We start from the raw sequence: 219,649 nt of genomic DNA on the forward strand, positions 1-219,649 counted from the left end.
AATTCCACCATAGCCACCGGGTCCGGCTCACGGGCTACGATATCTTTTGTATAGCCATCAAGGGAAATAGTATGTACTCCCTTTCGGCTGCGATAGTAATCGGTAATCGTGTTACGGGCAATGCGAAAAAGCCAGACAGAGAAAGGAGCTTTGTGCTCTTGGTAAGAGTGACCTTTGGTAAACACTTTCTCAAGGATTTGGCTGACCAGATCTTCGGCATCATGATAATCAGCTACCCGATAATGCACATAATTATTAATCCGGGGAAAGTACATCGTGTATAATTCCGTAAAGGAGGTCTCATCCTTTTGAGCAAGTCCAATCAACTCTCTTTTTTCCACTTGAGTAAGTATGGTCGCTCCCCCCTCTGCCTGAATACTTTTGCTCATAGCCTGATTATAAAAACCTAACTACCACCAAAAGTGCCACCATATGTTCACTTCGCCTTAGTGGAAAAAATGCGGATGTCGGGCTGGGACATAAAAAAGAGGAAAACCAAACTTTTGGTCTTCCTCTTCAAGTCATCTATCTAATGTCCCATCTGCGCACACCGCCGTGTCAATTCCCTGGCGCTTGACTTATCCCCTGATTGGGCATAGCCCTCCTGAAGAACCGCCGCCGCACTAAGAAAGAGTTCCTCAAGGCGGAGCCTCGTGCCTTCCGCCCACAGTGCCTCTAAGTCATTCAGATAGCGGCCGGTGTAGTGTTCCACAACCTTTTGGGCGTTGGTAAAGTTTGGCTGCCACGCAAAGTCAGCTGCCGCTTGCCGGAGGGCGTCGAGATCACAACGAATCTCAGCCATCTCCAAACGGTACAACCCCCGCTCATACAAGATCGGATTACCGGCGCCTGCACTCTCAAACGCCCGCTTTATCTCACCCCGGCGGGTATGAAATAAACTGGTGACATTAGCCTCGCTGTCCCACCACAGGTCATTGAAAATGCGTTCTTTCGCAACGCCTTCACGATGCTCCAGCAGGTAAGCCAAAAGTTCACGGGCTTTCTGGGTGCGTATCTTAATCGGGCTTTTCCGCTCATGGTCAGGAGCTATGTAAAAGGTCCCCAGGGTGTTGATATAAACCCGAACACTGGTATATCCTCCATAGTTGAGCAGCTCGCGGGTATAGTCCGTCATGATGCCTGCCTCCGCCGCCTGCTTCAAGACAGCTGCAAAAAGCGGCTTAAAGCGGATGTAGTAGCGGTGGTCATATTGGCGGGAGAGCCTCAGAAAGCGATACGTATAGCTCCGGGCCTGCTCTTCGTCACCTTCTTCCAAATAAATGGCCGCCAGCTTGCCATAAGCGAGGGTCGCGTAAGCATAGCAGCCGATTTCCTCCCCAATGCTGATCGATTTCCGATAGTATTCTATAGATTGCTCCCTATTCTTTTTATGCACCTGCAGGGCATTCGCCATCCGTCCATAGGCCACAGTCTGAAAAAAGGGAGTAGTATCTTGAATAAGCATCAGTATCCCCGCCGTAATTTCCTCAGTTTTCTCCGGCTGTCCAAAGATTTCCGTACAAGCCTTCCAGATCTTCACAAATAGCCAGTGCTCGCGGGTGCTGCGATTTAGTAGCGCATAGTCTTCCGCCATATTCAGATAGCGATCAGAGACTGAAAAATCAGCGGCTTCCCCCAAGTAATAGTTTAATTGCTCTGCAGTATTAAGGGTTTCGGCATACAACAGATAATTGATGCTGAATTCTTCATGAAGCCCCAATTGGCGCATCCGGTAAAGCTCCGCATCCAGCAAGGGCAGAGCCTTGTCTTCCTGCCCGGCAATCTGATAAGCCTTGGCCGCATAGACTCCCACACCATGGCGCATCAGCTGATCCTGCTCTTCCTGTGGAATAGCCAGGGATTTTTCATAAGCCTGCAAGCAATGTTTATAATCCCCTTTGTAAAAATAAATCACTGTGAGATAGCGCTCGAACCAGCCCTTAATTCTTAAATCCCCATTCACTAAGCACTTATTCATCATCCCTATTGTTAAATCCAAGGCTTCAGTCAGTTGGGAGGTGAGGGTCAAGTTGTGAATCTTTTCAATGACCACACCATACCAAGCTACCATGGGCGCGCCTTCCAGCAGAGGGAGCAGGCTATCCAAACACGCATTGCTTTCAGGGAAGGAAGCCCTGTTGCGCTTCACTCTTGCCAAATGGGTCATAGCCAGTATATAAAGATCCTGCTCATCACTTTTTAACTGAGGCATAACAACCCTCAGGTATTTTTCTGCCTGGTAAAAATCACCGCCATCAGAAAGGTAAATTCCTTTGACCAGTTGAACTCTTGGAGTCAGTTCAACGTGGCGAGCCTCGAGAAAATCGAAATATCTTTTCAGGTTTCTGCTGCTCCCCTTGGTGAAGAATTCCCCTGCCATAGCACTGAGACAGGCGTGGACTATTCTCTCATCCTCTGCCAGGAGGGCGTATTCAGCAGCCCGCCCATAGTCCCCGCTCTCATAGCAGCTGTCCTTGGCCTTGTGCAGAATCTCCCATCCCCTGCCCTCATCATTTTGTTGTAAAAAATTGCGGAATAAGGTGTGGTAGCGATAGGAGGTACTTGAAGTTCTCAGCGTAAAGAGGTTCCGATGCATCAGTTCTTCGAGAATCTTTTGTGAATGCCTGATATTCAGCAAATGGTTGCACACTTGAACTTCCAGCTCCGGAAGCCGGGAAGTGGCTTTCAGGAAATCCCGGATTTCCTCTGTGATTCCCATGAATATCTCATTAAATAGATAACGGCTAACATCACGGTCGGCATCAAGCCTGGCCAGCGAGAACTCTTTGTTGCCCTCTGCGGCCAAACGATAGGATTGGATGGCTAACGTCCATCCCTCAGTGGCTGAATAGGCCGCCTCATCAAAAAATCCCCATAGCCTTGCCGCTTCCTCCTGACTGAAGCACAGATCCTTTTTGGTCAGCTCGACAACCTCACCGGCCACCTTTAAGCGGAAAAGACTGCTCCACAATTCATGGCGGCTGGCCATAATCAGGGTAAGATTAGGGGGACTGCTCTTTACCCATTCCGTGAGAAGATCGATCAACTGATGATTGGTGATCACATGAACATCATCCAAAATAATGGTCAGTGTGCTGCTGCCAATCGCCTTCAGCAACCCAGAAAGAACAACCGCGGCAAAGGTATCGCTCCCCGCGAAAGGAATATAGTCTGTGGCATGAAATTCAAACTGTACAAGCTTCTCCCTTAGGGAGGATTCCAAATGCTGCAAAAAGAAGAGCGGCTCCCGATCCTTACCATCAAGGGCCATCCAGACGACATCATCACGTCCTTTGGCATATTGCAGCAAAAGGGTCGTCTTACCATAGCCCGCATCAGCATGTATGTAAGTAAGCTGAGTGCCGGGAAGGGCAATTTTATCCAGCAAGCGGGGGCGTTGAAGAAGTGCCTCAGTGACTTTTGGCCTTATGTTCCCCAACTTCATTCCCCCTTCCCATTGTCATACTATTGTTAAAACTCTAACCATTAATTAGAGCTTGCCTGCTAAAAATCCTTCTCCCTTACGCGTCATCATGCCGAAAAAAATAAAGTGCGCCTCCGCAACTGGAGACGCACTTTATTTTTTATTTTAATTCATTTCCCATCCGGCACATATTCAATCAAATCCTCTATCCTACAGTTAAACACAGCACAAATCTTATCAATCTGCTCAATCTCTATCCTTTTGGTTTCTTCATAATACATCTTGGATAAAGTCGCAGGCCTGATTCCTGTGAGCGCTGACAACGTTTTCTGATTCATTTTATGTTTCCCTAGCAGTTCGGACAGTTTGATTCTCACCATGAGAACACACTCCAATGTCTTTGTCTTTTGGCCTGATTTTATCAGTAAGCGTAATAAAAAAGTACATTTATGCACCAATATAACTACAGGAGTAAATTAATGTAGAATAGAGGTAATTAGCACACTATGATTACCTTAATGGTAATTATATTTCTCTTAGCGTTATCAAAAAACTGCCTTAGTATTCTCACAGAATCCCTCGCAGTATTCTTTCCGCTGATGTTCAATCCGCTGAGGATTCTTTAAGATTACTATAGGGGAGGCTTGAGGAAATGGAGCTGGATCCCAAAAGGCTGGGCAGAGCCATCAAGAATGCCCGTTTGGAAAACAACCTTACTCAGGAAGAACTGGCCGAGGGGGTGGATATTGCCACCGTCCATGTCAAGCAGCTCGAAGCCGGTAGCCGTAAACCTTCGGTGGATGTCCTGTATAAGCTGGCCAGATTCCTCAATTTTTCGGTAGACGCCGTATTCTTTCCCGAGCGGACGAATGGGTGGGAGCTACAGCGTAAAATCGAACTCAGCCTGAATAACTCTTCTACGCATGAATTGCAGGTTATTTATACCACTTTGATCGAATTGCGACGGGTCCTATCTTCGCTGCAAGCCCAAGAAGAGCCGCCGCCCGATAGTACGGAATGACGCAAGCAATGCCCCAAAACGCGGGGTGAAATAGATGTAGATAAGGAGAATTTGCCCTATGAAAATCGCTTTATGTGATGACATTCTACCTCTGCGCCGGATGCTGGAGGCCATGATGAGGGAATACGAAAGGGAGAAGAATGTCCGGTTTCAAATCCGCCAATTTGGGAGCGGTGAAGAACTGCTGAAGCAGGCGGAAGAAGAGCACCTCCATTTTGATCTGATTTTCCTGGACCAGTGTATGAAAAAACTGTCCGGCGCAGAAACAGCACTGCGCATCCGGGAGTATGACACGGCCTGTCAGATCGTATTTTGCACCGGATCCGGGGCTCACCCTCAGTTCGCGGAGGCTTCACCGCTGAGAATCCTGGAGAAGCCGATCGATATGGAGGATATCTATGTTATCCTTGATGAGGTACGGAGCGGCGGATAGCTCCCGTTCACAAACACAGATTCGGATTTCATCTCATACTGAAAATGATAAAGTGCGCTTCCGCAGCTTGGAAACGCACTTTTATTATCTTTATCTTCATTTCAGCAACGATATAGTTTTGTATTTTTTAAAAAATTTTTACAGCGCTTTATCTAATTCTTCATACAACCTATTAACAGAGGGAAAAGCGCTCTTAACCTTTTGGGCATCGATATTCTCCAATATTTTAAATGAATGAGCAGCTTTTCCGTACTTACCCTTATAACTGCTTCTGCTGGCATTCTTTAGACCATCTAATATATCGGCTTTACTGATGCCCTCAATGTTAGATCCCCTTGGCAAACTTCCTTCTCTAAATCCATTACCAAAAAATTCTCGGAGAGTATCAATATCGGCTAAAAACCAACTTTCCATGCATTGAATCATTAGATGGATCTGCTCATCCTGAGCATTTCGGGGCATATTCCAACTCTCATGAGTCGTTAGGTATTGTCCTGGCCTATTGCAAAAAGCTGCGCCAACAGGCCCCTCACTATCAACAAGCAAAAAGGCTAGTTCTCCCGTACTCTGAGAAGTTTTTAAGGAAATACAATAATCACGAAAAGCCTCATTTCGTGAACCGCACGCAACAATCCTCGGTATCCGCCCCCGGAAGCCTATTTTATCGAAAAAGCTACTAAAAGCTTTACGGCATTCTCTTTTGAGATGTTCTTGCTCCCCTCCGCCTTCTATATATATCTTGACCGTATTCCTTAAACTTCTTACCATCGGGTTCCTCCAATTTCACCTTTGCGCCAAAGTTCACCGAGTGAATACCTCTCAAGCCAGTCTTTAAGCAAATCTTTTTCTAAACGACGGAATCGAGTCATACCTTCATGTTTTTCACAAACTAAAACTGCCTCAGGCATATCAGTCAGCTCATCAACAAGAATTTCAGAATGAGTCGTTACAATCAACTGGGTCATTTTCGACGCATCCTTTAATAACTGCCCAATTATTGGAATGATATCTGAATGTATTCCTAATTCCGGCTCCTCTATACATATCAGAGGCGGTGGGTCAGGATTACAGAGAATTGCTAAGAGACAAAGAAACCGAAGCGTTCCGTCAGAAAGACGAGTGGCCGGAATCATAAACTCCCCTTCCTGCAAGAAGAGCTGAACAGTTCCGCCTTCAACAATGACATCGAAGTCGTCAATACCTTCATAAAACTGAGACAATAAATCTAAAACCTTCTTCTTAACCTTATAGTTAGTCCGCAGTTTATTAAGGACGAGGCCTAGATTAGAACAATCTTCCGCTAAGTAATCATTAGGAGCATCTGCACCTTGAGGTTGCCGCAGTAGTGCTTTGCGGCCAAAATACCATTCCCGATAGATTCGGATAGCCGTAAATTGCTTACCGAGCCAAGTTATTTCCGGATATTGATCAGGATCTTTGCGCTGAGAAAGAATAGATTGTTCAGGATCAATGTCTTCGCGCTTCAGCATTCTTTTTTGATCCTTAGTATTATTGAGAACTGGATTACCGTTTTGATAACGGTAATAGAAATAAGGTTCCGAGTGATTTGCATATGGTTCTTTTGTCTCCAGGCATTCATCGACAAGTTCAAAACGTTGCTTCAAAGCGGTAAAAGATAATTGATACCGTAAATCCTTATTTCCATGAGGGGCAGACGGTGTAATCACTTCCATAGAGGCCGTCGGAAGTTCAATGCCTCGCCAAAGCCAGTCGCGAATACCTCCTCCCCTGCGAATCGGAACAGCCAGGTCTGATGGCGAAGCTTGAAGAAGACTAATGGCATCAATCAAGTTAGATTTGCCCGACCCATTTGGTCCAATCACCACATTTAAGCTGTTTAATTGAATATCGGTCGATTCACTGCCAAAAGATAATAGATTGGCAAGTTTCAATTTTTTGATTAATGGCGAATCAGACTTATCTTTCATCATAGCCCTCCCACTTAAATTCACCTTCATGCTAACGGATATTTCACATCTCGAATGTATGTTTGACTATATTTTATATTATATGGTTATTTTTGGCAACAAAACAAGAGTTATTACTAAAATTTTTATACACAAAATGGACAACGCCCCTGCTTGATGGATTAAAAGGAGAGCAGTTCAAAATTTTCGGCAAAGTCGTCAATGACCTGGAGGCTGCCTTCGATGGCGATAGGAATATCCACCCTCCGGCACAGGTCTGAGAGAAGGTGTGCCATTTCCTCATCCCGTACGAATATTTTTTGTGGCCGGCCGGAGTCTTCAATATAGTTGATGACCTGGCCCAAAACTGCGGCAACCTCATCATCGCCGGGATCCAAGAATTCCTGGTCAAGGATCATTCCACTGCTGCGGCTGGCCAGTATAAGCAGCATAGGGATTGTGGGCCTGCCGGATTTTGACTCATCGATAAAGGTGTCCAGGAACAGGATGTCGATCTCCAGCTTCTCCTTCACCTTCTTTTGCCGCTTCAGCCTGGCGGCCATAACTTCATCTTCCAGCACAGGCACCAAATATTGGGGAGAAGGCATAAAGCGCGGCATCGCTGAAGTAAGCCATAATTTCTGCTCCGGATCGAAACAGCGGTAAAGGGTCTGCCCTTTTTCGAAGTCTACGGCAATTCCGTGTTCCAATAAAGCCCTCAGAGCCATAAAAAGCTCCTGGAATACCCGTGTCAATTTCAGAACCTGCTCCTCATCCATGGTATGGGGCGCGTATCCCCGCTCAAAGGCCCGAAAGAAAATCCATTGATTTCTGCCCCGAAATTTTAAGCCCAAGGCTTTGATACGATCCCGTTCAGCTTTGCTTAATTCATCCCTGTCGCCGAAGTAGCAGGTCAGATTGTTCTGGTAGCGAATCAGTTGTCCGGGCGGGATCTCCCGGCTTTCCGCCAGCCGGTAAAATCCCCTGAGAGCCTCCGGCCCTTCCATTACGGTGATAGCGTAACACTCACCATTGCGGCCCATCACGCTGACAAAGAAGGGCTGCTCGTATTCGGGGAGCACCAGCGTAACCACGTCCATATCCCAAAGATAGTCCCACGGCTGCAGGGAACCAATCAACCGCGTCACCTCATATAATTTACGCCACGGTTCCAGACCGGCTTCTTTTCTCATCGTCGGCACCTATCCCTTTCTATTCTCTATTTTCTTCTTTAGCTCTATCCTTTTCTCTCAAAACAACGCTTTCTATCATCATATCATAGGAAATGCCCTTTTTCACTCCGACTTACCTTATCCTGCTGAGCCACTGGCAGGATAAAGTTGAAGCTGATGGTCCCGGAAATTCGATCCATTGCTACGAACTTCCGGGTATCGTGGCACGAGTCACAACCTTGTTGACTATGGCTCCAATGCAGGGTAAAATTATAATTATACCCCTACGGGTATAAAGGAGGCGCTATTATGCGACAGTGTATGGATTTTGATAATCTGCATAGACGATTGAACAAGGTTATGGGACAGATCAAAGCCGTTGATAAAATGTTGGAAGAGGATATCCCCTGTGAGGATATTCTAATTCAGATTAATGCAGCTAAAAAGGCTTTGCATAAAGTTGGCCAAGTCGTTTTAGAAGGCCATCTAAATCACTGCGTTCGGGAAGGCATCGAGCATGGAGATGCGGATAAAACAATTAATGATTTTGCTAAAGCAGTAGAACATTTTTCAAGATTGACTTAAGATAAATATCACAAGCGTATTGCTGACCGATGACAACCATCATGCCGTAGTACCATCTAAAAAAATCCCCCTGCTTTTACTTTTACCGCAGAGGGATTTTCCTATTTACCATTTATTTTATAAATTAAAAAATTACTCGTCAACATAAGCCCAAGATAAGACGGCTTCCAGACGTGTGTTGATCCCAAATTTGAGAAGGATAATCTTCACCTGAAGATGAGCCGCCCGGGCGGTGATTCCTAAGGCTGCGGCAATCTCTCTGTTATCGAGAGGCTTGGTCAGAAGGCTCATAATTTCCTTTTCTCTGGGTGTCAACAGCCTTTTAAGGACTTCGGCAGGCTTCGCGGGGAAATGCAAATCATGGAAATCTATTTCAACCTGGGAAAACGCCAGCGGGCTTGGAGAATAATATACGCCCCCTTTAGACACGCTTAAGACAGCTTGTATCATTTCCTCGACGGCACAGGTTTTCAACAACAGCCCTTCGGCCCCTTTGCGGCTTGCCGCCAGAACATAACCCTCCTGACTTTGTTCCACCATCAGAATAACCTTTAGGGCGGGGTGGGCCGCTTTTATCTTATCCATCAAGTCCAGCCCGCTGATATCCCGAAGATAAAAATCCAATAAAACAACATCCGGCACAGAATGGCGGAGAAAATTCAGACACGAGTCTTCATCCCCGGCAATTCCGATGGTCACTATGCGCGGTTCAAAAGACAGCAACGCCCTGGTCCCTTCTGCAAAGGGCCGGTGGCTGTCCACGATGAGCACATGTATCTGCTCTGCAGTTTCTTGTGATTTTTCCCAATGAACGGACATCCTGCCTCACGCGCCTTTATCCATATTTAGGAGCCCCGATGAGGGTTTTGCCATTATGGGAAAACCGGGATAAGCGCTTTGAGCGTTGTTCCGCGGTTTATTCCCGAAATGATCTGAAGCTCCCCGCCCAGACCCTCAATACGCTCCTTCATTTCAACCAGGCCGAAGTGGGTCCCTGTCAATAGCCAGTTTTCTATCTGGCCGGTGTCAAAGCCCCGGCCGGAATCACTTACGGTCAATTCAAGCCAGGTTTCGTTCAGGGTCATGCGAACCGTTTGCATATTGGAGCGGGAGTGCCGCACTGAGTTCATGATGCCTTCCTGTAAGAAACGATAGGCGGTGACTTCCACATCCTCCTTAAACCGGCTTTGCTGGCCCAGTCTGCTGATTTCCAAGGAAATCAGGGATAATTCTTCAGTCATGATTTCCTGGCACAGCCATTGAACGGCAGGGACCAACCCCAGGTTGGTTAGAATCGGGGGGCCTAAATCATTGACCATACAATTGAGCTCATAATTCAGGTCCTCCGCCCGTTCCTGCAGATAAGCAATTACCTTCAGGGTCTTATCGTCGGCGGGGCATTCCTTTTTCAGGTATTTCAGCCACCGGCTCAGGTCCATGCTCCACTGCAAAGGACCGGCGCAGATTTCGTCGGTAAGAAGTTTCCTTTTCTGCTCAACTTTACGTAACAAAGCATTGTTGATCCCCTGCAGCTCCGTCTTTCTTCGATGTGAACGCCCGGAGCTTTTGGTCAGAAAATGTATTTCTTTGGTCAGCTCGCCGATTACCAGCGACATAAGGATCTGATACTCCAATTGACCGGCCAGCAGGGTAAGAAAAGGTAATTCTGACTGCTCGAATTTGATGCGGGAAGAACGCCGGCCAAAGAAAATTCCACAGGTAGCATCATGGGAAATAAATGGGACATAAATCCCTGCCGGGCAGTCATCGGGCAGCATTTTGGCTTCCAGATCAGATCTTTGATTCTGATAAAAGAAATTCTCCAATGTCTCTAATTCCTTGGGATTCTCCTTAAAACGTCCCGCCGCTTTTTTGAGACAGCCGATCTGCGCATTCTCCATAATTATAAAAATCCCGTCAATATCCAGAGTGTCAACGATTTCATCCAATATCCGCTCCTCAGCCAAAAGAGAGGCCAGATTTGCATTCAAGGAGGCCATCTTTTGCTTGAAAGCTTGTTTGTCTTGGGAAAAGCCTCCTCTTTCCCAGAGCCTGCTGATCCCAATCTGAATAAAATAAAAGCAAAGAATGGACAGCAGGGTGGCAAGCAGCAAAGCCAAATAAAGCTCAAGATGAATAGCGGGTACGATTTGCAGGAAGTAAAGCGTCAAGGAAAAAACAAGACTCAGGAAGGCTCCAGCGACGACATAAGTAATTACCGTTTTATAAAGCCGGCGGCTGTCCAGCAAATATTTGTTGACAATTACATAATATAAAGAGATCGGGACCGCTACAACGAATAAGGAGCTCACTTGGGTATAAAGCAATTGATCAACGTTAAAAATGATTGGCAATGCTGATAGTAATACGAATGGCAAAAAACCGATCCCCATCCCCAACAGGATAATGCGGACTTCATTTTTTTTGGGATGATCTTTGGGCAGCTTCATGAGTAAACCCAGATTCCAGAACGTAAAAAGAATGCCGAGGATCATATTGGATAGCGGCATTTTTCTTATCACACTTTCGAGCTGAACCAAACCTAAGGATTGTAGAACAGTTAAGACCAGAATCAGACCGAATAGAATAGTTACGATTTTATGACCAAATTTATTTACTCTGTTTTGATTGGAAACGGGGAAAGCCGAAATGAAAACAATAAGAAAAACAGGTATCAACGAGAAGGTGATATACTCCAATTCTCTAGCCAGCAATAAGCAACGACTGGACGCTTGTGCTAAAACAATCGCCAAACCAATTATCCAATTCATCCAAAATAAGATGCGCGCCTGTTCCAGAAAAGGACGCTTATACCAAGTCATAAACCCTAAAAACCAAAAAGTAAAACCCAGCATGACCATAGGGATCTCGCTAAATACCTCTAGCAGAACAGGCTGCTTAGATATGGTAACCGTTTGATCTGTCAGTTCATCCGGTTTCCGAAATTCAATCGTTGAAGCCTCTTCCGCCTCTCCCCATTTTTGGACAAAGCGATAGCTACCGGCATCCTCTCCGTCGATTTTCAGGATTTCGTCCCCCACCCGGATACCAGACCGATACCCTTCGCCAGAAGGATAACTGGTTGCCACCAGCCATTGCCCATTATTGTTCTTGAGTTCCAGACCGATAAAGGGTTGGGTCAGACAAGCTGCAAAGTAACCCAACCCCAGCACAACAAAAACAAGGCTGGCAATATAATAAATTTGCCGTTTAAACACTTTCTCCAACAAGTTCTTTCATGTTCTCCTTATTTTTTTCGGGAACAGGAATTCCCTCCAAAATTTCCCTCGCTTTTTGGCAATAAATTTCAAACATCACGGTGCAGTAGGGCGCAACTCCTTCTTCAGCTGCCAGTTGTCTGACATATTCCCTTTCTCTATCTCCGAACCCATAGGCTCCTTCGCCATGCCCCTGGGTCAGTTCCTTAAACCGCTCGGCGGCTTCCCCTTTCAGGGTATTTAACAGGTAAACATAAGGTAGGGTCTTTTTATTGTTCACAAAATCACTTTTTCTGAAAAAATCCAGGAAATCATTTAAATCGTTTCTGATTTGATTCAGGATCCCCAGATTGATCCCAAACTGTTCCAAGCCATGTATTACGGGTTCCTCTGCCCCGCCTAAGATGGCCCCAATTTTACAGGCGCAGGCGGTCAAGCTTCCGGCCTTTTGCTCCGCCATCTCAAAATATTGCTCAAACGATACCTGCTGTCGGCCGTCATATAAAAACTCCCGGAATTGCCCATTGCTGGCGCATATTCCCGTACGGTGCAAAGTTGCCGCAACCTCTCGAAACAGCCTGTTGTCCGGAATGGCGGAAATGGCCTCATCACTGAGCATGAGCAAGCAGATGGCCAGATTGATGGCCTGAGCATCCGGAAGCTGGCGCCAGGGCATATTCTCATTGTCCTGATCCTGCACGTCATCGAAAATATCCAGGGCCAGGGCAAAAAACTCCATTCCAATGGCACCCGGCAGCGCGTCTTCCGGATCTCCGCCCGCACATTCACAGCTCATACGCGTTAAGTGGGCCCAGCGGAACAATTCCCCAGTGGGACTGTCGGCATTGAGGGATACCCTAATCAGCCGCTCCATTTCCGCATCCAGCCGGACTTTGGCCAAAACACGATCAATTTCTCTGAAAAAAATCTGATCAAGCTGAAGATTCATCAGATTTTATCCCCAATAACCCAGAGGAAGCACGCCGATTGCCGCGCCGTTCCCGGACACTTCATGCCTGGAAAAGACATTTTGAACAATCGAAAACTCATCGGGCTTTATTTTGCTTTCGCCCGACTTTTCCTTTTGTGTCACCAAACACGTAGGATTTTTGACACATTCATGGACCAAATTCGCAATAGCTGCATAATTCATCTTAAAACCCCTTTCTAAATTAAAAAGTAACCTGAAGTTTTCCATAGTGCCGCTGAATTACCAAAATATCCTTCAGCTTGATCCTATACTCACTGTATTTCTCTATTTTACTTATTTTTCCTCTATCGAAATTTAGTTTATTATGTCGTAATTTGCTTAGCCACAATTGCCGATTCCCGGAAGCTTTGCTACACCTGAGCTAACAGTATTTTTTTATTGGAAATATTTATCCAAATAATAAAGTTTTTTCTTGTACAAATTTTCGCCTATATCCTGCCAATTCCTTCAACTCATACCACGGCCCTAATGGGAGTATTGACTGGCGGGTTGACCATCACCATTTCAGCTTCAGCGAACGAGACATCCGCTAATTCCAAACAACTAATACCCTATTTCCATATCTATAATAATAACCTTGATTCTGTCTTTGACGAACTGGCCCGTAATCAGGACAAAATCATTGCAAATCCGCTGGGGATGCCGGCAATCCACACACCTGTTCAGTTTGGTACAGGGTGTTTCTTTTTTCAGCCGTTTAGCATCCATTGGAGCGGCAATTTGCCGAACACGCTGAATGGCACTCTCTACATCCTCCGTGATTTTATTGGTCCCTACCACAACAATGACCTGTCGGGGGCCATAAATCATGGGGGCGACCCGGCTACCATTCCCATCGATATTGAATAGCTTTCCATCCGTGGTGACGGCATTGGTTCCTGTGATAAAGGTATCTGCGGCAAAGTTTTGAATATACAACCTTCGCTTATCTTCAGAGGTCAGGCCCGGCACGTATTTATCATAAAAAATATAATCCCCCTTGCGCAGGAAATCAAAGACCCCCAGCTCTTCTAATGTCACCGAATCGCCGCAGCCAACCGTCTGTCCCTTTTCCATCAGACCGGACAAAAGCGCCATTAATTCCTGCCGATTATGGACAAAATACCCTGCCATGTTGTTGCGCTGCAAGCCGGCAATCGTCCGTTCGAGCATTCCAACCATACCTCACATCTCCTTCTGATATTTAGCAAGATAATACACCATGGTAAATACAACTAAGAGATAGGCCCCTACTAAAGCCAATATCACCTGAAGAGCCACCTGCATGAGTGCAAATCCTAAAAGCAGTGCGCTGTACAGCACCAACATCAGGTCGTAAGCTTTGGCCTTGGCTTGGTTGCTGATCGCTATGTTACGCTCGTCCTTTTCTTCGATTTCCACCTGCCTGGCGGTTTCCGGATGTTTTTTGAATTGACGGAGCTTTATCGCCGTCCCCAGATTGCTGCCGAATACACCTGCGCCGACTCCAACACAGATATAGGGCAAGGTGCGCAGCATCCCTTCGGCATCCCCCTGCCATTTTATAAGTCCTAATCCGACAGCCAATAAAACAAGCCCCAGCACCGTCAACCCCATATATTTTTTGACGCTGTCATTTTTCATCGTACTCCTCCTCTTCATAGATAAAAATCTCTTCGATGCTCATCCCGAAAAACCGGGCGATCTTGAAAGCCAGTATAATGGATGGATTGTAGCGACCATTTTCCAGCGAGCCGATGGTTTGCCTGGATACCGCCAGGGCGGCGGCCAGCTCTTCCTGCCGAATCCCGCGCTGCTTGCGTATTTCTTCCAACCGATTCTTCACTGTCGGCCTCTCCCCTTTCTATGGAAAGCACACTTTCCATTTATAGAGTAACATTGCCGCATAAAAATGTCAAGCAAGCTTTCCGTCAGTTGCGGGGTTTCACCACGCTACTCTCAAAGTGTTCTGCCTATCATATGATACCTTTCAGGAATTTTCCTGCAAAGGTATTTTTATTGACAAAACTATACCCGTAGGGGTATAATTACCTTCGTAAATATACATATACCCCTATAGGTATAAGGAGAAAGGAGTAAGTGATGTGCTAGCATTTTTCAAGGATGAGGAAAAGAGGACGCTCCTTTTTCTCGCACTCTCTCTTCCGGCTCTTATTCTGAGCTTTTTTGAAATCGGTTCATTTCCTGTGGACCCTGCCTGGATCGCTATTCTGCTTTGCGGTATTCCCATTATCAAAGGCGCCATTGTCGGACTCGTCACAGAATTCGATATCAAGGCGGATGTTCTTGTCTCCCTGGCCTTGATTGCCGCCATCTTTATCGGCGAAATCTTTGCTGCCGGTGAAGTGGCATTTATTATGGCCATAGGTGCCTATTTGGAGGAACGTACCGTCGCGAAAGCCCGGGCAGGTATAGAAAAGCTGGTACACCTTACCCCGACAACAGCGAGACTCGTCAATAATGGTGAGGAAAGGATTGTTCCCGCCGAGCAGGTTAAGGTCGGTGATGTATTGCGTGTGCTCGCCGGTGAAACGATTGCCGTTGACGGAATCATCATCAGCGGTCAAACCTCTGTCAATCAGGCGGTCATGACTGGTGAATCCTTACCGGTTGATAAGAGCACCGGAGATGAGGTTTCCAGCGGAACCGTTAATCAATTCGGCACCTTCGATATGCAGGCCAGCAAAGTCGGTGAGGACAGCTCCCTGCAACGGATGATCCGGCTGGTTCAGTCAGCCGATGCGGGAAAGGCAAAGATTGTCGGCATCGCGGACCGATGGGCCACCTGGATTGTGGTCATTGCCTTGCTTTCCGCCGGAGCCACCTGGTTCATCACTGATGAAATCATCCGCGCCGTGACCATCTTGGTCGTCTTCTGCCCCTGTGCTTTGGTGCTGGCCACCCCCACGGCCATTATGGCCGGCATTGGCAATGCTACAAAGTTTGGCATCCTTGTCCGGGAGGGCGATGCCTTGGAAAGACTCTCCATGGTAAAACGAATGGCCTTTGACAAAACAGGGACCCTTACCTTTGGCAAACCTGATGTAGCCGCTGTTGAAAGTTTTGATCCCAGCCTGTCTGCCGACGATCTCTTGTCTCTGGCTGCTTCTGCAGAGCTGCGTTCCGAGCATCCGCTGGGAAAAGCGGTTGTGGCCCATTACAGGACGGCCGCCAAGGCTTCTCTGCCGGAGCCCCATGATTTTCGGATGCTGGCGGGGCGGGGTGTTTACGCAGTCGTGAATAACCGCACGATCTATGCCGGCAATGGAGAGCTGCTGCAGGACAACGGCATTCCTCTTGCTCAAGCCATCATAGAAAAGGCAGCGTCCTACAGAAATGATGGCTGCACCATCATCTTTGTGGCCATAGACGGCCATGCTTCAGGTTTTATCGCTTTATCCGACACTTTACGGCCTGATGCCGTGGATATAGTCAGGAATCTTGAGAAATTAAACATCACAAGCGTATTGCTGACCGGCGACAACCATCATGCCGCTTCCCATATGGCAAAGATTGCTGGAATTCATGATATCCATACCGATTGCCTGCCCGAAAATAAATTGGCTGTAATCGAGCAGTACCAAGGCAAAGGAGATTTGGTCTGCATGGTTGGCGACGGGGTCAACGATGCTCCTGCACTGAAGAAGGCCCATGTCGGCATCGCTATGGGAGGAATCGGCAGTGATATCGCCGTGGATGCCGCCGATATCGCCCTGGTCAGGGATGATATAAAAAATATCCCCCATTTGTTTGCCCTGTCCAAGCGGACGATGAACACTATTAAAATTAATATGGCCCTTTCTATGGCTCTTAACTTTGGCGCTATTCTTCTGGCTATGTTCGGACATCTCGGGCCTGTCGTAGGTGCCTTAGTACACAATGTGGGATCGGTGGTTGTTATTATCAACTCATCACTGTTATTAAACTGGAGGAAAGTAAAATGAGCGAATGGTTGTTCTTTAAATTCGTATTTTGATAGCTATAATCCACGCAAAAAATCAGAAGGAAGGGACCTCGTCCCTCACTTCTGATTTTTTGTCTAAAATATCCACGCTCCCTGACCATCACCATCTTGCGTAGCAAGCAAGCTTCCTGTATCCGGGAATTAACTGAACAGCTTGCTTACGGAAAGGTCCTCATGAATACGCACGATGGCCGCTCCTAATAAGGGAGCAACAGAGAGGACTTTAATCTTGGAGATCATTTTTTCCGGATGAACGGGAATGGTATTGGTGATAACCACTTCCTTGATGACGGAATTCTCCAGGCGCTCAAAGGCTGGGCCGGATAATACCGGATGAGTACAGCAGGCATAGACATCCTGAGCTCCGCGATCCTTCAAGGCTTGAGCTCCTTGAGTAATCGTCCCGGCAGTGTCGATGATATCATCGATCATAATCACCTGTTTGCCTTGAATATCACCGATAACATTCATAATCTCTGATACATTGGGCTCCGGACGGCGCTTGTCGATAATGGCCAAAGGCGCTCCGATCCGCTCCGCCAGGTTGCGGGCCCGTTGTACTCCGCCATGGTCCGGGGAAACAACCACCACGTTCTCTAATTCTTTGCTCTTAAAGTACTCCGCCAGGATGGGCACACCGGGGAGATGGTCCACCGGAATATCAAAGAAACCCTGGATGGCCGGAGCATGGAGATCCATGGTTACCACCCGGTCGGCACCGGCGGTGGTGATCAGATTGGCCATGAGCTTGGCTGTGATCGGATCCCGGGCTTTGGATTTCCGTTCCTGACGAGCATATCCGTAGTAAGGGATAACTGGAGTGATGCGGCGAGCCGACGCTCTTTTCAGGGCATCAATCATGATCAAGAGTTCCATGATATTATCATTGGTCGGATTACAGGTGGGCTGAACCACAAAGACATCCGCCCCCCGGACGCTTTCATCAATGGCGATGGTAATTTCCCCGTCCTTGAAGCGTTTTACTTTAGCCTCTCCCAGAGGAACCCCCAGATAATCAACAATTTCTTCCGCTAATGCCCGATTGGCATTGCCGCAAAAGATTTTCAACTCCTTGACAGACATTCCAAAATATCCCCCTACTTTTTCTTATTTCGAACCCAGTTTTCGATATGTTTTTGGGTGCTGCGCTCTATGGCTAAGGTATTGGCCGGTACATTCCTGGAGATCGTGGATCCTGCTCCTGTCACTGAGCCTTCACCAATTTCCACCGGGGCGACAAGATTAGTATTGCTTCCCAGAAAAGCCTTATCCCTGATAATTGTTTTATATTTATTGACCCCATCATAATTGCAGGTAATGGTACCTGCACCTATATTCACAGATTTCCCCACTTGGGAATCTCCTACATAGCTAAGATGGGGAATTTTTGACCCTTCGCCAATCTGGCTGTTTTTAATCTCGACGAAATCTCCCACCTTTACCTTATCCTGGAGAACCGTGCCCGGCCGCAGGTAAGCATAGGGGCCGATGGTGCAATGGCCGCCGATCACGGCTTGATTGCCCACCGTATGAGATACTTCTGAGCCTGCTCCCACAGTACAATCCGTTAGGGTTGTATGGGGACCGATGACCGCATCCTCGGCCACCTGGGTTCTGCCTTTCAGAATGGTAAAGGGCTGAAGAACCACATCCGGCTGAAGCACTACCTCGGCTTCGATAAAGGTGGAGCGGGGATCGATGATAGTCACCCCTTCCTCCATCCAATAGGACAGAATCCGTTGGCGAGCCACATCCTCGGCCGCCGCCAGCTGAGCCCGGCTGTTGATTCCCAGCGCTTCATGGACATCCTCAGTACAGTAGGTGCGGATGACTTCGCCCTGAGCATGGAAAACAGCGAAGACATCGGTTAAATAGTATTCCCCTTGAGCGTTCTTGGGGGTTATGTTCTTCAGGGCCTCCCTAAGCTTGGCAACATTGAAGCAATAGGTTCCTGTATTGATCTCTTGAACCAGCCGTTCCTCGGGAGTAGCATCTTTCTCCTCCACCACCCGCAAAAACTGATCTCCCTCTTTGAGAATCCGGCCTAATCCGTGAGGATTTTCAAAACAGGCCGTTAAAAGAGTGGCTGCCGCATTATGTTCGATATGAATTCTGATCAAATTCCGGAGAGTCTCCGGCCGGATCAGGGGCTGGTCTCCACTTAAAACAATAATATGATCAACCTCATGGCAATGAGGAATTGCTTGCATGATCGCATGCCCTGTTCCACATTGTTCTTCTTGAACCACCACTTCCGTCCGGTCGTCCAAAGTGGCCTCGATCTGTTCTCTGCCATGGCCCAGAACAACCATGGAACGGGGGATTTCCACGGAGCGGACACAATCCAAAACATGTTGAAGCATGGGTTTTCCAGCCAGTGTATGCATGACTTTAGGCAACTTGGACTTCATTCGGGTACCTTTGCCCGCCGCCATAATCACCGCAGCCCAATGTGGCATAAACTTCGCCTCCATCAATAGTTTACCCTGATTCGTATTCAATACCCAAAAAACTTTAATTCGTCAAAAAACAGCAAATTCCTCTTTCGTAATACATTTTCTCTGTCTGTTTTTAATCTTTCAACCAGATTCTCTATCTATCTCATGAGCAAAAGAGACCCTGGAACAGGGTCTCTTAATGCTTGTCTTACATTGCTTCCTGGTAAGCCTTTAATACTGCGTTTTGAATCACTTCGCGGGCTGCAGAAGAGATAGGGTGTGCTATATCACGGAATTCACCTTCCGGAGTCTTCCGACTGGGCATAGCAACGAAAAGCCCGTTTGTCCCTTCCACTACTTTCACGTCATGAACGACAAACGAATTGTCAAAAGTGACGGAAACAACGGCCTTCATCTTGCCCTCGACATTCACCTTACGTACCCGTACATCAGTAATGTTCATTATGAATCACCACCCTTCTCATCCCGGTGACCAGCAATATTCTTACCAAATATATTCTCTATATGGTAAAAAACTCCTTCTTTTAAGCGAAAAAATTCTTTTTTTCGCTTATATGCTCCGTTCTTTCCTTTTTAGGGACTTTTCAGAGCGATAAAGGAAACCCGGCTTCGCCGAACCTTAAATCCATACTCACAAATGAGGCGAAGTCGCTGGTTGCACTTATGCTTAGAAAGTATACAGCGCAAGCTTATAATTTCTGCCCTGAAAATTAACTGAGTAGATTAATTCCAATTTGACAATAAGAAACTATACCCCTAAGGCCTCTTCTCTTAAAATCTTTTTACTAAAGTCTTGGGGCAATTACTTTGACTGGTTATTTCATCATTATTTAAGATGCTGTTTGCTCTCGGATTGTCACGGTAAGCCCCAATGACTCCAATTTCTTAATGGATTGCTTTACTATGATCTCTTTTTTGCGTTGTTCTAAATAATCAAATCCCAAATCGACATAGGCTTGTTTTCGCGTTAACAAGATATGGACCAGGGATAGGATAGTGTGTCCGACAGCTATTGCAGCTCTATTTTTCCCTCTTCGGGCTGCTATCCGATGGTATTGGGCCGATAGATACGTATTTTTTTGACGTGATGCTGCTTTGGCCGCCTCTGTTAAGGCACTTCGTAACTTCTTGTTTCCTTTACGTGTCTTCGCCGACTTCTTTTTTCCCGCACTTTCATCATGACCCGGAGTCATTCCTGCCCATGAGCATAGGTGTCCAGGTGTGGGAAATCGAGACATATCTGTACCTACCTCAGCTATAATTTGTTGAGCAATTCTTCTCCCTACACCAGGAATTGAATCTAATAACTCCAGGTCTTCAACAAAAGGGAGCATACGTTTCTCGATTTCTTCATCCAGTTCCTTGATTAAATCATCAAGATAGTCAATATGCCCCAACTGTTTTTCAATCATTAACACTTGATGCTCCCCTAGTCGTCCTTCCAAGGCTAGCTTCAAATCGTCCTTTTTCGCTTTGAGCTTTTTCTGTGCAAAATCGGCTAATACTTCCGTATCTTTTTCGCCCTGGAGTATTGCTTCCAGCATATTTCGAGCGGATACTCCCAAGATATTGGATGCCACAGAGGCAAGTTTGATGTTCCCTCCTTCTAGCACCTTCTGAATTCGGTTTACTTCTCTGGCTCGTTCTTCAATGATGCTTCGCCGATAGCGTACAATCTCTCTTAATTCTCTTTGGTCTCTATCAGGCACAAAACTCCCTTGAACGAGTCCATGTCGTAATAAACGGGTAATCCATTCTGCATCTTTGACATCTGTCTTTCGCCCTGGCACTGCCTTAATATGCTGGGCATTGACCAAGAGTGGCTGAAGATCTTCCACCTCCAAAAGGTTATAGATTGGTTTCCAGTAGTCACCGGTACTTTCCATCGCGACATGGGTGCAACGGCTGTTTTTAATCCAGTCAACTAACTCAATGAGATTTCGGGTCATTGTCCCAAATGTTTTGATCTCCTTTCCTTTAGGGGTGATGATGCAGGCTGTGATGCTCTTTTTATGAACATCTAGTCCACAACAACATTCGTGCAGTACATCCATAACCTACTTCTCCTTAGGCTGGTTTATATTAAGGCTGGTGCAACAAACCAATACGGGTTATTCTGCCCTGCGTGCTTCCCTTAGGAGCAACATTCTGTGATGCACCGGGTCGTTGTGGTCCGTCTGATAGACGGGCTCGCAGCACCAAGAAAGTACGACCTACCTTCGCCAGCCATAGTAGTAGTATGGACACAATTTTCATTCATCAGTGGTGCCGCTACGCGGCATTGAAGTCTGATAGTGCAAGAAGCTGTTCTGCGGAATCACCTGGACGACTCCCTTAACGGGATCCAGCTCCCTGAGCTGAAGAAGGGATAAATAATGATCGACAAGTTTAGGTTCTTCTTCCCGGGGTGTCTCCATCAGAACCCCCAGACCGACCACATCGGCATCAAACTCTTTCAAGAGATTAATCATGCCTAAAGCAGTTCCGCCGGCCTTCATAAAATCGTCAATGATCAAGACCTTCCGCCCTGGCTCCAAGGCTCTTCGCCCCAGGGTCATGGACTGAATCCGTTTGGAAGAACCGGAAACATAATTAATACTGACAGCGGTTCCTTCCGTGACCTTATTGCCATGACGGATGATAACCATCGGTACCCCTAAAGCCTCTGCTGTAACCAGGGCCAAGGGTATGCCCTTTGTCTCGATGGTAACCACCACATCGGGCTTTTTCTCCCGAAAAACACCGGCAAAGATCAAGGCTAAAGGACGTAAAACAGCGGGGTCGTAAAGAAGATCCGTCATATAGAGGAAGCCACCGGCCAAAACCCTGTCCTGGCTGCTCAAGCGCTCTGCTAAACTTATGAGAAATCCGCCGGCATCCTCTGCTGAAATCTCCGGAATATAGCGAACTCCCCCGGCAGCACCGGACACAGTCTCCAAACGTCCCTGACCTGTGCAGCGCATGCTTTCTTTAACGGCCAGCAAATCTTCACTGATGGTGGATTTGGCAGCGCCAAACCGCTCAGCCAGCGTGGTCAGAGGGATCAACATATTGGGTTTTGACATAAGTACTTGCATCACAGCAACCATTCGCTCAGCGCGTTTCATCTTTTCCACGGACTAACCCTCTATTCTTTCTCAGAATTGGCTTCACTGTCCTCCTTAGAGTCTCCCTGTTCCTTGGAAAGGCGCAGGGCTTCAAACATCACATTCTCGGCCGTCACAATATGAGCCATAGCTAAAGTTTGCGCCTCTTCCACGTCATGACGGGCCAGGGCCTCCACAATGCTGCGGTGTTCATCAATGGCATTCTTAAGCCGCCCCGGAACGGACAGGGAGGTAGCACGGAACCGTTGGATCTGCTCCCGCAAATTGGCCAGAATCTGAATCAAGCGTTCATTGCGGCTGGCCTTGTAGACCAAAGCATGGAAACCCGTATCTGAGTCCACCATCTGATCCAAGCTCATTTCCTGGCCTTCATAATAAAGGAGAAATCTTTCCATCTCTTCGATTTCCTGATCCGTAGCCCGTTCTGCCGCCAGTCCGGCAGCTAAGCCTTCCAAAGCGGAACGGATTTCAAAAACGTCCGCCACATCCTTATGGGACACTCCCGCCACATAAGCCCCTTTGCGAGGAATCATGACGACGAAGTTTTCCAGCTCCAGCTTACGGATGGCTTCTCTGACCGGGGTGCGGCTTACGCCCATTTCTTCAGCCAATTGGATCTCCATTAAGCGTTCACCGGGTTCAAGGACGCCATTGATAATGGCTTCACGCAAGGACTCAAACACAATCTCTCTTAAGGGTTTATAACTATCGAGTTTAACCGGTACCAGTTTTCTACCCATAAATATTTCCCCTTTCCATAGTATGCGTTACCCAGACATGATAGTTTCTTTCCCGCCATATCGCTGCAATTTTTTCCGCTTGTTCTTCAGTTTGAACGATTCCAAACACTGCGGAGCCGCTGCCGGACATCAAAGCTCCCAGACAGCCGTTCTGCTTCATTAATTCTTCTTTAACCCAGGCTATTTCCGGGAGAAGCTTCATAGAAGCCGGCTCTAAATCATTATAAAGAAGAGGGATAAGGCTTTCTGCTCTCCCGGATGCCAAAGCCTCTTGCCACCCGGCATAATCCAGATGAGAGAATTTTCCTTCCTGATCAAAAGCCCGATAGGCTTCAGCAGTATTTACCCCTTGGTCGGGTTTAATGAGAACAAGGTTGATTTTCGGAGCATGAGGCAGGCCTTTTAATTCTTCACCCACACCGGTTGCCCATTGGGTCCCGCCTTTCAGGCAAAAGGCCACATCCGCACCCAGCTGAGCGGCAAAGCTCTTCAGTTCCTCTTCAGTATAGGGCTCTTCAAAAAGCTTATTCAGAGCCTGCAAGGTTGCCGCCGCGTCGGCGCTTCCTCCACCCAATCCCGCTTGCACAGGAATATTCTTCTCGATGTCAATGTGAATACCCTGGCTGCTTCCCAGTCCGCTTAAAAAAGCTTCCGCCGCCCGGTAAGCCAAATTCTCCGGGCCGCTCCACTTTCCGCAGGAGCACTGAATTCCCCCCTCTGCCAAAGTCACCCGTATCCGATCATAGATTCCTATGGACTGCATAACGCTTTCCAATTCATGATACCCATCGGGACGACGGCCTGTTATGGCCAGAGCAAGATTTATTTTGGCGTAGGCGAACATTTCAACCTGATTCTTAATCATTACCCTATCCCTTCCGAACGTTCGAATCGTATTTCTATACATTATACCCTAAAACAGCTCTGTTCTTCTAGTATCTGCATTATTTTATTATTTCATAATTACAGGGGATTGCCTGCAGTTGCCGCATACACCCATAACATAAATAAGACAGCCACTGAGGGAGATGCCCCTAGTGGCCGTTTGGAATGTCATCGTATCAATCATAAAAGAATATCCAGGTATCGTTTCAATCGTTCCTCTAAATACCCGGCCACCATTTCCACCATCGGTGCGGCAGTCTTGTCCTTATAATAGCTATCGAAGCAGGCATAGTACCGCTTCCTATCTGCAAACTTTACGTCAATAGGCGGATAGCCCTGCTGCATCAGCATAAGATTAAGCAGCAACCGTCCAGTGCGTCCATTACCATCAATAAAAGGGTGAATACCCTCAAACTTCAAATGAAATACAGCGGCATTCTCTAGGGGATGGCGCTTTTCTTCTTTTTGCGCAGCGATAAGCTGTTCCATCTGTACTGGAATCCGATAGGGTTGGGATGGCTCATGGTAGGCGCCCATGATCGTGACAGGGATTCTGCGGTACACGCCTTTGTCGTCAGGTCTGTCCATCAGCACCAGTGAGTGGATGTCCTTAATAATCTTTTCAGAAACCGGCGCCTTTTCTGTAACGAGCCGTTGGATATATAAAAACGCATCCCGGTGACCCACAGCCTCCAGATGATCTTTGAGCGGCTTTTGGTCTATCGTAACGCCTTCCAACACCAGGGCGGTTTCCTGGAGTGTAAGGGTATTGCCTTCAATAGCGTTGGAGTTGTATGTGAACTCTACAAGGAATTCCTCCTGCAAACGCTTTAATTCTCCTTGGGTGAAAGGACGACGCTTGCTAATCTGTGATTTGAGTGCATCAACCCGTGCGAATAGAGTGGTGTATTCTTGCGGAATAATTTTGCCGCGCAAAATGCGGCCATCAAGCGGCTTGACAGAATCAGCAGGTATTCTGTATGAACGGCCTTCCCGAATAACACCTTCAATTTTTCCCTGTTCGCAGAGCAACCGCACACGTCGATCTGAAAGCCCCCATTGTTCAGCTGCTTGCTGCACACTGATATATTCCACGATAACACCTCGCTTCTATATCCGTATTATACACCATTTTCGGAATAATATAAACAAACACGGTTTATTCTAAGATATTGTTCCGATTTTTCATTGTGGAGCCGGCGTAATGAAACCCGGGCTCATGCTGGACACGATAAAAAAGCTATCGTTGCCAGGCACGCTCTCCCTCTGCTGCACACTTAGTTTAGCAGTAAGGAGAGCAATTTCATGGCGATAGCTTTGGAACTAGATGGCCCCCAGATTGGCCACTTCAAGAAACCCTTCTTCTTCTTTAGCCAATGGACCGCTTTCAAGGCGGAGGGCGATTTCTTCCTCAATGGGTTCCAGATGTTCATAGAACATCACAAAAATCTCTCCCGGTTTGCAGGTGTCCAAGCCGTGGCAGAAGGCTTCCCGTTCCGGCAGAACCACGGAAATTCGCCGGGGATCCATACCCGAGGCAATCGCCTCCTCCATGATCATCCCCGCAATTTCGCCGGGCCGCCTTCCTCTCAGATCTCCATCCTCGCGAATAATCAGGCGATGAAAGCCCCGGGCCGCTACCCGGGCTACTTCCCGGATGGTTTCATCCGGCCGGTCCCCCGGCACGGTCACACACCCCACCACTGCGGGAGCTTTAAACTTCCTCAGGGTCTGGGCAATGGCTTTAATCCCCGCCGCATTATGGCCATAGTCGATGAAGACCTGAACCCCCCCAATCGTATAGGGGTTCAGACGTCCGCGATTGCACTCCGGATCCGAAGTAAATTCCGATAAAGAGGTGCGGATTCCCTCAGCCTTAAGTCCTAAGGACCAGCCCACGGCGATGGCTGCCAAGGCATTCTGCAGATTATGGAGGGCTTTGCCATTCCAGGTCACCGGCAGATCTTTGACTCCGCAGATTTTATGGGATTGATCCCCCTGACAAAGGAGAATATTCCCCCGGCGCACAAAGACGGCGATACCTCCCACAGCCAAATGTTTGCGTATGGTCAGGTTATCCTTTTCGGTACTGAAGAAAATGACTTTGCCTTTGGTTTTCCGGGCAAAGGAAGCAACTAAGGGATCATCAGCGTTGAGAACTACATAGCTGTGGGGACGAACGACCTCGGCGATCAGACTTTTGACATGAGCAATATCTTCCAGGCTTTCCATGCCATACTGACCGAGATGGTCGTTGGCCACATTGGTCACCACAGCCACATCGGCATAGTCATAGGCCAGACCAGCCCTCAATATCCCACCCCGCGCCGTTTCCAGCACGGCCACCTGAACATCAGGGTGGCGCAGCACGATTTGGGCACTTTCCGGGCCGGTGGTATCTCCTTTAAGCAGCAGCTTACCCCCCACATAAATACCATCTGTAGTGGTCATGCCCACCGCCAGTTCCCGATCCATCAGCATTTTGCCGATCATCCGCGTGGTTGTGGTCTTGCCATTGGTCCCGGTCACCGAAATGACGGGAATTCTTCCGTTTCCTTTAGGCATAACATGGTCAACGATGATTTTCCCCACATCCAAAGGCCGGCCCACGGTCGGGTATTGGTGCATTCTCAAGCCTGGTGCCGCGTTGACCTCAATGATCGCTCCCCGCTGCTCCTGGTGAGGGCGCTCAATATCCTCCAGGACCATATCGACTCCCGCGATATCCAAGCCCACGATTCGTGCCGCATACTCAGCTAATGCAGCATTATCAGGGTGAACCCGCTCTGTCACATCCACGGAAATTCCCCCGGTGCTTAAGTTGGCGCTGTCCCGCAGATAAACGACCTCCCCGTCGGCGGGTACCGTCTCCAGGGCGATCTTTTTTTGGGTCAGGGTCATCAGCACAACAGGATCGATTTTTATCTTGGTTAAGGCCTTCTCATGGTCCTCTCCCCGCTGGGGATCGCTGTTGGCCAGCTGAACAAGCTCTCCCACCGTGGAAACGCCATCCCCGATGACATGAGCCGGAATGCGCTCGGCAGCAGCCGCCATTTTTCCGTCAACCACAAGCAGCCGGTAGTTCTTCCCTTCAATATACTCTTCAACCACGACCTGCTCCTCATAGGTCTGAGCCACTCGAAAGGCCGCCCTGACCTCGGCCCCGGTCCTGAGCTTGAGGGTCACTCCCTTGCCCTGGTTACCGTTATAGGGCTTGACCACAACAAGCCGCTCCAGCTGCCGGAATACCTCCACCGCCTCCTCTTCGTTCCGGGTAACCACCCCGTCGGGAACGGGGATGCCCCCCTCATAAAGCAGCTTTTTGGTCAGCCCTTTATCACAGGCGATATCCACACCGATACAGCTGGTCTGGTCGCTCATGGCGGCCTGCACCCTCTTCTGGTTGCGTCCATAGCCCAACTGGAGGAGGCTGCTGTCATTTAAGCGTATGACGGGAATACCCCGACCCTCGGCAGCTTCGATAATGGCCCGGGTGGAGGCGCCCAGTTCAAACCTTTGGATGACTTCCCTGATGCGCTCAATCCTGTTTGTGACATTAGGTTTTTGTCCCGCCAGCAGCTCCTGCACCAGCGCGTAGCCCTGCTTAAAGCCTTCAAGTCCTCCTTCAAGGGAGTCGTAGTTGAAAATGATCTCATAATGGCCTGGATGCTCAGGCAGACATAGGGTTTTCCCATAAGGTATATTCTGTCCTGCACGAGTCAGCAGTTCGATGGTTACGTGCTCAATAATATGTCCGACTAAGGTTCCTTCCTTCAACCGTTCTACAAATCCTCCCGGTTTGCCCCGGGAGCAAAAATGCTCGTAAAGACTGGGCAAACATTGAACCAGGCGAGTATTAAAGTCTCCAAAGGTATCGCTAGTTCGTTCTGTCCATTCCTGGAGATCCACGACGGCCCGGATAACTGGTCGGTAGCTGTAGACATTAGCTCCCGGGATCGCCTGGATTTTCAGTATCTCCATTGTGATATTTGTCCTCCTTCAACCCATGGGAAAAGTACACCTCTAGTATTTTTACCTTTTTCCGGTACAATATTCGCTTTTCCGTTTTTCCGGGTGTCTAAGGGAAATACCCAGGCCAATCAGCCACCGGAGAGAGTCTCACTCAAGCTTGCCGCCCTCCTCTTCAGATCAAAACGATAGCCGTCGGATAAGATGTGCATGAGCACAGGGGTGAGAACCAGGGCCTGGCCCGGCGAAATTTCCGAAACATTGCTGGCCATGGTGGGGGAAGCGTCCACCACCGTAACGGTCTGGTTGCCCACCACTGTAAAATGTCCATCCGAGTAGACGAGAATGGAGGTATCTTCGTCAATGCCTACTCCCAGCACATAAGGATTCTGGGCGATGGCCGAGAGCAGGCGGCCGATGCGGCCCCTTTGGGCAAAATGCTGGTCCACGACAACAGAATGAAGCAGACCCAGACCGGGGGCCATGGTCAGGGTGTCTTTTTTGGGCGTGCCCGCCTCCCCGCCCACGATCATGGTATCGGACATGGCTGAAGCCCCGGCACTGGTTCCGGCAATGATCACTCCTCTCTGATAGAGGTTATGCAGGGTTCTTCCTAAGCGGGTTCCCCCCAAAATTCCTGTGATACGCAGCTGGTCTCCCCCCGTAAAGAAAATCCCGGTAGCTTTCTGCAACTCCTGGGATATGGATTCCCGATTGGCTGAAACCCTTTCCGCTATATCCAGAACCTGTACCTCAGCGGCCCCTAAGTTTTCAAAAAGCTCCTTGTATTCCGAACCGACCTGCTCCGGCATTTCCGTGGCGGCGGTCAGAACCACCACCCGGCTTTCCCTTCCTCCCGCTTCCTGGATAAACCGCTTCAGTATTTTGCATTCTCCCTTTTTGTCTTCAGCTCCGCCGATAATGAGGAGCCTGCCTTCCACATAATGATTCATGTCATTCCTCCCTTTAATCACTGAAAAAAGTCTGGTTCAATGCCCCTCTTATTTTCCGCTTTAACCCCCCCGGATTATTCAGAATCTAAAAGGATCAAGAAAGCATACACTGATTAAGAAATAGGGAAGGAGGTAACCTGATGAATCCGCTACCCCAACGCAGAATTATCATTCGCCGTTCTTCACGGCAAATAGAACTTTATGATGGCAATCAACTTTTGGCCTGTTATCCCTGTGCCGTAGGCAAAAGTTCAACCCCTACTCCTTTAGGGAACTATGCGGTAGCCACTAAGGTCATGAATCCCGGCGGGGCCTTTGGTACCCGCTGGCTCGGCCTGTCCCTCCCCGACTACGGGATTCATGGGACAAATAAGCCCGCCAGCATCGGTACTCAGGCATCCTTAGGCTGTATTCGTATGCATAATCATCATGTGGAGGCCCTCTACGATCAGGTTGGTGCAGGGACGCCGGTAATTATCACGGAGTAGGCTGCTAAAAATGCATGAGCGCCTGCGTTCATCTGCGCAGGCGCCCATCATCATCAATAAGGGCTTCTCGGATACCCCTTGCGGAGCTGACCCCGGGTTTCGATTCCTCCCAGGCCGTCGGTCCCGGTGACTGTATGCTGAATAATTTCCTTCAGGGATACCATCTGATCAATAGGGGTAAAGGCGATTCGCTCGACGATAAAGACCGGATCAAAAGCATGGATCAACGTCCTTTTGGGAGAGGAGGCAAAATTGGCCCCCGCTCTGATGATGGCTTCATAATTGGATTGGCAGGCCCCGGCGAAGATCACCAGGGCATCCCGATTGGGTTGGAAACGGCGGGCCTCCAGGACGGATTGCACGAAAAAGCGTGAACTCCGATAGCTGTCAAGGCTCTTGAAATCCTTTTTTCCCTTGAGAAACCCGTCATGCCCCGTGAGAACCACGATGTCTGTGGGGTTTTCCTGAAGAACCTGCCGTATCTTCTTGGGCTGCTCCGCTTCAGATATACAGATTCCTTTAGCATCCAGTCCCAGCTGCTGATATGTCTTGATGCATTGACTCAGATATTCCTCATCCCCGTCCAGATGCAGCACCCGCCCCGGAATTTCATAGAATTCATCCTGAACCTCCGGAACATACTTACGCTGATTGACCACAATTTTCAGCTTGTTATAAATATCCTGATAATCTTCCCGTTGGTAATGGGCAACCTCTGACGGCTCTTTTTCCACCAGATCCTGAAGAGGTGCATCGGCTATAAGCCTGAGATTTATGCCCTTTAAGATTGCAATCCGCTCTCCCTTAATCGACATAATCTGCTCGATACGAAAAAATAAATCTTGTTTATGGGATTTTCTAGCCACAATATCGCCAACTTTTAACATGTGTGCCCTCCTTCCGACCTCTCTCTATATCCTATGACCGATGAGAAAAAACGGCATATAAATATAAAGAAAACTCTGCCCGGAAAGCAAGAGCTCTTATTCCTGATCACTGAAATTGAAAATAAGCTTCCTGAGGAGAGATAGCATGTATGATGTGGTCATTCCTGCCCAAAATGAAGAAAAAAGCATTCTGGCCGTCTTAGCCACGGTCTTGAAATTGCCCATAAAAAGAGTCATTCTGGTCCTCAACGGCTGTACTGATCGGACCCTTGATTTAACCCGCACTATCCTGGATCAGCGCATCCATACCATTTACTTTGCCGAACCCCTGGGCATTGATGTGCCCCGGGCTATTGGGGCCCTTTATGCCCGTTCTCTCCATACTCAGGGCGTGCTCTTTGTGGATGGCGATACTTCGGGGGATATTTATGATGGTTTAGCCAAACTCCTGGCTGCCTTAACCGATGGTACGGATATAGCTCTGACCAACTGCTATCCCTACATTACTCACCGCGCTAAACTGGCTAATCTCGTCCTTCGCTTCCGGGGAAGCTTGAATAAAGAATTAGGCTATTTTCAGCTATTAGGCAATGCCACTCCCACCCACGGTCCCCATGCCCTGTCTGCCAAAGCGCTGGAAGTTCTTATGCCTGAAGCCATTGCCATTCCCCCCCTGACCCTGGTCCTGGCCAAGCGCTTCGACCTTAAGGTCAAAGTGGCCACCTCCATACGCCACCAAGACCTTAAATCCCCCCGCAAACACCGCCGCCATGCCCGTCTCATTGCTGAAACCATCATCGGTGACTGTGTGATGGGACTGACCCTGGCCCGCAACGAGGAGGTCACACGTTCGCTGGGAAAACACAAAATGCTGGGTTATCATCCCGAACGACGTTTCGATATTCTCCAGCTTTGGACGGAATCTTTAATCACCACCCACTCCTATTGCGAAAACCATTTGATCATTCCCAGGGATACACCTTGGTTGGGCGGATAATTCTTGAGGCAAGTCCCTTGGTGTTGGGTTTTCAACCTGATATACTATAGGGAGGTCCGTGGCTTTGATTAATTCTGAGAGGATGAAGCCCTTTGACTTTCACCCGCTTTCCCATTATTGATAGTTTGCGTACTCTGGCTCTCGCTTTAATGATTACATATCACCTCATCTATGATTTAGATCAATGGACCGGTTTGGCTGTTGATGTAGACGCTCTTTTCTGGTTTAGCATCGGTAAAACGGCTGCTCTGCTTTTTATCTTTCTTTCCGGCCTAAGCAGCGGCTTCAGCAAGCATCCCCTTAAAAACGGATTGCGGGTCATATTTTTTGGCATGATCATTACTCTGGTGACTTATGTGGCCTTTCCTGAGCAATATGTCCGCTTCGGAATTCTCCACTTCTTAGGAGTTATGATGGTTCTCTATCCCTTCATTCAAAAACTTCCCAATGGTGCGCTCATTCTGGGCTCGGTTTTGATCATCGCCGGCGGCCTGATCATCAAAGACCAAGCGGTGAACACCCCTCTGCTTCTCCCTCTGGGATTTATGTATCCCGGCTTTGCCACCATGGACTTTTACCCTCTGTTTCCTTATAGCGGCGTCACCTTACTGGGAGTTCTTTGTTATCGTTATTTCTTTGCTGAGCACAGCAGGACCAATGCCTCTGTCCCTCCGGCGGAAAAGAGCAAAGCGGCCTACCCCATGGTTACATGGGTCAGCCGCCATTCCTTATGGATTTACTTAATACATCAACCTATTTTACTTGGGCTTATTTTTGCCTTAAAGGCCATTGCCGTTATATCTTGAATTTGTGAAGTGCCTGCTCCTCAGTTGAAGCTGACATCTCTTTTGGTTTTATCCCATCAGTTATCTTCATCAAGGGTAGGCATTTCAATCAGTTGCTCCTCTGTCTTAATAGATGATTCCCCAGATTCTGCATAACTGTCTTCTATCTCAATCAGCTCCGCAAATTCTCCTAACTCTTGCTCACTAATTGCACCTTCAGCAGGATCTAAAGACACATTGTCTTCCATGCTATTACCTTCAAATAAATCCATGCTTGAACCTTTCCCATCAATAATAGTTGAAGTTGAAGTATTTATCCACGCACTAAACTCTACACAAGCAGAAGGGACACTAGAGAGAGGAGTGCCGGTTCTTAGATATATTTTGTCCCCATAGCTCAAGGGAAAGTCACAAGGTAATGTTGTTGTCGCAGTTCTGGTAGTGCGAGTAGTACTGCCCGTGAAGCTTGGGCTTGTTGAATGCTGATACCAAACATTTGGCTTTACATAATAAAAAGAATATTTACCATCTTTATAACCTAATCCTACTCCTGATGGTGCAGGGCTTAGTTTAGGCAAAGTTATTTTTTTAATCTGGGAAGCAGGCTGTGTACCTGTGGCCTTATAGCGCACTTCAAATTCCACAGTTTTTTGACTGCTCATTCGTGAATATACCGATAAGCTATAACTGCCCGTGCCAGTTAAAGAATACCAGGGACCTCCATCATAGCGATATTGCATGGCGGAAGTTATGGGAGATACTGAATGATTATTATATGGGTCATACGAAACGGCAGGCGCAGCTGGGGATTGATCTGTAAGGGTCCAGCCCCCCCATAAACCCGCGGGTTTATCTTCCGTAGCCTTATATCTAAAGCTGATTCTCACCGTCTCTCCATACTCGAGGCCCTGAATGATCGATAAAACACCATTAAGTAGTATTTCTTCAGGGATTGTCCTATATATCTGACCGTCGAGGCGCATTTCCATATCTTCTGTTAATCCGGTAATTATTCCGGTAGTCCTATTAAGAGACATGCCGCTTGGAATTGGTCCGCGCGGTATCAACTGTATTATTTTGGCAGGAGAAGCACTTTCTGTATCTGTCTGAGCGTAACGAACCCAAAACAATTTATCAGAAACCTCTAGCGGAACCTGAATGGCACTGCATGTCGTCCAACCGCTGCCGGTAAGCTGATATTCCATTGTGGTGTCTGTATCTACTGCAACTGCATAGTCCGGAAAGGTTTCACTATTATAAATAACGGAAACCGGAGGAGAACCTGCCGGAGAGTTACCATACCAGGTTATGGACAGATTGGCCTCAAGAGTTTTATATAAAGGCGCTCTGTTATCCATTAATTTGACATTGTATTTGCTTTGGTTGGCATTACGGTTTATTTCAAAAACATCGTACATTATAAATCCATATGCCATCCCGTAATTTATAATATTGCCATCTTCGTCGAGAGCATGCAATACATTTGAGGTGACCGGAGCGCGCCCATCAAGGGTGTTTGACTGCCTGCCTACTAAATTTCCCATTTGTTTATAATCGATACGTATATAGCGTTTTTCATTTGGTAAATTTCTGCTTACATTTGTTCCACTTGCCGTCAAAGGATATCTCCACCATTGATCTAGCCCTGGGCCTGGTAAGGTTTCGGCATATGCATAATCACTCAAATAAACATCTATGATTTCTAAAGATTGTAAAGGCAGTGCAGGTCCCGCTTGTACAGACAGCGGAGGGGCAATACCCAACATTAAAGCACATAATAAAACAAACGTGATAAACCTTTTCATAAGCACATCTCCTCATTTTTTCTATTCGGTAAATTAATGAGCTATAAACCAATCGTCAAAGGCATCCTCCATAGGTGCCTTGTCATTAAGATGCTGCAAATACGACTTAATCCATTCCTCGAAATCAAAACCAGAATCGTAGCGGCCATTAGCCCCGCAAGACATTCCGAAGGAATCCCTCATCATACTATATACTTCGTCCGATATTGACTGCCCGGCAAATTTTTTAGAATCAAGGTAAAAAGCCATCGCTCCAGGATCCAATTTCTGATCCAATAGCCATTCTCCGAATGCAAGTTTTGCCTCAATGCTCTGGGGTGCGAACTTCGAGTTATCATACATGCTAGACAGCATATTGGCAGTATTATGGACTAAGAATCGCAGCTGATAATCATCGGCCCCTGACCGCATTAACTCTCCGCACATTGCCATCGTCTCCCCAAAGGTCTGTTCTGCCAAGGGCGGATATTTGGATTTGATAGCCTTGGTGATTTCTTCAAACGTCATGTTCCCATAAGTAGCCTGCCGGGCAACAGCATAAATCTGGCTGGTGCTGCCAAACTGCTGGCTGAGTTCATTATTATAAGCTTTCACTACGTCGTTATATGCTTTATTGGGTTGAAAAAAAGCATTAGATTCACGCATGAAGTCATCGCCGAATGCCTGCGTATAGCGTGCTGTGATGGTCTGGTAAATTTCCGTATCGCTCATACCAGAATAGTCTACAGACTGAGCTTGTTTCTGTACTCTATCAAGAGTGTGCGCTATTTTCCCGTGATCCATCGTAAAGATATTGGGTTCATTAGTCTTTTCACTTTTCTGACTGAGGTTAGCAATATTCGCATGCCATCGACCCAAAGCAATATTATAAGTTGAATAATTATCAGAGTCATTTAACACGGAGTGATCGGCTTTTTGGAGGTAGTCTATAACCTCTCTCTTATCACTCCCGCCAGTTACAGATCTTTTTTGTACGGCAGATAGTAGATCAATATTTGATGCTTTGATTGAATTAATTATCATTAGATCTCTCCTCTTTCATTGTCGGTCATAAGCAATACATTACAGGAACTAAGCAGTGAAATGATTAGCCCTAAATATTACTCGAACAAGAATTCCCTCCCCCTGTTCCATATTCTTTAACCTTGATATCCTCCTCACTATATTTGAGATGATCCCCTATAATAGCTATCGTAGAAAAGAACATCAATCTTTAGAATATATCTACTAAATTTCAAATATTATCCTTATGTTACTTTATTATCTTTATTTCGACAAATATGGCATATAAGTGCGGATGCCAGAGAGGAGTGGCACAGAAAAAAGCGGCCTACCCCATGGTTACATGGGTCAGCCGCCATTCCTTATGGATTTACTTAATACATCAACCTATTTTACTTGGGCTTATTTTTGCCTTAAAGGCCATTGCCGTTATATCTTGAATTTGTGAAGTGCCTGCTCCATATCTTCGGTCATTTTGGCCAGCAATTGGCTGGAAGAGGCGATCTCTTCCACAGAGGCCGATTGCTCCTCCGTTGAAGCCGACACATTGAGAGTCTGTTCGGCAATGGATTTGCTGATCTGGTTGACTTCATGGATGGAGGCAACAATCCGTTCATTACCCTGAGAAATTTCTTCAATCTCATGAGAGATTCCCCGAACCTGCCCGGTAACCTCTTGAATAAGACCGGCAATCTCTTCGAAAGCGCTGCCTGCTTCATGGACCACCTTGGACCCAATCTCAACCTCTTGTGTCCCGTTCTTCATCGAGTCTACGGCCTTATGGGTATCCTCCTGAATTTCCCCAATAAGATCGGCGATTTGTTTGGCGGCAATCTGAGATTGTTCAGCCAATTTGCGGACCTCTTCGGCCACCACCGCAAATCCTCTTCCCTGTTCACCGGCCCGGGCTGCTTCGATGGCGGCATTGAGAGCCAAAAGATTGGTTTGATCGGCGATCCCGGAGATGGCTTCAACGATCTGTCCGATCTCCTGGGAACGGACTCCCAGGTGCTCCACTAAGGAAGCACTATGGTTGACCGCCTTTTGGATACTCTCCATTTGCTTGACGGTGGTATGGATGGATTGCTGGCCCTTGTCAGTGGCTTTGGCTGTTCCTTCGGCTGAACGAACCACATATTCCGTATTGTTCAGCACTTGACCCATTCCTGCCGCCATTTCTTCCACCACAGCCGCCACGTCATTCACTGCGGTCATCTGCTTTTCCGTCCCCTGAGCCACTTCGGTGATCGCAGAGGCTACTTCATTGGCCGCCTGGGCTGACTGTTCCGCTCCTGCGGACAATTGTTGAGAAGAGGAGGCGATATGTTCCGAAGCCAGCGAAACCTGTTTGACCAATTGGGTAAGGTTCTCTGCCATGTGGTTAAAATCCTGAGCCAGCTGACCCAGCTCATCCCTTGAATCCACTTGGATTTTCTCAATCCTCAGATTGCCTTGGGCCACTTCATTGGCACCCTGGGCAACCTGTTTGACCTGCCTGGTAATACCCTGGCTGATCTTAAAGCCGACGGCGCTTACGATGATTAAACCAAGAATCATGGCGACAGAGATGCTGATAATATCCTTGGACATTTGTTTTTGATAGATCAGCTCTTGGGCAATGACCTCTGTCTCAATATCGTCCACCCAGTTCCCGGTTCCTATAACCCAGCCATAGGGCTCAAAGAGCTGGGTATATCCTCTCTTGGGGGTGGGCTCCGTTTCATTGGGTTTAGCAAATTCATAGTCTGAGTAGCCTCCGCCACTAAGCGCATTTTTTATAAAGCCATCCCGTACATAGGCATAGCCATTAGGGTCCACTGCATCAAGCCGGCTCTTCCCTTCGGTATCCCGCCCCAGGAGAACCACATTAATTCCTTCAGTGGTATCAACCCAGAAATAGTTCTCCCCGTCAAAGCGAAGCTCCCGAACCAGGTCGGCAGCCTTGGTCTTAGCCTCCTCCTCTGAGAGCAGGCCTGCCTGCTGCTCTTTATATACCTTGTCAATGACGCTGATGGCAATCTCTACATCTGTCTTAATCCCCCGATCATATTCGGCAAAGAGGGTTTCCCGGTAGGTCTGGACATTGTTTTTCAAAATGTCGATTTGCCGGTAGATATTATACCCTCCCACGATAATGCTCATCAGCATGGATGTAAAAATAAATGCTAAAATTAGACGCGCTCTGATACTTTTCAATCTTCTTACTCCTCCCTTGTCTTTATGATTTTTTTCTAAAAAATATATTTAGTTATGTAAAATCAGGCAGCGGTCAGACCCCTAAGCCATTATTAATTAATTCAACATATAATGCAATATAATTTTATTGATTTTGTCTATTTAGAAAATAAAAAGTTTTCTAAATAGTATAAAGGTCACAGCTACGCTGTGACCTTTATACTATTTCCTAGGACTTTAGAACTATTTTCTTTTATACTTTGAATTTTGCCAGAATCTTCTCCAATTCCATAGCCATATTCTCCAATACCTGACAGGAAGAGGCGATTTCTTCGACAGAAGCGGACTGCTCTTCAGTGGAAGCTGAGACACCATAGGTCTGATCCGTAATTTCCCGGCTGATCTGATCCACTTCTTCCACGGCCCGAATGATCCGCTCATTCCCCTGGGATATTTGTTCAATCTCAGCGGATATATCCCGAACTTGCCCGGTCACCTCTTGAATAAGCTCGGCTATCTCTGCAAAAGCGCTTCCGGCTTCGACGACCACTTTTGCCCCTTTTCCTACCTCATGGGTTCCCTCCTGCATAGCCTCCACAGCTTTCACCGTATCCCCTTGGATTTCCAAGATGAGGGCGGAGATCTGCTTGGCCGCCCCTTGGGATTGCTCCGCTAACTTCCTTACTTCTTCGGCAACCACGGCGAACCCCCGTCCTTGTTCACCTGCCCGGGCTGCCTCAATGGCTGCGTTCAGGGCCAGAAGATTGGTCTGGGCCGCGATGCCGGAGATGGTCTCAATGATTTGACCGATCTCCTGGGAGCGGAGACCCAGCCGTTCTACCAATTCTGCGCTATGGTTAACCACCTTTTGGATATGATTCATCTGTTCAATGGTGGTCTCTACAGAACCCTGGCCTTTGGCAGCGGCTTGAGATGTCCCTTCAGCCGAGCGAACCACATAGCCTGTATTGGTCAAAACCTGTTCCATCCCTGCCGCCATTTCCTTCACGACTTCGGAAACTTCACTGACAGATCTTATTTGTCTTTCCGTCCCCTGGGCAACGTCGGTGATTGCCGCAGCAACCTCCATAGCCGCTTGAGCAGACTCTTCCGCTCCGGAGGAGAGCTCCTGAGCAGTCAGAGATACTTGCTCGGAGGCGTAGGCCACCTTTTTGACCACTTCCGCCAGATTATCGGTCATTTGATTAAAATCACCGGCCAATTGACCCAGCTCGTCCTGGGTATCCACCACAATCTTGTCAATGGTCAGATTACCCTGTGCGACTTCCCTGGCTCCTTGGGCGATGCGCTGAACCCTTTGGGCAATGCGCCCGCTGATGACAAAAGCCAGAACAGCCACCACCCCAAGGCCGATCACCATGGCGGCGACTACTTTAATAATATCGTTCAACATGTGTTGGTTATAATACATTTCTTTTTCACTGACTTTGCTCTCGATATCATCAACCCAGTTCCCTGTGCCCACGATCCAGGCATAAGGCTCAAAAAGCTGTGTATAGCTCCGCTTGGGCTTAGGTTCTGATTCATTGGGTTTGGCGAATTCATAATCTGTATACCCGCCGCCCTCCTGCATACCGTTTTTAATCAGTTCTCTTATGTAAAGAAAGCCACTGGGATCTACAGCATCAATCCGGCTTTTTCCCTCTGAGTCTTTACCCAGATAAACCACATTGATTCCTTCAACGGTATCCACCCAGATATAATTGCCCTGATCGAAGAGAATAGTGCGCACCAGAGCCGCCGCTTTTTCCCTGGCTTCCGCTTCAGTCAATAATCCTTCCTGCTGCTCTTGATAGACTCCCTGAATAATGCTTATTGCGATCTCTACATTCATTTTAAGGCCCCGATCATATTCCTCATACAAAGTCTTGCGATATTCATCCACATTGTTTTGCGTCAGCACTGTTTGGTTATAGATATTAAACCCACCGACAATGCCCGCCATCATGATGGATGTGAGAAGGAATACCAAAATCAACCGAGTTCTAATACTTTTCAACCGCCGTTCCTCCCTCTTCCCGTTTACATAATTGACAAAATTTCCATTTTCGAGTAATCTCTTCACTTTTGATGCATTGAAAAGATGTTGCGGGTAGTGTAATATTTGGAGTAGATTGTTAATTCCAAATTTTGTCCCTTGGGAGGATATACCACTCAACAAAATAGGACAAACAATTTAAAATTAAAATAGCTCTATTTTACTTTGTATTATTACTAAAAAGTACACTTTTGGCAAGAATATTCTGAACTTATTTGCACAGAAAATTTCTTTAAAAAAATTTATTTTCCAATTGAAAGAATTGTCCAAATTGTTATACAATTATATTGACATGCTTAGACTGGATTTATCTCTGTGAGGAAGGCGTCCATAGGGAATCCCAGAGACTAAATCCAATAGATAAGGTGGAAAAAACATTTAGAGAAGGGAAAGGGATAGAAATGGAGAACCGTTTTAAACAGTCTTTGTTGGACCCTAATACCCTCTCCGTCACTTGGGAGCTGGTCCCAGGGAGAGGAGCACGTGAAAAAGCTCAGGAGAGCGCATTGCTTGCTGCAGAGCAGGCGGCTAAAGGCGGCAAGGTTCATGCCCTGACCATTACCGATAACCCCGGCGGCAACCCTGCTATTCTCGCCGATTATCTTGGTCAGGAGATTCTTAAGCTGGGGATAGAACCCCTTGTCCATTTCACCTGTAAGGATAAAAACCGCAATCAAATGGAAAGCCAGCTTTATGCCCTTGATCGGGCCGAAGTCCGCAGCCTTTTGGTCATGACCGGAGATTATACGGTCTCCGGCTTTAAAGGCCGGCCCAAACCGGTTTTTGACCTTGATCCCACCCATACCTTAGAACTTATCGCCCAGATGAATGAGGGACTTGGCATCCCAGGCCCTAAGGGCATGTCTTATCATCAGCCCAGCGATTTCTTTGCCGGTGCCGCCGTTTCTCCTTTTAAAGGCACCGAAGCCGAGCAAATGGTCCAGTATTATAAACTGAAGAAAAAGGTGGCCAGCGGAGCTCAGTTTATTGTCACTCAGCTTGGCTATGATGCACGAAAAATCCATGAAGTTCTCCAGTTCATGAAACTTAATGATCTCAATGTTCCTCTTGTGGGCAATATCTATATTCTCCCCTTCGGTGCAGCCAAGATTATGAACCAGAATCAGCTGCCGGGCTGTGTGGTCACGGATAAGCTCCTGGCTGAAATCGATAAGGAAAGAACCGCCGAAGATAAAGGAGTAAGCGCCCGCTTGTTGAGAGCCGCCAAGATGTATGCTCTCATGAAAGGGATGGGCTTTGCCGGTGTTCATATCGGCGGTCATAATATCAAGTATGAGCAGGTGGAATATGTGATCGAAAAGGGCGAGGAACTCAGCAAAGACTGGCTGGCTCTGGTGCCTGAGTTTGATTATCCTATGCCCAATGGATTCTATTATTATGAAAAAGATCCCAAAACCGGCCTGAATACCACCACACCCGTCAATCGGAAGAACCTGCCCTTGGATGCCCCTGTAGGAGTGGCTTACAGCGGTATGCGCCTGATGCACAGCATGCTCTTCACCCCTGGCAAAAACTTCTTCCCTGTCATGCGCAAGATTTATAAAGGGCGCAAGGATAACCGCAAGCACGGCTTGGAGCATCTGGCTAAAGTCATCACCAACGACTGTAAAGACTGCGGAGACTGCGCCATGTTTGAACTGGCTTATCTCTGTCCCATGTCCCAATGTCCCAAGAATCAAAGAAACGGGGCCTGCGGCGGCAGCTATCAGGGCTGGTGTGAGGTTTATCCCAACCAGAAGCAATGTATTTATGTCAGAGCCTATGCCCGCCTGAAAAAATACGATGAAGAAGGGGATCTGGATTCCCATCATATCCCTCCCGCCAATTGGGATTTGTACCAAACTTCCTCATGGTCTAATTTCTTCTTAGGACGGGATCACTCCGGAAAGATTTTAGGCATCCCTACACCTGAAGAGGAAGCAGCTAAAGCCAAAGGTGCCGACCCGGCTAAGTAAGCAGGAGGCATCTAAACACAAAACAGAACTTAGTAATAAAGCAGCAAATCCTTAGCGGTTTGCTGCTTTTGTATAACATATTATTTTATAAGTTTATCAACTTTTTCTTTCTGAGCTGCTAGACGATTATCAAAATGCTTGATATCGGTCCAGACATGGCCAAGATCACGCTTAATATCTTTTACGTCTCTCTTGAGATTGCCTACATCATACTGCAGAATACTCAGATCACTTTCCATTCTTTCCTGGCTATCCTTGATTGCCTGCACTTCAGACTTTAAGCCCTGCACTTCAGACTTTAAGCCCTGTACATCAGACTTTAAACCCTGTACATCAGACTTTAAACCCTGTACTTCACCTTTTAAACCTTGCATTTCACCTGTTAGGCCCTGCACTTCACCCTTCAAACCCTGCAAATCCTGTATTTCATCTTTTACGCCCTGCACTTCAGAAGTTAAGCCTTGCAACTGGGTCAGAATTTGTCTTAATAATTCTTCTTCCATAGCCGCACCCTCCTTCGTCTCTATTCTATCATAGCGAGTACAGAGATGAATAGACGAAATTCTTGCTCCCCTGGCTATTCTTTGCTGCCTCCAAAACAAGTAAGGCCAACACTGATGAATAACAAGGTCATTAATAAAGCCAGGATATTTCCCGCTCCCTCAATGAAGGTAAATACCGTGGCTATCCACTTCGATAGACTCCCCATGTCATGGCTGTTCTTCTTTTGCCCCTTATTGAGTTCTGGTACTTTAGTCTAAGTTTTTCATAACAGCTTCCGTCACCGCTTGAAACTCCTCGATGCTCAAGGTTTCCGCTCTTCTCTGTTCATCCACACCGGCTGCGGCCAGAATCTCCCCGATCTGCTGCTTAGGGAGACCAAGTCCTCCGGTCAAGGAATTCCCTAAGGTTTTGCGCCTTTGACTAAAGGCGGCCTTAACCACCCGGAAGAAGTCCTTTTCCTTTACCCTGAATTCCGGATAAGAGCGCAGCTCAAAGCGCACCACGGCTGAAGTGACTTTAGGCGCCGGCCAAAAGGCCTGAGGCGGTACTTCAAAGAGTTTCTCCCCTTGGGCTGAGACCTGGGCCGCTATGGAAAGAATCCCATAATCCTTGCCGCCGGGTTTGGCGACCAAACGATCCGCCACTTCTTTTTGGACCATGACCACCATACTGGCGAGGGAGTCCTTCTGCGCCAAAAAATGCATCAACAGGGGGCTGGTAATGTAATAAGGGAGATTTCCCACCAGCACACCTTTTCCCGTGCCCCAGATATCCTTCAAATCCAGCTTTAGGGCATCCATATTGAGAATATCTACGGGCAGCCCCTGGAGCTCTCTCTGCAATAGATTCACTTTCCCCCGGTCCAGCTCTACCGCCCACACTTTTTGCGCTTTTTGAGCCAAGACCCGGGTCAGGACCCCCAGTCCCGGTCCAATCTCGACGACGGGGATTTCCGGGTCTTTAATACTGGCGGCTGCGATAGCCGCGATGACCCGGTCATCCATCAAAAAATTCTGTCCTAAGGATTTATGGGCTTTGGCACCGCCCTTAAGGATGCGCCGGGTATAATTCGCTGCGTTCTCCATGAATAGCCTCCCTAACCGCCTTATTGAATTCCTCATGGGTGATGCCAAACCGATTTAAGCGCCGCAAAAATTGCTTGGCATTAGCATCCCCGATACCTAAGATTTTTCCCACTGCCAGGCGTCGTTCTGCCGAATGGCTCAATCCCGCCAGCCCTGCTTCCAGCAAATCCTTCATTGTGAATGAGGTTCCTGCAGTTGGGTATTCATTGTTCTTTGGTTCGGAATAAAGTGTATCCGTCCTGATCTTTTGGAACGCCTTTTGAATGTCTTCAGGACTGGCATTTTCTACACCAATATCATCATCCTTAGCAGAGCGGGCATCCTTTTTGGACAAATAAACATGCTTGGCTTCCGGCACCTGCCGCCGGATCCGTTCCCGGATTTGTTCCCCTACGGAATCCGGATCGGTCAATACGATCACACCGCAGCGCTTGGCTGCCTCAGCAATGTAAGCTAATTTTTCCTGGGTTAACCCATAACCCTCTGTCCACAGTATATCCACATTTCCTAAAGCTCTGCGCACCGCATGAGCATCATTTTTACCTTCCACCACGATTAACTCTTCAATCATCTTTGCCAACAATTCCTCCCTTATCTTTTCTATCTTAACCTACCTGCACTGATTTCACAAATAAGCACACCTGCAAAAAGGTAAGGAGCAGAAGAGATTTCTCCTGCTCCTTACCGTACGCCCTATTTCAGAACGGCCTATTGGCTACTGGCTATTTCTTATTCTTATTGGTTCCGTAAGTCTTGACCAGGCTGTCCCAGATGGAGGGATCTTCCATCCCCAATCTCCAGATAGCTACGCCATGAAGCTTATGCTCCCGGGCATATTCCATCTTGGGCTGCAGGCTTTGCTTGTTTTCAAAGTATACTTCATGACGGACACCATTGGCTGTGTAGGTATACCAGGGAACTTTATGCTCTTCATCATAGCCAACTTCCACCCCATGTTTTTTGGCACGGGCCATGCTTTGCTCATAAGAGAGATAGTCGGGCATGGTGGGCTTGTTGGAGCCCCAGTCAAAGGAGTAGACAGGAAGTCCTAAGACGATTTTTTCCCTGGGGATTTTGGTTACCGCATAGGAGATGACTTTATTGACCCAGGCGTGGGAGGATATGGGTCCATGGGTGGTTCCCAGTCCATGCTCGTCATAGGTCATCAGCACGATTTGGTCGGCATTTTTACCGATGGAGGCATAATCATAAGCCCCGGACCAAAGGTCGGATGGGTAATCGATAAACTTAGCCGGAATGGAGACGTTGAGCACCTTGTCTTTAGCCTTTAAGGCGCCGTGAAGCTCACCTAAGAAGGCTGTGAAGTTGTTGCGGTCAGCGGGTGGTGTCTTTTCAATATCAATGGCCACACCATCCCATTTCTCATTGATAACCAGTTGCACAATATTGTTGATAAACTTAGAGCGGGTCTGAGGATTGGCGAACACACTGTGGGCCAGGTTGGCATCGAAGAGGCCGCCGCGCATATTATGAATTAAAGCGTAGGCTTTAGCTCCATTCTTTTGCGCTGCTTCTTTAATGCTGAGATCTTTTTTCCCTGTGGTGAGAATTTTTCCATTGGCATCAAAACTATACCAGAAGAAGGAAACCTCATCCATCAACTTGATGTTCTTCATCATCGATTCCTTGGAGCCGGGGATCTCTCCTTCAGGGTCCGTATAGAAACCCATGACCACCCGTTTCTCTTCCCCTAGAACATCCTGACGAGTCTCTGCCTCAGCTTGTGGGGGTTCGCCGCTTTCCGTGGCGATCTGATTCGGTGCTTGGGTGTTTTGCTGCTGCGCTGTATTACACCCAACCAAGCTAAAACTCAATACCAAAACAGCTATTAAATTTAAAGTCAGAAACCGCTTCATTCTGAGATCAACTCCTTCATCTTGATTCGGTCACTGACTTTATTGTCCCCTCTTCAATTGTCCTTATGTATAAGTATTGCCGGAATCCCAATCCACTATTTTACATTAGGAAGAGATCCCTTTAGAAATCAACAAAAATCGCTGAAGATTTCTTTTCTTTTATTTTTCCCGGCAAGGAGCCGACTATCCAAGCGTATCAATACCCGAGAAAATTTGTAAACTTAAGGCAAACCGAAATAATTGGCTACACCTTTAGCCACAGCCTGAGCCAACTGATCCTGATACCAGGACTGCCGCAGCCTGGCCAATTCTTTGGGATTGCTGATATAGCCCAACTCCACAATAACTGCAGGCATAGGAGCATTTTTGATCAAATAAAAGTCCCCCGGCTTGGCAATCCTGCGATTCATTCCCGGAACTTTGATAAGCTCCTGCTGAATCGTTTCTGCTAATCGTTTCCCTTCTTCGGAATCAAAATAATAAAAGGTTTCGGCACCGGTATTTCGTCCCGAGGGTGTTGCATTCAGATGCAAGCTGATCAGGGTATCGGCCTCCGCTTCGGCAGCTAAGGAGATTCGATGGTTAAGATCGGCCTGCTTCTTGGACTGCCTGCCCCGGACCCCTTCCGGGACATAATCAATATCCTCTTCCCGGGTCAGAATAACCTCAATACCGGCAGGCTCCAGCAGCTCCTTTACCCGCTTGGCCATTTCCAGATTGATTTCTTTTTCATAAACGCCCTGTTTCGTGATCGCCCCCGGATCATAACCGCCATGACCTGCATCGACCACAACCTTATATTTTGTTTCGAGAGGTCCCAGAACTGCCGCCGAACCTTGATAAAATACGGAAAAAACTAATCCAAACATCACGGTCAGGACGATTATGATCGCCATTGCCTGAGTCTGCCTGCCAGGAATTACTACGGGTCTTCGCAAGCCGCTCCCCCCTTGATTTTCTTTGCCACTGCCAGCCGGTTTCCTTTAGATAATATGATGCTGGCTATAGAAAAATGAGGCCCTTCGACTTTATTTCGAAGAACCTCATGGTTTGATTGCTTATATCTTAATCTCGAAAGTTGTGTAGGTCACTTTCATATTTGTTTTCCTTAATTATTGAATGGTTTATGAACTGCCTGTCAAGCTTCCCTTATTTCACATAAACCACTACGGAACGAACCCCCCAAGACCAGCAGGACTCTTCCGTATTCATATATAAATCAACCCGGTTTCCTTTAATCGCACCCCCGGTGTCCAGTGCGACTGCCTCACCATATCCATCCACATAAACTTCTGTTCCTAAAGGAATCACTCGCGGATCTACGGCAATAACTCCGTAGCGAACGTTATGTCCTGTTGCTGTCCTTCCGCCGCCCGAATAGGCGGAAGCCCTCATCAAATAAGCGCGCTTAAATTCAATGGTTTTGCCACCACGGGAAATGGTGGTCTGGGAGCCTCGTGAAACCACTTGATTCACAGGAGCACGTAAAACCTCCTGCTGCAAAACTTCTCGTGCGACTTCGACCCCATCTTCCATGGTGATCTTCACCGTCTGCTCATGCTGGCCGTTTACCCCTTTTGTCACAACCTTATCCGGCAATCCTATTGGAAAATCTGCCGGCTGAGCAACCGTCTGATAGGGAATCTCGTTGGTCATGGTCTCGATTTTTTCCTCTACCCGAACCACTTGAATCTCGTCTTCAGCTTCTATCATGTGCTTCATTGGTAGAGATACCTTATCCTTTTCGTTTAAAACAATGTCAAGCTTCTCCAAAGCTTCTTCTACTGTGCGCGGGGCTAAATAAGTATCAATTTCTTTCCCATCGACTTTGAACTTAACAGGAACTGCCCGCCGAACCTCAAGTTTAGCATCGGCTACCAGGACAGCCTCTCGATGGAGATTAACCTCATCCGTTACCTTGAGATCCAATCCCAAACGATTTGATAAATCAACCAGGGCCTCACCCACAGTGGGCGCAGGGGTCCGAGCCGGATACGTTTCCCCGTCCACTGTCAACTCCACAGGGAGGCTGCGCGTAATCTTAATCTCTAATCCTTTCGCGATACCCGTCTCGCGATTCGGTTCTACGATATCCTCGGGGTAAATACCAAGCCTTGAGTGTTCAAGAGCTGCACCGACGGTTGAGTAGAGGGTTGTGAGGCTCTGTTTTCCTCCATCAATCTCAACGGTGATCGTCTTGGCTTTTAACAAAAATACTGATGCTACGATGAATGCCACAGTCAGTAATGTAACGGAGATTTGGGCTTTACGGGAGCTACGAACTAGGGAAAAGACCGAAGTTCGTGTCTTCTCTAACATCTCATCCCTCCATAATTTAACTCTGACCTACCCCATTATTTTAACCAAATCTCCCTCATCTGTCAAAGCTTTTTGGTTATATTTTCCATTTTCTTATTTATTATCCAGAATATGGATGACTACCGGCCTTCTTCCCCATTGAATGCAGCGCTGTAAACTGGGAAAAAAGACATCGATAATATTCCCTTTAATCGCCCCCCCTGTATCGGCAGCTATGGCATGCCCATAGCCTTCCACATAAACCTCAGTTCCTAAAGGGATCACCCGCGGATCCACCGCAATCAACCCTTCCCGGGGCCAGACTCCCGTCGCCGTCGGGTTGCCTGTATAGGTATAGGCCGTAGCCTCCACCTCAAAGGTCTTAAGGACAGTGTATTGGCTGAGATCTACATCACTCCGCTCCACAGGCCTGGTATTCTGGATCACCACCCTCTTCTTGGGGGCATTGAGGAAAAATTGATTGACGATCTGTTCATCGCTGAGCTCTCCCCCTATGGTGGTCCTGCGGATGACCTGGCGCTCTATCCCTACCTGGCCCTCCTCCTGAACCTGGCTCGTGCCGGGAAGCACACGGTCCGACTCTATATACTCCGTATTGATGGGAATTTCCACATCTTCGATGCGATAGGTCATGGCTATCTGGCCAATTTCCACCCCAACCCCCTCGGCAGTCCCTATCCCCTCCGTCAAAGGAAGCTCTGTTCCCTCCGGATTCAGGAGAGTTTCCTCCCTCCCCAAAGCTTGGGTGCCGGGAGCAGAAGCTGGGCTTTGGCTGTTCCTTTCGAATACAGGCAGGGTTAGTTCCATTCTTTTGGGAAAGGCATCCGCCGGAGCATAAAGCAATGTGCTTCCTGCCAATACCAAGGTTCCACCCATGGTCAGACTACGGTTTTTCGCTAAGCGCCAATAATCCGTATAGGTAGCTATAGGTAATGAATACATACTATTCCCCCCTGCTAAACGTTATGTAAGTCAGGGAAAAAAAAGAACCTCTCTTGTCCTTCCCGGCTGAAGTCATGGAGTTTTTCACCCATTCATACAAGGCAAAGCCGGTGGGTTTCAACTTAAAAAACATAAAGAAAGCACAAATCCCGGAGACATTCCCCCAGGATCTGTGCCATGATCTCCGGCCTATGCCGGCTTATGCTTTGCTTTGAGCTTACAGCCCAAATAACCTATTCCCATTCTCAAAAGCCAGCCTTGCCGTTTCCTCAACCTCCAGACCCCGGATGGTCCCGAACCGCTCCACCACCTGCCGCACATAAGCCGGCTCGTTGCGCTTGCCGCGGTAAGGCTCCGGAGTAAGATAGGGAGAATCCGTCTCCACCAGGAAACGGTCCAGAGGAACTTTCTCAGCCACCTCCACCGTATGCCGGGCATTTTTAAAGGTAAGGGGTCCGGCAAAGGAGATATAAAACCCTAAGTTAAGGATGATCTTAGCCATTTCCCAGGATCCCGAATAGCAGTGGAACACCCCGCCTTTTTTCGGAGTATGGGCCTTCACGATCTCTAAAAGATCCTGATGGGCATCCCGATTGTGGATAATGATGGGAAGTCCTGCTTGATCCGCCAGCTCAATCTGGCGGATAAACACCTCCTGCTGAATTTTGCGGGGAGAGAGATCCCGATAATAATCCAGCCCGATTTCTCCCCAGGCGATCACCTTATCTTCCCGGGCCAGTTGGGTCAAACTCTCCCAGGTTTCCTCGGCTGCTCCTTGGGCATCATGGGGATGAACCCCTACGGCGGCATAAACGGCGTCATACTGGTGGGCCAAACGAACCGAGCGTTCTGAGGAAGGCAGGTCATAGCCTACATTGGTGACCCTGGTAATGTGAGCCCGGGCCATATTGTCCAGAACCCCCTGGAAATCCCCTTGATAGCGGGGATCATCCAGATGGGCGTGTGTATCCCAGATCATTTGACTCGTGCTCCTGCCGGAAGTTCCTTATCCAGGACCAGGACTTCCAGAACTCCTTCATGAGAAGCCGCCAGGATCATCCCTTCCGAAGTGATTCCCCGCAATTTTGCCGGCTTTAGGTTGGCGACGATGACCACATGCTTGCCCACTAAATCCTCCGGTGCATAATGCTGGGCAATTCCCGAGACGATGGTGCGGGGTTTGCCGGCCACCTCAATTTCCAGTTTTAAAAGCTTATCGGTTTTCTCCACTTTTTCCGCGTGGAGAACCTTGGCCACCCGCAGATCGATTTTGGCGAAATCATCGATGCTGATTTCTTCCTTAATCGGCTCAAATTCCACTTTATTTTCTTCAACTGTTGGAGTTTCCTTGATTTCGTTCACAGATGCTTTCTCCTCTTCAACACTGAATTGTGCCAGATCAATACGGGGGAACAGCGCTTCTCCCCGCTGCACTTGGATTCCTTCTCCCAGAACAGCCCACTCTTTGGCAGCTTCCCAGGCGAGCAGCTCATCACTGATGCCGCATTGCCGGAACATCTTCCCGGTAAGCTTAGGCATAAAGGGGGCGCAAAGGATACCCAGAATGCGGATAGCCTCAGCAAAGGTATGGAGTACCGTGTCCAGACGAGCCTGCTGCCCCTCTTGCTTGGCCAGGGTCCAGGGAGCAGTCTCATCCACATATTTATTCATGCGGGAGACCAGACGCCAAAGGTTTTCCAGAGCCCCTGCCGGATCATGAGCTTCCAGCCGCTCTTCCACTTTGGCAACGACCTCCTGCCCTAAGGCCCTGAGCTCTGCTTCAAGTTCTGTGGGTTCGGCGGCCTTGGGTATCACACCGCCCCGATATTTGACGATCATCGCCAGACTGCGGGACACGAAGTTCCCCAAGTCATTGGCCAAGTCACTGTTTAACCGTTCCACCAAGGAGTCTTCCGAATAAGCCCCGTCGGTTCCCACCTGCATTTCCCTGAGCAGGAAGTAACGAATGGCATCGGAGCCATAACGGCGGATCAACTCAAAGGAATCCTGAACATTGCCCCGGGACTTGGAAATCTTGCCCCCTTCTTTGCTGAGGTACCAGCCATGGCCGTAGACCACTTTAGGCAGGGGAACATCCAAAGCCATTAAAATAATCGGCCAAATCACGGCATGGAAGCGGACAATGTCCTTGCCCATCAGATGAACTTCCGCCGGCCAATAGCGTTGATACAACTCCCCGTCGGGATAGCCCAAAGCAGAAATATAGTTAATCAGGGCATCCAGCCAGACATAGACCACATGCTTGGGATTAAAAGGAACCTGGATTCCCCATTGGAAGGTGGTGCGGGAAACACAGAGATCCTCCAAGCCCCCCTCGATAAACTTAATCATTTCATTGCGGCGGGAAGCAGGCTGAATAAAGTCCGGATGATCCTTGATATGGCGTAAAAGTGCATCCTGATATTTAGAAAGCTTGAAAAAGTAGCTTTCTTCCTTCAGCAATTCCACATCCCGTCCACAATCCGGATTGGGACATTTGCCATCCATGAGCTTATTTTCCGTCCAGAAGGTTTCACAGGGCGTGCAATACCAGCCTTCATACTCTGATTTATAAATATCCCCTTGCTCATAGAGCTTGGTAAAAATCTTTTTGACCACCTCATGGTGACGTTCTTCTGTGGTGCGGATAAAGTCATCATAGGAGATATCCAGTTCCTCCCACAAGGCTTTGAACCGTTCCACCACCCCGTCCACATAAGCTAAAGGCTCCATGCCCTGGCTTTCAGCCGTGCGCACAATCTTCTGGGCGTTCTCATCGGTACCGGTCAGAAAGTACACATCATGGCCTTTCAGCCGGTGATAGCGGGCAAAGGCATCGGCAGCTACCGTAGTGTAAGCCGTCCCAATGTGGGGGCTGGCATTGGGGTAAAAAATCGGTGTCGTAATATAGTATTTCAATGTTAACCTTCCTCTCTTTCAGGAGGGGGCCGCTGCGGTCAGCATTGCTTGCGGCTTGTCCTGGTTATTAATAGTATCATCCGGGAGGGGGTCCTGCAAACGGGGCTGGGTAAAAAGTTTCTGTGCAGGGTCTATTCTGGGCCGAAAGTTAGCTCTCCAGGATTTTGATTTACACCGGTCGCTCCATAAGCTACGCGGACAAAACTACCGCTCAAGCCCTCCGCTCCGTCGGGTCCCCGGCCAAATCGCTCCTGCTCAATGGCCGGTTGGAAACGTCCTGTTTCCAACCCGACTCCGCTGCAGGCTTTTCGCGAAGTTTTGTTCCCGCTCGCTTAAATTCGCTTCCCTGCTGTAAATCAAAATCCTTGGGCTGCTTTTCGGGTTTGAGAAGGCAGGCGTTGTGGGAAATATCGGGAAGCAGCTTGATCCGAGCCGCTTTTCCGGCCTTACCGACGCCGCTTAAGCGGCATGGTCGGCTCCCCTCATGAAAGTCTCTGTAGATGAGCCCCAAAGAAAAACTGAAAGAGAAGCCCGCAAGACGTGGCTTTGCGCACAAAAGCGTACGGATTTAGCGGAGGGGCGGTCGGGTGAACAAAGCTTTCTTAACGTAGCGTAGCCACTGGTTCACATCAGGTATTACCCAGAGGTTTGGCGGAGCTGTTAAGAAAGCGGGTGAACCAGCCCCGGAGCTATGGAGTACGCGTTGTGCGTAAAGCCACGCGACCCGGACGACACTTTTTCATTAGCATGAGAAATATTCCTGAAAAAAATTCCATTTTTCTTACAAAAAACCGTTGACTTTAAATGGTACCATTGGTATCATAAGGGTGTTACATTGTGTCGAAAGATGTAGTTTAGAGGAGGACTCGTGATGAAATCAACTGGTATAGTGAGAAAAGTCGACGAACTGGGTCGGGTGGTATTACCTATCGAATTGCGCAGAACCCTGGGAATCGATGAAAAAGACGCTCTGGAAATTTATGTAGACCAAGAAAAGATCATTCTCAAAAAATATGAACCTGCTTGTGTATTTTGTAATAACGCTACAGATGTTCAAATTTTCCGTGGAAAAAACGTCTGCCGTGAATGCGCCACTGCCATGGGCGAAGCTGCATCAGGCAATCAGCCCGAAGCTGTTTAATTTCACCCTAAGGCCAAAAGAAGCAACCTCATTAGAAATTATAATTCTACATAATAGAAGGCGTAAAGCCTTCTTTCTCTTTTTAGGCAGATTTTTTTATATTTCTTGGAAGCATCTTGCCATTGTCTCTCTTTAATTCTTTTTTTGAGAGAGAACCGCTTTATAAACCTCACGCTTGCTCACTCCGTATTTTTGAGCAACTACTTTCATAGCATCATTGGGTTTCATCCCTTGCTCAGTAAGCTCCTGCACTTCCTGACGCCATTCCTTTTCCCCTCCTGTCGGCGGGACGGGGATATAAGGGGAAGTCAGGACACAGATTTCCCCGCGGGGGGCAGTGTCTTTAAATTCATGGATAAGGGTGCTCAACGTCCCCTTATGGACGCTTTGATGAAGCTTGGTAATCTCCCGGACCACCGCCGTCTCCCGCTCTCCGAAAACTTCCCACAAGTCCTCTAAGGTGGCCACTAAGCGGTGGGGCGCCTCATAGAAAATCTGGGTAAAAGGCAGCTGGGCATAATTCTGCAATTCTTTCTTACGGGCACCGGATTGGGATGGCAAAAAGCCATGAAATAAAAAATGATCATTGGGCATCCCGGAAAGCAGCAAAGCCGTCAGTCCGGCATTGGCTCCCGGCAAGACATCCAAGGGTATGCCTTTTTCCAGGCATAGCTGAATCACTTCCTGACCCGGATCCGATATCCCCGGCATTCCCGCATCGGAGATTAAAGCGATGGCTTCCCCCTGCTCCAATCTTCTGACCAGTTCCAGGGCTTTCCCTTTTTCGTTATGTTCATGATAACTGGTCAGGGGCGTGGCAATGCCAAAGTGATCCAGGAGCTTGCGGGAATGACGGGTATCCTCCGCCGCGATGAGATCCACACCCTTAAGCACTTCCAAGGCCCTCAAGGTGATATCCCCCAGATTGCCGATGGGTGTCCCGCAGATATAGAGGGTACCCCTCTGAACCGTAGCCAAAAGAACCGCTCCCATCTTACTTAATCTTTACGCAAAAAGCCCATACAGAAGAGGCAATCCCCCTCCTCTAAAGGCTGTCCAAAATGAAGATGACAAACATGGAACCCTTCCCGATAGAGTCGTTCCAAATTATCATGGGCAACGCCCTGAAGATGCTCAGCATTGGCAATGACCCTCGACCTTTCCTTCTCAGGCAGGGCACATAGCTCACGCTTCAGCCTGGCATTCTCATCTTCCAGGCTTTTAACATAGGGCAGCAAACGCTGCACTTCTTCGATCAAAGAGTTAAGCTTCTCCTCCACTTCCGTTAAGGCCTGGGTTAATTGACTCATACCTTCTCACTCTTCCCTCTGTTCTTTTCTCCTTTCTTATGGCGTCCCTCTTGACGCCCCTTCCCGGCGGTCGGTACGGCAGAACCCCGTTCTCCCTTAAGCTCTTGCTCTTCCAAAGCCTTGAGTACCGATTCCTCGCTGAGAACCAGGATATCTTCTTCCCGCTGATGGCATTGTTTTCCGCACTGACCTTTGCAGTGAGACTCATCATAAGCCCCATTCTCATATTTCAGGCAGCACATAAGGCGACCGCAAATCCCTGATATTTTCGTTGGATTAAGAGAGAGCTTCTGATCCTTGGCCATGCGAATGGATACAGGTTCAAAATCTCCTAAAAAGCTGGAGCAGCACAGTACTCTGCCACAGGAACCGATCCCGCCCAGCATTTTGGCTTCATCCCGAACCCCAATCTGGCGAAGTTCAATGCGGGTCCGAAAGATCGAGGCCAGATCTTTAACCAGCTCCCGGAAATCCACCCGACCTTCTGCCGTAAAGGAAAAAATAATTTTGTTCCCATCAAAAGTATATTCCACATCCACCAGCTTCATCGGCAGCTGATGATCTCCTATTTTCTTCAGGCAGATGTCAAAAGCTTCCTTCTCCTTGGTGCGATTGACCTCAACAATCCGCTCATCCTCAGGAGTAGCCTTGCGGATCACCGGTTTTAAAGGCATGACCACATCTGCTTCAGGTACCTGACGGGGTGCCAGAACGCACTCTCCATACTCGACTCCCCGGGCGGTTTCCACGATCACTTTATCATTGGCATTCAGGGCAAGATCCCCCGTAGAAAAATAATATATTTTACCGGCCCGCTTAAAACGAACCCCCACGACCTCAACCATTCTGATTCCCTCCTTACTGAAATAATTTTAAAGCTAATCCTTCGATCACCAATCTGGGGTTAGCCTGCATTTGAATCTGTTCGATAGCTTTGCCCACAGCCAGCATAGCCTGGGGATTGACTTGATGTTTTTGAGCTATCCCTAAGGCCAGAATGTGCAAATATAGCTCAGCTTCTTTTTTCTCTAAGGGAAAAAGAGGGAAAAGTTTAAGAAAATCCCCCTCCTCCACCGCTTGTTCAAATCCTCGAACCCACTCCTTGACCTTCTCCACTCCCAGAGTCAGAATCTCATAAGCCAGTTCAGGGTTATGGCTGCTCAGGCGAAAAGCCTCCCGGGCTTCCCAGGGATCGAGGGACTCTTCAAGGGATTTGAGCCATTCCTCCTCCCCTCTGAAGGGGAAGTAAACCGCCTGGGCCCTGCTCTGAATAGTGGGCAAAAGAACCTCGGCATTCTGAGCGCTCAGCACGATCAGGGTTCTTTCCGGCGGCTCCTCAATGACCTTGAGCAAGGCATTGGCAGCGGGAATCGTTAATTTATCCGCTTCTTCAAGGATAAAGACTTTATAGTTTCCCTCATAATGCTTGCGATAAACCCGCTCCTGCCAATCCAGAATCTGCTCGATCCCTATGGATGCCTTGGCAGGCTTGACTACCTCCACATCCGGATGGTTCCCGGAAAGAATCTTCTTGCAGGAGGGACAATGCCCACAAGGCGCGTCCTGACCCGAAGTGCAATTGATCCTCCGGGCAATCTCCAGTCCCGCCTTGCGTCTCTCCGGGCCACTCCCGCCGTGAAAGAGCAGCAAATGAGCAAGCCGCCCCTCCTGAGCTGCTTTTTCGATCAGGTGAAGTGCAATGTTCACATTAAACCTCCTCGACGATCCAGACTCCCTGGCCTGCATCCTCCCAGCCTTGCCAGCGTCCCTTATGCCGGGTCAGAAGCTCTAAGATCTCAGGAGTCATCTCTTCTCCCATCACGATCCAAGGAATGCCCGGGGGATAGGGGGAAATGCTCTCACCCACTATGTGTCCCACACTCTCCGCAAGGGGGAGCTTGCGCTTCCGGGCAAAATAGGCTTGGCGGGGAGTGAGCCTGGCCGGCGGCAGAGGAATTTCGCAAACGATTTCCTCAGGAGATGCCACGACATCTTTGTTCAGGCTTGCTAAGCTTAATAAACCCTTGGTAAGGATCTCTACCTCTTCGGGAGTATTGCCAATGCCTAACAGAAATAAAATATTTTTGTCATCCCATAATTCAGGGTCAATTCCATAACTCTTACGCAAATGCTCTACACAACGGGGAGCCGCAACTCCCAGTCTTTGGGTATTGATCATGATCTTCGTCCAATCCAGCCCAGCAATCCCGTAAGTCCCTACATCCTGTGGGTTTAAGATCCGCAAGGATCCGCCCACACGGTGATGCAGTTCCTGCACTGCTTCATGAAGCAGCTCCCAGCGCCTGCTTTCCAAAGCATGTTCGACAGCCCTTTCCAGAGAGGCCATCAGGAGATAACTGGGGCTGGAAGATTGCAGCAGCTCAAGAGCCTCCCTGATAGCGGACAAGGGAATCCGCGAGCCCTGCACATGAAGCATCGCCGCCTGAGTCAGGGCGCTTAAGGTTTTATGGGTGCTGCACAACACCAGATCCGCCCCATAGGCCAAGGCTCCTTGGGGGAAGAGCGGGCTCAAATAATGGGAGCCATGAGCCTGGTCCACCAAAATGCTCACTTGAGCTGCCTGGCGATCCCTTTGGGCCGCAATCTTTTCCAAATCCGGCAAAGTCCCATAATAGCCGGGATAGGTCAGATGGACCCCCAGAAATTCCCCTAAATCCACTTCAGCGATGGATTTCAGTCCTAAAGGCAGCCCGAACTCCGGATGAACCACATTGGGGATATATTCCGGTTCACATCCCGATAACACCAAAGCCGAAAACACAGAACGGTGGGACTGCCTCTCCACCAGAACCTTAGGCAGCTGCAGGTCCTTCCCCCGCTTCCCGGTACCGGCCAAAGCCATGAACATCCCTTGGTTCCCCACCGTTGCCCCATTGATCAGATAAAAGCTGGCATCACTTTGATACACAGCGGCAGCCCGGGCCTGAGCCTGAGCGAGCACTCCCGCGGGGGAGTGCAGCATATCCAAGCCCGGCAGTTCTGTAAGATCCTGATCGGGAAAATGCAAATCCGTAAAAAATTCCGCTTTTCCTTTATGTCCTGGAGTATGAAAGGAAATCAGCTTCTGAGCTTCATACTGAAGCAATTTATGACCTAAATTCAACACATCTTTTTCCTCCAGGGTTGACAAAGGTAATACACATCATTATATCATAATATTTCCATTGAAGCACCTATTGAAGAGCCGGGGAGCCTCCCTTCGCACTATTTTCCTGAGGACTTACCGGTGAATTGCGGGCCAGCCCCGAATGTTCAACTTTAACATTGATATCATAAGCTACCGGAATATTCTCTATCCCCTGGGGCCAGCCCTCTTTGATTTCTTTCCAATACTTTGGGTTTTTAATTTCAATTTTTCGCCCAATCCCGATAAAATCCAGCCCCTGCTCCTTGCTTATGGCTACGGCTGCTTCACATTCTTCCTGAATTGCCTGCGCCATCAGGGGCCGTAATTCTTCAGTAAATTGCTGCCAACGATAGATATCCGCCTGTTCATCCTTACCCATGATTTCATTGATGGAAACCACTGTCTTGATGTTGAATTTGATCCCCATCTTGCCGTCGATGTTTTCCACCTTATATTTTGTTTTAGAACTCAGGACCCAGGCTGTTACTCTTGCCCCCTCTCCGTCTTCCCCCTCAAGAACCCGGCTCTCAATCTCGTCATCCAGCCAGAGATAGCCCTTTGTTTCCTGATCGTTAAGATTTGCAACACATTTCCCGCCTTCGAATACCGCCGCTTCATGAATCAGGATTTCCTGTCCTTCTTTATCAGCGTAGAATAATCCATGTTCCCCTGATTGGATCTTCTCCACTCTGGGGATGATGGGATTCTGGCTTTCCCTCCCTAAAACCGTCAGGTAGTGCCCTAAACGTGTGATCGGGAAAACCGACTGCTTTTTTTGACCTTCAATGGTATCGAACAAATTTAAGCTGGGAATCCGCTTCGTGTGCAACTCTGTATTCAGAACTTCCCTGGCTTGTCCTTTAGACACGAGCAGATAAATCGTCCGTCTAAATTCATGAAAGCGCTGGAAATAATCCAGAGCCTCATTAATCCCCGCACCGGCAAGATCTTCACCAAGTACAATAACCCGCAGCGTTCCGGCAAAAGGCTGTTTGCTGAACGCTTCCGCCGCCTGTTCCATAATGGCGGAGAGACTCTTTGTTTCCACACTGATCGTCCAATTCTCAAGCTCTGCGGTTCCGCCTCCGCTCACCCTGGGTTCAGCTATCTGCATGGTCACAAGGTAGGTCCCCTCTTCTTTTCCTTTATCGATCCCCATCCCCAGCACATAGGCCAGTTCATCAATTTCACGCTTGCCGTTGCACCCTCCCAGGAACAGAATACCCATAATGAGCAGCAGCACAAGGGGTAGCCTTAATGGGAAAATCTTTTTTTGCGGCGTTTCCATCGCTCCACCCCCCATACCAAGACTACCCATAACACCGTGAAGGGGAGAATCAAATAGTTATCCACCAGCTGTATCTCCACAACCACCGTGATGCCTGTTAAAGTATATAAAGGAATCAGCACATACATAATTCCTACCATAATAGCCGTTTTAATACCGGCTTTGCGGCCTTTTATGCCGAACACAGTGCGCAGGCCCCATATTCCAGCAAACAGCAGAGCTGTGACCTTTAAGGCTAAGGCTCCCGTCCAAATCAGAGTAAATATCACCTCAACCCCGGATATGGTCCGGGAAATCTCAATCATATTTCCCAGTACCAAGAGGGCATAAGTAAGACGGGAAGTTTCAAAAGGGCCAAAGGTCATGAGCTGGATGACCACCATCAGGGTGCTTAAGACAATAACCATAAAAAAAGCTTTAAAAATCCCTTTTTTCAAAACCTTTAAGTCCTTGGCTTTGCGTGGCAAAAAGGGCAGCAGTCCTCCTAAAAAGAGAATATACTCCATAGGCCAGGGCGCCACATCCCTCATGGCATCAAGAACGGGTCTGATTCCATTGTCCAACATGGGAAAAAGCTCCCCCCGCTCAAAACGGGGAATGCTGAATAAAGCTATAAAAACCAGCGATAAAAAAATAATGGGAAAAACAACTTCTGAAAAGCGGCTTAACACTTCGATCCCACTGAAGTACAGATAGGCGACAATCACGACCAGCCCTAAAACCAGGATGTATTGAGGCATCAGGGGAAGGACACTCCGATTATACATATCCACTCCCTGGCCCAATAAGATGGCCCCGAAATAGAGCGTAATGGCACTATATAAAAGCCCCATTCCCTTGCCGAGCCACTTCCCCAGTACTTTTTCCGATATTTCGATCAGATTCATACCGGGGTAGCGGGGCATTAGAGAAAATATCATAAAAGCCAGAGGGATCCCCAGGGCAAACCCGGGCAGGATAACCATCCAGCCATCCCTTCCTGCTGTTCCGGCCAGCGCTGACCCGGCAACCATATATGTTGTCCCCAGGAGGACTGCCGTGCTTAATATTGTGAACTGATGGGTGGATATACGTTCCACTTATTTTTTCCTCCCCGACTTCGTATCATGAACATCCGCTAAATCCGGTATCTTTCTGGAAGCCCACCAAGGCGCCCTGACGAAAGTATCCTGAAGAAAGGCACGGATTCTTAAAGGGGCAATGGGACTAAGGTAGGGAGTGCCAAAGGATCGCAGACTCAGCAAATGAATGACACAAAGGTAGAGCCCGATGGCTAACCCGAAAAAGCCCATGGTTCCCGCCAGAATCATTAAGGGCAGGCGAATCAAACGGATGGCGATGGCCAGATCATAGTAAGGAATCGTATAGCTGGAAACCGCCGTCAAACCGATCACGATCACCATAATCGGGCTAATCAGACCTGCGCTGACGGCCGCATCCCCTATGATCAAGGCTCCCACGATCCCAATAGTCTGTCCGATAGGTTTGGGAAGCCGCAGCCCGCCCTCCTGGAGGATCTCCAGAGCCAGCAGCATTAATAATGCCTCCCCAAGAGCGGAGAAGGGAACCGCCTCCCGATTTGCAGCAAGGCTTAGTACCATAGGAGTGGGCAGTAATTCCTGATGAAAGGTGGTTACGGCAATATACAGGCTGGGAGCCAAAAGAGCGATAAATGCTCCCCAATAGCGTATTGTCCGTACAATAATAACAATCATCGCTCTTTGATAATAGTCGTCGTTGACTTGCATAAACATGGGTAAAGTAACCGGCACGATAAGAGCCGAGGGGGTGCCGTCCACCATGATGGCCACTCGCCCCTCCAAAAGCTCGGCGGTTACAATGTCGGGCCGTTCTGTATTAGAGATTTGGGGAAAAGGAGAATAAGGATGATCCTCGATCAACTCCTCCAGCATGTCCCCGGAAATCACCGCATCGGTTTGGATACGGCTCAGCCGCTTAAGCACTTCTCCAACCACGTCCATATCGGCGATACTATCCACATAAGCAATCACCACATCCGTTTTCGAAAGATCCCCGATTTTCATGGAGACCAGCCGCAAGGATGGATGCTTGATCTTTCTTCTCAGCAAGGAGGTGTTGGTCCGCAGGGTCTCATTGAACCCCTCCTTGGGTCCGCGGATGGATGATTCATTCTGGGGAATGCCCACTCCCCGGTCTGCCCAGCCACGGGCACTGATCAGGAGAGCCTCCTGGCTTTCCTTAATGAAAAGAACCGCATCCCCCGACAACATCCCATCAATAGCCTCCCCCAAGCGGCCGATCTTCTTCACTTCATTGGCTGGCGTGAAAAGAGCCAGCAAACGATCGTTGACATTTTTCAGAGTCATCTCCTGAAAGACCGGATCATCGACGGCTTCGACCATGATCACCCGCAGGATATAAGCATCTAATAAGTCTTTATCGACCAAACCGTCGACCACGCCAAGAGAACAGGGTATCGCTTCCTTGCCCCGCAAAGTGAAATCCCGAAAAATAATATCACTGCTTTTGGATAATTCTTCTTTAATCCGCGCAAAGGAAACAGGCTTATCCCATTCTTGATCGATAGGAACCTTATGAACCACCCGGATTCTCTTCCGATAAGGACGCTGAGTAAGTTCTTTGATCATGGTGAAAAAACGTTTAGCCAAAACGACCACCCCCTCCTTATGTGCTTATTGTCCTCGGAAAGCTTTTTTCTTATACGCCCAAGCCGCATTTGCAGGATTTTCAGCACAGCAAAACAGCCCCTTTCCAGGCTAAGCCTACAGAAAAGGAGATAGAATCCTTTCCTAATAGATAAGATTCTATCTCCTCAATTTTGATTAAACCTGGCCAGGGAAGGAATTATAGTGTCTCGATCTTGTCTTCCATCAAATTCTCCCTCAGGGTATCGAACAATGCCGTATGCAGATGTTCATCCACAAAATTATGTTTCAGCTGACTACAAAGATCCCCGCTGGGATCCTCTCCCCCTGCCACCAGGTCCTGAACTAATTTCTTATAATCGCTCATAGCTTTTCTTTCCAGCTCCATATTCAGCTGCAGAGCTCTCTCCAGACCGGTTAAAGACATCAGATTGCCTAAGGACATGCCGAGAATGGGAGAAACCACTTCTCCCAGCAGGGTAGGCTTGGCGCCTAAACTCGTAATGCGGGCAGCCACATTATCCACATGGGACTGTTCTATGGCGGCCACTCTCTCAAAGACCTGTCCGGCATAGTGATCTTTAAACTGCTTGCTTTGCACCTTATACAGTTCCACTTGATTGAGCTCCAAGCTGTAGAACCAATTCAGCCTTCGTATCAGGTCTTCCTGGTCCATATCCATCTTCCTTCCCCTGCAGAAACTTTTTTCATGTACAATTTATGGTAGTTTAACTCAGATGGGCAAGAATTATTCCTTGAGCTGACCCGTTAAGGCCATCCCGATCAGCTTATCTGCATAATCAGCTATGAACAGTGGGATATTCAGCAAATCACCGTCCAGCCGTAAATTATTCAGGGAGAAACGGACACGAAGTTTTACTTTGTCACCGTATTTTTCTTTAAACTTCTTCAGGCTCCTGCTCTCCACATTGGTTTCCGATTTAACCTCAACAGGAATTATCTCGTTTTCTCTCTGAATTAAAAAATCCACTTCATGCCGTGGGTTATCCATCGTCCAGTAACGAGGCATGGCCTCAAGCTGATTGCGCAACGCCTGAAGCACGTAGTTCTCGCTGAGAGCTCCTTTAAACTCCACAAACAGCCGATTCCCTTCACCAAAAGCCGAAGGGGCCAATAGGGACAATCGACGCAAAAGCCCCACATCCACCAGATACAGTTTAAACGCAGCCAGGTCATCATAGGCGGAAATCGGCAATCCTGAGACACTGCTGCGGTATATCTTATAAGCAAGGCTGGCATCGCAAAGCCACTGCAGTGCCTCCTCATATTCCCTGGCCCTGGCCCCTTCCTTGACAACTTTATAAATAAATTTTTTATTTTCCCTGGCCAGCTGTGAAGGCAACGACTTCCAGATCAATGATATTTTAGGAAAGTCTTTGGGGTCAGGATGCTTGGCAAAATCCCGTTCATAGGCCCCAAGAATATTGGCCAGCACTTGTTGCACCAATTCTACATCCCGTTCTTCAGTCCAGGAACGAACAGATTCCGGCATCCCACCCGTCACAAAGTACATCTTCAGCTTTTCATAAAGAGGATTAAAAAAAGCATCAGGAATCGGTTCAATTCTATCTAAGTTGTCAAGGTAAGAGACAAAATTTCCGTCACCGTTGGCCAGCAAAAATTCCGTAAAGGTCATCGGCCCGATTTCTAAAAAATCCACCTTGCCGACCGGAAAAGAGGCAGGCTTGGACAAGGCGATGCCCAGAAGGGAACCGGCACAGGCCACATGATAGTGAGGGGTGTTTTCGCAGAAATATTTAAGGGTATTTAAAGCATTGGGACACTCCTGGATTTCATCAAATACTATGAGGGTAGTCCCAGGCTCTTTGGGATTAATGATCTGCCCGCTCGCCATCATCAAGTTTTGTAAAATGCGTTCCACGTCTTTGGTGTTTTCAAAGAACTGCTTATATTCCGGATGCTCATCAAAGTTAAAATAGGCTAAGTTGTTATAATAGCGTCTGGCAAATTCTTTGAGCAGCCAGGTCTTGCCCACCTGCCGTACGCCTTTCAAAATGAGTGGTTTGCGATGTTTGGAGTTTTTCCAACGCAGTAAATCCTGCATGATGATCCTTTCCACAAGGCTGCCTCCCACATTTTTATAAGCATTTTGCGTTTTCAAATCACATTTATATAAATTATTATAACCATTAGCCTGGTTTTAAGTCAATGTATCACTGCCTGCTTATAATTTTATGACCGTGCAAAAAGAGCGGGCCAAAGCCCGCTCTCTTACTGCAATCCAGGATGAATCTTATTCGTATTTGTAACTTGCCAAGCGCTTGTAAGAATCCAAGCGGACCTTCGCATATTTCTCGGCACCTTCAAAGAGCTCTTCGGCAGATTCCGGGAAGGTGTTGATCAAGGAGGTGTAACGAACTTCGCCCATGAGGAAGTCACGGAAGGAAGCTGTGGGCTCTTTGGAATCCAGGGTGAAAGGATTCTTGCCTTGATCTTCGAGATCGGGGTTGAAGCGATAGAGATGCCAGTAACCGGCTTCAACCGCTTTCTTCGCTTCGGTGACGCTCTTAGACATACCGGACTTCAGGCCATGGTTGATGCAAGGAGCATAAGCGATGATGATGGAAGGTCCTTTATAAGCTTCTGCCTCTTTCATCGCCTTAATGGTTTGAGCCATATTGGCACCAAGGGCTACTTGAGCCACATAGATATAGCCATAGCTCATAGCCATCATACCCAGGTCTTTCTTGCGGATTTTCTTACCGGCAGCTGCGAATTTCGCCACAGCAGCGCGGGGGGTAGCCTTGGAAGATTGACCGCCGGTATTGGAGTAAACTTCGGTGTCCATAACCAGGATATTGACGTCGTCACCGGAAGCCAGGACATGGTCTAAACCGCCGTAACCGATATCATAAGCCCAGCCGTCGCCGCCGACGATCCATTGGGATTTCTTGACAAGATGATCTTTTCTGCCTTTAATATCGGCGATCAAAGCGCTGTCGCCTTCATAGGCATCCAGAGCGGCACGAACCTTAGCGGCTGCAGCTTTGGAAGCATCGGCATCATCCATGCCGGCGATCCACTCTTGGAAAGCTTCCTTCATGTCGCCGCTGATTTCGGTTGCGCAGGCTTCCTCCATCAACAGAGCCAGTTTTTCCCGCTGTTGACGCACGCCAAGATACATACCGTAACCGAACTCAGCATTGTCTTCAAAGAGGGAGTTCGCCCAGGTAGGACCTTGTCCCTTGGCATTGACAGTATAAGGTACGGAAGGAGCACTGCCGCCCCAGATGGAGCTGCATCCGGTGGCGTTGGCAATCATCATGCGATCACCGTAAAGCTGGGTGAGGAGCTTAACATAAGCTGTTTCTCCGCAGCCTGGGCAAGCGCCGTTGAACTCGAGGAGAGGTTGGGCAAATTGGCTGCCTTTAACGGTGGTGATATCAAAGCGTTCAGCTTTGTTGGTCACGGTCAAAGCATATTCCCAATTGCCGGCTTGGGCGGCAGTTTGTTCAGCCGCATCCTTCATGACCAAAGCCTTGCCTTTAGCCGGGCATACTTCAGCGCAGTTGCCGCAGCCTGTGCAATCCAGCGGACTCACTTGAACACGGAGCTGGAGGCCGTCGGCTTCCTTGCCAAGAGCTTTCTTGGTCACGAAGCCTTCGGGAGCATTGGCCACTTCTTCTTCATTCAGCAAGAAGGGACGGATAGCCGCATGAGGGCATACATAAGAGCATTGGTTACATTGGATACACTTTTCAACATCCCATTCAGGCACGATTACAGCAATACCGCGCTTCTCATAAGCAGTGGTGCCTACGGGAACCGTTCCGTCTTCACGGCCTACAAAAGCACTGACAGGAAGGCTGTCCCCTTCTTGGGCGTTCATAACATTTTGGATTTTGGCCACATACTCGGGAAGATCTGCGGCAGCAGCTGCTTCAGCTTGGGCAGGAGCAGCGTCGGCCCAGGAGGCGGGAACCTCAACCTTGACCAGGGAATCCGCGCCGCGATCAATAGCGGCATTGTTCATATCAACAATGTTTTGGCCCTTTTTGCCATAAGTTTTGACCACGGATTCCTTCAGATAGCCGAGGGCTTCTTCTACAGGAATAACATTGGCAAGCTTAAAGAAAGCGGATTGCATAATCATATTGATACGGGAGCCTAAACCGATCTCCCGGGCGATGGAGACTGCATCAATAATGTAGAGTTTAATATCATTCTTGGCGATGAATTGTTTCATGGAAGCAGGAAGCTTGTCTGCCAATTCTTCGGGCTGCCATTGGCAATTCAGGACGAAGGTGCCGCCTTTCTTCAGACCTTTGGTCAGATCATATTGACCGACATAGGCTTGGTTATGGCAGGCAACATAGTTGGCATCGGATACATAGTAAGGGGATTTGATGGGTTTTTTACCAAAACGAACGTGGGAAATGGTGATACCACCGGATTTCTTGGAATCGTATTGGAAATAAGCCTGAGCGTACATAGTGGTGTGGTCGCCAATAATTTTAATCGCTTGCTTGTTGGCGCCAACGGTACCGTCAGAGCCTAATCCCCAGAATTTACAAGCAATAGTGCCTTCAGGAGCGGTGCTGACGACTTCATCTTCCGGTAAAGATTTGAAGGTAACATCGTCCACGATACCGATGGTGAAGTCATTCTTAGGCTCAGCTTGGGCAAGATTCTTGTAAACAGCCAGTACTTGGGAAGGAGTCGTATCTTTGGAACCTAAACCATAACGTCCGCCTACGATCACAGGCTTGATTTCATGGTTGAAGAAGGAATCCTTCACATCGAGATAGAGAGGCTCACCGGTGGAACCTGGCTCTTTGGTCCGGTCAAGAACGGCGATGGCCTTAACGGTCTTAGGCAGAACCTTGAACAGATATTTAGTGGAGAAAGGACGGAAGAGGTGAACCTTAACCACGCCCACTTTTTCACCTTTTGCTACTAAATAATCCACAGTTTCTTCAATGGTATCACAAACAGAACCCATGGCGATGATCACACGCTCAGCATCTTCAGCACCATAGTATTGGAATGGCTGGTATTCACGGCCGGTGATCTTAGCGTATTCGTCCATATAATGGGCCACAATATCAGGAACAGCATCATAATAGCGGTTGGATACTTCACGGCCTTGGAAATAGACATCGGGGTTTTGGGCAGTACCGCGCAGAACAGGGCGCTCAGGATTCAAGGCATTGTCACGGAAAGCCTGGAGAGCGTCACGATCCAAGAGTTTTGCCACATCATCATAATCGGTTACTTCAATTTTTTGAATTTCATGGGATGTACGGAACCCATCGAAGAAATGAACGAAAGGAACTTTGGCTTTGATGGTGGCTAAATGAGCAATAAAGCCCAGGTCTAAAGCTTCTTGAACATTATGTGAAGACAATTGAGCAAAACCGGTAGCTCTTACGGACATAACATCCTGGTGATCACCGAAAATGGACAGCGCATGGGTAGCCAAAGCCCGGGCACTGACGTGGAAGACGCTGGGCAGAAGTTCGCCGGCGATTTTATACATATTCGGAATCATTAAGAGCAGACCTTGCGAAGCTGTATAGGTGGTGGTAAGAGCACCAGCCTGGAGGGACCCGTGAACTGCACCGGCAGCTCCTGCTTCAGATTGCATCTCAACAACTTTGACAGGTTGACCGAAGATATTTTTCTTGTTATGGGCAGCCCATTCATCTACCAATTCAGCCATCGTTGAAGAGGGAGTGATCGGGAAGATGGTTGCTACTTCTGTAAACGCATACGACGCCAGAGCAGCAGCTTCGTTACCATCCATTGTCTTCATTTTTGCCATTTGGTACATCCTCCTAAAAGAAAATTTAATAAAAGGGTTAAAAAAGAGATTCTTCTTAAGGAAGTTCTTTTTCCACCCAAACCTTGCTTATTTAAAGCAATGAATAAAGATGAGAAAAAAGGGGTTAATGATAATCTTTCGGAAATCAAATGATTAAATTTTCGCAAAAATTCTATAAAAACGAGTTGAGGGAACTATTTCGGTAGTTAGACCGAAACGTCCCCTGCAGTCAGTATCAGTATACTCTCGGCCGGATAAATCCGTCAAGACGTAAAATGGAGCTAGATGAATAATTATGTAAAAAAACCGCCATAAACGAAAAAAATCACATTTAAAAACCCTAATTCTCCCCTAAAACCCCTTGAAATTTTCAAGGTTAAATGCCCAGGACCGTTAAATGCCCAGGACCTGCAGGCCCACCAAAGCCACGACTCCCGGAAAACCTAAAAGACCTACCAAAGTTATGGTAAATACGTTAATAGGAATACCAAATCCGACAACACTTAATATCAAGTCGAAGATCCACAGGCCCACGATTCCTCCCAGGATGTGAATCCCCGCCTTTAAAAAGGTGTTGGGTTGACCTAAGCTGCTCTTAACCACCAAGCCGATCAATAGAACGAATAAGGCCAAAAAAATTAAGGTCATGATAAGCCCTCCTTTACCACTACTAGTCCAAATTATGCAGAAAGTGGACAAAGAAGAACATTATTGACCTTAATTTTTTGAGATCACCCTTAGATCTGGCGACGGCCTTCTAAAGCACGGGCGATGGTAATTTCATCGGCATACTCCAGATCACCGCCCACCGGTAAACCATGGGCAATCCGTGTTACCTTGATTCCCAAAGGCTTAAGCAGCCTGGATAAATACAGTGCCGTAGCTTCTCCCTCTACCGTGGGGTTCATAGCCATGACGACTTCCTGGACTCCTTCTAAACGCCCTAAAAGCTTGGAAATCGTCAGCTGCTCCGGCCCGACTCCTTCCAAAGGAGATATGACGCCATGCAGAACATGATAAAGCCCTTTAAATTCTCTTGTTTTCTCTAAAGAAACCACATCCCGGGGCTGCTCCACAATGCAGAGCAGGGTACGCTCCCTTTTCTCCCCGGTACAGATGGGGCAGGGATCATGATCCGTATAATTACAGCATAGGGAACACTGCCTGATTTCCCGCTGAGCTCTGATCATGGTTTCCGCTAGGTTTTCGGCCACCTGGGGTTGCTGCAGCAGATAAAAAGCCAAGCGACCCGCCGTTTTCGGTCCGATCCCAGGCAAGCGGGATAAACCTGTAATCAAATCGGCCAGGGGTTCAGGATAATTCAAAAAATCCATACTTCCTCGCTTAGAAGAGACCGGGAATTTTTAAACCATTGGTTAATTTGCCCATTTCTGAGGATACAAGCTCTTCTACTTTGCGCAAGCCTTCGTTGACTGCGGCTTTGACCAGATCCTCCAACATTTCCACATCATCGGGATCCACAGCCTCCGGTTTAATTTTTAACTCCACCAGTTCATTTTTACCATTGACCACGACCTGAACGGCCCCCCCGCCCACTGATGCCTCAACTGTGCGGGTCTTCAGCTCCTCTTGGGCCTTCGCCATTTCTTCCTGGAGCTTCTGAGCTTGCTTGAGCATATTGCCCATATTTCCCATACCGCCGCCTTTAAATGCCATTTCAACTACACTCCTTACACTATTATTCTTCAACAATCAATAAGTCCGCACCAAATAAATCGGCCGCTTTTTTGATCATCGGATTTTCCTTGGCTTTTTCAACTTGTTCTGAATCCTTAGGGTCTTTTCCATATTCATTTTCCAGGAGACTTTGCAACCGATAGGCTTTGCCCAGGCTACTTTGGAGAACCTCTTCGATGGTTTCCCGGTTTTCCTTCTGATTGACCTTATCCCGGTGGAAAGACAGACCTTCCTTAAATACGATAACCAGACTATCCCCATCCAATTCAACAGGCTTGCCTTCCATCAAAAAAGCATGGGTGGATTTTTTGCGTTTTCTTACTTGCTCTAAAATATCTCCCCAGCGGCCTTGAACCTGTTCAATGGACAGAGCAGCGGTTTCTCCCCCTTGGGAGATTGCCGGTTTATCCTGGAGGGGGGGTAATTCAGGTTTTTTGTGACCCGGCGGCTCTGAGCTTCTCTCATTGACCTTTTTGGGGAGTTCCCCTTTGCTTTCCTGGCGGCTCTTCCCTGTAGAAAGGTTCTTGATCTCCTCCTCTAATTCCTGCAAGCGTTCCAGAACTTGGGGAGATTCCTTGCTATAGCCGGGCTGAGAGTCATAAATCACCTGAACCAAGAGAAGTTCCGCCGCTAAACGGGCATTGGCGGCATATTTTAATTGACTTTCCCCCTGCAGCAGAATCCCTATCCATTGCAAGAGGGTTTTGAGCCCCAGCATTTGGCATTGGTAAGCCAAATGCTCTCTAAGGTGAGGCGCAATCTGAGGAAAGGCTTGAGTCGAAGCATAAAGCAAGGCCTGCCGCATATAATCCAGCAGCTCGCGAATGATCTGTCTGGGATCCATCCCCTGATTGATGCCTTCCCCTAAACACCCCAAAGCCTTGGCATAGTCACCGGTCAGGAGGTGATCCACAAGCTGGGCGCTGAATTCTTCACCAACCATGCCCAGGACCTGATAGACCTGCTCTACACCCAGTTTCCCATCCAGCAGGAGACACTGATCCAGAATACTCAGGGCATCTCTCAGCCCTCCCTCCGATTTTTGGGCAATAATCTGGAGGGCTTCCGGCTCCACATCCCGGCCGATGGTTTGGCACACCTTATCTAAATGGCTATGAATCTGTTCCAAAGGAATCCGGTGAAATTCAAAGCGTTGCACCCGGGAAAGAATGGTTAAGGGGATTTTATGTACCTCCGTGGTAGCCAGAATAAATACCACCCGCTCAGGAGGTTCCTCCAGGGTTTTGAGAAGGGCGTTGAAAGCTTCGGTGGTTAACATATGAACTTCATCAATAATGTAAACCTTATATTTGCTTTCCCCGGCACTTAGGCGAACCTTATCCCGCAAATCACGGATTTCATCGATACCCCGGTTGGAGGCGGCGTCGATCTCAAAGACCTCCATAGCGCTTCCTTGATCGATGCTCAGACAAAAAGCACATTGATTGCAGGGTTCAACACCCTCCCGGTGCTCACAATTTAATGCCTTGGCCAGGACCTTTGCCGTAGTGGTCTTACCTGTTCCCCTCGGTCCGCTGAAAAGGTAGGCGTGAGCTACTTTGCTCTGCATAAGGGCATTTGTCAATGTCTTGGTGACATGGTCCTGCCCTACCATATCTTTAAAATTTTTCGGTCTCCATTCGCGGTATAAAGCCAAATAAGCCATTGGGCTCCCCCTTCCGCTATACTCCCCCGGAAGTAGATTCTGTGGTCCAGTCCAAGCTGCATGAATGTTGATAGTGGAAAAAAAGATGGTCTTAGACCACCTTTATATGATAAATATTTAAGGCCGTGCACCTTTACTCGAACAGACGCTTCCGGACGAATCCGGGATTCACTGCTCAGCCTAGGCGACCTTGCGGCACACAGAGTTTGCTCCTTAGTGCTGCTTCCGTCAGGACCTGACACGGTTCGAAGTGCTCTGTTGCGCAAGACCCAGACCTCATCACAATTAGCCCCGGCCGCTCCACAAACGCTGCCCTTATGCAGGAATTCCACCTCGCTAAAGCGGGTTGCGAGTACAAGGATCCGCTACCTCCCCGTCTAGCACGGCCAAATCAATTATAACAAAATAAAAAGCCAAAGTCGAATGCGAACGGATCCAACTTGGCTGAATTGCATTTTATGGCGGAGAGAGAGGGATTTGAACCCTCGACACAGTTGCCCATGTACTCGCTTTCCAGGCGAGCGCCTTCGACCACTCAGCCACCTCTCCGTGTTCGTCTTGCCAAAAAGACTATGAAATTTGGTGACGAAGCTTATTATAAGCTAACATTCAGGACATGTCAATAAAAGACGAATAAAATCACCAAAAAGACAGCTGTGTGTATTTATTCAAACGCTGATATTGATTCAAAAGGTAATCCAGCTCTTGGCTTAACTCGACAACTCTTGCATCAACTAAGCTGCGTGTCGTTGCATATCGATATAATTTTTTGCGAAGCACCTCGATTTTCTTTAATAACCTCTTTTCCACATTAATTCCCCCCGAAATTCCTTTCAAGAAGATTTTAATCGATTCACAGGCAAATAACAACGAATTTTAATCCATAATAAGGAAAACAAATGTCGAAAAATTAGAGATTAGTAAGGATAGATATAACCTTCCACAGCCTCTGCCGGTGTAATTTTCGTTACCCTAATCTGGGGTTCATCAGATAGCACACCGTCATACTCATGCTGTCCCAGCGTAAGGGTTCCTTCAACCGTCACCCACGACTCTGCCTGGAGCTGGTCAGCCTGATCATATTTACAGAGTATCCCGGCAGGTGCCAAATCCCCAACACAGCAAGACATCATCAAGCGGGCCGGCACAAATTCATCTTCCTTAAGAAATTCAGGATCATTGAAAACAAATCCCGTCATAACCACTGTATACCCTTGATATTTCTCTATATTGGTATACATTTCCGTAAGCCACATGCTGAAATCTTCATGGGCCACTGTGATTCTTTTATTCCCCATATCCAAGCCGGGCAGCTCCGAGACATAGGCACCGGCCGGCAATCCGGCAAGGGGTTCCTGAATAATTTCAGCCTGTACCTTATCTTCCGGAGATGAAGCATCCTCTATAGTAATAGAAAGGTCGTTCTGCATGCTCAAAGCGCTTTGGCCGGAACGGTTGGAAAAAGCGCTGCCGCCGATATAATTGCCGGAAAGATTGGACGCGCTGACAGGGGCATGGGGAAGCAACAGCAATACGATGGGGATCACCAACACAAAGCAGTGGGCGGAGCGCAGTTTATGCTGGGGGCGAAACAATCTGCCCAAAGCGTTCAAGGCCCATACACCCATGACGATGGACGTAAAATAGAGATAGGGCTTCAACCGGGGTGTGACATAAGTAAGATATTTTTCACTGCTCACCAAATAAAAGATCAATCCCCCAAAAACACAATAGCATAAGAACTCCAGAAAGATCTGAGGATTAAATGCTTTGGCCGGCATGTTACATCCCTCCCCAATTAAAAAACAGAAAGACCAAAACAAAACATATACTCAAGGACGTCAGCAATAATCTAACGATGAAAGCTTTAGAAAATCCCGAAGAGAGCATCAGGACATTTTTGATATCCATCATCGGCCCAAAGACCAGAAAGCCCATAATTGCGCCCATGGGGAACTGATTGGCAAGACTGCGGGCGATAATCGCGTCGGAGGAGGAGCACAGGGAAAGCACAAAGGCCATCACCATCATAATTAAGATGGAGACCGCCAAACCCGCCCCATCCTGGGCCTTGGTAAACAGGCCGGTTCCCATGACCTGAAACAGGGCGGCGATAAAGCTGCCCATCACTAAATATTTGCCGACACCGAAGAACTCCGCCTGGGAATGACGGATGAACAGACCGGCTTTTCCCTTGAAGGTTGTGATGGATTCAGCATCATCATAACAGCCGCAGCTGCATAAAAGCCTGTCAAAAGCCCCTCCGGCCAATACCGAACCCTTGGGCGGCCAGAAGCCCATGGTCAGCCCGATCAGAACAGCCGCTACAATACCAAAGAAAATCCGCCCGACCACGATTCCCGTATTGCCGCTGAAGGCATAATAGGTGGACACGATCACCACCGGATTGATCACCGGGGTAGCGGTCATAAAGGTGACAGCCACCGGGAGGGGAATCCCCCGGCGCACCAGACTCCGGAAAACGGGAATAGAAGCGCAGTCGCAGACCGGCAGACAGAAGCCCCCCAGAATGGCCACCAGCATGCCCATGCCGATGGATTTGGGAAAGCGGCGCTCAATAAAGCTTTGGGGGATAAAAACCTGGATAGCGGAGGAAAGCAATACCCCGATCAATAAAAAAGGGACCGCTTGCAGGATAATCCCCAAAAATACATTGACAATGGTATTGACCGGGATCTGCGCCCCCTCCAGGACCGGCTTGGCCATGAAGTACAGGGCGCTCATGGCGATAACCATGAGCAAAAAAAGATTGACCGGATGCTCTTTCTTTCCGAAAAGCTGCTTATAGAGCTCCTGATACTCTTTTACCTTATAGAAGGGGACCCCGGGATTGAGCCCGTTGACGAGGCGCCGAATCCGGCGGTAAGTACCCGCCGAATCCACATTGCGCATCACGACGAAATCGCTGTTGGCAATCTGTTCCGGCAAAGAGGCTCCTGTCCTGCCCAACAGATTTTCTATGTTCTCCCCATCGGCAATATGCACCACTTTTTGAATTTGGCAAAGGCCACCCAGGGAGGGGTGCAAAAGCAATGACTGCAGCTCTGAAAAAGGAACGACACCGTTCCACTCAATCCAAATCTCATCGAACGGTTGCTCCTCTATGCTGCTGCGGATTCGTTCGACGATTTGCTCGGGCCGCTGCTCCAGAATTTTTTTGGGGACGCTGAGCTTATAGCAATTGAGGTGCCGCCCCTGAAATTCCTCTTCACCGGACTCAAACTGGATGACGAAGGTCCTGACATCCCGCCAGCTATACTTGTTCAACAAGTTATTCAAAAAGGTCGTCTTGCCGGCATCCAGGAAGCCGGTCACTACATAAACCGGTATCGCCATCCCATCACTCCCCGCTAAAAATGGCGCACAGCTCCTGCCGGTTGAGGTTGCGGCCGATGATGCAGAGCATATCGCCCCTGGCGTGGCAGCCGGTGATCCGAATATCCCCGGGGAGATATTGCAGGTTTAAATAGCCTTTGGGGCCGCGGACGATGCCTTTAGCCCGCAGGATCGTTCCTTTGGCACTGTTCTCCATTTTCACGACCTTGGCCTTTAAATCTTCAGTATCGAATACCCGCTTTGTCCGGATAGTGACGGTATCGAAGACATCTTCCGCCCGGCTGTTATGTTCACACCCCTCTGAGTGGCTGCAGTCCGCTGTATGATCATGGCTATGATGAGCATGGTCATGGTCATGATGATTGTGGTCATGGCTATGATGGTCGCGATGGTCATGATTATGCTCATCATGACCATGTCGGCATCGGCCTGGAAGCCTGTGCTGCTGACGCTGCGGATTCAGGAGTTCCGCTGTATTGATTTGAGCCCACGGCTTGGTCAGGATCCTTCCGTGAGGGTTCAGCTTTTTGACTATTTTTTCCCCATTCCCTAGTTTTGCGGGGAAGCTTTCCGTACGGCTGAACACAACCACATCGGCGTTGCGAATCTGATCTTCGAAAAATTCGCCAAAGTTATCAAGGTGCATTTGGCAGCGTTTCACATCCACCACCGTAATTTTGCCCTGCACTTTGGCATGGAGTGCAATACGCGGATCGGAACAAGCTTTCATAACATCGGAAAGCTTACCGACACCGGAAGGCTCAATAATAATTTTATCCGGGTGAAAACGGAGCAAAAGATCCTTAAGGGCTTTCACGAAATCGCCGGAAAGGCTGCAGCAAATGCACCCGGCACTGATTTCTTTGACTTCCACACCGCCTGATTTAAGCAAGGCCGCATCGACGCTGATCTCACCGAAATCATTTTCGATCAGAACTACCTTTTCCCCCTGGAAAGCCTCTTTAAGCATTTTTTGGATTAAGGTGGTTTTGCCTACTCCCAGAAACCCGGAAATAATATAGATTTCTGTCCCCATCGATACCCTCCTCTTCTTTTTTCTATCTATAAACTATATGCCTGTACACAGGAAATAAGCCTGGAATCAGGTGAGAAGCTGCATTATTATTTAACAGAGCATTCCCGGCAGTAGCCATACACTTCTAAATTATGGCCCAGGACCCGGAAATCATCGTCCTCGATTTTCGGGATAAATTTCTCCATGGGGCAATTATTCATTGTGACAATTTTATGGCAGCCCAAACAGATGGCGTAATGCTTGTGCTGAAAACGGTTCAGTTCATAAAGAGCCATCTCATTGTTCAGCACCGCAAGTTTAACAACCACGCCTTTCTTGACAAAAAGCTCCAGTATCCGATAAATAGTGGACAGCCAGGGGGATTCCCCTTCTTTTTCGATCTCGGAACAGATTTCCACAGCACTGAGAGGCTTTGGGGCATGCTCAAGGACAGAAAGTACACTCTCCCGCGGTTTTGTTCTTTTGACGCCGGCAGGCCAGTTATTGTTTACTTCTTTCATGATCGTCACCTCTTTCAATAACTGCATTAATTTTTTCAATAACTGCATTAATTATAGAATACACCGACTACATTTTAAACACAGTTCGTCTAAGCACGGAAATTATTTGCTTGATAAGCAGCATCACCACCAGGCAGAGGACGCCGAGCAGGACGATAGTACCTCCGGGTTTCAGCTTCAGGTAATAGGATAGAAACAAGCCGGTCACTGTAAAAACAACCGCAAAGATGACCCCATAAATAACCGTCTGCCGATAGCTTTTGCCAACCTGCATGGCGCAAGCCACCGGAACAACCATCATTGAGGAAACAATCAGTGCTCCCACCGTGCGGGCGGCAACGGATACCGTTACCGCCGTCAGTATGGTAAAGATAAAATTGATCACACCCACCGGGACGCCTGACAGCCGTGCCGCCCTTTCATCCAAGGCAATATAGAATAACTCTTTGTACAAAAGGATGAAAGCAAGCATAACGATACAACTGATGCCTGCTACCAGGATCATTTCAAAATCACTGATCGAGACGATGCTTCCGAACAAAAAACTGTTAAAATTAGCCGCATTTTTGACATGACCGGATAGCACCCCCGCCAAACCGATGCCTGCCGACATCACAATCGCGATGGACATCTCGGAGAATTTGGGGATTTTTTTACGGATAAACTCAATGCCCAAAGCCGCGGCGATGCAGGCTGTAACCGCGCCCAGGATGGGGTTGATTCCCATAATCAGGCCGGCCGCCACACCGGCCAGGGATGTATGGGACAAGGCATCGCCGATCATGGAAAGGCGCTTCAGGACCACGATGATGCCAATACAGGGAATAATCACGGCCAGCAGAATTCCCACGATAAAAGCCCGGCGCATAAAATCATATTCCAGAATGGCAATCACACTCATCGTTTCCTTTTCCCTCCTTCGCCAATTCCTGCCCGGGGTGCTTGTGCTTGTGTTCCACAAGGGAGCCTTCTTCCAGACAGAGAATCCTTGACACATACTTGGCCGCCCGGCTGATATCATGAGTGACCATCACAATGGTCAGCCCGTTCTCCTGATTAAGCCTCGCCAGCAGCTCATAGAGGGATTGTACGGTTTGGGCATCCACTCCGGTGGTAGGCTCATCAAGAATCATGATTTCCGGATCGCCGGCCAATACCCTGGCCAGCATAATCCTCTGCTGCTGCCCCCCTGAAAGCTCACCGATCATGCGCTTGGCGTATCCCTCCATACCCACCAGCTCAAGGGCCCGCTGTACTTTATCACGGTGCTCTTTCCCGGGGAAGCGGAGCAGCCCGATCTGTGAAAAAAGATTAGCCCTGACAATTTCCTCCGCGGTAGCAGGGAAATTGGCGTTGGAGTGCTGCCCGGCCTGGGGCACATAACCGATTTTCGGCCAATTTCTAAACCGGCGGCTATCCTGACCGAACAGCCGGACAGAGCCTGCATTGGGCACAAGCTCTCCCAGGATAAGCCTTAGCAGGGTGCTTTTGCCGGCACCGTTGGCACCGATAATCGCGGCAAAATCTCCCTTATAAACAGAGAAGCCGATTTTTGAAAAAACCGGCTCATTTCCATAACTGAAACCTAAGTCATCTACTTCTATTATGTTAGACATGCACAACTCCTTATTGCAATGCCGCTTTCAACGCCTCCAAATTCTGACGCATCACGGCCAGATAATCATCTCCCGCCGCCTGCTGCTCATCACTAAGCCCTTCAATGGGACTGAGCACTGCCGTTTTAGCTCCGGTAGCCTTGGCAATGGTCTCGGCGACTTTCGGACTTACCAGCTCTTCAAAGAAAATAACCTTGACCTCATGTTCTTTGGCGAATTCGATCACCTCAGCCATCCTGGCCGGATCCGGTTCGGAATCAGGAGCCAGCCCTTCGATGCCAATCTGATTGAGTCCGTAAGCCCCGCACAGATAGCCAAAGGCTTCATGGGAGACAATAATATCCTTTTTGGGCAGCGGGGCAAGAGTATCCTTAAATTCTTTGTCCAGCCCATCCAAATCAGCTGCGTACTTCACATAGTTGGTTTCATAATAATCCTTGTTATCCGGGTCGGCTTGAACAAAAGCATCTTTAATCGTCTCCATCTGCTTTTTGGCATTCAAGGGACTGAGCCAGGTATGGGGGTCATATTCCGCCCCTTCGTGCCCATGCTCTTCCTCTTCCTCATGTTCTTTTCCTTCGTCTTCATGCTCATCTTCATGATCGTGTTCATGGTGCCCTTCCCTGAGGGTAATATCTTTGGAAGCTTCCACAGCAATCAGGGCCTTATTCTGGAGGGATTCCAGAACATCCTCCACCCAATGCTCCATACCGGCTCCGTTATAGACAAAGACATCCGCCTTTTCCAGCCCCGTAATATCGGCGGCAGAAGGCTCCCAATCATGGGGCTCCATTCCGGCCGGGACCATATTCACTGGGGTAATCTTATCTCCGCCGATCTTGGCTGCAAAATCATACATTGGATAAAAACTGGTATAAACGGAAAGCTTTTCACTTTGACTTTGCTTATCATTCGTATTTGGAGAAGAGGAATTCTGTGTCTGGCTGCACCCCGCCATCAGGAACAGAACCAAGCCTCCAACTAGGATTTTACTCCAAAGCTTTTTCATTTTCAATAAACCCTCCTTGAACTTTTTGTGATTTTTTAAATGCATATAATTCGCATTCGCATTTTATTATAATTTGGAAAACTTTGGTTGTCAATAAATTTATTCATGCCCTCTCCTGAATTTTCTCAACGAATATTTCATGCTATAGTTAGGAATATAGCATGTAGAGGAGGGGTAAACATGCCGGAAAACTCAACCATTCTTGTGGTGGACGACGATCCTGAAATACGGGAAATCATTCATATCTTATTGCAAAGGGAAGGTTTCGCGGTACAAGTTGCCGCCGACGCAGACACCGCCTTGGCAACGCTCACCCCTGGGGTGGATTTGGCGATTCTGGATATTATGATGCCGGGAAAATCCGGATTTGAGCTGTGTTCGGAAATCCGCAAAACCACAACCATCCCCATTTTATTCCTGACCGCCAAAAACCAGGATGCGGATAAAGCAGAGGGATTTTCCTGCGGCGGCGACGATTACCTTGTCAAACCTTTTTCCTCAATCGAACTGATTTCCAGGGTAAAAGCCCTGCTGCGCCGCTATCTGATCTACCAAAAGCAAGAGCCTGCTTCTAAAAAAGAAGTCAGGCTCGGGGATCTCTATATCGATTTAGATACGGGAACCGTTGCCCGTTCGGGAGAAAAAATTGCCCTGACCAGTATGGAATATCAGGTGTTCCGGCTCTTATTGCTCAATCGCCGCAAGGTTTTTTCCGCTAAGGAAATTTACGAACACATCTGGCAGGAGCCCTTTCTTCCTCTTTCCAATAACACGATCATGGTCCATATTAAAAATCTAAGAAGAAAATTAGAGAAGGATGTAGGGCGTCCCCAGTATATTCGTACTGTTTGGGGAAAGGGGTATTATATTGAATAGAGCAAAACGTGAATATAAGCTGTCCCAAACCTTGATGATCACAGCTGTTTTGGCATGCCTTGCTTCCGCTTTGCTTTTTCTCGGTCTGCAATACCTATCCCGCGGCATCATCTATGATTATTGTAAAAAGCCGGAAGTAATTTCTGCTCACATCGAGAAAAAAATAACCAGCCTGCGGCAGTATATTAAAGACAATCAGATCTCTTTGTCGGACCTGTCCGAATTGGATAACTGGATGCGGGGCAAGGAATTAACGGAGATTGTGATTTATCACGACAATACGTTGATCTATAGTTCACATACCCTGTCACCGAGCTTTTCCTTTCCCAGCCAACCCAAATTTCCCGACTTTTATCTATGGCATAATAAATATATATTGACTTTCCAGGAGGGAACCGCTGAAGTTTTTATCAAGGATTTTTTTGAACACCGTTATATAGACTATATTACTTATTTTAATTTGCTGGTGTTCTTCCTCTGTTTTATTACCATCATGGTCTTTTTCATCCATAAAAAGGTATCCTATATCAATACCTTGGAAAAGGAAATAAGGATTTTAGAAGGGGGCGATCTCCATTACTCAATTACCATCAAGGGCAACGATGAACTGGCCTCTCTGGCCCAGGAAATTGATGAAATGCGCAAAGCCTTCATCGCCCGGGAAGACTACGCTGAACGGGTCAGAGCGGCCACCAATACCTTGATGGCCGGTGTCTCCCATGATCTCCGCACCCCTCTTACGGCATTAATCGGCTATCTGGAGGTGCTGGAAGGTGAAGATATCCCGGCCAAGGAGAGCTCTTTCCTTGGCAAGTGCAAAAATCGGGCCCTGCAAATCAAAGACTTGATTAACCATCTGTTTGACTACTTTTTTATATCCACCAACGATTATAAGGAGATTGACTTAAAGCATTACCCTGCTCAAGAAGTGCTGAGAGAGATGATCCATGAGCATATCTATTTAATGGAACAAAGTGGCTTTATGGTTTCCTCTACTGTTGAGCTGCCTGAGGGGACGATCAAGGTGGACTCAGGCATGATTCAGAGAATATTTGACAATATGCTCTCCAATGTGCAAAGGCATGCTGATCCTGCTCATCCGGTCCGGCTGTATAGCACCATTGACTCCGGCGAGTTGGTTTTAGTTTTTGAAAATCATAGTCAGCATTCTCTGGACCCTACTCCTAAAACAGGCTTGGGGTTAAATAATTGCCAAAAAATTATGCTTCTGCATCAGGGGCGGTTTATGTATAGGCAAAACGATCATGTATTTACAGTTCAGCTTGCTTTCCCGCTTATCTAAGTGCGGCATAAAGAGGATGGCCAATTTCAGGCCATCCTCTTGTCCAAAGATTACTCCCACGTATTCCCCACTTGAATGACCTTGTCACACAGGCGGTTCAGAAGACTGAGCTCATGGCTGACCACAATTACACCAATCTTTCTGCTTTGGCAAATATGGAGAAAACTATGCCAAATTCTGGCCTGGGTAATAGCGTCCAGCATGGTGGTCATTTCATCGGCAATAATATACCGGGTCTGTGGGTTCAAAGCACGCACGATACAAAACCGCTGCAGCTCTCCGCCGGAGAGCTCGATGGGCCAGCGCTTCCGCCAATCCTCCCGGATGCCGAAAGCATCCAGGATATCCTGGGAAGGGGTATAGGTTTCGGTTAAGACATCCTCCATTTTCCAGCGGGGATTGATGGCCTTTTCCGGGTGCTGATAAATTAATTGGACCGGGCGAAAGCTTTTTGGCGCCAAAGGCTTAGAATCCACGCTTACCCTGCCGGTCTGAGGAAGGATATATCCGGCTAAAACTCTGGCCAGGGTCGTTTTACCGCAGCCGCTGTATCCGGATAAACCAAGAACTTGGCCGGGTAACACCTTGATGTTCATGTTCTTAAAAATCCACTGATCCTTTTTATAATAAACCCCCAGGTTCTCTCCCAGCAAAGCCATTATGCTTCCCACCTCAATTCCTGGCAGGCAAAATCATTTTGCGGTAAGGCCCGCCATAATTTTCTGGCATAGTCTGTTTGCAGCTGTTCCCCCGTTCCGGAAAAAGCGGACACCGGGGAGATCTCTATGGTTTGCCCATCCTTAATCACAGCAACCCGATCGGCGATTGCAAGGGCGGACATGATGTCATGGGTGATGAGCATAACCCCGGCTCCTTCCCGGGCAAACTGCTGCAACTGTTTAAGGATTTCTGCCAGGGCTTGGGGATGGATGCCGGGGGTGGGTTCATCAGCTATGACCAGCTTTACCCCCTCTCTGACGCTGGTAGCAAACAGCACCCTGCGCAGCATACCTCCCGATAATTCATGAGGATAAAGCCTTCCGTCGCTTTCTTTTAATCCGTAATGGGCAAACAGCCTGTTCTGCCTTTCTTGTGCTCTTTGTTTAGCCAGGCCAATCTGAACCTGCTTTCCCACCGGCATCAAGGGATCCAGATAATTAACCGACTGAGGGATAAAGGAGATTTCCCGGCCTCTCAGTTCTTCTTTGCGCTTTTTAGTTAATTCCTGCCCACGATACATCATACTGCCGGAGCAGATGGCATTGGTAGGGAGAATTCCCAGGATGGCATGGGCCAGCAAACTTTTCCCTGAGCCGCTGGCCCCCACAACCGCAACGATCTCCCCTTCCTCAATCTCCACATGAAGATTGGCAATAGGCTGGATGACACGTTTTTGAGTTCCTCTAAAGTATTGGGAAAACCCAATGGACAGATTTTCTACCTTCAATAAGGGTTGTGCCGCTTTAAGCATGATTCCTGCCTCCTATTCGTTGGAGCTGGTCGGGTCCAGCAAAATTCTTAGTTGTTCGCCAATATTATCAAAGCTCTTGGCCACTAGAATCAACAGAATTCCCGGGAACAGGATCAGCCACCATTGGCCTGTGGAAAGATGGCTCATGGCTTCAGACAGAATAATCCCCACCGCCGGTGTTTGGGGTGACAGCCCAAAGCCTAAAAAGGTGAGGGCAGCCTCATGGAGGATGACATGAGGAAACATTAAGAATGCTCCAATCATGATTTGCGGAAATACGGAAGGCATGACATGCCTTCTGGCAATATACCAAGGGGACTTACCATAGCTCCGGGATAGTTGGATGTATTCCGCACTTTTGATCTGCAGGACTTCAGCCCGCACCACCCTGGCCAGTGAGGTCCAGTGGGTCATGGCAACACCGATGACAATGCCCCGAATCCCCCCGCCTACGATATAACAGATTAAAATCATGAAGATCAGGTGAGGCATACCGATGAAGAGGTCAATGAGCCAGGAAATCAGTTCATCGACTTTTTTACCGAATAGGGCCGCAGCGGTTCCGAGCAAGGTGGCCACAGTAACACTGATCACCGTAGCAAAAATTCCCACGGCCAGGGACAGCCGCAGCCCTTTCATAGTTCGGGTAAACATATCCCGGCCCAGCCAATCCGTGCCAAACAAATGCTGCAAGCTGGGCATAAGATTCTTGCTGGCATTGTTCACGCGCAGATTATCGTTGCTTAAGATAAAACTGAGAATAAGGATCAAACCGATCAGGCAGGTGGAAAAGCCGATCATCCAAATAATCTTCTTGCGCACATTGCCGGTTTTTCCTGGGTCAAGAAGAACCTCCTCTTTCCTTCCTAATTGCTCTAGCATCTTAGCTCCCCCCTTTTAATGCGCGGATCGACAATGGTATTTAAGATGTCCGCAATAAAATTGCCAATAAAGACAAACAAGGAAGCGATTAAAATAATTCCCAGCAGCAGGGGAAGATCTCCTTTTAAGCCGGCGGTGGTCAGAGTGCTGCCCAGCCCCGGATAGGCAAATACCTGCTCCGCCAGAACGGAACCGCCGAACAATTCACTGAAATAGGCAAACTGAATGGAAATAGCCGGAATAATGGAGTTGCGGAAACCATGGTTTTTGAAAATCTGCCAGGCTGTTTCTCCTCGTGCTCTGGCAAAGGTCACATATTCCGTATTGAGGATATCGATCATTTTTTCCCGGGTGTGCATGGCGATATTGGCAACCCCTAAAAGGCTTAACGTCAAGGCGGGAAGAATGAAATGGCGGAGGCGGTCCGCCAAAGTAACATCGGCATCCGCCAGTCCTATGGGTTTAGTCAGGCCGATCGGAAACATTCCCAGCCAGACTGCAAAAACAAGCAGTAAAATTAAAGCCAGCAAAAAGGTGGGTATGGAAACCAGAATATAACTGTACCATTTAATAAAGCGATCCAGCAGCTTCCCTCTTCTCATGGCGGCCACCGCTCCCAGCAGATAGCCGAAAACACCGGACAAGAGCCATGCTGTTCCCATGAGCGCAAAAGATGTCATGGCTCTGCTTTTAATAATGTCCATAACGGGGACTCTATACAGCTTGGACATACCAAAATCACCCTGCAGCAAGGCCCCTGCCCAGGAAAAATATTGTTCCACAGGGGATTTGTTAACCCCCCAGTATTCCTTCAGCTTTTCCAGCTGTTCCTGTGACATAGAGGTATCACTGATCGCATAGGCATTGACAGGATCAATCGGAGACAAATGGATTAACCAGAAGGTCAGGATGGATAAGCCCAGCATCAGGGTAATCATGCGCAGAAAGCGCCTGAGGATTTTTTGAGACATAACACAGCACCTCCCGTTTATAGAGCGGCCCCATTCAAACAGGTGCGTTCAAAACGCCAATGCTTCGGGCAGGCGTTTCAGACGCACCTGTTCTGATAGAGCGTTCAGCTTGATTGGCTTTAAGGGTTGATCGACCACTCCGTGATATTGCCAAACAGTCCAAATTCATAGCCATGGGAATGCATGAGTTGGTTGCCGATATTCACCTGATCATTGACAAGGTACAGATGGTCGACACGGGCCAGCCAAACGATGGGAGCGTCACCAAGGGGGCTGAAACCGGTTTTCCCATCCCATTGGGCCAGTTTCCAGTATTGATTGGCTTCTTCCTGAGTGCTGGCGTACAAAGCTTTCTTTATATAGTCATCAGAAGTGGGATTGATATAAGAAGGCATGTTATTGTACCCGGTATTGATCACCTGAGATGAATACATAGTATACAATTGATGGGGGTGAAGTCGGCCGCCTCCCCATAGGCAGGCATTGGCCTTGCCCTGGATAAATATTTCATCCCAGGTAGCACCGATGATATTGATCTTAATACCCAGACCAAGGGCCTGATCGGCAACAGCCAGGGCGATGTCACCGCGCAGCTGGTCACTGGAAGGAAAATATAAATCAAATTCGGCCTTCAGCCCATCCTTCTCGACAATGCCATCCTTGTTGGTATCGGCCCACCCGGCATCTGCCAGCAATTGCTTGGCCTCTTCAACCCGGCCATCCTCAATGACCGTTTTTTCATTAAACCAGGGTGTGCCATCCACAATGGAATAGGCAGCCTTTCCGTATCCGTCCATGGTCACATCAATAATTCCCTGACGGCTTAACCCAATGTTCAATGCTTGACGGATGGCCAAATGAGAGGTAATATCATTGCCGACTTTGACCTCGTTGGCGTTGATATACCCGGTTCCGCCGCTGGGCAGGACAGGAAGACTAATTCCTCTGGAATCAACGCTCTCCAGAACGTGTAAGGTCATTCCCGGCAGGGTTTGTCCGGCAAATTTGGGAGGAATGTAACAAATATCAACTTGACCGGCCTTGGCCGCTGCAAAAGCGGCATCTTCCCCCAGCAGCAGGAAGGTGAGTTTCTTGAATTGAGGCTCCTCACCATACCAATAAGGGTTATAGTCCATGATGATTTGTTCGCCGTCATTATACTGGGTTACCTGATAGGGTCCGGAGCCAATGGGGTTTTTGGAATAATTGTCATCATAAATATGTTTGGGCACAATGCCGATTTCGGAAAGCTGACTGACAAATGTGGAACGCGGCTCTTGCAAAGTAAACACGATGGTATCCTTGCCGCTAATCTCCATTTTATCGACAAAGGAAAGGTCAAAGGCGATGCCGTCTTCTTTCAGCATTTCATAGGTAAACAGGACATCCTCTATGGTAACCGGGTCGCCGTTGGAAAATTTGGCATCATTGCGGATTTTGAAGGTCCAGGTATAGCCGTCTTTACTCGTCTCAAAGGATTTGGCCAGATCGCCGACAAAAGTTAAGTCCTTCGTGGCTTTAAGCAGTGAACTGTGGGTTAAGCGGATTTGCCCGATGGCACCCCAGGTCTTTTTGGGATCGAACATCCCATAATCGGCCATTCCCACAGCCAGGACCAGCTCCTCCTTCTTCCCTTCCTCCGGCGCCTTTGAAGTCGTCGGGGAAGGACTGCACCCAGGCAGGCCAACCAAAAGAACGACAACCAGAATCAGCAGGGGAGCGAACCGCTTCCGAAGCAAATGTAACTTGGGCTTGTTCATCTTTTCTACCTCCATAAAAATAGTTAAACTCCCTTACCTGCACCTTTGCTCATGAGCGGGGAAGCTCCTCTTCCTCCCGGCAATTTAGGTATGCTCAAGTAAGTTAGCTGCCTCTAACTATAAAAAAACTCTTGTATAATTTCAATTTCTTTCAGCTAATCTTTAGAATTCTTCAGAATCATTGACCCAAAATCATTGACCCAAAACAAAAAAACCCTTTCCAAACGGAAGGGCTTTCTATCCTGTATTTAATAATAGTGTTCTGAACACGATATCCACCTCCCTAACATCCCGTAGGTTGTTTTGAATCCGGGGCATGAGCAGGTCTCCTGGCTTAAGTTCCTCATTAACTCCCGTCTTCCCGGATATAACTATCCAGTGACCTTATGGTGAGTTAACTCCCTTCTACAGTGGCGGGCACCGCGTCAGCTTTGACTGACTTCCCTTACGGTTTTTCCTCTGAAAAATCGTACTCATCCCCATATGAAATTATAGATAGAATAAGAAATTTCTTGCCCAATTACAATGTATTTCAGCGAATCTTTAGAATTCTTCAGAATTACCTTCTTCAGAATAACTGAATCTGAAACAAAAAAAATGGATACCTCCTTCACAGGGATATCCCTCTTTTCTTGACAGCTTAGCCTGAAAGCAAGGTCTCATAGCTGCGCAGGCTGGTCAGGCGCCCCTGTTCAGTCAGCTTGATCACGCTGTTGTTTAACTCAATACACCCTTCCTTTTGCAAAAGGGCGATCAGATTTTTCGTAAGCTCCCCATCCAGGCGCAAATAACTTTGTATCTCAGCAAGGTTTGCTTCACTTTCCTCGTGGTGATAAAGATGGAGCAAAAGTATCATTTTGGCAAAGCCTATTTTTTGACTGCGGCGTCTGCTCAGCGTGCTCACAAGCCCCCGGCCGGGAGCAAAGATAAAGACCAGCAAGAAAGAAATTCCCGTCATCATGGCCATACAGCCGGCGATGGATACGTCCAGCAGGGCTGCCGCCCGATAGCCTAATAAGCCGTTGATGGCCCCGATCACCCCGCTTAAAATCAACATCCGCTTTAAATCATCGGTAAGCAGATAGGCCGTGACCGGCGGGCCAATCATAAACGCTACCACCAAAATGGAGCCCACCGCCTGAAAAGCCCCCACTGTGGTAAGCGAAACCAGGGTCATCAGACCGTAATGGACCAGGGTCGGCGCAAAACCCAACACAGAGGCCAGCATGGGATCGAAGGTGGCAAGTTTCAGCTCCTTGAAGAAGATGATGATCACCGCCAGGTTAATAAGCAAAAGAATCCCTGTGGTATGAATGGCTTTCGCGCCCAGATCCACTCCCCCCACGATCATGCGGTCAAAGGGAGCAAAGGCCAGCTCTCCCAGCAGTACCGAGTCAGTGTCCAAATGCACCGAACCCGCATAGCGCGTAATCAAGATAATGGCTATGGAAAAGAGGAAGGGGAACACAATACCGATGGCTGCATCTTCCGCCAAAAGCCGCGTACGCCCCAGCATTTCCGTCAGCCACACGGTGACGACCCCCATTAATGCGGCACCGGCGATCAGAAAGGAGGAAGAAAGATCATGAGTGACAAAGAAGGCCAGCACAATGCCCAGCAGAATCGTATGGGTGATGGAATCCGACATCATGGCCATTTTCCGCAGCACCAGAAAGACACCGGGCAGGGCGCAGGCCACCGCCACAATGACGGCAATCAGTTGTATTTCAAATTGTGGGGACATCAGGCCCACTCCCTTCCAGTTTCAGCATCAGCTTATTCTTCCTGTGCCGGTACACCCTGTGCAGAATACCTCTTCCCGGGGCAAACAGAACACTGAGCACAACGAGGAGGCTGGCGCACACCACAATGGCCGGTCCTGTGGGCAACTTAGGCACCGCAGAGCTGGCGGCGGTTCCCACCACACCGGACAGGGCACCGAAAGCGGCGGCAAGCGAAACCATCACCCCTAACTTATTGGTCCATTGGCGGGCGGCTACTGCCGGACTAATCAACAGTGCACTCATGAGAATGACCCCTACCGTCTGCAGACCGATGATAATGGTCAAGACAATCATAAACGACAGCAGTAAGTTCAGCTTCTTGGGGGAAAAGCCCAGATTATGGGCAAAATCACTGTCAAAAACAAAGAGTTTAAATTCTTTCCAGAACACCAGGACAAGGGTCAGCAAAACCACACCGCAAACGCTCATCAGGATAATATCCCTTTGCAGTAAGGTGGAGGCCTGACCGAAGATGAAGCGCTTGAGCCCTGCCTGGTTGGAATTGGGGATCTTTTGCACATAAGTCAGCAGAACCATCCCCAAGCCGAAGAAGAAGGACATAACCAAGGCCAGAGCACTGTCAAATTTGATGCGGGTGTGCCGGACAATACCCACGATCAGCGCCGTGGCGGTCAGTCCGGAGAGCAAGGCCCCCAGCAGCAGGATTTCTGTATTTTTGCTGCCGAGCAGGATAAAGGCGATGACCACGCCGGGCAGGGCGGAGTGGGAAACTCCGTCTCCCAGAAGGCTCTGCTTCCGCAATACGGCAAAGCTTCCCAATACTCCGCTGATCATACCCAAAAGAGCCGAACCCAAGGACACTGTTTGAAACGTATAGTCATTAAGTAAGGCAAGCCAAGTGTTCATATCACACGACGCTCCTCAAAAGGGCACCGGTACTCCGGTAAGCCATCTTCAGGTTTTCCTCATGAAAAACCTCTTCCACCGGTCCGCTGGCAATCACCCGCAGATTGATTAGGGTCACCCAGTCGAAATAATCGGCCACTGTCTGCAGATCGTGATGGACCACCATCACTGTTTTTCCCTGCTCTTTGAGTTCCTTCAGGAGCAAGACAATGGCTTTTTCCGTTTGGGCATCCACTCCTTTGAAGGGCTCATCCATGAAGTAAATCTCAGCCTCCTGGGCCAGGGCCCGGGCCAGGAACACCCGTTGCTGCTGGCCGCCGGAAAGCTGGCTGATCTGGCGGGAGGCGTATTGCTCCATTCCCACCTTTTTCAGCATTTGAGCGGTCAGCTCATAATCCGCCTTGCGGGGCCGCCTGAACCAGCCCAGCTTACCATAGCAGCCCATCAGGACCACATCCTGCACCGTGGCCGGGAAATCCCAGTCCACACTGCCGCTTTGGGGAACGTAGCCGATGCGGTTTTTCAGGGCATGGCCGTCGCCCTTTCCCCCGCTGAAGCAAATTGCCCCGGTGACGGGCGTCAACAGCCCCAGCATCGCCTTAATCAAGGTTGTTTTGCCTGCCCCATTGGGCCCGACCACCGCCATCAAAGTTCCCTTGGGTACCTTGAGATTAACATCCCATAAAACTGGTTTGGCATCATAGGCCACGGTGAGGGTTTCCACCTCTACCGCATGCTCCATCCCCTTCATATCCACATCTATCCCTCCTATGCTTTTAAAGCATCCACAATCGTGTCGATGTTGGAGCGGAAGGTTTTGATATAGGTCTCGTCGCCGGACCCTTCCCCGCCCAGGGAATCGGAATACAGTTCCCCGCCGATGGCCACGTCAAATCCCTGGGCCTTGACCGCCGCCTGCAGGGCCTGGATGGTTTTGGGCGGCACCGAGGACTCCACAAAAATCGCCTTGATCCGCCGCTCGACGATAAAGCTTGCTAAAGCGCTGACATCACTGGTTCCCGCTTCAGAATCCGTGCTGATGCCCTGAAGGCCCCGAACCTCGAAACCATAGGCGTTGCCAAAATACTGAAAAGCGTCATGGGCCGTGATCAGCACCCTCTGATCCTTGGGCAGCTCGGCAGCCCGCTTTTGGATATAGGCATCCAATTCGTCAAGTTCTGCAAGGTACCGCTCCAGATTGGCTATGTATGAGTTTCCATGTTCCGGATCAGCCTGGGCGAAACCTTCTGCTACACCTTGGGCCGCTTGTTTCCAGAGTGTCACATCAAACCAGATATGCGGATCATAGACCCCTCCGTCGTCCTCGGATATTAACAATCCCGTTCTGTCCATACTTTTTTCTATGCATACGGTAAAGATGCCCTGAGCAGATAGGTTTTCAAACAGCTCACTCATTTTCCCCTCAAGGTGCAGCCCGTTATAGACCACAACATCTGCCTTCTGCATCCGCCCCACATCCCCTGCACTGGCCTGATAGAGATGGGGGTCAATTCCCGGCCCCATCAGACCGTTTACACTAACATGCTCTCCACCGATCACACCGGCTAAATCTGCAAGCATAGTCGTCGTGGCCACCACATTCAACAAACCTTCACCGGATTCCTTTTTGCCAGCTGTCTGGGAGCAGCCTGCCGTCAATAGGATCAGACTCAGTACGATCCCCAACATTCTTTTTAACTTTCTACTCATAACGAACCTCCTGCTATGTTTTTCTGGTCTTGGTGTTAGGTAAGGGAAATACCCTTTCTCTTGACTAATCCAATCTATGAATCCTAAGGAGGGAATGTTACGAATAGACTAGAATAAAATTTAAAAAAAGGATTGATAAGCTATGGATAATAAGTCCGGTTCTGAGTATCGTACAGTGCGCGGCTATCAAATAGCTAATTATCAGGAAAACAAGCTGACTCCTGCCATGGAGGATTATATGGAAATGGCTTGCCGGCTTTGTCTGGAAAACGGCTATACACGGATCAATAAACTTGCGGAGCTGCTGAATGTGCGTCCCTCTTCCGCATCAAAAATGATTGCCAAGCTGAGCGAGCTGGGCTATTTGCAATATGATCTTTACGAGAGCATTCTCCTGACCGAGAAAGGAAAGGAAACCGGCACCTATCTTCTCTCTCGTCATGATACGGTAGAGCAATTTCTGAGACTGATCGGCAATATGAATCCTCTGGAGGAAACGGAACTGATCGAACACTCCCTCAATGTCTCTACCGTACTGCAACTCCATACTTTGTTGGACTTCTTCGCCCAAAACGTTGCTGTTCGGGAAAGCTTTGAGACCTTTAAAAAAGCTGCTAAAGAAAACCCGGCTTCGCCGAGCCTTTGATTCATATCCCTAATGAAGTGAAATCGTTGATGCACCAGTGAAAAAATAAACGGACTTTCCCTATGCCGGATGCATAGGAAAAGTCCGTTTATTGGTGTTTTGCTGCAGTTTCTGGCAATTTTTGTGCTATTATACAAATAGAAAGGTACTATGTTAAGGCGGGGTAAAACTTATGGAATTTAAAAGAGTAACCTTAGACAATTTAGCTTCCGAACATATCTGCTGTGCCCTCACCGATCAAAAAGGAGAGTCCTCTGTCGCGTCAAAAAAAGCATGGCTCAGTCAACGCTTAGGCGAGGGATTGGTCTTTGACAAACTGGATGTGCGGGGAAAGGTTTTTATCGAATATATCCCGGCTGAAAAAGCCTGGTGCCCCATTACAGCCGATCATTATCTGTTCATTAACTGTTTCTGGGTTTCCGGGCAATACAAGGGTCAGGGCTATGCCAACTTATTGCTGGAGCGCTGCCTGGCTGATGCCAAAGCAAAAGGGATGCAGGGGCTTGTGGTTTTATCTGCCGAAAAGAAAATGCCCTTTCTCTCCGATCCGAAGTACCTGAAATACAAGGGCTTTCAGATCGCCGATCAAGCGCCTCCTTATTACGAACTGCTTTATCTTCCCTTCAGTCCCCAAGCAAATGTTCCCCAATTCAAAGCTTGTGTAAAGAGCGGTCGTACTGATGAAGAAGGCTGGGTTGTCTATTATACCAATCAATGTCCTCATACGGATAAATATGTCCCAATCCTCGTCGATCATCTCAAGTCAAAAAAACTTGCCATTAAAGCCATCAAAATCCAAACGACGGAGCAAGCCCAAAAGGCTCCTAATCCCTTTACCACCTATGCCCTTTTTTACAACGGCCAGTTCATCACCAACGAAATCCTTACCGCAAAGAGCTTTGATAAGCTTTTAATCAAAACGAACCTATCTCCACCAACTGTTCCGCCGTCACCATCTGAATGGCCTGCTCCGCTGCAGCGGGGATAACCTCGTCTGTGAAGCCGCTCTTGGAGAACTGCTTATAATGCAACACCCGCTATTCTTATATCCCCCGCACCGAGCAGACCGGTGCAATGATGGGTACACCTTGTTCATCATAGGTTATATTGGCGATCACCCCATAGACTTCTTGCAGCATGGCAGCCGTAATGACCTCCCGGGGCTCCCCCGCGCTGTAAAGAGAGCCCTTCCCATCCACCACTACAATATGTTGGGCATATCTGGCTGCAAGATTAATATCGTGCAAGACCACAATCAGATCCACATTTTGCTCCGCCACTACTCTCTGCAGCAGCTGACACAGCTCCAGCTGCTTTTGCAAATCAAGAGAGTTGACCGGCTCATCCAGCAACAGGACTTTAGGGTTTCTGACCAAGGTCTGGGCAATAAAGACCAACTTTTTCTGTCCGCCGCTTAATTCCGAAAAATTGCGGGGGGCCAGGTGTTCTATATTAAGGGACCGAAGGGTATCCATGACAATATCCAAATCTTCATCCGACACCTTATGGCTCAGTTCCGGCAATCTTCCCAGGATGACCATTTCCAAAACCGTCAGGGTCGATAGATCGACGTCCATTTGGGGTAAATAGGACATAAGCTTGATTTTATCTTCTGTACACATAGCGGTAAGGCTTTCCTGACCGTAAAAAATCTCTCCCTCATAATCCAGCAGCCCGAAAATAGCTTTAATCAAGGTGGATTTTCCCGCTCCGTTGGGACCAAGGATAACATTAAAGCCTTTGGCAAATTCGAGACTAAATCCGCTAAATACCTTATGGGAGCCTTTGCTTTTCTTATAACCTTTATAGGAAAAGTTTAAATTACTTACCTTTAACATCACATACTCCTCATTTTTTTACTGAAGATAATGGCAATAAAGAAAGGGATGCCAATGATTGAGGTGACCAGGCCGATGGGCAGGATGACCCCTCTGATAATCAGCTTGCTGATGACGAAAGCCAGACACATGACAAAAGCCCCCAGCAGTCCCGATAAAGGCATAAAAAAGCGTTGATCTTCACCCACCAGCTGGCGGGCAATATGAGGAGCGATCAGACCGACGAAACCTATGGTTCCTACAAAACAGACGGATACGGCGGCCAATAGGGAACTCACAAATATAACCATTCGCCGCACCTTGGCCGTATCCACCCCGATACTCCTGGCTTTGGTATCATCCAAAGTCATAGCGGTCAGCTTCCAGGCATTTTTGAACAAAACCAAGAAGCAGATGACCAGCACCAGGGCAACAATGAAAAACTTGCTCCAGGTGGTTTTCAACAAACTGCCGAAATTCCAGAAGATCAGGCTTTGCAGCTGATTTTCATCGGCAATATACTGCAGAACCATGGTCAGGGAGTTAAAAAGAAAATTCAGCGCCACACCGAAGAGGATAATGGCCGTTTTATTGATTTGCCGCTGACGGGAAAAGATATAAATGGCCACAGCCACCATAAGGGCAAAGATGAAAGCGTTAACCGTTACAGCCAGGGTTTCCGGGACCTTTAAGGATTTCAGAACATTGGCGTTTAAAATCAATCCCATGGCTGCTCCGAAGGAGGCGGCGGCGGAAATTCCCAGGGTATAGGGGCTGGCAATGGGATTGCGGAGGATGGTCTGCAATTCACAGCCGCTGATGCCCAGGGACGCCCCCACCACTACAGCCATAAGAGCCATAGGCAGACGGATATCCTTGATGATCATGGAGTTATGCCCATCCCCTTCCCCCGTGAACAGCACTCTTAAGATATCGTGAATCGCTATGGAAGAGGAACCGATGGAAATATTTAGGATCACCAGGGCTGCCATGCTTACGGATAGACCGATAATCAAAAAGATCCTTCTCCTGATCAGCATATTATATAATTTTCGGTTGGCATTTTCCTCATGCTTAATCTTGATTCACCCCTTAGTCTTTCTTGCATAACCGGCATCCAAAAGGGCCGCGGAGAGCCGGAGCAAAGGCCGGTCTTAAACCCCCTTGTGCCTCCAGCGTTCCGAAGCCCTTGCCGTTTTTATTTCTTTAGGGAAATACGGTCTTCAAGGCCCGTAAACCAGGTGCTGATATCGCTGCCCACCAGCATAAATTGATCGAAAAACTCATCAAGGACCGCTTCCGGATTCAGATCCTTAAATTCTTCAGGGTAGAAGAGCTTGGCCATTTTCAGACAAGGGTAAAAAGCATAAATGGAGCGGCTGGTTGAGTGGGCAAATTCATAGACATTGTTGTTTTTAACCGCCTGCAAATTGCTCCAGCCGGTTCTGTTGATAATATCATACTGAGGAGGTTCTTTCTTTTGCTTAAGACTGTCCAGCCAGCCGTCATTGACTCCGCTGAGAATGATGTAATCAGGATCGGCTTTAATGACATACTCAGGATCAAGGGTATTGCTGCTTCCTCCGGCTGATGCTTTATCTAAAAGAACGGCATCGGCAATATTGTCGCCGCCGGCAATAGCAATCGGCAGACCCCATCCGGAAACGCTGGTTCCCGTGCTCCCGTAGACCTCGGAATATCCTGACTTTTCATAATAGACCTTGGGTTTATTCTGACGCTGAGCAAGATTTTTGGCTGCAAGGAGTTCATACTGCTTATCTATGAACGCTGCTACTTCAGCGGCTTTTTCCCCCTCCTGGAAAATCTTGCCCAGGAGCTTCATGGTCTCCTGAACCGACTTATCCAATGTCTTGCCGGGAACATCGATGAGAACAATGCTGATTCCGGCCGCCGTAAGCTGTTCCTCTATTTCCAAGGCATATTTATGAGCGGCCATAGCTGAATTGACGATGAGGACATCGGGATTCATGGACAAAACCATTTCCAGGTCAAAAGGCGCGTTATGATCGGAAATCTGGCCTAAATGTTGGGTATAGTCCCCGACAATGGGCTTATACAGCTGAGCATATTTTTGGATACCGCCACCGCCGTCCTGTCCGGAAGCAACCAGCATAGCAAAAGCCTCTTCACCTTTCAGCGGTATAATATAGTCGATGACATCCATGGTGCTGATAGCATAGGAGGAAATAGGCAGGTCAAGGGTTACCTCCCGGCCTTTGACATCCTTAATGGTTATGGAACCGGTGGTTTCTTTCTTTACGGGTAGGGCACTCTTATTCAGAGGGGACATGATCGCCCCGCTCTCTTCTTCAGGGGCAACATAACCGTAGTGAACAGGATCTGCACCGGCCTCCTTTAAGGCCGCGGCCACCCCATTGATGATCCCCTTACTGGTCAGTGTCGCACCGGCAATCACGTCCACATCCAGGGATTGAGCTTCTATAATACGCTGGGGTATTTTCTCCATGGCGATGCCGCCAACATCCTCGGTTTCCGTATTTTCGCCTATGGTAATCTTTGTGATTTTTCCTTCCTGATCCACTTCCGTGGTCACTTCAAGATCTCCGTGATAACCGGCTGCTTTTGCCGTGTAAGTCCCGGCTGCAACTGCTTTTTCAGCCGGTGGGTTTTCCGCCGGTTGGTTGGCGGCTGATGAATTGCAGCCCCCCAAGAGTATGATCATGACCATGACCAATAAGGCAACTATTCTTTGGCTATAGCGTTTCTCCATTGTTCTTCACCTTTCTTCCTGACTTTTTCCTGACCGGAGTCTGAGCATCTGTCCTGGTTTTTTTATGTCTTCTCTTTAATTTTGGGCAAAGAAAATAAATCACCCTCCCCTCCGGAAAATGAATTGTAGTTTTATTAACAGGCAGGTCTCCTGGCTCGCGCCTTTATTTATCGCCTTCCCAGTCTTCGCCAGTGGCATGAAGATAAATAAATCTTTAACGGCGCTTACAGTAACGGGGGTTGCTCAGGATTTGCACCTGATTCCCTTTTCATTACTTGCGTAAACCTGTCAATAGTTTCTTATTCAGCTTTAAACAACAAGCTCTATCCCTATGTCATTAAAACAAGTTTCGTTCAATCGGCCACAGCGGCCGGGTCAATATAAGGCTTAATATCGAGTACGGGGGTATTATCCAGCATATCCACTCCCTCAAAAAACAGACGGTTGCCCTCTCTTTTCACAAACCGGACTGTGGACAGACCGATGCCGTTGGGCCGGTTGGGGGATCGTGTGGAAAACACACCCATAACCTGATTGTTTCTGCGGGAAAGGGTCATCAGCTTATATCCCTCGGATTTATGAAAGTAAAACAAAATGACCCCATACTCTCCTTCTTGGATATCGGCAATACCTTCCTGGTATTCTTCGAGAATTTCAATAACAGCCGTCGTTTCTCCCGAAAGAGTGCTTTGCCTGGGGGCTTCGCCTTTTTCCTTATAAGGAGACTTGATATAGCCGATCGGTTTCATTAAGATCTCCACTGACTTCTCCTCCTTAGGCCACTTTTATCTATGCCTGCGTTCATAATCGGCGATATTATCCAGCATTTTATACAAAATCCGCCTGGCGGTTTCCCGCTCATCCTCCGTAAAATCTTTGGCCAGAATCCGGTTTAATCCTTTAAACACTTCATGAAATTCTTGTTCAAAGTCCCTTGCTTTGGCTGTGACATAAACAATTTTCTTACGCCCGTCTTTAGGGTCTTCTTCTCTGTATACATAACCCTCTTCTTCAAGCTTTTTCAAGGCTCTCGCTGTGTTGGCCTTATCGATATTGAGTAGTTCGCTTAACTCTTCCTGAGTTATACCATCGTAATTAAACAGCAATTGGGTCAAAAATGCCCATTGTCCCTGTCCGATGTTATAGTCTTTGACATTTCTGCCGATATAGGTCTGGCTATAACGATCGATGGCTGAAATCGCTTTGATCAGTGATTTTCTTTTGTCTATACGTTCGTTCATGCTCTTTCCTTTTAGTTATGTCGGCAGCGTTCAGGATTAATTCGTTGCTATCGCAACCAATTAATCCTAAAAACCCCTATTATTTTGTTGTTTTTCAACACAAGTTATTAATATGCTATACTATTCAATAAAATCTGTCAACTACTCTATTGATAACTTTCTCTTATGGCGACAAGGTTTAACAATCCTGTATGATGCCTAATTTCTTAACGCTAAGCATTAATACAAGATAGGATTTAACCAGATAAGTCCAAGATAGGACAGAGGAAATCTGAACACAACAAATAGCAACACAGAGAAAACACCTGTCAGCACATATTTTTCATTGTCTCTATAATTTTGGAATAGAGGATTTAGGGCACTATAAATGCCGCAAAATACTAAAAGATACAGAAGGCACGCCATCAGATAAGCTGGAAAAGGCACATTATAACCCTCTTCAGGACCCATTATTTTCATTTCAAACTTAAGTGCTATAATGCTGAGAAAAAAGCTTATTATTAAAAGCAGGACACTTAACACTAATCTTTTCACTTTTAGTCCCCCTCCTCTCTTGGGTGACTTTAGAAAACATCGGCTCCGCCGCCGATAGACCGCAGGCCTATTCCCATCATATTGGCCCATATAGAGCTGCCCTAACTACTTTAGTTATTTGATAACTCACAATACATATCATCAATATCATGCTACTACTTAACCATATATGTCATTGAACCCTATTTTACCCTATAGGAGATCCTTGCCGCCAGCCGCCCTACCGTTCTCATGGGAATAATTCGCGCCAGCACCGATGTAAGCCCACCGAATTTACGGTATAAAATGTTAAATAAAAAAAAGGATTTGCGCTGGGCCTTATGTTCCGGCCTGCGGCGCCATATATTGGGAAAGGAATAAAACTCCCGGTAGATCCATAGATAGCCCTTATATAATTCCTCTGCCGTCATTCCCTTGGGCTGAAAGACCACATGAGCTGTATTGTACCTGGACAGTTCATGATCGAGGATGCGGCCTTCCTCTTTCATCCGGCCATGCAATTCTGTGCCGGGATAGGGAGTGAGAATATGGGAGGTCAGGGTTTCAATTTTGTTCTTGACCAGCCAGTCCAGTGTTCTCTGAAAAACATCCGGTTCATCCCCATCCAGACCGAATACCATGCTGGCATTGATCATAATGCCCCGGCTGTGTATTGCTGTGACAATCCTTTCATACTTCTCAAACTGATTATCCTTATTTACGCCATGCAATGAGGAATTATTGATCGATTCAAAACCGATAAAAAGGCTTTGGCAGCCCGTTTCTGCCATCAAATCCAGGACATCGGGATAGTCGGCGATTTTCGTGGTGACAGCGGCGCTCCATTTTAACTCCCTGCCCCGCAGATGATTAAGCAATTCACGAGTGTAGGCAGGCACACCGATGAAATTATCGTCAATAAACAGGATATGCCGGGTTCCCAGGCCTTCGATATCTCTGAGCACATCCGTAACGGGGCGGCGGATATACATCCTGTTCCGGCAGCTGTTGTAGCAGAAGCCACAGCGGTTGGGGCAGCCGCGGCTTGTGGTCATGATATTGGTATAGAGGTAGCGGTTTTTATCGATTCGGTGATAAGCCGGAGAAGCAATCTCCTCCCCCCGGAAATCCGTCATATCATGATAGACCTGCTGTAATCGGCTTTCTTCCGCATCTTCGATCATCCGTTCCCATACCCGCTCGGCAGCGCCGATACAAATGGCGTCGAAATATCCCCGGCATTCATCCGGACTGCTGGTAACATGAATTCCCCCGGCTACAACGGGTATCCCCAAACGGTGGAATTCTTCGGCAATCTCTACGGCTCTGGGCATGACATCCAAGGTAATGGTGATACCAACCAGCTCTGCGCCGCAAGCATAATCTATTTTCTCCACATTCTCATTCACCATGATCACCTCGTGACCCTCAGGTGTGAGACCCATCAAAGTAAGCAGTGACAAGGGAGGAGACATACGGGTCTTCAGATCCGTATCCATAGGCCTTTTATTCATTTTAGGCTGGATCAGTGCAATTTTCATAATCTCTTATCTCCACTGCTAGCTTCTAGCTTCTAATTTCTATCTCCATCTGCATATCAGCACATAAACCAAATCCGCCAGTACTACCGTCACCCAGTGTATAACGATGAACAGCGTAAACTTTTCTACAATACCGTTAGGTTCACTTAAAACCAGCAAATAGAATATGGCAATAGCAGCAAGGGTAAGAATCGTCGCTACCGCCAAGCACTTGATCAGGACGTCTGTGTGATACTCATCATAAGGATGCCTGCGCGTCAAAAGCATCAACACAACCAAAATGGATAGGGCTATCAAGACGTAGGCGATGTAAGCATGATATCCGGAAGCCAGAAAATAGCTCCAACCGGTCCAAAAGGAACTTTTGCCGTCCGACCGGCTGTAGTACAAAAGATTAACAAACTCAACATGACCGGCAGTTACGATAAAGATTAGACTGTAAAAGGCTGTAAAGAGGCTTAGACCGATAGCATTGGTGGCCGGATTCTTAAGCAGTTGCTTCATTTTCTATCCTCCTCAATGAAAAGAAAGAGCTCCTCAATGGACACCTTAAAAAGTTTGGCCAGATCATAAGCAAGCCATAGGGAAGGATTAAATTTACCTGTCTCTATGGCATTGATGGCCTGACGTGAAACTCCCACTTTTTCTCCCAGCTCTTTTTGGGTAAGTCCCCATTCCTCGCGCAATATCCTTACTTTATTGTGCATGGCATTGTCTCCCCCTATGATGTAAGGTACACCTTATACAAAACATAACAGAGTCTTCCCGGGATGTCAAGTGTACCTGACATTTCCCTTTTTTACGAACTTTATTGCCTTCAAAATCTTAGCAATTTGACAATCATATTCTTGAAGTGCTATAATAACCTGCAAATTTAGAGAATAAAGGGGACATAATAATCTATGTATTCCGTCCGTTTAAGGTAAACAGGCAATAAAAAAGCAGTAAATCCTTCCACATTGTGGGCTTTTTTGTTGTGTTTATCTTTGCGGGCAAGGACATGGAAAACAGGCGGGGTATAGCCATTTCAGGCTATCCTTGTTGTTGTTTGTCTTTTTTCGTTGATATGCAGATCGAAAGCCCATCTAGAGGCTGGCGATCTGCATTTTTTATTGCCATATCAAACTATGAACTATGCAATAAAAAACGGGAGGAGCCAACTATGGAACTGTTATTAAAAGCAACTGATATTTATGTGGAATATAAAGGCCGCGAAATATTGAGCATCAATGAATTGGAATTATATAATTACGACCGTATTGGATTGGTGGGCAGCAACGGAGCAGGAAAAAGCACTCTCCTCAAAGTGCTGCTTGGAGAATTAGCTTTGCCGGGATGCATAGTGAACGGAATAGGTAACTTTGCTTATATACCCCAATTGACAGAAGCCGCCTGGCAGGAATCTATAGACCATGCCCTGCTGGGCAAACTTGGTGTCAGCGGGCTGGATACACAAACCATGAGCGGCGGTGAAGAAACCCGCCTGAAAGTTGCCCAGGCACTCTCCGGCCAAGTGCATGGCATTTTTGCCGATGAGCCTACCTCCCACCTCGACCGGGAGGGAATTGATTTTTTGATTGGCCAGCTCCAGTATTTCTCAGGCGCACTCCTGATCATCAGTCATGACCGCTACTTTCTCGATAAGGTTGTAAACAAAATTTGGGAGTTGAAGGACGGCAAAATCACTGAGTATTGGGGGAACTATTCCGACTATCTGGGCCAGAAGGAGGAAGAACGCCAACGCCAAACAGCCCAGTATGAACAGCATGTTATGGAACGGGCGCGCCTGGAGCGGGCTGCGGAAGAAAAACGGAAACAGGCGCAGAAAGTTGATCAAAAAACGAAAGGAGCCGCTAAAAGGGGGGCCACTGAAAGCGGAGGCCGTCTCGGGCATCAAAAGACGATAGGAAGCAAGCAAAAAACTCTCTACAAGGCGGCAAAGTCCATGGAACACCGTATTGAGTCCATGGGGGATATATCGGCTCCCGAGAAAGCCCGCACCGTTCGTTTCCGGCAAAGTCAGGCGCTGGCTCTGCACAATCCTTATCCGATTACAGGGACAGAGATCAACAAGATTTTTGACAACAAGGTGCTGTTTGAAAAAGCATCCTTTCAAATTCCTCTTGGCGCCAAAGTAGCCTTCACCGGGGGCAATGGAACAGGAAAAACAACCCTTTTTCAAATGATTTTGCATAGAGAAGCCGGTATAGCCATTTCTCCAAAAGCAGAAATCGGTTATTTTGCTCAAAACAGCTATAAATTCAATCGCGACCAAGGCGTCATGACCTTTATGGAAGACCATTGCGACTATGGGCAGTCGGAAATCCGCTCTGTACTGGCCTCTATGGGGTTTTCACCAAATGATATCAAAAAAAATCTGTCAGTGTTAAGCGGGGGAGAGCTCATCAAATTATTGCTGGCTAAAATGCTGCTGGGGCGCTACAATATTCTACTGATGGATGAGCCCAGCAATTTTCTGGATTTGCCCGGCATAGAGGCTTTGGAAATATTAATGAAAAGCTATGCAGGAACAATTCTGTTCATTTCCCATGATCAAAGACTATTGGAAAATGTGGCGGACAGAATCTATGCCATTAAAGATAAGCGACTTTGTTTAATCAAAGAATAGGTATTAGGTATGTAGATGAATACAAACAGGGCTGATGCAAAACGAAAACTATACGATTATAGTTCGTTGAGCCCCAGCCCCTTTCTATTCCCGCATCTTTACTTTTAGGCATTTTTTTGTTTATCCATATACATCAATTGATCTATCCTTTTCAGAAAGGCCATGGTTGACATGTCCGGTTCCTTTGTATAACAATCATAGCCGATGCTGAGGCGGAGTTCATAGGGAGTTATTTTTTCCAGATTAAACTGAGACACTTTTTCCTTAAGCCTCTGTACCATTGCCATAAGCTCCGCCCGGTCATCGATTTCCATGACGATAACAAACTCATCTCCACCGTATCTGGCGATAAAATCCGTTTTTCGGAAAGTTTTTCTAAGCATTTGAGCTGTATATTTTAAGGCCTGGTCGCCATTGTCATGCCCATAGGAATCATTGATGGTTTTAAAAGAATCGATATCAATCATGATACCGGCAATCAGATGATGACGCCTGTTTTTCATCTTCTCCTGAAGGTAATTGTCAAGATATCTCCGGTTATAAACACCTGTCAGATAATCCGTATTCAGCTGATCTTTTTGAATGTTGATAAAGATAATCAAGATAGACAAGGTTGAAGCTATCCAAATCATGACTGCTCCAGGAAACATGAACTGGATAATCCCGCCTACCATGGGGGGAATGGCAAAAAAGAGCAGGTAGGCATACTCCTTTCCAGCGATTTTTTTCCTGTTCCTAATTAAGAACGCGCTGGTGTAAATGATCATATAGAGGCATATTCCTAACAGAAGAAAGATGAAACGACCCCGGTGATAGACATTGTTCTCGTCAAAGATAAAGTAAATATTCGTAAAAACACTGGCAACGGATAAGACCAAGTTAATTAATACTGGAAGGAGTATGGGGAATAATACTTTGGTCAAACGCTCTTTGCTGCTGTGGATATAAAAATCCACATAATAGTACCAGATCATACAAATGACCGGATTTAAGGTATTATAGGCTACGATTGATGCTATACTCAGCGTTCTCGCCAGGCTGCCTGGCTTACCATCTAAAATCCAGAGCATCGAGTCCAAAAGCAAAAGAAGAATATTGGCGGAAATCAAAAGGAAAAAAAGCTTCTGATCCAGTGAATACTGACGGTCTGGGCGACGCATGTTCAAAAATATTACGCATAAGATGGTCATCGCAAAGAAATTTAATTCCACATAGTGTACTATCAGTGGCATCATTAAGGGGTCACTTCCTCAGAATTCTAAATCCTCTTATTATCCAGCGCCATGTCCGCAAAAAAGTGTACTGATATCTCTAATATCTTTATTTTACAAAATGGATCATAAAACCTTGTAACGGCCGTTTTTTTACATATTCCAGAACACAATCAGCTCCTAACCTATAAAACCGCCTGAACTGAATCATGCGAATCTATTAACTGGAATCCTGTCTTTCCCACTGCTCCTTCAGTTGTTGAATTAGCTATGGATTACTATATAAAACAGAAAAGCCCGGCATATAGCCAAGCTTTTCTATCGTTCGCATTCCAATTGAATCCGGTTTAAAGTTTTTATTTATTACTAGCTGCTAACCTGGGATTTAGTCTGCTGAATTTCATCATCCTTAGCCATAAGAGCAGGCTTATAATACCCTTTAGCCTGGGCCATCTGGAATAACTGATACTGGGATGCTTCATCGTTATTGCGGATTTGTTGAATGGTAGAACGCAGCTCGGGGTTCGCGCATTCGGAAATAGTGTTGGCATAGAAGGTCAGACTGCTCTTTACAGAGGAAAGGACATCGTTGACCATTACCTTTTCGTCTATCATTGCTTATCCTCCTTTAGTTTAAAAAGCTTAGCAATTGCTGTTTGGTTTTCATGGCACCTTGGGCACCATCCTGAAAAAACTGCTTAATTTCAGGATCGGTTGCTTGCTGGGCATAAGCCTGCAATTTTTGATGGGCAGTTTCATGAGCGCCAATCAAATGGCGCAGATTTTGCAGTTCAACTTGGTTTAATTGTGACATATTAACAACTCCTTTCAAGATATTTCCGTACTTAGTATTTCAGAATGCAGGCATAATATTCATCAATGACAAAATGAGCGGGTCCAACAGCGAAAATTTGATGGGAAAAGATAAATGGTCCGTGCCGAGCACGGACCATTTAATAGCTTATTGAAGTCTATAACCTTATGATTCCTTCGTATGAACCTTGACACCCCATTGGGCCAGCTGTTTTAAGATTGGCATCAGATCATCACAGACATCGGTGAGGGTGTATTCGACCCGCACCGGCATCTCCACATACTGCCGGCGGACGATCAGACCGTCCTCCTCCAGTTCCTTTAATGAACTGACCAGCATAGTATTCGTAATCCCGGCAATTTTACGCTTCAGCGTATTATACCGCGTCGTCCCGTCCTGATGGAGTGCGCATAATATGGGCAGCTTCCACTTCCCGCCGATAATCTTCAGTGCGCTTCCCAGTGGACAATACTCCATGCAAGGGCATTTGGTCGGGCATGAGACCACACACTTTACATCTCTCTCAGTCATATTTTCCGTACCTGCCTATAATTTTCTGCGTACTTGATTTTCATTTCTATTATACTAATATTGTACTAGGTAGCAATTTAAGAGTAAATAGCTATCTAGTACTTTACATAAGGAGAGGATAAAATGATGATCAACGACGAAGTCAAAGCTGTTATTGAGGGTTCCCCCTTTATCACCCTTGTCACGGTGAGCGCGGACGGAACGCCGCATCCGATCATCGCCGGCAAAGGTGAGGTCTCGGGAGATCAGGTGATCTTCGGCATTTATAAGATGGAGGTCACGCAAAAGAACCTCAAAGAAAACGATAAGGCGTGGCTTGTCGGTGCTACCAAAGATGGCGGCCCGAAAGGTTATCGCCTCTTCGGCACAGCCAAAGCCGTCGACAAACAGCTCATCTTCACGGCACAGACGGTGGAGGCAATGATATAATAGGCATTACCTGCCAGAAAAGAGGAGGATAACACTGATACCTTGTGTTATCCTCCTCTTTTCTTATATCGACTTTATTGCGGCTACTTCATTTATGTTGGGGAAGCAGCCTACGGGCGAAAACCTGATTCCTATAATTTTGATTTCTTGCGTAATTTCAGGGTGATCTTTCGTTGCTCCGCCATTGCCTGCAATAAACAAACTGCGGATGCAGCTCTTTCCTTCAGCGGTGCATCTGATTGAATTTCAGATGTAAGTTGCTCTAATATGTGTTTTATATCGTCTGTTTCCAAAAGGTTGACAGCAAGACAAAATAAGCTCTTCCGTCGTCCATCATCATAGTTGGCCAGCAACTGTTCCAACATACCAACCTTTTCGTTCAATTCCTGTCTATAGGCGTCAATCCCCCAACGTTTCGCTTTCTCCAGGTCTCTGAACTGATGCAGGTGAGTGATGAAGGAATCCGATTGGTCAGCGCCATCATATTTTGAGCAGGGAAATTCATCACACTGATAACAGTAGGCAAATCCTTTGCGCTGACTACAAGATAGCACTCCGCACTTAGGGTGTCTGGCAAGAAAATCTTTTCCGGCACAACCGGGACATTGTGATGCTCCATTCATTTGATAACGTGGGCACAGCCCGCAATTTAATCCGCAAGCTGAGAACAATGGATATTCTCTTTGTTTATATTCCATATTTAACTCCCCTAATTCTCTTAATTGTTATGTGGATCATTGTTTTACAAGTGAAATATATTATAATTGCCTATAGACCTTGCTGAGGGTGAAATGCACCCTATAAATTTGAGTCAGGATTGATTACGATCGGAATAATCAATCTATACTTCAGACGAGACAAAACATAGCACAAAAAGTCGGACCTAACTCCATGAAAATTGATAAGATATGTCTACAGATAGGGGGTAGTCATTGTGGGATGGATTGAAGGTATCAGTGACGCAATTAACTATATCGAAGATAATATCACTGAAGCGCTGACCATAGAAAATATCGCAAAACAAGCATTTGTCTCCTCGTTTTATTTCCAAAAGGGCTTTGCCATGCTTTGCGGTTTTACGGTCGGAGAGTATATCCGGCAGCGCAGGCTCACCCTTGCCGGCAGTGAGCTTGTTTCTACTGATGGAAAAATTATTGATATTGCTTTGAAATATGGTTATGACTCACCAGATAGTTTCACAAAGGCTTTCCTTCGTTTCCACGGTGTCACACCTACTGCTGTTCGAAAAGACGGAGCAATGCTCAAATCTTTTGCTCCCCTAAAAATCAAATTTTCATTGGAAGGCGGTTTTATCATGGATTACAGAATTATTGAAAAAGAAGCGTTCACTGTCATGGGTGCAGCCAAGGTGTTTAAGTATGATACTGCGGGAACAGAGATTCCGAAGTTCTGGACAGAACATTATCAAACGGGAAAAGACAAGATAGTATGCGGAATGTATGGAGTATGTGTAGATGAGAGCATGGGTTCAGATGAGTTCGAATATCTGATTGCAGACAATTACACTACCTCCAGTGAAATTCCGGATGGATTTGTTACAAAGGTTATTCCGAAACACTCCTGGGCTGTTTTTGCCTGCAAAGGTGCTATGCCCACATCCCTGCAAAATACGAACCAAAAAATCTTCTCCGAATGGCTGCCTAACTGCAAGGATTATGAAATTGCAGCGGGTTACAATATTGAAATGTACACCAATGTAGCGGATTATCCTAAAGGGAATCAGGATGAAAACTACTACAGCGAAATATGGATTCCTGTTCAGAAAAAATAAGCGTTAAGATGGAACCAGGCAATTCTCTCCAGAGGATGCATGGTTCCTCTTTTTTGTTAATCAACTGTTTCATTTTCTTCGGAACACTATAAGGCTGCTGCGGCTCAAGAGCTGCTCCCATGATGCGAACCGGAATACGACGATATAGGCCCTTATCTTCAGGCCGATCCATTAGTACAAGAGAATGTACCTCTTTTATAGTCCTTTCTTCTAAAGGAACTTTATTGCTTACAAGCTGTTGTACATATACAAAAGCATCTCGATGCCCCACGGCTTCCAAATGGTCTTTCAACGGTTTCTGGTCAATGGTAATGCCCTCTAAGACCAAAGCTGTCTCCTGGAGCGTAAGGGTATTACCCTCAATCGCATTTGAGTTATAAGTGAACTCAATCATAAATTCATCGCGTAAACGGGCCGTTTCACCCGCAGTTTTCTGCCGTCTATGGGCTTTTCAGCATCTGCAGGAATCAAATAGGAACGGCCTTTTTTTATAACACCATTAATCCGTTCCTGTTCACACAAGATCCGCACACGCCGATCAGTAAGCCCCCATTTTTCAACGGCTTCCTTGACTTTCATGTATTCCATACCAATAAACCTCATCAATATTCCATGTTTTTCCAATAAATTGTAGCATATTATCGGAATAATATACAAGATATTTTTATAAAATTATGAGACCAATTATTCCTTTTAATGAGAAAGTGGGATTCGCTCCGCTCGGATTCCCTCACTATCACGCCGGGTCGGGAAAATGCTTCCTAAGGGCGCATTTTTTATCTCCCTCAGGCTGCGCCGGAACATGTTTCCAAAGGTCACATGTTCTGTTCGAATCCCACCTCCACATTAATTTTTATTCCAATTAAAAATCCGCATTAACTTACTAATGCGGATCTCATTTACAATGGCGGAGGAGGTGGGATTCGAACCCACGGACGGTTGCCCGTCAACTGATTTCGAGTCAGCCCCGTTATGACCACTTCGATACTCCTCCACACTATAAAGCTTAAATGACAATCACTACGCTATTCTCACTTAAGCAAATTAAACTTTACCTTAGCTTCCGAAAAAAATCCTTCAGAATCTGGGCACACTCTTCTTCCAATATCCCCGCCACAACCTCCACACGGTGATTCCAGCGGTTCACATCCAGTACATTGGTCACGGAACCTACTGCTCCGCCTTTAAGATCAGCCGCTCCAAAAACAAGGGTTTTTAAGCGGGCCTGAACCAAACTACCGGCACACATGGGGCAAGGTTCCAGAGTTACATAGAGAGTGGCTTCAGAAAGACGCCACACTCCCAAAGCTTGAGTTGCCCGCTGCACAGCCAAAACTTCAGCATGGGCTGTAGGGTCCTGCCTCAGCTCTTTTTCATTATGAGCTTTGGCAATGATTTCTCCCTTATGCACCACCACTGCCCCGATGGGAACTTCTCCCTGGGCAAAGGCAATTTCAGCTTCTTCAAGAGCTAAGCGCATATAGTCCTGATGATTCATAATACCTCTGTTTGATGGTGGCCCCGGGAGGACTCGAACCCCCGCAAGACAGGGTTTAGGAAACCCCCGCTCTATCCACCTGAGCTACGAGGCCAAATTTGGTTTACACAACCACATTACTATTGTAAAAAAGTCCGTAACTCGCGTATCGAACTACGAACTTCAGATCTCCATAATGGCGGAGGGGGTGGGATTCGAACCCACGGCCCCTTGCGGAGTCACCGGTTTTCAAGACCGGCTCCTTAAACCACTCGGACACCCCTCCGTGACGTGACGAAATTTAGTATAGCATAAAATTTTTCCTCTGTAAATGTTCAAGATCCATCTAATTTAGGGAATCGAGAAAGCACTCAGAATGCTAATCCAACTAGCCAATGTACTCGACGCCCATATACGGCTGGAGTGCTTTTGGAACTCTCACTCTGCCGTCAGCTTCCTGATAATTTTCAAGAATGGCGGAAACCGTACGGCCGATGGCTAAACCACTGCCATTGAGAGTATGGAGAAACTCAGGCTTGGCTTTCGGTGCCCGGCGGAAGCGAATATTGGCCCGGCGGGCCTGAAAATCTTCAAAATTGCTGCAGGAAGAAATCTCCCGGTAGGTATTAAAGCTGGGCAGCCATACTTCCAGATCGTAAGTCTTGGCTGAACTAAAGCCCATATCTCCTGTAGATAAAGCCATTACCCGATAAGGAAGCTCAAGCTCCTGCAGAATACTTTCCGCATCCCGGGTTAAGGACTCCAGCTCCTCATAGGAATTTTCAGGAAAGGCAAACTTCACCAGTTCCACTTTATTAAATTGATGCTGCCGGATGAGCCCCCGGGTATCCCGGCCTGCCGAACCTGCTTCCGCACGGAAACAAGCACTATAAGCACAGTGATGAATCGGCAATTGCCCGGCTTCCAGGATTTCTTCCCGATACATATTCGTGACCGGAACTTCGGCAGTAGGGATTAAGAAATAATCGGTTCCCGCCACCTTAAAAGCATCTTCTTCAAACTTAGGAAGCTGCCCGGTACCAATCATAGAATTACGATGAACCATATAAGGAGGCAGAACTTCCACATATCCTTTAGCGCTATGCCGGTCCAGCATGAAGCTGATCAGGGCTCTTTCCAGCTTGGCCCCTAAACCTTTATAAAAAGTAAAGCGAGCTCCTGTAACCTTCCCTGCCCGGGCAAAATCCAGGATATCCAGCTTTTCGCCGATCTCATAATGAGCTAAAGGCTCAAAATCAAAGGAGCGGGGAGTTCCCCAAGTGCGAACCTCAACATTGGCCTCTTCATCAGCTCCTACTGGAACTGATTCATGAGGAATATTAGGAATCTCATAAAGCACAGCTTCCATGCTCTGCTCAATCTCACCTAATTTATCTTCGAGATTCTTAACTTTTTGTCCCACTTCCCGCATCTCTAAAATAAGCTGCTCCGCATCTTCCCCATGTTTTTTCCGGCGCCCTACCTCTTCAGAGACCGTGTTTCGCTTGGCTTTTAATGATTCCACTTCAAAAAGAAGCTTGCGGCGCTCTTCTTCTTGTTCCAGAAAAGCATCCAAACTGACATTGGAATTTCTTTTTTTAAGGGCTTCCTTGACTACTTCGGGGTTCGTGCGTACAAATTTGAGATCTAGCATCTGAAATCCTCCATATCTGACCACTTCCATTTAGATTTGTCCATTGACGATATCCAGAAAATAACGGTAAATGCGGTCATCCTCTGTTTGTTGAGGATGAAAAGCACCAGCCAGCATATTGCCTTGTCGTACAAAGACTATTTTACCATTATATTCTGCTAAAATCCCTACATTAGGGGCAATTTCCTGAATATAAGGGGCTTCATTGAAGATCGCCTTCAGCGGTGTGAGTCCTAAAGCCGGAATGGATAGATAAGCCTCCGTCCTTCCTGCCATAGGTTCCTTGGTGACCGTCAAATCCATCAGCCCCAGCCGGTCATTTCCCTGTCCGGGAGATTCTTTGCTCAATAAGACCATTCCGGCCCCTAGTCCGAAGATAGGAAAATCCGCCTTGGCCAATTCCTTAATCCTATCTCCCAGACCAGGCTGCCCAAGATTCTTCGCCTTATTGCCTGTGCCTGTCATGATTAAACCCTGAATATCGATTAAATCTTCCCTTTGCTGAATCCTGATCACTTCGCACCCCAACTGCCTCAAAAACCGGCAAGGATCATGATCGGTTCCCTCCAGAGATAATACTCCGATCCTCTCATTCATGGATAATCAGCCCCATTCTGCTCGTACTCTTTACCATAGGCGGTACAGAGTACTGACTCTCTGCACAGTGAGACGGTCCCTATTTAAAAACACTGGCCTTATATTATATTGAGATTATTCCTCAGATTCTATTTCTACTAATTCTAAATCTGATTCCTCAGCATCTTCTTTATTGTCAACGACGGCAATGGCCACCACTTTGCTTTCACCGGTTCTCATGGCCATAACTCCCTGGGCTGAACGGCCTTGTTTGGAAATGCCGGACACTTCCTGGCGGATAATAATTCCGTCTTCAGTGATGATCATCATATCGTTTTCAGGTCTCATCACCTTAAGCCCTACCAGTTTGCCTGTTTTAGCATTGAGCTTGGTGGCAATGATGCCCTTGCCGCCCCGTCCCTGCACTCTATACTCGGAGAGACTGGTCCGCTTAGAGAAACCCAGCTCGGTCATGGATAGTATTTCCGCTTCTTCCTCATAGATTACATCCATACTCACCACAAGATCCTCTTTTTCCAAAGAAATCCCTTTGACTCCATGAGCGGTTCTGCCCATTTGACGTACATCAGACTCCAGGAAGCGAATACATAAACCATTTTTAGTCGCTATGATGATATGCTCATCAGGCTTGGTTAAACGGACGTCAATCAGTTCATCATCACCGCTTAAGCTGATGGCAATCAAGCCATCCTTGCGGGGTGAGTCATACTCCTTGAGCAGGGTCTTCTTGACAATCCCCTTCCTGGTAGCCATAAAGAGATGAAAATCCTCATTATACTTTCTGATGGACAAAACGGCGGTGATCTTTTCTTCACTGGGATTGATACTCAGGAGATTGACAAGTGCCGTTCCTTTTCCTGTCCGGCCTGCTTCGGGAATTTCATGAGCCTTTAAGCGATACACCTTGCCCCGGGTGGTAAAGAAGAGAATATATTGATGGGTGGAGGTGGTAAAGATCTTCTCCACGAAATCTTCTTCCCGGGTGGCCATGCCATGAACTCCTTTACCCCCGCGCCGCTGGCTTTTGTAGGTATTCAGAGGCATTCTCTTGATATACCCCCTGTGGGACATGGTGATGACCACTTCTTCATCATCGATTAGATCCTCGATGTTCATATGGGTGGCATCAAAGGAAATTTCCGTGCGCCGTTCATCGCCGAATTTTTCTTTGACCTCTTGCAGTTCCTGCTTAATAATATTGAGAACCATTTGCTCTGAATTGAGAACTGCTTTTAAATAAGCAATGGTCTCCTGAATTTTTTGATACTGCTCTTCGATCTTCTCACGTTCCAAGCCGGTCAGCCGCTTCAGGCGCATATCCACAATGGCCTGAGATTGCCTGTCACTCAGTCCGAAACGGGACATTAAATTATCTTTAGCGCTCTGCTCATCAGCGGAAGTCCGGATAATACTGATCACTTCATCGATATAATCCAGGGCTATTCTCAAGCCCTCTAAAATATGGGCTTCAGCTTCGGCTTTATTCAGTTCAAAGCGGGTTCTGCGCACAATCACATCTTTTTGGTGTTCAATAAAGTAATGAATGATTTGTTTAAGATTGAGAACTTTAGGCTGACCGTCCACTAAGGCTAAAATATTAACCCCGAAGCTTTCTTCCATCTGGGTATGCTTATAGAGCTGATTGAGAAGGACCTGAGGATTGACGTCCCGGCGCAGTTCCATGACAATCCGCATCCCGGTCCGGTCCGATTCATCCCGGAGATCCGTAATGCCTTCGATCCTTTTCTCCCGAACCAATTCAGCAATTTTTTCAACCAAGCGGGCCTTATTCACCATATAAGGAATCTCGGTCACGATAATCCGCATTTTGCCGGATTTCTCCATCTCCTCAACATGGGCTTTGGCACGGGTCCTAAAGCTGCCTTTACCGGTCCGGTAAGCCGAGATAATCCCTTCCGTTCCCATAATGGAGGCGCCGGTAGGAAAATCAGGTCCCTTGATATAAGTCATCAGTTCTTTGATCTCGATCTCGGGATTATCGATCTGAGCAATCGTTCCCTCAATCACTTCGGTGAGATTATGGGGAGGGATATTGGTAGCCATCCCCACCGCAATGCCCGCCGAACCGTTGACCAAGAGATTAGGGAATTTGGCCGGCATCACCTTAGGCTCTTGTTCCCGCTCATCATAGTTGGGCTGAAAATCCACCGTATCCTTATCGATATCGGCCAGCATATATTGAGTGATTTTAGACATTCTTGCTTCCGTATAACGCATGGCCGCAGCTGAATCACCGTCAACCGAGCCAAAGTTGCCATGTCCGTCGATCAAGGGATAACGGGTGGAAAAATCCTGAGCCAAACGAACTACCGCATCATAGATGGAGGAATCCCCATGGGGGTGGAATTTACCCATGCAATCCCCTACCAGACGGGCAGATTTGCTGTAAGGCTTATTAGGAGTCATCCCCAATTCATGCAAAGTATAGATAATGCGGCGATGAACCGGTTTTAAACCATCCCGTACATCCGGCAAAGCCCGGCTGACGATAACACTCATGGAATAATCGATAAAGGATTTTTTTAGTTCCTCCGATATTTCGATAGGGAGAATCTTTCCTCCCTGAATTTCAGTCGACATGTGCTATCCTCCCTTAGACGTCCAGATTACGGACATATTGTGCATTATCCTGGATGAATTCACGCCTTGGTTCGACCACGTCACCCATGAGAATGGTAAAGAGCTCGTCCGCTTTAATGGCATCTTCCATAGTCACCTGCAGAATCGTTCTTTTGGCCGGATCCATGGTGGTTTCCCAAAGCTGTTCCGCATTCATTTCCCCTAAACCTTTGTAACGCTGAATTTCCACCCGATCGCGGCCGATCTCATCCTGCAGCTTGGCTAACTCTTCATTGCTGTAGACATAATGGATATCCTTCCCCTTCTTCACTTTAAACAGAGGGGGCTGGGCAATATAGACATAATTGTTCTCAAGCAGAGGCTTCATATAGCGGAAAAAGAAGGTCAGGAGCAAAATCCGGATATGAGCGCCATCCACATCGGCATCGGTCATGATCACTAATTTATGATAGCGGGCTTTTTCAATATCAAAATCCTCGGAAATCCCCGTACCCATGGCTGTGATCATGGCTCTGATCTCAGCATTGCCTAAAATCCGATCCAAACGGGCTTTTTCCACATTGAGAATTTTGCCGCGCAGGGGCAGAATAGCCTGAAAACGGCGATCCCGGCCTTGCTTGGCCGAACCTCCCGCACTGTCACCCTCCACGATATACATCTCACAAAGCTCTGCTTCTTTCCAGGAGCAATCGGCTAATTTCCCCGGCAAAGCGCTGACTTCCAGAGCGCTTTTGCGCCGGGTTAATTCCCTTGCTTTGCGGGCTGCTTCCCGGGCCCGGGAAGCCTGAATGGATTTTTCAATGACTTTCTTGCCTATGGCTGGGTTTTCCTCAAAAAACGCCGATAAGCCTTCTCCGGTGATGGAATCCACAATCGAACGAATTTCCGAATTCCCCAACTTGGTCTTGGTTTGACCTTCGAACTGGGGTTCAGGAACTTTTACCGAGATCACGGCGGTCAAACCTTCCCGGATGTCTTCTCCCGACAGGTTGGCTTCGTTGGCTTTCAGGATATTGTTTTTCCGGGCATAATCATTGGCCACCCGGGTCAAAGCCGCTTTAAAGCCGGATTCGTGGGTACCCCCTTCATGGGTATGAATATTATTGGCATAAGAAAAAAGATTTTCCACATAGCCGTCATTATATTGCATGGAGACTTCAACCTGGACCCCATCCTTTTCTGCTTCAAAGTAAATGGGTTCAGGATGAAGCGATTCTTTGGAACGGTTGATATACTTGACAAAATCATAGATGCCGCCGGTATGGTAATAAACTTCTTTCTTGTCTTCTCTGGCATCGATCAAGGTAATCGATACTTTTTTATTCAAGAAAGAAAGTTCACGAAGACGGTGGGCTAAAGTATCAAAGAGGAACACGGTATCCTCGAAAATTTCCGGATCGGGAGAAAAGGTAATGGTGGTTCCGGTCTGATTTTTATCCACCTGACCGATCACCGCAAGTTCTGTCTTGGTTTTACCCCGCATAAACTCCTGATGATAAATATTCCCGTCTTTCCTGACCTCCACATGGAGCCAGGTGGATAAAGCATTGACCACGCTCATCCCCACGCCGTGGAGTCCCCCGGATACTTTATAAGCGCTGCCGCTGAATTTTCCTCCGGCATGGAGCACCGTTAAAGCCACCTCAACAGCCGGCTTGCCTAATTTAGGATGAATATCCACCGGAATCCCCCGGCCATTATCCACCACGGAGATGCTGTTATCTTTATGGATCGTAACTTCAATGGTATCGCAGTAACCGGCCAAAGCCTCGTCGATACTATTATCCACGATTTCATAGACCAAATGATGCAGACCGCGCAGACTTGTGGAACCGATATACATCCCCGGTCTTTTTCTGACCGCTTCTAAACCTTCAAGGACCTCAATCTGCCCTGCATTATAATCATTGGTTGGAATAGTCTCCTTGATTTCGGCTTTTTCTTGCAAAGCTGATCCCTCCCAAATTCCCTCTACTTATACAGCTAACCTTTTAATTATACGACCTTTCAATCCTTTATTCAAATAAAGGATTTATCCCAGGCTAACACAATCAAAGAAACCTCACTGCAGACTTAGAGAGGTTTCTTCCTGATCCTGCCTATTCTTCACCGATGATCGCGGAGCTGGATCGCTTTAATAAGGTGCTTGATGAGATAGGGGAAAAATAGTTGCCGTCGCTGGCAATAATTAAAGATTTTTCTTTGCCTTTTTCGGATATGTAATTTATTTTTTGTTTTTCTTTAATTTTATTTAAAAAATTCTCTGAAGTTGAATTTCTCATCGCCGTCTCCAAATCCAGAATAGCAATGATCTTTTCCTGATTAATCAGGATATCGCCGCCTAAATGTAAAAACATGAATTATTCAATCCTCCCAATCTGCCCTTTTTCTACTTTGAGCAATAAGGATGCCCTTTGCGTCAGGGTTTCCGCACTGGTCATGGTCATAATCGTTTGCTGCAAGGATTTTGTATAGTCTAATAGATAGTCTCTCCTGAATCGATCCAATTCAGACAATACATCATCCAGTAAAAGCAAGGGATAGTCGCCTTTTTCCTGGCGAATCACTTCCAGTTCCGCTAATTTGGTGCTTAAAACAATCGAACGCTGCTGCCCTTGAGAGCCATAAAGGCGGGCCGAACGCTCATTGAGCTTAAAAAGAATGTCGTCCCGATGAGGTCCGATCAAAACCATCTTTCTTTCCATTTCCAAAGACATCTTTTCTGCCAGGAGCTTGGGAAATGCGGCCAAAGCTTCCTCCAGATTATTTTTTCCCAGGGCGTGATAGTCCATGGTCAGCTCTTCTTTCCCCGAAGAAATCTGCCCATAGATTTCCTGGCCTTTTCGGGAAAGCAGACCGGTAAATTCCCAACGATTCCTGATAATTTCCGAGCCAATCCGGAGGATTTGTTCATTCCACAGTTCAATCTGAGTAATCTGACTTTTGCTCCCTCCCTGTCCCTGTTTCAGGAGGGCATTTTTTTGCTGAAGCACCTTGTTATAGGCATTAAGGAGCTGAATATGCTTGGAGTGGTGCTGAGCAATATGTAAATCTAAAAAGCGTCTCCGCTCAGCCGGCCCGCCTTTGACCATCACCAAATCGTCCGGTGAAAAAAAAACCACATTAATGGTCCCGACATATTCTGATAATTTTCGACAAGGAATTTGATTGATCTTAATAATTTTTCTTTTGTCCTGATAATGGCTTTCTAAACGCAGTTTGCGCCGCTGCACGATGAAATCGCCGTAGAGGTGGAATTCATTCTCTCCCCAGCGGGCCAGTTCCTGCTCCCGATGGACACGGTAAGACTTTCCAGTTAAAAGATAATAAATACCTTCCAGGATATTGGTCTTTCCTTGTCCATTTTCTCCTTGCAGGATGGTTAAACCTGGCCGAAAATCCACTTCCTGATCCTGATAATTTCGAAAAGACTTTAAATGCAGCCATTTTATTTCCATGGTGGTCAGCCGGCTTAAGACGTCCGCACAGGCAAAGCAAGATAGAGATAGTTGGGATCGTCGACGGGACGAATGATTCCCGGGCTGTAAGAACCCGACAATTCAAAAACGATCTCTTCAGAATCAATAATTTTAAGCACATCCAATAAAAATTTGGAGTTAAAAGCAATCTTGACGTCATTGCCCTCTTTTTTTACTTCCATCTGCTCGGATATCTTACCTAATTCCGAGGTCTGATCAATGGACAATCTCTCTGTATCCACTGAGAGTTTGATAATACTGGTATGGCTCCCATCCCGGGCCAGCAAAGAAGCTCTTTCCACAGAATCCTGGAAAAGCCGCGCTGATAATAAAACCTTCGTTTGGCAGGATTGGGGGATAACTTGTTTATAATTGGGGAATTGTCCTTCAATCAAACGGGAGAGGAGATGGACAGCTCCAAACTGAAAAACGATTTGGGCTTGATTAAAGCGGATGAATAAATTCTCATCCTCATCCCTGAGCAAGCGATAGATTTCCCCTAAGGTCTTGGCGGGAATAATACCCTGAAACTTGATCTGTTCAGGATTAGAAATTTCGGCAATCCGGTAAGCCAGACGATGGGTATCTGTAGCAATTAAACGTAAGCTTCCATCTTCGATCTGGAGCAGGCAGCCTGTAAAGACAGGACGGCTCTCTTCAGCAGAACAGGCAAAAATAGTCTGTTTAATCATGGTTTTAAAGATGGAGACAGGTAAGTTAAAGGTTTCCGCATCAAAGAGATCCGGTAATAAGGGAAATTCCTCCGGGTCATAGCCTCTGAGGGATAAATCCGATTCATTGTAATGAATGTTGATCACATCGTTTTGCAGCTCCAGTTCAATCAGAACGTCGGGCAGCTTGCGCACTAAATCAGAAAAAAGCCGGGAAGGAAGAACCACAACTCCCTCTTTTTCTACCTGAGCCGGAACGACGCAGCGGATCCCTATTTCTAAATCCGTGGCTTCGAAGATCAAGGATTGTCCTTCAGCTCTAATCATAATTCCTTGCAGAACAGGCAAGGTGTTTTTATTTGATACTGCTTTTTGGACAGTATTCACTCCCGTAATCAGGGAGTCCTTGGAGCAATAAATTTTCATGAAAGCAGCCTCCTCAAAAAACTTATCAACAGTGGAATATTTTGCGGGGAACAATAATAAGCTATTAATTTAGTCGTATTAGTACTATAGCTTGTCTCAATGTGGATAATGCAGCTTGTCCGGCAGATGAGCCGGGTTAGGAATGAGTAAAAACATGTGAATTAATCCTTGAATTTATCCACATGTTAACAAACTCGTTTTTATATAAAATCTATCCCAAAAGGATGAACACTTTATACACATAGATAACCCCAATTAGAGGGATTGGATCATTTGAATGATTTCATTAATTTTCCTATCCAGGAGAGGATCATTTTGGCGGCTCTCGGAGATTTTATCATAGGCATGGAGAACGGTGGTATGATCTCTTCCTCCAAACTCATCACCAATTCTGGGCAAAGAGTTGTCGGTAAGTTCTCTGGATAAATACATGGCGATTTGACGTGGAAAAGCCACAGCCCGGGTTCTCTTTTTGGCCTTAAACTCACCTAAAGACAGATGATAAAAATCGGCCACCGCTTGTTGAATCATTTCAATGGTTATTTCTTTAGGAGTGCTGACGGGAATAATATCCTTAAGAGCTTCGGCTGCCGTCTCAACGGTGATCGGATTGGAAGTCAAGGAGCCTACGGCCATGACCCGGATTAAAGCGCCTTCCAGCTCTCTGATATTGGAGTGAATTTTGTCCGCGATATAGACCATGACTTCATTGGCCACCTGCAGGTTTTCCAGCTTGGCTTTTTTTCTCAGGATAGCGATGCGCGTCTCCAAATCCGGCGGTTGAATATCTGTGATCAATCCCCATTCAAAACGGGAACGCAAGCGATCTTCAAGGGTGGGGATTTCTTTGGGAGGACGGTCAGAGGAAATAATAATTTGCTTATTGGCATCATGGAGGGCATTAAAGGTATGGAAGAATTCCTCCTGGGTACCTTCTTTACCGGCGAGAAATTGGATATCGTCAATCAACAAAATATCCACATTGCGGTAGTGATTGCGAAATTCAATGGGATTTTGATCACGGATGGATTCAATGAGTTCATTGGTAAATTTTTCACTGGAGACATAAAGGACCCTGGTGCTGGGGGAGCGCTGAATGACCGCATTGCCGATAGCGTGCATCAGGTGGGTCTTGCCTAAGCCGACACCGCCATAGATAAATAACGGATTATAGGCCAGGGCGGGGGACTCGGCCACAGCCAGGGCGGCGGCATGGGCAAAGCGGTTGCTGTTGCCGATGACAAAGGTGTCAAAGGTATACTTTGAATTGAGGGTTTTATTGTCCGCGGGTTCTGCTTTAGAATTAGAAGACGCTTTGTTTTGATTGTCTCCTGGTTGTGTTGTTTCATGGATTGAAGTGACAAGAAAGCGCAAATTCATGGATTGGCCAAGGATGGATTGAACTGTGGAGCGGATGATGGGGGCATACCGGCTCTCCAGCCAATCCTTGGCAAATTCATTAGGTACGCTGACGATCAGAGTGTCTCCTTCGATATCAAGGAGGTATGTGGAACTGAGCCAGGTTTCAAAACTTGGTTTAGAAAGTTCATTTTCCAGTTTTGATAGAGTTTCTTGCCAAAGTACTTGTAGAGAACGGGGTGGCATTCAGTGGACCTCCCTTTGTCTAATTATGTTGAAAATATGACAATAAAAAAGTTATACACAAACTTATACACATTTGTGGATAACTCAATAAAATTATTGCTGTGTACAAATGATAAAAACGAGAGCATGGAAATTAAAGGCGGTGTAAAATCATAATACCAATTTTTTTTGGGGTTATCAACAGGAAGTTAGTCCTAATATAAATTTATTCACAGGTGGATAACTTTTCCGGAGCTTAAGTTATCCACAATCTAATTGTAGACTCTGCTTGACAGGGCTAAAAAACTTAGAGTATAATCTCTAGAGATGTGCAATTTTTATTTGTTTTTTCCCTTGAAGGAGGTGCAATAGCAGTATGAAGCGGACTTATCAGCCGAAGAATCGTCGTCATAAGAGAGTACATGGCTTTTTAGAGAGAATGAGCAGTACATCAGGAAGAAACGTGCTTAAACGCCGTCGTTTAAAAGGGCGGAAGAAATTATCAGCTTAAGGCCGCAATCTTGTGGCCTTTTTCAAATGAATAGGGATATTTGCTGTCTTTTCTTTCCGAAATAGGTTTATTCTGAAGTTTGTGAGTAAAACTAGGGTTAGTATGTTTTGAATTACGGAGGGGCCATGTTACAGAGGAGTCTTAGATTGCGTCAAAAATCTCTTTATAGAAAGGTTTTTGCACAAGGGAAAAGTTTCTCCGGCAAATATGTAGTCATCTATGTAGCAGAGGGCCCCTCACGGTTCGGGTTTATTGCTTCTAAAAAGGTCGGCAATGCCGTTGTTCGTAATCGGGCTAAACGTTTGATGAGAGAAGTCATCCGGCTTCATCTTGCGGAGATGAAAGAAAATACTCAAATAATTTGTATTGCCCGTTCCTCAATTAAAGGAGTTTCCTATTCTCAAGTAGAAAATAGTCTTTTGAAAAGCTTATATAAAGCAAAGGTTATAAAGGACCGTTGATTGATGAAGCGTTTATTAATTGGTATGATTCGGATTTATCAACGCTATATTTCGCCTCTTAAACGACCATCCTGTCGTTTTTACCCCACATGTTCTGAATATTCTATTCAAGCGATACAAAAGTACGGGGTTGTTAAAGGCTGCTGGAAATCCCTTGTCAGGATTTTAAAATGCCATCCCTTTCACCCTGGTGGTTATGATCCAGTTTAAGGAGGGTTTTTGTGAGTACATTTGTTGTATGGATGACCGAGTTGCTGAAATGGTTATATAATTTAACCGATTTGGTTGGTTTCGCCAGCTATGGTTTGGCGATTATTCTTCTTACTATTATTATCAAAACCTTGATTTACCCTCTTACCTGGAAGCAGATGAAATCCATGCGCAAGACGATGGAAATTCAGCCTAAGCTTCAAGAGATTCAGAAAAAATATAAAAATAACCCTGAAAAGCTCAATCAGGAAACCATGGAGCTTTATAAGAAGCATAATCTCAATCCGGCCGGGGGCTGTTTGCCTTTACTTGTTCAATTGCCGATTTTCTGGGCTTTGTATAATACCCTCTTTCATTTTGATAACTATATTGCCGATCCCAGTCAAGCGATGTTTTTATGGTTCAGCATCACCGAGAACGGCAACTTGGTTCTCGCCATCCTGGCAGGTGCCACAACCTTTTTGCAAACAAAGCTTACTACGGCATCCAATCCGGCTATGAAGGCTCAAAACAACACTGGAAAGCCTGACGCTGCTCAGTCAACCCAAAAGATGATGCTTTATTTCATGCCTCTGTTTATGGCCTATATTACTTGGACTGTGCCTTCAGGCCTTGGTTTGTACTTTTTTACGATGAATATTGTTTCTGTTTTGCAACAGCTTTATATTAATCGCAAATTGAACAAAGAACAGGTCGAGGTTGCCTAAAGTTATAAAGGGAGGATATCCATGAGATTTGCTGAGAAAACAGGTAGAACTGTGGAAGAAGCTATTAATGCTTGTCTGAACGAATTAGGGGTCGAGCGGGAGCGGGTTAAGATCGAAGTATTGGCAGAACCTATGAAAAAGGGTCTTTTCGGCTTGTTGGGGACCACTCTTGCCAAAGTACGGGCCGGTTATGAAGATTGTCCGGGTGAGCTGGCCTGTTCGTTCCTTAAAGATGTATGTGACTCAATGGGTGTTATTGCTGAGTTTAACTATACACAACAGGGGCAGCATTGGCTCATTGATATTTCCGGTGAAGAACTGGGCATCTTAATTGGCCGCAGGGGAGATACTCTGGAAGCTCTCCAGTACTTAGCCAATCTTGCTGTAGCCAAGCAGCTTGCCGAAAAAGTTCGGGTTATTATTGATGTGGAAGGGTATCGTCAGCGGCGGGAAGAGACTTTAGTCCGCCTGGCCAAGCGACTGTCTGATAAAGTGAAGCGTACCGGAACTCGTGTTGTCCTAGAACCTATGAATCCTCATGAAAGAAGGATTATCCATACTGCTTTGCAGGATGATGCACGGATCTCCACCTTTAGTGAAGGTGAAGAACCCAATCGTAAAGTGGTTATTTCCTTAAAACGGACAAAAGAAATTTCCTGAGGGGTAAGGTTACCCCTCTTTTTTTTACTGTCAGAAAGTTTACATGAGTATTAGACACTGTTTTTCATGGTATATTAGGCAGGAGCAGTTTTGGATTTTGGATATTGATTGAATTGGAGCGGATCCCATGGATGATACGATTATTGCTTTAGCTACGGCTGTAGGTGAAGGAAGTATACATGTTTTAAGACTAAGCGGACCCCAGGCCCAGGAGATCATTGAGCAAGCCTTTACACCTCACCACCTTCAGCGCTGGCAGGAAAAAAGCAATTTTACCTTGCACTTAGGTTATTTTCGGGCGGGGGCAAAGGTCCTGGACGAAGTGCTCATCGGCAGAATGTCAGCCCCAGGCTCTTATACAGGGGAGGATGTCTATGAGATCAATTGTCATGGCGGCCTCTATATCGCCGAGCGGATTATGAGAGAATGTATAGGCCTGGGGGCACGTCTGGCTGAGGCCGGAGAATTCACGAAGCGCGCTTTTCTTAATGGCAAGCTGGATTTAATTCAGGCGGAGGCGATTGTGGATTTGATAGCAGCCAAAACGGATAGTTCGGCTGATCTGGCTCTTGCCCAGATGGAGGGCTTGCTTTCTCAAAAAATCCTTTTGCTTAAGGATCAGGTGATGGAGACCCTGGCTTTTATCGAGGCCGGTATTGATTTTCCTGAAGATGATGTGGAAAGTTTGGATCGGGATGCTCTCCTCCAGCGCATCAGCAAGGGACTTGAGCTGGCTCGTGATTTGCTTGAAGGGAGCAAGACGGGAAGAATCCTCCGGGAAGGCATGCTGACGGTGATTGTCGGACAGCCTAATGTGGGCAAATCCAGCCTGCTCAATGCTCTGATGGGGGAAGAGAGGGCTATTGTTACAGATATACCGGGGACGACCCGGGATGAGATTCGGGAATCGGTCACTATCGGCGGCATACTTTTGCAGTTGGTGGATACGGCGGGACTTCGGGAAAGCGAGGATCTTGTTGAGAAACTGGGCATTGAACGATCCTGGAAGGCTATGGAGAAAGCCGAACTGATTCTTCTCATCATCCAGGCCGGCCAGGAGCTTAAGGCTGAAGAGCTGAAGATCTTAAGTCAGTATGATCAAAGTGTGATCGTTTTAATTAATAAAATGGACCTTCTGGCCGGCAAGGAGCGGGGGGAGGAAGTTCTTGAGAACTACCCCACTCAGCAAGGAGTATGGATTCCTTTTTCGGTGAAAGAGAATTTGGGCTTTAAGCAGTTGGAGAAAGAGATTAAGCAAAGAGTTTATCAGGGTAAAGCAGAAAAAACTAAAGAGCCCTTACTCTCCAACATCCGTCAAATCACTGCCTTAGAGAGGGCCGTATCAGCTTTGGCAAACGGTTGGGATTCGGTTAAGAACGGCCTGCCCTGGGATATGGTATCCATTGATATCCGCCAGGCTCTTCAGGAAATTTCCCAAATGACGGGGGATAGTGTTCAAGAGTCCTTGTTGGATGATATTTTCTCACGATTTTGTATAGGAAAGTAGGAGGAACCGTGGAATATTTGGCGGGAAACTATGATGTGATTGTGGTGGGTGCCGGACATGCGGGCTGTGAAGCGGCTTTGGCTGCCGCGCGGATGGGCGGCCGAACCTTGTTGATCACTCTCAGCCTAGATAATATAGCCCATATGGATTGCAACCCCTCTTTGGGAGGGCCGGCCAAAGGCCATTTGGTCAGGGAGATCGATGCTTTAGGCGGGCAAATGGGCATTACCGCCGATGAGACATCCCTGCAGGTCCGTATGTTGAATACGGGAAAAGGCCCGGCGGTTCATGCTTTGCGGATCCAATCCGATAAGCATGCCTATCATCTTCATATGCGCAATGCGATTTTAGGTCAGGAAAATTTAGTTCTTCACCAGGCTCTGGTGGAGCGCATCAAGACTGAAGACGGGAAAGTGAGCGGTGTCGTAACCCGGACGGGAGCCTTCTATGCTGCGCCCAATGTGATCTTAACCAGTGGGACCTATTTGCGGGGACGGATCATTATCGGCGACGCCATGTATGAGGGGGGCCCTAATGGACAGCAGACAGCCATGAATCTTTCCGGTGCCTTAAAGGAGCTTGGCCTGGAGCTGGGACGTTTTAAGACAGGGACACCACCCCGGATTCATCGCCGTTCTGTGGATTACACCAAGTTCACTGTTCAGCCTGGTGATTCTGTTCCCTGGCGTTATTCCTTTATGCCTACCCAAAGCATGTTTTGGGGCCGTGATGTGGACAAACAGATTCCTTGTTGGTTAGGGTATACTACACCGGAGACTCATCAGATTATCCAGGACAATATCCACCGGGCCCCTTTATATTCGGGAAAAATCGAAGGGATTGGCCCCCGCTATTGTCCTTCCATTGAAGATAAGGTTGTTCGCTTTGCCGATCGTCCAACACATCAGATCTTTCTCGAACCTGAGGGCTGGAATAGTGACGAACTCTATGTGGCAGGATTATCCACCAGTATGCCGGAGGAAATACAGTACGATATTATCCATAGTATTCCCGGATTGGAGAAGGCTGAGCTTTTGCGTCCCGGCTACGCTATAGAATATGATTATGTGAAGCCCTATCAGCTTTCCCTGAGCCTGGAAGTGCGCAAGATTTCCGGACTTTTCACAGCAGGCCAGCTTAATGGAACCTCCGGTTATGAGGAAGCGGCGGCCCAGGGTTTATTGGCGGGAATTAACGCGGCACTACGGGTTCAAGGGAAGGAACCTTTTATCGTCCGCCGCTCTGAAGGATACTTGGGTGTATTGATCGATGACCTGGTCAATAAAGGGGTCAAGGAGCCTTATCGTTTGCTGACTTCCCGAGCGGAGTATCGTTTGATTCTCCGTCAGGATAATGCGGATCTGCGCTTAACTCCCCGGGGCAGGGAGATCGGCTTGGTTAAAGATGAGCGCTGGGCGGCTTTTCAAAAGAAAAAGGCAGCCATCGCTGAAATCAATGCCTTATGGCGGGGGACTAATTTTTCACCCCTTAATGAACATTTGGCAGAGGTACTGGCAGGGGTTCATTCTGCGCCGGTCCATGGCGGAATCAGCGGCGAGGAACTGATGAGAAGACCGGAAATTACGATTAACGAAATAAAACAGCTTATCCCTCAGCTGGCAGAGTATGATGAAGAAGCTCTGCTGGAAGCAGGGATTGAAATCAAGTATGCGGGCTATATTGAAAAGCAGCTGGCCGAGATTGAGCGTTTCGCCAAGATGGAAGAGCGCATGATTCCTGAGGAAATTGTTTATGATCAGATCAAGGGATTATCCACAGAGGGCAGGCAAAGGTTGAAAGAGGTTGCCCCCGCCAATATGGGCCAGGCCACCCGGATTACAGGAGTGACGCCGGCGGATATCTCCGTTTTATTGGTCTATCTGGAACAAAAGCGCAGAGGGGGTCAGATCCATGCTACCTGAGCATCAGGAACTTCTGGGCAGATTAACCCGCCAACGCTTGAATATTGAACTGAGTGGGGATCAGATTGAAAAGTTTTCTATATATGCTGATCGATTGGTTGAATGGAATGAAAAGGTCAATTTAACAAGTATTACGGAACCCGAAGAAATAATTCTGAAACATTTTGTGGATTCCCTTGCTTTGCTTTCTTTAGTTCAGGGGAAGAGGCTTGCCGATATTGGCACAGGGGCTGGGTTTCCCGGAATTCCGCTGAAAATTCTTTTGCCTGAAGTCGAGGTTTATCTGGTGGACTCTTTGGCTAAACGCTTGGACTTTTTAGAAACAGTTATTAAAGAATTGAAATTGACCAAGGTCCAAACTGTACACGCCAGGGCCGAAGATTTTGCCAGAGACCCTCATTACCGGGAAACCTTTGATTGCGTTACATCCCGGGCAGTCGCCCGCTTGCCTGTATTGCTGGAGTATGCTGTCCCTCTGCTTAAAAAGGGCGGATATTTTTTAGCGGCCAAAGGATCTCAAGCGCAGGAAGAGGTTATGGAGTCTAAAAAAGCCTTGACAGTCTTAGGGGCTGAGATCAAAGATATTAAACTCTTTAATTTGGGAGCCGAAGCCGAGCACCGGGCCATTATCCTGGTGGAGAAAACGTCATCAACTCCCCCCGCTTATCCCCGCAAGGCAGGCACTCCCGGAAAGAAGCCTTTAGTGTAGCACTGGGATTGGCATGTTTTGCCGAAGATTTTAAGAGAAGCGCCTTGGGCGCTTTTTTATTTATCTTTTTGCGATGCTTTTCCGGCGAAATCTCTAGTTTTATCGGGTGTGATTTGATACTATAGTCAATAGACGGTGAATTATTGATTATAGTCAATTGATAATCAATATAGTGACTATAGTATGTCTGAAATTCAGCCTTGCAGTGTTGAAAAGGAGGAGTCACACTTTGGCTAATATTATTGCCATTGCCAATCAAAAAGGTGGAGTAGCCAAGACGACTACAGCCGTTAATTTAAGTGCCTGCCTTGTTGAACAGGGAAAAAAGGTGCTGCTCCTTGATCTGGATCCCCAAGGAAATGCGACAAGCGGTTGTGGCGTAATTAAAAGTAAACTGAAGAATAGTATTTATGATGTACTGATTAATGAAGTTCCCATGGAGAGGATTATTAAACAAACAGAGTTAACCGGTTTATTTATTGCGCCTGCTCAAATCGAGCTGGCCGGTGCTGAGATTGAACTGGTTGGACTGGAACAAAGAGAAGGCAAGCTTGCTTCAGCTCTCATGAGCATTAAAGGTGACTATGATTTTATTATTATTGATTGTCCTCCCTCCCTGGGTTTGCTTACCCTCAATGCTTTAACCGCCGCAACGGATGTCCTTATTCCTGTTCAATGTGAGTATTATGCTCTGGAAGGTCTTAGTTTGTTGATGGATACGATTCAAAGGGTCAAGGGCCGCTTAAACCCTCGCTTAAATATCCTGGGTGCGCTGCTGACTATGTTTGATGCCCGGACCAATTTAGGTATTCAAGTGGTTGATGAAGTTAAAAAGTACTTTAAAAGCAAGGTTTTCTCGACCATTGTACCGAGGAATGTGCGGCTGGGAGAGGCTCCAAGCCATGGCAAGCCGATTGTCCTTTATGATGATCGTTCACGGGGCGCAGAGGTTTATCGCGATTTAGCAGAGGAGGTATTGCAGCGTGTCTAAAAAAGCTTTAGGTCGTGGCCTGGAAGCCTTGATTGGTGCCGAACCCGTGGGCAATGAAGCCTCAGTTCAAGAGATTGAGCTGGATAAAATACGTGTTAACCCCGATCAGCCAAGGAGGAGTTTTAATCAGGAAAGTATGGAAGAGTTAGCAGCCTCCTTAAAGACTCATGGTTTGCTTCAGCCCATCTTAGTTCAACTTAAAGATGAAGAATATATTATTGTTGCCGGTGAAAGACGTTATCGTGCCGCCATATTAGCCGGACTTGCCAAGATTCCCTGCCTGATCAAAACAGGAAGCGAGCAGGAGTTAGCTGAAAAAGCTTTGATCGAAAACATCCAAAGATCAGATCTTTCACCAGTTGAAGAAGGCCTGGCTTATGCCCGCCTCATTAAAGAATACGATCTGACCCAGGAGCAGGTGGCCGAGAGAGTCGGCAAGGGGCGCCCCACAGTGGCCAACCTCCTCCGTATCATTCAATTGCCGGATCCGGTGCTCCATTTGATTCAGGAAGGTAAATTGAGTCTTGGTCATGCTAAGGTTCTCTTAGGGATTAAGGATTCATCCCTGCAAGTGCTTTTGGCTCAGAAGGTGGCAAAAGAAAGTTTACCGGTGAGAGAATTAGAAAGTCTGATTTTAAAATATACTGAGCAGCAGGAGACGCCTAAAAAAGCTAAAGCGAAGAATTTATACCTATTCACTCAGATTGAAGATCAACTGCGGTCTTCATTTCAAACGAAGGTAAAAGTTAAAGGAGATGCCGGTAGAGGCAAAATTGAAATTGAGTATTTTTCTGAAGATGAGTTTAATCGTCTTTTGGAGATATGGAATATCAAAGTTGATTAGAAATGTTCCACGTGGAACATTTTCTTTTGCACTATCAGACAGTATAAGCTAAGTGCAACCAGCGACTTCGCCTCATTTGCAAGCATGGGTTTAAAGTAATAAAGTGGGAAAGCAGTGTTCTCGGGGGTTTCTTTACCCTTGTCAAAATCCTCAAGGGTACATATTAACTGTATTTGATAAAAGACTTCGGAGGAATGAGTATTGATTTCTAGGTTTTTGTAAGCTATAATCCATGTAATGTTTATTTGAGACCCTCTTGTGCTCAGGAACTAGATTAAAATAGTTTGTTGTTCCACGTGGAACACTTATATTAACTGAGCCGAGTTCAATGATAAATAATAGTATCTGATTCGATAGTGCTGCGGGTATATGGGAGTTGCTTTACATGGATAAGCAAATTCAGAAACAGGAAACAATATTGTGCGAAATGAACTGCGGGGTTGAGTTGGAAAAAAATTGTTCCACGTGGAACAGTGATGAAGGTGAAAATGTGCTGGGTACAATTGTGAATTCGTTAGCGATCATTGGCGGAGCCTTGGTGGGTATACTTTTCGGTAAAGCTCTGCCTGAAAAAATAAAAAGGACAGTGATCCAAGGGATAGGACTGGCGGTTATTCTCATTGGTTTAAGTATGGCTTTGGAAACCAATAACCCGCTGGTGGTTATCGGAAGCTTAGTTTTGGGAGGAATAATCGGCGAATGGATTGATATTGAGGATAAGCTCCAGCAGCTGGGGCAATGGCTGGAAAGTAAATTTGCTAAAGGAGGAAATGGCAATTTCACCAAAGGATTTGTTTCCTCAAGCTTAATGTTTTGTGTGGGGGCTATGGCTATCATGGGGGCTCTGAAAAGTGGACTTGAAGGAGTCCATGACATACTCTATGCCAAATCCTTGCTGGATGGCATTACCTCCATTGTCCTGGCTTCATCGATGGGGATCGGTGTATTGGTTTCCGCTGTTCCGGTCTTTCTTTATCAGGGGGGGATAACAATCTTGGCTGCACTCCTGCAAGGATTTCTTTCGGATCCCGTTATAGCGGAGATGAGCGCCACGGGTGGATTACTCATTGTTGGAATTGGTCTGAACATACTTGAGATTAAAGAAATAAAGGTAGGAAATCTACTGCCGGGAATATTTATTGCGGTACCCATCACTATGCTGCTATCGCAGATGGCTTAGCCGTAAAAATGGATTGAGGAGGGATACTATGAATCTGGAAGAAATAATGCCCTTATCCTACTGGGCGATTGCTTTGGTGGCTGTATTATGTATCGTCGAATTTATTTGGATTGTTATTTTGCAGAATCGCCTGAAGGGGTTTCAAAAATCCTATCTCGCCCTTCAAACCTTTCTTGATGGGAGCTCACTGGACCAACAGCTTAAAGAATATATAAGTGGGGTTAACCATATTAAGGACAATGTGGAAAAGATGGAAAAGAGAATGGACCAAGTAGAGCTTAAGCTCCGTTCTTCCATCGATAGAGCTGAGTTGGTGAGGTTCAACGCCTTTGACAATATGGGAAGCGATCTGAGTTTTGCCTTAGCATTGCTTAATCAACAGGGAGACGGTGTCGTTCTTTCATCGATTAATAATCGCGAGGAATCAAGAGTCTATGCTAAACCGATAAGCCATGGCGAATCCAGTTATCATCTATCTCAGGAAGAAAAGGCAGCCATAGGAAAAGCCAAGGAAACGATCAAGATTTAAGTACAATATGAGTTAAAGCCTATAGTGGTATTTAAATAAAGCAGGGGTTGTCGCAAAACGTTGGTGAGCAGTGCGACAGCCCCATTTTTAATAGTTCTCATTATTGATAGTTTTACTGTATACTTGAAAAGTCCCCCAAAGAAAGAAGCAACCATTTTACCCGCCTTCTCAAAACAGAATCGCTTGACACCCCGTAATGATGGACTATTTGTCTAAGCGAGTAGGTCCCAGATAGGTAATCACTAACCGCTTGCTCTTTGAGTTCCTTTAAGCAGGTCCTTCACGTTGCAATAGAAAGATGTATTTTAATTGGCGGCTCAGGTCGCCGATGCTGTGGATATCCTTTTAAAAGCACAGCATTCAGAAGTTGAAGTCCTGTTACAGCGCGAAGGGTAACACAAAGGAGATATCCCATTGGAATTATGTGTTATTACTTCCCTTGACACTATATCGGAACACCGATATAATGAATTTAGGTGATAAAAATGACAATACAAAAGCTTTTGCATGATATGCAAATGTCCCGTTATCGTTTATCGAAAATCAGTGAGATTCCGTGGGCAACTCTCGCGGATATTTATTCCGGGAAAACCCATTTGCACCGATGTGGTGCAGGAACCCTTTCCAAACTGTCCAAAACACTTGGTTTATCCATTGAGGAACTGTTGGCACTGGAAACAGAGCCGGAAAAAAACACAGCCGCCGGGAAACCAAACATAAAAACTTACTTGGAAACCGGGCTGTCCGAGAGTGTCCAAAAAGCAATAAAAGACTATTTGCAAGGCGAAAAGGCGCAGGTGCTCTATCTTGACTGCTTGTGGAATGAGTTATATGGAGCCATTAATGCCGACCTTTGGGCTGGCTTAATTACTGAGGAACAGGCAAGCTATCTGCGTGCGAAATATCTTGGTACAGAGGGAAAGGAGGATGGCAGTGATGATTGATTTTTCATTGTGTGAAGTAAATAAATTCAGAGCTTATGGTGGGGCAAATGGGAATAAAATCAATATTCTTTATGAGGGCAATAGCTATATGCTTAAATTCCCGCCTGTTCCAAGCCGCAATAAAACCATGAGTTACACCAACGGATGTATCAGTGAATACCTTGCCTGCCATATCTTTGCATCCCTCGGATTCAAAACCCAGGAGACCCTGCTCGGAACCTATACTGATCCACGCGGGAAGGAAAAAGTGGTAGTGGCCTGCGGAGATTTTACCGAAGGCGGCAAAAGACTCATTGAGTTTGCGCATCTGAAGAATACCTGTATTAGCAGTGAACAGAATGGATATGGCAAAGAACTTTCATCCATCATGCAGGCAATAGATGAGCAGATGCTTCTGCCGCCGGATCAGCTTCGGGACTTCTTTTGGGATATGTTTATTGCCGATGCACTGCTGGCTAATTTTGACAGGCACAATGGAAACTGGGGCATTCTTGTAAATGAACAGTCTAAGACGGCTGAAATTGCCCCTGTTTACGACTGCGGTTCCTGTCTCTACCCGCAGCTGGCAGCCAAGGATATGGGGGATGTCCTGAATAGTGAAGATGAGATTGACAGACGGGTTTATGTTTTCCCTGCCTCGTCCATTGAGGAAGACGGAAAGAAGATTTCCTACTTCGAATTTATCTCTTCCCTGAGAAATCCAGACTGCACGGCGGCTCTAAAAAGAGTTTCCGCACGGATTGATATGGAAAAAATACGCATGCTCATTGATAAAACACCGACGCTGCTTCCAGTACAAAAGGAGTTTTATACTGTAATAATCTCAGAGCGAAAGGCAAAAATCATTGATTACAGCATGGAAAAACTCATGAAACTGAAGGGACAGGATCTGGAGCGAGATGAACAACAAAACGGTGGACTGCAGTTTACCATGTGACTAAATCCTTGTGAAAAAGAACCCTGCTACCAAGGGGGCACCGGCTTCAAATGGCATCATTATTGCGGAAAAGCCTTCAAGCTAAAATGATTGAAGGCTTTATTGTTTACAATTCACTCGTATTGTAAAGGAAAAAACAGACAGCAGGCGATATAATATAAAATATAAGTTGACGCCAAGGCCCCATCAGGCTCTAGCGGCATCTTTTTTGTCTCCCTCAAGGCAGGATAGAGAGGAGGAATTCGTGGATGGAGGGCCCTGTTCCGGACTCAAAGGCACTGCCCTTCAGGATGAAAACCGTGATTCTGAATAAGGAAGAAGAAGGAGAGTTCCCGGCCGCCTGATATTGTCCCCAAACGCGACAACGTTGTCGCGTTTGGGGACAAAGTTCGTGCCGGATGCAATTCCCCAAGAATGGGAGGGCCTGAAAGCTGAATCCATATGTTGAAATCCATATAGCGATCCCCTCAATGACGAAGAGACTGTCTTATGGCGACGGTCTCTTTGCTCGTTGAGTTATGAATATCAGCTGAATAACCTTATATAAAATATACAATGATGAATTAAGAGATCCTCGTTTTAATATAAGCATTGGCCAGAAGCTCACTCATCGTCTCCGCCATCTTCCAAACCAAGCCGAGGCGGGTATTCTGCAGAACCATGTATTCCATAAACCCTCCTACATTGACAATACCGGTGAGATGAACTTCTCCCACAGAGGGAAGTTCTTTGTGAACCCCTGCTCCAGGTTTTAAAGGCCCATTAGCCAGGGTGATATTGCCCACAGAATCCATCTTGCCCAGGCAAGCATCAATGGCGATGATAAAAGGGTTATAATAGGAGTTCTGGATATACTTAATATACTCCGGTAAATTCGTGGCATGTACCGGCTGCTCAAGGGTCCCCAAAACACTGAGCTTAGGTAAACCCCTTTGGCTCAGATAAGTACCGATTAAGGGACCAAGGGCATCACCGGTGGAGCGATCTGTGCCAATACATAAAATCACCAGAGGGCGGTGGCGTTCACTGTGCAGAACATCGATCAGACGGGCCTCCATTTTCTGGGTGCCAATCTTATCATCAAAATGGGCCTTGTATTTATGAGACTCGGTAAACACCGAAAGTATGCTCATGAGTTCCCCTCCCAAAATATGTAAAACAATATATGTCTAAATTATTCCCCTGTTGCCGGGAATTTATGCATGAGTGGTAAGAAGAAGCCATAAGCATGAGGCAGGGGGGAGTATTTTATGAATAAAAGAGTCATTTTTCAAATTGCTGCAACCTATGTTGGAGCAGTTATGGGAGCAGGCTTTGCCTCTGGTCAGGAGATACAACAGTTTTTCGCTAATTTCGGCAGTGCAGGAATCATCGGGATTCTGTGCAGCACGGTTCTCTTCGCCGGCCTGGGGTGGATCATGCTTGATCTGCAGAAACGGTGGCAAGTGACCTCCTATGCCGATTTTTTTGAACGTTTATTTGGCAAGCGCTGGGGCAGCAGAATGGACATCCTCGTGAGCCTGCTTTTATTCATTGGCATGGTGGCCATGATGTCAGGGGCTGGGGCAGTTTTTCGGCAGTTCTTTAATTTATCCCCTTGGCTGGGCATTCTGATCACAGCTTTGATCATATCCCTGGCCCTGTGGTTCAAGGGAGAAGGTGTGCTTTGGATCAATAGCATGCTTATACCCCTGAAATTCGTGTTCTGCATCGGCATCGGCATATGGGCTATACTCTTTGCTACGGGAACAAAAGATGCGGGGATAGAACTTGCCGTCAATCCTCTTATCCATAATTGGCTGCTCTCCAGTATTCTTTATGTTTCATTTAATCTAACCTTGGCGATGGTGGTCTTCGCCTCTCTCGGCAAGGAAGTTCAGAGGCCGGAAGGCCGTCTTGGAGCTTTATTGGGCGGAATGGCCCTGGGCCTATTTGCCCTGGTGATTGCCCTGACACTTTTGAAGTTTCCTGAAGTCAGAGGTTTTGAGATACCCATGGTTGCCGTAGCGGGAAGCTTAGGATCATGGCCGGGCTTTTGCTATGTGACTGTCCTCTGGTTAGCTATGCTCACGGCAGCTATAGGCAATGGTTTTAGTCTGATCACCCATATGGAGAAGAAATTCAAATTCCATTATAAAAAGGCGGCAGCCCTCCTCCTCCTGTTGGTCGTTCCTCTTTCAGGGGTGAAATTCTCTTTAATAGTAAAAATGATCTATCCCCTATTTGGCTATCTGGGATTGGTGTTTATTCCCGTGCTCTGTTGGTCCTGGTTAAAAAGATAGGTGGGTACCCTTGCGGATACGGTTATTTTTGGGATAAGATAGATTGAAGGGGACTTTTTCAGTGATAGACTTGTAAGCATGGATTGGCAAGGAGTGATGGGGTGCATGAGATGTCCTTGATGGGTGGGGTCTTTGAAGCTATTGAAGCAACTTTAGCCCATCATCATGTAAAAAAGGTGCTTTTGGTAAAGCTTAAAATCGGACAATTAACCAATGCGGAGCCTGATGCCTTACAGATGGCCTTTGCCGCCTTTGCCCAAGGAACTGTGTGCGAAGGTGCTGAACTTCAGATTGAAATGTTGCCGGTAAAGGGCCGCTGCCGGAGCTGCAGTGAAGAATTTATGGTGCCGGGACTTATTTTTGCCTGCCCGGTTTGTCAACATCTGGGGATTGATATTACACAGGGAGAAGAATTGCTTCTGGAAAGTTTGGAGGTTGAAGAATGAGCAGCCAGCGTGAAATTGCCGTTATGGCCAATTTACTGCAGAATAATGACATTCATGCGGAAATCAATCGCAAGCACTTTGAACATAACAACTGCTTAGCCGTTAATATGATCGGTTCCCCGGGGGCAGGGAAAACTACTCTCCTGGAACGAACGCTGTCCCATTTAAAAGAGAAGCACAGCATCGCCGTGATCGAGGGGGATATCTTCACCAGGAGAGATGCTGATCGGATAGCCCAGCATGATATTCCTGTGGTTCAGATCAACACCGGCGGCGGCTGTCATTTGGATTCCAAAATGGTCGAGAAAGTTCTTACTGAATTTCAGTGGGATAATTTAGATCTGATGATTATTGAGAATGTGGGCAATCTCGTCTGCCCCGCCGATTTTGATCTGGGGGAAGAATTTAAGGTGGTTGTCCTTAGCGTCGTTGAAGGGGATGATAAACCTGCAAAGTACCCGGTGATTTTTCGCAATTCAAAAGTGGCCGTCTTAAATAAGATGGATTTATTGGCTTTGGTGGAAACGGATTTGGACGCCATGAAGAAAGATATATTTAACATCAATCCGGAGATTAAAATTTTTGAGGTTTCTTGCCGTACCGGAGAGGGTCTGCAAGAATGGGTCCAGTGGCTTGATGAACAAGTAAGGCAGGCAAAAGGTAAGAATGCATGAGCAGCAACCATTACCAGCAAGGATTAGATCACCTCGAAGCTGGGCAGCTTCGGGAAGCAGAAGAAGACTTCTTGCAGCACTTGGCTCAATGTCCGGAAGATGCGATGGGTTATAATAAATTAGGCCTGGTCTATGGGAAAAGCCATGATTTTGAACGTGCTAAAGGGTGTTTCCTTAAAGCCATCGCATTGGACGAAGGATGTATTCATGCCTGGAATAACTTGGGGAACATAGCCCGTCAAGACGGGGACCTGGATCAAGCCATTCGTTATTACCAAAAGGCAGTAGATATCGACCCGATTAATCCGATTCCCGCTAAGAATTTAAAGAGGGTACAAAGACAAGCCAAATGGTCCTTTTCAAGAATAAAGTACCTGTTCGGGAAAAATAGAGATTAATTCTTATCGATTGTCCATGGTCCGTAAAAATCTATCTTGGTGAGTAGGGGACCTTAAATTTAGAGGAAGTTAAAGGGCAAAGGTCGAATAGTCTTAGCAAGAAAAGAGCGTTGAATGGAAAGGGTGATCTTAATGTATGTGAAGCAATTTATGACTTCTCGAGTATTTACAGTGAGCCCGGAAGATAATATTGCCGATACCATGGCTCTCATGCGAGAGAAGCAAATCAACCGTTTACCTGTAGTTGATAAAGGCAAGCTCGTAGGGATTGTTACGGACGGAGATCTGCGCGAGGTATCCCCCTCGCCGGCAACGACACTCAGCATTTTTGAATTGAATTATCTGGTGGGGAAAACGTCGATTCGCGATGTGGCGGTCAAAAAAGTCATCACTTGTACCCCGGATACCAAAATTGAAGATGCAGCCCTGCTCATGAGGGAACATGGCATAGGTGCTTTGCCGGTCGTCGAGAACGGCAAGCTGGTGGGGATTGTGACCGAGTCGGATATTTTTGATACCTTCCTGGACATTATGGGCTTCCGCAGCCCTGGTCAGCGCTTTGTTATTGAGACCAAAGATGAAGTAGGCGTCATGGTGGATTTATCCTCCATCATGAAAGAGCACGATGTGGATATTACCAGCTTAGCGGTCTATCATTTAAAAGATAACAGAGTTCAGATTCTCGCCCGCCTTAACGGGGACCGGGTGAATGAAGTCAAAGAAAGTCTCGTGGCTAAAGGCTACAGTTTAAGTCATTGATATGCGGAAAAGCACCTTGAGGGTGCTTTTCTGCTATAGGCGGGGTTTGTTTGAACGCAGCTTTCTTCTGTATTTAATCTTCTCGCGCCATGAAGTATAATAAAGAAGACTCTGCTCATTAGCAATAGAGCTAAAAATTGGTGAGTTTGAGCCGGAACACCTCGGCAAGATGGAATTTTACCTTGAGGCTCTTGACCGCGACATCAGGAAAGCGGATGAAAACCCGAGCGTAGGACTTATCCTCTGTACTAAGAAGGATGCGACGGTTGTCGAGTACGCATTGAGCCGTAGCCTGTCACCTGCTATGATTGCGTCTGCAGTGAGACGATACACCGTGGGTTCGAAGAGAGAGATTGCAAAGTTACCCTATAGAAACGAATCGTTAGCTTTTGGATATTTTTTAGGGGTAGTATCCTGAGCTTACAAGGAGGGGAAGTCCATGAACAGCTTCGATATGCTCATTTTGGCTATCATGCTTATCGGCGCAATCCAAGGATACCGCAAAGGCCTTATTTCCGGCTTAATCAGTCTGGGCGGCTCGCTTCTTGGACTTGTTCTCGCTGCCAAAAACTATCCAATCCTGCTGCAATGGTTAGAGCAAAACACTCCTTTAAGAGACTGGCTGGAAACAGTCATGTATCAGCGCATGCTGCCTTCCGTGCAAGCCAAGGCAGCCATGATTCAGGAAGAGACACTGGATAAAATCCTCTCCATGTTTCCTGAAGAGTTCAAAGATATTCTCAGCGGCTCTAATCTGCCCGATATGCAGATCTACACGGACAGTGTCATGCAATCCATTGCCCAAAACTTCACCCAGGCTTTCGCCGATAATGCTTTAAAGATCATTTCCTTTGCCTTGATCTACTTTGGGGTGATTCTGCTCGTGGAGATCGTTTCCGCCATACTGCTGGCTCCTTTGGGTTTATTGACGACCACCATCAATGGGGGGGGCGGATTCATCGTCGGCGGGTTGGTTACCTTCCTCGGTCTGGCTATTTTTGTCGGGCTGTTTTCTCCCTTGATAACGATGGCTAACCCAGATGAGACCATAGGGTTCTTCGAGAACTCGACGCTTTATCCCTATTTAAAAGACACCTTCGCCTACTTAGGGGAGCTCCTGCGTTTTAATATTGAACAGGGTTTGAAGTGGCCCCTGGATTTACAGGAATTGAATTTGCCCATCGACCTTAAGGATATTCCTTTGCCTAATCTGCATAACGTTGATTTATGATCGGCAGCCGAGGGCACAATGTGTAATGGCAAACGAGAAAAAGGGGGCTCATTGTTGTGATTTCTTTGCAAATAGGAGATATAATTCGTCTGCGCAAACCACATCCCTGCGGGAGCACGGACTGGAAAGTCATGCGCACCGGTATGGATTTTCGTATTCAGTGCCTGGGATGTCAGCATCAGGCCTGGATTCCCCGGGTCAAGCTGGAACGGCAGCTGAAAGAGGTTCTTCAAAAAGCTCATCCTGAGCAATCCTAGGGAAAGCTTGCGGTTTGGCCGAGATTCCCCTATAATCTTAGAGGGTTTGAGTGAAAATAAGCTGGAGGTTTTTTAAACATGACATTGCATGCAGGGATTGTTGGTTTGCCTAATGTAGGAAAATCAACATTATTTAATGCCATAACTCAAGCGGGTGCAGAAGCCGCAAATTACCCCTTTTGCACAATTGACCCCAATGTAGGAATGGTACAGGTACCGGATGCCCGCCTGCAGGTTCTCGCGGAGATGGTTCATCCTGATAAAATAGTCCCTGCTACGGTGGAATTTGTGGATATTGCCGGATTGGTCAAGGGAGCCAGCAAGGGAGAGGGATTGGGAAATAAATTCTTATCCCATATCCGGGAAGTGGATGCCGTTGTTCATGTGGTTCGCTGCTTTGAAGACAGCAATGTGGTCCATGTGGAAGGCAGTGTGGATCCGAAGCGGGATATCGACATCATCCAGCTGGAGCTTATCCTCGCCGATATGGAAAGCGTAGAAAAGCGTTTGGAGCGTTCGGCTAAGCTCTTGAAATCAGGGGATAAAAAGGCCCAGGCTGAAGTAGCCCTGCTCAACCGTTTAAAAGAGACCCTGGATGCCGGTCTGGCAGCCCGTTCCTTGGAATTCAGCGATGAGGAGCGGGAAATCTTGAAATCCTTCCCTCTCTTAAGCATGAAGCCGGTTCTCTACGCCGCCAATGTGAGTGAAGAGGAAATAGCCCAGCCTGACAATAACCCTTATGTCCGCAAAGTAAGGGAAATAGCCGCCGCGGAAAATTCAGAGGTAGTGGTGGTCTGCGCCAAGATCGAGGCTGAGATTGCCGAGCTGGAAGAAGAGGAGAAAAAGGTTTTCCTGGAAGACTTAGGTCTTACAGAATCCGGTTTGGACCGCCTGATTCGTGCCGCTTTCCATTTGCTTGGCCTGATGACTTATTTTACAGCAGGTCAAATCGAAGTAAGAGCTTGGGAGATTCGCCGGGGAATGAAAGCGCCGCAAGCGGCTGGAGTAATTCACACTGACTTTGAGCGGGGATTTATCCGCGCGGAAGTGGTTGCCTATAAGGACTTCGTGGAAAATGGCGGTCTTAATGGGGCCAAAGAAAAGGGTCTGGTTCGTTTAGAAGGAAAAGAATATGTCATGAATGACGGCGATATCGTTCATTTTCGCTTTAATGTTTAATACATTTGCCGCTGCGATAAGAATTTCCATTTGCATAGTTTTGGTCAAAGTGCTATAATCTTTAAATGGTAGTCTTTATGTAGTCTTCCAGACTATGTATCCCTGCCCCTGTCATGGGGGCCGCAAGTCCGAGGGGAGGTGCAATTATGAAAGCGTACGAAGTACTTTATGTCATCCGTCCTGATTTGGACGATGAGGCAGTTGCCGCAACAGTGGACAAGTTATCCGAAGTTGTTACCAACAACGGCGGAGCAGATGTCGCTATTGATAAATGGGGCAAACGCCGCTTAGCTTACGAAGTTAACGATTATCGGGAAGGTTTTTACATCCTGATGAACTTTAATGGTGAAGCTCGTACGGCACAAGAGGTGGAGCGGATCATGAAGATCTCCGATGCCGTTGTGCGTTTCCTGACCACAAAAAAAGAAGATTAGTAGGGAGGGGTTACTATGTTGAACCGGGTTGTTTTAATAGGCCGTTTAACGAAAGACCCCGAGTTACGTTATACCCCGAACGGAGTTGCGGTGGCCAGCTTTAGCTTAGCTGTGGATCGCAATTTCAAGAATGCTAACGGGGAACGGGAAGCGGATTTTATTCCATGTGTAGTATATAGACAACTGGCTGAGCTTTGTGCGAATTATCTTGCCAAAGGTAAATTAGCAGCTGTCGACGGGCGGTTGCAGGTTCGCACTTATGATGCTCAAGATGGGCAACGCCGTTGGGTTTATGAGGTCGTCGCTGAGAACGTGCGCTTCCTTAGTCCCAAAGATGGCGGAAATTCCGGATATGGAGCATCTTCAGGAGCCAGTGATGCAGGGACTTATGGTCATGAAGTGAGCTTAGATGACGATATCCCATTCTAAATCGGAAAGGGAGTGAATTTTATGAAACGTGAACGCGGACGCCGTCCAAGAAAACGGGTATGCAGCTTTTGTGTCGATAAGGTAGAGTCCATCGACTACAAGGATACACATAAAATACGCAAGTATATTACCGAGCGCGGCAAGATTCTACCTCGCCGTATTTCTGGAAATTGTGCAAAGCATCAACGTCAGGTGACAGTAGCGATTAAAAGAGCTCGCCACATTGCGTTATTGCCTTATATCGTAGAATAAAGAATGAGGGGGAGCTGTTGCTCCCCTTTTTATACTTTCCTTGCAGGAAATCAGTGCCGGATTAGCGAACATTTTTTAGATGGGGATTAATAAGGTTATAACATACGGTACAGTGATAAAATATGACGGGAGGGGCACCCGTGGCTGAAGTCGATATCGTCAAAGGGTTAAAAGCCATTGAAGAGATTAAGGTAGAGATGCTTAAAGCACAGTGGGCCATGCAGGAGGGATCTCTGCGTGGATCGGAAGGAGATACGCTCCAAGGTTTAGCTGATCTTGTTGCTTTAAGCTATTTGCTGACCCGCCGCATGGGGTTCGATTTTTCAAAGTTGGATCGCACTTTATTGCAGCGTTTAGAGGAATGGAAAACCGAGGATCACCATAAAGTAGAAACTCAATGGGGTGATATCAGCTTATTATTAAGCTATCTGGCCCCTGAAGATTGAACGAGACCGCGTTCAGTAATAGATTGGAGCATCGGAATGTACGTCAGTGACCAAAAAACCACCAATACCCTAGCAGTGCTTATCCTGGTGATCGGACCCTGGCTCGGAGTCTCTATGCAGGTTTGGGGATGGATGCTGGATATTCTCTTGCTTATCGCCTTGCTATGGGTTGGACGAAGTGTGGGAAGACAAGGATTGCGCTATGGGCTGGTCTTTTTGATTTCAGGGTATGGGCTGGCCTTGCTTTTCGGTGGAGCTTCTTCTTTCCACTACTTTAGCTTTGTTCCCTGGGCAGCCTTAGTCACCCTATGGGGAATACGGGCCAATGTTCCCCAGCGGGCTCTTGTTTTCTGGAGTTTAGTCGCGGCAGGGATCCTGGGAGTATTGCCTACCCTGGCCATGCTCATGCAAGGGATTCCCCAGGAAAGCATCCAGAGCTTTGTGCAAAATATGATGGAGCAATACCGTCAGGCGGGCATGCTGGAAAGCTTAAAAACTCAAGGCATATCTGAGCTGGAGCTTCAGTCCTTATTTGAACAAATCGTCAATACTCTGATTATGCTGACTCCCGGTCTGGTAGCCATTACAGCCCTTGCCAAGTGGGGGGCCGTCTATTATGCTTTCCTGCGCTGGATACGGATTTCAGGCCGGGAATACCGTCCTTTTACGGAATGGCGGCTGCCTTGGTATGCTATATGGGGAATGAATTTTGCCATTGTCAGTTACCTTCTGGGCGACCAATTCCAATGGCTGGCTATTAAGAGCATCGGCATCAATCTTATGCTGGTTTACGGAGTCGTTGCTTTTGTCCTGGGAAGCGCTCTTTTTGTTGCCCTGCTCCAAAAACCTTGGTTATCAGGGTTTTTCCGGTTCGTCCTGCTCTTCTCCAGTGTTCTTTATATACAAGTGACGGCTATAGTCTTAATTATCATGGGTTTATTGGATCTGGTGCTGGATTTTCGCCATATGCCCATCCGCAAAAAAGAAGATTCGGATTAACCAGTGCTCAAAGGGCCATGATAGCAGAATGGAGGGTTTTCAATGAAAGTTATTTTAAAAGCAGATGTCAAAGCGTTGGGAAAGAAAGGGCAAGTTTATGAGGTTTCCGATGGATACGCACGAAATTTCCTTTTTCCCAAAGGCTTAGCCGTAGAAGCCACCTCGGGCAATCTCAATGACCTGGCTTCCAAAAAAGCCAATGAAGAAAAGAAGAAAGAGCAGGAGAAGCAGGAGGCTCAAACCCTGGCGGCCAAGCTCAGCTCCCTTTCCATAGAGATCCACACCAAGAGCGGGGAAGGCGGCAGGCTTTTTGGCTCTGTTACCAATAAAGAAATTGCCGAGGCGCTCAAAGCAAGCCATGGCATTAATCTGGATCGCCGCAAGCTGGAGCTGAAAGAACCCATCAAAGCCTTGGGAACCTTTAATGTGCAGGCCAAGCTGCACCCGGAAGTCACGGCACAATTTCAAGTCCATGTCAAAGCATCATGATCAGGCAACTGTGAAAGGGGTCCCTAATGAAAGGGTTATTAAATCATTGGTTTAAAAAGAACGAAACCGAACCAATTCAAGAGGCAGAGGAAACCAACCAACCAAGCAGCCAAGTGGAAGAGCTGAAGGAGGATGTCCGGAACAGCCATGAGCAATGGCATCATGAAGTGGATGCCCTCTATAGTCTGCTCGTTAATTACTACGGGAGCGATAAATTGGTTTTAAAGGCCACCCGCCTGGAAGCCATTCATCTTATCCAATCCGATACCATCGGGGAGCGTACGGCCGGTCTGCTCAAGATCATTTTGGACGATCCCACAGACCGCCCCCTGCCCAGTGAAGAGGAGATTCCTCAGCTGCTGATGGAAATTGAGGACCACTTAGCTGAGCTGATCGCCCGCAGGGCTGTTGAAGACCGTTTGGATAAAGCGGTGGCAGATAAAATGCAGGAGCGGCATGAGGATTATGTCAAAGAAATAAAAAGCCAGCTTCTCAAGGAAAATTCCGGACCGGATAATGCCCAGACCCTCAAGAAATTAGCCCATATCGAAAAGATGAATCTGGTGAAACTGGCCAGTTCTGTTGCGGAGGTTCTGCGGCCTCAGGCTGTTGAAGAAATCATCGGCCAGGAAGTTCCCATGCAGTTTCTCCTGGCTAAGCTGGCTACGCCCTATCCCCAGCACATCATTATCTATGGGCCTCCGGGTGTGGGCAAAACGTCGGCGGCCCGGGTAGCCTTAGAGGCCGTCAAAAAGAATGTCAATTCTCCCTTTGCCGAGAGTGCTCCCTTTGTGGAAGTGGATGGTACGACCCTGCGCTGGGATCCCCGGGATGTTACCAATCCCTTATTGGGCTCCGTGCATGATCCCATCTATCAGGGAGCAAAGCGGGATCTGGCCGAGACCGGGATTCCTGAGCCGAAGCTGGGTTTAGTCAGTGATGCTCATGGGGGTATTTTATTTATCGATGAAATCGGGGAGATGGACCCTGTTCTCTTAAATAAGCTGCTTAAAGTCCTGGAGGATAAACGGGTTGCTTTCGAATCCGCTTATTATGACCCCAACGATCCTCAGGTGCCTCTCTATATCAAAAAGCTTTTTGAAGAGGGTGCCCCTGCCGACTTTGTGTTAATTGGGGCAACCACCCGGGATCCCAGGGAGATCAACCCTGCTTTGCGTTCCCGCTGCGGGGAGATTTATTTTAATCCCTTGGAACCAAGGGATATTCAGCATATCGTTTCCCAGGCTGCCCAAAAGCTGGGAGCGAACCTGGAGGCCAAAGTACCGGAGGTTATCAGTGAGTATGTCTTTGAAGGCAGGAAGGCCAATACCATCCTTACCGATGCTTATGGACTGTCCCGTTACCGCCATCCGGAACAGGAAGTTCTGGTGAAGGCTGAGGAAGTTTATGAAGTATTGCGTTCAGCCCGGCTTACCCCCTATATCTCCCATAAGGCGGCAGACCGCGGTGAAACAGGAAAGATATTGGGTCTCGGCGTTCATGGTTTTGTCGGTTCCGTCCTTGAGCTGGAGGCCATCGTTTTTCCGGGCCGGGAAGGAAAAGGCACCATCCGCTTCAATGAAACCGCCGGCAGCATGGCCCGGGACGCTGTCTTCAACGCCACGGCCGTGATTCGTTCCCTCACCGGCGAAGACCTCAAAGATTACGATGTTCATGTTAACGTGGTCGGAGGAGGGAATATCGACGGGCCCTCCGCAGGATGCGCCACCACCCTGGCCATCTACAGCGCGTTGAAAAACATACCGCTGCGGCAGGATATCGCCGTCACCGGTGAAATATCCATTCAAGGAAGAGTACGGCCCGTAGGGGGCATTGCCGAGAAGATCTTTGGCGCCAAGCAGGCCGGGGTAAAAACCGTCCTCATCCCCAAAGAAAATCAAGCAGATGTGCCCTCCGGCCTGCAGGGAATCCAGGTGATCCCCATCGAAACTTTCCGGGAAGCCCTTGAACATGCCTTATTTTAAGGTTTTAGGAGGAGAAGGACATGGAACTAACCAAAGTTCCTCCCCATAATTTAGAGGCGGAACAATCGGTTTTGGGCGCTTTAATGCTTGATCCGGAAGTGGGAAGCTCCGTTTTTGAAGTAGTGCAACCCGAGGATTTTTATCGGGATAATCACCGCCAGATCTTTCTCGCTCTGCGGGATCTCTTTGAAAAGGGAGATCCCATTGACTTGGTTTCCGTAGCGGAAAGTCTTCGCCAAAGCGGACGCCTTGAACAAATCGGTGGGATCGCCACTATTTCCCAAATCGCCCGCTCTGTCCCCTCTGCAGTCAATTGTGAGTATTATGCCAGGATTGTGGCGGAGAAATCCTTATTGCGCCAACTTATCCGCAGCAGCGGACAGATTGCCGAGAAAGGCTATGAACCGGGAGAAGCCGCCACATCCCTGTTGGAAGAAGCCGAAAAAATGATTATGGATCTGTCCCAGAGACAGGTGAAAGACGGCTTCGAGTCCATACGCAATATCCTGCTCAATACCTTTGAAAAAATTGAAGCCCTCTATGCCAACAAAGGCAGTCTGACAGGGATCCCGACCTTTTTTACGGAACTGGACCGCATGACCTCGGGCTGGCAGCCCTCGGATCTGATCGTGATTGCCGCCCGTCCTTCCATGGGTAAAACGGCCTTGGTGCTGAATATGGCCCAAAATGCCGCAGTAAGAGGGAAGGTCCCGGTGGCTCTCTTCAGCTTGGAGATGTCCAAGGAGCAATTGGTTCAGCGTATGCTTTGCTCAGAGGCGATGGTGGATCAGCAGCGGGTCCGGACCGGAGATTTATTGGACACGGATTGGCCTAAGCTTACCCGGGCGGTAGGCCCTCTCTCCGAGGCGGAGATTTTTATTGATGATACCGTAGGGATTTCCCTTGCCGAGCTGCGCTCCAAGGCCAGACGTTTAAAGATGGAACACGGCCTGGGCCTGATTGTCATCGATTACCTGCAGCTCATGTCTTTAGGCAGACGGGCGGAAAGCCGCCAGCAGGAAGTTGCCCAGATTTCCCGGGGGCTCAAAGGGATTGCCCGGGAATTGAATGTTCCGGTCATCGCCCTTTCTCAGCTTAACCGGGGTGTGGAGCAGCGTCAGGATAAACGGCCGATTATGTCCGACTTATTGGAATCTGGTGCCATCGAGGCGGATGCCGATGTCATCTCCTTTATCTATCGGGATGAATATTACAACCCTGAATCGGATAAAAAGGGGATCGCTGAAATCATTATTGCCAAACACCGGAACGGACCGGTGGGGTCGGTGGAATTAGGTTATCTTAAAGAATTTACAAAGTTTGTGAACCTGGATCGCCAGCATCTTTCGGCCTAAGGACTAAAGTCTTTAGGCTTTTCAGATTAATAGGTGCTGTTAGAAATGTTAAATATATGCGAACATTGACGAATGAAAGAACTTTAACGTTCGAATTTTTTATTGACAAGAAACAGGGGCGACTGCTAAGATAAAATAGGTCTGAGAATGATTTATGTTATTAAGGGAAGAATATTGAGGACTTACTCCAGTGAGGTCCAGCTTAAGGAGTCAACTAAGGAATCGTTCGGATAAGGATCCGAAAGGAATGAAGATTTAGGGGGACTTTTTTGTTGATTAATCGATACACACATCCTGAAATGGGGCAATTATGGCGGGAAGGCTATGAATATGAGCGATGGCTGGAAGTCGAGCTGGCCGTGGCTGAGGTGATGGCTGAGCGGGGTGAGATCCCCTCCCAGGCTCTGTCCGAGATTCGCAGCAAAGCCAAAGTCAATCCGGAACGAATTGCTGAGATAGAAAAGGTGGTTCGTCATGATCTCATCGCTTTTTTGCAGGGAGTTGTGGAAGAGATTGGGGAAGCGGGCAAATATCTGCATCTGGGGCTAACCTCCTCCGATGTTAAGGATACGGGACTCAGCTTGGTCTTAAGAGATGCCGGGCAGCTTTTGCTTAAAGATTTGCGGGAACTGCGTGAAGCCTTAGCCCAGCGGGCCGTGGAAAGCAAAGCTACCGTGATGGTGGGACGTACCCATGGCATTCATGCCGAGCCCCTGACTTTCGGCTTGAAACTGGCTTTATGGATGGCTGAGATCGACCGTCAGATCGAGCGCTTGGCAGCCGCCGTCGAGTCTATCGGGGTCGGCAAGATTTCCGGTGCCGTAGGGACCTATGCCAATGTATCACCGGAAGTTGAAGAAGCGGTTTGTGCCAAATTAGGGCTTAAGCCTGCCCTGGTCAGCAATCAGATTCTTCAGCGGGATCGCCATGCCCACTATGTCACAGCCTTGGCTTTGCTCGGGAGCACTCTTGAGAAAATGGCCACAGAGATTCGCAACCTTCAGCGCACAGATATTCTGGAAGTGGAGGAGCCATTTGCCGAAGGACAAAAGGGGTCTTCGGCCATGCCTCATAAACGAAATCCCATCGCCTGTGAGCAGATTGCGGGGATGTCCCGGCTGCTCCGGGGCAATGCCCTGGCTGCCATGGAAAATGTAGCTCTCTGGCATGAGCGGGATATGACTCATTCCTCGGTAGAGAGAGTGATTCTGCCTGACAGCAGCATTTTGCTGGATCATATGCTGCGGCAAATGACCAGAGTTATTAAAGGTTTACGCATTCGTTCCGATCAGATGATGGAGAATCTCCTCAAAACCTATGGCTTAACCTCCTCCCAACGGGTTCTGCTCGCTTTAGTCGATAAGGGCTGTATGCGGGAAGAGGCTTATCAGTGGGTTCAGCAGGCAGCCTTTGCCGCTTGGGATAACCGCCGGGATTTCCGGGAAGTGATTCAGGAAAATCCCCGGGTCATGGAGCTACTCACTGCTGAGGAAATCAACGCTTTGTTTGATTGGAGTTACCATCTTAAGCATATTGACGATATTTTTAAACGCTTGGGCTTAGGCAATTAATGGTTTAATGGCTCAAGAAGAAAGAACGGGGGAATCAGGTATGGCATCCGTAGTGTTAATAGGTACGCAATGGGGCGATGAGGGAAAAGGCAAGGTAACGGACTTCCTGGCCGAAAAGGCGGATTTAGTGGTCCGCTATCAAGGGGGGAACAACGCCGGACATACCGTCGTTGCCAAAGGAGAAGAGTTTAAACTTCATTTGATCCCTTCAGGAATTCTCTATGAAGATAAGACCTGCGTCATCGGCAACGGAGTGGTGGTTGATCCTAAAGTGCTGCTGGAAGAGCTGGCTTATCTGAGCGAACGGAAAGTAAAAACGGGAAAACTCCTGATCAGCTCCAACGCTCATGTCATCATGCCTTATCACCGCTTACTTGACGCTTTGGAAGAAGATTCCCGGGGCGAGCATAAAATAGGGACCACCAAGCGGGGCATCGGCCCGGCCTATATGGACAAAACCTTGCGGATCGGTATCCGGATCATGGATTTGATTGATGATGAGGAGTTTGCCGCTAAGCTCCGCCGTAATCTGCAGGAGAAGAATAACCTCCTGACCAAAGTATACGGTGTTGAGCCTTTGGACTACGACGCCATCTATCAGGAGTATTCCGGCTATGCCCAAAAGATTCGGAGTTTGGTGGCGGACAGCTCTTTAGTCATTGACGAGTCCTTGAAAGCCGGGGAAAAGGTTTTATTTGAAGGCGCTCAGGGCACCCTGCTGGATCTGGATCACGGAACCTATCCCTATGTCACCTCCTCCCATCCCATTGCCGGCGGAGCCTGCATCGGTGCCGGGGTTGGCCCTACCCGCATCAATCGGGTGGTGGGAGTCATCAAAGCCTATACCACTCGCGTCGGCGAAGGCCCCTTCCCTACCGAGCTGGCGGACGAGACCGGGGAGCTCATGCGTCAGAATGGTCATGAATTCGGCACCACCACCGGCCGGGCGCGCCGCTGCGGCTGGTTTGATGCGGTGATCGCCCGCTATGCTGTGCGGGTCAGCGGCATCTCTGATTTTGCTTTGATGAAATTGGATGTTTTGTCCGGTTTTGAAAAGATTAAAATCTGCGTGGGTTACCGGGTCAATAACGAAGTGATTTATGAGTTTCCCCAAAGTCAGAAGATATTTAAAGCGTGTGAGCCCGTCTATGAGGTTATAGAGGGCTGGCAGGAGGATATCACAGGAGTGACTCATTTTGAGGATCTGCCGAAAGCCGCTCAGGACTATGTCAGACGGATTGAGCAGCTCACGGAAACCCAGGTTACGCTCATTGCCGTCGGACCCGGCAGAGAACAGACCATCGTCCGCGGTGAGATTTTCTAAGTAGATCGGTAGTGCAGCAATGCCAGATGAATAAAACACATAGATGTTCAGCCGTTCAGAAATGGACGGCTGTTTTGGTACCCTGCCTTGTACATGTAACTTCTTGCTCTTTAATTTTGCATGGTTTATTTGAAGAAAGATATTTTTTAGTAAAAATATTGACAAGCCGTTAAATTTGCTGTAGAATTCGTATTCGTGAGTGAGTTTTGAGCCATTAGCTCAGTCGGTAGAGCACCTGACTTTTAATCAGGGTGTCCCGCGTTCGAGTCGCGGATGGCTCACCATTATCTATCAAAAACGCTTGTGTTCTAAGGAATGCAAGCTTTTTTTAATTTGTATGGATAAGAATCTCCCCTAATAGATACCATGCATAATATTTATCTGTTATATTCTATTGCATAATAATATTTATCTGTTGCATAATATTTACCTTGACAGGCAGGCCTCTTGGAGGCTAAAATTATCCTATCTTTCTGATTATTCGAGGGACAGAATAGGTATATCAGCAAACTTGAATAATCATAAAATCTGTTATAAGGAGAAGGTATAATGAAAAGAATGTTCGGTATCGTATTCTCTCTCGTCCTGACCCTTGGTCTTCTGTCCGGTTGCGGAGGAACGGATAAAGCTCCAGCTCCAGGCGGAGAACCCAACGCAGGCGGCAAAGAACCGGCTGCAACCGCCGCCTTTAAGATTGGCGGTACCGGTCCTCTGACCGGTGGAGCAGCCATTTACGGCAACGCGGCCAAGAATGGCGCGCAGATAGCTGTTGATGAGATTAATGCCCTGGGCGGCATCCAGTTCGAACTCAAATATGAAGATGATGAGCATGATGCTGAGAAGGCCGTTAATGCTTACAATAAGCTGAAGGACTGGGGCGTGCAGATGTCCCTCGGTTCCGTGACCAGCACGCCCGGTGTGGCCACCAGTGCTGAGATGTTCAGCGATCGTATATTTGCCCTGACTCCCTCCGCGTCCGCTCCCGCTGTCATTGAGGGCAAGGATAATATCTATCAGATGTGCTTCTCCGACCCCAACCAGGGTTCGGCTTCCGCTCAGTATATCGCTGACAAAAAGCTTGGCACAAAAATTGCGATTATCTACAAGAATGACGATGTATATTCCAAGGGAATCTATAATACTTTCGTTAGCAAAGCCAAAGAACTGAATCTGGAGATCGTCTCCACAACCACCTTCACTGAGGACAGCCAGACCGACTTTTCCGTTCAGCTGGCCGATGCCAAGAAAAATGGCGCCGATTTAATCTTCCTGCCTATGTATTATACCCCGGCCTCTCTGATCTTCCAGCAGGCTAAGTCTATGGACTACTCCCCCAAATACTTCGGTGTGGACGGCATGGACGGAATCCTGACTCTGGAGAACTTTGATAAATCCCTGGCTGAAGGCGTTATGCTCCTGACCCCCTTCAGTGCCGACGCTACCGATGAGCGTACCGTCAACTTCGTCAAGAAATACCAGGAACTATTTAAAGAGACTCCCAACCAGTTCGCCGCCGACGGTTATGATGTGGTGTATGCCTACAAGAAAGCCATTGAGGCTGCCGGCATCACCCCTGATATGAAGGCCGCCGATATCTGTGAGAAACTGGTCCAAGTATTCCCCACTATTTCTGTTGACGGACTTACCGGTGAGAAAATGACCTGGGCCAAGACTGGTGAAGTTTCTAAGAAACCTAAAGGAATGGTCATAGAAAAGGGTACCTACGTCGGTATGGACTAAGAAACTGCTGCCCTTTCAAATGGTTTGTCGAGAGGACTGCCGAGTACATACTCGGCAGCCCTTTATCCGTTATGTGGCCTTTTCCGAATCTGCTCAAACTACGAATATGCTCAAAAAATATGCTCAAACTAAATGAAGGTGTGTGAGTTATGACCTTTCTCTCCTTTCTGATCAGCGGACTCAGTCTTGGCAGCGTCTATGCCATCATAGCTCTGGGCTATACAATGGTCTACGGCATTGTCAAAATGCTGAACTTTGCCCATGGCGATGTGATCATGGTCGGTGCCTATGTTTGCTTCTTCGCTACCACACGGGGGAATCTCCACCCGGTCTTCGGTGTGCTTCTGGCCATGGTGGTATGTACTATCCTGGGGGTGGTCATAGAGCGCCTGGCCTACAAGCCGCTTAGAGCGGCAACCTCCTTGGCCGTGCTTATCACTGCTATAGGTGTGAGCTATTTTCTGCAGAATGCCGCTTTGCTGCTCTGGTCTTCTAATCCCAAGGTGTTCACTTCCGTAGTAGGAAATGGCTCTCTGAAGCTTTTCGACGGCCAGCTGACCATCTCCGTCATCGCCATCGTCACCATAGTCGCCTGCCTGATTATTATGGCCGTGCTGACCTGGTTCACCGGCAAGACCAAAATGGGCAAGGCGATGCGCGCCTGCTCAGAGGACAAGGGGGCGGCTCAGCTGATGGGCATCAACGTTAACTTTACCATCTCCGTTACCTTTGCCATCGGCTCTGCCCTGGCGGCGATTGCCGGCGTTCTCCTTTGCTCCGCTTATCCCACCTTGATGCCCACCACGGGCTCCATGCCCGGCATCAAGGCGTTCACTGCCGCCGTACTTGGCGGAATCGGCTCCATACCCGGCGCTATGATCGGCGGTATCCTGCTGGGCGTCATTGAGATATTCGGCAAGGGTTATATCTCCACCCAGCTTTCCGACGCCATCGTGTTCTCCGTCCTTATTCTTACTTTGTTGGTCAAGCCCACTGGTCTTCTGGGCAAAAAGATCAACGAGAAAGTATGAGGTGGATGCTATGATCGTATTGAAAAAAACTACACGCAACAACCTCTATACCTATGCTTTAGTTATAGTGGCTTATCTTATTGTCCAATTGCTGATCAGCGGCGGCAATATCAGCTCCTCCCTGCAAGGGCAGCTGGTTCCCATCTGCGCCTATGTGATCCTGGCTATTTCCCTGAACCTGACTGTGGGCATACTTGGTGAGCTGTCGTTAGGCCACGCGGGTTTTATGAGTATCGGTGCCTTTGCGGGTGTGGTGGCTTGCATAAGCCTGGAGCAGATCATACCCATCACGATCCTGCGCCTGATCGTATCTCTTATCGTCGGTGCTCTTTTCGCCGGAGTAGCCGGTTTTCTGATCGGGATACCTGTCCTGCGCCTTAAAGGCGACTATTTGGCCATCGTCACTCTGGCTTTTGGAGAAATTATCAAAAATATTATCAACATCCTTTATGTAGGGTTGGATAAAGCAGGACTGCACATTAGCTTCCTTAGCGACTCCAATGCCCTGAACCTTGGTGAGGGCGGCAGAGTCATTATCGACGGACCCCTGGGCATTACAGGTATACCTAAGCTTTCCACGTTCACCATCGGTTTTGTCCTCATACTGATTACTTTGTTTATCGTACTGAATTTGGTTGACAGCCGTTCGGGACGGGCAATTATGGCGTTGCGCGACAACCGCATTGCAGCGGAGAGTGTGGGTATTCACATCACTAAATATAAGCTGATGGCTTTTGTCACCTCCGCCGCCCTGGCCGGTGCCGCAGGCACTTTGTTTGCCATGAATTATTCCACCATCATTGCCTCTAAGTTCGGTTTCAATACCTCGATCCTGATCCTTGTCTTTGTGGTCCTGGGAGGTCTGGGTAATATTCGGGGCTCGATTATCGCCGCCACCCTACTTACCATACTCCCTGAGCTGCTGCGTGAATTTAACAGCTACCGCATGCTTTTATATGCCATCGTTCTCATCCTGATCATGCTGGCCACCAACAATGACGCCTTTAAAAGCCATTTGGGAGCTTTAAAAGCAAGGCTGCTTCCTGCAAAGCTCAGAAAAGAAAAGGGGGGCGCGGAAAATGGATAAGGGTGATGTGAACTTGCTGCCGGTGCTGGAAGCCCGGGACCTGGGTATAAACTTTGGCGGACTTATGGCTGTCAATGGTTTCAACATGGCCATCGGACGTACGGAGATAGCCGGACTCATTGGCCCCAACGGTGCAGGAAAGACTACTGTCTTCAATCTGCTCACTAAAGTATATCAGCCTACCCATGGCACCATCCTGTTGGATGGACGTGACACGCAGAATATGAACACAGTGCAAATCAATAAAGCCGGTATCGCCCGGACCTTTCAAAATATACGCCTTTTCTCGAATCTATCGGTTGAAGACAATGTAAAGCTTGGTATGCATAATCATATCAACTATGGTATGTGGAATGGCATTCTCCGCCTCCCTGCTTACTGGAAAAGCGAGAAGCAGGCCCATGAGAAGGCCATGGAGCTTTTGTCCATCTTCGATATGGAGGGTTTGGCGGGGAAGCAGGCAGGATCTCTGCCCTACGGCGCTCAACGCAGGCTTGAGATAGTCCGTGCCCTGGCCACGAAACCCTTGCTGCTGCTCCTGGATGAGCCTGCCGCCGGGATGAACCCTTCCGAGACAGCCGAATTAATGGATAATATCGTGAAGATTCGTGATACCTTCCAGATCGCAATTATGCTCATCGAGCACGACATGAATCTGGTCATGGGCATCTGCGAGAAAATAAGTGTGCTTAATTTCGGTAAAGTCATCGCCAACGGCAACCCCAGCGAGATCCGGAACAACCCTCAGGTCATCGAAGCTTATTTAGGCAAGAAGAGGGAGGGCTGACCACTATGTTGAAAGTCGATAATATCAACGTTTTTTACGGTGCGATACACGCCATCAAGGGTATCTCCCTGGAGGTCAACGAAGGTGAGATCGTGACTCTGATCGGGGCCAATGGAGCCGGCAAGAGCACTGTGCTCAAGACCATTTCCGGCTTGCTGCGCACCAAGACCGGCGGCATAAACTTCTTGGGCAAAGACATCACTTCCACGCTGCCCCACAAGATTGTGGAACGCGGTTTGGCTCATGTCCCTGAAGGCAGGCGGATTTTTCTGCAAATGACCGTCCGGGAGAATCTGGAAATGGGCGCCTACACCCGTCCTTCCGGCGATATCGAGGCCGAGTTGGAAAAGGTCTACGTTCTGTTTCCGCGACTTCTGGAACGCCGCAGACAGGTTGCGGGCACCCTTTCCGGAGGGGAGCAGCAGATGCTGGCCATCGGCCGGGCGCTGATGAGCAAGCCTAAACTTCTGATGCTGGATGAGCCCTCCATGGGCCTTGCGCCGATACTGGTGGAGCAGATCTTCACCATTATCCAGGAGATGAACAAAGCCGGAACCACTGTCCTTCTTGTGGAGCAGAATGCCCAGATGGCTTTATCTATTGCTGATAGAGCCTACGTTCTGGAGACCGGCTCCATCTCCATTTCCGGCACCGGCCGGGAACTGGCCGAGAGCGATGAGATCCGCAAGGCTTATCTTGGAGGCTGAGCAGCCTCCCGGAAGCGTTCAGAAAAAATGCTGGAAAAAAATCTGTCCAAAGGTCTTTACTTATAGGCATCTTTTGTGTATACTACAAAAGCGTGAGTGAGACGGCTCACCATCAGTGGCCCATTGGTCAAGCGGCCTAAGACACCGCCCTTTCACGGCGGTAACACGGGTTCGAATCCCGTATGGGTCACCATGTATGCCTCGGTAGCTCAGTCGGTAGAGCAGAGGACTGAAAATCCTCGTGTCGGCGGTTCGATTCCGCCCTGAGGCACCATTTGATTTTAAAAAGGAAGTTGTCTATAAGCCATGCTGTATACCAAGCAGTGTGGCTTTTGTATTGGCTGCTGTTCGTGCCTTAACCGGCTTATGCCAAACAATCATTCTATTGTCAATAGACATAAAATAAGCTACACTATTAACTGAATCCTTGTCACATTATGTTTAAACCCCAGATTATATGTAACTGGAGGAAGCCCTGTGAAATTGAACAAAGTGCTGGTGACTGTTGCACTTCTGCTGATTTTCTCAGTCAGTGGCTGCGGCTCCCTTGAAGAGGCTGTTCAGGAGGCCAAAAAGGTGGTTCCAGGCGATTGGGAGGTAATCCATACCCAACAGGTTCAAAATGAGGCGACAATTGTCTTTTATATCAATAATGATGAACTGGGGGCAGGCTTGTTTCAGAAGGATGCCTTTGGTTGGAAGTGGCTGGGAACCGAAGGCGGCTCTTTGGTAACCTATCCGAAAGGATTGTCGTGGCGTTATTCGGATTTAGGGGACAAGTCCACCAAGTTCTATCTTTATTATGGATTTGTGGAAGAACCCAAAATCAGCTCCATTGAAGTGAAGACCACCTGGGGGGAAACCGTTAAAGCAATGATTGTGCAGTCCGGGGAGTATTCCCTTTGGTATGCTATGATCAGCAAAGCTCAGGTTCCCTCGGTTGACGCCGATATTACCGGATACTCGGAAAAAGGCGACGTTCTTTATTTGTTCAGTCAGCCCAAACAAGGAACAGTAACCAAGTAAATTATATTTTGCACACTAACTTGTCCTCATGATATAATGAGTGACGAATTCTTATGTGTTCGAGAGGAGGCTATAAAGATGGCAAAGCATATCCAAACAGTTGTTAAAGCCAATTTAAGTGCAACTTTAAAAACAGGTGGCTGCGGAGAGTGTCAGACTTCCTGCCAATCGGCCTGCAAAACATCCTGCACCGTAGGCAATCAAGTCTGTGTTAAGTAGTATTCGTCAGCAGTGCCCCGACCAGAACATAGTGTGACGAAGTGAAAAGATTAAACATAGGTCGCGAGAACCCACCTGATTCAGGCGGGTTCTGTTTCTATGTTTATCTGTTTATCTGTTTAAGAAAGAAGGGAAAACCGACCATGTTCCTTGAAGGATATGATCTTAAAAAAAATGTCCATAGCTACCAACAGGGAGATCTGAAGATTGCCTATGATGTCAATTCCGGCTCCCTGCATATTTTAGATGACACGACCTTTTCAATCCTGAAAGTTCTGGAAAGACTACAGGAGGAGCATCAGCCTTTGGCCAGGGAAACGGTCGCAGCCCTGTTACAGGCAGAGGGTATGCCTCTTCCTCAGGAAGTAGCCGAGGAAATCTTTGCCGAGATGGAAGAGCTGCAGCAGGAGGGTGTCCTGTTCTCTAAGGAAGCCGAAGAGAGAGGCCCTGCCTACCCGGCCAAGCCTATTGTCAAAGCCATCTGTCTTCACGTGGCCCACGACTGCAACCTGCGCTGCAATTACTGCTTTGCCGGAACCGGGGCCTTTGGCGGACAGCGGGGTCTTATGGACGTGGCAACCGGCAAGCAGGCTATCGACTTTGTCCTGGAGGCCTCCGCTCATCGTAAGCATTGTGAAGTGGACTTTTTCGGGGGTGAGCCTCTTCTGAACTATCAAATGGTCAAAGAGGTTGTCCGGTACGGGAAAGAGGCGGCCCAGGCTAAAGGCAAAACCATTAAGTTTACCATAACCACCAATGGGGTGCTGCTGAGCGAAGAAATACAAAACTTTCTGGATCAGGAAGATATCAGTGTCGTCCTCAGCATTGACGGACGTCCGGAAGTCCATGATCGGATGCGCCCCTATGCCAATGGCCAGGGAAGCTATGCCCAAGTAGCTCCGCGCCTGCAGCAGTTTGCCGCGAAACGCCCCGAGAGCTCTCCCTATGCCGTAGGTACTTACTATTATGCCCGGGGAACTTATACCCATTACAACCTGGACTTTGATCAAGACGTCACCCATCTGCTGGATCTGGGTATGAAACAAATATCCCTGGAACCTGTGGTGGCTCAGCCCAGCGATCCCTATGCTTTCCAGGAAGGGGATCTTCCCGAAATTTTAAAGACCTATGATCGCCTGGGGGAAGAGCTGCTGGCTCGCCGGCGTAAAGGTGAAGATTTTAGTTTTTTCCATTTTAACGTAGCCCTGGACCAAGGTCCATGCCTGCCCAAGCGCCTCTCCAGCTGCGGAGCCGGCCATGAATATGTGGCGATTTCACCGGAAGGAGATCTCTATCCCTGCCATCAGTTTGTCGGCCAGGAGGAGTTCAAAATGGGCTCCCTGGGGCAAGAGGGTGTTCCTCTTAATCCGGAGATCATCGCGAAGTTCCGTTCCGCCCATGTCTATAGCAAAGCGGCCTGCCGTCAATGCTGGGCGCGTTTTTCCTGCAGCGGCGGCTGCCACTCGGCCAATCATGCTTTTAGCGGCCAACTTAACGAGGTCTATGCTTTAGGGTGTGAGCTTCAGAAGAAACGCCTTGAAGTAGCCCTCTATATGAAGATCAAAGAGGCATAAAAGATTCTATTATGGTTTGTGGAGGGGATAAACATGACCGTTCTGCGCTCGGCTTGTCCGTTGAACTGTCCAGACAGCTGCGGCTTTGTTGTGGAGTACAGCGAGGATAAAGGACTGCAGGTTCGTGGGGATAAGGAGCATCCTCTAACCAAGGGAATAGTATGTTCAAAAGCTCAGGCTCAGGCGCAACGGGTCTTCTCGGCCGAAAGGCTGCGTTTCCCCCTTCTCAGGGACCGGGGAGGATTGCGGCGGATTTCCTGGGCTGAAGCCAATACTCTCTTAACAGATAAAATCAAAGAGACCCTTGAAGAAGTTGGCTCCTGGGGAATCTTTCACCATTATGATTATGGTCACAATGGGAGGTTAAGAGAGCTGGACCGGCGCTTTTTTCAAGCCTTGGGCGGGGTCACGGAACCCAGAGGAAGTATGTGCTGGGGAGCAGGCTACCGGGCCCAGGAAATTGATTTCGGGGGAGTTCTGGCCGGGGATTGGACCCAGGTCAGCCAGGCCAAGGTCATTATCCTGTGGGGAAGGGATCCGGCCGTTACCAATCTGCATATGGTGCCTCTTTTGCTGGAGGCTAAGAAAGCCGGGGCCAAGATCGTCGTGATTAATCCGGTGCGGGTGAAAAGTGCTGATTTTGCTCAGGATTATGTTCAGGTTCATCCCGGCAGTGACGGCGTCCTGGCCATGGGAATCGCCCATATTATTTTACGGGAAGGCTGGCTGGACTGGGATTTTGTACGCAGGTCCGTCCATGGGCTGGAAGCCTTTGCCCTCAGGGCGAAGGAATACAACCCGGAACGAGTGGCCATGCTGACCGGGATACCGGTGGAAAAACAAGAAGAATTGGCCCAGACCATAAGCCGCACCCGGCCGGTCACGATCCTGGCCGGATACGGCTTACAGCGCTATAGCGGCGGCGGCAATACTCTCCGCGCTATCGATGCTCTTTTAGCCTTGACCGGCAATCTGGGCCAGCCCGGAGCAGGCATCCATTATGGCTATCAATACCATAGCCGTCATCTCAACAAAGTCACCATGGATCCCCAGCATTATCAGTCCCGGACCTTTCCTCATCCATTTCTGGCCGAAGAGATCAGCAAGGCGGATCCTCCGGTTCGTTTGGCTGTAGTGACCCGCTCCAATCCCTTGGTCCAACAGCCTAATTCCCTGCTTTGGCGGGAGGTCTGGGGGAAAATACCCTTTAAGGTGACCTTTGAGATCACCCTGACGGAGACGGCCCGCCATTCCGATCTGGTTCTGCCTGTCACCACGGCTTTTGAAGATGAGGACCTGATCGCCACCTCCTGGAGTCCCATCCTTCAGCTTACCCGGAAGATTGTGGAGCCCCGGTATGAAGCGAGATCCGAAGCGGTGATTTTTACGGAGCTGGCCCAGCGTCTGGGTTTGGGAGATGCTTTTCCTTATACCCCGGAGCAGTGGCTGGAATACGTCCTGGCACCCTTGGCCGAGTATGGAATAACTTTGGAGAGTTTAAGGAAAGGCTCTCTGCGGACTCCTTATATCCCTGAAGTGGCCTGGCAGGATTTGCAGTTTAAGACACCCAGCGGCAAGATTGAACTGGCTTCAGAGATCGCCCTGGCTGAATACGGGGATGCCGTAGCTGATCCCCTTCTCGAGGGTTCCCGGGATGCTTTGAACATGAATCTGGAATTTACCAAGACCCCAAGTCAAGGGGAGTATCCCTGGTATCTCATCACCCCTCATCCCCACCATGCCCTTCATTCCCAGTTTCAGGAGGCAGAAGGCTTTCGCCTTTATATCCACCCCCAACTGGCCGAGAAGTATTACCTCTCCACCGGGGATCGGGCCTTGGTAGAGACGGAGCATGGCCAGCTTTTGGCCTGGGTGTCTGTCTCCGGGGACATTCACCCGCAAACGGTGGTTCTGCCCGAGGGGGGCACCGAGGAGGGCTGGGGTGTGAATCAGCTGCTGGCGGGAAAAGCTTCCGATTTTGGCGAAAGCACACCCTACTACGAAGCACGGTGCCAGCTGCGCAAATGGCTGGTGGACTAATTATCGACGGTAAAAATAAGCTGAAGATTTTGAAGACGGGAAGATTTTGCGTAAGATCTTCCCGTTTTGCCATGTTCTTGGACAGTACTGCCCAAGAATTCCTGCTGGAATTCCTGTTGGTTTGGAGTGAGCAAAGCGGGTTTGTGCCAAGCCTGTGCTTGATATAGTTATGATGCCAATGGTAATATCAGAGTGAGGAATGGTGTTTTTAGAGTCGAGTCAGGTGTGTTTTGTTGCCGAAGAGCTCCTGAATGTTTGGAAGTGAGTGATACTATGAGAATTGGTGAATTTGCCTCAAAATTGAATATCACCCAGGATGCTGTCAGACATTATATGGATCTGGGTTTGCTGATTCCACAAAAGAACGGCGGCCAATACTTTTTTGAGCAAGACGATAGGGAAGACATGGAAAAAATCATGAAGCTTAAGCAGCTGAATTTTTCATTAACGGAGATACTTAAAGTTTTGAGCTATAAGCGAATGACGGGAATGGACTCAGAAGAGTATAGAACCCTTTATTTGTCCTTGCTGGAAGAAAAAAAGAACAAAATTGATGCAGAAGTGCAGAAACATCTTGAAGTCCGTTCCAAGCTGAGAGGGAATATCGACCTTATCAAGAGCCGCGAAAAACGAGAGCTGAAGCGGCTCGGGTTCCCTATAGCTGCTCTGACTTTGCTGGCTTGTCCCCAGTGCCGGTCGCCCTTGCATATTTCAGACGGCACCATCGAGAAGAATATGATTTTTGAGGCCAGCATTCAATGTGATTGTGGTTATCATGCGATTATCGAAGATGGCATTTATGTGGATCCTAAAGCGGTCAGAAAAAAAGTTTATCCTGAGAGGAGTAAGCTGCCTACAAGGGAAGAATTCCTGGCAGCGGCATCCACAAAATATATCAACCTGCGCTATAAAGCCATAGATATGGTGATTGAAACGATCCAAAAAGAGAATAGGAATCCTCGTTATATTCTGGAAATCGATCCCTGTATCTCACTGTTTTTGATGCAGTACATCAAATACTTGCACAAGGACACTACCTATATTTTAAACAACAGTGACCTGGAAAAGCTGAATTTTACCAAAAAAGAAATTGAAGCCAATTATGATCATAAATCTTTCGTGTTCTTTTGCTGTGATATTCAGGGGCTCCCCTTAGCAAGAAATTCCCTTGATATTATTGTGGATTTCTTAATGACCAAAGCCTATGCTCAAAGTGAGCAGGAGTTTGTCATCCAACGGGTTTTTCCTTTGCTGCAAAAGAGCGGCCTGTTAGCCGGTGTATACCCCTATTTTAAGCCAAGATCCGAAAATGCTCTGAGCGTACCGCTGCACATACGGGACTATCTGAATAAGGATCATCTTCATGATATGCTGAGTGAATTAGGGATTGTTAAAATGCAGGATTTGGACATCGGCCCGGTTGTGGAAAACAACCCCTATGAAACTGATATTCGCGGCAAAGAATTATTTTTCAATATACTGGCAGGAAAACCTGAATCGCCTCTTATATTTAAACCCATCGGCAAAAAAGATCTAGAGCAATTCAAAACGGTTATGTCATTTTAATGAGGGTATGGACAGCCTGACCATAGACCTTGACTTGTGAAACATGGGGTTAACCCCATGTTTCCTGGTTTTTTGTGAAGAATTTGTGGTTTTAGCTCCTTTGACATCGGGAAGACACCATGTCATACAATCTGGTTGTAAAAACTCTATAACGATTCAAAGGAGGAAAAGAGCATGAAACTAAAAAAGAAAGCAATAGCTTTCGCAATGGCCTCAGTTCTGACCCTGTCTCTCGTCGGATGCGGCGGAACATCCGCCCCGGCGGCAACAGAACCGGAAAAGTCCTTGGCGGGCAAACCGGGCACTTACAGTGCAACCACCACCGGCCACAATGGTCCTTTAAAGCTGGAACTTACAGTGGATGAGAAAGGAATCAAGGATCTGAAACTGGTAGAGTCCAAGGAAACTCTGATGGTGGGCGGCTTCGCCTTTGACGTCCTTCGTCAACAAATGCTCGATCATCAGACATTGAGCCTGGATTCAGTATCCGGAGCGACAGTCTCCAGCAGAGCGATTATGGCAGCCGCCAAAGATGCATTAACCCAGGCAGGAGCTGATATTGCGGGCCTGGAAGCCAAAAAGATTGAGAAAAACGCCCCCGGCCAGCTTACCTGGGAGACCGATATCTTAGTGGTTGGCGCCGGTATGGCCGGTATGTCGGCAACTCTTCAGGCAGCCGAAGCCGGAGCAGATGTTATCCTGGTGGAAAAGCGCGGGGTTATCGGCGGCACCTCCGCACTTAATGCAGGCTATGTCTATGGTGCAGGGACAAAGGTCCAGGAAGAATTTAAGATCAATGACTCCGAAGAACAATATTATCAGGATCTGCTGGGCCTCACTGAAGTGGCTAAAGATAAATATATCGACAGCAATCTGTTGAAGATTATGGCTTTTAACTCCGCGGAAAACATTCAATGGCTGGTGGATAAAGGGATTAAGTTTTATACCGTGGATCCGGCCAATATCCATCCGCCCAGAAGCACCCCCCGTATTCATAAAGCCGAAGGCGGCGGCAGCGGCATCATCAAGACCCTTTATGATAAGGCCTTGGCGCTGGGAGTTAAAGTCTACACCAACACACCCGTGGTTGAGCTGATTAAAGAAGGGGATAGGGTCGTTGGCGCCAAAGCGGAAGACAGCGACGGCAACGAAATCACCATTAAGGCCAAAAGCGTCATCCTTACCAGCGGCGGATATGGTAAGAATAAGGACATGGTGAAGGAATCCAATCCCAAGCTTACCGATTATACCAATTCCAATGTCAACGAGGGGGATACCATCATACTGGGTAAAGGGGTAGGAGCGGATATTATTATGAAAGATGCTCTGCTCATGCACCATACGGCTTATGCTAATAGAGGAATAGGGGGCGAATCTTTTGATGCTCTCTATGTGACACCTGAAGGGAAACGCTTTGTTGATGAATCCACCTACTTCTACTGGCGCTCCAGATCATTAAGAGAACAAGGCTTTGAGGATATGTGGACTATTGCTACCGAATCCCTCTACAAGACCTACAAGGATTCTATTGATAAAGCCATCGAAGCGGGCAGCAAAGCTTTTAAAGCCGATACCATCGAAGAGCTGGCCCCAAAAATGAATATGGACCCCGCTGCCTTAAAGAAAACTATCGAAGACTATAACAAAATGGTTGAAGCCGGTAAGGACACCGAATTTAACAAACCTGCCCAGTATCTAAGCAAAGTGACAGCGCCCTATATCGGTCTTGATATGAAAGGCGGTCTTGTGGATACCACCGGCGGCTTAAGAGCTAATGAAAACGCTCAGGTTGTCGATACGAAAGGAAATGTAATCCAGGGACTTTATGCTGCCGGAAGCGCGGCCTGGGCTCAAACCATCTCTCAAGAATATGAAGGCAGCGGCTCCGCTATGCTGCAAGGTTTGACCTTTGGAAGAGTGGCGGCGGAACATGCAACAAAATAATATAATTCCAATATCCCGCCAACCTGTGCCGTATCGTGAATAAGGGCTATTGAAAAAGGGCCTCCAGTCGTATCAATAAAGTCACGACTGGAGGTCTTGCTATAGGCAGTATTGTCCTGCACCTGCAAAAGCCTGGTAGACTAACTTTGGGCAAAATGTTAAAATAAGAGCATGTATAATTAAGATTGCTGGATAGGAAGGGGCGGTTCGGTGCAGAAAAAAACCCAAAAATTAACCGTGTATGTTATTGTGGGCTTATTGATTATCAGCTTGGTAGGGACTTCCTTTATGTTCTTGGGGGATATGCGCCCCACAGTTGGAAAAAACTATCAGGATCAAATTAATAGTTTAAAGCAAGCCCTGGAAGCAAATCCTCAGGATACCCAAACCCGCCTGGCTCTTGCTGACACCTATTATGATTGGGGTATGCAAACATTATCCCAGGATATGGCGGAAGAAAATCTGGCAACAACGACTTCGATACTTCAGCAGGCGGTGACGGAATATCAGGAGGTTCTCAAGACCGAGAAGAATGTCAACATCCTTGTCGATATGGCTACTGCCGCTTTTTACACAAGCCAAAATGAATTGGCCGATCAGACCTTCCAAGAAGCTTTGCAGGAGGATCCGAATTTCTATAACGGTCTTTACAATTACGGGGTTTTCCTGTATTCTCAGGGAGACTACGGCAAAGCTATCGAACAGTGGGAGAAGGCTCTCGCTTTAGAAAACATCTCCACGGACGATAAAGAGAGACTGGAGAGAAATATTAAGCTGGCCCAGGATGGGATTGTCCAACAATTTCAACAACCGGAAAACGGAGATTCGTCTGACGCAAACGCTGAGGCTAAATAAGCCTCAGTTTTTCATTTCTAAAGTATTTTGCCGCAAAATTATTTTGAAAATGTTTTTTATAGACAAAGGATTTGATATAATATCTTTGTTTAAACGGAAGAGGGGAATTATGTGCATTTAGCGACACTGGCCAGTGGGAGCTCCGGCAATTCCATTGTTGTGGGGCATGAAAAGAGGAATTTTCTTGTTGATTGCGGTATTAGCCTCAAGGCAACCCTACATAATCTAGCCATCCTCGATATAGCTCCTTCAGAAATCGAAGGAATTTTCATTACCCATGAACATAGTGACCATATTAAAGGGGTTGGGGCTGTCGCGCGCAAGCTTAAAATCCCCATTTATGCCTCGGCAAAGATCTGGGATGAGCTGAATCCCTCCATAGGAAAACTTAAGGATGAACAACGGGTGGTGGTCAAGGATGCTTTTACTTGCGCGGGCCTGCGGGTCCGTGTCTTTCCTACCTCCCACGACAGTCAGGAAAGCTTCGGTGTGCGGGTGGAGGTTGAGCAGCCGGTCAAGGGTCGAAGCAGGGCCATTGGGATTGCTACGGATACGGGAATCGTCACTGAAGAGATGCATCAAGCCTTAAAAGGTTGTGACGCTTTAGTGGTGGAGGCCAATCACGACCGGGAAATGCTTTGGCAAGGGGGATATCCCTGGTATCTCAAAAAGCGAATCAGCGGGAATTATGGCCATTTAGAGAACAGTCAGCTGGCTGAAGGCCTTCTGCAGTGGATCGAGGGAAACACCCAGCGCATTGTTTTAGCCCATTTAAGCGACGAAAACAATACACCGGAAACGGCCCTGTCCACCATTTTGCGTATACTCAAAGAATCCCGGGTGGCCAAGGAAAACCGGGATCTAAGATTGCGGGTGGCACCGCGCTATACACCGCATGAACTGATTGTTTTGGAAGAATACTAAGCCGACGAGGAGGTCATGGCATGGGTTATTATGATCAAAACGATTACTCAGACTATTCAGCAAAGAGGCGCAGACCCGGACTTTTCGCTACGATAGCCCTGGCTTTAATCAGTGCGCTCATCGGCGGTCTTATCTCCGTAGCCTTAGTGCCTTCTTTATATGGCAATCAGCCTGGGGGAGGAAAAGAGGTCATTCTCGGCCAAGGATCCTCTGCACCGCCGGTGACGATTACCCAGCCTACCGGATTTCCAACGGTAGAGGTTGCCAAAGCTGTGGGACCCGCTGTCGTAGGCATTGCCAACTTTCAATCCCGGGGCCGGATTTTTGGCGGCGCCGGTCTGACTGAAGCAGGCACAGGTTCCGGTTTTATCATCGATGCCCAATACGGTTATATTGTTACCAACTACCATGTCGTCGCCAATGCTTCAAAATTGATGGTGAGTTTGGCCGACGGAAGAAATGCAGAGGCCACTTTAGTGGGCCAGGACCCTCGTACAGACCTGGCGGTGCTCAAAATCTCTGCGGACGGACTTACCGTGGCACAGCTGGGAAACTCGGAGCAAGTCCAAGTGGGGGAACCGGTAGTGGCTATTGGCAACCCCGGTGGGGAGGAATTTGCCCGTTCCGTGACTCAGGGTGTTGTGTCGGCCAAGAACCGGATTTTGTTAATCGAGGGAGAGTCCAGTTTTAACTTAATTCAGACCGATGCTGCCATCAACCCAGGCAATAGCGGTGGTCCTCTGGTCAACTACAACGGCCAGGTGGTGGGGATCAATTCAGCTAAGAATGCGGAAGCCGGTTTTGAGGGCATGGGCTTTGCCATCCCGATTACGGATGCCATACCCGTTATCGAACAGCTGATTGCCAAAGGTTACTTCAGTCATCCCGGATTTCTGGTCTCCATCGACACCCGCTACACACCCGAATGGGCGGCCCAAAGAGGTTGGCCTGCCGGTGCCTATATCTCCAATGTGGACCCCAGCGGCCCGGCGGCTCAAGCCGGTATCCAGGCCGGGGATGTTCTGGTGAAGATTGAGGGAGTCACGGTCAGGAGCTCCCTGGAGTTAACCCATGAGTTATTTAAGTTTAAACCGGGAGATACCGTTACGGTGACCTATTACCGTAATGGACAAAATACCGATGTTCAGGTGAAATTGGTTGAGATCATCGCCAACTAGGCGATTCAGGGCGGCTATATAATTGGGGGGAGGATATGAACAGTGATCACCCTCCCTTTGTTTTTTACATAATATAATGTAAATCAGTAAGGAGTATCATATCACAATGCTGCAGATTAAGATCGTGGCGGTAGGAAAGATCCGGGAAAGATTCCTTATGGAAGGGATTAAGGAATATGCTAAGCGTTTAAGTGCTTATATCCGCCTGGAGATGACGGAGATTGCCGATGAACCTTGTCCGGAGCGTCTTTCCCCCGCTGATGAAGAGCGGGTCAAAGATAGAGAAGGTGAACGGCTTCTGAAAGGGATCGGCCCTCAGGAGCATGTTATTCTCCTTGATTTGCAGGGAAAAGAATTCACTTCGCCGGACTTCTCTGAATATATGGATGAACTTGCCTTAATGGGAAAAAGCAGCGTAACTTTTATCATCGGCGGTTCCTTGGGGGTCTCTGAGGAAGTAAGGAAAAGAGCGGATTACCGCTGGTCCTTTTCCCGTCTGACTTTCCCCCACCCTCTGATGAGGCTGATGCTGCTGGAGCAGATCTATCGGGCCATGCGCATCAGCAAGGGGGAGCCTTATCATAAATAGAGAGGAGAATAGAGGAACTTATCCAAACTGAAATTTCCAAACGTTTGGAAATTTGAAAAACAGGACCTGTCCCCCTGATTCCCCCGAAATGAGGCTTACCAGCGCAAAGAACCCTGGTCACTCCAAGGAGCGGCCAGGGTTTCTTTTAGTGCTTCATTATTTTGTATAATTATCAAAATAGCCTTTGATATAGACGATAGGCGTCCCTTTATCACCGCTGCCGGAGGTTAAATCCGATAAAGAACCGATGAGATCCGTCAGCCTGCGGGGAGTGGTCCCTTGGGCTTCCATGGACCCGACCAGATCCTCACATTTATTTTGAATATACTCCGAGATAGCCTGTTTCTGGTCCTCTCCGCAAAGATGGGAGAAATTATTGTCGGCCAGGTATTTTAATTTCACTTCGTTGGGCGTGCCGTCAAGCCCGGCAGTATAAGCGGGGGAAACCACCGGATCGGCCAGCTCCCAGATCTTCCCGACGGGATCTTTAAAGGCTCCGTCACCGTAAACCATGACCTCCACTGTTTTACCCGTTTGTGCTTTGATTTCCGCCTGAATGCCGTCAACGATAGGCTGACAGTTATTCGGGAATAGCTTGACCCGCTCTTCGGTTGCTTTATTGGACCCCAGGAGGCCGTACTTTTCGTTACAGCCGCTGCCATTGATGGATTCGGTCAAAATCTCATCGAGGCCATAGACTTTTTCAGCACCATTGTTTTTCAGGATGCGTTTGGTCCGGAAGCGGGAGTGAATATCACAGGTTAAGACCTGGTTGGTGTAATTTAAAATAGTTTTGGGATGATTGGAAAAGATGATTTGGCAGGTTGCCCCTTCTGACTCAATCAAGTTTCGGTAGTATTCGATGTAGTCAATACCGGTGAAGGGATGCTTGATATAACCGAAATGCCGGCGGAATTCAGCTTCAGTCAGGACATCGGTCCAGGGATTGATGCCTTTTTCATCCAGTTTATCAAGGTCCACAAGGTGGTTGCCCACTTCATCTGAGGGATAGTTCAGCATTAAGACAACCTGTTTTATCCCTTTGGCGATTCCCCGTAAACAGACGGCAAACCGGTTGCGGCTGAGGATGGGAAAAATAACTCCTACCGTCTCCGCGTCGAATTTAGCCTTAATATCCGTGGCAATATGGTCAATGGTAGCATAGTTTCCCTGAGCACGGGCTATAATGGATTCTGTGATCGTGACAATATCACGATCCTCGATCAAAAAGCCTTCAACTTTTGCTGCATTGAGGACAGTATCCACAACGATCTGTTGAATATTACACCCTTGGTTAATGATCGGCCCGCGAAGTCCGCATACTGTAGTTCCAACGACTCTTTCCAATGCGCTCTCTCCTCTGATCAGAGTATAGTCTGCCTAAAGCAAGTAGAAATTTTCAATCAACTCTACTATACTCTTGAATAAGGGTATAAGTAAAATTAATATTCATAATATCTGATACAAGGAGAGCTAATATGATTGGCAAATTAGATTTATATCGCATCTTCAATGCAGTAAGCAGGAATAAAAGCTTTTCCAAAGCAGCCCAGGAACTCTATATGACCCAGTCGGCTGTCAGTCAAGCCATTGCCAAGCTGGAGAGTGAATTGGAAGTACAGCTTTTTTATCGGACCTCAAGGGGCGTCCTCTTGACCAATGAGGGAAAGCTTTTAAATGAGCATGTGAACTCCGCCCTGGGCATGATCCATGCGGCAGAAGATAAAATCCTTGAATTTAAAGAATTAAAAGCCGGACAATTGCGGATCGGGGTTGGCGATACCATCACCCGTTACTTTTTGCTGCCTTACCTGGAGGAATTCCACAGTGCCTACCATAGCATCAAGCTCAATATACTCAATGGCACGACAACAGAGATCCAAGACTTTATCAAGTCCGGAAAAGCAGATGTAGGAATCTGCAATTTGCCGATTCAGGATGAAAGCCTGTACGTCATCCCCTGCAGAGAGATTCACGACATCTTTGTCGGCGGGGAAAAATATAAAGACATGACGGTAAAACCCATTCCCTTCAAGCAGCTTATGGAACTACCGCTGATCTTTTTGGAGGAGAAATCAAATTCCCGAAACTATGTGGAGAGTTTCCTGAAAAAGGAGGGCTTTCCCCTTTCCCCCGTATTTGAGCTGGGGTCCTATGATCTGATGCTGGAGTTTGCCAAAATAAACTTAGGAATTGCCTGTGTCATTAAAGAGTTTTCCGAAGATTATCTGGCTAATGGCAGCTTGTATGAGCTGAAGCTGGAAGAAGACATTCCGAAAAGAAGTATCGGCTTATGTTATCTAAAAAGTGTCCCATTGACACCTGCAGCTAAGAAATTTGTCGAGAGTATCATTTTACCCTCATGAGAAACATTTAACATGCTTCGGCGGGAAAAGTAAAATACATTGTAGATATGCCCCCCATAAGTGCAGCTTTCGTCATCGACATAAATAAGCTGAGATAAACAAAGTTATCTCAGCATTAAAAACCAGGCCTTGCCTTACTAGGACCTGACTTCTGCTTTCCGGGAACAGGTGGCCCTGATGACTCTGATAAATTCCTTTTCAATCATGCAAAGATGATGGCGATCCGACCAAATTAAGACTACGGATACATCCAAACGGGCATCACTGAGCGGGATTTTTTTTATTTTACTGGTTTTCATATACTCATCAGCCATAAACTTAGGGACAAAAGCAATAGCCTCTCCCTGTGTCAGGATCTTTTCCATCATCTCTAAATTATCGACCCGATACGAGACGTTGAAAGAGCCGTGTTTTTGCAGCAGACTTGATACACCACATTCAGTAATGTACTCGGTGTTGTACAGAAGAATGGGCAAGGATAAGGCTCTTTTCAGTGTTATGGTCGATTCAGAAGCCAATTTACGATTGCTCCCTGTAATCACGACAAATTCATCGGCAAAAAGTTCGATAGATTGCATATCCTTTGATTTGCGAAAGGCATCGGTACTTAAGATTATACCAAAATCCGCCTTCCCCTTTTCAATGTCCTGCAAAATATTATTGGATTCTCCCACTTTAAGCAAAACATTGACTTTCGGATGATTGTACTTGAAAGTAGTCAGTATATCTGGCATGATCGTAATGTTGACGCCAGGATCGGCGGCAATAGATATATTGCCATTGAGCACAAGGGAGTTACCGTGGGCAATGGCTTTAATATCGTCAATTCCGCTCAGCACTTCCTTAGCCTTGACGATAATGAGCTCCCCCACGTCCGTTAAATAAGCGCCAGAATTTGTCCTTTTTAACAGAACTACACCAAGTTCATCTTCGAGCTTACTGATAGCAGAACTAAGAGCAGGCTGCGAAATGTGGGAACGTTCCGCGGCAAGGGAAATGGACTTAGATTCGTTGACTGCAACTAAATACATTAATTGTTCTAGACGCATTTTAATTACCTTCTTCTAGTATTTACCTTTTATAGGGTATTTTTACTTTGAATAAACCCGCGGACTGAGCCTGACTAAATTATACGAATTTGAGATTAAAATAACAATACTCAATAAGCAGTATTAGCAAAAATTATAATTGTTTAATGTGTTGGTTATAGGGGGCATAATCATTAAGTATTTTACAGGAAAAAAAGGATTGCTTATAATGTGGGCAAGTAAAAGATATCACAAGAACAATCAAAGATCCAATTATTTGACCAAGGAGGGATAAAAAATCAGTAGGTATCAGGGGCTTCCTCATTGTGGGAAATTTCTGAGTTGGGGGAATTATGGAAAATTATGAGCAGGCAGATGCTCTTACCAAACTTCCTGAGCTCTTCCCTGGTGAACGATAACACGTTCACTATTAAATAAATGTGAGGACACCTTGCCGAAGATTCAGCAGATAGTTGGAGACGAAGCAAAATTTATAAAAGGAGTATGAAATCTATGAAGAGAGCGGCACTAACCGATAAACTATTGGTGCTAGGGGTCGACGGTATGGACCCAAGAATTAGTCGCAAATACCTGGCTGAAGGGAAAATGCCTAATTTAGAAAAATTTATTGCCAAGGGATCAGCCAGAAAGGATTTACAGCTTCTGGGAGCTATTCCAACCATTACACCACCTTGTTGGACGACTCTTGCTACAGGCGCTTATCCGGGAACTCACGGCATCACCTGTTATTGGAGACAATCGCCGGAAAGCCTGGACGCGGTGGTTTACAATATGGACTCCCGCAATTGCACTGCAGAACAAATCTGGAATATTACTTCTGAAGCCGGCCTGAAGACTCTGGTCTGGCATTGGCCGGGGAGCTCCTGGCCCCCAACCTCCCACAGTGAAAATTTAAGTGTGGTCGATGGTACCCAGCCCGGTTCTGTCAACATGGGTGTTGCCCAGCTTGACTGGGAAAAAGTCATTGTAGCCTCACCGGAGATTAAAGAAGTCCGCTATGCACCAAGAGTAGATAAGCCGGCAGGGGTAGGCTGCATTATTACGGATTTGGAAGATACTTTGGATGATGAAGTCGATGATGAAATGATGGAACTTTGGTGGGGTGATACTGCCCGCCAAGGCGGTGAAATCCGTACCTATGTCATGGATGATGAAGATACCGAAGTGGTGATCGGCAGCAAAGTAGCCTATGATATCGTCAACTCTCCTCTCAAGGAGGCGACAGGCTGGAGCAATGCCCCGGAAGGAGCTAAAGAATTCACGATTCTGACCTCCGGCGGTATCGTAAGACGCCCTGCTTTGATTCTCAAGAATGAAAACGGAGAATACGATCGAGTAGCTGTTTACAAGAACAAAAAAGCGGAACAGCCCATCGTTATTTTAGAGAAAGACAAAATGGTAACAGGCATTATTGATGATGTGACCAAAAAAGAAGTCACTAAACCTGCCTGCCGTTCCATGAAGATCTTAGAACTTGATCCGGCGGGTAATAACGTGAGAGTCTGGATCAGCAATGCTCTTGATATCAGCAATGATCAATTATGGCATACCAAAGACCTTTATCAGGATATTGTGAACAATGTCGGTCATGTCCCGCCGGTCAGCCTGATTGGCGGAGAAGATGCTGAATTGGTTCGGGAAATCTTTGAACCTTCCTGGGCAATCTACGATAAGTGGCAGGCAGATTGTCTCAATCATTGCATTAAAGAAAAAGGGTATGAAGTCGTATTCTCCCATCTTCATAATATCGATTGTGCCGGTCACCAGTTATGGCATCTGGGCAAGACCCTGCCGCCATGGGATCACACAGATGAAGTAGTTTACCAAGGGTTCATCGAAAAGTTCTATACCCAAACCGACGATTATTTCGGGGAATTCCTTCATCTGCTGGACGAGGGCTGGACAGTGCTGATCGTCAGTGATCATGGTCTGATTGTTGGGGAAAACGTACCTCCCATTCTGGGAGAATACGGCGGCCTTAACACCAAGGTCATGGAAGATCTGGGTTACACCGTCATGAAAAAAGATGAAAACGGCAACTCCCTCAGAGAAGTGGATTGGGAAAAAACCAGGGCTGTCCAGATCCGCAGCAACTACATTTATATCAATCTTAAGGGCCGGGATAAATACGGGATTGTGGATCCGAAAGATAAGTATGATTTAGAGGAACAGCTCATCTCCGATTTGTATAACTACCGGGATGAGAGAACCGGCAAGCGTGTGGTCGGCATCTGCCTGAGAAATAAGGATGCTGTGCTGATCGGCACCAATGGCCCGGAGTGCGGTGATATTTTCTTCTCCATCGAAGAAGGATACAACCGATTGCATGGAGATAGCATCTCCACTTCCGAAGGATATTTCGAAACATCTGTTTCCCCCATTTTCGTGGCGGCCGGCAGTGGTATTAAATCAGGATTTACCACAGAGCGGGTCATCCGCCAAGTTGATGTAGCACCTTCAGTTTCCGTACTGCTCGGATTGCGGTTCCCTGCCCAATGCGAAGGGGCCCCAATTTATCAGATTTTCTCCGAAGATATTTAGATTGAATTGACTAGGGGCTGTTGCAATGTTAAAAGAACCTGTCGCCGTACACTTTTCTCTTAACGTTTTACAACAGCCCCCTATTTTTGCTATAAGTTATGTGTGAAAGATAGCAAATTTCTGTTTAATCTTTAAAAAGGAGGTAAAAAATAGCGATACTAAAGCGGATAACCCAGGGATCTTAGCGGGCATCAGCATAGGATTGTTTTTCACGGACCTGAAAATACCAATAAGGTAATAACCAAGGATTTTGCTTTCATAACACATACTATAGATAGACACGTGTAATTTATCAGCTGACTTATCTTCTTAAACCCGGTTCTCAGATTAAATCACAAGAAAGGGTGAAAAACTTGTTACAAGAGAAGCTGGAGAAAATACCCAAATCCAAGAGTGTAGATGCTCGTATTAATCCTGTTGTTTTCTGGGGCAGCGCTATCTTATGTGTGGCGCTATATGCCCCGATGATGATTTTTGGCACAGAACTACAGCCCTTTGTTGCAGCCGCATTGAAAGCGATCACCTATAGAATGGACTGGTTATGGTTATTATTTGCTTTGGGTTGCGTCATATTTTCACTGTGGTTGGCTTTTGGCAGATATGGCAATGTCAAATTGGGTGGACCCGATGATAAACCTGAGTTTTCAAACTTCAGCTGGATATCGATGATGTTCACAGGCGGTGTGGGAGCAGGGCTGGTTTATTGGACCATGGCTGAGCCTATCTTTTATCTTAAGTGGCCTCCTTACTGGGGTGAGGCATTTTCAGCGCAAGCTGCCCAATTCTCTCTTGCTTATGGAATATTTCACTGGGGTATTTCAGCCTGGGCTATCTTTGTCCCGGGAGCCATCGCCTTCGCTTACATGATTTATGTAAGGAAAAAGCCCTATTTTTACCCAAGCTATGCTTGCCGGGGAATATTGGGAGACCGGGTTGACGGCTGGCTGGGCAGAGTTATCGATATCTTTGTTATTATCGGTCTGGTAGGCGGATTAGGAACCACCTTAGGAACGGTTGTACCCATGATATCAGCGGTAACCGCCAATATGCTGGGTGTCGAGGATTCTATGACGGTAAAAGTTGGGGTCACCCTGGTGATTTCGGCGGTATTTGGCTATAGTGCTTACTCAGGGTTAAATAGCGGCATTAAGAAATTATCGGAATTAAACAGTTGGCTCTGTATGGGATTACTGGCTTTTGTGATGCTTGTAGGCCCCACGCTGTTTATGTTATCCATGTATGTTGACAGCATAGGGGTTTGGGCGACTAACTTTTTACGGATGAGTTTGTATACAGATCCAATTACCAAATCAGGCTTTCCTCAGGACTGGACAGTATTTTATTGGGCCTGGTGGGCTGCATGGGCCATGTACTTCGGATTATTCGTGGCCAGAATCTCCAGGGGGAGAACGATCAGAAATGTTGTTGTCAATATGATGATCGTAACCACCATCGGCTGTTCACTGTTCTTCTTGGTATTTGGTGGCTATGCAGTCGATCTTCAGCTTAATCAAGGAGTGGCCCTTGATCAGACTTTGGCTGAGTTCGGTGGCGGGGCAATGATCACCCAAGTCCTAAATACCTTGCCCTTAACGGCCATAGTGATTCCCTATTTCTTATTTGTAATGCTTATTTTCCAGGCTACGACCATCGATTCCAATGCCTATATTATTTCCATGATCGCGTGCAAAGAGGTTAAGAATGATCAGGAATCCCCCCGCTGGACCAGACTTTTCTGGTGTTCAGCCTTGGCTGTGATCGGAGTGGCGATCATGACGGTGGGCGGATTACCGGTAGTGCAGCTCTCCTCTGTTGCCACCAGCGTACCTACTATAATTATTATCGTTATCTTAGGGATGTCCTTATGCAAGTGGCTTAAGGAGGATTTCGGCAAAGAAAAAGAAGTCCAGGTTATCGATTATCCGGAAGAAGACTAATCATAATTAATTCCTGCAACTTAACTAAGCGGCTATCAGGGCTTTCGTTTCTGATAGCCGCTTTTTTCACTCTCCGCCGGTGCTACACCTCCGATTATATCCCGTATAAGTGTTTAGTATATTACAGTTATCCCGGTAGGCACTATAATAAAAGTAACATGTGCAATCCTACACAACTTAATATTGAACAAAATTCGGGCAAATAAGCTAAAAAGTACCAACGGGTTTAACATTATAAAAAGAGGAGCAATTTATGGAGTACTTTGGCGAAGAAGCATTAGGACTTATTGAAACCCGGGGAATGGTACCGGCCATTGAAGCAGCGGATGTCATGTGCAAAACTGCAGATGTAGTGCTTGTTTCCTATGAAAATATCGGCTCAGGACTTGTTACCGTGATGGTGAAGGGCGATGTGGCCGCAGTGAGATCGGCGGTAGAAAAAGGTGCAGCGGCCGCCGCAGCAATTGGAGAACTGACGGCTGCTCATGTTATGCCGCGTCCTGTCAGCCGGGTGGGCAAGATTGTTTCACGGCATGATATCGATGCTTAACACTGAAGGTTTTGGAGGAATACCCCGTGGAGAGAAATGATGCATTAGGGTTTATAGAGACCTATGGTCTGGTTTCGGTGCTGGAAGCTGCGGATGCTATGTGCAAGGCTGCAGAAGTGGAATTGGTGGGTTATGAGAATGTGGCCTCAGGTCTGATCTCCGTGGTTGTCCGCGGCGATGTGGGGGCAGTGAGAACGGCGGTAGAGGCCGGCATCGCCGCAGCCAGCAAGGTGGGCCAAATTTATAGCACCAATGTGATTGCCAGACCCCATCCCGATGTGGAGAAAATTGTGGCCAAACACCTTATTGACTGGTAAACAGTGCAGTTTTGCTGGTGCTATTCAATCCTCAAGTGGAAAGGGGGATAAAGAATGAATCGAATGGACAATGATTTGCTTGCAATTCAAGAAGCACGGATTCTGATCGAAAACGCCCGTGAAGCGCAGAAGGCTTTGGCCACCTTTTCCCAGGAAAGGCTGGACCGGATTGTGGAGCGTATGGCTGGGGAAGTGGTGAAATACGCCCGGGAGCTGGCTATGATGTCCCACGAAGAAACGGGATTCGGAAAATGGCAGGACAAATATATCAAAAATATTTTTGCCAGTGATTTTCTCTGTAAGAAAATCAGGAAGATGAAAGTTGTCGGCATTATTGCCGAAGATAAAGAGAATCAGACCCTGGATGTGGGTGTACCCGTGGGAGTCATTGTCGCTTTGCTTCCTTCCACCAACCCTGTATCCACCGCCATCTATAAAACCTTAATTGCTATCAAATCAGGCAATGCCATTGTTTTTTCACCTCATCCCAAAGCGAAAAAGACCACCAGAAGAGTGCTGGAGATACTGGTGCGGACCGCTGAAGCCAGCGGACTGCCTTGCGGGGCCATTGGCTATCAGAGAACCCAGGCCCTTGAAGGGACACTGGGACTGATGAATCATAAGGATACAGCCCTGATCATCGTTACAGGAGTGCCCAAGCTGGTCAAAGCAGCTTATGCCGCCGGAAAACCGACTATTTATGGCGGACCTGGGAACGGCCCGGCCTTTATAGAGCGTTCAGCCGACATAAAACAGGCGGTAGCAGACATTATTACCAGCAGAACCTTTGATCACGGCATCGTGTCGGCCTCAGAACAATCCGTTATAGCTGAGGAATGCATTGCCGACGAAGTAAGACAGGAACTCAGGGGGAATGGCGGCTACTTTCTGTCCGAAGAGGAAGCGGAGCAACTCGGCAAGCTCTTTCTGCGCCCTGACGGCAGCGTCAATCCGGACATCGTCGGTAAATCGGCTGTGGAGCTGGCCAGGAAAATCGGTATCACCGTTTCGGAAAATACCAAGGTTCTCATTTCTGAACAAAAATTTGTCTCACCGGCTAACCCTTATGCTAAAGAAAAACTCTGTCCGGTATTGGCTTTTTATGTGGAGAAGGATTGGTTCAACGCCTGTGAAAAGTGTATCGAACTGCTCCTCAACGATGGCCGGGGGCATACCCTCGTCATTCATTCACGGAATGAGCAGGTAATCAGGGAATTCGCCCTGAAAAAACCCGTATCGAGAGTACTTGTGAATACCCCCGCCACTTTGGGAGGAATCGGAGGGACAACCAATCTCTTCCCGGCCTTGACCCTTGGCTGCGGTGCAGTGGGCGGCGGATTCACTTCAGATAATGTCTCACCGCTGAATTTGATTAACATCCGCAAGGTGGGCTATGGGGTAAGGAAATTGGAGGATATAACCTGTGGTGTGCAGGCTGAATCAGCGGGACAGCAGGAAAGTCTTTGCTCGGGCACAGGTTACTCTAAGGAAAGCACCCAGGATCTCAACGTGCTGTTGGAAAAACTGCTGGAACAGCTTATACCTTATCGAAATACTTAAAGAGCTAATGAGTAAAGGGAGGGCAAAGGATGGATATCAAAGAATTCTCGGCAAAGTTTGCCGATGTTACTAAGAACTTATCTCCGGAAGAAACAACCGTTGTGATGAAACTATTCCAAGGGATCGCCAAGGAACTGGCAGCAAATTCTGCATCTCCGTCGCAGCAGGACAGCAAGTCTCCTGTCTACGAAGGGGAGATCACCGGTCTTACGCCACGTTTAAGCAATCTGCGCACAGCCTATTTGCAGGCTAAACCCAGTGTCAGCATCTATCGGGCCAGAGCATTTACTGAAGTGACCAAAACAAATCCCGGCTTGCCAAAGATTCTGCTCCGGGCCAAGTGTTTCAGGAGAGCCTGTGAGACAGCCCCCCTCCTTATTCAAAAAGACGAGCTCATTGTGGGGCATCCTTGCGGAAAACCGCGGGCCGGTGCTTTTTCACCGGATATTGCCTGGAGATGGGTAAGGGATGAATTGGATACCATGGCCACCCGGCCCCAGGATCCCTTCCAAATCAGTGAAGAAGATAAGCGCATCCTCCGGGAAGAAATCTTCCCTTTCTGGGAAGGGAAAAGCGTGGATGAGATTTGTCAGAAACAATACGAAGATGCCGGGATCTGGTCCTTTTCCGGGGAGTCCTTTGTCAGTGATCTTTCCTACCATCAGATCAACGGCGGCGGTGATACTGCTCCCGGATATGATGTGATCCTGATTAAAAAAGGGATCAAAGGAGTACGACAAGAAGCAGAGGACAGATTGAGCAAGTTGTCCATGGAAAACCCGGAGGATATCGACAAGATTTACTTCTATAAAGCGGAGATTGAGACTTGCGACGGTATTCTGGCTTATGCCCGGCGGCTTTCCGATTATGCCCGGGAATCAGCCGACCGGGAAGTGGATTCTGTACGGAAGCAAGAATTGCACAAGATCGCTGATGTTTTGACCTGGGTTCCCGCTAATCCGCCCCGTACTTTCCATGAGGCTCTCCAATCGATTTGGACCCTGGAATCGCTGTTTGTCGTTGAAGAGAACCAGACAGGCATTTCCCTGGGACGTTTGGATCAATATATCTACCCCATGTTCAAGGCCGATATGGATGCCGGCCGGCTCAACAAGCTGGAAGCCTTCGAATTGATGAGTTGTTTCCTGATCAAATGCTCGGAAGTGATGTGGCTGTCCAGCGAACAGGGCGCCAAATATTTCGCCGGTTATCAACCCTTCATCAACTGTACTGTAGGGGGGCAGAAGCGAACCGGAGGGGATGCCACCAACGAGCTGACCTATCTGATCATGGATGCCGTTCGTTTTACCAAGATGTATCAGCCCTCCCTGGCCTGCCGGATTCATAATCAATCCCCCCAAAGGTATCTGAAAAAGATTGTGGAAGTGGTGAAAGCCGGATTGGGATTCCCCGCCTGCCACTTTGATGACAGTCATATCAAAATGATGCTGGCCAAAGGCTTCAGCATCGAAGATTCCCGGGATTATTGCCTGATGGGCTGTGTGGAACCTCAGAAATCCGGCGGTATCTATCAGTGGACTTCCACCGGCTATACTCAATGGCCCATCGCCATCGAATTTGTTCTGAACCGCGGGGTCATGAAATGGCGGGGCACGATGGAAGGTCTTGACACCGGCGATCTCGACAACTTCAAGACTTATGAAGAATTTGATGCCGCCTGCAAGCAACAAATAGAGAACATTATTCGCTTATCAGCCATTGGCACCATCATCAGTCAGCGTGTTCATAAAGAGCTTGTTCCCAAACCCCTGATGTCCCTGCTGGTGGAAGGCTGTATGGAAAAGGGGACGGATGTGACAAGCGGTGGAGCCCGGATCAATTTTGGTCCCGGATTGATCTTCTCCGGCCTGGGAACCTATGCAGACTCCATGGCGGCCATCAAAAAGCTGGTCTTTGAAGAAAAGAAGTACACACTGAAACAAATCAGGGATGCTCTCAATGCCAATTTTGAAGGCTATGAAGCCCTGCGGACCGATTGTCTGAATGCGCCGAAATACGGAAATGATGATGATTATGCCGATTTAATTGCTTCAGATCTGATCGTTTGGACCGAACGGGTGCACAATTCTTTCAAAATGCTCTTCTCACATTTCACCCATGGCACCCTTTCCATCTCCAACAACACTCCCATCGGTGAAATCACGGGCGCTACCCCCAACGGCCGACTGGCCTGGACACCGCTGTCCGACGGAATCAGTCCCACCCAGGGTGCGGATAAGTTTGGACCCACCGCCATCATCAAATCCGTCAGCAAGCTGAGCGTCGAGTCCATGAATATCGGCATGGTTCATAATTTTAAACTATTGCGCGGTATTCTGGAAACCCCGGAAGGGGAAAACGGCCTGATCACCTTGCTCAGAACAGCCTCCATCCTCGGCAATGGCCAGATGCAATTCAGCTATGTGGATAATGAAGTCCTGAAACGGGCTCAAATCGAACCGGATAAATATCGGGATCTCATCATTCGGGTGGCCGGATACAGCGCCTACTTCGTGGAATTGTGCAAAGAGGTTCAGGATGAAATCATCAGCCGGACCGTTCTGGAACATTTTTAAAAAAGTAGTTTCTTTAATCAGGTAGCATTTTTAAATAGGTAGGCTCTTTAAGATAGCTTCTATAAAATGGAGACATTATGAATACTGAAATTTGCAGCATTTTAGAACGGCAGGCGAGGATCTTCAATGTTCAGAAGTATTCTCTCTATGACGGACCGGGCATAAGAACACTGATTTTCTTCAAAGGCTGCCCCCTGAGATGCAAATGGTGTTCCAACCCTGAGGGACTTGAGCGAAAATATCAGGTCATGTATATGGAGGACTCATGTATTCATTGCGGCAATTGCATTCCCGTTTGTCCTGTCAACATCCATTCTTTTACCAACCGTGACGGCGAGACGGTACCCACTCACTATGAACCGCCGAAGCATACCACCAACCGGAGTATTGATTGTGTGGGCTGCCGCAAGTGTGAAACAATCTGTCCGAAAAAAGCACTCTCCATCGCCGGTAAGGATCTGAAAATCTCCGAGGTGCTGGAAATCATCCAGCAGGATGCACTCTTCTACCTGAGCTCAGGCGGAGGAGTCACCCTTGGGGGAGGGGAAGTAACGGCCCAGCCTGAATTTGCCACCAATCTGCTCATGGAATGCCAACGGATGGGAATCAATACCGCCATCGAAACCTGTGGGTATGCCAAGCTGGATACTTTGCTCATGATCGCTCAGTTCACCGATTTGTTTCTGTATGATCTTAAGCATATCGACCCGGAGCGGCATTACGAACTGACAGGGGTAAGGAATGAACGGATCCTGGATAATCTGACCGAGTTGATCCACCGGGGATTCAATATCAAAATCAGAATGCCCCTGATCAGAGGCATGAATGACAGCCAGGACACCATCCGCCGCACCATGGAGTTCCTTCAACCGTTCAGCAGCTGCAAGAACTTTCAGGGAATCGACCTGCTGCCCTACCATAAGTTAGGGATTAACAAATATAAGCAGTTGGATATGAATTACACCATTACTGAGGATTTGAGCTTTAAGGCCGAAGAGCTGGATGAGATCGCCCGCATTATTGGGGGGTATGACTTGCAGGCCGCTGTGATCAGACATTAGCCGGGGCGGACTTCGCAGGTCATGCCGGAGGGGAACGGCGCGGGGTGAAAAGGCAGTTCGGGTCGCGTAGCTTTACGCACAACGCGTACTCCCTAGCTCCGGGGCTGGTTCACTCGCTTTCTTAACAGCTTACGCCAAACCCCGCTGCTTTCTTACGAAAATAGATTCCTACTTTGCATTGGGTTATTCTTCAGTTGGCTTGTAAAACCTGATAGCCCTTTGCTTGAAGTTGTCTGATGAGACGCTGTTCCTTCTGTCTCTCACGCTCCATCATGTATTCTGTTCCGAGTTCCCTATAGGTTTCTCTCGTCACTAAAATCCGATAGGCAATCCGAAGAATCAGATGGCCCAGAGCCAGTAAAGCCTTCTTTTTACCCATCCGTTTAACCCATCGCCAATAGGTTGCGGATAAACGAGAGTTTTTTACTTTAGAAGCAGCCCATGCGCATTCACATAATACCGCTTTTAACGCTTTGTTTCCTGCGGAAACACTCCCTCTTTTTTTTACCTGCGCTTTCATTATTGCCGGGTGATACTCCAGCCTAGGAAGACAGCTGACTATCTGTAGGAAAGACAGACATATCTGCCCCCAACTCAGCGATCATGATCGCTGAAGACGTCTGATTTATACCGGGTATTGAGGTTAATAGCTCGACCTCTTGCTGGTATGGAGCCATACATTCACTTATTTTCTGCTCCACGTTAATCAGGCTCTGTTCTAAAAACTTCAAGTGACTCCATGAATATCGAATCATGTCCCGGTGATGGCTCCGCAGTCGATGATTTAAAGCATCCGCTAAACCCGGTATCTTGCTTTTAACCTTACCTTTCACCATCTGGTTAAGCTTTTCTACGGTAATCACTTCTCCATCCATCAGGGACTCCATAATATTGCGTCCTGAAACCCCGAAAATATCGGAAATATAGGTGGTGATCTTGATATTGGCATCCTGCAAAATTTTATGAATGCGGTTTTTCTCTTGGGTTGCATCCTGAAGGAGTTTTTTCCGATATCGGGTTAAGTCTCTCAAATCACGGATTTCCGCCGGTGGTACAAAGCTTCCTTCAATTAATCCGCTTCGAAGAAGTTGGGCAATCCATTCCGCATCTTTGACGTCCGTTTTCCGCCCGGGTAGGTTCTTAATGCGTTGAGCATTGGCCAAACTCAGTTGAAACGACCCTGCCTCAAGAATATTCCAAACCGGTTTCCAATACACTCCGGTACTTTCCATGGCGACATGCGAGCATTTCTCTTCTTCCAACCAATCGGTAAGCGCCAGAAGGTCAGATGTGGTCGTACTAAACGTCCGGATCGTCTTTTTAGGCTTAGATTCCAAGGAACCAAAGAGGATACAGGCTACCACCGTTTCTTGATGAACATCCAGTCCCGCGCAGCATTCCAGAATAGCATCCATTGAAGATCACCTCCTAATAACGTAGGTGAGTGCGTCCAACAACAAGCCTACTTGAAATTTCTTACCCGTGCTCGTGGCACAATCTTCTGTGCTTAAATGTTGTTGGAACCAGTTTCTGCATCGGGGTATCATCCACCATAAAGCAAACGGCTAACAGCACCCACCTTACTATGATTATCTCAGTTTAATGCTGTTAGGAAAAGCCTTCGCCTATTTTCATTCCCCTCTGTGAAATGAAATTTCATAAGTGTTTCTGCATGTGAACCGTGGCTCCGCTACGTTAAGAAAGCGACCTTCACCCCACCGCCCCTCCGCTAAATCCGTCCGCTTTTGTACGTAAAGCTACGCTTTCGGGTCCCTTTCTCAGCACTGCTTTCGGGACCCTCGCGGACATTGCGGGAGTTACCTCAGCAGTCAATCTGGGTAGCCGGCCATGCCGCCAGCGGCCCGGCAAAGACGGATAAAGCAGTCTGAGTCGGGAAACCCATCCTGCAACGCCCCGCTCGCTCACTCCCGAAAAGCAGCCCAAGGATTTTGATTTACACAAGGGAAGCGACTTTAAGCGAGCGGAAACAAAACTTCGCGAAAAGCCTGCAGCGGAGAAAGGTTGGAAACAGGACGTTTCCAACCCGCCATTGAGCAGGAGCGATTTGGCGGGGGACCTTTCGGAGCGGAGGGCTTGAGCGGTAGTTTTGTCCGCGCAGCTTATGGAGCGACCGGTGTAAAGCAAAATCCTGGAGACCATTTCCGGGACCCACAGAGCCTGCCGGAACCTTAAGAAGCCCCGTTGAAATCTTACGAAGCCCCACCAAACCCGGCTGCAAAGCCATTATCCGAACGGAGGGATTGTATGAGCACTACCGACGACTTCGACAGAAAACGGATCATCCAGGAATACGTCCCCGGCAAGCAGGTCACCCTGGCTCATATCATCGCTTCACCGGTACAAGACCTATACGAACGCCTGGGCATTGAAGAACGGGGCGCGATTGGGATCCTAACCCTCACTCCCAGTGAGACGGCGATTATCGCCGCTGATATCGCCACCAAGGCCTCTGATGTGGAGATCGGATTCTTAGACCGCTTTACCGGTTCCTTGGTTATATCCGGGGATGTGGCAAGTGTGGGAGCCGCCATGGCAGCCATCAATGACACCCTGGAAAAACTGTTGAACTTTACTCCGGCCAGGATAACCAGCACATGAAAAAGCGCATCATGATCGTCGGACCCACCCAGGCCGGCAAATCCACCCTGGCGAATATCCTCAATGATACCTCCAGACCCTTGAAGAAAACCCAGGATGTCATTTATGGGAAGAATACCATTGACACTCCCGGCTCATATATTGAAAACCCTTCTATGTATAAATACCTGATTGCTACTGCTCAAACGGCATCCCATGTGCTCCTGCTCATCGACTCATCCAGGCCCGTCGAGGTCTATCCCCCCGGCTTTGCCAAAACCTTCACCTGTCCGGTGAGCGGTGTGATGACGAAGGTTGACCTGAAAACGGAGAACGTTCCCTTGTGTATCCATCAGCTGCAAAGCATCGGGGTTTCCGAACCCTATTTCCGGATCTCGTTAACAGACAACACGGGGGTGGAAGAGTTGAAGGAGTATCTCTTAGGTCTATCAAGTTTAGTAAGGCATTGGTTATAGGGTATTAATTAAGGAACATTCAGGAAGCGGAGGTGAAACCATGAGGTTTATTACCGAGACGGAATTGCGCGATTTATATAAAGCGGAGCCCTTTACAGCGTATACTTTAGAACCCCGGACAAAACTCACACCGGAAGCCCGCCAATTTCTTGTCGATAGGGGAATCAAGCTGGCGGAGGCTCAGGACAGCAAAAGCAAGAGCACCGGCAACGGCAACGGCAACGGCAAATCAGGAACGGAACAGGAAAGCTGGAATGTTCTGAGATTAAGACGCAGGATGGAAAGCCTGGAATCCCTGTTTTTGATGGTGGGAGCGAATCTTTTGAGCGGTGGCAGCACTGTTCTGGCCGAAGAAGTATTTGCCTTGGGAAGATGCTTCAGCGAGGTGAAAAAAACGGCATGGGAACAGACGTCGCCGGTTAATCTGCAATTTCAGGACTGGTCTGAGGCAGAGATGAAAAACTGTTCAACTTATCTGGGTAAACACTTTGATATTACCGAATTTCATGTGCGGACGGAAAATGGAGCAGCCATTGCCTCGTTAAATCATTTGCGGGCAACTCTTCGCGAGCTGGAATCCGCTGTTTTGGAAGCCTATTGGGATAAGGAGTTCAACGTTTGCTCACGGCAAGATCTCATTGAGAAAATCAATCTGATCATGAACATCCTCTGCGTCATGATCTGGAAGTGTCTGGGAGGTCAACAATGCAAAACGTAAATTCTGCTTTTGAATACTGTGATCAACTGGTTAAGGATTTCGAAAGAGTGATTGAGCATCCTATCGTGAGCAAATCCTCCGTTTATTATACGGGAATTGATCTGGGAACGGCCTATATCGTGCTGGCAGTTCTCGATGAGAATTATCAGCCGGTGGCCGGTGCCTATCGCTTTGCCAATGTAGTTAAAGATGGGATGGTAGTGGACTATATCGGCGCCATCCGTATCGTCAAGGAATTGAAGCAAGAGCTGGAAGAAAGGCTGGACACGGAACTCGTCTATGCCGCGGCCGCTCTGCCGCCGGGAACCATGGCTCTGGATTCAGGCGTGATCAAACATGTGGTCCAGGGAGCCGGATTTGAAATCACCAATCTTCTGGACGAACCCACGGCCGCTAATGCCGTACTCAAAATCAAAGACGGGGCCATCGTGGATATCGGCGGGGGAACCACAGGAATTACGATTCTCAAAGATGGAGAAGTGATTTATGTGGCTGATGAACCCACCGGAGGCACTCATTTTTCCCTGGTGATAGCGGGAGCTTATAAAATGAGCTTTGACGAGGCGGAAAACTATAAGCAGAACCCCAAAAACCATCGGGAATTGACCCCTGTGGTGGGGCCGGTAGTTGAAAAAGTGTCCTCCATCCTAAACCGCCACTTAAGGGACTATCAAGTCGAAACGATCTATCTGGTCGGCGGAACCTGCTGTCTGGAAGGAATCGAAACCATCATCGCCAGACAGACGGGTATTCCCACCTATAAACCGCAAAACCCCATGTTTGTGACACCCTTAGGTATCGCTCTGAACTGTACGCAGGAAATCCTTTAGAGAGGAGTCTTAGCCATGGAATACCGGATCATTAAATCTCCTTCCCAAGGGACGGTGGATCTCCTGTTTCGCCGTAAAGGTTCTGCGCCAAGTGTTCCCCTGGAGAACTACGACGCCGTCGGCTTAGTTCAGGGGCGGATGATCGATATGGTGGTGGCTGCCGATATCGCTGAAAAGGCAGCGGGAGTTTTTGTGGAAGATATTAAAGGTCATTGCCCGCAAAATCTGATTATGATCGCCATTTTTGGCGATACAGCCTCAGTGGAAGCTGCTATTAAAGATATCCAATGTAAAATGCGAGAAATCAAAGTAGGTGAGAACCCATGATAGCAGCAAAAGTAATTGATAATATCTGGGCAACACGGAAGGCCGATTCACTGAGAGGACTGAAATTCATGCTGGTGGAGGTCCTGGGTGGGATCGATAAAGGCCGTCTCATCATTGCCGCCGACACCATCAGCGCCGGGATCGGTGAACGGGTGTTGGTATGCACAGGCAGCTCCGCCCGCAAAATGCTGGGTCAGGACGATATACCCATTGATGCTGTCATTGTAGGAATCATCGATGAAGACTGTACGTTTTGAGAATCTGGAGGTGGGGAAAGTTGGATCTGCTGAATAGGGTTAAGGATGCCGGAGTCATCGGGGCAGGGGGAGCTGGGTTTCCAACCCATGCCAAACTGGCCGCGAAGGCAGAATATATATTGTTGAACGGGGCTGAATGTGAACCGCTGCTGCGGGTGGATCAGCAATTGATGGCGGAGTTCAGCGAAGAAATCATCAAAGGGCTGGAAGCGGCAGGGCAGTATATAGAAGCCCGTAAAGCGGTCATCGGCATCAAAGGAAAACACAAAGCCATCGTCAAACTTCTGCGCGAAAAAATCACAGCTTTAGGGCTGGAAGATTATATGGAAGTCATGGAATTACGGGATATCTACCCGGCCGGCGATGAGCAGGTTCTGGTCTATGAGCTGACCAAAAGGGTTGTTCCGGAAGCCTCCATCCCCCTCAAAGTAGGGTGCGTGGTGATCAACTCGGAAACGGCTTTAAATATTTTTAATGCCCTGTCAGGCAAGCCGGTCACCGAAACCTATCTCACCCTTGCCGGTGACATTCCCAACCGTTTAACGGTCAAGGTACCGGTGGGTATGCCCATCCGGGAGCTGCTCAGGCAATGCGGCCTGGAAAATGGGGATGACTATGCTGTGATCGACGGCGGCCCGATGATGGGTTCCCTCCTGGACGGGATCGATGGCTATGTCACCAAGAAAAGCAAAGGCTTTATTCTGCTTAAAAAGGATCATTTCCTCATCCGCAAAAAATCCGTTAACATCAACCAGGGACGGGTCATCAGCAAAACAGCCTGTGAACAATGCCGGATGTGTACGGATCTGTGTCCCCGCTATCTTTTGGGACACGATATGCAGCCCCATAAAGTCATGCGCGCTTTAAGCTATGACCTCCAGGATGTGAAGGAATTGCAGATCGCTCAGTTATGCTGTGAATGCAATGCCTGCGAACTCTTCTCCTGTCCGGCCAATCTCCATCCGAAAACGGTGAATATTTTTTACAAACAAAAACTGGCGGAACAAGGGATTCGTTACCAGCCCACCCAAGTGGAGTTCCAGCCCCGCTCGGCAAGGGACTATCGGCTGATACCAAGCAAACGCCTGGTGGCCAAAATCGGGTTAACCCTTTTTGATCAACCGGCACCCCTGACCACCATTCAGTTTAAGCCCGAGTATCTGGAAATCGGCTTGCGTCAGCATATCGGGGCACCGTCCCAGCCCATCGTTAACCTAGGCCAGCATGTAGAAGCAGGGCAGATGATCGGCAAAATACCGGAAAACAGTCTCGGGGCCCCGGTCCATGCCAGCATGGCCGGCACCGTTGTCGAGATTAAAGACAATTCTATTGTGGTAAAGGTGGGGTAGTATGTATAGAGCAATAGGTATGATTGAGCTTACCAGTGTGGCCAGAGGAATCTATGCCACCGATCAGATGCTTAAAACAGCTTACGTTGATGTGGTCAGTGCAACCCCCGTCTGTCCGGGCAAATATATTGCTATCGTGCAAGGGGATGTGGCGGCTGTCGAAAGTTCGATCAGCACAGGGATAGCCATTTCCGGGGAATATTTAGTGGATAGCTTCGTGCTGCCCAATGTTCATGAAGGAATTTTCCCGGCGATCACGGCCACGACCATGCCGGACGGAACCGGGGCCCTGGGAATTATGGAATCTTTCTCCATGGCCTCCATGATCACGGCTGCTGATGCGGCACTGAAAGCCGCCGATGTTCAGGCTCTGGAACTGCGCCTGGGCAGCGGACTGGGCGGCAAAGCGTACTTTACTTTTACCGGGGATGTGGCCGCTGTGGAGGCAGGTATTGAGGCAGGGAAGGCCATTGCTATGGAAAAAGGCCTCCTTGTGGATATTGAGGTCATTCCTTCCCCGTCCGATAGATTGTGGACATCCCTATATTAGCACTCAGTGAGTGTTACAGAGTACCAGGTCCCCAGGATTCACTTTGATCACCGTAAGGATTGAAAGGAGGTGGGATTTTGAAGAAACTCATTTGTGCTGACGATGTCAAATCAGCAGCAGAAAAAGGGCAAAAAGAATTCTGCGTGGCAGGGGGAACGATTGTTACTCCTTCAGCCAGAGACCTGGCTAAAGAATTGGGTGTGGAATTCGTTTTCGCCGCAGCTGCCGCCCAAAATCAAGAGTGCAAATTCAGTGATCTGCAGCAAACAGGGAAGCGGGAAGCAGAGTTTGACAGGGATATGATCTATCAAACCATCAAAATGGTCTTAACCAATCACCTTTTGACAGGTGTCGCGGCCCCCGCAGCTAAACTGCCCTTCATTACCGAGGGTGAGCCTCAAAGCGGGCTGAAAATTGTCCATGGCAGGACGGTAAATTATGAGGACTTGGACACCGGAAAACCGGGCACCAGGGCAGCCTATCGGGAGGTCATCGGCAAAGACGAGTCTCAAATGAGTGCAGGTTTTTTGACCATCGAAAAATCCAGCTTTGACCGCACATTGAGCTGTGAAGAAATTGGTATTGTTTTGGAAGGATGCTTAGGGCTCACCATCAATGGTGAAACCTTTGAAGCCTGCCAGGGAGACGTACTGCATGTGCCGAAAGGCGCACAGGTGACCTGGAGGGCCTCAGGATATGCCAAAATCTTCTCTATTACCTGCCCAGCAAACCGGGCCTGAATTCAGGTTCAACAATAGGAGGATAGGCTATGCAGGCTCTTGGCCTTATTGAGACACGAGGACTCCTTCCTGCTATCGAATGTGCAGATGTCATGCTTAAAACAGCGCAAGTTGAACTTGTGGGAAGGGATTTTGTCGGCGGCGGTCTGGTGACCATCTCGGTAACCGGTGATGTGGGAGCTGTGAAAGCAGCCGTGGAAGCAGGCGCTGCCGCGGTGGAGAAGATTAGCCCTTTGCTGCTGGTTTCACAGCATGTCATTCCCAGACCCCATCAGGAAATCGAAGGAATGATCGGCCCCAGCCCCGCTGCAAAGCAGGCACCCCCTGTGCCGCAACCGGAAAAAGTCAAGGCCCTTCCGGGTTTTGATCAAACAACCAATAAACAGACAATAGATGATTTTGTGCAAGAATTTGGCCTTGAACCATGCGTGGATGCCCTGAAAACTCTCCCCGTCTTAAAACTCCGCAATCTGGCCAGAGAATACAAAGGACTTGCCATAGCAGGAAGAGCCATATCCAAAGCAAATAAAGAAGATCTTATCCAGCAACTCAAGGAGTATTACAACCAAAAACATGAATGACGGTGAAGGGAGGAACGTAAGTGCTAAACTTTGATTATGATTTACAATCTGTGCAGGAGACCAGAAATCTTGCCCGTCAGGCCAAACAAGCCCAGACTGAACTGGCACAATTCAATAGCGAGCAGATTGACAAAATCATTCGCAATATGGTAAAGGTAGCGGAGGAAAATGCTGTTGCTCTGGCAAAGTTAGCGGTGGAAGAAACAGGGTTTGGCAAAGTGGAGGATAAGATTTTTAAGAATCGTTTTGCCTCTACAGAGCTCTATCAATTTATCAAGCCCATGCAGACCATCGGGGTTATTAAGGAAGACAAGATCAATAAGGTCATGGAGATTGCGGAACCGGTGGGATTGCTGATGGGGATTGTCCCCTCCACCAACCCTACCTCCACGACTATCTACAAATCGCTCATTGCCATTAAAGCACGTAACGGAATTGTGTTCTCACCCCATCCTTCGGCTTTGAAGTGCACTTTGGAAGCAGCTAAGTTGATGAACGATGCGGCAGTGGCGGCCGGTGCTCCGGCCAATATCATCGGCTGCATCTCCAAGCCATCCATGAATGCAACCAATGAACTCATGAAATGCGACGAAGTAGCCATGATCATTGCCACAGGCGGTTCGGCCATGGTCAAGGCGGCCTATAGCGCCGGAAAACCGGCTCTGGGGGTAGGCCCGGGCAATGTTCCCGCTTATATTGAAAGAACTGCCGATATTCCCAAAGCAGTCAGAAATATTATTGCCAGCAAAACCTTCGACAATGGCACTATCTGTGCTTCTGAGCAATCGGTGGTGGTAGAAGAGTGCATTCGCAACCAGGTTATGGAAGAGTTCAAACGTCAGGGCGGCTACTTCATGACCCCGGAGGAAACTGAGCAAGTGGGGCGGAAACTGTTTAACAGGGGCCATGCCATGAATGCTAAAATGGTGGGGAGATCCGCTGCAGATATCGCAGCCGGTGCCGGAATTTCCATTCCCCCGGGAACCAAAGTTCTGCTGGGAGAACAACAGGGAGTCGGCGAGCAATATCCCCTCTCCTATGAAAAGCTGACCACGGTGCTGGCCTTTTATACCGTCAAAGACTGGCATGAAGCCTGCGATCTATGCATGAAATTACTCTATAACGGCGGGGTAGGCCATAGCCTTTCCATTCATACGGAAAACCCGGAAATGGCTATCAAATTTGCAGAGAAACCCGTTTTCAGGATTTTGGTCAATACAGCATCCACCCATGGTGGTGTAGGAGTAAGTACAGGACTGGCGCCCGCCTTTACCTTAGGCTGCGGTACTTGGGGAGGAAGCGCAACCTCAGACAATGTAACCCCTATGCACTTGATCAATATTAAACGTGTAGCCTATGGAATCAAAGATGTCACAGAGAATGGGAATTCCTCCTATGCAACCGGGGATGCACAGCAGGGCGGCTCCGGCGGCACTGTCAGTGAAGACCGGATTCAGGCTCTGGTCAATGAAGTCATGTCCCTGTTGAAACAAAGGGGTGACTGCTAAAGTGGGAAAGTATGACGCTTTAGTGGAACTTCTGCTGGAAGCAGTCAAAGAGGGGGCGAATATCAACCAGGAGGATTGCTCCATACCTGTAGGGATATCCAACCGGCATATTCATCTCTCCCAAGCAGATGTGAACACCTTGTTTGGTGAGGGATACTCATTGACCAGGATCAAGGATTTGTCCCAGCCGGGGCAATATGCCTGCAAGGAAACCCTGACGATCTGCGGGCCTAAAGGGGCGATTGAAAATGTCCGCATCCTTGGACCGGAGCGCAGAGAATCCCAGGTGGAGATACTCAGAACAGACTGTTTCAAGCTTGGTCTCAAAGCCCCTGTAAAACTGTCCGGAGAGCTGCAGGGAACTCCGGGAATGACCCTTGTAGGCCCCAAAGGAAGTGTTCTTCTTTCCCAAGGTGTTATCGTTGCCCAGCGCCACATTCATATGTCCTTAGAGGATGCCCAACGCTTTGGGGTAAGGGATGGAGAGCTGGTAACGATTCAAATAAACGGGCTGCGTGGAGGAACTTACGCCAATGTAGCCATCAGAGCCAATAACACCTCCCAGCTTGAGTGTCATATCGACACAGATGAAGCCAATGGGATGGATCTCACACCCACTTCGAGAATAACCATCATAAAATGAAATTTTAGGAGGAAACAATCATGAGTAAAACAGAAGCTTTAGGATTAATCGAAACCAAAGGTTTGGTAGGTGCTATTGAAGCCGCAGATGCTATGGTTAAAGCCGCCAATGTATATCTGATCGGCCGCGAATTTGTCGGCGGCGGTTTGGTAACCGTAATGGTAAGAGGAGATGTAGGCGCTGTCAAGGCGGCTACCGATGCCGGTGCTGCTGCCGCTCAGCGGGTTGGCGAGCTCATTTCCGTCCATGTCATTCCCCGTCCCCACAGTGACGTGGAAATGATCCTCCCTGTTAAAAAAGAAGGTTAAGACAAGCAAGAAACCCGGCAGGACGAAGGTCTGCGCTCTCTTTTGGAGACCTTGACCTTCGTCTGTTTTGAATCAAGGTGACAGAAGAATTAAAAAATGAGGAGTGTAAAAAATGTCCCTGGAAAAGCTGGATACCAATACGTTTGAGCAACTTATTTACGATGAGGGAAAAGCTTGCTTAGTGATGTTTTCAAGGAAAAACTGTCATGTCTGTCAAAAGGTTACTCCGGTATTGGAAGAGTTGCGCCTAAATTATGAGGAAAGTTTTGGCTTTTATTATGTTGATGTGGAAGAGGAGAAAACACTGTTCCAAAGATTCTCATTAAAAGGCGTTCCCCAGATTCTTTACTTCAAAGATGGGGAATACAAGGGAAAAATGGCCGGCGATGTGGAAGATGATGAGGTCGAACAGATGATTGCTGATGTGCTTGAAGACTAAGCATAAGCTATAAGTGGAAGAAAAAAGCCTTTCCTGCAGTATTCATTAAAAATTCTTTAGGATCAGCCGAACTTAGGCACCTAGCCGCGCGAATAGACTCCAGTATAAACGGGCCCTGACCAATCAGTAGCGTGCCTCCCTCCTTTGAAGGATGTTGAGGCACATTTTTCCATGTCTTCGTTTATCCAGTGCAATCATTGTATAGATAGAAAAATCCGTACCATAATTTTTGAAAGTGTTCACATGGACTTGCAACCGGCATAAGTGTTGGCTGTTGCAATCCCAAGGGCCTGTGTGACGGTAACGGCTGTCAGAATAGTTCGCGCGTCGCCTTAACTTAGGCCAGCAACCGGTGGAATTTTTAATATGGAGGATTAAGTGATGCAATTCAAGAGTATTCGAACCCAATTTTTAACCATTTCGATCATAATTGTTTTACTCGCCTTAGCTATAGTTGGTGGGATTACTTGTTATGGGGTAACTCAGCAATCGAAAGAAGATTACATCAATTACTCAAATGAACAGATGAAAATAGCGGAGCAAGCCATTAAAGTGTTTTATGATCAGATTGATAAAGATATCAATATGATGGCCACTCATCCCCTGGTTATGGCAGCGGCGGAGAGCAATATTACGTCATACGTCAACAGTCTGGAAAAGGTGCAAATGACTCCTTCGCAAAATGGTGGCGTGGAGCAGGAAATTTACGAAATTTTTGAGCATTATGCCGCCACCCATCCGGGGACAATGTATGTTTATTTCGGAACGGAAGAGGGCTCTTACCTGCAGTGGCCGGAAGTCCCCATACCTGTGGAGAAGTTCTATCCTCCTGAGAAAGGCTGGTATAAAACCGGCTTAAACGGCAAGGGAGCCATTGTCAGAACAGATCCCTATCTTGATCCCATGTCCAATACCATGATTACGAGCAATGTTCGCTCCTTTACAGATGCCGATGGTAAGTTGGTCGGAACCCTGGGAATTGATGTGCAGCAGTCTGTCATAAGCGATATGTTAAACTCAATGAAGACTGGGGAAACCGGCTATTCTATGATTGTTCACACTTCAGGAATCATTTTGGCCGATGGAAATAACCCCGAAAATAATTTTAAACAATTAGGGGAAATTAATATTGCCGGACTGGACAAGCTGGGGTCTGATGATTTAACCCCCTTTGATGTCATGATTGACGGAGCAAAATACATAGTTAATCCCCATAAAGTTGATGGAACAGATTGGATTTTAGCCTCCCTAATGTCCGAAAGTGAGTTAACCCAGGGGGCAAACAGCGTAGCCTTAATGATGCTCATAGTCTCAGTTGTCATGTTGTTGCTCACCACGGTTTTGATTACCATAACCGCCAATAAAATCACCACACCCATCAAAAAGTCGGCTCAGTATTTGGAGCTTGTGGCAAACGGGGACTTTTCCCAGGAAATCGACTCAAGGTTTCTGGCCAGAAAAGATGAGGTGGGGGCTATCACCAACGCCATTAATCATATGAAGAATTCGATTAAGCAGTTGGTCAACAGTATTAAGAGCGAATCGGTGGCTATCGAAGAAAAAGTGCATGCTGTCATGGATAATGTAGTGGATCTCAGCAAAAGCCTGGAAGAGATCTCTGTTACTACCGGAGATGTGGCGGCCAGTACGGAAGAAACATCGGCAGCATCGGAAGAAATGTCGGCAACGACCCAGGAAATTGAAAAAGCAGTGCAATTGATCGCCGGCAAATCCCAACAGGGGGCAGTCTCATCCCAGGAAATCACCCGGAGAGCGGAAGATACCAAGAAAAATGTCCATACAGCCCAGAAGAAAGCCGCCGATATCTTTGTCGAGACCCAGGCCAAGCTGGAAAAGGCGATTGTTGAGTCCAAGGTTGTCAGTCAAATCGATTTATTGACAGATGCCATCATGCAGATCACCGAGCAAACCAACCTGCTGGCCCTGAATGCCGCCATTGAAGCGGCCAGGGCGGGTGAAGCCGGCAGAGGATTCTCGGTGGTCTCAGAGGAAATCAGAAAACTTGCCGAACAATCCAAAGGAGCGGTTATGCAAATACAGGAGGTTACCACCAAGGTGACCAGTGCTGTCGATAACCTCTCCCAAAGCTCCAATGGGCTGCTGTCTTTCATGTCTGTCGATGTCAATAATGACTATCAAGTCATGCTGGATGTGGCAGAGCGATACAGCGAAGATGCCAATTTCGTCGATGAGCTGGTGGCCGATTTCAGTGCTACCACGGAGCAGCTTCTGGTGTCTATCCAAAATATTTCCGATGCCATCGGCGGGGTAGCCCAAGCTGCCAACAGTGGTGCCGCCGGCACGGCGGAAATTGCCAATCAGTCGGCAGAAGTAAGCATCAAATCCACTGAAGTTAAAGAGCAGATTCTCAGAGCTAAGGAAAGCGTCAGCAGATTACAAGAAGAAATCAAACGGTTCAAAGTGTAATTCAGAAGTCAGAACTAAAGAAGTTAAGCCAGATATTCCCGCGGGTGCGGAATATCTGGCTTTTTGTCCAGGGCTTGCAATTATCCTGCGGGGGTTTTAAAGTAGAAGGAAGCAATAATCTATGGGGAGGTATGGAATGAGCTATGCAATTAATCTCTACTTCAATGAAGAAGCGGAACAATCGATAATGAGGCTATGGGAGTCATTAGCTCTCCTGAATCTGGGCAAATGCATGTCCTGCACCAATGGCCGGCCCCATATCACTTTAGCTATCTATAATGATCTGGACTTGACCAAGGCTCAGGAAATATTGGGGACTCTGGCTCAAGCTGTTCCTTCCTTTGAGTTGGTATTTCTTCAAGTAGGGATTTTCCCTCTTCATAAAGGAACCATCTTTTTGACCCCTAACTTGACTCATGATCTGTTTCAAGTTCATGGAATGCTCCATGCCGCTTTGGCGGCTTGGCAGGAGCAGGGGTGGGACTATTACAAACCCCAGATCTGGCATCCCCATTGCACCCTTTCCATGGAAACGGCTGTGGAGGATATTCCTAAGGTGCTGGGAGAGGTCTTAAAAGATTTTCGCTCTATTGAGGTGATGATTGAATCCATAGGGATAGTATCCTTGGATCCCATTGAGTATCTGGGTGAATTCCCTCTGAGCGGATCGCCATCCCCTGCTTAGAGGGCAAAGCACTGATTGGTTTGCTTGATGTCTAAGATTGCTGTAGGGGAAGCGGTCATTTTTTCGACAAAGGAGCCAATGGAGGGATAATCATCCCAAAAATGCATGGGGACAAGGATTTGGGGATGGATCTCCTGAATAAAATACTCCGCTCCCAGGCAAGAAGACTGTTCAAGCCGGGGGTCCACAGGGAAGAAGGCAATATCGATCCGCTCTTCTTTGAGTTTGGCGATTTCTTCCTTGAACATTTTCTCTGCCCACAGAATATCTGCTTCGGGTTCTCCCCGCCAGTGCCACCAGTTAAGGTCTCCGGCATGGAAGAGATGGAGCCTTTCCTTTGCGCCCAGTTCCACAAGGAAGGAAACACCCGCATCGGTGGACCCATAGGTTCTAATGGTCAGGTCATGCTGATGAACTTCTTCATAAGGGGATAAGAAAGTAAGGTTCTCCTGGCCTGGAGGCAGTTGAGGGTGGCCCTGGATATCCGAGCTGAGGATATAGTGAGTATTAGGATAGTGGGTTTGCCACTGGAAGATTTCAGGATTGTAATGATCCGGATGGACATGGGAGGAAAAAACAGTGATCTGCTTATGGCTGGGCAACTGGACTTGACCTTGATAATAGTCAAAGACAAGGAACTCCCTATCGGTTTCCACGATGAAACCACTGTGCTGAATATACTCAATACGAAGTCCTAGCTTTTCGAGGGGAGCTTTCATAAAAATCACCTCATCTAAAATGATCGGAAGATTGTGTTCTCTATAAAAAATTACTATAATATGGATGAATATGCAAGACAATAGAGAGTCTCGTCGATAATTAATTCTCGGAAAAGAAAGCGTGTCTAAAATAAACGAAGGGGATGATGGCCATGAAATTTAAATTTACACACAATAATATCAATGTGCTGAACCTGGAGAAAAGTCTTAAATTTTACGAAGAGGCATTAGGGTTAAAGGAAGTCAGGCGTATAGCTCCGGAGAGCGGGGAATTCATTATTATTTATCTGGGGGATGGGGTAACCGCTCATGCCTTGGAACTTACCTGGTTAAGGGATAGAACAGAACCGTATAATCTGGGCGATAATGAGTTTCATCTGGCCTTAACGGTGGATGATTTCCAGGGAGCTCATGAACACCATCAAAAAATGGGCTGCATCTGTTATGAAAATGAAGCCATGGGGATCTATTTTATCAATGATCCGGATAACTACTGGCTAGAAATTCTCCCCAGTTCTATGGGATAGGATAAGGCACAGAGAGACACCTCTCCGCAAGGGAGAGGTGTCTCGTAGTTTGTCATCTATGCGAAAACTATCATTGAGCAGACTGAGCTCCACCGAGAGCTTATTTATTCTGAATGACGGGGATGGGCTCATCAGAGGCTTCATCCAGACGATCTTCCCATAGATACTTCCTGGTTTCCGAGACAATAACTCCGCTTAAAAGAAGGAGTGCCACAAGGTTGGGAATAGCCATCATAGCGTTCATTGCATCCGCCAAATCCCAGACGAATTGCAGAGTGACCAAAGAACCGGCTAAAACAGCGAGAACCCAGAGGAGGCGGTAAGGGAGGATGCCTTTTTTGCCAAAGAGGTATTCCACAGCTCTTTCACCATAGTAAGACCAGCCCAGGATGGTAGAGAAAACAAAGGTCAAAAGCCCGAAGGTTAAAACGATAGGGCCAATTACTGGAATCTGGCTAAAAGCCATAGAAGTTAAATCACCGCCTTTTAACCCTTCGGCGGCGGTCGGGTTGCTAAGGACACTGCTGACCACGACCAGACCGGTCATTAAGCAGACGACAACGGTATCCCAGAAGGTACCGGTGGCTGAGACGAGAGCCTGACGGACAGGATTCCTGGTTTGAGCGGCGGCAGCGACGATGGGGGCGGAACCCAAACCGGATTCATTGGAGAAAAGACCCCGGGCAATTCCGTAACGGGCGGCCATGATGATACTGGCACCGACGAATCCGCCGCCGGCTGCAGTGGGGGTGAAAGCCGATTCACAGATCAAGACAACGGCGGGCCAGACATAGGAGGCGTTTATAATCAGGATAATGATACAACCAAGGACATAGGCAATCGCCATAAAGGGGACAAATTTTTCACAGACCCGGGCGATCCACTTCACTCCGCCGATGATTACAATTCCGGTGAGGGAAGCTAAGAGAAGACCGGTAATGATAGGGTTGACGTTAAATTGAGAATTCAGCATGCCGGAAATAGAATTAGCCTGAGTCATATTGCCAATACCAAAGGCGGCAATAGAAGTAAAGATACAGAAGAGTACAGCCAGCCACTTCTGGCCCAGGCCTCTTTCCAAAGCATACATAGGACCGCCCAGCATGGTGCCGTCAGCGGTTTTAACCCGGTATTTCACCGCCAATAAGGCCTCCCCATATTTGGTGGCAATTCCGAATACCCCGGTGAGCCAGCACCAAAGTACGGCACCGGGGCCGCCTAAAGCCACGGCCGTAGCTACCCCGACGATATTACCGGTTCCGATGGTAGCGGCGAGAGCGGTGGTCAGAGCTCCGAATTGGCTCACATCGCCGCTGGCATCAGGATCCTTCGTAAGAGATAATTTGATCCCCTTAAAAATATGCCTTTGAATACCACGAGTACGCAACGTAAGGAATAAGTGCGTGCCAAAAAGCAAAGCAAGCATCGGTGGGCCCCAGAGATAGTCGTTCAGCCAGACGATAAAATTATGCAAGGCATCCATTGAGTGTTCCTCCTTTAATCTCTCTTTTCGCATCTCTCTGCACATCTCCGTTGCGGCAGCCTCCCGCAAAAGGATGGCAATTTATATATAAAAAGAGTCAATCCTTAGCGATTGACTCTGAATATTCGGACGATAGGTACAAAAGTAAGAGATTGCTCTGTAGCAGTCCCTGTTCCTTCTCTGTCCTTTTGCCTGAGAGATTTAACAACACGTCATTGTATTGCCCCTTCGGCGCTCTAATCGAGTCTCTCCAGAGTGCTGTCAATTTACGGTCCCTGACTTATTCCAGTCACCTGAAAGTTTCAACTTCTTCGGCGGGCCGTGCCCTTCTCCCGTAAATCTCATCCAGCATTCCTATGCAGTTTTTCGTAAATTCCAGATTGCCACCGCATTTTCTGGAATTGTATCTATAATTATAATTACCGCTCCCATTTTATTCAAGAATTATTTTTGGGAATATGCCTAACATTTACTTATTATAGGAAATAGTATATAATTAGAATGGTTTAGTGATTTTCCCTTTTTTGAAGTACATAAACTTTTGACAGCGGCTATCTGGCGATAGTCGCTCTATATTTAGCTATTCATCATTAGAAAAGGAAGGTTCAGGAGAAATGAGTAGAAAGATCAGTATTACAGCTGTGGACCGTGAGCGTCTGCTCAAACTTATCAATAAGGAAAGAGAGTTTGGCAGCGCTAAAAACAAGGATTACTTAAAAGATCTTGAGCATGAGTTAAATGGGGCGGATGTGGTGCCTTCTGAAAAGATCCCAGGGGATGCCATCACCATGAATTCCAGAATCTTGCTGAAGGATCTGGAGACAGGGGAAGAAACCGTCTATACTTTAGTGTATCCTGAGGATGCCGATCTTCTGGAGGATAAGATTTCAATTCTTGCTCCCGTAGGGACGGCTATTCTGGGCTATCTGGAAGGAGATATCATCGACTGGAAGGTTCCCGGCGGTGTCGTCCGCTTTAAGGTGGAAAAACTTCTTTATCAGCCGGAGGCTGCGGGAGACTATCATTTATAAGCAGCAATGGGTGAAGGACGAGAATTCGGGTAACACTACTGGAGAGGTCTTCCGTTACAGTAGGAGATAAGATTCCCTAGGAAAGGTTGGTATTCGTGGATAACGAGAATAAATCCTCTAATTTTTTACGCAGCATTATCCTTGAGGATTTACGGGAGGGAAAGGTAGAAGAAATCACGACACGGTTTCCCCCCGAGCCCAATGGTTACCTGCATATTGGGCATGCTAAATCCATCTGTTTGAACTTTGGTTTGGCCGACGAATTCAAAGGAAAAACCAATTTGCGGTTTGATGATACGAATCCGGTCAAAGAAGATACTGAATATGTAGAATCCATCAAAGAAGATGTCAAGTGGTTGGGGTTTGACTGGGACAACCTCTTTTTCGCTTCCGATTATTTTGCGGAGATGCATAAGCGGGCCGTTCTGCTGATCGAAAAGGGCAAAGCGTATGTTTGTGATTTATCCGCTGAGGAGATTAGAAAAAGCCGCGGCACCCTGACTGAGGCCGGTAAGGAAAGCCCTTACCGCAACCGCAGCGTGGCCGAGAACCTGGAGCTCTTTGAGAGAATGCGTCAAGGTGAATTTAAGGACGGAGAAAAGGTTCTCCGGGCTAAGATCGATATGGGCTCACCTAACATCAATATGCGGGATCCTGTCCTTTATCGGATTGCCCATGCCACCCACCATAATACAGGGGACACATGGTGCATCTACCCCATGTATGATTATGCCCATCCTTTAGAGGATGCTATCGAAGGGATAACTCACTCTATCTGTACTTTAGAATTTGAAGATCACCGTCCCCTCTATGATTGGGTCGTTCGGGAATGTGAGATGGAACATGTCCCACATCAATATGAATTTGCCCGCTTAAATATGACCAATACGGTGATGAGCAAGCGCAAGCTGAAGCAGCTGGTGGACGAAAAAGTGGTGGACGGTTGGGATGATCCCAGAATGCCCACCATCTCCGGGCTGCGCCGCCGGGGGTATACCCCTGAAGCCATCCGCAATTTTGCCCAAGCCATTGGTGTGGCCAGAGCGGACAGTGTGGTGGATTCCAAAATGCTGGAGCACTTTATTCGGGAAGATCTGAAGCTCAAAGTGTCCCGGCCCATGGCGGTCATCCGTCCCTTGAAGGTGGTCATTACCAATTACCCGGAAGGCCAAGTGGAAAGGCTGGATGCCGATCACAATAAAGAGAACCCTGAGATGGGGAAACGCAAGATTCCTTTTTCCAGGGAGATTTACATCGAGCAGGAAGATTTCATGGAGGTCCCGCCGCCGAAGTACCACCGCCTTTACCCGGGCAATGAAGTTCGTTTGATGGATGCCTACTTTATTAAGTGTGAAGAGGTCATCAAGGATGATGAGGGCAAGATCATCGAGATTCGTTGCACCTATGATCCGGAAACAAAAAGCGGCACAGGATTTACCGGCCGCAAGGTCAAGGGGACGATTCATTGGGTGGAAGCCACTCAGGCAGTGCCGGCAGAGTTTCGCCTCTATGAGCCGTTAATTCAGGATGATTATATCAATCCCAATTCTCTGGAAATAAGGCAAGGGTTTGTGGAACCTTATATGAAAGAGGCCAAACCCCAGGATAAATTCCAGTTTCCCCGTCACGGCTACTTTAATGTAGATCCGAACTATACCACCCCGGAAAGCTTAGTGTTGAATTTAATTGTTTCCTTAAAAAGCTCTTTCGTTATATAATTAGTGTATAAAAATAGTCACGATGGTTTATTCGTGACTATTTTTTCTCGTTATAGAGGATCATTACATAATGCTCTAAAAAAGCTTTCCATTGGATTTCAATGATTTCGATGTTCCCTTCATGCTCTTGAAAGAAGGCATTCATTTTCTGCTCCAGCCCTTCCTGACGAAGGGATTGGATAATCTTCACTTTCATGCTTTTTTCCTCCTCTAGGCCAGGGGCCTTTTTCTGTTTTAACTTATGCAATTGGCTTCATTCGCATAGGGTTGTTATTCATTAAGATTATTATTGACATTGACGAGAAAGTCCTGGACATTGGCCACGATGGTGGTGACTTCGAGAGACCCCCGATCTCTCAGCTTATTTAAGGTGAACTCCGCCACATCCACAGCATAGATGTAGACAGGACGCAGCTGCCCATCCCTCTGGGTATAAGCAGGTGTCATATTGCCGGCAGCGATGGTATGGAGCTGAGTGGCCAGGCAGATGAGGGTGGTGGCCTGTTTGGTTTGCCGGCGCATTTCATCCTGAGCTGCGTAGACATTGGCCCATACAGAGGGCAGGGGACCGTCATCACGGATAGAGCCCGCCAGGATCAAAGGGATGTTCTTTTTTAAGGCGGCAGGGACCACACCTTCACTCAGGTTCTGAGCTTCAATGAGTTTTTCCAGTGACCCGGCTTTTCTGGCCATATTGATGACATCCAAATGATTGTAATGACCGTTGGGCTGAGACTCCTGAGTGTAGATATTTTGCCCTAAAGCAGTACCCAGGATGCCGGCCTCAAGATCATGGGTGGCCATGGCATTGCCGGCCAGAATGGCGTGAACATAGCCTTTTTCGATCAAGGCGGCCAGGGCCACCCGGGAGTCGTAATCAAAAACCACGGCAGGTCCCAGCACCCAGACCACATAACCGTTGTCTTTTTCGTGACGCAGCAGATCATAAAGATGGTTATAATCCTTTGAATAGGCCGTCTCCCGGGAACGGCCGGAGCGAAAGGCAAAAATATCTCTATTGCTGTCCTTGGAAGCAAAACCTTCGGCATAGACATAAATGCCTTCACTGGCATCTTCCGTCCGCCCGATCACCACTTTATGGCCTTTTTTCAGATTGCGGAATTCGATGATTTGCATCGTGCCGTTCTTCATGAGCACGGGAACACCGTCCATGCGGCTTTGGGAAGCAAGGAGCCATTGGCCGTTGATTTTAAAGTATTCGGGATAGATAGACATACCATGGAAATGGTCGGGGGCTACCCCATCCTGAAGGACTTCGACAAGGGTGGCATTGGGAGCACTTGCCAAAGGCTCACCGTCAAAATCAGGCGGATTGAACTGAGGAATCCGGAAGCTCATAGAATCTCTCCTTTACCCTGGTAATTCAAAGTGACATAAGGTTAGTATTTACCTCTTGTCCGTCTTCATACAAAGAGGAGGGAGTTCAGGGTGTGGGGAGAAGATTAATGATGATTCAGGCAGGATGAGCGATGGGCCCAACCTTGCCCTGGGTGATCCTGAGCAGGTCCTGAGACAGAGCAAGGATCTGCAAGCCTCGCGTCCCGGCACTTACGGCAATTTTCTCGTGCTGGAGCATATCTTCCTGAAAATAGACGGGGTATTTTTTTTTAGTTCCTAAAGGAGAGACCCCTCCCCGTATATAACCGGTCAGGGGCTGAACTTCTTTGAGAGGAACCACTTCCATTTTCTTGTTGCCGCTCACTTGGGCGAGGGCCTTAAGGTTCAGCTCATAATGGGCAGGGATGCAGGCGATCAGAATGCCTGTTTTATCTCCTCGGGTTACCAGGGTTTTATAGATTAATTCAGGAGGCATGTTTACCTTTTGGGCGACGGTAGTGGCGGAAAGATCCGCTTCATCCACCTCATAGGGGATTAATTCATAGGCTATACCGGCTTGATCGAGGATGCGGGCGGCGTTGGTTTTTTGAGCCATAAGAATCACCTTTCCTTCTTAACTCACTATAGGAAATACAGGGAATGCTGTCAAGATTCAGAGAAGAAAAGGGAATACTCATAAAGCAGAGGGTCATAAATAGATTAAGTTTAGATTAAAGAGGGTGTTTGTGTGGAGATGTTATCATGGGAATTATGGCTCGCCATGAGTGGAATTACGTTCTTTGCAACCTTTATTCAGGTTTTGACAGGGTTTGGGTTCGGGCTGGTGGCGGTACCTCTGCTCCTTTTTGTTTTGCCCAGCCAACAAGCTCTTTTGGCGGGAATGATTTTATCCATGATGGGTTCCTCGGTGCAGGGGTTCCAAATGCGGCGCTTAGTCCGCCGGGATTTAGTCCTCCGGCTTTTGCTTATAGGGATTCCCGGATTGGCCCTGGGTGTTGTCCTGAGTGGGTATATGAATGAAATGTACATAAAAGGGATGGTGGGAATTATCCTTATCGGCTATGTTGCCTATCAATGGGTGCAGCTCAAAAGCAGTGCCCTTGAGAAGAAAGTTCCTGAGGAAGGGGATATCAATGCATCCTCCAAGGGATTTGTCATGGTTGCTTTTTCTTCAGGTTTGCTCAACGGCCTGGCGGCCATTCCCGGCCCCCCCATTGTCGCGTTGCTCATCAAGCATCTGACCAAGGATGTCTTCCAGGCAACCACCGTTACCTTTTTCTTTTTTCAATACGCTATGACCAGCGCTTTAAAAATTCTTGTGTTTCGAGAAAGCTTCACCCTTCCCTTTGGCATCACCCTTGTCAGTATGATTTTGGCGGTTGTCCTTGGCTATGTGGCCGGTCAGCCTTTTAGAAAGAAAATCAACGAAGCTCAATTCAAGAAGCTGGTCTATGGATTGCTTTTCATCATCGGCGTGACTTCCCTTACTGAGCCGCTGAAGGGACTGTTTTTTTGACATGATTTTGGTTGATTCCGGGTACTCTAAAGACAGAATAGGCAAGACCATGATTTGGTCAGGATAAAAGGAGGAATCCCGGATGAACGACCAGAAGAATACCGGCAAAGAGCTGAAACGCCAATTATGGGAGCCGGCAGGTGTGATCAGTCAGACCCAAGAGTCCGGCTCACAGGCCATGGATTATGGCGGGCAGCCCAAAGACAGCAGCAAAGGCGGCCAGATTACCTTAGAGGTGGAGGATGTTTTTCATAATCGGGGGGTTATGGAAAATCTGCAGAATGAGAAAAAATAAAGGCAGGGCAATGTATACAGAAGCAATGTATTGACAAGGGTAACATCTTGTTCCATAATGTATAGATAATTCATAGAGTGAATGATAGAGGCGCAGTGTATTAAGAGTAATTATCCCGAGCGGGTCAGGCTAGGACGGATAAGGAAAGGAATCGCTGCCGAAGCAAAGGCCCAGGACAAAGGGTCTTAGCTGGTCTTCCATTGAAAAAATGTAAGACTGTCACCGGGACTCCGGTGGAGTGCTATCTCGTGAAGTTTGAGGCTTAAGCTGATTTTGCCTTAAAAAACGGTTGCGAGGGGACTCGCAGCCGTTTTTTTGCAACCAAACTTTAAAATCTCTAGCGGTGGGTAGTCTATAGTATATAGGGGAGGATCAGAATATGGCAGTAAAAAACTTACCTTTTAATCAAGAGCAGTTGCAGAAGATCATGGAGGACTATGGTACCCCTTTTCATATTTATGATGAGGAAGCCATTCGCAAAAACGCCCAAAGACTGCAGGCAGCATTTGCCTGGGCGCCGGGGTTTAAGGAGTATTTTGCCGTCAAAGCTCTTCCTAATCCCTATATTCTGAAGATCCTGGGGGAAGAGGATTTCGGGGCCGACTGCAGTTCTTTGGCGGAACTGATCCTGGCGGAAAAAGCGGGGATCACCGAGGAGAACATTATGCTTACCTCCAACAATACCCCTGCTGAGGAATTTCAAAAAGCAAAGGATTTATGGGCGATCATCAATTTAGATGATATTACCCATATTGATTATCTGGAAAAGCATACCGGCCTGCCGGAGGTGCTCTCCTTCCGCTATAATCCCGGTTCTCTGCGGGCGGGGAATGCCATTATCGGCAACCCCGAAGAATCCAAATATGGTTTGACCAAGGAACAGTTATTCCAGGCTTACGAGATCGTTCGTGACAAAGGGGTGAAGCGTTTCGGACTCCATACTATGATCATCTCCAATGAACTGAACCCGGATTTCTTCATCGAGACAGCAGAGATGATGTTTGATCTGGCCATAGAGCTGAAAGAAAAACTGGGAATCCGCCTGGAATTTGTGAATTTTGGCGGCGGAATCGGCATCCCCTACCGTCCGGAACAAGAGCCGGTCAATCTGGAAACTATCGGAGAAGGTGTCCGCAAAGTTTACGAAGAGAAGATCGTCGCCAAAGGCTTAGATCCCCTGCGCATCTGCCTGGAATGCGGCCGCATGATAACGGGACCTTATGGCTATTTGGTGACCAAAGTCCTTCATCGCAAGGATACGTATAAAAATTATATCGGTGTCGATGCCAGCATGTCCGATCTGATGCGCCCGGGAATCTACGGCGCCTATCACCATATCACCGTCATGGGTAAGGAAGACCTGCCTGAGGACCACATCTATGATGTGACCGGAAGCTTATGTGAGAACAACGATAAGTTTGCCGTGGACCGGGAACTGCCCAGAATCGAGATCGGGGATATTCTGGTGATTCATGATACCGGTGCTCACGGGCATGCCATGGGCTTCAACTACAATGGCAAGCTGCGTCATGCTGAGTTATTGCTGCAGGCTGATGGCAGTGTGAAGCTGATCCGCCGGGCGGAAACACTGGAGGATTATTTTGCCACCTTGGATTTCAGTGAGCTATAGTTCTTAAGCGGGGCGCGGGTTCTGCTTTTGTAAAAAGAGCAAAGACCGAGGCTGTGCCCCGGCTTATATCCATTATACTCTAACGCATTAACAAATATAAAAAGCAGTAAGCTATTTTTTACCACATTTAAAGATTAAGCCCTTTTAACTGAATATTTCAACCTAAGTTGACCCAAAAGGTAATTTAAAAGACCTGTGCTCCAGGCGTTTATAACGCAAGAGCACAGGCTTTTTAGCGGGGGCTTAATACTCGTCACTTAACAGGAAATCCGCCAGGTGAACAAATTTTACGCCATTGATATTGCCTGCGGCGAATTCGTCCAGTGTGACAACATACTTGGGATAATGATCCTTTATTTTGAGAAGATTTGCCAACTCTCTGTCCGACTCCTCCGGCAGCCGGCGGCACACCTGGATATAAATGCGCTCATCCCGCCGCACCGCAACGAAATCCACTTCTTTTGTTGCGTTTTTACCGATATAGACCTTGTAGCCTCTTCTTTGCAGTTCAAAGTAAACCATGTTTTCCAGCATTGCGGCTATGGATTTCGGGTTGAATCCCATGATGCAGTATTTGAGGGAGGTATCCGCAAGATAGAATTTTTCCTGGGTTTTTAATACAGACTTGCCCTGCAAATCATAGCGCTGGCAGCGATAGATGACAAAAGCTTTTTCCAGCCACTGCAGATAGTTATATACGGTTTCAACGGATAGAGCACGCCCCTCGCTTTTCAGGAACTTGACGATGGCATTTGCGGAAAAGGTTTTGCCGACATTCTCAAGGATATAGTTTACAACACGGCTGAACAAAGCGAAGTTCGTGATGTTGTGCCGTTTGGTGATGTCGTATGTGATCACGGAATGGTAGATGCCTTCCACGATCTGATAGGCGGAGGACTCATCAAAGCTGCCGGCAGCCACAATCGGAAAGCCCCCCAGGCGCAAGTACTCGTTCAAAAGATCTTTTTTCGCTAACATGCTTTCTTTCTTGAATTCCAGATATTCGGCGAAGGAAAGGGTAAACACCGGGATAGAGATATATCTGCCTGTCAAATAGGTGGATATTTCGCTTGACATCAGTTTTGAATTTGAGCCGGTAACATAGATGTCCGTCTGGAAATCTTCAAGCAGGCTGTTGATGGCTTTTTCCCACCCCGCTATCTCCTGCACCTCATCAAGCAAAAGATAATAGCGCTCTTTGTCATTCATTTGTTCTTTTATATCGTTATACATCTGCTTATCGGTCAGGCCGTCATCAAAATCCTCCGATGTATAGCGCATGCTGATGATATGGTCTGCAGGGACGCCGTTTTTCAAAAGGTCGTCCCGCAACATGGCCAGGATGGTGGATTTGCCGCAACGGCGAATTCCCGCAAGTATCTTGACAAGCGGAACGTCCCGGTATTCTTTCAGTGTGTTCATATAGAGCGGTCTAAGGATCATAGCATCGCCTCCTCTATGAATAGTATAGCCAAAAACTCTGGAGTAATCGATAGTTTTTATTTTAATTCCCTAAAAACTTTAATTTTATCCAGGCTTTTTCGGCAGTTATTTTGGAAAAGGCGTGCCTGTTCCGGCAGTATCGCGGGCTCAGAGGCTGTGGCGGCTCTTACCTGCCGGATGCAAGGGAAAAATCGCCACCTATCAGATAAGATGACGGTCATTACAGGTTTTAAGGTTTTTTTCGCCCGGTCTCAATTAAGAATTTGACATGTTCTTTTCTGAATAAGTCCGCACAATTCGCGATACCTTGCTTTGGCTGATTTTTAAAATGCTGGCAACTTTATAGGAGCTCCTTAATTCTTCATATAACTCCAGAATGGTTTCTCTTTCTTTAATCTTGAAGGAATACTCAGTGAATTCATCCCTTAATTCTTTGTTAAGTGCCGTCTTCATTAGAGCGGAAGGACTCTTTTCAGTATCTTCAGGCATAGCAGCATGTTTGGGTAGCGGTAAATGCTTAGGGAGAATGCAATTTTCTGAAACGGTAATCACCAAGCGTTCAACCAAATGTTCAATTTCCCGAACATTTCCAGGCCATTGGTAATTTTGTAAAACGGCCAGGCATTCCTCGCTGAAATAATGGGATGTAGAATATTTGATGTCAAATTTATTTAGAAAATAGTGCAATAAAAGAACAATATCGTCACTTCGCTCGCGCACAGGAGGAATCTCAATTTCAATAACATTTAATCGATAATAAAGGTCTAATCTGAATCGGCCCTGTTCAATTAACTTCGGCAAATTACAGTTCGTCGCGCTGATAATGCGAATGTCCACTTGCCTGGATTCCGTTCCTCCTATGGGTATAAAGGTATGGTCCTGGACAAGTTGTAAAAGCTTTGCTTGAAGGGATAGAGGAATTTCCCCGATTTCATCCAAAAAGAGAGTTCCTTTATGGGCGAGCTCGATCAGTCCTGGCTTTCCTGAACGTTCAGCTCCTGTAAAAGCCCCTTTTGTATAGCCGAATAGTTCAGACTCCAGCAGTTGTTCCGGAATAGCTGCGCAATTTATGCAGATATAGGGTTCGTGCCTGCGGTTGCTCATGGTGTGAATTTGTTTGGCGAGCAGATTCTTTCCTGTTCCTGATTCCCCTAAGATTAAAATAGTAGTGTCAAAGGGAGCTATTCTTTGGGCAGTGTGCATAAATTCTCTCATTTTTTCACTTTGGAAGACTAATCCATCCTGGTTCGAAAGCTCTTTTTGACGTAATTGTTGAATTTGAGTTTTGTAATACTCCTTTGTTTTTTCTAAATCCTGTCGCAATTGTTCTATTTCCGTAATATTGCGACTATTCATGACAATAAAATCAAGTTCATTATGCTCATCAAATACCGGGATAGCGGTCACGAGCAGTTTCCGGCCGGATTTGGTTTCCTGCTCAAGGGTGACGGCTTTTTTTGTTTTAAAAACCAGCGGGGCAATGGCCGGGGTATAATACCCTTCACTGACTAAATAATGTACCGTTTTGCCAATGACGTCCGATGGCTTTAAGTCATAATTTTTCTGACAGGCTTCGTTAACATAGATCACAATACCGTGCTTATTGACGACAAAAATTTCATCAAAAGAATTTTCAAGAATTTTTATCAGTTTGCTTTTGTCTAAATCAAAATCGCTATGTACTCTATGTTCGATGATAAGGCTCATCCTCCTTTCCTTTGTGATTAAGTTCTCTTGACTTAATTTGAGTTTGAATGAATTGTTAAAATAAGTCAAGAAGTTATTATTACTGGCCAGTATACACAAAAGTTATGGCGGGAAATGGAAATGGGTACAGTGGCCGGAGCAATCCGGACAGGGAGTGGCGAATATCCCCGATTTGGCAAGTTGGCATGATTTTTGCTATATATAATCGATAGCGGAACATATTGAATTCCGGGAATATTTTGAAAGGGAGTTTTGAAAATGAGTGATTTTGCCCAATTGGCCCAACTTGTTTTCCAGGGAAATGCCGCTTCGGTGAAGGAGAAGACTCAGAGCATGCTCGATCATGGTGCCGATCCTTTTGCGATCATATCGGATGGCCTTTTAGCGGGTATGGATATTGTGTCTCCTAAATTCAAGGCGGGAGAGATGTATGTACCTGAAGTTATGATGTGTGCCCGCGCTCTGGGTGAAGGGATGAAGTTAGTAAAACCCTTGATCGCGGGGAAAGAAACGGCGGTATCTAAAACCATCGTTATCGGAACAGTGGCAGGGGACCTGCATGATATTGGCAAAAATTTAGTGGTCATGATTTTAGAAAGCGGCGGCTTTAATGTGGTCGATCTGGGTGTCGATGTATCACCTGCTAAATTTGTTGAAGCCATTCAAGAACACAATGCTCAAGTAGTAGGTTTATCCGCCCTGCTGACAACGACGATGCTGAACATGAAGGGTACTATCGATCTGATTGCTGAAGCGGGGCTTCGTGATCGGGTTAAGGTGATGATCGGCGGCGCACCTGTTTCGCAAAATTTCGCGGATGAAATCGGAGCGGATGGGTACTGTGCCGATGCTATGGCCGCCAAAGATATGGCCAAAGGATTTTTGAATTAAATAGAGAGAGGAGGTACGGTGTGTTAATTGTTGGTGAATTGATCAATACCAGCCGCAAGGCCATTAACGAAGCAGTAGAAAAAAGAGATAAGGCCTATATCCAAAAAATTGCTAAGGAACAGGCAGAATCCGGTGCCAATTACATTGATGTGAACTGCGGCACGATGGTCTATAACGAAGTTGAAATCATGGAGTGGCTTGTCAATGCAATCCAGGAGGTTGTGGAAGCGCCCCTTTGTATTGACAGTCCTGACCCGAAAGCTCTGGAGGCGGGCTTATCTCTTTGCAAGTTCGGACAGCCGATGATTAACTCGATTACAGATGAGAAGGAGCGGGTTGCAGCGGTTCTCCCTCTTGCCCAGAAATACAAAGCCAAATTAGTTGCTTTGTGTATGGATGATACAGGCATGCCGGAAACAACCGAGGATCGGATGCGGGTGGTGGAAAGCCTGTATGGGAAGTTGAAAGAAAGTGGGATACCGGATCAGGATATCTATTTCGATCCTTTGGTAAAACCCATCAGTACGGTAAATACCGCCGGAGAGGAAGTTCTGGGAACGATTAAAGCTATAAAAGCCCACTATCCTGATGTTCACTTTATGTGCGGCTTGAGCAATGTTTCTTTTGGTCTTCCTAACCGCAAAGTGCTTAATCGCCTGTTTGTCGTGCAAACCATGACCTTGGGCATGGATGGCTACATCCTGAATCCAACGGACAAGGGAATGATGGGGACGATTGCAGCAGCTCAGGCTTTATTGGGACAGGATGCGTATTGCATGAACTACCTGACGGCCCATCGCAACGGGCTGTATGAGGGCAGTTAAGCTGTAGCATCGAATGGAGGGAAGGAATGGCACTTAAATCAAAGTTGGAAGTACTGTCTCAGGAAGATCTGGTGCGGGTCCATGAGGCCTCATTAAAGATCCTCAGAGAGACAGGGGTGGTTTTGCTTAGTGATGAAGCCTTAGATATTTTCCGAACCCATGGTGCCAAAATAGCAAACAAGACAGTATTCATTACCGAAGCAATGGTGGCTAAGGCCCTGGAAACTGCACCGAAAAGCTTTAGAATGCAAGCCAGAAATGATCGCCATTCAGTTACAGTGGGCGAAGGAATGCTGGTGCAGCCTAATGTCGGGCCGGTTTATATTCAGGATTTGGATCAGGGACGGCGCAAGGCAACTTTGGAGGATTACGCTAATATTCAAAAACTATGCCAGGCCAGCCCCGTGGTTGATCTTGTCGGCTCAATTCCGGTTGATCCCAGTGATGTCGCGCCTAAAGACAAGTATCATGCCATGATGTATGAAATTTTGAAAAACACGGATAAACCGAATATCGGGTTTTGCGCGGATGGCCAAGAGGTTCGTGAACAATTGGATCTGATCGAAATAGCAGTAGGCGGTAATCTTGCGGATAAACACTATACCTCTGTACTGGTCAATCCCCTCAGTCCTTTGGGGTATGGGACGGAGACTCTGGAAACGATGATCGAGTATGTGAAGAGGAATCAGGTCTTGCTTTTAGCACCGTGCATTATTGCGGGGGTGAGCGGTCCCATAACACTTCTGGGCACGGCTGTTCTGCAAAATGTAGAGATTCTCGCCGGTTTGGTTTTGGCGCAGCTGATCAATCCCGGAGTGCCCGTCGTTTATTCCGTGGCATCCACCACAGGCTATATGAAGGCGGCAACCTATGCTGCCGGGGCACCTGAAGCCATGCTGATCAATACGGCCAGTTTGCAGATGGGGCTGGACTATTACCATTTGCCGACCAGAACGATGGCGGGCATTACCCATGCCAAGGTATTGGATTGCCAGGCCGGTTATGAGACCATGCAAAGCTTGATGCTGGGGATGCTCAGCGGGGCCCATATGACAGTGCAAAGCCTGGGCGTCTTGGATGCCATCATGGCCACATCTTATGAAAAATTTGTCATTGATGAAGAGATGATCAGCCGGGTCAGGCGGGTCAAAGCTGGAATCGATACGTCGGATGCTGCTTTGGCAGTGGATATTATTCAAAGTGTCGGACATTCGGGAAATTATTTGGTTGAAATGAGTACATTTGAACATTTCCGCTCCCTTTGGACCCCGACTTTGGCAGACTGGGAATCCTACGCGGATTGGGAAAATGCCGGGTCGGAGGATATTGGCATGAGAGCTAACCGCAAATTTAAAGAAATTTTGCGGAATGCTCCTGAGACGTTCCTCGATCCGGAAACGGATAAAATGCTTAAGTCCTATATCCAAAAAGTTAGACGTTAATAATTTAAGGAGGTGGCCAGGTTGAGATCAATGGTTCAGGCGGGCGTTGCCCGGGTGGAAGGCTTTGGGCTTGCCGGATTTTCCGATGAAGAACTCTATGCCATCCACACCAGTACCCTTGAGGTTTTGGAGTATACAGGACTAAAAATCGAAAGCCAGGAAGCCTTGGAGATTTTCTCTGAAGGCGGCGCCAGAGTTGACTTTAAAACGAAGGTAGTAAAGATACCCCAATATTTAGTGGAGGAGGCACTAAGCTCCGCTCCAAGCATCCTTTTGCTGGCGGGGAGAAATCCCAAAAATGATATTGTTTTGGGAGGCAAACGGGTTGGTTTTATCAACTTTGGTGAAGGTGTTTCCATCATTGATCCCTACACGAAAGAGTACAGGAAAACCACAAGGCGGGATGTGGCCAATATCACCCGCTTCTGTGATGCCATGGATCAGATGGATGCGGTGCTGAGACCGGTGGCGCCACAGGATATTCATCCCAGTGTGGCGGTTGTGCATAATGCAGAAGTCATTTTTAACAACACTTCCAAACATGTGTTTATAGGTGTTGAAGGCGGGCGCAATTTTAAGAAGGTTTTAAAGATGGCGGCGGCCGTCGCCGGTGGCGAGGATAAGCTGCGGGAACGGCCCCTTTTCTCCTGCAATATTTGTCCAACCAGTCCCCTGCAGATAGTTAATCATGCTTCTGAGGTCATTATCGAGGGCGCGCGGGCAGGTATTCCGGTCAATATGTTATCGATGGGAATGTCCGGAGCGACGTCTGCCATCACTTTGGCGGGAACCTTGGTTACTCATAATTGTGAGGTGCTGGGGGCCATCGTGCTCAGCCAGCTGACCAGCAAGGGGGCACCTGTTCTCTACGGCAGTTCCACAACGATTATGGATATGAAAAATATGACTGCGCCGGTGGGTTCCCCTGAACTGGGCATGATCAATGCCGGAGTGGCGAAACTGGCCCAATATTATAATTTGCCCAGCTGGGTTGCCGGTGGATAGGTAGACAGCAAGATTCCCGATGCCCAGGCAAGTCATGAATTTACTCTGACTGGGTTCTTAACCGCCTTAGCCGGTGCCAATCTGATTTATGGCGCCGGTATGCTGGAACTCGGCATCACCTTTGATTATGCTCAAATGTTGATGGATAATGAGATGGCCAGGATGATTAAAAAGGCGGTCGGTGGGATCAGTGTTACGGACGAGACCCTCGCAGTGGATGTTATCAAGTCGGTAGGTACCGCTGGCAACTTCATTAGCGAAGATCATACCTATGCCCATATGAGAACACAGTCCCAGAGCAAGCTCGTAGACCGGTCGATGAGGGAGAATTGGCTGGCTGCCGGGGCCAAAGACTTCACCCAAAGAGCCTATGAGGAGGCCATCTCCATACTGGAGAATTATACCCCTGAGCCTCTGCCGGAAAAGATAGCGGCCACGCTGCGCTCGATCGTGGAGGAGACTGAGGATGAATATGGAGTTGCCAGATCATTGATATAATGATTGCTTAACAATGAACCACTAAAGGAACAGGGCTTCCTTTAGTGGTTCATTAGGAAAACTTTTAATAAGTATTCGGTATTTATAGGCCATATAAATATGAGTAATTTTACAACGGATCGGCCATGGGATATACTTTGCTCATAGAATAATTATATTTAAACATAGGATATTTTGATTATATATTTAAGAAGGGAAGGGATAAAGGAAACAAAGTTATTTAACTGAGGTGCCCCCCCAAAGTGGTTAGTGAAAATAATAACATGAAAGTCGATTTCCTGATATATTAAATATTTCTAAGATGGACAATCGATGAAACAGGAGGAAAGAAAATGAAATGCTACGGAAAAGCTAAAAAAATTGCGTTGCTTGGTTTAGATGGCGCTGATCCGATGTTCATGAAGAAATTGATTGCGGAAGGTAAATTACCCAATTTCCAAAAGTTCATGGAATCGGGTGTTGTGACCGAGGATCTCGGTATGCAGGGGGCTTTGCCCACGATTACCCCCCCGAACTGGGCTTCCCTGGCAACGGGAGCCTGGCCAAATACCCATGGCATTACCTGCTTCTGGAACCATACGCTGGGAAATCCCCTGGACATCCTGGACTTTGGCTGGAATTCAGAGCTTTGTAAGGCGGAGTATATCTGGGATGCCTTCAATCGGGCTGGCAAAAAGAGTATTATCTTCAATTATCCCACCTCATGGCCCCCAACCAACCCTAATGCTATTGTTGTGGATGGCACCAGCATGTTCAGTAACCTTAGAGGTTATATCGACTACGAAAAGATTTTTGAATGCAGCGAAGGTGATTTTCCCATTCAGGTAATACCTCATGAAGCTGACCTTAGCGGTACGGATTGCCGCGTTGAGGGCGAGGTTTCGGAGCTGAAAGCAGAGATCAAGAATTTTGACGGCTTTGGGTATCAGCACCCCGGCTGCGTCACGGCAGAAGGGGGAAGTGAAGAGGAAGCCGATTCGGCAAAATGCGACCGCGTTATTGCCCCGATCAAGGCGGCCCAGGGGTGGGCCAAGGCACCGGCCGGGGCCAAGGAAGTCGTGCTCACTGTGAATGAGGGCCAGACAAGGCGCTATGGCTTAATCGTCGCCGATGATGAAAAGAACTACAATAAATTGCAGATATTTGTGAATAAGCAGGATGAAAAGCCCATCGGTGAGGTGGTGATCAATGGGTGGAGTGATTGGATCTATGACAGTTACCATTATAAAGGGGAAAGCAAACCGGTTGCCTATAAAGTCAAGCTGGTAGAATTGGCTGCCGAGGGCAGGAGTATGAAGTTCTATTACTCTTTTGCTCTGGACCTGAAGCCGCAAAACTATTTCAGCCCTCTGGAAATCGGTGAGGAACTGTACAAAGCGGTGGGCCCGATGATGCAGCCCTCGAACTTTGATCGTCATAATGATATTGCGGATACCATCGTCCTGGAGACCATGGAAGAAATGTATCAATGGCAGGTCAAAGCTCAGGAATATCTCCTGAAACATAAGGAATGGGATCTCTTCTGCAGCCATATTCACGGTATTGATATGCTGAATCATTTCTATCTCGATTATACCATACCGGCCACAACACCGAATTATGAGCGCTATCAGGCGATTATACTCAAAATGTACCAGATAACGGATACTTATATTGGCAAAATGATGAAATTATTCGATGAGGAGACAACGGTGGTGATCGCTTCCGATCACGCGGCCATTGGCAGAGATCGTCATATCATTCATCCCTTGATCGGGGATATGTGGGGATTTAATGTGGGTGTACTGGGGGAATTGGGCTACACCAAGCTTAAAGAAGTCAAAGGTAAAGTGGAAATCGATTGGGAGAATACCCAGGCTGTTGCCCAGCGTGCCACCTATATTTACATCAATCTCAAAGGAAGAGACCCTCAGGGGATAGTGGATCCTAAAGATTATGATGACCTTGTTCGCAGGATCATTGACGATTTATACGCCTACAGAGATCCGCAAACGGGCAAGCGGGTGATCAGCTTAGCCTTGAATCGGTCGGATATGGAGTACTTAAATATGGGAGGCCCCCACTGCGGAGATATCTTCTATATGATGGAGCCCGAATTTAACAGAACCCATGGCAATGGGTTAAGCAATATGAGTCTGAATGGATACTCTTTAAAATGCCTCTTTATGATGGCGGGCGCGGGAGTGAAACAGGGTGAGGTTATCAATCGCCGGGTTCGCATCGTCGATGTTGTGCCAACACTCTGCCATTTAGCCGGCGCTCCGATGGCTCATGATGTGGAAGGCGGCGTAATTTATCAATCCCTTGCAGACTGAATAAAGCTAAAACTCCCCGGGAAATTGCCGATTTCCCGGGGAGTTCTCCGACCCATTTCTGAACAGGGTCTTTTAAGAACAGTCTTCAACGATGGTTTCTTCACAAAAGGATTTAAGAATGGCGATAAATTCCTTCTCAGCGGCAGAAAAGACGTGGCGCTTAGCCCATATTAAAGCAATCGTTATATCTAAAGTAACATCTTGAATAGCTATGGGAACAATTTCATGGGACAACTGATAGACATCGTTTTTCGACATAAACTTAGGGAAAAATGAGATAAAGGTTCCTTGGGAAACGGTTCGTTTGATCATTTCGAAGTTATCAAAACGAAATGAAATTTTAGGTGAAGAATATTTTTTTAAGAGACTGGTGATGCCTCCGTTATTTCTGGAAAATTCATCATTATAGGCTACAACCGGATATTCAAGGGCTTCTTGGAGAGTGACGGATTGCTTGTTGGCAAGAGGAGAGTTTTTTCCGACATAGATGAGAAATTCATCATGAAAGAGCTTTTCAAAATAAATGTTTTTCTCTTGAATTTCTTCAGTCATAATGACGATGCCAATATCCGCCGTCCCGGACTGAATATGGTTTAATACCTGGATTGACTCGCCAACGTGCAGGGAAACACTGATGCCTGGATGAGCTTCTTTCAAAAAAGACAAGACATGGGGCATGATTTTATCACACATACTGGGGATGGTCGCGATGGTGACATTTCCAGCTAAGGCGGAGGTGTTGGCCAACTCTTTAATAAAATCGACTTTTTGCAGTATTTCTTCGGCAGCTTCAATAATGGTTTGGCCAATGTCCGTTGGGTAGGCCCCCTTGGTGGTCCGCTTAAATAAGAGGACTCCCAACTCATCTTCAAGCTTGCTGATGGATGCACTAACCGCAGGCTGAGTGATATAGATGCGTTCTGCCGCTATGGATATGGAATTATATTTGGCAACTTCAACGAGATGATAGAGTTGTTCCAATCTCATATAATATCACACTACCTTAATGTATTGAGCTAAAAGCAATAGCATGCGCCAGTGGTCTGTAACACCTAAGAATTTGGTTCCCGCCGGCCAAATTTCCGCAGGGCTTCGTTGTCGTCAATCGCAATACGTCCAGTATTACTCTTTCCTTCGCCTTCCCCTGCGAAAGTTTTTCTCGGCGGATCACCTAAACCTTTAGATATTACAGACCACTAGTATATCAAAAATAATTATATCAGGACTAAAAGTGACTTGCAAGAATAGTTATATATTTCAGTAATTTCCAAAAGATATGCTTAGAAATGCAGCGAAAGTGACGAGAAGCTAATGCATGATTCAAAAATATTGCTGATCGGCGGCGTTGGCACAGGCAAAACGACCCTTAAACAAGCTTTAAGCGATCTGCCCCTGATCTATCAAAAAACCCAAGCATTGAACTTTAGTGAAGTTTTTATCGATTGCCCTGGGGAGTATCTGGAGATTCCCCGTTACTATCATGTGATTATCGATCTCAGCCATCAAGTTTCGGAAATTTGGGCGCTGCAGGATGCTACGAAGACCTATTCGACTTATCCTCCGAAGTTTGTCCGCGTTTTTCGTAAACCGGTCATCGGCGTGATCACCAAGATCGATTTACCCCAGGCCAATTTAGAAGCTGCCCGCTCTTTCTTGAACAATGCGGGGATTGCTCAGCCCTTTTATGAGATCTCGGCTCTCCATAAAAAGAATATCCAGGTTCTAAGAACAAGGATTGAGTGTTTATCTAGGTAATGCGAATGAGCGATTAAGCACTGTAGAGAAAGGAGGATTTTAGATGATAGAGGCTGTTAAACCCAAGGTATTAGCGACCCGTTTAATTCCCAATGTAGCACCGGAACTGGCCGGCCAGCTCGGTTTAGCTCAATATCAAAGATCCATAGGCATGATCACTTGCAACATAGACGATTCGACTTATGTTGCTTTGGATGAGGCCACGAAAAAGGCCGATGTCGCCGTGGTTTATGCCAAGAGCTTTTATGCGGGGGCGGCTCATGCCTCCGGGCCCCGCTCCGGGGAAGTCATCGGCATCTTGGCTGCTGCCAATCCCGCCGATGTGCGGGCAGGGATTGACGCGTGCATTGCTTATTTGGAAAATGAAGCTTTTTTCTATAGCCATGATGGGGGGAAAACCGCGTGGTTTCCTCATACAATCTCCAGTACGGGGAGCTATCTTTCCCAAATAGCCGGGATTCCTGAAGGTGAACCCCTTGCCTATTTGATCGCCCCTCCCCTGGAGGCTATCTATGGTATAGATGCCGCCCTCAAAGCGGCTGATGTGGCGATGAAAGTGCTTTATGGTCCGCCTACCGAAACGAACTTCGGCGGTGCCTTGCTGACGGGTACGCAAAGCGCCTGCCGGGCTGCCTGTGAGGATTTCCAACGAGCGGTCATCGATGTAGCCGAAAACGGAATGAAGTATTAAAGGGGTGGCGGCATGATCATCACAGAAAGGGAGCTGCGGGAAGTCTGGCAAAAGACCAAAGGGACAATCATCACACTTCCGGAAGGGAGTGTGCTCACACCTTTAGCACGGGATTTTGCCCGCTCCAAACAAATACAGATTCAACTGGAAGACAAGGCAGGAACAGCAGTTAAAAAGGCTTTACCCCAAAAAACTAATTTAAAAGGCGGCAAGCCGGAACAAATGACCCATTTATATCAAAATGAACTGGTCAGCAAAAATCATCCGGTCATTGCTCTGCGTGGACAACTGGATCTTTTTCAAACCCTGCTGATCGATACTCAAATAGGCTTTCAGGCCATGGGGGAGTTGGAATTAGTTAAAAAGTTAGAGGAAGTGGCAGCCTTTGCCCGGGATATTATGGCGGCCGAAGTCAAAAGACAGCCCTTCGAATTTAAAACCCTTTGGGGACTAACTTCGGAGGAGATCAGGGAACGTTCTCATTATCCCCATCAATATTATGGCGTGTCACATTCCCCCCTGAGCTATAAGCAGGGCGGGACTGTCATCAAGCTCCACCAACTCAGGGCTAAAATCCGCGAAGTAGAACTGTACGCTAACCGGGCCTTTACGGATACGAATGGGGAGTGCAGCCGGGTTGATCTTGTTCAGGCGCTTAATCGCCTGTCAAGCGCATTCTATGTCTTGGCGTGTGAGCAACAAATTAAGGCGTAAGACGGAGGAGCAGTCATGATCTTGGCCTATGTTTTGGGGAATGTCTGGTCAACACGAAAAGAAGAAGCTTTAAAAGGTTTTAAATTCCTTGTGGTACAACCGGTGACCTTAACGTATGAAGAGAGCGGGAGACCCCGCTTTAAACAATACGGAAATACCCTGATTGCAGCCGATCGCATCGGAGCAGGAGAAACGGAAATTGTCATGATCGCCAGCGGTTCATCGGCTCGGCAAAGCCTGGAGGATCAGCGTGCTCCCATCGATGCTGTGGTTATCGGGATCATTGACAAAGAAACGTTCCAAGGGTGAGCCGGCTGGATGACTGTCGGCTATATAATCCTGACGATTAAAGGAGAGATGGGAGGAAGGCTTCGTGATTTTGAAGGCGAAGGTATATCATAAGGTCTTTGCTTTTAAAGACCTTAAAGAAGTTCTGGCTAAAGCAAATGAGGAGAAATCCGGTGATGTTTTGGCTGGCATAGCGGCAACATCCGCTTCGGAACGGGTGGCCGCTAAACTGGTCTTAAGCAACCTTACCCTCGAGGATCTTTATAACCATCCGGTTCTGCCTTATGAAGAAGACGAAGTAACCCGGGTGATTTATGATGGGCTTAACTTAAGGATCTATCAGGAAATGAAGGGTTGGACAGTGGGTCAGCTTCGGGAGTATATTCTCGATCACAGCACCACAGGCAGCCATCTCAATCACATCAGCCGCGGCTTAACCAGCGAAATGATAGCCGCCGTTGCCAAACTGATGTCCAACATGGATCTGGTCTATGGTTCGAAAAAAATGCGGCATCAGGCCCATTGCAATACCACCATCGGCATTCCGGGAACGTTAGCCTTCCGCTGCCAGCCCAATCATCCCACTGATTCAGTGGAAGGGGTGATGGCGTCCTTAAAAGAAGGGCTATCCTATGGCTCGGGGGATGCCGTAATTGGGATTAATCCTGTGGAAGATAATGTGGACACTCTGTCCCGGCTCCTGGAAACGGTCAAAGAATTTATGCAGCAATGGGAGATTCCAACTCAAAACTGTGTCCTTGCTCATATTACCACCCAAATGAAAGCGATCACTAAAGGGGTGCCCATTGATCTTGTTTTTCAGAGTATAGCAGGAACCCAAAAGGCCAATGAGGCTTTTGGAATCTCCAAGGAGCTTATTGATGAAGCCTTTGCCCTTATCCAGCGCAACGGAACAGCCACCGGGCCGAATTTAATGTATTTCGAGACAGGTCAGGGATCGGAGATTTCCCTGGCTGCCCACCATGGTGTGGATATGATGACCTTAGAGTCCAGAACCTATGGATTTGGGCGCCATTACCGGCCTTTCCTGCTCAATAATGTATCGGGATTTATCGGACCGGAGACGATTTACTCGGGCCGGGAAGTCATCCGGGCCGATCTGGAAGATTTGTTTATGGGTAAGCTCCATGGTTTGCCTATGGGGATCGCTCCCTGTTACACCAATCACATGAAAGCGGATCAAAATGATCAGGAAATTGCCACGCTGCTCTGCGCTATGGCGGGCGCTAATTATTTTATGGGTCTTCCCGGAGGGGACGATGTTATGCTCAGCTATCAGGATACAAGCTATCATGATGATGCCGCAACCCGTGAAATTCTTGGCCTGCGTCCCTTGCCTGAGTTCGAGAAGTGGCTGGAGAAGATGGGAATCATGGAGAATGGACAGCTTACAGAACGGGCGGGGGATCCGTCTATTTTCGATAAGTAGAAGGGAGGTAGAATGATGCATACAGCTGAAAAGGAGTTAGAAAGAATACTACAAGGCATTCTGGATGAGTTGTTAAAAGAAGGGTCATCTTTTTCTGCAAAGAATCTTCCTGGGGAAAAGGAGACCCTGATATCCAAGGGCTTAAAGGATACTCCTGCCCATGAGCTTGGGCAGGAAGACATGGTCACGCTTATGTCGGCCGATGAAGTGTTGGTGTCTAAACCGGCTAATTTAGAGGCGATTAAGGCCATGAAAGCAACGACCCCGGCCCGGATTGGCATTGGCAGAGCAGGGGCGAGAATGAAAACCGCTTCCTTATTAAAATTTCTGGCCGACCATGCAGTTGCCCAGGATGCTGTGTTTGCGGATGTTTCTCCTGAATTTTTAAGCCGGATGAATCTTTTTGCCGTGCAAAGTTCAGCGCGGAATAAAGAAGAATTTCTTACCCATCCTGAATTGGGCAGACGCCTTTCAGAGGAATCGCTCCAAACCATTACCCAGAAATGTGAGAAAAATATTCAGGTGCAGATTATCGTCGTTGACGGATTAAGTTCCAGCGCTATTGAAGCCAATATTCCCGACCTCCTGCCTGCCTTAACTCAAGGGCTTGCCGTCTCAGGCATAAAGACAGGCGCCCCCTTTTTTGTCAGATATGGCCGGGTTTGGGTTCAAGATCAGGTGGCTAACCTTGTGAATGCGGACGTGGTTGTTTCCCTAATCGGAGAACGCCCTGGCCTGGGAACAGCCGAGAGTCTCAGCGCTTACATGATCTATCGTCCTGATGAAACAACTGTGGAAGCGGACAGAACCGTAATATCCAACATTCATAAAGGTGGAATTCCGCCGGCCGAGGCCGGCGCCCATCTGGCGGATGTGATTAAGCAGATTCTTAAAGCAAGGGCAAGCGGGGTGCGTCTTAACGGCTAGTGTCCGGTCTGGTTAACGGAATTAAGGCCATGCCTCATTTTTCAGTCTGCTGGGCGGAGGAAGGAGTCAAAGTGGTACTACGATGACAGACGACAATGAAGCAGATGGTAATTTAGGCAAGCAGTGAACCGAATGCTCAGTGGGACGGGACACCAGGGTAAGGATTAGGTTAACGATTAGGTTAATGATAAGAAGCAAGGGAGGAATTTCTTATGAGCGATGCATTGGGCATGATTGAGACCAAAGGGCTGGTGGGAGCTGTTGAAGCAGCCGACGCTATGGTTAAAGCAGCAAACGTGGCTTTAATCGGCAAGACTCGTGTTGGGGGCGGCTTAGTCACCGTTATGGTGCGGGGAGATGTGGGTGCGGTCAAAGCGGCGACAGATGCCGGTGCGGCCGCAGCTGAACGTGTCGGAGAGCTGCTCTCGGTACATGTCATTCCCAGACCTCACCCTGAGCTGGAAATGATTCTTCCCAAAATAAACTAGCCATGATAGCAAGGGTTTGTTATATCATAATTGTTGTATCCTAAGGAGAACGTAGGTGTGTGCTGATGAGCCGGTCAGATAGTCAAATCATAACGAGTGTGGGAATCGATATTGGGACCACAACCACTCAATTGGTCTTAAGTCGCCTCACCATTGAAAATACCGCCAGCGTTACCCTGGTTCCACGTGTGTCGATCACCGCTAAAGAAGTGATTCATCGGAGTCGAATCCATTTAACGCCGCTTTTGGAGCATCACCTTATCAATGGGGAGGAGATTTCCCGCCTGGTTGAAGAGGAATATCGGTTAGCGGCCGTGACCCCCCGGGACATTGACAGCGGGGCGGTTATTATTACAGGGGAAACCGCCAAAAAGGAAAATGCCAAAGCGCTGTTAGACGTATTGGCTGGCTTTGCCGGAGATTTTGTGGTCGCCGCCGCCGGTCCCAACCTGGAGTCGATCTATGCGGGCAAAGGATCGGGTGCCGCGGCATATTCGGCTGAAAAGCATCAGGAGATTGTCAATATCGATGTGGGCGGCGGAACTTCGAATTTCGCCGTATTCCGGGAGGGTCAGGCGATTGATACCACTTGTCTGAATGTAGGGGGGCGTCTGCTGGAAATTGAGCCTCGGGGAGATAGAGTTACTTATATCGCTGAGCCGATGCAATCCATACTCAAGGCTGTGGGCCGCAGGATCAGGGTGGGAGAAGCCATTCAACTGGAGCACTTAAGGGAGATTGCTGGGCTGATGGCCCAGTCCATTGCCGAAGTTATCCTGAGCAAAAACCTTTCTCAATTAACTGGCGAACTTTTGATGGCGCCCCCTTTGTCTTTAAACTATCCTCTGGGCAGCATCATGGTATCCGGGGGAGTCGCCGATTACGTCTACAAAGATTCACCGCCCCGTTCTATGGAAGAGGTCAGCGTTTTCGGGGATATGGGTCCGTTACTGGGCTGGATGTTAAGAGAAAAAATAATTGCCGCAGGCTTCGCCCTGATAAAGCCCCTGGAAACGGTCAGAGCCACGGTGATTGGAACCGGTACACAGTCCATCAGCCTGAGCGGCAGTACGGTCCATGTGCAAGGACAAACGAGTTTGCCCCTTAGAAATATCTTAGTGGCTAAGCCCTTTTCGGAGGGGTCTGCTGGAATCCCCGCTGCTGCTGAAGAAATAGGGGATTTTGTGAGAAAGAGCGTTTCCCTTCTCTACACGGAAGGGCAAACGCAACACCTTGCCCTGGCTTTTCAAGGCCCGAGAACCCTTTCCTTTCTGGACATCCAAACCTTAGCCAAAGGCATTGTGCTGGGGGTAGATGAATTTATTGCTGGGGATAAGCCTTTAATTCTGATTATTGAAAAGGACTGCGGCAAGATTCTTGGTCAATGTCTGACGGCCCTGTGCGGGAAACACCGAGAATTGATTTGTATCGACCAACTCTGCCTGGAGAATTGCGATTATATTGATATTGGCAAACCCCTTATGGGGGGGCGCGTTATCCCTGTGGTCATGAAGACCCTTGTCTTCGATACCAAGAAGCTGTAAATAAAATCCCATGCCGCGGGTGACACCGGCAGAGGATGAGAACCCTTAAACAATTGTACCCCTCAGGATAAGGGGGTATTCTGCATTGAGTCAATTATGCTTAGAGGAAGTAGTAGTGACTTAATGGATGTAAAAAATGACTCGTGGCGGCCTGGCTCTCCTGATGAGCCAGGCCTGCTGTGTTCC

The 219,649-nt window shown here is 47.6% G+C and carries 215 protein-coding genes, 7 tRNA genes, 1 other RNA gene, 2 pseudogenes and 4 riboswitches (1 of these 229 cut by a window edge); of the genes and pseudogenes, 112 read left to right on the forward strand and 113 right to left on the reverse strand.

Annotation, left to right across the window (positions count from 1 at the left end):
- From DESLBE_RS16130 to DESLBE_RS16140, 3 genes are all read right to left on the reverse strand, one after another.
- Positions 1–389, reverse strand: partial view of a sigma-70 family RNA polymerase sigma factor gene (locus tag DESLBE_RS16130; protein WP_144677552.1) — the 5' portion only. The gene continues 214 nt to the left of window position 1, outside the view; the window shows 389 of its 603 coding nt (coding positions 1–389); the start codon lies at positions 387–389; its stop codon lies beyond the left edge, outside the window.
- 140 nt (positions 390–529) lie between these two features.
- Positions 530–3,445 (reverse strand): hypothetical protein, encoded by a 2,916-nt coding sequence (locus DESLBE_RS16135; RefSeq protein WP_144677553.1) that lies wholly within the window; start codon positions 3,443–3,445, stop codon positions 530–532.
- 149 nt (positions 3,446–3,594) lie between these two features.
- Positions 3,595–3,804, reverse strand: a complete 210-nt coding sequence (locus tag DESLBE_RS16140; RefSeq protein WP_144677556.1) for a helix-turn-helix transcriptional regulator — start codon at positions 3,802–3,804, stop codon at positions 3,595–3,597.
- Between the two features lie 272 nt (positions 3,805–4,076).
- On the opposite strand from DESLBE_RS16140, the gene DESLBE_RS16145 reads away from it, so the two are divergent.
- Both DESLBE_RS16145 and DESLBE_RS16150 read left to right on the forward strand, forming a co-directional pair.
- On the forward strand, positions 4,077–4,445 hold the full coding sequence (locus tag DESLBE_RS16145; RefSeq protein ID WP_144677558.1) for a helix-turn-helix domain-containing protein: 369 nt from the start codon (positions 4,077–4,079) through the stop codon (positions 4,443–4,445).
- A 58-nt stretch (positions 4,446–4,503) separates the two neighbouring features.
- A complete protein-coding gene (locus DESLBE_RS16150) occupies positions 4,504–4,878 on the forward strand; it encodes a response regulator (protein ID WP_144677560.1) in 375 nt (124 codons plus the stop codon).
- 138 nt (positions 4,879–5,016) lie between these two features.
- Here the strand turns inward: DESLBE_RS16150 and DESLBE_RS16155 are convergent, their stop codons facing one another.
- From DESLBE_RS16155 to DESLBE_RS16165, 3 genes are all read right to left on the reverse strand, one after another.
- Positions 5,017–5,646: a DUF4276 family protein gene (locus DESLBE_RS16155; protein WP_144677562.1), complete on the reverse strand. Its 630-nt coding sequence runs from the start codon at positions 5,644–5,646 to the stop codon at positions 5,017–5,019.
- Positions 5,640–6,827: an AAA family ATPase gene (locus tag DESLBE_RS16160; protein ID WP_144678664.1), complete on the reverse strand. Its 1,188-nt coding sequence runs from the start codon at positions 6,825–6,827 to the stop codon at positions 5,640–5,642. The genes DESLBE_RS16155 and DESLBE_RS16160 overlap by 7 nt, the downstream gene beginning before the upstream one ends.
- A 161-nt stretch (positions 6,828–6,988) precedes the next feature.
- On the reverse strand, positions 6,989–7,999 hold the full coding sequence (locus tag DESLBE_RS16165) for a hypothetical protein (RefSeq protein WP_144677564.1): 1,011 nt from the start codon (positions 7,997–7,999) through the stop codon (positions 6,989–6,991).
- A 288-nt stretch (positions 8,000–8,287) separates the two neighbouring features.
- Here DESLBE_RS16165 and DESLBE_RS16170 point away from each other — a divergent pair, with 288 nt between their 5' ends.
- Positions 8,288–8,563, forward strand: coding sequence for a metal-sensing transcriptional repressor (locus DESLBE_RS16170; protein ID WP_018211865.1), 276 nt, complete (start codon positions 8,288–8,290; stop codon positions 8,561–8,563).
- Between the two features lie 132 nt (positions 8,564–8,695).
- Here DESLBE_RS16170 and DESLBE_RS16175 read toward each other — a convergent pair whose 3' ends face one another.
- The 7 genes from DESLBE_RS16175 to DESLBE_RS16205 all read right to left on the reverse strand — a co-directional run bounded on the left by DESLBE_RS16175 (position 8,696) and on the right by DESLBE_RS16205 (position 14,576).
- On the reverse strand, positions 8,696–9,382 hold the full coding sequence (locus DESLBE_RS16175) for a response regulator transcription factor (RefSeq protein WP_144677565.1): 687 nt from the start codon (positions 9,380–9,382) through the stop codon (positions 8,696–8,698).
- Positions 9,383–9,435: 53 nt separating this feature from the next.
- Positions 9,436–11,793, reverse strand: a complete 2,358-nt coding sequence (locus DESLBE_RS16180) for an ATP-binding protein (RefSeq protein WP_144677567.1) — start codon at positions 11,791–11,793, stop codon at positions 9,436–9,438.
- On the reverse strand, positions 11,774–12,730 hold the full coding sequence (locus tag DESLBE_RS16185; protein ID WP_144677569.1) for a polyprenyl synthetase family protein: 957 nt from the start codon (positions 12,728–12,730) through the stop codon (positions 11,774–11,776). Before DESLBE_RS16185 ends, DESLBE_RS16180 begins: the two co-directional genes overlap by 20 nt.
- 6 nt (positions 12,731–12,736) lie before the next feature.
- Positions 12,737–12,934 carry a hypothetical protein gene (locus tag DESLBE_RS16190; protein WP_144677571.1) on the reverse strand — a complete coding sequence of 66 codons (198 nt, stop codon included), beginning with the start codon at positions 12,932–12,934 and terminating at the stop codon, positions 12,737–12,739.
- Between the two features lie 381 nt (positions 12,935–13,315).
- On the reverse strand, positions 13,316–13,933 hold the full coding sequence (locus tag DESLBE_RS16195) for a lactate utilization protein (RefSeq protein WP_005814942.1): 618 nt from the start codon (positions 13,931–13,933) through the stop codon (positions 13,316–13,318).
- Between the two features lie 3 nt (positions 13,934–13,936).
- On the reverse strand, positions 13,937–14,374 hold the full coding sequence (locus DESLBE_RS16200; protein ID WP_005814944.1) for a hypothetical protein: 438 nt from the start codon (positions 14,372–14,374) through the stop codon (positions 13,937–13,939).
- Positions 14,364–14,576, reverse strand: coding sequence for a helix-turn-helix transcriptional regulator (locus tag DESLBE_RS16205; RefSeq protein WP_005814946.1), 213 nt, complete (start codon positions 14,574–14,576; stop codon positions 14,364–14,366). Before DESLBE_RS16205 ends, DESLBE_RS16200 begins: the two co-directional genes overlap by 11 nt.
- A 259-nt stretch (positions 14,577–14,835) precedes the next feature.
- Between DESLBE_RS16205 and DESLBE_RS16210 the strand changes: the two genes are divergently transcribed.
- Entirely contained in the window at positions 14,836–16,695 is a 1,860-nt protein-coding gene (locus tag DESLBE_RS16210) for a cation-translocating P-type ATPase (RefSeq protein WP_144677572.1), read from the forward strand.
- Between the two features lie 161 nt (positions 16,696–16,856).
- Here the strand turns inward: DESLBE_RS16210 and DESLBE_RS16215 are convergent, their stop codons facing one another.
- The 10 genes from DESLBE_RS16215 to DESLBE_RS16260 form a co-directional block, all read right to left on the reverse strand.
- A complete protein-coding gene (locus DESLBE_RS16215) occupies positions 16,857–17,798 on the reverse strand; it encodes a ribose-phosphate pyrophosphokinase (protein WP_005814952.1) in 942 nt (313 codons plus the stop codon).
- A 14-nt stretch (positions 17,799–17,812) separates the two neighbouring features.
- The gene (gene glmU / locus DESLBE_RS16220; RefSeq protein ID WP_144677574.1) at positions 17,813–19,174 is read right to left on the reverse strand and encodes a bifunctional UDP-N-acetylglucosamine diphosphorylase/glucosamine-1-phosphate N-acetyltransferase GlmU; all 1,362 of its coding nucleotides are present in this window, start codon (positions 19,172–19,174) and stop codon (positions 17,813–17,815) included.
- Between the two features lie 187 nt (positions 19,175–19,361).
- The gene (spoVG, locus tag DESLBE_RS16225; protein ID WP_005814955.1) at positions 19,362–19,616 is read right to left on the reverse strand and encodes a septation regulator SpoVG; all 255 of its coding nucleotides are present in this window, start codon (positions 19,614–19,616) and stop codon (positions 19,362–19,364) included.
- 388 nt (positions 19,617–20,004) lie between these two features.
- Positions 20,005–21,228 carry an IS110 family transposase gene (locus DESLBE_RS16230; protein WP_144676948.1) on the reverse strand — a complete coding sequence of 408 codons (1,224 nt, stop codon included), beginning with the start codon at positions 21,226–21,228 and terminating at the stop codon, positions 20,005–20,007.
- A 198-nt stretch (positions 21,229–21,426) separates the two neighbouring features.
- On the reverse strand, positions 21,427–22,290 hold the full coding sequence (gene purR, locus DESLBE_RS16235; protein WP_144677576.1) for a pur operon repressor: 864 nt from the start codon (positions 22,288–22,290) through the stop codon (positions 21,427–21,429).
- 11 nt (positions 22,291–22,301) lie between these two features.
- Entirely contained in the window at positions 22,302–23,021 is a 720-nt protein-coding gene (locus DESLBE_RS16240) for a GntR family transcriptional regulator (protein WP_005814961.1), read from the reverse strand.
- Positions 23,014–23,886 carry a 4-(cytidine 5'-diphospho)-2-C-methyl-D-erythritol kinase gene (gene ispE, locus DESLBE_RS16245; protein WP_144677578.1) on the reverse strand — a complete coding sequence of 291 codons (873 nt, stop codon included), beginning with the start codon at positions 23,884–23,886 and terminating at the stop codon, positions 23,014–23,016. The genes DESLBE_RS16240 and ispE overlap by 8 nt, the downstream gene beginning before the upstream one ends.
- A gap of 200 nt (positions 23,887–24,086) precedes the next feature.
- Positions 24,087–25,001, reverse strand: coding sequence for a Fic family protein (locus DESLBE_RS16250; RefSeq protein ID WP_144677580.1), 915 nt, complete (start codon positions 24,999–25,001; stop codon positions 24,087–24,089).
- A 228-nt stretch (positions 25,002–25,229) separates the two neighbouring features.
- Positions 25,230–27,887 carry a cyanophycin synthetase gene (cphA, locus tag DESLBE_RS16255; protein WP_018211873.1) on the reverse strand — a complete coding sequence of 886 codons (2,658 nt, stop codon included), beginning with the start codon at positions 27,885–27,887 and terminating at the stop codon, positions 25,230–25,232.
- 119 nt (positions 27,888–28,006) lie between these two features.
- Positions 28,007–28,828 carry a cyanophycinase gene (locus DESLBE_RS16260; protein ID WP_144677582.1) on the reverse strand — a complete coding sequence of 274 codons (822 nt, stop codon included), beginning with the start codon at positions 28,826–28,828 and terminating at the stop codon, positions 28,007–28,009.
- 140 nt (positions 28,829–28,968) lie between these two features.
- Here DESLBE_RS16260 and DESLBE_RS16265 point away from each other — a divergent pair, with 140 nt between their 5' ends.
- Positions 28,969–29,316, forward strand: a complete 348-nt coding sequence (locus tag DESLBE_RS16265) for a L,D-transpeptidase (RefSeq protein WP_011458915.1) — start codon at positions 28,969–28,971, stop codon at positions 29,314–29,316.
- 53 nt (positions 29,317–29,369) lie between these two features.
- Here DESLBE_RS16265 and yabG read toward each other — a convergent pair whose 3' ends face one another.
- The gene (gene yabG, locus DESLBE_RS16270; protein WP_011458914.1) at positions 29,370–30,203 is read right to left on the reverse strand and encodes a sporulation peptidase YabG; all 834 of its coding nucleotides are present in this window, start codon (positions 30,201–30,203) and stop codon (positions 29,370–29,372) included.
- Between the two features lie 145 nt (positions 30,204–30,348).
- Here yabG and DESLBE_RS16275 point away from each other — a divergent pair, with 145 nt between their 5' ends.
- Both DESLBE_RS16275 and DESLBE_RS16280 read left to right on the forward strand, forming a co-directional pair.
- Positions 30,349–31,200, forward strand: a complete 852-nt coding sequence (locus DESLBE_RS16275) for a glycosyltransferase (protein WP_144677584.1) — start codon at positions 30,349–30,351, stop codon at positions 31,198–31,200.
- Positions 31,201–31,292: 92 nt separating this feature from the next.
- Complete coding sequence (locus tag DESLBE_RS16280; protein WP_144677586.1) at positions 31,293–32,006, forward strand: heparan-alpha-glucosaminide N-acetyltransferase; 714 nt, start codon at positions 31,293–31,295, stop codon at positions 32,004–32,006.
- A 56-nt stretch (positions 32,007–32,062) separates the two neighbouring features.
- On the opposite strand, the gene DESLBE_RS16285 is transcribed toward DESLBE_RS16280, so the two are convergent.
- Both DESLBE_RS16285 and DESLBE_RS16290 read right to left on the reverse strand, forming a co-directional pair.
- Positions 32,063–33,790, reverse strand: coding sequence for a hypothetical protein (locus DESLBE_RS16285; protein ID WP_144677588.1), 1,728 nt, complete (start codon positions 33,788–33,790; stop codon positions 32,063–32,065).
- Between the two features lie 33 nt (positions 33,791–33,823).
- Positions 33,824–34,813 (reverse strand): hypothetical protein, encoded by a 990-nt coding sequence (locus DESLBE_RS16290; RefSeq protein WP_144677590.1) that lies wholly within the window; start codon positions 34,811–34,813, stop codon positions 33,824–33,826.
- 299 nt (positions 34,814–35,112) lie between these two features.
- Between DESLBE_RS16290 and DESLBE_RS27455 the strand changes: the two are divergent.
- Positions 35,113–35,232, forward strand: a pseudogene (locus DESLBE_RS27455) (DUF1624 domain-containing protein); the annotation flags it as partial.
- Here the strand turns inward: DESLBE_RS27455 and DESLBE_RS16300 are convergent.
- Positions 35,222–36,988: a methyl-accepting chemotaxis protein gene (locus tag DESLBE_RS16300; RefSeq protein WP_144677592.1), complete on the reverse strand. Its 1,767-nt coding sequence runs from the start codon at positions 36,986–36,988 to the stop codon at positions 35,222–35,224. The pseudogene DESLBE_RS27455 and the gene DESLBE_RS16300 sit on opposite strands and share 11 nt — an antisense overlap.
- Before the next feature lie 232 nt (positions 36,989–37,220).
- Positions 37,221–38,987, reverse strand: a complete 1,767-nt coding sequence (locus DESLBE_RS16305; protein ID WP_144677594.1) for a methyl-accepting chemotaxis protein — start codon at positions 38,985–38,987, stop codon at positions 37,221–37,223.
- Positions 38,988–39,427: 440 nt separating this feature from the next.
- Between DESLBE_RS16305 and DESLBE_RS16310 the strand changes: the two genes are divergently transcribed.
- Positions 39,428–41,002, forward strand: a complete 1,575-nt coding sequence (locus DESLBE_RS16310; protein WP_144677596.1) for a methylenetetrahydrofolate reductase C-terminal domain-containing protein — start codon at positions 39,428–39,430, stop codon at positions 41,000–41,002.
- A gap of 80 nt (positions 41,003–41,082) precedes the next feature.
- On the opposite strand, the gene DESLBE_RS16315 is transcribed toward DESLBE_RS16310, so the two are convergent.
- From DESLBE_RS16315 to DESLBE_RS26610, 10 genes are all read right to left on the reverse strand, one after another.
- Positions 41,083–41,505: a hypothetical protein gene (locus tag DESLBE_RS16315; protein ID WP_144677598.1), complete on the reverse strand. Its 423-nt coding sequence runs from the start codon at positions 41,503–41,505 to the stop codon at positions 41,083–41,085.
- A 249-nt stretch (positions 41,506–41,754) separates the two neighbouring features.
- On the reverse strand, positions 41,755–42,591 hold the full coding sequence (gene rsmA, locus DESLBE_RS16320) for a 16S rRNA (adenine(1518)-N(6)/adenine(1519)-N(6))-dimethyltransferase RsmA (RefSeq protein ID WP_144677600.1): 837 nt from the start codon (positions 42,589–42,591) through the stop codon (positions 41,755–41,757).
- Entirely contained in the window at positions 42,554–43,162 is a 609-nt protein-coding gene (gene rnmV, locus DESLBE_RS16325; RefSeq protein ID WP_144678665.1) for a ribonuclease M5, read from the reverse strand. The genes rsmA and rnmV overlap by 38 nt, the downstream gene beginning before the upstream one ends.
- Positions 43,163–43,313: 151 nt before the next feature.
- A complete protein-coding gene (locus DESLBE_RS16330; protein WP_144677602.1) occupies positions 43,314–44,468 on the reverse strand; it encodes a glycosyl hydrolase family 18 protein in 1,155 nt (384 codons plus the stop codon).
- A 221-nt stretch (positions 44,469–44,689) separates the two neighbouring features.
- A complete protein-coding gene (locus DESLBE_RS16335; RefSeq protein ID WP_144677604.1) occupies positions 44,690–45,406 on the reverse strand; it encodes an N-acetylmuramoyl-L-alanine amidase in 717 nt (238 codons plus the stop codon).
- Between the two features lie 211 nt (positions 45,407–45,617).
- The gene (locus DESLBE_RS16340; protein WP_144677606.1) at positions 45,618–46,787 is read right to left on the reverse strand and encodes a 3D domain-containing protein; all 1,170 of its coding nucleotides are present in this window, start codon (positions 46,785–46,787) and stop codon (positions 45,618–45,620) included.
- Positions 46,788–46,880: 93 nt separating this feature from the next.
- Positions 46,881–47,729 (reverse strand): 3D domain-containing protein, encoded by an 849-nt coding sequence (locus DESLBE_RS16345; protein ID WP_144677608.1) that lies wholly within the window; start codon positions 47,727–47,729, stop codon positions 46,881–46,883.
- 217 nt (positions 47,730–47,946) lie between these two features.
- Positions 47,947–48,708, reverse strand: coding sequence for a TatD family hydrolase (locus tag DESLBE_RS16350; RefSeq protein WP_144677610.1), 762 nt, complete (start codon positions 48,706–48,708; stop codon positions 47,947–47,949).
- Positions 48,705–50,648 carry a methionine--tRNA ligase gene (metG, locus tag DESLBE_RS16355; protein ID WP_015942556.1) on the reverse strand — a complete coding sequence of 648 codons (1,944 nt, stop codon included), beginning with the start codon at positions 50,646–50,648 and terminating at the stop codon, positions 48,705–48,707. Before metG ends, DESLBE_RS16350 begins: the two co-directional genes overlap by 4 nt.
- Positions 50,649–50,779: 131 nt before the next feature.
- Positions 50,780–50,935 carry a hypothetical protein gene (locus tag DESLBE_RS26610; protein WP_172625444.1) on the reverse strand — a complete coding sequence of 52 codons (156 nt, stop codon included), beginning with the start codon at positions 50,933–50,935 and terminating at the stop codon, positions 50,780–50,782.
- 584 nt (positions 50,936–51,519) lie between these two features.
- Here DESLBE_RS26610 and DESLBE_RS16365 point away from each other — a divergent pair.
- Positions 51,520–51,789, forward strand: coding sequence for an AbrB/MazE/SpoVT family DNA-binding domain-containing protein (locus DESLBE_RS16365; RefSeq protein ID WP_005815009.1), 270 nt, complete (start codon positions 51,520–51,522; stop codon positions 51,787–51,789).
- Positions 51,790–51,921: 132 nt separating this feature from the next.
- Here the strand turns inward: DESLBE_RS16365 and rsmI are convergent, their stop codons facing one another.
- The 25 genes from rsmI to DESLBE_RS16490 all read right to left on the reverse strand — a co-directional run bounded on the left by rsmI (position 51,922) and on the right by DESLBE_RS16490 (position 76,871).
- Entirely contained in the window at positions 51,922–52,782 is an 861-nt protein-coding gene (gene rsmI, locus DESLBE_RS16370; RefSeq protein WP_144677612.1) for a 16S rRNA (cytidine(1402)-2'-O)-methyltransferase, read from the reverse strand.
- A 5-nt stretch (positions 52,783–52,787) separates the two neighbouring features.
- On the reverse strand, positions 52,788–53,099 hold the full coding sequence (locus DESLBE_RS16375) for an initiation control protein YabA (RefSeq protein WP_005815013.1): 312 nt from the start codon (positions 53,097–53,099) through the stop codon (positions 52,788–52,790).
- Complete coding sequence (locus DESLBE_RS16380; protein WP_005815014.1) at positions 53,096–53,944, reverse strand: stage 0 sporulation family protein; 849 nt, start codon at positions 53,942–53,944, stop codon at positions 53,096–53,098. Before DESLBE_RS16380 ends, DESLBE_RS16375 begins: the two co-directional genes overlap by 4 nt.
- Positions 53,945–53,957: 13 nt before the next feature.
- Positions 53,958–54,806 (reverse strand): DNA polymerase III subunit, encoded by an 849-nt coding sequence (locus DESLBE_RS16385; RefSeq protein WP_018305695.1) that lies wholly within the window; start codon positions 54,804–54,806, stop codon positions 53,958–53,960.
- Position 54,807: 1 nt separating this feature from the next.
- The gene (locus DESLBE_RS16390) at positions 54,808–56,250 is read right to left on the reverse strand and encodes an amino acid decarboxylase (protein WP_144677614.1); all 1,443 of its coding nucleotides are present in this window, start codon (positions 56,248–56,250) and stop codon (positions 54,808–54,810) included.
- 43 nt (positions 56,251–56,293) lie between these two features.
- Positions 56,294–57,535 (reverse strand): Ger(x)C family spore germination protein, encoded by a 1,242-nt coding sequence (locus DESLBE_RS16395; RefSeq protein WP_144677615.1) that lies wholly within the window; start codon positions 57,533–57,535, stop codon positions 56,294–56,296.
- The gene (locus DESLBE_RS16400; RefSeq protein ID WP_144677617.1) at positions 57,502–58,614 is read right to left on the reverse strand and encodes an endospore germination permease; all 1,113 of its coding nucleotides are present in this window, start codon (positions 58,612–58,614) and stop codon (positions 57,502–57,504) included. Before DESLBE_RS16400 ends, DESLBE_RS16395 begins: the two co-directional genes overlap by 34 nt.
- Positions 58,615–60,165, reverse strand: a complete 1,551-nt coding sequence (locus DESLBE_RS16405; RefSeq protein ID WP_172625532.1) for a spore germination protein — start codon at positions 60,163–60,165, stop codon at positions 58,615–58,617. It lies immediately after the preceding gene.
- Between the two features lie 217 nt (positions 60,166–60,382).
- Positions 60,383–60,865 (reverse strand): ferritin-like domain-containing protein, encoded by a 483-nt coding sequence (locus tag DESLBE_RS16410; RefSeq protein WP_072772488.1) that lies wholly within the window; start codon positions 60,863–60,865, stop codon positions 60,383–60,385.
- Between the two features lie 66 nt (positions 60,866–60,931).
- Entirely contained in the window at positions 60,932–62,284 is a 1,353-nt protein-coding gene (locus DESLBE_RS16415; protein WP_144677621.1) for an ATP-binding protein, read from the reverse strand.
- Between the two features lie 174 nt (positions 62,285–62,458).
- Positions 62,459–65,989 (reverse strand): pyruvate:ferredoxin (flavodoxin) oxidoreductase, encoded by a 3,531-nt coding sequence (nifJ, locus tag DESLBE_RS16420; protein ID WP_144677622.1) that lies wholly within the window; start codon positions 65,987–65,989, stop codon positions 62,459–62,461.
- 393 nt (positions 65,990–66,382) lie between these two features.
- The gene (locus DESLBE_RS16425) at positions 66,383–66,637 is read right to left on the reverse strand and encodes a pro-sigmaK processing inhibitor BofA family protein (RefSeq protein WP_005815033.1); all 255 of its coding nucleotides are present in this window, start codon (positions 66,635–66,637) and stop codon (positions 66,383–66,385) included.
- An 89-nt stretch (positions 66,638–66,726) separates the two neighbouring features.
- Positions 66,727–67,323 carry a recombination mediator RecR gene (gene recR, locus DESLBE_RS16430; RefSeq protein ID WP_011458897.1) on the reverse strand — a complete coding sequence of 199 codons (597 nt, stop codon included), beginning with the start codon at positions 67,321–67,323 and terminating at the stop codon, positions 66,727–66,729.
- A 10-nt stretch (positions 67,324–67,333) separates the two neighbouring features.
- Positions 67,334–67,666, reverse strand: coding sequence for a YbaB/EbfC family nucleoid-associated protein (locus tag DESLBE_RS16435; protein ID WP_005815036.1), 333 nt, complete (start codon positions 67,664–67,666; stop codon positions 67,334–67,336).
- A 22-nt stretch (positions 67,667–67,688) separates the two neighbouring features.
- Positions 67,689–69,353, reverse strand: coding sequence for a DNA polymerase III subunit gamma/tau (dnaX, locus tag DESLBE_RS16440; RefSeq protein ID WP_144677624.1), 1,665 nt, complete (start codon positions 69,351–69,353; stop codon positions 67,689–67,691).
- Positions 69,354–69,476: 123 nt separating this feature from the next.
- An RNA gene (gene ffs, locus DESLBE_RS16445) (signal recognition particle sRNA large type) lies at positions 69,477–69,739 on the reverse strand.
- 73 nt (positions 69,740–69,812) lie between these two features.
- Positions 69,813–69,902 (reverse strand) — tRNA-Ser (locus tag DESLBE_RS16450).
- A gap of 90 nt (positions 69,903–69,992) precedes the next feature.
- Positions 69,993–70,163, reverse strand: coding sequence for an aspartyl-phosphate phosphatase Spo0E family protein (locus tag DESLBE_RS16455; protein WP_011458895.1), 171 nt, complete (start codon positions 70,161–70,163; stop codon positions 69,993–69,995).
- A gap of 107 nt (positions 70,164–70,270) precedes the next feature.
- Complete coding sequence (locus DESLBE_RS16460) at positions 70,271–71,134, reverse strand: TIGR03943 family protein (protein WP_144677626.1); 864 nt, start codon at positions 71,132–71,134, stop codon at positions 70,271–70,273.
- A 1-nt stretch (position 71,135) separates the two neighbouring features.
- A complete protein-coding gene (locus DESLBE_RS16465; protein WP_144677628.1) occupies positions 71,136–72,710 on the reverse strand; it encodes a permease in 1,575 nt (524 codons plus the stop codon).
- Between the two features lie 4 nt (positions 72,711–72,714).
- Positions 72,715–73,746 carry a GTP-binding protein gene (locus tag DESLBE_RS16470; protein WP_144677630.1) on the reverse strand — a complete coding sequence of 344 codons (1,032 nt, stop codon included), beginning with the start codon at positions 73,744–73,746 and terminating at the stop codon, positions 72,715–72,717.
- Positions 73,747–73,832: 86 nt separating this feature from the next.
- Entirely contained in the window at positions 73,833–74,246 is a 414-nt protein-coding gene (locus tag DESLBE_RS16475) for a transcriptional repressor (RefSeq protein WP_015942542.1), read from the reverse strand.
- Between the two features lie 67 nt (positions 74,247–74,313).
- Positions 74,314–75,147, reverse strand: a complete 834-nt coding sequence (locus DESLBE_RS16480; protein WP_144677632.1) for a metal ABC transporter permease — start codon at positions 75,145–75,147, stop codon at positions 74,314–74,316.
- On the reverse strand, positions 75,119–75,862 hold the full coding sequence (locus DESLBE_RS16485) for a metal ABC transporter ATP-binding protein (protein ID WP_005815055.1): 744 nt from the start codon (positions 75,860–75,862) through the stop codon (positions 75,119–75,121). The genes DESLBE_RS16480 and DESLBE_RS16485 overlap by 29 nt, the downstream gene beginning before the upstream one ends.
- A gap of 10 nt (positions 75,863–75,872) precedes the next feature.
- Complete coding sequence (locus DESLBE_RS16490) at positions 75,873–76,871, reverse strand: metal ABC transporter substrate-binding protein (protein ID WP_015942540.1); 999 nt, start codon at positions 76,869–76,871, stop codon at positions 75,873–75,875.
- Positions 76,872–77,051: 180 nt separating this feature from the next.
- Between DESLBE_RS16490 and DESLBE_RS16495 the strand changes: the two genes are divergently transcribed.
- Complete coding sequence (locus DESLBE_RS16495) at positions 77,052–77,747, forward strand: response regulator transcription factor (RefSeq protein ID WP_005815058.1); 696 nt, start codon at positions 77,052–77,054, stop codon at positions 77,745–77,747.
- Positions 77,740–79,050 (forward strand): HAMP domain-containing sensor histidine kinase, encoded by a 1,311-nt coding sequence (locus DESLBE_RS16500; RefSeq protein ID WP_015942539.1) that lies wholly within the window; start codon positions 77,740–77,742, stop codon positions 79,048–79,050. Before DESLBE_RS16495 ends, DESLBE_RS16500 begins: the two co-directional genes overlap by 8 nt.
- A 50-nt stretch (positions 79,051–79,100) precedes the next feature.
- Here the strand turns inward: DESLBE_RS16500 and DESLBE_RS16505 are convergent, their stop codons facing one another.
- From DESLBE_RS16505 to DESLBE_RS16545, 9 genes are all read right to left on the reverse strand, one after another.
- Positions 79,101–79,709: an ATP-binding cassette domain-containing protein gene (locus DESLBE_RS16505; RefSeq protein ID WP_005815062.1), complete on the reverse strand. Its 609-nt coding sequence runs from the start codon at positions 79,707–79,709 to the stop codon at positions 79,101–79,103.
- Positions 79,709–80,521 carry an ABC transporter ATP-binding protein gene (locus DESLBE_RS16510; RefSeq protein WP_015942538.1) on the reverse strand — a complete coding sequence of 271 codons (813 nt, stop codon included), beginning with the start codon at positions 80,519–80,521 and terminating at the stop codon, positions 79,709–79,711. The genes DESLBE_RS16505 and DESLBE_RS16510 overlap by 1 nt, the downstream gene beginning before the upstream one ends.
- 12 nt (positions 80,522–80,533) lie before the next feature.
- Positions 80,534–81,403, reverse strand: coding sequence for an ABC transporter permease (locus tag DESLBE_RS16515; protein WP_005815067.1), 870 nt, complete (start codon positions 81,401–81,403; stop codon positions 80,534–80,536).
- Complete coding sequence (locus DESLBE_RS16520) at positions 81,397–82,374, reverse strand: ABC transporter permease (RefSeq protein ID WP_005815068.1); 978 nt, start codon at positions 82,372–82,374, stop codon at positions 81,397–81,399. The genes DESLBE_RS16515 and DESLBE_RS16520 overlap by 7 nt, the downstream gene beginning before the upstream one ends.
- Before the next feature lie 119 nt (positions 82,375–82,493).
- A complete protein-coding gene (locus DESLBE_RS16525) occupies positions 82,494–84,134 on the reverse strand; it encodes an ABC transporter substrate-binding protein (RefSeq protein WP_015942537.1) in 1,641 nt (546 codons plus the stop codon).
- A 301-nt stretch (positions 84,135–84,435) separates the two neighbouring features.
- Positions 84,436–84,626, reverse strand: a riboswitch (cobalamin riboswitch).
- Positions 84,627–84,774: 148 nt separating this feature from the next.
- The gene (locus DESLBE_RS16530; RefSeq protein WP_015942535.1) at positions 84,775–85,878 is read right to left on the reverse strand and encodes a metal ABC transporter permease; all 1,104 of its coding nucleotides are present in this window, start codon (positions 85,876–85,878) and stop codon (positions 84,775–84,777) included.
- The gene (locus DESLBE_RS16535; RefSeq protein ID WP_015942534.1) at positions 85,862–86,785 is read right to left on the reverse strand and encodes an iron chelate uptake ABC transporter family permease subunit; all 924 of its coding nucleotides are present in this window, start codon (positions 86,783–86,785) and stop codon (positions 85,862–85,864) included. Before DESLBE_RS16535 ends, DESLBE_RS16530 begins: the two co-directional genes overlap by 17 nt.
- 1 nt (position 86,786) lies before the next feature.
- Complete coding sequence (locus DESLBE_RS16540) at positions 86,787–87,542, reverse strand: metal ABC transporter ATP-binding protein (protein WP_011458882.1); 756 nt, start codon at positions 87,540–87,542, stop codon at positions 86,787–86,789.
- A gap of 11 nt (positions 87,543–87,553) precedes the next feature.
- Positions 87,554–88,495, reverse strand: a complete 942-nt coding sequence (locus DESLBE_RS16545; protein ID WP_015942533.1) for a zinc ABC transporter substrate-binding protein — start codon at positions 88,493–88,495, stop codon at positions 87,554–87,556.
- 142 nt (positions 88,496–88,637) lie between these two features.
- Between DESLBE_RS16545 and DESLBE_RS16550 the strand changes: the two genes are divergently transcribed.
- Positions 88,638–89,141, forward strand: coding sequence for an iron dependent repressor, metal binding and dimerization domain protein (locus tag DESLBE_RS16550; RefSeq protein WP_015942532.1), 504 nt, complete (start codon positions 88,638–88,640; stop codon positions 89,139–89,141).
- A gap of 172 nt (positions 89,142–89,313) precedes the next feature.
- Entirely contained in the window at positions 89,314–90,129 is an 816-nt protein-coding gene (locus tag DESLBE_RS16555) for a GNAT family N-acetyltransferase (RefSeq protein WP_015942531.1), read from the forward strand.
- Positions 90,130–90,184: 55 nt separating this feature from the next.
- Here DESLBE_RS16555 and DESLBE_RS16560 read toward each other — a convergent pair whose 3' ends face one another.
- From DESLBE_RS16560 to DESLBE_RS16600, 9 genes are all read right to left on the reverse strand, one after another.
- Positions 90,185–90,979: an ABC transporter ATP-binding protein gene (locus DESLBE_RS16560; protein WP_015942530.1), complete on the reverse strand. Its 795-nt coding sequence runs from the start codon at positions 90,977–90,979 to the stop codon at positions 90,185–90,187.
- Positions 90,979–91,974: an iron ABC transporter permease gene (locus DESLBE_RS16565; protein WP_012615319.1), complete on the reverse strand. Its 996-nt coding sequence runs from the start codon at positions 91,972–91,974 to the stop codon at positions 90,979–90,981. The genes DESLBE_RS16560 and DESLBE_RS16565 overlap by 1 nt, the downstream gene beginning before the upstream one ends.
- Positions 91,975–92,156: 182 nt before the next feature.
- Positions 92,157–93,710, reverse strand: a complete 1,554-nt coding sequence (locus DESLBE_RS16570; protein WP_012615318.1) for an ABC transporter substrate-binding protein — start codon at positions 93,708–93,710, stop codon at positions 92,157–92,159.
- 122 nt (positions 93,711–93,832) lie between these two features.
- Positions 93,833–94,014: riboswitch (cobalamin riboswitch) on the reverse strand.
- A 49-nt stretch (positions 94,015–94,063) separates the two neighbouring features.
- The gene (gene tsaA / locus DESLBE_RS16575) at positions 94,064–94,471 is read right to left on the reverse strand and encodes a tRNA (N6-threonylcarbamoyladenosine(37)-N6)-methyltransferase TrmO (protein WP_012615317.1); all 408 of its coding nucleotides are present in this window, start codon (positions 94,469–94,471) and stop codon (positions 94,064–94,066) included.
- Between the two features lie 24 nt (positions 94,472–94,495).
- Entirely contained in the window at positions 94,496–94,951 is a 456-nt protein-coding gene (locus DESLBE_RS16580; protein ID WP_005815091.1) for a MarR family transcriptional regulator, read from the reverse strand.
- Between the two features lie 219 nt (positions 94,952–95,170).
- Positions 95,171–95,485: a hypothetical protein gene (locus DESLBE_RS16585; protein WP_012615316.1), complete on the reverse strand. Its 315-nt coding sequence runs from the start codon at positions 95,483–95,485 to the stop codon at positions 95,171–95,173.
- Positions 95,486–95,667: 182 nt separating this feature from the next.
- The gene (locus DESLBE_RS16590) at positions 95,668–97,005 is read right to left on the reverse strand and encodes a radical SAM protein (protein WP_012615315.1); all 1,338 of its coding nucleotides are present in this window, start codon (positions 97,003–97,005) and stop codon (positions 95,668–95,670) included.
- Between the two features lie 39 nt (positions 97,006–97,044).
- Positions 97,045–97,509, reverse strand: a complete 465-nt coding sequence (locus tag DESLBE_RS16595; RefSeq protein ID WP_005815096.1) for a hypothetical protein — start codon at positions 97,507–97,509, stop codon at positions 97,045–97,047.
- Positions 97,506–97,712: a helix-turn-helix transcriptional regulator gene (locus tag DESLBE_RS16600; protein WP_012615314.1), complete on the reverse strand. Its 207-nt coding sequence runs from the start codon at positions 97,710–97,712 to the stop codon at positions 97,506–97,508. The genes DESLBE_RS16595 and DESLBE_RS16600 overlap by 4 nt, the downstream gene beginning before the upstream one ends.
- A gap of 455 nt (positions 97,713–98,167) precedes the next feature.
- Here DESLBE_RS16600 and DESLBE_RS16605 point away from each other — a divergent pair, with 455 nt between their 5' ends.
- On the forward strand, positions 98,168–99,634 hold the full coding sequence (locus DESLBE_RS16605; protein WP_012615313.1) for an Msr family ABC-F type ribosomal protection protein: 1,467 nt from the start codon (positions 98,168–98,170) through the stop codon (positions 99,632–99,634).
- Positions 99,635–99,738: 104 nt separating this feature from the next.
- Here DESLBE_RS16605 and DESLBE_RS16610 read toward each other — a convergent pair whose 3' ends face one another.
- The 4 genes from DESLBE_RS16610 to DESLBE_RS16625 form a co-directional block, all read right to left on the reverse strand.
- The gene (locus DESLBE_RS16610; RefSeq protein ID WP_012615312.1) at positions 99,739–100,869 is read right to left on the reverse strand and encodes a GGDEF domain-containing protein; all 1,131 of its coding nucleotides are present in this window, start codon (positions 100,867–100,869) and stop codon (positions 99,739–99,741) included.
- Positions 100,870–101,211: 342 nt separating this feature from the next.
- Positions 101,212–101,460, reverse strand: coding sequence for a spore coat protein (locus DESLBE_RS16615; protein ID WP_005815105.1), 249 nt, complete (start codon positions 101,458–101,460; stop codon positions 101,212–101,214).
- A 13-nt stretch (positions 101,461–101,473) separates the two neighbouring features.
- Positions 101,474–101,659, reverse strand: coding sequence for a hypothetical protein (locus DESLBE_RS16620; RefSeq protein ID WP_005815107.1), 186 nt, complete (start codon positions 101,657–101,659; stop codon positions 101,474–101,476).
- Positions 101,660–101,824: 165 nt separating this feature from the next.
- A complete protein-coding gene (locus DESLBE_RS16625) occupies positions 101,825–102,190 on the reverse strand; it encodes a helix-turn-helix domain-containing protein (RefSeq protein WP_012615311.1) in 366 nt (121 codons plus the stop codon).
- Positions 102,191–102,313: 123 nt separating this feature from the next.
- Here DESLBE_RS16625 and DESLBE_RS16630 point away from each other — a divergent pair, with 123 nt between their 5' ends.
- Complete coding sequence (locus DESLBE_RS16630; protein ID WP_012615310.1) at positions 102,314–102,619, forward strand: pyridoxamine 5'-phosphate oxidase family protein; 306 nt, start codon at positions 102,314–102,316, stop codon at positions 102,617–102,619.
- Between the two features lie 131 nt (positions 102,620–102,750).
- On the opposite strand, the gene DESLBE_RS16635 is transcribed toward DESLBE_RS16630, so the two are convergent.
- Complete coding sequence (locus tag DESLBE_RS16635) at positions 102,751–103,317, reverse strand: DUF3795 domain-containing protein (RefSeq protein ID WP_012615309.1); 567 nt, start codon at positions 103,315–103,317, stop codon at positions 102,751–102,753.
- Positions 103,318–103,553: 236 nt separating this feature from the next.
- Here DESLBE_RS16635 and DESLBE_RS16640 point away from each other — a divergent pair, with 236 nt between their 5' ends.
- On the forward strand, positions 103,554–104,411 hold the full coding sequence (locus DESLBE_RS16640) for an AraC family transcriptional regulator (protein ID WP_018305723.1): 858 nt from the start codon (positions 103,554–103,556) through the stop codon (positions 104,409–104,411).
- Here DESLBE_RS16640 and DESLBE_RS27460 read toward each other — a convergent pair.
- The 14 genes from DESLBE_RS27460 to dnaA all read right to left on the reverse strand — a co-directional run bounded on the left by DESLBE_RS27460 (position 104,350) and on the right by dnaA (position 116,921).
- Positions 104,350–104,805, reverse strand: a complete 456-nt coding sequence (locus DESLBE_RS27460; RefSeq protein WP_041271901.1) for a hypothetical protein — start codon at positions 104,803–104,805, stop codon at positions 104,350–104,352. The two genes, DESLBE_RS16640 and DESLBE_RS27460, sit on opposite strands and share 62 nt — an antisense overlap.
- The gene (locus DESLBE_RS27465; RefSeq protein WP_026198773.1) at positions 104,802–104,999 is read right to left on the reverse strand and encodes a hypothetical protein; all 198 of its coding nucleotides are present in this window, start codon (positions 104,997–104,999) and stop codon (positions 104,802–104,804) included. Before DESLBE_RS27465 ends, DESLBE_RS27460 begins: the two co-directional genes overlap by 4 nt.
- A gap of 317 nt (positions 105,000–105,316) precedes the next feature.
- Positions 105,317–105,405: transfer RNA gene (locus DESLBE_RS16650), tRNA-Ser, on the reverse strand.
- Positions 105,406–105,462: 57 nt separating this feature from the next.
- Positions 105,463–105,909: a tRNA adenosine(34) deaminase TadA gene (gene tadA, locus DESLBE_RS16655; protein WP_018307475.1), complete on the reverse strand. Its 447-nt coding sequence runs from the start codon at positions 105,907–105,909 to the stop codon at positions 105,463–105,465.
- 15 nt (positions 105,910–105,924) lie between these two features.
- Positions 105,925–106,003 (reverse strand) — tRNA-Arg (locus DESLBE_RS16660).
- An 82-nt stretch (positions 106,004–106,085) separates the two neighbouring features.
- Positions 106,086–106,174 (reverse strand) — tRNA-Ser (locus DESLBE_RS16665).
- Positions 106,175–106,276: 102 nt separating this feature from the next.
- Positions 106,277–107,542, reverse strand: a complete 1,266-nt coding sequence (serS, locus tag DESLBE_RS16670; protein ID WP_018307476.1) for a serine--tRNA ligase — start codon at positions 107,540–107,542, stop codon at positions 106,277–106,279.
- A gap of 30 nt (positions 107,543–107,572) precedes the next feature.
- On the reverse strand, positions 107,573–108,139 hold the full coding sequence (gene pdxT / locus DESLBE_RS16675) for a pyridoxal 5'-phosphate synthase glutaminase subunit PdxT (RefSeq protein ID WP_018307477.1): 567 nt from the start codon (positions 108,137–108,139) through the stop codon (positions 107,573–107,575).
- A 114-nt stretch (positions 108,140–108,253) separates the two neighbouring features.
- On the reverse strand, positions 108,254–110,740 hold the full coding sequence (gene gyrA / locus DESLBE_RS16680; protein ID WP_144677634.1) for a DNA gyrase subunit A: 2,487 nt from the start codon (positions 110,738–110,740) through the stop codon (positions 108,254–108,256).
- Positions 110,741–110,753: 13 nt separating this feature from the next.
- On the reverse strand, positions 110,754–112,688 hold the full coding sequence (gyrB, locus tag DESLBE_RS16685) for a DNA topoisomerase (ATP-hydrolyzing) subunit B (RefSeq protein ID WP_144677636.1): 1,935 nt from the start codon (positions 112,686–112,688) through the stop codon (positions 110,754–110,756).
- Positions 112,689–112,839: 151 nt separating this feature from the next.
- Entirely contained in the window at positions 112,840–113,097 is a 258-nt protein-coding gene (locus DESLBE_RS16690) for an extracellular matrix/biofilm biosynthesis regulator RemA family protein (RefSeq protein WP_005815134.1), read from the reverse strand.
- A gap of 3 nt (positions 113,098–113,100) precedes the next feature.
- The gene (recF, locus tag DESLBE_RS16695; protein ID WP_018307479.1) at positions 113,101–114,198 is read right to left on the reverse strand and encodes a DNA replication/repair protein RecF; all 1,098 of its coding nucleotides are present in this window, start codon (positions 114,196–114,198) and stop codon (positions 113,101–113,103) included.
- Between the two features lie 14 nt (positions 114,199–114,212).
- A complete protein-coding gene (gene dnaN, locus DESLBE_RS16700; protein ID WP_012615304.1) occupies positions 114,213–115,316 on the reverse strand; it encodes a DNA polymerase III subunit beta in 1,104 nt (367 codons plus the stop codon).
- Between the two features lie 255 nt (positions 115,317–115,571).
- Positions 115,572–116,921, reverse strand: coding sequence for a chromosomal replication initiator protein DnaA (gene dnaA, locus DESLBE_RS16705; RefSeq protein WP_005815138.1), 1,350 nt, complete (start codon positions 116,919–116,921; stop codon positions 115,572–115,574).
- A 355-nt stretch (positions 116,922–117,276) separates the two neighbouring features.
- Here dnaA and rpmH point away from each other — a divergent pair, with 355 nt between their 5' ends.
- The 14 genes from rpmH (at position 117,277) to DESLBE_RS16775 (ending at position 129,012) form a co-directional block, all read left to right on the forward strand.
- On the forward strand, positions 117,277–117,411 hold the full coding sequence (rpmH, locus tag DESLBE_RS16710) for a 50S ribosomal protein L34 (RefSeq protein ID WP_011462335.1): 135 nt from the start codon (positions 117,277–117,279) through the stop codon (positions 117,409–117,411).
- Between the two features lie 125 nt (positions 117,412–117,536).
- Positions 117,537–117,872: a ribonuclease P protein component gene (gene rnpA / locus DESLBE_RS16715; RefSeq protein ID WP_015945544.1), complete on the forward strand. Its 336-nt coding sequence runs from the start codon at positions 117,537–117,539 to the stop codon at positions 117,870–117,872.
- The gene (yidD, locus tag DESLBE_RS16720) at positions 117,873–118,082 is read left to right on the forward strand and encodes a membrane protein insertion efficiency factor YidD (RefSeq protein WP_011462333.1); all 210 of its coding nucleotides are present in this window, start codon (positions 117,873–117,875) and stop codon (positions 118,080–118,082) included.
- Between the two features lie 11 nt (positions 118,083–118,093).
- Positions 118,094–118,789: a YidC/Oxa1 family membrane protein insertase gene (locus DESLBE_RS16725; protein WP_011462332.1), complete on the forward strand. Its 696-nt coding sequence runs from the start codon at positions 118,094–118,096 to the stop codon at positions 118,787–118,789.
- A gap of 21 nt (positions 118,790–118,810) precedes the next feature.
- The gene (gene jag / locus DESLBE_RS16730) at positions 118,811–119,449 is read left to right on the forward strand and encodes an RNA-binding cell elongation regulator Jag/EloR (protein WP_011462331.1); all 639 of its coding nucleotides are present in this window, start codon (positions 118,811–118,813) and stop codon (positions 119,447–119,449) included.
- Between the two features lie 127 nt (positions 119,450–119,576).
- Entirely contained in the window at positions 119,577–120,956 is a 1,380-nt protein-coding gene (mnmE, locus tag DESLBE_RS16735; protein ID WP_144677638.1) for a tRNA uridine-5-carboxymethylaminomethyl(34) synthesis GTPase MnmE, read from the forward strand.
- 8 nt (positions 120,957–120,964) lie between these two features.
- On the forward strand, positions 120,965–122,878 hold the full coding sequence (gene mnmG / locus DESLBE_RS16740; RefSeq protein WP_144677640.1) for a tRNA uridine-5-carboxymethylaminomethyl(34) synthesis enzyme MnmG: 1,914 nt from the start codon (positions 120,965–120,967) through the stop codon (positions 122,876–122,878).
- Positions 122,868–123,587 (forward strand): 16S rRNA (guanine(527)-N(7))-methyltransferase RsmG, encoded by a 720-nt coding sequence (gene rsmG / locus DESLBE_RS16745; protein ID WP_011462328.1) that lies wholly within the window; start codon positions 122,868–122,870, stop codon positions 123,585–123,587. The genes mnmG and rsmG overlap by 11 nt, the downstream gene beginning before the upstream one ends.
- Positions 123,588–123,816: 229 nt before the next feature.
- On the forward strand, positions 123,817–124,578 hold the full coding sequence (locus DESLBE_RS16750; RefSeq protein ID WP_015945541.1) for an AAA family ATPase: 762 nt from the start codon (positions 123,817–123,819) through the stop codon (positions 124,576–124,578).
- Positions 124,571–125,422 carry a ParB/RepB/Spo0J family partition protein gene (locus DESLBE_RS16755; RefSeq protein WP_144677642.1) on the forward strand — a complete coding sequence of 284 codons (852 nt, stop codon included), beginning with the start codon at positions 124,571–124,573 and terminating at the stop codon, positions 125,420–125,422. The genes DESLBE_RS16750 and DESLBE_RS16755 overlap by 8 nt, the downstream gene beginning before the upstream one ends.
- Positions 125,423–125,912: 490 nt before the next feature.
- Positions 125,913–126,602: a DUF554 domain-containing protein gene (locus DESLBE_RS16760; protein ID WP_144678667.1), complete on the forward strand. Its 690-nt coding sequence runs from the start codon at positions 125,913–125,915 to the stop codon at positions 126,600–126,602.
- A gap of 28 nt (positions 126,603–126,630) precedes the next feature.
- Complete coding sequence (locus DESLBE_RS16765; protein WP_072772424.1) at positions 126,631–127,131, forward strand: DUF4446 family protein; 501 nt, start codon at positions 126,631–126,633, stop codon at positions 127,129–127,131.
- Between the two features lie 485 nt (positions 127,132–127,616).
- A complete protein-coding gene (locus DESLBE_RS16770) occupies positions 127,617–128,075 on the forward strand; it encodes a helix-turn-helix transcriptional regulator (protein WP_144677644.1) in 459 nt (152 codons plus the stop codon).
- Positions 128,068–129,012, forward strand: a complete 945-nt coding sequence (locus DESLBE_RS16775; RefSeq protein ID WP_144677646.1) for a HipA domain-containing protein — start codon at positions 128,068–128,070, stop codon at positions 129,010–129,012. Before DESLBE_RS16770 ends, DESLBE_RS16775 begins: the two co-directional genes overlap by 8 nt.
- A 563-nt stretch (positions 129,013–129,575) precedes the next feature.
- Here the strand turns inward: DESLBE_RS16775 and yyaC are convergent.
- Positions 129,576–130,145 (reverse strand): spore protease YyaC, encoded by a 570-nt coding sequence (yyaC, locus tag DESLBE_RS16780; RefSeq protein ID WP_005815163.1) that lies wholly within the window; start codon positions 130,143–130,145, stop codon positions 129,576–129,578.
- A gap of 117 nt (positions 130,146–130,262) precedes the next feature.
- On the opposite strand from yyaC, the gene DESLBE_RS16785 reads away from it, so the two are divergent.
- The 37 genes from DESLBE_RS16785 to rlmH all read left to right on the forward strand — a co-directional run bounded on the left by DESLBE_RS16785 (position 130,263) and on the right by rlmH (position 162,789).
- Positions 130,263–131,294 (forward strand): hypothetical protein, encoded by a 1,032-nt coding sequence (locus DESLBE_RS16785; RefSeq protein ID WP_144677648.1) that lies wholly within the window; start codon positions 130,263–130,265, stop codon positions 131,292–131,294.
- 101 nt (positions 131,295–131,395) lie between these two features.
- A complete protein-coding gene (hypA, locus tag DESLBE_RS16790) occupies positions 131,396–131,740 on the forward strand; it encodes a hydrogenase maturation nickel metallochaperone HypA (RefSeq protein ID WP_011462320.1) in 345 nt (114 codons plus the stop codon).
- Positions 131,737–132,414 carry a hydrogenase nickel incorporation protein HypB gene (hypB, locus tag DESLBE_RS16795; RefSeq protein WP_144677650.1) on the forward strand — a complete coding sequence of 226 codons (678 nt, stop codon included), beginning with the start codon at positions 131,737–131,739 and terminating at the stop codon, positions 132,412–132,414. Before hypA ends, hypB begins: the two co-directional genes overlap by 4 nt.
- The gene (locus DESLBE_RS16800; protein WP_144677652.1) at positions 132,411–132,812 is read left to right on the forward strand and encodes a tetratricopeptide repeat protein; all 402 of its coding nucleotides are present in this window, start codon (positions 132,411–132,413) and stop codon (positions 132,810–132,812) included. The genes hypB and DESLBE_RS16800 overlap by 4 nt, the downstream gene beginning before the upstream one ends.
- Before the next feature lie 114 nt (positions 132,813–132,926).
- On the forward strand, positions 132,927–133,571 hold the full coding sequence (locus tag DESLBE_RS16805) for a CBS and ACT domain-containing protein (RefSeq protein ID WP_005815172.1): 645 nt from the start codon (positions 132,927–132,929) through the stop codon (positions 133,569–133,571).
- Positions 133,572–133,695: 124 nt separating this feature from the next.
- A complete protein-coding gene (locus DESLBE_RS27470) occupies positions 133,696–133,989 on the forward strand; it encodes a PDDEXK nuclease domain-containing protein (protein ID WP_144678668.1) in 294 nt (97 codons plus the stop codon).
- A 21-nt stretch (positions 133,990–134,010) separates the two neighbouring features.
- Positions 134,011–134,802 carry a CvpA family protein gene (locus tag DESLBE_RS16815; protein ID WP_144677654.1) on the forward strand — a complete coding sequence of 264 codons (792 nt, stop codon included), beginning with the start codon at positions 134,011–134,013 and terminating at the stop codon, positions 134,800–134,802.
- Between the two features lie 56 nt (positions 134,803–134,858).
- Complete coding sequence (locus tag DESLBE_RS16820) at positions 134,859–135,059, forward strand: DUF951 domain-containing protein (protein WP_005815177.1); 201 nt, start codon at positions 134,859–134,861, stop codon at positions 135,057–135,059.
- A gap of 78 nt (positions 135,060–135,137) precedes the next feature.
- On the forward strand, positions 135,138–136,238 hold the full coding sequence (ychF, locus tag DESLBE_RS16825; protein ID WP_144677656.1) for a redox-regulated ATPase YchF: 1,101 nt from the start codon (positions 135,138–135,140) through the stop codon (positions 136,236–136,238).
- Positions 136,239–136,384: 146 nt separating this feature from the next.
- Positions 136,385–136,672, forward strand: coding sequence for a 30S ribosomal protein S6 (rpsF, locus tag DESLBE_RS16830; RefSeq protein ID WP_011462318.1), 288 nt, complete (start codon positions 136,385–136,387; stop codon positions 136,670–136,672).
- Positions 136,673–136,687: 15 nt separating this feature from the next.
- Complete coding sequence (gene ssb / locus DESLBE_RS16835; protein ID WP_005815182.1) at positions 136,688–137,101, forward strand: single-stranded DNA-binding protein; 414 nt, start codon at positions 136,688–136,690, stop codon at positions 137,099–137,101.
- Positions 137,102–137,122: 21 nt separating this feature from the next.
- Positions 137,123–137,353, forward strand: a complete 231-nt coding sequence (gene rpsR / locus DESLBE_RS16840) for a 30S ribosomal protein S18 (protein WP_011462317.1) — start codon at positions 137,123–137,125, stop codon at positions 137,351–137,353.
- Between the two features lie 122 nt (positions 137,354–137,475).
- Positions 137,476–137,799 carry a MazG-like family protein gene (locus DESLBE_RS16845; protein WP_005815184.1) on the forward strand — a complete coding sequence of 108 codons (324 nt, stop codon included), beginning with the start codon at positions 137,476–137,478 and terminating at the stop codon, positions 137,797–137,799.
- 36 nt (positions 137,800–137,835) lie between these two features.
- The gene (locus tag DESLBE_RS16850) at positions 137,836–138,798 is read left to right on the forward strand and encodes a DUF2232 domain-containing protein (RefSeq protein ID WP_144677657.1); all 963 of its coding nucleotides are present in this window, start codon (positions 137,836–137,838) and stop codon (positions 138,796–138,798) included.
- Positions 138,799–138,840: 42 nt separating this feature from the next.
- Complete coding sequence (rplI, locus tag DESLBE_RS16855) at positions 138,841–139,287, forward strand: 50S ribosomal protein L9 (protein ID WP_005815187.1); 447 nt, start codon at positions 138,841–138,843, stop codon at positions 139,285–139,287.
- A 26-nt stretch (positions 139,288–139,313) separates the two neighbouring features.
- A complete protein-coding gene (gene lonC, locus DESLBE_RS16860; RefSeq protein ID WP_144677658.1) occupies positions 139,314–141,272 on the forward strand; it encodes a Lon family ATP-dependent protease in 1,959 nt (652 codons plus the stop codon).
- A gap of 20 nt (positions 141,273–141,292) precedes the next feature.
- A complete protein-coding gene (gene dnaB / locus DESLBE_RS16865) occupies positions 141,293–142,627 on the forward strand; it encodes a replicative DNA helicase (RefSeq protein WP_005815191.1) in 1,335 nt (444 codons plus the stop codon).
- Positions 142,628–142,896: 269 nt separating this feature from the next.
- Entirely contained in the window at positions 142,897–144,198 is a 1,302-nt protein-coding gene (gene purB / locus DESLBE_RS16870) for an adenylosuccinate lyase (RefSeq protein ID WP_011462315.1), read from the forward strand.
- Between the two features lie 40 nt (positions 144,199–144,238).
- A complete protein-coding gene (locus DESLBE_RS16875; RefSeq protein ID WP_144677659.1) occupies positions 144,239–145,522 on the forward strand; it encodes an adenylosuccinate synthase in 1,284 nt (427 codons plus the stop codon).
- A gap of 208 nt (positions 145,523–145,730) precedes the next feature.
- Positions 145,731–145,806, forward strand: a tRNA-Lys gene (locus DESLBE_RS16880).
- Between the two features lie 265 nt (positions 145,807–146,071).
- On the forward strand, positions 146,072–147,262 hold the full coding sequence (locus DESLBE_RS16885) for an ABC transporter substrate-binding protein (RefSeq protein ID WP_005815196.1): 1,191 nt from the start codon (positions 146,072–146,074) through the stop codon (positions 147,260–147,262).
- Positions 147,263–147,411: 149 nt separating this feature from the next.
- A complete protein-coding gene (locus DESLBE_RS16890) occupies positions 147,412–148,293 on the forward strand; it encodes a branched-chain amino acid ABC transporter permease (protein ID WP_144677660.1) in 882 nt (293 codons plus the stop codon).
- 10 nt (positions 148,294–148,303) lie between these two features.
- Positions 148,304–149,380: a branched-chain amino acid ABC transporter permease gene (locus tag DESLBE_RS16895; RefSeq protein WP_005815200.1), complete on the forward strand. Its 1,077-nt coding sequence runs from the start codon at positions 148,304–148,306 to the stop codon at positions 149,378–149,380.
- Entirely contained in the window at positions 149,373–150,167 is a 795-nt protein-coding gene (locus DESLBE_RS16900) for an ABC transporter ATP-binding protein (protein WP_144677661.1), read from the forward strand. The genes DESLBE_RS16895 and DESLBE_RS16900 overlap by 8 nt, the downstream gene beginning before the upstream one ends.
- A gap of 5 nt (positions 150,168–150,172) precedes the next feature.
- Positions 150,173–150,874, forward strand: a complete 702-nt coding sequence (locus DESLBE_RS16905; RefSeq protein ID WP_144677662.1) for an ABC transporter ATP-binding protein — start codon at positions 150,173–150,175, stop codon at positions 150,872–150,874.
- A 117-nt stretch (positions 150,875–150,991) separates the two neighbouring features.
- Positions 150,992–151,067 (forward strand) — tRNA-Glu (locus tag DESLBE_RS16910).
- 5 nt (positions 151,068–151,072) lie between these two features.
- Positions 151,073–151,148, forward strand: a tRNA-Phe gene (locus tag DESLBE_RS16915).
- A 203-nt stretch (positions 151,149–151,351) separates the two neighbouring features.
- Positions 151,352–151,900, forward strand: a complete 549-nt coding sequence (locus tag DESLBE_RS16920) for a hypothetical protein (RefSeq protein WP_058490398.1) — start codon at positions 151,352–151,354, stop codon at positions 151,898–151,900.
- Between the two features lie 78 nt (positions 151,901–151,978).
- Positions 151,979–152,119, forward strand: a complete 141-nt coding sequence (scfA, locus tag DESLBE_RS16925) for a six-cysteine ranthipeptide SCIFF (RefSeq protein WP_005815210.1) — start codon at positions 151,979–151,981, stop codon at positions 152,117–152,119.
- A gap of 143 nt (positions 152,120–152,262) precedes the next feature.
- The gene (gene scfB, locus DESLBE_RS16930; RefSeq protein WP_144677663.1) at positions 152,263–153,693 is read left to right on the forward strand and encodes a thioether cross-link-forming SCIFF peptide maturase; all 1,431 of its coding nucleotides are present in this window, start codon (positions 152,263–152,265) and stop codon (positions 153,691–153,693) included.
- A gap of 33 nt (positions 153,694–153,726) precedes the next feature.
- The gene (locus tag DESLBE_RS16935; RefSeq protein ID WP_144677664.1) at positions 153,727–155,733 is read left to right on the forward strand and encodes a molybdopterin-dependent oxidoreductase; all 2,007 of its coding nucleotides are present in this window, start codon (positions 153,727–153,729) and stop codon (positions 155,731–155,733) included.
- A gap of 273 nt (positions 155,734–156,006) precedes the next feature.
- A complete protein-coding gene (locus tag DESLBE_RS16940; RefSeq protein WP_144677665.1) occupies positions 156,007–157,299 on the forward strand; it encodes a MerR family transcriptional regulator in 1,293 nt (430 codons plus the stop codon).
- Positions 157,300–157,473: 174 nt separating this feature from the next.
- Positions 157,474–159,243 (forward strand): FAD-dependent oxidoreductase, encoded by a 1,770-nt coding sequence (locus DESLBE_RS16945; RefSeq protein WP_144677666.1) that lies wholly within the window; start codon positions 157,474–157,476, stop codon positions 159,241–159,243.
- Between the two features lie 210 nt (positions 159,244–159,453).
- Entirely contained in the window at positions 159,454–160,098 is a 645-nt protein-coding gene (locus tag DESLBE_RS16950; RefSeq protein WP_005815216.1) for a tetratricopeptide repeat protein, read from the forward strand.
- A gap of 111 nt (positions 160,099–160,209) precedes the next feature.
- On the forward strand, positions 160,210–161,022 hold the full coding sequence (locus tag DESLBE_RS16955; RefSeq protein WP_011462308.1) for an MBL fold metallo-hydrolase: 813 nt from the start codon (positions 160,210–160,212) through the stop codon (positions 161,020–161,022).
- Positions 161,023–161,042: 20 nt separating this feature from the next.
- The gene (locus DESLBE_RS16960; RefSeq protein ID WP_005815222.1) at positions 161,043–162,200 is read left to right on the forward strand and encodes a trypsin-like peptidase domain-containing protein; all 1,158 of its coding nucleotides are present in this window, start codon (positions 161,043–161,045) and stop codon (positions 162,198–162,200) included.
- A 106-nt stretch (positions 162,201–162,306) separates the two neighbouring features.
- On the forward strand, positions 162,307–162,789 hold the full coding sequence (gene rlmH, locus DESLBE_RS16965) for a 23S rRNA (pseudouridine(1915)-N(3))-methyltransferase RlmH (protein WP_144677667.1): 483 nt from the start codon (positions 162,307–162,309) through the stop codon (positions 162,787–162,789).
- A 156-nt stretch (positions 162,790–162,945) separates the two neighbouring features.
- On the opposite strand, the gene DESLBE_RS16970 is transcribed toward rlmH, so the two are convergent.
- Positions 162,946–164,136 carry a coenzyme F420-0:L-glutamate ligase gene (locus tag DESLBE_RS16970; protein ID WP_144677668.1) on the reverse strand — a complete coding sequence of 397 codons (1,191 nt, stop codon included), beginning with the start codon at positions 164,134–164,136 and terminating at the stop codon, positions 162,946–162,948.
- A 131-nt stretch (positions 164,137–164,267) separates the two neighbouring features.
- Here DESLBE_RS16970 and DESLBE_RS16975 point away from each other — a divergent pair, with 131 nt between their 5' ends.
- A complete protein-coding gene (locus DESLBE_RS16975) occupies positions 164,268–165,155 on the forward strand; it encodes a LysR family transcriptional regulator (protein ID WP_011462306.1) in 888 nt (295 codons plus the stop codon).
- Positions 165,156–165,292: 137 nt separating this feature from the next.
- Here the strand turns inward: DESLBE_RS16975 and DESLBE_RS16980 are convergent, their stop codons facing one another.
- Positions 165,293–166,204 carry a LysR family transcriptional regulator gene (locus tag DESLBE_RS16980; RefSeq protein ID WP_005815230.1) on the reverse strand — a complete coding sequence of 304 codons (912 nt, stop codon included), beginning with the start codon at positions 166,202–166,204 and terminating at the stop codon, positions 165,293–165,295.
- Positions 166,205–166,696: 492 nt separating this feature from the next.
- Between DESLBE_RS16980 and DESLBE_RS16985 the strand changes: the two genes are divergently transcribed.
- The 7 genes from DESLBE_RS16985 to cutD all read left to right on the forward strand — a co-directional run bounded on the left by DESLBE_RS16985 (position 166,697) and on the right by cutD (position 176,746).
- A complete protein-coding gene (locus DESLBE_RS16985) occupies positions 166,697–168,745 on the forward strand; it encodes an alkaline phosphatase family protein (RefSeq protein ID WP_015945529.1) in 2,049 nt (682 codons plus the stop codon).
- A gap of 353 nt (positions 168,746–169,098) precedes the next feature.
- Complete coding sequence (locus DESLBE_RS16990) at positions 169,099–170,682, forward strand: BCCT family transporter (protein WP_144677669.1); 1,584 nt, start codon at positions 169,099–169,101, stop codon at positions 170,680–170,682.
- 253 nt (positions 170,683–170,935) lie between these two features.
- Positions 170,936–171,232, forward strand: coding sequence for a BMC domain-containing protein (locus tag DESLBE_RS16995; RefSeq protein ID WP_005815246.1), 297 nt, complete (start codon positions 170,936–170,938; stop codon positions 171,230–171,232).
- Between the two features lie 26 nt (positions 171,233–171,258).
- Positions 171,259–171,549 (forward strand): BMC domain-containing protein, encoded by a 291-nt coding sequence (locus DESLBE_RS17000; RefSeq protein ID WP_011462304.1) that lies wholly within the window; start codon positions 171,259–171,261, stop codon positions 171,547–171,549.
- A gap of 54 nt (positions 171,550–171,603) precedes the next feature.
- Positions 171,604–173,109, forward strand: a complete 1,506-nt coding sequence (locus tag DESLBE_RS17005; RefSeq protein WP_144677670.1) for an acetaldehyde dehydrogenase (acetylating) — start codon at positions 171,604–171,606, stop codon at positions 173,107–173,109.
- Between the two features lie 29 nt (positions 173,110–173,138).
- A complete protein-coding gene (gene cutC / locus DESLBE_RS17010) occupies positions 173,139–175,685 on the forward strand; it encodes a choline trimethylamine-lyase (protein ID WP_144677671.1) in 2,547 nt (848 codons plus the stop codon).
- Positions 175,686–175,762: 77 nt separating this feature from the next.
- Positions 175,763–176,746, forward strand: coding sequence for a choline TMA-lyase-activating enzyme (gene cutD / locus DESLBE_RS17015; RefSeq protein WP_144677672.1), 984 nt, complete (start codon positions 175,763–175,765; stop codon positions 176,744–176,746).
- A 190-nt stretch (positions 176,747–176,936) separates the two neighbouring features.
- Here the strand turns inward: cutD and DESLBE_RS27085 are convergent, their stop codons facing one another.
- On the reverse strand, positions 176,937–177,125 hold the full coding sequence (locus DESLBE_RS27085; protein WP_242659917.1) for a hypothetical protein: 189 nt from the start codon (positions 177,123–177,125) through the stop codon (positions 176,937–176,939).
- A 163-nt stretch (positions 177,126–177,288) separates the two neighbouring features.
- Positions 177,289–178,161, reverse strand: coding sequence for an IS110 family transposase (locus DESLBE_RS17020; protein ID WP_243131330.1), 873 nt, complete (start codon positions 178,159–178,161; stop codon positions 177,289–177,291).
- Positions 178,162–178,768: 607 nt separating this feature from the next.
- Here DESLBE_RS17020 and DESLBE_RS26615 point away from each other — a divergent pair.
- From DESLBE_RS26615 to DESLBE_RS17105, 17 genes are all read left to right on the forward strand, one after another.
- A complete protein-coding gene (locus tag DESLBE_RS26615; RefSeq protein ID WP_015945526.1) occupies positions 178,769–178,939 on the forward strand; it encodes a hypothetical protein in 171 nt (56 codons plus the stop codon).
- 72 nt (positions 178,940–179,011) lie between these two features.
- Positions 179,012–179,365: a BMC domain-containing protein gene (locus DESLBE_RS17030; protein ID WP_005815259.1), complete on the forward strand. Its 354-nt coding sequence runs from the start codon at positions 179,012–179,014 to the stop codon at positions 179,363–179,365.
- The gene (locus tag DESLBE_RS17035) at positions 179,362–179,820 is read left to right on the forward strand and encodes a EutP/PduV family microcompartment system protein (protein WP_005815261.1); all 459 of its coding nucleotides are present in this window, start codon (positions 179,362–179,364) and stop codon (positions 179,818–179,820) included. The genes DESLBE_RS17030 and DESLBE_RS17035 overlap by 4 nt, the downstream gene beginning before the upstream one ends.
- 40 nt (positions 179,821–179,860) lie before the next feature.
- Positions 179,861–180,538: a cobalamin adenosyltransferase gene (locus DESLBE_RS17040; RefSeq protein WP_144677673.1), complete on the forward strand. Its 678-nt coding sequence runs from the start codon at positions 179,861–179,863 to the stop codon at positions 180,536–180,538.
- Positions 180,526–181,368 (forward strand): ethanolamine utilization protein EutJ, encoded by an 843-nt coding sequence (eutJ, locus tag DESLBE_RS17045; protein WP_005815263.1) that lies wholly within the window; start codon positions 180,526–180,528, stop codon positions 181,366–181,368. The genes DESLBE_RS17040 and eutJ overlap by 13 nt, the downstream gene beginning before the upstream one ends.
- A 15-nt stretch (positions 181,369–181,383) precedes the next feature.
- Complete coding sequence (locus DESLBE_RS17050) at positions 181,384–181,695, forward strand: BMC domain-containing protein (RefSeq protein WP_005815265.1); 312 nt, start codon at positions 181,384–181,386, stop codon at positions 181,693–181,695.
- Positions 181,692–181,952, forward strand: coding sequence for a EutN/CcmL family microcompartment protein (locus DESLBE_RS17055; RefSeq protein ID WP_005815267.1), 261 nt, complete (start codon positions 181,692–181,694; stop codon positions 181,950–181,952). Before DESLBE_RS17050 ends, DESLBE_RS17055 begins: the two co-directional genes overlap by 4 nt.
- Before the next feature lie 20 nt (positions 181,953–181,972).
- The gene (locus tag DESLBE_RS17060) at positions 181,973–183,301 is read left to right on the forward strand and encodes a 4Fe-4S dicluster domain-containing protein (RefSeq protein WP_015945525.1); all 1,329 of its coding nucleotides are present in this window, start codon (positions 181,973–181,975) and stop codon (positions 183,299–183,301) included.
- 1 nt (position 183,302) lies between these two features.
- Positions 183,303–183,851 (forward strand): BMC domain-containing protein, encoded by a 549-nt coding sequence (locus DESLBE_RS17065; protein WP_005815271.1) that lies wholly within the window; start codon positions 183,303–183,305, stop codon positions 183,849–183,851.
- A gap of 59 nt (positions 183,852–183,910) precedes the next feature.
- Positions 183,911–184,591: a cupin domain-containing protein gene (locus DESLBE_RS17070; RefSeq protein ID WP_005815273.1), complete on the forward strand. Its 681-nt coding sequence runs from the start codon at positions 183,911–183,913 to the stop codon at positions 184,589–184,591.
- A 29-nt stretch (positions 184,592–184,620) separates the two neighbouring features.
- Positions 184,621–185,172: a BMC domain-containing protein gene (locus tag DESLBE_RS17075; protein WP_015945522.1), complete on the forward strand. Its 552-nt coding sequence runs from the start codon at positions 184,621–184,623 to the stop codon at positions 185,170–185,172.
- A 20-nt stretch (positions 185,173–185,192) separates the two neighbouring features.
- Positions 185,193–186,680 carry an acetaldehyde dehydrogenase (acetylating) gene (locus tag DESLBE_RS17080; RefSeq protein ID WP_144677674.1) on the forward strand — a complete coding sequence of 496 codons (1,488 nt, stop codon included), beginning with the start codon at positions 185,193–185,195 and terminating at the stop codon, positions 186,678–186,680.
- 1 nt (position 186,681) lies between these two features.
- Complete coding sequence (locus DESLBE_RS17085) at positions 186,682–187,323, forward strand: phosphate propanoyltransferase (RefSeq protein ID WP_144677675.1); 642 nt, start codon at positions 186,682–186,684, stop codon at positions 187,321–187,323.
- A gap of 20 nt (positions 187,324–187,343) precedes the next feature.
- Positions 187,344–187,631 carry an ethanolamine utilization microcompartment protein EutM gene (eutM, locus tag DESLBE_RS17090; protein ID WP_005815281.1) on the forward strand — a complete coding sequence of 96 codons (288 nt, stop codon included), beginning with the start codon at positions 187,344–187,346 and terminating at the stop codon, positions 187,629–187,631.
- Between the two features lie 112 nt (positions 187,632–187,743).
- Positions 187,744–188,070 carry a thioredoxin family protein gene (locus DESLBE_RS17095; RefSeq protein ID WP_005815283.1) on the forward strand — a complete coding sequence of 109 codons (327 nt, stop codon included), beginning with the start codon at positions 187,744–187,746 and terminating at the stop codon, positions 188,068–188,070.
- Between the two features lie 381 nt (positions 188,071–188,451).
- A complete protein-coding gene (locus DESLBE_RS17100) occupies positions 188,452–190,518 on the forward strand; it encodes a methyl-accepting chemotaxis protein (protein ID WP_144677676.1) in 2,067 nt (688 codons plus the stop codon).
- A gap of 136 nt (positions 190,519–190,654) precedes the next feature.
- On the forward strand, positions 190,655–191,203 hold the full coding sequence (locus DESLBE_RS17105; protein ID WP_243131331.1) for a 2'-5' RNA ligase family protein: 549 nt from the start codon (positions 190,655–190,657) through the stop codon (positions 191,201–191,203).
- On the opposite strand, the gene DESLBE_RS17110 is transcribed toward DESLBE_RS17105, so the two are convergent.
- Positions 191,200–191,922, reverse strand: coding sequence for an MBL fold metallo-hydrolase (locus tag DESLBE_RS17110; protein WP_005815292.1), 723 nt, complete (start codon positions 191,920–191,922; stop codon positions 191,200–191,202). The two genes, DESLBE_RS17105 and DESLBE_RS17110, sit on opposite strands and share 4 nt — an antisense overlap.
- Before the next feature lie 143 nt (positions 191,923–192,065).
- On the opposite strand from DESLBE_RS17110, the gene DESLBE_RS17115 reads away from it, so the two are divergent.
- Positions 192,066–192,449: a VOC family protein gene (locus DESLBE_RS17115; RefSeq protein WP_011462292.1), complete on the forward strand. Its 384-nt coding sequence runs from the start codon at positions 192,066–192,068 to the stop codon at positions 192,447–192,449.
- A gap of 100 nt (positions 192,450–192,549) precedes the next feature.
- Here the strand turns inward: DESLBE_RS17115 and DESLBE_RS17120 are convergent, their stop codons facing one another.
- Positions 192,550–193,932: a sodium:alanine symporter family protein gene (locus tag DESLBE_RS17120; RefSeq protein ID WP_035214430.1), complete on the reverse strand. Its 1,383-nt coding sequence runs from the start codon at positions 193,930–193,932 to the stop codon at positions 192,550–192,552.
- Positions 193,933–194,102: 170 nt separating this feature from the next.
- Positions 194,103–194,196, reverse strand: a riboswitch (glycine riboswitch).
- Between the two features lie 350 nt (positions 194,197–194,546).
- Here DESLBE_RS17120 and rnk point away from each other — a divergent pair.
- Complete coding sequence (gene rnk / locus DESLBE_RS17125) at positions 194,547–194,963, forward strand: nucleoside diphosphate kinase regulator (RefSeq protein WP_144677678.1); 417 nt, start codon at positions 194,547–194,549, stop codon at positions 194,961–194,963.
- Positions 194,964–195,058: 95 nt separating this feature from the next.
- Positions 195,059–196,681 carry a glutamine--tRNA ligase/YqeY domain fusion protein gene (locus DESLBE_RS17130; protein WP_015945515.1) on the forward strand — a complete coding sequence of 541 codons (1,623 nt, stop codon included), beginning with the start codon at positions 195,059–195,061 and terminating at the stop codon, positions 196,679–196,681.
- A 37-nt stretch (positions 196,682–196,718) separates the two neighbouring features.
- Here the strand turns inward: DESLBE_RS17130 and DESLBE_RS26620 are convergent, their stop codons facing one another.
- The 3 genes from DESLBE_RS26620 to ybaK form a co-directional block, all read right to left on the reverse strand.
- Positions 196,719–196,877, reverse strand: coding sequence for a hypothetical protein (locus DESLBE_RS26620; RefSeq protein WP_015945514.1), 159 nt, complete (start codon positions 196,875–196,877; stop codon positions 196,719–196,721).
- Between the two features lie 74 nt (positions 196,878–196,951).
- Positions 196,952–198,040, reverse strand: a complete 1,089-nt coding sequence (locus DESLBE_RS17135) for a hypothetical protein (RefSeq protein ID WP_144677679.1) — start codon at positions 198,038–198,040, stop codon at positions 196,952–196,954.
- A 115-nt stretch (positions 198,041–198,155) separates the two neighbouring features.
- The gene (ybaK, locus tag DESLBE_RS17140; protein WP_005815307.1) at positions 198,156–198,635 is read right to left on the reverse strand and encodes a Cys-tRNA(Pro) deacylase; all 480 of its coding nucleotides are present in this window, start codon (positions 198,633–198,635) and stop codon (positions 198,156–198,158) included.
- A gap of 132 nt (positions 198,636–198,767) precedes the next feature.
- Here ybaK and DESLBE_RS17145 point away from each other — a divergent pair, with 132 nt between their 5' ends.
- The 3 genes from DESLBE_RS17145 (at position 198,768) to lysA (ending at position 201,481) form a co-directional block, all read left to right on the forward strand.
- Positions 198,768–199,556, forward strand: a complete 789-nt coding sequence (locus DESLBE_RS17145) for a sulfite exporter TauE/SafE family protein (protein WP_144677680.1) — start codon at positions 198,768–198,770, stop codon at positions 199,554–199,556.
- Positions 199,557–199,638: 82 nt separating this feature from the next.
- Entirely contained in the window at positions 199,639–199,851 is a 213-nt protein-coding gene (locus DESLBE_RS17150; RefSeq protein WP_144677681.1) for a hypothetical protein, read from the forward strand.
- 77 nt (positions 199,852–199,928) lie between these two features.
- Positions 199,929–200,103, forward strand: a riboswitch (Lysine riboswitch).
- Between the two features lie 127 nt (positions 200,104–200,230).
- Positions 200,231–201,481 carry a diaminopimelate decarboxylase gene (gene lysA, locus DESLBE_RS17155; protein WP_144677682.1) on the forward strand — a complete coding sequence of 417 codons (1,251 nt, stop codon included), beginning with the start codon at positions 200,231–200,233 and terminating at the stop codon, positions 201,479–201,481.
- Between the two features lie 243 nt (positions 201,482–201,724).
- On the opposite strand, the gene DESLBE_RS17160 is transcribed toward lysA, so the two are convergent.
- A complete protein-coding gene (locus DESLBE_RS17160) occupies positions 201,725–202,924 on the reverse strand; it encodes an ATP-binding protein (RefSeq protein ID WP_144677683.1) in 1,200 nt (399 codons plus the stop codon).
- Between the two features lie 255 nt (positions 202,925–203,179).
- Complete coding sequence (locus DESLBE_RS17165) at positions 203,180–204,631, reverse strand: sigma 54-interacting transcriptional regulator (RefSeq protein WP_144677684.1); 1,452 nt, start codon at positions 204,629–204,631, stop codon at positions 203,180–203,182.
- A gap of 258 nt (positions 204,632–204,889) precedes the next feature.
- Between DESLBE_RS17165 and DESLBE_RS17170 the strand changes: the two genes are divergently transcribed.
- From DESLBE_RS17170 to DESLBE_RS17190, 5 genes and pseudogenes are all read left to right on the forward strand, one after another.
- Entirely contained in the window at positions 204,890–205,522 is a 633-nt protein-coding gene (locus DESLBE_RS17170; RefSeq protein ID WP_005815322.1) for a corrinoid protein, read from the forward strand.
- A 20-nt stretch (positions 205,523–205,542) separates the two neighbouring features.
- Entirely contained in the window at positions 205,543–206,346 is an 804-nt protein-coding gene (locus tag DESLBE_RS17175; protein WP_005815324.1) for a methyltetrahydrofolate cobalamin methyltransferase, read from the forward strand.
- 26 nt (positions 206,347–206,372) lie between these two features.
- Entirely contained in the window at positions 206,373–207,788 is a 1,416-nt protein-coding gene (locus DESLBE_RS17180; protein WP_144677685.1) for a trimethylamine methyltransferase family protein, read from the forward strand.
- Between the two features lie 30 nt (positions 207,789–207,818).
- Positions 207,819–209,291: pseudogene (locus tag DESLBE_RS27090) on the forward strand (trimethylamine methyltransferase family protein).
- Between the two features lie 332 nt (positions 209,292–209,623).
- The gene (locus tag DESLBE_RS17190) at positions 209,624–211,606 is read left to right on the forward strand and encodes an alkaline phosphatase family protein (RefSeq protein ID WP_058490416.1); all 1,983 of its coding nucleotides are present in this window, start codon (positions 209,624–209,626) and stop codon (positions 211,604–211,606) included.
- Positions 211,607–211,678: 72 nt separating this feature from the next.
- Here DESLBE_RS17190 and DESLBE_RS17195 read toward each other — a convergent pair whose 3' ends face one another.
- Positions 211,679–212,593: a LysR family transcriptional regulator gene (locus DESLBE_RS17195; RefSeq protein WP_005815333.1), complete on the reverse strand. Its 915-nt coding sequence runs from the start codon at positions 212,591–212,593 to the stop codon at positions 211,679–211,681.
- A 324-nt stretch (positions 212,594–212,917) separates the two neighbouring features.
- Between DESLBE_RS17195 and DESLBE_RS17200 the strand changes: the two genes are divergently transcribed.
- From DESLBE_RS17200 to DESLBE_RS17235, 8 genes are all read left to right on the forward strand, one after another.
- Positions 212,918–213,361: a EutP/PduV family microcompartment system protein gene (locus tag DESLBE_RS17200; protein WP_018212023.1), complete on the forward strand. Its 444-nt coding sequence runs from the start codon at positions 212,918–212,920 to the stop codon at positions 213,359–213,361.
- Between the two features lie 43 nt (positions 213,362–213,404).
- Positions 213,405–214,052: an ethanolamine utilization microcompartment protein EutL gene (eutL, locus tag DESLBE_RS17205; RefSeq protein ID WP_011462275.1), complete on the forward strand. Its 648-nt coding sequence runs from the start codon at positions 213,405–213,407 to the stop codon at positions 214,050–214,052.
- A gap of 12 nt (positions 214,053–214,064) precedes the next feature.
- Positions 214,065–214,766 (forward strand): ATP-binding protein, encoded by a 702-nt coding sequence (locus tag DESLBE_RS17210; protein WP_018212024.1) that lies wholly within the window; start codon positions 214,065–214,067, stop codon positions 214,764–214,766.
- A gap of 15 nt (positions 214,767–214,781) precedes the next feature.
- Positions 214,782–215,075 (forward strand): EutN/CcmL family microcompartment protein, encoded by a 294-nt coding sequence (locus DESLBE_RS17215; RefSeq protein WP_018212025.1) that lies wholly within the window; start codon positions 214,782–214,784, stop codon positions 215,073–215,075.
- Positions 215,076–215,139: 64 nt separating this feature from the next.
- Positions 215,140–216,504: an ethanolamine ammonia-lyase subunit EutB gene (locus tag DESLBE_RS17220; RefSeq protein WP_144677686.1), complete on the forward strand. Its 1,365-nt coding sequence runs from the start codon at positions 215,140–215,142 to the stop codon at positions 216,502–216,504.
- Between the two features lie 15 nt (positions 216,505–216,519).
- Positions 216,520–217,431: an ethanolamine ammonia-lyase subunit EutC gene (gene eutC, locus DESLBE_RS17225; RefSeq protein WP_144678670.1), complete on the forward strand. Its 912-nt coding sequence runs from the start codon at positions 216,520–216,522 to the stop codon at positions 217,429–217,431.
- 212 nt (positions 217,432–217,643) lie between these two features.
- Positions 217,644–217,919, forward strand: a complete 276-nt coding sequence (locus DESLBE_RS17230) for a BMC domain-containing protein (RefSeq protein ID WP_018307528.1) — start codon at positions 217,644–217,646, stop codon at positions 217,917–217,919.
- Between the two features lie 59 nt (positions 217,920–217,978).
- Positions 217,979–219,463 carry an ethanolamine ammonia-lyase reactivating factor EutA gene (locus tag DESLBE_RS17235; protein ID WP_144677687.1) on the forward strand — a complete coding sequence of 495 codons (1,485 nt, stop codon included), beginning with the start codon at positions 217,979–217,981 and terminating at the stop codon, positions 219,461–219,463.
- Positions 219,464–219,649: the final 186 nt, after the last annotated feature.

It is taken from the genome of Desulfitobacterium sp. LBE (assembly GCF_007830365.1).
Lineage (GTDB): Bacteria > Bacillota > Desulfitobacteriia > Desulfitobacteriales > Desulfitobacteriaceae > Desulfitobacterium > Desulfitobacterium hafniense.

What these genes read in the sequence shown, in the direction of transcription:
- scfA (WP_005815210.1), top strand. Translation starts at nt 151,979, where the DNA reads ATGGCAAAGCATATCCAAACAGTTGTTAAAGCCAATTTAAGTGCAACT.
- DESLBE_RS16690 (WP_005815134.1), bottom strand. Translation starts at nt 113,097, where the DNA reads ATGTTTTTACATTTAGGCGGCGATATCCTGATTAATCAGGAAAAGATC.
- DESLBE_RS17165 (WP_144677684.1), bottom strand. Translation starts at nt 204,631, where the DNA reads ATGAGCCTTATCATCGAACATAGAGTACATAGCGATTTTGATTTAGAC.
- DESLBE_RS17075 (WP_015945522.1), top strand. Translation starts at nt 184,621, where the DNA reads ATGCAGGCTCTTGGCCTTATTGAGACACGAGGACTCCTTCCTGCTATC.
- recR (WP_011458897.1), bottom strand. Translation starts at nt 67,323, where the DNA reads ATGGATTTTTTGAATTATCCTGAACCCCTGGCCGATTTGATTACAGGT.
- rpsF (WP_011462318.1), top strand. Translation starts at nt 136,385, where the DNA reads ATGAAAGCGTACGAAGTACTTTATGTCATCCGTCCTGATTTGGACGAT.
- lysA (WP_144677682.1), top strand. Translation starts at nt 200,231, where the DNA reads ATGGCAGTAAAAAACTTACCTTTTAATCAAGAGCAGTTGCAGAAGATC.
- DESLBE_RS16940 (WP_144677665.1), top strand. Translation starts at nt 156,007, where the DNA reads ATGAGAATTGGTGAATTTGCCTCAAAATTGAATATCACCCAGGATGCT.
- glmU (WP_144677574.1), bottom strand. Translation starts at nt 19,174, where the DNA reads ATGCCACATTGGGCTGCGGTGATTATGGCGGCGGGCAAAGGTACCCGA.
- DESLBE_RS16150 (WP_144677560.1), top strand. Translation starts at nt 4,504, where the DNA reads ATGAAAATCGCTTTATGTGATGACATTCTACCTCTGCGCCGGATGCTG.
- tadA (WP_018307475.1), bottom strand. Translation starts at nt 105,909, where the DNA reads ATGAATCATCAGGACTATATGCGCTTAGCTCTTGAAGAAGCTGAAATT.
- DESLBE_RS16275 (WP_144677584.1), top strand. Translation starts at nt 30,349, where the DNA reads ATGTATGATGTGGTCATTCCTGCCCAAAATGAAGAAAAAAGCATTCTG.
- DESLBE_RS16475 (WP_015942542.1), bottom strand. Translation starts at nt 74,246, where the DNA reads ATGAAAGAAGTAAACAATAACTGGCCTGCCGGCGTCAAAAGAACAAAA.
- DESLBE_RS16635 (WP_012615309.1), bottom strand. Translation starts at nt 103,317, where the DNA reads ATGGAATATAAACAAAGAGAATATCCATTGTTCTCAGCTTGCGGATTA.
- DESLBE_RS16490 (WP_015942540.1), bottom strand. Translation starts at nt 76,871, where the DNA reads ATGAAAAAGCTTTGGAGTAAAATCCTAGTTGGAGGCTTGGTTCTGTTC.
- DESLBE_RS17230 (WP_018307528.1), top strand. Translation starts at nt 217,644, where the DNA reads ATGAGCGATGCATTGGGCATGATTGAGACCAAAGGGCTGGTGGGAGCT.
- DESLBE_RS16380 (WP_005815014.1), bottom strand. Translation starts at nt 53,944, where the DNA reads ATGGTTGAGGTCGTGGGGGTTCGTTTTAAGCGGGCCGGTAAAATATAT.
- ychF (WP_144677656.1), top strand. Translation starts at nt 135,138, where the DNA reads ATGACATTGCATGCAGGGATTGTTGGTTTGCCTAATGTAGGAAAATCA.
- DESLBE_RS16145 (WP_144677558.1), top strand. Translation starts at nt 4,077, where the DNA reads ATGGAGCTGGATCCCAAAAGGCTGGGCAGAGCCATCAAGAATGCCCGT.
- DESLBE_RS16895 (WP_005815200.1), top strand. Translation starts at nt 148,304, where the DNA reads ATGATCGTATTGAAAAAAACTACACGCAACAACCTCTATACCTATGCT.
- DESLBE_RS16610 (WP_012615312.1), bottom strand. Translation starts at nt 100,869, where the DNA reads ATGATGCCACTGATAGTACACTATGTGGAATTAAATTTCTTTGCGATG.
- DESLBE_RS16140 (WP_144677556.1), bottom strand. Translation starts at nt 3,804, where the DNA reads ATGGTGAGAATCAAACTGTCCGAACTGCTAGGGAAACATAAAATGAAT.
- rpsR (WP_011462317.1), top strand. Translation starts at nt 137,123, where the DNA reads ATGAAACGTGAACGCGGACGCCGTCCAAGAAAACGGGTATGCAGCTTT.
- DESLBE_RS16365 (WP_005815009.1), top strand. Translation starts at nt 51,520, where the DNA reads ATGAAATCAACTGGTATAGTGAGAAAAGTCGACGAACTGGGTCGGGTG.
- DESLBE_RS16800 (WP_144677652.1), top strand. Translation starts at nt 132,411, where the DNA reads ATGAGCAGCAACCATTACCAGCAAGGATTAGATCACCTCGAAGCTGGG.
- DESLBE_RS16555 (WP_015942531.1), top strand. Translation starts at nt 89,314, where the DNA reads ATGGAATTTAAAAGAGTAACCTTAGACAATTTAGCTTCCGAACATATC.
- DESLBE_RS16410 (WP_072772488.1), bottom strand. Translation starts at nt 60,865, where the DNA reads ATGGATATGGACCAGGAAGACCTGATACGAAGGCTGAATTGGTTCTAC.
- DESLBE_RS16470 (WP_144677630.1), bottom strand. Translation starts at nt 73,746, where the DNA reads ATGGGGACAGAAATCTATATTATTTCCGGGTTTCTGGGAGTAGGCAAA.
- DESLBE_RS16525 (WP_015942537.1), bottom strand. Translation starts at nt 84,134, where the DNA reads ATGAACAAGCCCAAGTTACATTTGCTTCGGAAGCGGTTCGCTCCCCTG.
- DESLBE_RS16520 (WP_005815068.1), bottom strand. Translation starts at nt 82,374, where the DNA reads ATGTCTCAAAAAATCCTCAGGCGCTTTCTGCGCATGATTACCCTGATG.
- DESLBE_RS16350 (WP_144677610.1), bottom strand. Translation starts at nt 48,708, where the DNA reads ATGATCTGGGATACACACGCCCATCTGGATGATCCCCGCTATCAAGGG.
- DESLBE_RS16135 (WP_144677553.1), bottom strand. Translation starts at nt 3,445, where the DNA reads ATGAAGTTGGGGAACATAAGGCCAAAAGTCACTGAGGCACTTCTTCAA.
- DESLBE_RS16620 (WP_005815107.1), bottom strand. Translation starts at nt 101,659, where the DNA reads ATGTCACAATTAAACCAAGTTGAACTGCAAAATCTGCGCCATTTGATT.
- DESLBE_RS16765 (WP_072772424.1), top strand. Translation starts at nt 126,631, where the DNA reads ATGAATCTGGAAGAAATAATGCCCTTATCCTACTGGGCGATTGCTTTG.
- DESLBE_RS16885 (WP_005815196.1), top strand. Translation starts at nt 146,072, where the DNA reads ATGAAAAGAATGTTCGGTATCGTATTCTCTCTCGTCCTGACCCTTGGT.
- dnaX (WP_144677624.1), bottom strand. Translation starts at nt 69,353, where the DNA reads ATGGCTTATTTGGCTTTATACCGCGAATGGAGACCGAAAAATTTTAAA.
- DESLBE_RS16515 (WP_005815067.1), bottom strand. Translation starts at nt 81,403, where the DNA reads ATGCTAGAGCAATTAGGAAGGAAAGAGGAGGTTCTTCTTGACCCAGGA.
- DESLBE_RS16315 (WP_144677598.1), bottom strand. Translation starts at nt 41,505, where the DNA reads ATGGAAGAAGAATTATTAAGACAAATTCTGACCCAGTTGCAAGGCTTA.
- DESLBE_RS16195 (WP_005814942.1), bottom strand. Translation starts at nt 13,933, where the DNA reads ATGGTTGGAATGCTCGAACGGACGATTGCCGGCTTGCAGCGCAACAAC.
- DESLBE_RS16975 (WP_011462306.1), top strand. Translation starts at nt 164,268, where the DNA reads ATGATTGGCAAATTAGATTTATATCGCATCTTCAATGCAGTAAGCAGG.
- rnk (WP_144677678.1), top strand. Translation starts at nt 194,547, where the DNA reads ATGAGTAGAAAGATCAGTATTACAGCTGTGGACCGTGAGCGTCTGCTC.
- DESLBE_RS16580 (WP_005815091.1), bottom strand. Translation starts at nt 94,951, where the DNA reads ATGAACGAACGTATAGACAAAAGAAAATCACTGATCAAAGCGATTTCA.
- DESLBE_RS17110 (WP_005815292.1), bottom strand. Translation starts at nt 191,922, where the DNA reads ATGAAAGCTCCCCTCGAAAAGCTAGGACTTCGTATTGAGTATATTCAG.
- rsmA (WP_144677600.1), bottom strand. Translation starts at nt 42,591, where the DNA reads ATGGAGAACGCAGCGAATTATACCCGGCGCATCCTTAAGGGCGGTGCC.
- DESLBE_RS16595 (WP_005815096.1), bottom strand. Translation starts at nt 97,509, where the DNA reads ATGAAGCAACTGCTTAAGAATCCGGCCACCAATGCTATCGGTCTAAGC.
- DESLBE_RS16530 (WP_015942535.1), bottom strand. Translation starts at nt 85,878, where the DNA reads ATGTCCCCACAATTTGAAATACAACTGATTGCCGTCATTGTGGCGGTG.
- rnmV (WP_144678665.1), bottom strand. Translation starts at nt 43,162, where the DNA reads ATGATTGAAGAGTTAATCGTGGTGGAAGGTAAAAATGATGCTCATGCG.
- DESLBE_RS16985 (WP_015945529.1), top strand. Translation starts at nt 166,697, where the DNA reads ATGAAGAGAGCGGCACTAACCGATAAACTATTGGTGCTAGGGGTCGAC.
- rnpA (WP_015945544.1), top strand. Translation starts at nt 117,537, where the DNA reads ATGTTACAGAGGAGTCTTAGATTGCGTCAAAAATCTCTTTATAGAAAG.
- nifJ (WP_144677622.1), bottom strand. Translation starts at nt 65,989, where the DNA reads ATGGCAAAAATGAAGACAATGGATGGTAACGAAGCTGCTGCTCTGGCG.
- DESLBE_RS16290 (WP_144677590.1), bottom strand. Translation starts at nt 34,813, where the DNA reads ATGATAATTAATTCAATCAAAGCATCAAATATTGATCTACTATCTGCC.
- DESLBE_RS16345 (WP_144677608.1), bottom strand. Translation starts at nt 47,729, where the DNA reads ATGTATTCATTACCTATAGCTACCTATACGGATTATTGGCGCTTAGCG.
- DESLBE_RS16615 (WP_005815105.1), bottom strand. Translation starts at nt 101,460, where the DNA reads ATGATAGACGAAAAGGTAATGGTCAACGATGTCCTTTCCTCTGTAAAG.
- DESLBE_RS16560 (WP_015942530.1), bottom strand. Translation starts at nt 90,979, where the DNA reads ATGTTAAAGGTAAGTAATTTAAACTTTTCCTATAAAGGTTATAAGAAA.
- DESLBE_RS16770 (WP_144677644.1), top strand. Translation starts at nt 127,617, where the DNA reads ATGACAATACAAAAGCTTTTGCATGATATGCAAATGTCCCGTTATCGT.
- DESLBE_RS16550 (WP_015942532.1), top strand. Translation starts at nt 88,638, where the DNA reads ATGGATAATAAGTCCGGTTCTGAGTATCGTACAGTGCGCGGCTATCAA.
- DESLBE_RS16465 (WP_144677628.1), bottom strand. Translation starts at nt 72,710, where the DNA reads ATGGCGATACCGGTTTATGTAGTGACCGGCTTCCTGGATGCCGGCAAG.
- DESLBE_RS16535 (WP_015942534.1), bottom strand. Translation starts at nt 86,785, where the DNA reads ATGAACACTTGGCTTGCCTTACTTAATGACTATACGTTTCAAACAGTG.
- DESLBE_RS16230 (WP_144676948.1), bottom strand. Translation starts at nt 21,228, where the DNA reads ATGGATGTACTGCACGAATGTTGTTGTGGACTAGATGTTCATAAAAAG.
- jag (WP_011462331.1), top strand. Translation starts at nt 118,811, where the DNA reads ATGAGATTTGCTGAGAAAACAGGTAGAACTGTGGAAGAAGCTATTAAT.
- yabG (WP_011458914.1), bottom strand. Translation starts at nt 30,203, where the DNA reads ATGTTAAAAGTTGGCGATATTGTGGCTAGAAAATCCCATAAACAAGAT.
- DESLBE_RS16435 (WP_005815036.1), bottom strand. Translation starts at nt 67,666, where the DNA reads ATGGCATTTAAAGGCGGCGGTATGGGAAATATGGGCAATATGCTCAAG.
- spoVG (WP_005814955.1), bottom strand. Translation starts at nt 19,616, where the DNA reads ATGAACATTACTGATGTACGGGTACGTAAGGTGAATGTCGAGGGCAAG.
- DESLBE_RS17200 (WP_018212023.1), top strand. Translation starts at nt 212,918, where the DNA reads ATGCATGATTCAAAAATATTGCTGATCGGCGGCGTTGGCACAGGCAAA.
- DESLBE_RS16875 (WP_144677659.1), top strand. Translation starts at nt 144,239, where the DNA reads ATGGCATCCGTAGTGTTAATAGGTACGCAATGGGGCGATGAGGGAAAA.
- DESLBE_RS16330 (WP_144677602.1), bottom strand. Translation starts at nt 44,468, where the DNA reads ATGAAGCGGTTTCTGACTTTAAATTTAATAGCTGTTTTGGTATTGAGT.
- cphA (WP_018211873.1), bottom strand. Translation starts at nt 27,887, where the DNA reads ATGGAGATACTGAAAATCCAGGCGATCCCGGGAGCTAATGTCTACAGC.
- mnmE (WP_144677638.1), top strand. Translation starts at nt 119,577, where the DNA reads ATGGATGATACGATTATTGCTTTAGCTACGGCTGTAGGTGAAGGAAGT.
- DESLBE_RS17135 (WP_144677679.1), bottom strand. Translation starts at nt 198,040, where the DNA reads ATGAGCTTCCGGATTCCTCAGTTCAATCCGCCTGATTTTGACGGTGAG.
- recF (WP_018307479.1), bottom strand. Translation starts at nt 114,198, where the DNA reads ATGGAAATAAAATGGCTGCATTTAAAGTCTTTTCGAAATTATCAGGAT.
- yyaC (WP_005815163.1), bottom strand. Translation starts at nt 130,145, where the DNA reads ATGAGCATACTTTCGGTGTTTACCGAGTCTCATAAATACAAGGCCCAT.
- DESLBE_RS26620 (WP_015945514.1), bottom strand. Translation starts at nt 196,877, where the DNA reads ATGAAAGTGAAGATTATCCAATCCCTTCGTCAGGAAGGGCTGGAGCAG.
- DESLBE_RS16310 (WP_144677596.1), top strand. Translation starts at nt 39,428, where the DNA reads ATGGAGAACCGTTTTAAACAGTCTTTGTTGGACCCTAATACCCTCTCC.
- DESLBE_RS27465 (WP_026198773.1), bottom strand. Translation starts at nt 104,999, where the DNA reads ATGGAATACATGAAAGTCAAGGAAGCCGTTGAAAAATGGGGGCTTACT.
- DESLBE_RS17100 (WP_144677676.1), top strand. Translation starts at nt 188,452, where the DNA reads ATGCAATTCAAGAGTATTCGAACCCAATTTTTAACCATTTCGATCATA.
- DESLBE_RS17040 (WP_144677673.1), top strand. Translation starts at nt 179,861, where the DNA reads ATGAGGTTTATTACCGAGACGGAATTGCGCGATTTATATAAAGCGGAG.
- DESLBE_RS16510 (WP_015942538.1), bottom strand. Translation starts at nt 80,521, where the DNA reads ATGCTTAAAGCGGCACAACCCTTATTGAAGGTAGAAAATCTGTCCATT.
- DESLBE_RS16590 (WP_012615315.1), bottom strand. Translation starts at nt 97,005, where the DNA reads ATGAAAATTGCACTGATCCAGCCTAAAATGAATAAAAGGCCTATGGAT.
- DESLBE_RS17065 (WP_005815271.1), top strand. Translation starts at nt 183,303, where the DNA reads ATGTATAGAGCAATAGGTATGATTGAGCTTACCAGTGTGGCCAGAGGA.
- eutJ (WP_005815263.1), top strand. Translation starts at nt 180,526, where the DNA reads ATGCAAAACGTAAATTCTGCTTTTGAATACTGTGATCAACTGGTTAAG.
- DESLBE_RS16375 (WP_005815013.1), bottom strand. Translation starts at nt 53,099, where the DNA reads ATGAGTCAATTAACCCAGGCCTTAACGGAAGTGGAGGAGAAGCTTAAC.
- cutC (WP_144677671.1), top strand. Translation starts at nt 173,139, where the DNA reads ATGGATATCAAAGAATTCTCGGCAAAGTTTGCCGATGTTACTAAGAAC.
- DESLBE_RS16600 (WP_012615314.1), bottom strand. Translation starts at nt 97,712, where the DNA reads ATGCACAATAAAGTAAGGATATTGCGCGAGGAATGGGGACTTACCCAA.
- hypB (WP_144677650.1), top strand. Translation starts at nt 131,737, where the DNA reads ATGAGCAGCCAGCGTGAAATTGCCGTTATGGCCAATTTACTGCAGAAT.
- scfB (WP_144677663.1), top strand. Translation starts at nt 152,263, where the DNA reads ATGTTCCTTGAAGGATATGATCTTAAAAAAAATGTCCATAGCTACCAA.
- eutM (WP_005815281.1), top strand. Translation starts at nt 187,344, where the DNA reads ATGAGTAAAACAGAAGCTTTAGGATTAATCGAAACCAAAGGTTTGGTA.
- DESLBE_RS16285 (WP_144677588.1), bottom strand. Translation starts at nt 33,790, where the DNA reads ATGAAAAGGTTTATCACGTTTGTTTTATTATGTGCTTTAATGTTGGGT.
- DESLBE_RS17170 (WP_005815322.1), top strand. Translation starts at nt 204,890, where the DNA reads ATGAGTGATTTTGCCCAATTGGCCCAACTTGTTTTCCAGGGAAATGCC.
- DESLBE_RS16260 (WP_144677582.1), bottom strand. Translation starts at nt 28,828, where the DNA reads ATGAATCATTATGTGGAAGGCAGGCTCCTCATTATCGGCGGAGCTGAA.
- DESLBE_RS17195 (WP_005815333.1), bottom strand. Translation starts at nt 212,593, where the DNA reads ATGAGATTGGAACAACTCTATCATCTCGTTGAAGTTGCCAAATATAAT.
- DESLBE_RS16185 (WP_144677569.1), bottom strand. Translation starts at nt 12,730, where the DNA reads ATGAATCTTCAGCTTGATCAGATTTTTTTCAGAGAAATTGATCGTGTT.
- DESLBE_RS17150 (WP_144677681.1), top strand. Translation starts at nt 199,639, where the DNA reads ATGAACGACCAGAAGAATACCGGCAAAGAGCTGAAACGCCAATTATGG.
- DESLBE_RS16805 (WP_005815172.1), top strand. Translation starts at nt 132,927, where the DNA reads ATGGAAAGGGTGATCTTAATGTATGTGAAGCAATTTATGACTTCTCGA.
- DESLBE_RS17120 (WP_035214430.1), bottom strand. Translation starts at nt 193,932, where the DNA reads ATGGATGCCTTGCATAATTTTATCGTCTGGCTGAACGACTATCTCTGG.
- DESLBE_RS17055 (WP_005815267.1), top strand. Translation starts at nt 181,692, where the DNA reads ATGATAGCAGCAAAAGTAATTGATAATATCTGGGCAACACGGAAGGCC.
- DESLBE_RS16995 (WP_005815246.1), top strand. Translation starts at nt 170,936, where the DNA reads ATGGAGTACTTTGGCGAAGAAGCATTAGGACTTATTGAAACCCGGGGA.
- DESLBE_RS16395 (WP_144677615.1), bottom strand. Translation starts at nt 57,535, where the DNA reads ATGGAAACGCCGCAAAAAAAGATTTTCCCATTAAGGCTACCCCTTGTG.
- DESLBE_RS16605 (WP_012615313.1), top strand. Translation starts at nt 98,168, where the DNA reads ATGGAACTGTTATTAAAAGCAACTGATATTTATGTGGAATATAAAGGC.
- DESLBE_RS16945 (WP_144677666.1), top strand. Translation starts at nt 157,474, where the DNA reads ATGAAACTAAAAAAGAAAGCAATAGCTTTCGCAATGGCCTCAGTTCTG.
- DESLBE_RS16905 (WP_144677662.1), top strand. Translation starts at nt 150,173, where the DNA reads ATGTTGAAAGTCGATAATATCAACGTTTTTTACGGTGCGATACACGCC.
- DESLBE_RS16960 (WP_005815222.1), top strand. Translation starts at nt 161,043, where the DNA reads ATGGGTTATTATGATCAAAACGATTACTCAGACTATTCAGCAAAGAGG.
- serS (WP_018307476.1), bottom strand. Translation starts at nt 107,542, where the DNA reads ATGCTAGATCTCAAATTTGTACGCACGAACCCCGAAGTAGTCAAGGAA.
- DESLBE_RS16160 (WP_144678664.1), bottom strand. Translation starts at nt 6,827, where the DNA reads ATGAAAGATAAGTCTGATTCGCCATTAATCAAAAAATTGAAACTTGCC.
- DESLBE_RS17115 (WP_011462292.1), top strand. Translation starts at nt 192,066, where the DNA reads ATGATGGCCATGAAATTTAAATTTACACACAATAATATCAATGTGCTG.
- lonC (WP_144677658.1), top strand. Translation starts at nt 139,314, where the DNA reads ATGAAAGGGTTATTAAATCATTGGTTTAAAAAGAACGAAACCGAACCA.
- DESLBE_RS16425 (WP_005815033.1), bottom strand. Translation starts at nt 66,637, where the DNA reads ATGACCTTAATTTTTTTGGCCTTATTCGTTCTATTGATCGGCTTGGTG.
- DESLBE_RS16980 (WP_005815230.1), bottom strand. Translation starts at nt 166,204, where the DNA reads ATGCGTCTAGAACAATTAATGTATTTAGTTGCAGTCAACGAATCTAAG.
- DESLBE_RS16630 (WP_012615310.1), top strand. Translation starts at nt 102,314, where the DNA reads ATGATGATCAACGACGAAGTCAAAGCTGTTATTGAGGGTTCCCCCTTT.
- DESLBE_RS27085 (WP_242659917.1), bottom strand. Translation starts at nt 177,125, where the DNA reads ATGGGTAAAAAGAAGGCTTTACTGGCTCTGGGCCATCTGATTCTTCGG.
- DESLBE_RS16775 (WP_144677646.1), top strand. Translation starts at nt 128,068, where the DNA reads ATGATTGATTTTTCATTGTGTGAAGTAAATAAATTCAGAGCTTATGGT.
- DESLBE_RS17160 (WP_144677683.1), bottom strand. Translation starts at nt 202,924, where the DNA reads ATGATCCTTAGACCGCTCTATATGAACACACTGAAAGAATACCGGGAC.
- DESLBE_RS27460 (WP_041271901.1), bottom strand. Translation starts at nt 104,805, where the DNA reads ATGATTGAGTTCACTTATAACTCAAATGCGATTGAGGGTAATACCCTT.
- rlmH (WP_144677667.1), top strand. Translation starts at nt 162,307, where the DNA reads ATGCTGCAGATTAAGATCGTGGCGGTAGGAAAGATCCGGGAAAGATTC.
- DESLBE_RS17035 (WP_005815261.1), top strand. Translation starts at nt 179,362, where the DNA reads ATGAAAAAGCGCATCATGATCGTCGGACCCACCCAGGCCGGCAAATCC.
- DESLBE_RS16165 (WP_144677564.1), bottom strand. Translation starts at nt 7,999, where the DNA reads ATGAGAAAAGAAGCCGGTCTGGAACCGTGGCGTAAATTATATGAGGTG.
- eutL (WP_011462275.1), top strand. Translation starts at nt 213,405, where the DNA reads ATGATAGAGGCTGTTAAACCCAAGGTATTAGCGACCCGTTTAATTCCC.
- DESLBE_RS16505 (WP_005815062.1), bottom strand. Translation starts at nt 79,709, where the DNA reads ATGGCTTTGCTGGGAGAGAACCTGGGGGTTTATTATAAAAAGGATCAG.
- DESLBE_RS16900 (WP_144677661.1), top strand. Translation starts at nt 149,373, where the DNA reads ATGGATAAGGGTGATGTGAACTTGCTGCCGGTGCTGGAAGCCCGGGAC.
- ispE (WP_144677578.1), bottom strand. Translation starts at nt 23,886, where the DNA reads ATGATTAAGAATCAGGTTGAAATGTTCGCCTACGCCAAAATAAATCTT.
- DESLBE_RS16845 (WP_005815184.1), top strand. Translation starts at nt 137,476, where the DNA reads ATGACGGGAGGGGCACCCGTGGCTGAAGTCGATATCGTCAAAGGGTTA.
- DESLBE_RS16190 (WP_144677571.1), bottom strand. Translation starts at nt 12,934, where the DNA reads ATGAATTATGCAGCTATTGCGAATTTGGTCCATGAATGTGTCAAAAAT.
- ssb (WP_005815182.1), top strand. Translation starts at nt 136,688, where the DNA reads ATGTTGAACCGGGTTGTTTTAATAGGCCGTTTAACGAAAGACCCCGAG.
- DESLBE_RS16545 (WP_015942533.1), bottom strand. Translation starts at nt 88,495, where the DNA reads ATGAGTAGAAAGTTAAAAAGAATGTTGGGGATCGTACTGAGTCTGATC.
- DESLBE_RS16815 (WP_144677654.1), top strand. Translation starts at nt 134,011, where the DNA reads ATGAACAGCTTCGATATGCTCATTTTGGCTATCATGCTTATCGGCGCA.
- DESLBE_RS16155 (WP_144677562.1), bottom strand. Translation starts at nt 5,646, where the DNA reads ATGGTAAGAAGTTTAAGGAATACGGTCAAGATATATATAGAAGGCGGA.
- DESLBE_RS17190 (WP_058490416.1), top strand. Translation starts at nt 209,624, where the DNA reads ATGAAATGCTACGGAAAAGCTAAAAAAATTGCGTTGCTTGGTTTAGAT.
- DESLBE_RS16200 (WP_005814944.1), bottom strand. Translation starts at nt 14,374, where the DNA reads ATGAAAAATGACAGCGTCAAAAAATATATGGGGTTGACGGTGCTGGGG.
- DESLBE_RS16340 (WP_144677606.1), bottom strand. Translation starts at nt 46,787, where the DNA reads ATGTTAGAGAAGACACGAACTTCGGTCTTTTCCCTAGTTCGTAGCTCC.
- DESLBE_RS17050 (WP_005815265.1), top strand. Translation starts at nt 181,384, where the DNA reads ATGGAATACCGGATCATTAAATCTCCTTCCCAAGGGACGGTGGATCTC.
- DESLBE_RS16215 (WP_005814952.1), bottom strand. Translation starts at nt 17,798, where the DNA reads ATGTCTGTCAAGGAGTTGAAAATCTTTTGCGGCAATGCCAATCGGGCA.
- rsmG (WP_011462328.1), top strand. Translation starts at nt 122,868, where the DNA reads ATGCTACCTGAGCATCAGGAACTTCTGGGCAGATTAACCCGCCAACGC.
- DESLBE_RS17030 (WP_005815259.1), top strand. Translation starts at nt 179,012, where the DNA reads ATGAGCACTACCGACGACTTCGACAGAAAACGGATCATCCAGGAATAC.
- DESLBE_RS16625 (WP_012615311.1), bottom strand. Translation starts at nt 102,190, where the DNA reads ATGACTGAGAGAGATGTAAAGTGTGTGGTCTCATGCCCGACCAAATGC.
- DESLBE_RS17005 (WP_144677670.1), top strand. Translation starts at nt 171,604, where the DNA reads ATGAATCGAATGGACAATGATTTGCTTGCAATTCAAGAAGCACGGATT.
- pdxT (WP_018307477.1), bottom strand. Translation starts at nt 108,139, where the DNA reads ATGAATGAGAGGATCGGAGTATTATCTCTGGAGGGAACCGATCATGAT.
- DESLBE_RS17215 (WP_018212025.1), top strand. Translation starts at nt 214,782, where the DNA reads ATGATCTTGGCCTATGTTTTGGGGAATGTCTGGTCAACACGAAAAGAA.
- DESLBE_RS16170 (WP_018211865.1), top strand. Translation starts at nt 8,288, where the DNA reads ATGCGACAGTGTATGGATTTTGATAATCTGCATAGACGATTGAACAAG.
- rplI (WP_005815187.1), top strand. Translation starts at nt 138,841, where the DNA reads ATGAAAGTTATTTTAAAAGCAGATGTCAAAGCGTTGGGAAAGAAAGGG.
- DESLBE_RS16890 (WP_144677660.1), top strand. Translation starts at nt 147,412, where the DNA reads ATGACCTTTCTCTCCTTTCTGATCAGCGGACTCAGTCTTGGCAGCGTC.
- DESLBE_RS16460 (WP_144677626.1), bottom strand. Translation starts at nt 71,134, where the DNA reads ATGCCGGCCAAAGCATTTAATCCTCAGATCTTTCTGGAGTTCTTATGC.
- DESLBE_RS16495 (WP_005815058.1), top strand. Translation starts at nt 77,052, where the DNA reads ATGCCGGAAAACTCAACCATTCTTGTGGTGGACGACGATCCTGAAATA.
- DESLBE_RS16240 (WP_005814961.1), bottom strand. Translation starts at nt 23,021, where the DNA reads ATGGGTAGAAAACTGGTACCGGTTAAACTCGATAGTTATAAACCCTTA.
- dnaA (WP_005815138.1), bottom strand. Translation starts at nt 116,921, where the DNA reads ATGCCACCCCGTTCTCTACAAGTACTTTGGCAAGAAACTCTATCAAAA.
- DESLBE_RS16480 (WP_144677632.1), bottom strand. Translation starts at nt 75,147, where the DNA reads ATGAGTGTGATTGCCATTCTGGAATATGATTTTATGCGCCGGGCTTTT.
- ybaK (WP_005815307.1), bottom strand. Translation starts at nt 198,635, where the DNA reads ATGGCTCAAAAAACCAACGCCGCCCGCATCCTCGATCAAGCCGGTATA.
- rsmI (WP_144677612.1), bottom strand. Translation starts at nt 52,782, where the DNA reads ATGGGAGCGGTTCTTTTGGCTACGGTTCAGAGGGGTACCCTCTATATC.
- DESLBE_RS16570 (WP_012615318.1), bottom strand. Translation starts at nt 93,710, where the DNA reads ATGGAGAAACGCTATAGCCAAAGAATAGTTGCCTTATTGGTCATGGTC.
- DESLBE_RS16405 (WP_172625532.1), bottom strand. Translation starts at nt 60,165, where the DNA reads ATGATCAAAGAACTTACTCAGCGTCCTTATCGGAAGAGAATCCGGGTG.
- DESLBE_RS16935 (WP_144677664.1), top strand. Translation starts at nt 153,727, where the DNA reads ATGACCGTTCTGCGCTCGGCTTGTCCGTTGAACTGTCCAGACAGCTGC.
- DESLBE_RS16850 (WP_144677657.1), top strand. Translation starts at nt 137,836, where the DNA reads ATGTACGTCAGTGACCAAAAAACCACCAATACCCTAGCAGTGCTTATC.
- cutD (WP_144677672.1), top strand. Translation starts at nt 175,763, where the DNA reads ATGAATACTGAAATTTGCAGCATTTTAGAACGGCAGGCGAGGATCTTC.
- gyrA (WP_144677634.1), bottom strand. Translation starts at nt 110,740, where the DNA reads ATGTCGACTGAAATTCAGGGAGGAAAGATTCTCCCTATCGAAATATCG.
- DESLBE_RS17210 (WP_018212024.1), top strand. Translation starts at nt 214,065, where the DNA reads ATGATCATCACAGAAAGGGAGCTGCGGGAAGTCTGGCAAAAGACCAAA.
- DESLBE_RS17180 (WP_144677685.1), top strand. Translation starts at nt 206,373, where the DNA reads ATGGCACTTAAATCAAAGTTGGAAGTACTGTCTCAGGAAGATCTGGTG.
- DESLBE_RS16265 (WP_011458915.1), top strand. Translation starts at nt 28,969, where the DNA reads ATGAATCCGCTACCCCAACGCAGAATTATCATTCGCCGTTCTTCACGG.
- dnaB (WP_005815191.1), top strand. Translation starts at nt 141,293, where the DNA reads ATGGAACTAACCAAAGTTCCTCCCCATAATTTAGAGGCGGAACAATCG.
- DESLBE_RS16785 (WP_144677648.1), top strand. Translation starts at nt 130,263, where the DNA reads ATGAATAAAAGAGTCATTTTTCAAATTGCTGCAACCTATGTTGGAGCA.
- eutC (WP_144678670.1), top strand. Translation starts at nt 216,520, where the DNA reads ATGCATACAGCTGAAAAGGAGTTAGAAAGAATACTACAAGGCATTCTG.
- DESLBE_RS16175 (WP_144677565.1), bottom strand. Translation starts at nt 9,382, where the DNA reads ATGTCCGTTCATTGGGAAAAATCACAAGAAACTGCAGAGCAGATACAT.
- DESLBE_RS17105 (WP_243131331.1), top strand. Translation starts at nt 190,655, where the DNA reads ATGAGCTATGCAATTAATCTCTACTTCAATGAAGAAGCGGAACAATCG.
- DESLBE_RS17020 (WP_243131330.1), bottom strand. Translation starts at nt 178,161, where the DNA reads ATGGATGCTATTCTGGAATGCTGCGCGGGACTGGATGTTCATCAAGAA.
- DESLBE_RS16485 (WP_005815055.1), bottom strand. Translation starts at nt 75,862, where the DNA reads ATGTCTAACATAATAGAAGTAGATGACTTAGGTTTCAGTTATGGAAAT.
- DESLBE_RS17095 (WP_005815283.1), top strand. Translation starts at nt 187,744, where the DNA reads ATGTCCCTGGAAAAGCTGGATACCAATACGTTTGAGCAACTTATTTAC.
- rpmH (WP_011462335.1), top strand. Translation starts at nt 117,277, where the DNA reads ATGAAGCGGACTTATCAGCCGAAGAATCGTCGTCATAAGAGAGTACAT.
- dnaN (WP_012615304.1), bottom strand. Translation starts at nt 115,316, where the DNA reads ATGAAAATTTATTGCTCCAAGGACTCCCTGATTACGGGAGTGAATACT.